Source organism: Pseudomonas sp. PDM28 (assembly GCF_019219115.1).
GTDB lineage: Bacteria > Pseudomonadota > Gammaproteobacteria > Pseudomonadales > Pseudomonadaceae > Aquipseudomonas > Aquipseudomonas laurylsulfatiphila.
Map to the genome: position 1 here is coordinate 1 of NZ_JAHUWG010000003.1, position 225,679 is coordinate 225,679.

Below are 225,679 nucleotides of genomic sequence, written 5' to 3' on the forward strand. Positions count from 1 at the left end.
TGATTATTTTCAGAAGCTTTCAAGGAATCCTTAACAACTTCAACCACTTGCGCTTTCGATCTCTCGTCAGCGGGAGGCGAATTCTACAGCGTTACTCGCTGCTGTCAACACCTCTTTTTCAACTTCCCTGGCGCTTCGACAACCTGAAGCAACCTGCTGCCGAGAACTGCGTAACTCTTTGTTTATCAAGGAGTTTCCCGTTTCGACTGCGCCGGAAGTGGGGCGAATTATAGGCATCTATAATCTGCCGTCAAGCACTGATTCGGGTTCTCTATCAACAACCTGCGGAAAGCAGTAAAACGCCCCAAAGGACGCCTATATAGAAGAGCCAGAACGCCCTTCTATATAGAAGAGCTTCCCCATAGGCAGTCACAGCCCATGTCATAGCCAAAAAGCGGGACCACCGCGTACGGACGATTAGCTGGCCGCCAAAAAACAAAAAAGCACCCAAGGTGCTCTTTTGTTAGCGCTTTCAGCTGAATAACGCCGCCACCCCGGCCCGCGCCGTATGTAGCTTCTTATAGCTCTCTATCAGACGAAGGTGCCTGTCGAGTCCTTCCAGTTTCATGCTCGTCGGTGTCAGACCATAGAAACGTACGCTGCCATCGACCGACCCTATCGCCGCGTCCATCCGCTCGTCACCGAACATCCGGCGAAAGTTGACCTCGTAGTCACTTAGTTCCAGATCATCATCCAGCTGCATTTCCAGCACGACGTTCACCGCTTGATAAAACAGGCCGCGTTCGACGGTGTTGTCGTTGTATTGCAGGAAGGCTTCCACCAGATCCTTGGCCTGATCAAACTTCTGCAAGGCGAGATAAATCAGCAGCCTCAATTCCAGGATCGTCAACTTGCCCCAAGGCGTGTTGTCGTCGAACTCGATGCCGATCAACGTAGTGATGTCGGTGTAATCATCCAGCTCGCTGCTTTCCAGCCCCTGGGCCAGCGATCGCAGGCCGACTTTGCTCAGACTGTGCAGATTCAGGATGTCGGCGCGGAACTGCAGCGCCTTGTTGGTGTTATCCCAGATCAAATCTTCGACAGGATAAATTTCCGAGTAATCTGGCACCAGAATGCGGCAGGCCTTGGCGCCGATATGTTCATAGACCGCCATGTACACTTCTTTGCCCATGTCTTCGAGAATGCCGAACAGAGTCGCGGCTTCTTCGGCATTGGAGTTTTCGCCTTGACCGGAGAAGTCCCACTCAACGAATTCGAAGTCCGGCTTGGCACTGAAGAAGCGCCACGAGACCACACCGCTCGAGTCGATAAAGTGCTCGACGAAGTTATTCGGTTCAGTCACCGCCTGCCCTTCGAAGGTCGGCTGAGGCAGATCATTCAGGCCTTCGAAACTGCGGCCTTGCAACAGCTCCGTCAGGCTGCGTTCCAGCGCCACTTCCAGGCTTGGGTGCGCGCCGAACGAGGCAAATACGCCACCGGTACGCGGGTTCATCAAGGTGACGCACATCACCGGGAACTCCCCGCCCAGCGACGCATCCTTGACCAGCACCGGGAAGCCCTGCTCTTCCAGGGCCTGGATACCGGCCAGAATGCCCGGGTATTTCGCCAGTACTTCCTGCGGCACATCCGGCAGGGCCATTTCGCCTTCGAGGATTTCGCGCTTCACCGCGCGCTCGAAGATCTCCGACAGGCACTGCACCTGGGCTTCGGCCAGCGTGTTGCCGGCGCTCATGCCATTACTCAGGAACAGGTTTTCGATCAGGTTGGACGGGAAGTACACCACCTCATTGTCCGACTGACGCACAAACGGTAGCGAACAAATACCGCGCTGGGTGTTGCCGGAGTTGGTGTCGTACAGATGCGAGCCACGCAGCTCGCCATCCCGGTCGTAAACCTTCAGGCAGTATTCGTCGAGGATTTCAGTCGGCAGTTCGTCCTTAGGGCCCGGCTTGAACCAGCGCTCGTCCGGGTAATGCACAAACGCCGCGTTGGCGATGTCCTCCCCCCAGAACTGATCGTTATAGAAGAAGTTGCAGTTGAGCCGCTCGATAAACTCGCCCAACGCCGATGCCAGCGCGCCTTCCTTGGTCGCGCCTTTGCCGTTGGTAAAACACATCGGCGAGTGCGCATCGCGGATGTGCAGCGACCACACATGGGGAACGATGTTGCGCCACGAAGCGATTTCAATCTTCATGCCCAGGTCGGCCAGGATGCCCGACATGTTGGCGATGGTTTGCTCCAGCGGCAGGTCCTTGCCCGCAATGTAGGTGCCCGCCTCGGAGGTCGAATGCGGCATCAGCAGCGCCTGGGCATCGGCGTCGAGGTTTTCGACCTCTTCAATCACGAACTCGGGCCCGGTTTGCACCACCTTCTTTACCGTGCAACGGTCAATGGAGCGCAAGATCCCCTGGCGGTCCTTGGCGGAGATGTCCGCCGGCAGTTCGACCTGAATCTTGAAAATCTGGTTGTAGCGGTTTTCCGGGTCAACGATGTTGTTCTGCGACAGGCGGATATTTTCGGTGGGGATATTGCGAGTCTCGCAATACAACTTCACGAAGTACGCCGCACACAACGCCGACGAAGCCAGGAAATAATCGAACGGCCCCGGCGCCGAGCCATCACCCTTGTAGCGAATGGGTTGATCGGCGATCACCGTGAAGTCGTCGAACTTGGCCTCAAGTCGAAGGTTGTCGAGAAAGTTGACCTTGATTTCCATGTGCGATTACCAGAATAACGAGCTAAACGATTTGGCCGCCATTATCCGGTTTTTCAGCGCTGACCGTTAACTTTCCACTATTTATCGATCAACGCGACACCACGCTCCTCCAGCAAGCGCACAAACATCGTGAGGCTCTGCGACACCGTCCCCCTGCGCCACACCAACCAGGTACGCAGATAGCGGAACGACTCCGACAACGGCCAGACGCTGACCGTCGTACACCCCGGCATGCTTTCGAGCATGCTGCGTGGCATCAGCGCCAGGCCGGCCCCGGCGCTGACGCAGGCCAGCATGCCGTGATAGGACTCCATTTCGAAAATCTTGCCGGGCACCGCCGCGCCATTGGCAAACCAGCTTTCGAAATGATGGCGATAGGAGCAGTTGGAGCGGAAGGCATAGATGTTTTCGCCATTCACATCCTTGGCCCGATGAATCGGCTCATGATTGAGCGGTGCGATCAAGACCATCTCCTCCTCGAATGCCGGTACGCCTTCCAGCGCCGGATGCAACACCGGCCCATCGACAAATGCCGCGGCCAGCCGCCCCGACAACACCCCGTCGATCATGGTCCCGGAGGGACCGGTGGACAGGTCCAGTTCGACCTTCGCGTGTTTCTGGTTATAGGCAGCCAATAGATCTGGAATTCGTACCGCTGCAGTGCTTTCCAGCGAACCCAGGGTGAAGGCGCCTTGCGGTTCCTCGCCCGCTACTGTGGCCCGCGCCTCCTGAACCAGGTCGAGAATGCGTCGAGCGTAATCCAGGAAGCTCCAGCCGGCCGGCGACAAGCGCAGGCGACTCTTCTCGCGGATAAACAGATCCACACCCAGGTCCTGCTCAAGCTGCTTGATTCGGGTCGTGAGATTCGATGGCACCCGGTGGATGTGCTGGGCGGCCACGCTGATGCTGCCGTGCTCGGCGACAGCCTTGAAAATTTCGAGCTGAACCAGATCCAAGTCATTCTCCAAACGTGAACGTTTTGCTCAGTATTATTCAGTTTCCATAAAACATATACCCCCATAACCTGAGCACATTCCTACCTAGCAGGACGGTGCCATGACCCATGTATCCAGCCTTACCCATGCCATTTCGATCAACCCGACCACGGGCGAGCAGATCGGCCAGTACCCTTTCGAATCCGATTCGGCATTACAGGCCGCGCTGGCGCGGGCCACTACCGGGTTTCGCACCTGGCGCGGCAAACCGGTAGAGCAACGCGCGCAGCTGTTGATCAACCTCGGCCAGGCCTTGCGCAACAATGCAGAGGCCATGGCCAACATGATCACCCAGGAAATGGGTAAGCCGATTGCTCAAGCCCGTGGCGAAATTGAAAAATGCGCGCAGCTCTGCGAGTGGTACGCCGAACAGGGTCCCGCCATGCTCAGCGCAGAACCGACCCTGGTCGAAGGCGGCAAGGCACGCATTGAATATCGCCCGCTCGGCCCGATACTCGCTGTGATGCCGTGGAACTTCCCCATCTGGCAAGTGCTGCGCGGCGCGGTCCCTACCCTGCTCGCCGGCAATACCTTCGTGCTCAAGCACGCGCCCAACGTCATGGGCAGCGCCTACCTGCTGCTGGAAGCTTTCAAGCAGGCGGATTTTCCTGAAGGTGTCTTCGAGGTCATCAACGTCACCCCGGACGGTGTATCCAAGGCAATCGCCGATCCACGCATCGCGGCTGTCACCCTCACCGGTAGCGTGCGTGCGGGCATGGCCATCGGTGCCCAGGCCGGAGCCGCGCTGAAGAAATGTGTATTGGAACTGGGCGGCTCCGACCCGTTTATCGTGCTCGACGACGCGGACCTCGATGAGGCGGTCAAAGCCGCCGTGATCGGGCGCTATCAAAACACCGGACAAGTCTGCGCCGCCGCCAAACGCCTGATTGTCGAGCAAGGCATTGCAGAGGAATTTATCCGCAGGTTCGTCGAGGCCACCCAACGACTGGTCGTCGGTGATCCACTCGCCGCCACCACTTACATCGGCCCGATGGCACGCTTCGATCTGCGCGACGAACTGGACCAACAGGTGCGCGACACACTGGAAGAAGGCGCGACCTTACTGCTGGGTGGAAAGAAGGTCGAAGGCACCGGCAACTACTACGAACCTACTGTGCTGGGCGACGTGACCGATCAGATGACATCCTTCAGACAGGAACTGTTTGGTCCTGTGGCTTCAATCATCACGGCCCGAGACGCCGCCCATGCGCTGGCGCTGGCCAATGACAGCGAGTTCGGTCTCACCGCCACTATTTATACGCGCAATGGCGAACTCGCCCGGCAGATGGCTGGCGAACTTGAAACCGGCGGCGTGTTCATCAACGGCTATAGCGCCAGCGATCCGCGCGTGAGTTTTGGTGGCGTGAAGAAGAGTGGCTTTGGCCGGGAACTCTCGCATTTCGGGGTGCGCGAATTCTGCAATGCTCAGACGGTTTGGCTGGATCGGCGTTAAGGGCAATGCAGTGCTTCGAACGGGGTCAACTTGCCGCTGGAGCTCAGCCTGCTGATCATTGCCACAAATGCACTGACCACTCGATTCATGACGACAAAGCAGATGCAATGGGCGAATGCAGGAACCGGGACGCTCGATAGCCCCGTCAAGTGTCGCGACACAACTTGCGAATCAGCAAATCGTGTTGATCCCAATAGAAAACCCGGCTTGGCGGCCGGGTTCTGTTTTCACTCCTGCATGGAACAGTCAGCCCGCAGCTCCTGCATGGTGAGCAATCCCAGCTTTCTGGGATTGCCACACATCCAACAGGAGCACACCTTTCCGTGGTTTGCAAAAAGCCCGGCGTTTTTCTCGCTGGTTGACCAGCATTCATAAGCGCTCTGCTTTGAATAAAATCGAGCCTTTATGCGGCGCGTATCGTGTCGTCGTTGAGCTCTAGACATGTTTTTCTCCTAAGCCGAATACGACTAAGCCCCGGCAGATTTCTCTGGCGAGGCTTGTTCGGCTGGGTCTAAAACACGTAGAAATGATACCCCATGCCTGACAATTCTCAAGTTTCAATAGTCAAGGCGGGCTAACCCCTGTGGATTGAAGTGCCGGCTACAGCGCAAGCAGTCAGCCTGACATCGCGATCCTCAGCGCCACTGCTGCTTCAAGCAGCTTGTTCGCCTGGGTCGAGACAGCTGCAGCCATTTCTTCATCCCCTGCTTCTCTGAGCGTTGCAGCCAGATCGAGCAGCTTCCCCACCTCGGCCTCGATAGTGCGGACGGATTCGCCTATTTGGTACTTAAGTGAATGAGCCATCTCGATCAAACCTCGGACCGGATTAAAGACAAATCCCACCTGGGCGAATGCTCAAGTCATTCAGTGGCGCGTTACTGACCGCCATTCGATTGCCCCAAAACCATTGTGGAGTACTGAGCAGAGAGTATCGAAAGTTTTGATGTCGTGTCGTACTCCAGCAGCACTTGGCCCAACGGTTACGCCACGGCATTTCGTATTCAGATGTCACACTTTCGTCACACCTATCTAGCACAATACGGTCAGCCAAAGGGATTTGGCCCATCTACAGAGAGCCCGGCCCAGCGCCGGGCTTTTTACTTTCTGGCCCTTGTTCCCCAAGGCGGACGACTGATTCATAGCACAGGGTGATTCGCTGGGTCAGCGCTGTTTTTTACACACCAGCCGAATGAGCAGCAAGACCAACAGCACATTCAATACGGCCAGCGAGCTCAGGCCCGCAAGTACACCGCCAGCGCCCCAGGCCTGCAACAGGTAACCGCCCGCGAGCGGGGTCAAGGCTTGTCCGATGAGCGAAGGCCGAGCCATGCGCCCCATCAGCAACACATAATGGGTGGGCGACATCAGGGCCAATGGCAGCAGGCCTCGAACGATCGCCCGCAAACCATTGCCCGCGCCGTAGATCACTAGCCCCAGAGCGGTCATTTCCGGCGCGATAGTCACAAACAGCAGACCGATAGCCACGAACACCACAGAGATCAATGTCGTCCAGATCGGGTGTCGCTTTCGCGAAAACACTTGTAGAACACGTGAACCGACCTGGCTCGGCCCCAGTAAAGCGCTCAGCCCGATGGCGGCTGCAAGCGAGTAGCCCTGCCCCTGCAACAATGAAATCAGCTGGACCGACATCGCCGTCATGATCACTGCACCCAACGCAAAAATCAGCGTGAGCAATAGGTAGATCCGCCGATCGATCAACAGGCTTTCATCACTCACAGCCTGGCTTTTTGTGAGTGCTCCCGCGCCCCGCGCCAGCACCCAGAGATATAGCGGTGCCACGGCAACGACCAGTAACACCCCATAAGCCACGCATGTCGCGCGCCAGCCAACGTGCTCGATGACCAGCGCAACCGCGGGCCATGACAGCGTTGTCGCAAACCCTGAAATGAGCGTAATCCCGGTAATCGCACTGCTCGCCCGCTCTCCATAGAGAGAACCTAAAGCGGCGAACAGCGCTTCATACAGCCCCAGCGCCATACCGACGCCAATCACTGCCCAAGACAAAAGAAACATCGGCAACGAGGTCGAACTGGCCATCAGAAACAACCCGATGGCGACGCCCAGGCCGCTACTGGCCAGGATCGGGCGGCCGCCGTAGCGGGCGATTAGCCGACTGGTCAACGGTGCCAGCATCGCGGAAACCAGAATGCTCAGGGACAGTGCGCCATACACCCATTGGCTAGCCCAGCCAGTCTCTTTCATGATCGGATCAGCCATGACGGCCATCAGGAAGAACGAACCTCCCCAAACCAGAACTTGCAGCATCCCCAAAATGAAGATGCCGAATACGCCAGGCAGTCGCGTTTGTTGGTTCAAGACAATGTCATCAGAGGTCAGAAAAAACGGAAGTCGTGAGCCGCCGCGCAACTGCGGATAATTAGGCGATTTGCACGGGGACGAGACACTCGCAGCTAACAGATTCGCCGTTGACTCAAAGCATGTGTCCAGCCCAGATTTTGCGATTGACCAGATCGGCGGCAATCTCGATGAAGGCATCCCCGACAAATTTGGCGGCCGGACTGACACGCCTGTCGGCCGGAAAAACCTGAACAAGTTTGCGCATGGGAACGGGGTCGACCAAGGGGGCCGCACTGAGCACGCCTGCTTCGATTTGCGCGTAAATCGATGCCAAAGGCAAAGCGGTCAAACCGAAGCCATTGCGGACCAGATCGATCATGGCGCCGAAGGAGTCGGCTTCAACGCTGGTCTTGAGCTTGATCCCGACTTGGCGCGCACAATCATCCAGAATCACGCGAAGGCTATGTCGAGCGCTTGGCAATACCAATTGCTGCTCAGCCAATGACTCGAACGACATCGGCGTATCAAGACGCAGGTTGGCGCTGGCGGGACCGACCAGCAGCAGGTTTTCCATCATCACCGGCACGATACGCAGCGTATGCAGGGGTTGGGGATCGTAAGAAATCGCCAGCTCCAGTTCGCCACGCTGAACCCAATCGAGCAGATAGCCGCTGAAGGCCGAGGAAAACCTGACGGCGAGATTCGGATGCGCCTCCTTGATCTTGCGTACCAATGGAACGGTGACGATTTCCGCGACCGTCGGCGTCGTGCCGATGACGACCGTTCCCCGAAAAGACGACTTTGCGCCCACGACAGAACTTCGAATGGACTCCATTTCCTCCATGATTCGGGTGGCATGTGCCAGCACTTCACGGCCGGCATCGGTGATCTCCATGCCTCGCCCATGTCGATCAAACAGGTAGGTGCCAAGCTCCTTTTCCAACAATCGAATTTGCCGGCTAAGTGCCGGTTGCGCGATGTGGAGACGATCCGAGGCCTTGCTGAGACTGCCCAGTTCGGCAACATGAATCAGGGTTTTGAGTTGAACGACATCCATTACCAGGCCAGTCAGCATCGGGCTCGACGCGTTATGCGGCGAAAGTGCTGTGAGTGTAATCGCATTTGTGCACCTTTGAATGGCCCGCAACCCCCGTGTCGTGCGGCCCCGGGACTTTCAAGCCGGCTGTAACCCCCGGCCCGCCGGGGCTGCACGCCAAGCTATATAATTCAGGTATATCAGTTAGGCCTGCCTGACGGCTTATTACCCTCCCGACTCTGCGGTAGCGTGCAATCAACGTCGACGCCACAGAGCGCTCGACTCACTACAAGAATAAGATTCGAGGGCTCGCGCCATGATGTTCAATGCTTCGCCTCACCCGTCCGATTTCCCCGGACCACTACCGTTCGCCACGCTCGTGCATCCACCCTCCCCCTTCTCTACGGAAATCCGGCCGTGAGCGGGTTCGCGCCTTTTCGTTAAACCCAAAACCCAACGAGTCAGCCTCGGACGCGCATCAGCGCGCTCCTCGTCTCCTCTCGCCTTGAAAAAAGGGTGAATCACATGTCCGCATCAATCCCAGACGCCAAAGACCACTCAGCCGAAGCCGCTGCGATGAGAGCGCCGAACCGCGTCAAAGCCATCATGGGTGCCTGTTCGGGCAATCTGGTGGAGTGGTACGACTTTTTCATTTACGCCTATACCGCCATCTACTTTGCCGCTTCGTTTTTCCCCAAAGGCGACACCACCAGTCAGCTACTGGCGACCGCGGGCGTCTTCGCCGTCGGTTTTTTCATGCGCCCGCTCGGTGGCTGGATTTTCGGCTGGATCGCTGACACTCGTGGTCGCAAGGTCTCGATGATCATCTCGGTGTTCATGATGTGCGCCGGCTCGCTTTTGATCGCCGTCATGCCGACCTACGCAACCATCGGCGTCGCGGCGCCGATCCTGCTGGTGGTTGCCAGGCTGATTCAGGGCCTGTCGGTCGGTGCGGAATACGGCACCGGCGCCACCTACATCAGCGAAATCGCGACACCGGGCCGTCGCTGCTTCTATGGCTCGTTTCAGTACTTCACCATCATTGCCGGTCAGTTGCTGGCCTTGATGACCGTAGTCATTCTTCAACAAACCCTGACCGGCGAAGAGTTGCGCGAGTGGGGCTGGAGGATTCCGTTCTTCATCGGCGCGTTGAGCTCGATCGTGGTGGTGTATCTGCGTCGCGCCATGCATGAAACCGCCAACAAGAAAGACATGTGCCGCAAGGATGCCGGCTCTCTGCGCGGCATGTTCAAACACAAACGCGCAGTTGCCCTGGTGGTGGCGTTCACCATCGGCGGTTCGCTGTATTTCTATACCTTCACGACCTACATGCAGAAGTTCCTGGTGATCTCCGCCGGTTTCAGTCCGGAAACGGTCAGCTTCATCATGACGGCGGCCCTGATCGGCTTCATGCTTTGCCAACCGCTGTTCGGCTTGCTCGCCGACCGCATCGGTATCAAGGCGCACATGCTGATGTTTTCCGGGCTGGCCATGTTGCTGGTGATCCCCCTGCTCTACTCGCTACAGTCGGTCAGCAACCCGTTCATGGCATTCGTGCTGGTGTTTGGCGGCCTGGCCATTGCGTCGCTCTACACGCCGATTGCCGGGATCGTCAAAGCCGAACTGTTCCCGCCTGCCGTACGTGCATTGGGGGTTGGATTTCCCTATGCGGTGGGCAACGCGGCATTTGGCGGCACCGCCGAATACGTGGCCTTGTCGCTTCGCTCACAGGGCATCGAGGAGTATTTTTTCTTCTACGTAGCAGCGGTCGTGAGCATCACCTTCATCGCCGCGATGCTGATGCCAAACCTGTCGCGTTACGGCTATATCAGTGGCTCAGGCGAGATTGAAGAACGTACAGGTTTGAAGGGATGTGTAAAACCGCATGCTGCGCGAGTCTGATTGACGGAGCATCCCCAGACGATCTTCAAGGGCCCATGAATTGTCATGGGCCCTTTTTTCATCATCGCAGGGCAGAGGCAGCTGCTACCGGCGTTATAGATGCGGGGATGCTGTTGCCGACCTTTTCCCGATGGGGCCATGCCTGCAAATCAAGATCAAGATCCGTGAACTGGCTGGAGTCGAAGATCGGCGTCTTGATGCCGGCCTTGCGCTGCCGGTCATAGTCACGCAGCAGGCGCATGCCGACGTTGAACAACAACGCCAGGGCGATCAGATTGACGAAGGCCAACAGCGTCATGGTGATATCGGCAAAGGCGAAGACCGTGCCCAGGTTTTGCACGGCGCCCCAAAGGATCAACAGCAACACCAGGCCCCGATAGGCCATCACCGCAGCGCGTTTATCACCCAGTAGAAAGCGCAGGTTGTTTTCGCCCAGATAGTAGTTGTAGAGGATCGACGTGAAGACAAACAGCGCCAACGCCACGCTGATGAACGTGCGCCCCCAGTCCCCGACCACTGCCGCCAGTGCGTTCTGTGTCAGTACCAGGCCATCGCCTTCGAAGCCTGGTGTGTAAAAACCCGACAACAGGATCAGCAGCGCCGTGCAGGTACAGATGACAAAGGTATCCAGGAAGACGCTGAACGCTTGAACCACCCCTTGAGCCGCCGGGTGATCGACTTTCGCCACCGCGGCTACGTTGGGCGCACTGCCCAGGCCCGCCTCATTGGCAAATACCCCGCGCTTGACGCCCATGACGATGGCACTGCCAACCAGGCCGGCGAACGCCTGGTCCAGGCCAAAGGCACTTTTGAAAATGGTCATCAGCATGCCGGGCACATGATCAAACTGAAGCACGATCACATAAACGGTCACGCCAATGTAAGCCAGTGTCTTGACCGGCACCAACAGGTCCGAGACGGCAGCGATGCGCTTGATGCCCCCCATGAATACCAGGCCGAGCAATACGGCAATCGCAATGCCGGAGTAAGTCGTAGAAAAGCCGAACGCATTGTTCAGCGAGTGAGTCACGGCATGGGACTGCAGCCCGTTGAAGGCAAAACCGAAAGTGACCAGGAGCAACACGGCCATGGCCTTGCCCAGCCACGCCTGTTTCAGCCCGTACTGGATGTAGTACGACGGCCCACCCCGAAACTGCCCCTTGGCGTCGCATCGTTTGTACAACTGTCCCAGGCTGCACTCAAAGAAGCTGGTGGACATGCCCACCAGCGCAGTCACCCACATCCAGAACACCGCACCAGGCCCGCCCAACGTCACGGCCAACCCGACCCCGGCGATATTGCCTGCCCCTACGCGACCCGCCAGGCTAAGCATCAAGGCCTGGAACGAGCTGATCTGACCGGCGCTCTTCTGCACGCTATCGCGAAAGGCTCCGAACATGTGCAGGAAATGGCGAAACTGGACAAAGCGTGAGCGAATCGTGAAATAGCCACCCAGGCCTACGATGAGCACGATCAGGAGCTTTCCGGAAAGAAAGCCGTTTATGACTTCGAGCATGATTTGCACCTCTTGTTGTTATGGATTACAGGCATGCACGCGCCCTCACACATCGCCGTGGCAGGCATGTGGGATGAAGCGCGTTGAATAGCAACCGCGAGTCCCTGTCAGGCTCGCGCCATACATCGGGGAGCACTCGGGGCGATCGGACTTACCCGGTTCGACTGCCGGTCTGGAAATCGGCGATCTGTTTCCACATCGCAATGGGGTTGGAGTACATGGGGAAGTGGCCGCAGGCCGGAATTGGCGCCAAACACACGCCTTGGGCCTCGATGTGCGAAAGGTAGGACAGTGAGGCGTTCTGCTCGCCGTACATGAACATTCGTGGGCACTTCAAGCCGAGAAACTTGCTCATCAGGTCGGCGTTATCGGAAAGGTCGACCATCGATTGGAAAATCCCCCGCACAGCCCCGGCACGCACCTTGTGCCTGAGACTCGCCGAGTAGAGTGCGCTGGCGTATGCCGGGGCCTGCCGGGCACGCTCGATGAAAGCCGTGAAGAACTTCTCTGGATCATCGCTTGGAAAATCGACGATCTGCCGGCTGAGAAAACAGTCTTCCGGGGCAATATTGCCCTCTATATCGACGAAACTGATTACCCGTTCCGGAAACTGATGGGCCAGCATCAGCGCAGTCAATCCGCCCATGGAGTGGCCGACCAGATGGAAGCGCTCGATACCGAAATGCTCCAGCATCTGTAATGCGGTCTGCAGCAGAAAAGGAATCGAAATACTGGAAAGGTCGCTGCACTGGCTCTCACCGCAGCCCGGTGCGTCGTAGGCGAGGAAGGGATGCCCCGCGAATTCCGCGTGCTGCACGATGTCGGCGTAGTCCTCTTTGGTGGAACCAAAACCATGCAGGAACACGATCGGCGTCAGGTTGCCATTTCGATGAATGGCGGCGACGTTCAGCTGGACGCCCTCGATGGTCAACGGGAGCTGCGTATGAGTGAACGTTTCGGATGCGGTCACGTAAAGGACTCCTTGGACGATAAGACTGCCGCCGAAACAGGTCATCGGCGACAGGCCCAATTTCAGCCGGCTCGAGTCTTATGTAAATTCCTAATTGTGGAACGTTTCCATACGCCAAACCTATCGTTGATCGCCCACTCGCCGCCTTTGCCCGCCTCAGGCCTTTTTCCGCAGTCGGGCAATGACTTCGGCTATGAGCGGATTGGGCCGATCCGCATTCCAGGCCACCGCCGTCGTCACCACGTTGAGCTTCTGACTCAATGATCGAAAGACCACGTTATCCGGTGCCATTTTTTTCAAGGATGCCGGTACCAGGGCGATGCCCTGCCCATAGCTGACAAAGGCGATCTGCGAAGCGACAGAACGCACTTCATGCAGCACGCGCGGGGAAAATCCGCTGGCTCGGCAGGTTGCAATCAAGTTGTCGAAATACACCGGGCTGACCTTTCGCGAAAACATCACCAAAGGTTCGTTGGCCAGGCTGGACAAACTGATACGCGTGCGTGCAGCCAATGGGTGGTCACTGGGCAACGCCACTACCAGGCGATCTTCCAGTAATGGCAGTGACTGGATCGAGGCGCCCAGATCACCGTCCAGGCGGGCGAAGGCCAGGTCGATATCACCGGCTTCCAGCGCCGGAACGGCCTCTACGCTGTCGATTTCCCGCACGGATACGGTCAGGTTCGGGTAATCGACCTTCATCTGTTCGATCAGACCGGGCAGTACGTCGAACATGGCCGTGGAGATGGCGCCGATGGTCATCATCCCCGACTGTCCCGCGACCGCCTCCTCAACCGCCAGTTCCAGGCGCTCGAGTTGCTCGGCGAATTTACGCACCGCCGGCAGGATCGCCGCCCCCACGGGGGTGAGTTTCGCCCCGCGCCGCGAGCGCTCGAACAGTTGGACCTTGAGTGCCTGCTCCAGCACCTGAATCTGTTCGCTCAGGGGCGGCTGAGACATGCCAAGCCGCTTGGCTGCACGGCCGAAATTCTGCTCTTCGGCGACGGCCAGGAACAGCCAGAGGTGACGGATCAGGCGGAAATTGATCATGATTTTTCCATAGGTTTAGCGTATCTAACGCTTCTGTGATTAGTAATATACCTATCAAATCGCCTCGTCGACACTGGTCGCCTCCGTCATCGCAGGGGCTACCCCATGAACAAAAAGAGTGTGCTCGATCGCTTGGCGGCGCTGGATACCAACACGGTATCCGACGCCCTCGACTTCCTCGGCCTGGCCGGTGCCACCGTGGGGCTACGCCCGCTGTGGAACTGCCCGAAGATCGTCGGTCGCGCCAGCACCGTATTGCTTGCGCCAAAAACCGACAGCGTACCCACCGTGCACCTGATCACCCCGGTGGTGGAGCAGATCGACAGCGACGACCGCGTGCTGGTGATCGCCGGTGGTATCGAGGGCATTTCCTGCTGGGGCGACATTCTTGCCAACGCCGCGGCCGGCAAACAGGTGCGCGGCACCGTCATCGACGGCTTCAGCCGGGATATTGATGGCAGCGCGTCGATTGGCTATCCGGTCTATGGCCGTGGCGTCACCATGATCAGCGCGCGCAATCGGGTGGTGCAGATCGATGCCGCCGTGACGATCAATGTGGCGGGCGTCGACGTCAGCGAAGACGACTATGTCATCGCCGATCGCTGCGGAACGGTGTTCGTACCCCAGGCGTACATCGAGAAGGTCGTCGATCTAGGCGAGCGCATTACCCGTCGCCAGGACGGCATGGTGGAAGCTGTTCGCAGCGGCCGCTCAGTGGCAGAAGTGATGCATGACACCCAGTTCGAAGCTATCCAGGTGGAGCGTTCCTGATGAATCTTGAAGACCAAGCACTTGTCGCCCTGTTTGAAGGCCTGGACACCCCTGGCGTCTCCGATGCCCTGGACAAACTCGGCCTGCCCGGTCAATGCCTGGGCGTGGCACCGCTGGACAACTACAGCAAGGTCATCGTCGGACCGGCCTTCACCGTGCAGTACGTTTCGGCCAGTGTGCCGCCTGGAACCGTGGGCGACTTCATCGAAGACGTGCTGCCCGGTGACGTCGTGGTGATCGACAACGGTGGCCGCACCGACTGCACGGTATGGGGCGACATCATGACCCAGTACGCCGGCAGCCGGCAGATCGCCGCAACGGTCATCGACGGTGTATGCCGTGACGTGAACAAGGCGCTGGGTGACGGTTATCCGATCTTCAGCAAAGGCCGGTTCATGCGCACCGGCAAGGACCGCGTGCAGGTTCAATCCGTCAATCAGCCAGTGTCCGTCGGCACGGCCCGGGTGTGTGCCCGTGACATCGTGGTAGCCGACGCCAACGGCGTGGTGATTGTGCCTCGCGCCCGGGCAGCTGAAGTGGCCGCGTGCGCCCGCCAGATCGAGTCGGTCGAAGCCGATATCCGGGCCCTGATCGCTCAAGGAAAAACCCTCAAGGAAGCCCGGACCGCACTGGGTTACCACAGCCTGCAGAGGAAAGTCTGATGACCACGCTCCCCCTCCCGTTGAATTTCCACGAACGAGCAAAAGCCCTGGGCAGTTCGACGCTGTATGAAGCGTCCCATCTGCCCTGTGCGGTCGACAGCGCGATCCGTCCCGTCTGGGACGGTGCTTTCATTGCCGCGCCGGCCTACCCGCTGGAATGCTCGCCGGGTGACAACCTGGCGTTGCACCTGGCCATGGAACGCGTGCCACGGGGCAGCGTGCTGGTGGTGGGTACCGGAAGCTTCATCGCCGGTTACTGGGGCGAAGTGCTCACTGTGGCCGCCGAAGCGGCGGGTGTTGTCGGTTTGGTCATAGATGGCGGCGTGCGTGACATCGCCGCCTTGAAAAAACGCCACTTTCCGGTATTTGCCCGTGGTATCTCGGTCAAAGGCACCGTAAAGGTCAGCGCTCCCTCGGTCGGGCAGGCATTCAATTTCAACGGTGCACATGTCTCGCCCGGTGATCTGGTAGTGGCGGACGATGACGGTGTGATCATCATTCCCAAGGAAGATGCGGCCCGTACCCTCGCTGAAGGCGAAGCCCGCGCAAGCAAGGAAGCGCAGATGATGCAGGCGCTTACCGAAGGTCGTTCGACGCTCGAACTGATGAACCTGACAGCGTGGAGGACCCGGGCATGACCGCCGATATCCAACGACTCAATCAACGCCTGGCCAGTGCACAGCCGTCGGCGACCTATCGGATAATCGATCGGGTGGCTGAGCGCCGGGCGCAAGGTGCGAAGATCATTTCGCTGTGCGCCGGCGAGCCAGACTTCGATACGCCCGGACATGTACGTGAAGCGGCCATTGAGGCCATCGAGAACGGGCACACGCGCTACACCCAGGTCGCCGGTGTACGCTCACTGCGAGAAGCGGTGGCCGCCAAGTTCCGTCGAGAAAACGGCCTGGACGTCACCTGGCAAGACACCCTTGTCTGCAACGGTGGCAAGCAGGTGATCTACAACGCCCTGGCCGCGACCCTCAACGAGGGGGATCAAGTCATCATCCCGGCACCTTACTGGGTCAGTTATCCGGAGATGGTTCAGCTGTGCGGTGGCGAAGCCCGGATCGTGACCTGCGAGGCCAATACCGGCTTCAAATTGACGGCCGCGGCGCTGGCCGAGGCGATCACACCCCGGACGCGCTGGCTGATCCTCAACTCGCCATCCAATCCGACCGGTGCGGTGTACGGCCGAGAGGAACTTCAAGCCCTGGCTGAAGTGTTATTGGCCAATCCTCACGTGCTGATCCTGGCGGATGACATCTACGAACACCTGATCTTTGATGATCAGACGTTTTTTACCCTGGCCCAGGTTGAACCAGGACTGGCAGCACGCACCCTGACCATGAATGGTGTGTCCAAGGCCTATGCCATGACCGGCTGGCGCATCGGTTTTGCGACAGGCCCGCGCTGGTTGCTCGAAGCGATGGAGAAGCTGCAAGGTCAGCAAACCTCGGGGGCCAGCTCAATCTCACAGCAGGCCGCACTCGCCGCCCTGGAGGGGCCAAAGGACTTCATCCACGAAAGCCGTGCAGTGTTCCAGAGTCGACGGGATTTGATGGTGGAGCTTCTGAACAGCACGCCGGGCCTCGAGTGCGTCAGCCCGGCGGGTGCATTTTACGCGTTCGCCTCGTGCTCCGGCTTGATTGGCCGTACATCACCGGGTGGACGAGTACTGCACACGGATGAAGATGTCGCCCACGCGCTGCTCGATGAAGCGGATGTGGCCGTTGTGCATGGCAGCGCGTTCGGACTGGACCCTTATATTCGTATTGCCTATGCGCTGGATGATGCGTCGCTGCATAAAGCCTGCGACGCAATAAAAACCTTCTGTAGCCACCTGCGATAAGCGACTGACCAACACCCGGCCCGGTCGTGAACGGGTTGGGTGCGGGTCAATTTTATCGACCTGTTCCCATAAACCGTCGGTATCGATGCATCGCGGCAATCCGGGCATTCATGGCTCCTGCCATACCAAACGGGCATATCTCAAAGACAAAAACGGTAGTCGTCGCCGACCTCCATCCCTCCCAGAATGTGTGAAAACACAAAAGCAGCACTGCTTGGGAGATGGGCATGTCAACAGAAGCTGAACAAACCGCGGGACAGGATTGGCAGGAGGACGTATTCCGCGTGCTCAAGGTCCACAACGTCAAACACGTGGTCTTCGTACCGGACGCAGGCCACTCGGCAGCCATCCGCATGTCGTATGCCGACCCGGACATCAAGGCCGTTGTCCTCACCACCGAAGAAGAAGGCATCGGCTACCTCGCCGGCGCCTGGCTCGGCGGTGAGCGTGGCGCCCTCTTGATGCAATCCAGCGGTGTCGGTAACTGCATCAATACCCTGGCACTTCAGGTATGTGCCGGTTTCCCGCTGTTGATGGTGGTCACCATGCGCGGCGACTGGGCCGAATTCAACGCGTGGCAGAACCCGATGGGCCAGGCCACCGAAGCCTCCTTGAACCTGATGAAGGTCATGACCTGGCGTGCGGACGTGCCTGCAGATGTCGCCCCGCTGCTGCACGGTGCCGCGACCATGGCGTTCAACGGTGATTCCGCCACTGCCTTGCTGCTCGGCCAGCGTCTGATTGGAGAAAAGAAATGGGTCAAGTAAGCGCAAACCACACCCTGTGTCGCCGCGAAGTGGTCAAGGCCTTGCTGGCTGACCGTAAAGACGTGCTGGTCGTGACCGGTCTGGGCTCGGCGTCCTATGACGTCATGGCGGCCGGCGACAATGATCTGAATTACTACCTCTGGGCCGCCATGGGCAGCGCCATCACGGTCGGGCTGGGCCTGGCCAGCGCCCAGCCGGACAAGTCGGTGGTGGTGGTCACCGGTGACGGTGAGTTGCTCATGGGCTTCGGTGCACTGGCCACGGTCGCACTGCAAAAACCCGCCAACCTGACCATCGCCGTACTCGATAACGGGCACTTTGGCGAGACCGGCATGCAAGTCAGCCACGCCGGTTTCGGTATTTCCCTGGACCAGGTGGCGAAGACCTGCGGTTTCAGCTGGACCGACGAAATTCGCGACATGGAAGACGTACACAACCTGCGCGAACGCTTCGCTACCCGCGACGGCGTCAAGCTCGCAACGATCAAGATCAAAGCGGAAAACCCGCCGCGTGTACTGCCGCCCCGTGATGGTCACTACATCAAGAATCGCTTTCGTGCCGCGCTGGGTTTCAACCCGATCTGATTGCGCCCTGCCCGGACCCGGTCACGCAGGGCCGATGCCATGCGTGACGCGTTGAGGAGAATAATAATGACCGACCGCAACTCTGAAGAACTCAATGCCATGCGCGAGGGCGTACGCGCCCTGTGCGCTGAATTCGATGCCGCTTACTGGCGCAAAGTCGACGAAGAAAAAGGCTTTCCGGAAACCTTCGTCAAGGCCCTGACCGACGCCGGCTGGCTGGCGGCGATGATTCCTGTCGAATATGGCGGCTCCGGCCTCGGGCTGGCCGAGGCCTCGGTGATCCTCGAAGAAGTGAACCGCTGTGGCGGTAACTCCGGCACCGTTCACGGGCAGATGTACAACATGTTCACCCTGCTGCGTCATGGCAGCGAGGCACAGAAAAGCTACTACCTGCCGAAACTGGCCAGCGGTGAACTGCGCCTGCAATCGATGGGAGTGACCGAACCCACCACCGGCACCGATACCACCAGGATCAAAACCACCGCGATCAAACGCGGCGACAAGTACGTGATCAACGGGCAGAAGGTGTGGATCTCGCGAATCCAGCATTCCGACCTGATGATCCTGCTGGCGCGCACTACGCCCTTGGCCGAAGTGAAGAAGAAGTCCGAAGGCATGTCGATCTTCCTCGTGGATCTGCGTGAAGCCATCGGCAACGGCATGACCGTGCAGCCGATCGCCAACATGGTCAATCACGAAACCAACGAACTGTTCTTCGACAATCTGGAAATCCCCGCTGACAGCCTGATTGGCGAGGAAGGCAAAGGCTTCCGCTACATCCTCGATGGACTGAATGCCGAACGCACCCTGATCGCTGCCGAATGCATTGGCGACGGTCGCTGGTTTATCGAAAAGGCCAGTGCCTACGCCCGGGATCGCGTGGTGTTCGGGCGCCCGATCGGGCAGAACCAGGGTGTGCAATTCCCCATCGCCGAAGCCCACATCGAAATCGAGGCGGCTGACCTGATGCGCTGGCGTGCCTGCGAGGAATACGACAGCGGCATCAATGCCGGGGCCAGCGCCAACATGGCCAAGTACCTGGCGGCGAAAGCGTCCTGGGAAGCGGCTAACGCCTGCTTGCAAACCCACGGCGGATTCGGCTTTGCCTGCGAATACGACGTCGAGCGCAAATTCCGCGAAACCCGTCTGTATCAGGTAGCGCCCATCTCTACCAACCTGATCCTGTCCTACGTTGCCGAACACCTGCTCGAGCTGCCGCGCTCTTTCTAATAACAAGAGAGATACCCTCATGAGCCAGCCCAAAGGCCTCCGTCCGCTCGATGGCATGACCGTCGTCAGCCTCGAGCATGCTATTGCAGCGCCCTTCTGTACCCGACAACTGGCCGATCTCGGTGCCCGGGTGATCAAGGTCGAACGTCCAGGCACAGGCGATTTCGCCCGGGGCTACGATCAACGTGTCAACGGTCTGGCCTCGCACTTTGTCTGGACCAATCGTTCGAAAGAAAGCCTGACCCTGGACCTGAAGCAAGATTCGGCCACTGACGTACTGGACCGTTTGCTGGGCACCGCCGATGTGCTCGTGCAGAACCTGGCACCCGGTGCGGCCGCGCGTATGGGGCTGTCATTTGAGGTGCTGCACCGGCGTTTTCCGCGCCTGATCGTCTGCGACATTTCAGGCTATGGCGCCGGTGGCCCCTATGAGAAGAAGAAAGCCTACGACCTGCTGATCCAGAGTGAGGGCGGATTCCTGTCGGTCACCGGCGGCCAGGGTGAGGAAGAAATGGCCAAGGCCGGTTGTTCAATTGCCGATATCGCGGCCGGCATGTACGCCTACACCGGCATCCTGTCTGCGCTGTTGTTGCGTGAACGCACCGGTGAAGGCAGCCACCTCGATGTTTCGATGCTCGAAAGTCTGGTCGAGTGGATGAACTACCCGATGTACTACGCCTACGACGGAGCTCCGCCGCCCCCTCGCGCCGGCGCTGCGCACGCCACCATTTACCCCTACGGCCCCTTCCCTGTCGGTGACGGCACCACGGTGATGCTGGGATTGCAGAACGAGCGTGAATGGCAGCTGTTTTGCGAGAAGGTGCTGCTTGCGCCCGAGTTGGCCCAAGACCCGCGTTTTTCGGCCAACTTCAAACGCGTCGAGAACCGCAACGCGCTCCGGGAACTGATCATTGAATCGTTCTCCACGCTCAACTTCGATGCGGTGATCGATCGCCTGGACCATGCGCAAATCGCTAACGCCCGGGTGAACGACATGCAAGGTGTCTGGGACCATCCGCAGCTTCAGGCCCGTGACCGTTGGCGAGTAGTCGAAACCTCTGCCGGCCCCATTCCGAGCCTGGTCCCGCCCGGCAGTAATAGTGCGTTCGAACCTCGTATGGAGGCCGTGCCGGGCCTTGGCCAACACACCGAAGATCTGCTCAAGGAGCTGGGACTGGGGGCCGAGCGCATTGAACAAATGCGTGCCGCCGGTGCCGTCTGACTGCAACGATCAAAGTTTTTCGAGAGAACACTGCCCAATGAAGATCCTGGTTGCTGTGAAACGAGTGGTCGATTACAACGTGAAAGTTCGCGTGAAAGCGGACAGTTCCGGCGTCGACCTTGCCAACGTCAAGATGGCGATGAACCCGTTCTGCGAGATCGCCGTGGAAGAAGCCGTACGCCTGAAGGAGAAGGGTATAGCGACTGAAATCGTCGTCGTCTCCGTCGGCCCGTCCACCGCTCAAGAGCAACTGCGCACCGCGCTGGCCCTGGGTGCCGACCGCGCCATCCTCGTAGAAATCGCCGAAGACCTGACTTCCCTGGCCGTTGCCAAGCTGCTGAAGGCCGTAGTCGACAAGGAGCAGCCCCGGCTGGTGATCCTTGGCAAGCAAGCCATCGACAGCGACAACAACCAGACTGGCCAGATGCTCGCTGCATTGAGCGGCTACGGTCAGGGCACGTTCGCTTCGAAAGTCGAAATCAGCGGCGACAGCGTTGCCGTGACTCGCGAAATCGACGGCGGCGCGCAGACAGTTTCCCTGAAACTGCCGGCCATCGTCACCACTGACCTGCGTTTGAACGAGCCGCGCTACGCGTCTCTGCCAAACATCATGAAAGCCAAGAAGAAGCCTCTCGAAGTAGTGACTGCGGACGCTTTGGGCGTTTCCACCGCCTCCACCAACAAGACCCTGAAAGTCGAAGCGCCAGCTGCACGCAGCGCGGGTATCAAGGTCAAGTCGGTGGCTGAACTGGTCGAGAAACTGAAAAACGAAGCGAAGGTAATCTAATCATGACTATCTTGGTAATCGCCGAACACGACAACAAAGTGCTGGCTCCGGCCACGCTGAACACTGTGACTGCCGCCGCCAAAATCGGTGGTGAGATCCACGTGCTGGTGGCCGGCGCATCCGTTGGTGGTGTGGCTGAAGCCGCGGCGAAAGTCGCTGGCGTGGCTAAAGTGCTGGTGGCCGACAACGCCGCCTACGCTCACCAGCTGCCGGAAAACGTTGCGCCGCTGGTCGCTGCTCTCGTTCAAGAAGCAGGGGCTGCGGGCTACAGCCACATCCTGGCTGCCGCCACTTCCAACGGCAAAAACATCCTGCCGCGCGTTGCCGCTGCACTGGACGTTGACCAGATCTCCGAGATCATCTCGGTAGAAAGCGCTGATACCTTCAAGCGTCCGATCTATGCCGGCAACGCCATCGCTACCGTTCAATCGAACGCTGCAGTGAAAGTGATCACCGTGCGTGCCACCGGTTTCGACCCGGTTGCAGCTGTTGGTGGTTCGGCTGCTGTTGAAGCGGTTGCTGCTGCCCACGACGCTGGTATCTCCAGCTTCGTCGGCGAAGAGCTGGCCAAGTCCGATCGTCCGGAACTGACCGCTGCCAAGATCGTCGTTTCCGGCGGCCGTGGCATGCAGAACGGCGACAACTTCAAGCACCTGTACGCCCTGGCCGACAAGCTGGGCGCTGCTGTGGGCGCTTCCCGCGCTGCGGTCGACGCAGGTTTTGTTCCGAACGACATGCAGGTCGGTCAGACCGGCAAGATCGTTGCGCCACAGCTGTACATCGCGGTCGGTATCTCCGGCGCGATCCAGCACCTGGCCGGCATGAAAGACTCCAAAGTGATCGTTGCGATCAACAAGGACGAAGAAGCGCCGATCTTCCAGGTGGCCGATTACGGCCTGGTGGCGGACTTGTTTGAAGCGATTCCAGAAATGGCCGCCCTGGACTGATTACCGACCGACAGGAGCGATAAATATGAGCAGTTCCGATTTTTCAGCCTGGATTGGACGTCGCCAGGAAAGCCAGGACCGGATCAGTTTTACCTTGGTCAAACGTATCGCCGCGACGTTGGACGAGCCGGCACCCCGGTCGGGTGAATCGCTGCCGCCTTTGTGGCACTGGGCGTTTTTTCAGGAACCGGTTACCGCCGATGAACTGGGTCCGGACGGTCATCCGGCGCTCGGGGGATTCCTGCCCCCCGCCCACAATCGCAACCGCATGTGGGCGGGCAGTCGACTCGAGTTTTACCAGCCGTTGACGGTGGAGGCTGACGTGACCTGCGTGTCAACCATTCTCAACGTCGAAGAGAAGCACGGGCGCACGGGTTCCTTGTTGTTCGTCACGGTGCGCCATGAGTATTTTCAGGACGGCAAACGTGCCCTGCAGGATGAGCAGGACATCGTCTACCGCGAGCCCACTCCACCCAAACTGAGCGGCACCGAAGCGATCCCGCAAGGCCAATGGCGGGACCTGGTCGTCCCCTCCCCGACCTTGCTGTTCCGTTACTCGGCCGTCACCTTCAATGGCCACCGGATTCACTACGACTGGCCATACGTCACGCAGACCGAGGGTTACCCGGGTTTGGTGGTGCATGGTCCCCTGATCGCCACGCTGAATTTGCGCGCGTTTACCAAAGCGCACCCGAACGCGCGCTTGAAGCGCTTCACCTTCCGAGGCGTCCGTCCCTTGATTTCGCCTCAGCCTTTCGAGGTCGGCGGACGCCTGATCGATAGCGGCAAGGCACAGCTCTGGGCAGGCAATCAGGACGGTACGGCGCAGATCGGCGAAGTCGAGTTCAGCTTGGGAGAAACACCATGAATACCTCCATTGTCCGCTCCGCGCTGTTTGTCCCGGCCACGCGTCCGGAGCGCATACCCAAAGCCATCGCTACCGGTGCGGACCGGGTCATTGTCGATCTGGAAGATGCCGTGCAGGAGAACCTAAAGGACCAGGCGAGGGATAACCTGGAGTGCTTCTTGAGTGACCATCCGCAAGCCCGGATTCTGGTACGAGTCAATGCTCCGGACCACTGGGCCCACGCGGCGGATCTGAAGCTTTGTCGACGACACGCTGGCGTGATCGGCATTTTGCTGCCCAAAGCGGAAAGCGCGGAGCACGTCCTCACGGCTGCCAAGACCCAAAAATCGATCTGGCCCATCATCGAAAGCGCCAGGGGCCTGGCCGAACTCCAAGCGATTGCCCGGGCCCAGGGCGTTGAGCGCTTGTCATTCGGAAGCCTGGACCTGGGCCTGGACCTGAATTTGACCACCGGCAGCCCTGCCGCCAAAGAGTTTCTGAGTCACGCTCGATACGCAGTACTGCTCGCGACTCGGGTGGCCGGTCTTGCTCCGGCGCTGGATGGGGTATTCCCGGCTATACAAGACACCGTCGGCCTGCACAGCACCGTTCAGTTTGCCCGCGACATGGGATTTGGTGGCGCGCTATGTATCCATCCGAGCCAAGTGGCGATTATCCATCAAGCGCTGAAACCCGGTCTGGAGGAACTGCTCTGGGCACAACGCATCATGGACGCTGCCCGATCGGGTGAAGGCGTGTTCGTGCTCGATGGGCAAATGGTCGATGCGCCTGTCATAGGCCGTGCGCAGGCGATCCTGGCGCGCGCGACCTGACTCAACGGCAGCACGCTCCATGACCTTGGGATGAGCTGAAGATTTCACCCGGAACGCGCCTACACTGAAAGGCACAGCGATTGAGAGGACATGGAGCTCCACGCATGCGCCCTAGCGCCATTGTGCTACTCCTTATCAGCTATGCCGTGCTGATGGTGGTTTTTTTCAAGCTAAATGCTCGAAACAACCGACGCCGCAGAGAAAGTCTTTACGAAGCCTTTGAAACTGCAATGCGACAGCATGGGATCAGGACTTTCGAGATCATCAAGGAACGTATTCATATCGGTAACAACTTTCGGCCATCAGAACTGCACCGGATATTGTTGGACGATACAGGGCACTACTTTCTTTACATGCACGCCAGCAATGCGCAGCCAACTTTAACGCCACTGACCGAAGAGCGAGCGTTACAAGCTGCACAGGGGGAGATGGGAATCCAGGCATAGACCATCGCAACCGCCGCCACCAGGGATCATGAAGAAGCGGGGATGGGGGGTTAACACAACTCGTACCAAAACAGGATCATGCTCGTAGCCAAGCCGCTGGTAACGATCCCGATTCCAAACATGACGCCGAGAAGCAGAGTTTTTGCCCACATGGCTCGAATCTCCGGATACCGCATTCAGTGAATGCTTCAGTATGAGTACCTGAGCAAAATCCAAGCCATTTGGCATGGGCAAAGCCGGGCCCAGCGATTGCACTGAAACGGTCTATTCGGGTGGTAAAAAATTCCCCATCACGGGGTTCGCTCACCCTATATTTGGGGCTGAACCACCCAGATCCTTGAGCTACGAAACAGCTTCTTGGCATCTGCCTTCTGTTAACCCTGGTTTCGCGATGTGAAAAAGGTCGTCACTGCCGCAAGTACCAGCAAGATAGCGCTTGCAAGAAATGTCATGCGATAACCGCTCCCGTCGAACAGCAGCCCGCCGAGGGTAGAGCCCAGCGCAATGGATAGCTGAATGACCGCCACCATCAGGCCGCCACCCGCTTCAGCATCCCCGGGCAACACCTTGGCCAACCACGACCACCACCCCACAGGTGCGGCTGTCGCGGCCAGGCCCCACAGCCCCAGCAATACAAAAGCTGCCACGACTCCGCCGCCAAGGACAATCAAGGAAAGTGCAATGGCGGCCATCAACAGTGGAATGCAGACCAGGACGCGGTACATGCCGACTTTCAGGAAAGTGCCGATCAGAATGTTTCCGACGACACCCGCCACACCGATGACCAGCAGGATCATCGACAACATGGAGACATCTACACCGGTGACGGTCTCCAGGAACGGGCGCAGATAGGTGAACAATACAAACTGCCCCATGAAGAAAGTGCCCACACTCAACATGCCGAAACTGACCAATGGGCTCTTGAACAATCGAAAGACATTGCCCGCGCCCGCTTTGCGCGGCGCCGCCTTCATGGCTGGCAGGCTGATCCACTGCCAGATCAACGCGATGATCGCTACCGGAACAAGGCAGAAAAAAGCCCCCCGCCAACCCATGACGCTGCCCAGATAGCTTCCCAGTGGTGCGGCCACTACGGTTGCCAAAGCATTGCCGCCGTTGAAGATTGCCAGAGCCTTGGGCACGCTACAGGACGGTACCAGGCGCATGGCCATTGCCGCCGACATCGACCAGAATCCGCCGATCACCACACCGATCAGCGCACGCCCCATCATGTACACCGTATAGTTTGGCGCCAGACCGACCACCAACCCCGACACACACATAATCCCGGTCAGTAGCAGCAACAGCGTCTTGCGGTCCATTGAGCCAGCAAGCCTGGAAATCGAAAGGCTTATCAGCACCGCGAAGGCGCCGGAGATGGCGATCCCATACCCGGCCAGTCCTTCACTGATTTGCAGATCCAATGCAATCGGTGTGAGCAAACTGACAGGCATGAACTCCGAGGCGATGAGTGCGAATACGCACAGTGTCATCGCAAAGATGCCACTCCAGTAAGCCTGCAGTTCCCCAGCCCCCGGCGTGCCGAGGGCATCACCAGCCGGGGAGTCGAATACTTGAGTCGTCATTAAAAACCTCTCATCAAATAGTGGTTGGCTGAAACACAGGTCTTTTAGCCAACCACCGTCAGATGCCGGGTAAAAAAGGCGGTGAGTCTGGTCCAGGGAATCAAGTTCACGCGGTCGTACAGATCGACGTGCCCCGCGCCGGGAACCCAGGCCAGTTCCTTAGGTTCGGCGGCACGTTGGTAGGCCTCCTCGCTGAACTCTCTGGAGTGCGCCCGATCGCCAGCGATGAACAGCAGCGGTCGCGGGGAAATCGTCTCGATATCGTTGAATGGATAGAAATTCACGAACCGGACCTCACTGGTCAAGGCGCGGTTTTGGGTCAGCTCCAACGTTCTGCCATGAGGGATATGGATACCGCGTGGCGTACGGTAGAAGTCCCAGAATTCACGTGTGACCGGGTCTGCATCTTTACCAGGCTGCACTGGCAAATAGTTGAGGAAATGCATTTGCCCGGTAGAGAACTCGCCGTAGCGTTGCTCGGCGGCTTTGACGAGCATGGCCTGGCGTTGCTCGGCAGTCACTGAGTGCCCCAGACCATGACGAGTGACAGCCCCCATGTCGTACATGCTGACAGTGGCCACGGCTTTCAAACGAGAATCCATCTTGGCCGCACTGATGGCAAAGCCACCGCTGCCACAGATACCCAGTACGCCAATACGCTTGCGATCAATGAAATCCCGCGTACCCAGGTAGTCAACTGCAGCGCTGAACGCGTCGGCGTACATTTCGGGGGCGACCTGGTTTCGAGGCAGGCCCTCACTCTCTCCCCAGAAAGGCAAGTCAATCGCGAGCGTGACGAAGCCTTGTTCCGCCAGCTTTTGTGCATAGAGCATGGAGCTTTGCTCTTTGACTGCGCCCATGGGATGACCGACGATAATTGCAGGCGCTTTAGCGTTTGCAGCCAGATTCTTGGGCGTTACAAGATTGCCCACAATTTGAAGATTGTATGAGTTCTTGAAGGTCACCTTTTGCACGGTGACCTTGGCGCTTTTGTAAAAGTTGTCGGCACCTTCCGGCGGGCTGCCTGCACTTTTTGAGTCAGCTGCAAAGGCGGGGCCGACTGCGCCCGAAAGGACGCCAAGAGCCGCAATGCTAACGCCGGTGGCCTTCACGAACTCACGTCGATCAAGCCCTCGAGGGAGCAAGGCTTCTGTAGCTTCAAGAAGGGTTAAAGGTGTCTCGCTCATCATCAGCACTCCGTTCCAGATAGGTGACAGAGCTTGACGGATTCGAGATATCTTGATTAGTAAGGATAATCTTCATGTGGTTTTGAGAAAAATTCAGCAATGGCCAATACCAAAGTCAACGATCTCCAGGCTTTTCTGGCGGTGGCACGCGACCAAAGCTTTACCAAGGCCGCCGCCAAACTGGGCGTTACGCCTTCTGCGCTGAGTCATACGATCCGGGCACTTGAACAAAGACTGGGGATACGGCTGCTGGCCCGCACGACGCGCAATGTGTCGCCCACAGAGGCGGGAGAAAGGTTGATGCGCTCGATCGCCCCGCTTTTTGACCAGATCACCGCCGAGCTTGAAGCGCTGGGCGAACTGCGGGACAAGCCCAGTGGCACGATTCGTATTTCCTGTACTGACGATCAGATTGAGTTGTGCATTCGGCCGATGCTTGCAAGCTTCCTGAAGAGCTACCCGGATATCACACTGGAGTTCTACGTCGACTATGGGTTCACCAACGTGGTCGAGGAGCGATTTGATGCGGGTATTCGCCTGGGCGAATCGATCAGCAAGGACATGATCGCCGTTCGCATAGGGCCGGATTGGCGGTTGGCAGTAGTGGGTTCTCCAGAATACTTCGAACGCAACCCGGCACCCACAACCCCCCATGAGTTGACCGGGCATGACTGCGTGAATATCCGACATAGACCATCAGGTGTGATCTACGCATGGGAATTTGAAAGAAATGGCCAGGCTTTTACAGTCAAGGCAGATGGACAACTTGTGTTCAACAGCATCATGCATGTTCTCAATGCCGCCGTTGATGGCGTTGGCCTGGCCTATGTACCAGAGGAATTGGTAGCACCGTATCTGGCCGACGGCCGACTCAAAGAAGTCTTGGCCGACTGGTGCCCTGAGTTTCAGGGCTACCATTTGTATTACCCCAACAGACGCCAGGCATCTCCCGCCTTTTCTGCGTTTGTGGAGGCGCTGAAATATAGAAGCTGAGCGCTCTGCATTCGACGCGCTGCTATCTGTCGCGAAGGGCTGCAGCCACCTGTGGGCTCAACCGGTCGATGAAACAAGCAGCCGATTCAGATTTCAAATACACACGGGGGCAATACTCGGTTTGATCTAGGCTTGAATGAGATCACTCGGGAGAAAAACACCATGTCCCTCTCTCTCAGAAATCCATTGGCCTTTGTTTTGGCGGTGTTCTTTTGCGCAGCCGCGCGCGGTGAAGGAACAGCAGACGCCTATCACCCACCGGCAATACTTCCCCTGGAATCCGAGACGGCGCCAAGACTCATTGCCGAGCCGCCGCTTGCCGAGCCTCTTGCCCGCGGAGTCGTCATTATCCAATACCGCACAGAGCACGCGAGGATCATGCCGGTATTTGGTAAAGCAGCGGCTGATGTATCACCCCGTCTCGGGCACCTTCACGTGACCGTCGACGACTGGAAAGGTACATGGGCGCACACCAGTGAAGACCCGATTATCCTGGTCGGACTGCCCCCCGGCACTCACCAGGTTCTTCTTGAAGTGGCCGACCCGACTCACAAGATCCTTACCAGTACGACAGTGCGTTTCATCGTTCCGGAAAAGAAACCAGCTGACGCCCCTCATTAGTCGCCACTTCGATTCCGTTGTCTGCTTGCCCCAACTGAAGAAGTTTGCCCCCAACATTGGCTGCCCCCCAGTCAATAGCGGGGGTTTGCTTCATGACCTACGCTCAGATACGGCAGTAAACCAGCTGGAGTCTCGACGTGTTCAATCGCTGATCAAGACATCCAGGGCAAAGATGATTTGGTCAGGAGCGACAAAGGATGAAACCGGAATATTCATGCATAAAATGGATCGCCATCGCTGCCACTTCGGTGGCGCTTGTATCAGGCTGTGCCAGCAAGAACGACCCCGTGGCCCAGGCCGAGAAAGCCGATGCAGCCAAAGGCATCGCCGCGCCCAGCCTCACGGAAACGAAGGCCATCGCCGAGGAAGCCTTCATTTACGGACTGCCGATCGTAATGAACTATGCGGTGATGTATGAGTACGCCGTGGACAAAAGCGGCCCGCAGTTCAAGGCCCCCTTCAACCAGATCAAGAACGAACCCCGTGTCTTCACTTACCAGGATACGGCCATCGTCACGCCCAACAGCGATACGCCCTATTCGTTCCTCTGGCTGGATCTGCGCGCCGAGCCCATGGTGCTCACAGTGCCCGCCGTGGAAAAGAAACGTTATTACTCGGTGCAACTGATCGACGGCAACACCTACAACTACGGCTACATCGGCAGCCGCACCACGGGGAACGGCCCGGGTAACTACATGGTGGTCGGGCCTGACTGGAAGGGCTCCACACCACCCGGCATCAGCAAAGTATTCCATTCGACAACGCCCTTCACGGTCGCTGGCTACCGAACCCAGCTCTTCAATCCCAAGGACATGCCGAATGTGGTCAAGGTGCAGTCCGGCTACAAAGCCCAACCGCTGTCGGCGTTTTTGAAACAACCGGCGGCGCCTGCATCGCCAGTTATCAATTTCCCTCCAAGCACCACTAAGGGGATCAAGGAGAACTTCTTCGAGTATCTTGATGCCGCGCTCCAGTATGTACCGCCAACACCGGAAGACCGGGAAATTCGGGCTCGAATCGCGAAAATCGGCATTGGACCGGGCAAGAGCTTCAAGCTCCAGGACCTCTCGCTCGAACACAAGGCCGCTGTCCTGCTGGGCATGAAGGAAGGTGACGAGAAGGTGGACAAGTGGTTGTCCGGCGGACTCAAGAACGTCAATGGCTGGGGCATCGGCTCGTACTTTGGCGACCGCCATTTCTACAATGGCGACTGGTTGAAGCGCGCGGCGGCGGCCAAAGGCGGTATTTACGGCAACGATGCCGTCGAAGCCACTTACCCCATCACCCGCACAACCGCGACCGGCGAGCCACTGGATGGCAGCAAGCATAACTACACACTCACCTTCCCGGCGGGGCAACTGCCTCCAGTGAACGCCTTCTGGTCGGTGACGATGTACGACGGCAAAACACAGCTCCTTATCAAGAACCCGATCGACCGCTATCTACTGAACTCGCCCATGCTGCCCGGCATGAAGAAGAATACCGACGGATCGCTGACCCTCTACATCCAACAGAAGTCGCCCGGCAAGGCGCTGGAAGGCAACTGGCTGCCCGCCCCCGACGGCCCGATTTACCTGGTGATGCGCCTCTATTGGCCCAAGGAGACGCCGCCTTCAGTCCTGCCGGCTGGCGAAGGCACCTGGAAGCCAGCAGGCATCGTGGTATCGAAATAGAACCCGCGCCAACTCGCGCAGATCCCCCGGCATTTGTCGGGGGTTTACCGTTCCAATACAAGCCTGTCTTCGCTGACAGGCAACAGGTGTGGGGCATTTATCCTGCCTTCCAGTCTGTTCACGAACGCCAGGGCTTCGGCATAGCTGCGAAACGTGACGCACCACGCGTTCATCCAGACATTCCAGTCTTGCGGTGTCCTCGCTTTTTCGATTTTTATCAGCATCCTGGCATCCCTCCTTTTTGCGGTTTAACCCAGTCTCGAACCTGGAAAACCGAAATGCGGCGTGTGAACTTTCGTCTGTGTGTCCCGGTTGAAGGTGTGGGGAGAACAGTACGCAAGGTGAGGAGGAGCAGATTCTGCAGATGCGGATTTGGCGGCGTTTGAAGCTTGCGTCAAAGCGAACGGCAGGACATGTCTTTGCTTACCTTCCTCAAGGCGCATTTAAAGCGGATGAAGGGGGGATTAGAAAATCAATAATCATCAAAAATGTATCTATAGGAGCCTTGGCGGGACTTGGAGGGACAGGCTGGGGGATGGTGGTCAGCCTGGATGTTGACGCATTCGATGCGGCTGCTCTTTTTTCACTGATGCCTACATCGAAAGCAAGTCGTGAGCAGAACCAGTCGCGCTCTATGGATGGTATTGTTCGTAAAGCCACGGCACACCCGAACCGCGCCATTTTCACGAATTCTCCAGCCCCTGGCTGATGCAGAAGGACGGCAAGCACTAGTGGAGTGATGCGTCCAGCCGAGCTGATGCTATGCGGAAGTAAGACCGGTGGTACCCGCGCGGTCTATGCTGACCTCAACTGACGGATCAACGCTCCATCACAAACAACCCGCCACTGAGCGAACTACTTGCAGCATGAATGATGGCATTCGGCCGTAGTGGTAGACTGGCAGCTCATCTAAGGAGGGTTGCGAATTGCGCGCACGTGGATTCGTTGTATGTATTCTCGCGGTTACCATGCTTCAGGGCTGCATGGAGAAAGACCTCACTCCGGAGCAGAAGGCTTACGTATCACGACTCGAGGCCGAACTGAGCCAGACTAAGCAGAGTATTGATGAGGCCGGTAAATCGGCGTCCGCGTACAGTGGCGGACTGATTAAAGATCTCATTTCGACTCGAGTCGAGATCCTCAAAATCAATCAGGCCTTGCTGGAGCAGCGCATCTTGGCTGTCCAGTCGCAAGGTAGTGTGAAAATAGAAACGACGGCCTCCAAGCCTGACGAAGAGGCGGCAAGTAAGCTCGCGACTGAAATCACCAAAACTAAGTCTGCCATAACCTCAGCGAAAGTCGAGGCAGCCCAATACAGCGGCGGGCTTATCCAAGCGCTGAAGCTCTCCACCATAGCGACGAGTGAGCAGACCCTCGCGATGCTAGAGCAGCAGTACCTAGTGGCAAAATATGGCTTAAATCCTATTCGTGCATCTGCACTTCCGTCATCTACGCTGAGCGCAGTTCCGACCACCTCGGCTTCCCCATCCCAGGCACCGGCAAAACCTGATCTTATGCCACCAGGATCTGGACCGCTTGGATTTGAGGCGGGCATAAATGGAGATGTCATTGAAAAAATGACAGGAGAAACCCCAAGGCTCGTCAAAGAATCTGAAAACCTTTACTTGATCGATAGGGCCCCCAAGCCTAACGATGCTTTTGAACAATATGGTCTGGTCATATCCCCAACAGTCGGCCTTTGCGTTGTTAGGGCGATAGGCAAGACAATCCAAACGAATGACTTCGGGCATCAGTTGCAAGCGGGCTATGACACCATGAAGGAAGCCCTGACCGCTATCTACGGAAAGCCAAAGACCTATGACTTTTTGATGCCGAGCAGCATTTGGAAAGACTCAAATGATTGGATGACTGGACTTTACAAGCAGGATCGAACTTTAGCTGCAGAATGGAAGGGGCCCGGTATCAAGAATTACATCAACAGCATTTCAATTGATGCACGAGCGCTTTCCAGGGATAAGGGCTACTTCGTAGTGGAGTACACCTTTAATAACAGCCCAGAATGCACTGCGGAGCTGAAAAAACAAACAAACGACTCGCTGTAATCCGCCAATGCGAAAAAGCCCGTCACTCGCGGGCTTTTTCATGCCATTCAGAAGGCCAAGTCAAACACCGACAGCGGCGCGCAGATCATGGCGAACTGGAAGAGCTGCCGACAGATCCGGAGTCTGGCGATCGCCAACGCGATTTTCGACTTCGCCTATCGATGGACGATCTACATCAGCGCCATGTGTCGAGACGAACGCGGCGTCGAGTACGTGAAGTCAGTGGAGATATCGCCGGAGGGAACCTACAAAGTGGAGCGCCTGACGGATGCCATCGAGCATTACTACCTGGAGCTGCGAAACAGCTGCAACCCGAATCACCTGGTTGCGTCCGGATGGGTTGCCATCCCTGCAGAGGTTTCGCTCGAAGAGGCTCAGGCCGCGAAGCTGTTCTACGCAGCCGGCGCCTGGCATCAGGTGAAGGTCGCAGCATGAAACGAATCAACAACCAGGTGCGCCAGCGCCGACGACAGACATGGCTGGATCTACCGGCCCACGGAATTGAAGAGGCGGATCATGGCAGCAACCCAGAAAGACCGGTCAGCCAAGACTGCGGCGAAGCGAAAGACTCGTGGCGAGGAAGAAATCCGGCTGCATTGCATGGCTGGCACCCGACAGGCACTGGCTGATCTGATGGCCTGGAGCGGCATCGAGGAACAGGGCGAGGCGATCACGCTGATGATTCATCATCTTCATGCATTAGGGCCTCAAAAGTCCGCACCGCTGCTGGCTCCGCCACGTCACGAAGTTACGATTAGCGAAAACGTGTCGCGGAAATTGGAACTCGCCTACAAGCGCGAAGAGCTGAGGATTTGCCGTGATTAACCTATCAAGCCATCAATCATTGCTCGCGCGTCATTGCTGACGTCGGTCTTGGCCTGTTCGCGATCAACCCAAATCCTGTCGCTGTACTCTCGCGGCGGAAGTCCTTCGATTTCGAGCCTTGCGGTAAAGCCGTTCGGATAACTATCAAAATAAATTGTGAATACGCGCCCTTTGTAAGCATCCCTGAAACTTCAATGAAGCATCGATCCTCCTCCTGTCCCGACCCCGTGCCGGCCAACCGTAATACCAAACCCAACCTCAAATTGCCACTATCGCATCCGGTCACGAGGAACGTCGCTGCTACTTACGAGAGCCGCCTTCAAAGCTGCCAGAAACAAATGGCCAACCCCCACGCTTTTTCTTTCCGGACTTCTCCATGGACTCTGCAATTCGCTCGCGCTCAAGCTTCTCGTAAAGCTTGGCTCGATACTCGACAGGTGTTGCTTCAAGCAACTCCGCAATCTCTTTGAACGGATTTCTCTGCTTCTGCCGTTCAGCTCTAGTAGGTCGTTTCTTGAAAGCCATGCTGCAACTCCTTTGCGTCATATCACTGCTCTGAACCTACCCACTTCAACGAATCACGCCAGCCGGCGCCTACTCAAAACCAGCCCGTACGACTGATCACGTTGATCAGGCGAATCACAGCCGCGAACAGGTTTATCCACTCAGTCAGTCGTTTCATGCGGTATCACTCAGACTTGTCGGTAACCAAAGGATGCGGCTCCTCACACCCGCTCGCAAACACCTTTGCAATTAGTTGGAACTGACCGTTTGTCACCACAATTGACCACACCCAGTGCCCGAGGATGCCTCATGGTCAATTTCCTCTGGCGCCTGGTCACCAAGCTGCTTGCACGTCCAGCCATCGCCAGCTGGCTCATCGCCCGCGAGAACAACATCAAGTTCCCGGGGCCGCCGTGAGAAAAATCAACAATCAGGTGCGTCAGCGCCGACGACAGACATGGCTGGATCTACCGGCCCACGGAATTGAAGAGGCAGATCATGGCCAAGAGTGGACAAGAGCGTTCGGCGAAGGCTAGCGAGAGGCGAATCCAGTACGACGAGAAGGAGATGCGGCACCGATTACGGCCCGGTACCCGGCAGAAGCTTGATGATCTGATGGCTTGGAACGGCATCGAGGAAATCAACGAGGCGGTTTAGAACCTGATTCTGAACGCTCATGCATTCGGGCCGACACTTTCATATCAGGCGATTCAAAGTCCGCGCCACAAAGTGCAGATAAGCGAAAACGTGGCGCGGATGTTTCGAGATGAGTGTTTGCGGGAGCTGCGCAAAGACCCGGGCGACGAGCACTTCGCATCCTAAGCGATCATTCCTGCAATCAGTTACCTCGACTGAGCTGCAAGTTCTGGGTCGTACATTCCGTGGTGCTAACAGTCCCCATGAAAGCATTCATCTTCACCGCACACTTCTCGATATTCAGACCATTACGTCCATCGCTCGAGATGTTGGTGACATATGGGCCCGCAGTTGTACAGCCGGCCAAAACAGCGAGCAGGCCAAGGGCAATGATATTGAGTTTCATATGAGTCCTTTCGAGCAGTGGCCTGAGCCAATTGGTTCGCCGAAAACGGCCTTGAGATTGAACTCAAAGCGTAGACCAACCCCAGAAACCCACACTCTTCCGCCGTCGCATCCGGTCACGGAAGACGGCGCCTGACCGGCCTTACCAGCTGCGCGTAACTCTTAAAATTTCAGCAACCTTCAGTCATTGAGAAATAGCGAAAGAGCTTGTAACCCAGCGGCACCAGCAGCTGCGATTGCTGCCCATGCGCTCAGGCGCGATTGCTTGCTCCAAGTGCGGATGAAATCAGTCTTGCCATCACTGAGAACTCCAATAGGAGAGCCGTCCTCATTCGTTCCTGGCTCATATGGAACGTGAGCTCGCGCTGACCAAATCCAAAGCCCGGCGGAAATCACCCCGGCAGCTCCTGATAACGCGACCACAACCGTTTTAAACGACATCTCATCTTCCTTTTTCAAACCGTCAAATATACCGGCGAGGATCCTCTATGTCCGCACAACAGAAGAAACCCCAGTTCATCCACGGCCAGTCAAGCATGGGCCTGCCCTTCCAGAAAGAACTGGTGGTGGACCTGTTCGCCGGCGGCGGCGGTGCAAGCACCGGAATTGCCCGGGCGTACCGGGAGCCGGACGTAGCGGTAAACCACAACCCGATTGCGCTGGCCGTGCACCGCGCCAATCACCCGGACATGCCGGAGATCCTCTATTCGATCGGCGAGTTCGTGCCGGTGGAAAGCCTGGTGCGCGGCCTCGGCTACAACGTGGAATGGCGCGAACGCATCGCGGCCAACGCTGGCACCCCTACGATCCGCAAACGCCTGTACCTGGTGGCGCGCAGCGACGGCAAGCCGATCGTTTGGCCAGCGCCGAAGCGCCACAAGGCCCCGACCGCAAAGCAACTGCCGTGGCGCACCGCAGCCGAGTGCATCGACTGGAGTAACCTGGGCCGCACAATCTTCCGTGACAAGCCGATGGCGGTGAACACCATGCGCCGAGTGGCCAAGGGTTGCTGGCGACATGTGCTGACCTGCGCGAAGCCGTTCATTGTCCCGATGCGCGGAACATCGGAAGCGCACACCAGCACCCACGGCGTCGACGAGGCACTATCGACCATCAGCGCCGGCGGTACACATCACGCACTGGTGCAACCTGTAGCTGCGCCGTTCCTCACCGAGTGCGCTAACGGCTCATCGCAGCGCAACTTCAGTGCGCTGGAGCCGCTGCGGACCCAGGTCGCACAAGTGAAGGGTGGCCACTTCGCGATGGCGGCGGCGAACATGGTGACATTGCGAAAAGGTTCGGTCGGCGCCGACGTTGCCGACCCGCTCGGCGTGGTGGCCACCAGCACAGGACACCATGCAATCTCGGCGGCATTCTTCGAACAGGCGAACGGAGGTTTCTACAAAGGCGACGGCCGATCAGCTTATGACCCGATCTCGACCATTTGCCAATCCAGAGCCAACCAGCGCCTGGTCAACACTTACCTGGTGAAGTACTACGGAAACGAGAGGGACGGCATTTCGCTCACTGAGCCGATGCACATCCTACCGACGAAGGACCGGATCGCCCTGGTCGAGGTCGTGCAGGTACCGGACACACTGACACCAGAACTGCTGGAAGGCGCTCGCCGCTGTGCCGCATTCATGCACGAACATCTGCCGGAACACTTCAAAGACCCGGCCGATTTGGTGATGGTCGGCGGTTATGTGCTGGTGGACATCACACTGCGCATGCTTCAGCCGCCTGAGTTGAAGGCAGCCCAGGGCTTCGACAAGGACTACATCATCGATCGAGGCCTGTTTGTCGACCCGGCAACCGGTGCCGAAGAATGGCGCGACATCAACAAGACGGACCAGGTCCGACTGATCGGCAATAGCGTTTGCCCGGATGAGGCTGAAGATCTGGTCGTCGCCAACGCCGCCGACATCATCGAGCTCTATCAGCGACTGGCCGCCTGATCAAAGCCCCCAGAAAACAGAAGCACCTGAGATCACTGGGAGCTGGTCTGGAAACGCTACACGCCTCCGCTCTAACCACCATCGAGTCTGCTCGACGTCAAAACGCCTTCCCTGCTGTGTAGCAATGAGGCTTCCCGACACACCAAAGTGCCCACAGTCTGGGCAATTGAGCTCTGTTCCATCCAGATCAGATTCAACCCTCTGCGACTCGATACCGCAAACCAAGCACTCCATACACACCTCCATTGGCTGATCGCTGAACTGTAGTTGATCCCTCACAACCCTTCACCGCCCGGGCATGCCCCGGCAGAGGACGCCCCATGCCCAAAGAAAACAAACTCGCCTTGAAGCGCCAGCGAGCCGAGCAGGTCAACCAAGTAATCCGGATCATCGCTGACCACGGCCGCCGGTTCTTCTACAGCAAGGCTGTGAATCGCTACGCCAGCATTGAAGTCGATAATCGCGGCAAGGTCTGGTTCATCGACGACTACAGCGGAAAGCGAGTCTTCACCCATGAAACGGTGTGGGGTGGCCGGTGGCGCGGCTTCACTCACGGCGGCACGCTAAAGGATGTGGTCAAGGCGTTCCGGGATTACATCTGCACCGGCGAGTCGCTGCACCCCGGCTAGCTCGGTCCTGAGCGTTTCAACGACAGCAACATCTGGGGTTACGACGAAGCAGGAATGAAAGCTGTGCGCGAGCAAGCCGGCGCACTTCCAGTGTTTCGCCAGCGACAGTGAATGCCCATGATCTGGTATCGATGGAGATTGCAGGATGAGTAAATTACTCTGCGTCTAAGTCCGCCCGGATGCGAGCAGCGATAGACGGTGCCCAATCCTGACCGGTAATTTGATACGTCGAACGCTTCTTGCTGACAATTCGAACCGAGTAGCTATCTGAGGATGGCGAGACAGGAGTGACGAACAAACCGATGACCTCCCCCCAAGTGGCCATCCCGGCGGGGGCTTCGGATTTAATGACGCCTGCGCTTTTGTTTACTTCAACAATCGCCAAGCCTGAACTCATAGCACTTACGGAGGACTTCCACACCTCGTTGTACGTTTTATTTCGTACTTCAACAGTCACCCCACTATCAGTGGGTTGAAGCCCGTCAATAGTAGAACAAGCAGCAACACCAAGGCACAACGCACCAACAGCTATAACCTTCAATACGGTTTTGATCATAAAGACCCCCCTAACCCTTAGATTGGGAACTCAAGAAGATTTGTAATATGCAATTCTTGGAAACGGTTTGACCCGATGCCGGCAACGGGCCAGAGCTTCGCATAATCCCCACAAAAGTACAGCCCTCCTCCCCCTTCCAAGTTAGCCGCTATAGCGACAAAGCGAGTATAGGGATCAAGCGCCGAACGTCGTCAACAGATCGAAGCCTTACTGTCCATTCATCGTCCTGAGCCGCCTTATAACTGTCGAATGCTCTTCGAAGCTCAGCATCTGAGTACCTCTTTGACAACACAGCCGACTTTCGGAAGTAAAAGAGCAACCAGCGTTCGTTAACGGTAAAAGCGAACGGGCAAACATGATCCTGATAAATGCCAACAGACATCAGTTCACCTTGAGGTTTGATTTTGACCTCGTAGCCGTTCAGGCATGAGGCGTAGCCAAGCAGCAAACAAAATGCCTCTCGTGCCTGCGGTGACTTGATCCGGCTGTAAAAGCCAGAAAGCCCTACCAGTTCCTGCGCCTCAGTTTTCATTTCGCCACCACCAAACAAATCACATCAAAGCCAGCGTAGCAGCGCCGGCGAGGACGAAGTCATGCCTGAAGAAATTGCCGCAACCTTGCGAGAGCGGATCATCCAGTACATGCGGAAGAACGAGAAAAGTGTTCGCGGCTGGTTTCCCACCTGGTGGTTCAAGTTTCACGTCTCCGGTGCCCGCGACACTCCCGAGATGCATCGGGAACTGGAAAGGATGAAGCGTGAGGGCTTGGTCGAGGCCGATCACAGCCAGAGCAAGAACACCAAATGGAAGCTGACCGAAAAGCCCAGTGAGGTGACCCCATGATCTTCGCCCCACTCTACATGCTCTGGCTCATCTACAAGAGGCCGCGGCGGTAAGAGTTCACCTCACCAGTCACCTCAGGGGAGAAAGCGTGTACGCAACTGGCGAGATGAACCAATAAACCGTAGCTCACCTTCAAAGCGTACCTCATGCCCTTCATCAGAATTCCAAACACCCACCCTCTGCCGCCACGCGCGGCATGGAGCTTTTATGTCTGCAGAACTGGCGCAGGTGCCCTCCCGGCCCCGGCGCGAAAGCATCCTCCCCCGTTTCATCCGTGCCGGCGCAGCGCCTACCTACCTGGGCATGTGCCGCGCTGAATTCGATAAAACCGTGCGCCCTTATGTCAGCGAGTTCCCCATCGGCGAGCGCGGTATCGGCTTCGACCGGCAGGAGCTGGATGACTGGGCAACGGCGTATGTCGAGGCCAAAGCAATTGATAAAAAACGCGCCCCGGAGCAACAATTGCCCCGCAGCGAGCGCCTGAAAGGAGATAAATCATGGCGCGAAAATCGATCACAGGCCTTTCCGAGAGGAAAGGCATCTGGCATATCGACAAGAAAATCAACGGAGAACGACTTTACGAAAGCACTGGAACTGGTGACCGGGAAGAAGCGGAACGCTACCTGATCTACCGGCTGGAGCAGATCCGCCAGCAAAAGGTGTACGGCGTAAAGAAGGTCAGGATCTGGCGGGAGGCGGCAACTCGCTTCCTGCTGGAGTTCAAGGACCAGCCTTCAATCAAGCTATCAGCCCACCACCTTTCACAGCTGGATCCGTTCATAGGCGATATGCCGCTGACCCACATTGATGACCAAGCCCTGGTGCCGTTCATCAAAGACAGGTTGGCGACCAAGAAGCTCGAGGACGGCAAGGTAAAGAAAGGCGTCAGCAACAGAACGGTGAATATCTCGATCGAGCGTGTAGTTCGGGTTTTATCGTTGTGTGCCAGGAAGTGGCGAGACGATGAGCGCAGGCCGTGGCTGGATAGCGTGCCGATGCTCACGAAGCTGGAAGAGAAGAAGTCGAGCCGCAAGCCGTACCCGATGTCATGGCAGGAGCAGTCGATTCTATTTGCGGAATTGCCGGCCCACCTGCAAACGATGGCACTGTTCAAGGTGAACACCGGCACCCGGGAGCAGGAAGTTTGCAAGCTGAGATGGGATTGGGAGATTTCGGTACCGGAGCTCGGCACCAGCGTATTTCTGATCCCGGCTGATTTCGGCGGCAGGCACGAACGCTCGGGAGTGAAAAACGGTGATGAGCGTCTGGTCGTGCTCAACAACGTGGCCAAGTCGATCATTGACCAGCAGCGCGACCTGAGCAAGGAATGGATTTTCCCTTACAACGGCAGCGCAATGCACCGTATGAATGACTCGGCTTGGAAGAAGGCACGGGTGAGAGCGGCGAAACTCTGGCAGGAGGTTATGCATCCATAAGGATCCACGACCTCAAACACACATTTGGCCGTCGGCTACGCGCAGCAGGCGTCACCGAGGAAGACCGAAAGGCACTTCTGGGCCACAAGAACGGCAGCATTACCAGTCACTACTCGGGCGCTGAGCTCGGGCACCTGAAGGAAGCTGCGAACATGGTATCAGCAACCGATTCGCGTGGACCGGTCCTGACAATCTTGAAGAGGAAGCAGGCGTGATAAATCGAGAAGTCACGCAAAAGTCACGCACATGAAAAAGGCCAATGCTGTGAACATTGGCCTAAGTCATTGAAAAATATGGTCGGGACGGAGTGATTCGAACACTCGACCCCTAGCACCCCATATTGGGAGCAGTAATCACCTAAGGTACTGTTTTAAAAGGAATACTAGCGCAATTCAGGGTAGCAAAGAATCCGCTTTTTTGTGATTTCGCAAACGGTAATCCGCGGCCTCCAGCGGAGGTTTTGCGCACAACCAGCCTCTCACGATGGCAACTTTTTGCCCCCTTCCCCTACCCACCCCGATCAGCACCAACTGCTACGCTGAAATCTCCACGGAGGTTTCGCGATGCCAAACTCAGATCTACTCCCTTCCCTGCTGTCCAAGCTCAACGAAAATCAACTCGCCTTGGAAGCCGCCATCATGGAGCTCACGAATTGGGTCGAGCAGCGCGGATCCGCAGACGTCGCCGATAACGTACGCGGCGCCCTGGATACGATCGATAAAAATGAAGAATTCATCAAGATGACACTCGCGGTGATGATGACGCCGGAGTGACCACGGTGTCACACCGCCATGTATCCGGCTACGCCCTTGCGCCTCACTAGCGTGACCTGGAAATACATCTCACCGCCCATACTGTATCTATAATCAGTATCATGAAGCCATCTCTCGGATCACTGCTATGCTCTCCTTCTCTAGTCTAATCTCTGGCTTGTATGTGGAATCTTCTGGAAACGCCTCACTCAATGAGACCGCTTGCCTAGGGGTTAAAGATGGAACGGTTCGCATCGCAGCTGTGACAACGTATGATGTTATTAAACCTAGCGGCAGATCGGCTAGAGACGCACCACCCTACTCAATGGATAGACCTCATGCGTGTAGACTCTGACTCCGCATACCAGATGACTATGAATAGCTTCAATCTCGCAAATCTTTTTGAATCCACCCCGATCGTTCCGCAGAACGAGATGTCTGCGTACGAGTCGCTCTGGATGGGAGACGGTGCTTGGTTTGCCAATTTGGCAGAGCTGTTTAGGAGTAATCCAGGTGTCGTTCCATCGGAGCTCGTGCCAGAGGAAGTGATCCATCAGACATGGGATCGCCTAGTCGACACAGTAGGCGCAGAGCGCTTACGATCCATAGGCATTCGAGTTAACGGTGCTGGCGAGTACCCCAAAAAACTGAGAGATGCGGACCACCCTGTCGAGGTTCTGTACTACCAAGGAAATTGGGAGCTCGTAGAGACGCCTTCAGTAGCAATCGTTGGCACCCGCGAACCAACGGCCGAAGGAGCGCTTAACGCTGGTCGAATTGCACACTCGCTATCCAAAGCTGGGTACACCATTGTTTCGGGATTGGCGAAAGGAATTGATACTGCAGCTCACACAGCTGCTATCGCTGCCGGGGGTAAGACGATAGCTGTCATAGGCACTCCGCTGCTCGAGTATTATCCAAAAGAAAACAAAGAGCTGCAGGAGGAGATCGCTCAGAGGTTCCTGGTCATATCTCAAGTGCCGTTTTTACGGTACAAAAATCAAAACTATCGAACCAATCGACTTTTTTTTCCAGCTCGTAATGTGACCATGTCTGCTCTCACAAAAGCCACGATCATTGTGGAGGCTGGAAATACGTCCGGAACACTAGTTCAAGCAAGGGCAGCCCTAGCCCAGGGAAGAAAGCTCTTCATTCTCGACAGCTGCTTTCGAAATCCAGAACTCACATGGCCTGCTCGCTTTGAGAAACTGGGAGCCATTCGGATCAAGAACGTTACTCATCTCATGGACGAGCTAAATGCCGATACGTCTCTCCGTTCTTGATCCTATAGATTTCAAATATTTATCTGCGGACGACAAATGCTTTCACTACGGTGAATACACCGCTGGAGGTGGCTATGGTGCAAGTGATACAAACCAGCAGATACATAACCTCAAGAAAAGCCCAAACTCCCCAGAAGCGCAGCTTCGCTGGAAGCGCCGAGCCGTGGTGTATTGGGGAGAGGCAATCCTGAACTCCAACCTGAAGCTAGACGTCTGCTCAACAGAAGTCACCTTTATACCTTTGCCATGCTCAAAACCTATCGGACATCCCGAATATGACGACCGCATGGTCCAAGTGCTTAGCTACATTGCTCAAAAGCAGCCAGGGCTAGATATCCGACAAGTCCTGGTGCAAGCACAGCCAAGAGATGCACAGCATTTCGGGTGCCGATCGACTCCAGAAGGACTAGCCGAAACCCTTCAAATCGATCAATCTTGTCTTGTTCAACCATTGAGACCAATCGTGCTCGTGGTTGACGATGTCATCACCCGGGGCGCTAGCTTCGCAGCTGCAAAAAAATTACTAACCGCACTTCCTGGTGTGCAGTCAGTGCAAGGATTGTTTTTAGCAAAGACTATTCACCCGCCAATTGAGTGGCCTCAGGACGACGATTCTGATGCGCTGTAATTTGCTCAAGACCCCAAGACCGCTTTGGGTCGACTGCAGCGCTTCGCGAAGGCAATAAACGGCTAATAGCACCACGTTTGCCCCTAGCACCCCATGCTTGAAAATGGGCACACAGCCCAGCATTTACTGGCTCTTCTTCTGGCGCTCGCTGCAAACGGTGCCTAACAGAGCCAAGCAGAAAATAGCCCCCCCCCCCCGAAAAAGTCCCCACACCTTTTTGGCCCCCCGGCGTCCGGCCGACCATATGCCTCTACCCTCTTTTACGATCAACGGCTGTTACGTTGAAATCTCCACGGAGGTTTCGCGATGCCAAGGACTGATCAGCTCCCTTCCCTACTGTACAAGATCCATAAAAACCAGCTCGCACTGGAAGCCACTATTCTGGATCTCTCTACTCGGGTACAGCCGCGCACCGCCGCCGAGGTCGCCGACAATGCGGCGCCTTCGCAGCGATCAACAGAAACGAGTAACTCACCCGCATAAAAAACGGCCACCGAAGTGGCCGTTTGTATCGGTTGGCTTCGTACCGAAGTACTCAGCCTTGTTGCCGATAGTCCCCACCATCGGAATAACTGATACGCTTTTAAAGATAAGTGACTTGCGATGGCAGGGCAAGAAAATGACATACAAATTAGGTATCGACCTGGGCACTGCCTCCATCGGTGCTGTTGCCATTCGTATTGTAAACAACCAGCCTTCTTGCATTGACTGGCACGCAGTGCGCATTTTCAGCGAACCCGTCGTAAACACACAGAAAGGGCTAGTGCCAAAAAAAGCAGCTCGCCGTGACGCCCGTCAGTTGCGCAGACAGGTTGAAAGGCGAGCCCGACGGTTGCGCCGTATCGCTAATCTGATCCCATTGCTGGGATTACACAAAGCCGAAGTCAAGCTTGGGCGCTGGCAGGATTTGAGCACATTGCGAGCCATTGCGGCGCGTCAGCAGATTGAGCTTAACGAGTTTGTCCTGGTACTGCTGCGAATAGCCAAACGCCGCGGCTACTCAGGTGGATTTCGCGACTCGGAAGGCGGCGTGGTCAAAGCTGCCAGTGACAAGCTGAGCCTGGAAATGCGAGCTGTCGCCGAAGAGCAGAGCCTTGAGCAGATAACTCTGGGTGAATATTTGTTGCATCGACAGCAGCACGGGCTGCCGGTCTGGCTCAAAGCCGAGCGGCCAGGGGTGGAACCGCTTTATGCGTTACGTGAAATGGTAATCGCCGAGTTCGAACACATTTGGACAACCCAAGCCCAATACCACCCGATCCTGCACAGCTCTCATCTCGAAAAAACACTCAAGGAATGGTTCTATGAGGCACTGTTCTATCAGCGATCGCTGAAATCTCCCGGTCATATGGTAGGTAACTGCCTACTGGAACCCAATCTTCCGCGGGCCCCACGCGCCCAAATGGCAGCCCAGATCTTCAGAATTCATAAGACGCTCCACGACCTGCGCTGGGGCGGTGGACGACAGGCTGAACGCCTGAGCAGAGCGCAACTAGACCTACTGCGTCAGACGTTGAATGACCCTACCAATGGAGAAAACAAGGTCAGCTTCAAGCGCCTGCACCAAACCCTGAACGATGCCGGGTTGAATGACCCGCGATATCGCACTTTGAATCTGGAGCGCAGCAGTCGGGATCACTTACCTGGAAATAGCACCGTTGCCCGTTGGCGTGCGCTGGGGTTGCACGACGAATGGATGACGCTTCCATCTCGTGACCAGACATCCGTCATTAACCTGCTGTCAGATTTGGGTGGTCCGGAAATACTGATCCCTGATGACTGGCACCGGAACATCCGCAAAGACAGCGCCAAGGCTGACAACACTGACGCCTATCGTCGGTTCCGGCAGGAAGTCGTTTGCTTCATTGATGCGCTTCGCCGATGCACAGATAGCAATGGCCAGCCGATTTTCAATCGGCTTTCCGCTATGAAGTTCGACGGCGGGCGCAGTAGCTACTCGGTAAAGGCCCTAGAAAAGCTGAACGAGTGGTTCGATGATCCGTGGTGGCCCGATGAAGGTCCAGGGGCTGAGCGTCGCGGCGAAGTCGACGAGGAAGCGGCGATAAGGGTCTGCTATCCACATCTTTATACGCAACCGCAGAAATTACGCCAGCGACTTGAGGCCGCTCCGAGCACTGGCAACGATGTTGTCGACGGAGCTTTGCGCGAACTGCGCAAGGTCATCAACCATTGCATTGACGCGCAAGGTGAAAGGCCAGCAGAAATCATCATCGAAATGGCAAGAGAGGTCGGCAAGGGTGTTGCTTTGCGCAATGAGCAGGAAAGCCGCATTCGAAATAACGAACTCGCCAGACGAAAAATCGCCAGCGAACTTGAAGGGCACGGGTTGATTGCCAGTAACTCCCGAATACTGCGCTATCAACTCTGGGAGGAGCAAGAACGGCACTGGTGTCCTTACTGTGCACATCCCATCAACCTGGAAGCGGCCACCTCGAACATGACGCACGTAGAACACGTTCTGCCCCGCTCGCTCACCCAAATCGGGCGAAAACGCAGTGAACTGGTGCTCGCCCATGCGGGATGCAATCACTTAAAAGGCGATCAAACGCCCTGGCAAGCATTTGGCCACGATAGCGAGCGCTGGTCCGCCGTAGAACGCGCCGCCACCCGATTTCAGGAGCTGGGCAAAAAGTACTATTTCAAAGACCGTGCGAAGGCAATGGGATATTTCCGCAAAGCACACCTTCTGCTGCTCAAAGATTATGAAAATGAAGTATTGAACGACGAGTCTATAGCCGGGTTCGCGGACCGCCAGCTGCACCAGACATCCTGGATTGCTAAGGCTGCAGCGCAATGGTTGCGCACGATCTCCCCACTCATCTCTGTTTCCCGGGGGGAGTTCACCTCTCTGCTGCGCCATCAATGGCGGCTAGATACAGTCATCGCAGAAACGCGCTACGGTGAAAACCTTCCCGTTCTGGACATTGATCGGAATCCCGTACATCCAGAAGAATTTCTGCGCTTTCGGAAACAGTGGGAAGGTCATCCACCGGACAATCCGGCCGAAAGGACCGAGCGCAAACTGGAAAAGCGCTTCGATCACCGTCACCATGGCATTGACGCCTTGGTCATCGCACTCACCAGCCGTAAGTTGTACGTGTCTCTGGCTCGGCGCTATTTAGAAGAAAGCAAAAAGCGCGCCTGCGGCGAGAAAGTTCGGCGTGACTGGTGTATTGAGCCACCTATGCACAATCTGCGCGGTCAGGCTTTGGATATGATTCGCGCGTGCAACCTGACGCACAAGCCCGACCGCAACCCTGCTGGCCGACTGTTCGAGGACTACGCTTATGGCGTCCACTACCCCGCCGAAAGCGAGCGGTCACAGCTGACGCGGCGCAAACATTTGGTGCATCTCGCAGACGAAAAGTCCGCAGATAAGACTCGCAAAAATATCCAGAGTATCGCCAGCCCAGAAGTGCGCCAACTGGTTCAGGATGCGTTCCAGGCGCGCCTTTCTGCCGGGCTGAATCCGAAACAGGCACTATCGACTCCAGTACCCTACCCCGCCTACGGCACCGAAATCTGGCGAGTCCGTTGTTTGCAAGGCTACGCCGATCATGCCGTACGCATCGTTCACAAAAGCCGTCAGGGTGATCACGAAAAGTGCCTGCTCAACGATGGCTATGCTTGCCTAGAGATAAGGACTGGAGAAAACGGCAAACACCAAGCGCGTCTCGTCACTCAGCGCGAAGCACAGGGCCGCGATTTCATGAAGAACCAGCAACAGGCGACGCGCCTGTTCAAGGGGGATACGGTGATCGACAGTCGCGACAACCGTAAATACCTTGTGGGTTATTTCAAAGCCGAAGGCAATATTTTCCTCATCCCCTACGAGGACACCCGCAATTTCGATAAAATCAGTGAAGCAAACTCGGGCAAGAAAAAGGTTTCCTTCAACCAGGCGCATCGACTTGAGCGAGTGTAACGATGTCCGAGCACAGAGTACTGCTCATCGAACATCAAGCTTACCTGAGCATTGATCTTGGGCGCCTGTGCATCCGCCGACCTCAGCAGGAAAGCGTCTTCGTCCTGCCCTCCGATATCGCCGTGCTGTGCCTCCACCATCCGGCCATCACGTTAACGGTCCACACACTGCAGACCCTAAGCCAAGAAGGCGCTATCGTGCTGGTAATGGATGATCGACATCAGCCGCTGGCACAGGTCTATCCACTGCTCGCCCCCATGCGTCAAACACTGCGACTGCTCCAGCAGATCAAATTGCAACAGTCGCCATGGCGGGGCATCGTCTGGCAAAGATTAGTGCAAGCACGTCTACGGGGAGAAGCCGCCGTTCTGCGCAGTTTAGGCAAGAAGGGAGCGTTGTTTCTAGAGCGACTAGCCGAAAAAGTCCAGCCCAATGACAGCAGCCAATGTGAAAGTCAAGGCGCCCGCCACTACTGGAAGCACCTATTGCCTGAGGGGTTTCAGCGCAATAAACAGGGGGCTATCGACCCGCTGAACGTGCGCCTTAACTTCGGCTACGCCGTCCTGCGCTCACTGATCGCCCGAAGCTTGGCTTGTGCCGGCCTCAACGGTTGCTTGGGCGTGGGCCACTGCAATCAACAGAACCCATTCAATTTGGCCGATGACTTTATAGAGCCTTATCGCTTCCTCATTGAGTGGCGGGTAGCTCACCAACTTGAGGTGAATGGTCAGCATCCCTTCGATGCGCATACCCGCAAGCATTTGGCACAATTCATGGCTGACGTCCTACCCATGCCACGAGGCGACTACCGTCTGCCTGCCGCAATAGAGTCCACGGTTGACAGCTGGGTACAAACGCTCGATGCAATTCATGCCGGACGACATCCAAGTACGATCATGCTACCGGAGTATGAGCGATGGCCTTTAACGGATGGCGGGTCATGTGGGTAATCGCCGTTTACGACTGCCCGATGACAAGCCCAGAAGCTCGACACGACTATACGGTTTTCCGAAAGTCATTGCTGCGGGCCAACTTCATCCAACTGCAGAACTCGCTTTATGTCCGTCACTTTCCGAGCTTGGCAACAGCCGAGGCTTGCATTTCACGTTTGCGCTGCAATATACCCGAGCGAGCGCAACTAGCGTTCTTTCTTGTCACCGATAAGCAGTACGCGATGACTCAGGAGTATTTTGGTGAAAACAGCGTCCGGAAAAAGCCTGTCGCCCCCAATCAAATCGAGCTGTTCTGAAGTAAAAAACGCAACCTTGGCAAGAGGTTGCGAAATTAAGAGGTTATCAGCCATTCCGATGGTGGGGTATCGGAACGAGGAATACGAGCAGGCGCGTACCGACAAGAGGTTATCAGCCATTCCGATGGTGGGGTATCGGAACAGAACGGTCGAAGGTAGAACGTGGGATATCAGGTTATCAGCCATTCCGATGGTGGGGTATCGGAACTACACCAAGTTGTTGGAGGCGTGGCTGGCCAGGTTATCAGCCATTCCGATGGTGGGGTATCGGAACGTGAAGGCATGTTGGGACGCCGAGACGGTCAGGTTATCAGCCATTCCGATGGTGGGGTATCGGAACGCTAGGGACTTGAGCCACGCCACGCGCGACAGGTTATCAGCCATTCCGATGGTGGGGTATCGGAACTAGACGGCGAAGCCATCGCCGGATTTATCGAGGTTATCAGCCATTCCGATGGTGGGGTATCGGAACACTGCGTTACAGATGAACGCGCAGAGCCGTAGGTTATCAGCCATTCCGATGGTGGGGTATCGGAACCGAGAACAGAGCGACGCGTTGAACCTGGCCAGGTTATCAGCCATTCCGATGGTGGGGTATCGGAACGAAAGACTACAGCACGCCACAACCCTACACAGGTTATCAGCCATTCCGATGGTGGGGTATCGGAACTGATGACCACCGTGGGCCTGTTCGTGGGCGAGGTTATCAGCCATTCCGATGGTGGGGTATCGGAACGTACTTGGCGCTCGATCCGCAACAGCCGGAAGGTTATCAGCCATTCCGATGGTGGGGTATCGGAACATGTCGTGGCAAGAAATGGCGGACCGGGCGGAGGTTATCAGCCATTCCGATGGTGGGGTATCGGAACTGATCATTCGCCCGGAGTGGTACGTGCGCCAGGTTATCAGCCATTCCGATGGTGGGGTATCGGAACTCCAGGCCGACCCGTTCGCCGATCGTGCGAAGGTTATCAGCCATTCCGATGGTGGGGTATCGGAACGTGGACCAGCTGCTGAACTTCCCCAATGGCAGGTTATCAGCCATTCCGATGGTGGGGTATCGGAACCAGGCGGGCAGTCTGCGGACTGAGTGGACCAGGTTATCAGCCATTCCGATGGGGGGGGGTATCGGAACACAGGTGCAGGCAATACGGGTGATGGTTGAAGGTTATCAGCCATTCCGATGGCGAGGTACCTTCAGAGCTAGAACAACCCTCCTAGCTCAGCCGGTTTCCAATTCATGATCACCAGTTCGCCACTGACCTCGGCCTTCCCTTGCCGCTGGTTGGTCGTGGTGTAACGAATATCCAGCGTCTCAAAGTGAAAGCCCTCGAACACCCGGCGGATATCCGGGTGATCGTTGATGCTGACCATCACCCGGCCCTTGCAGCGGCGCATGAAATCGGCCATGCGTTCGTAGTTCTCAAACGGAAAATCCACGCCATAGCCGGCGGTCTGCCAGTACGGCGGGTCCATGTAGTGGAAGGTATGCGCCCGGTCGTAGCGTTCGGCGCAGTCCAACCAGGGCAGGTTTTCGACGTAGGTCCCGGACAGGCGTTGCCAGGCGGCCGAGAGGTTTTCCTCGATGCGCAGCAGGTTGATCGCCGGGGTGGTGGTGGCGGTACCAAAGGTCTGTCCGGAGACCTTGCCGGCAAAGGCATGGTGCTGCAGGTAGAAAAATCGGGCGGCACGCTGGATGTCGGTGAGGGTTTCGACGCGGGTCATTTTCTGCCACTCGAACACCTGGCGCGAACTGAGCGCCCACTTGAACTGGCGCACAAACTCTTCGAGGTGGTTCTGCACCACGCGGTACAAGGTCACCAGGTCACCGTTGATGTCGTTGAGCACTTCCACAGGCGCGGCTTGGGGCCGCATGAAATACAGCGCTGCGCCGCCGGCAAAGACTTCGACGTAGCATTCGTGGGGTGGAAACAGTGGGATGAGACGATCGGCCAGACGGCGTTTGCCGCCCATCCAAGGGATGATGGGTGTAGACATGGATAGCAAGACCTTTACTGTATAAATAAACAGGTGCTAGGCTGGCTCTGCTTTGTGCACAGAGCAGGAGCCTTGGCGGGACTTGCAGGGACAATCTGCGGGGACGGTGGCCAGGCTGGATGTTGACGCATCCAGATTGGCCGCTCCTTTTACTTTAATTTTGGAAACTTTTGACTCGGGACGACTCATGCACCCGAGCGATCAACCCGGCACTTCAAGCACGACTTTTTGCGGCTTGCCGGAGGCCTTGGCCTTGCCCTCCTTGCCCCCATTGCACTCTACCGACACCGTCCACCCGGACGGGGTGAAGGTGTGATCCACCGACTCCACCAGGTATTCGCCATCGAGGCCGCGCTTGAAGCCATGCGTCTCAACCATGATTTCGGCAAACAGATCGGTCCGCCCCGGCAGGTCAAGGCGCACCGAGGCCGTCGAGCGGTTGAACGCGGCCAGACGCGCCTTGGCCGCTTCGTCGGCCGCCGTGCGGTCCGGATAGATGTGGCGATCGGTATGCACCGGCGGCAGGCCCTCGGGCACGTTGGGATTGTCCAGGTGCGAGATCAGCAGCTCGCCGCTGGCCGGGTCCTGGTACTGGGTGCTGACGCCCTGATGCGCGCTGCGGTCGCTCAAGCGAAACTGCCAGCGGGTCACGTCATTGCGTTGCAAGGTGATCACACCCAAGTCCTTGCCACTGGCGCTCTGCCCGCCTTGTCGCGGCAAGACCAGCAGCTTTCCGTCGGCCACCTTGGCAGTGCAGTCGTGCTTCTTGGCCACCCGGGTGATGAAGTTGAAGTCGGATTCATTGAGCTGGTCCATGCGCGGCACCCGGGTGTCGACCGGGCACGACGGCTGCCAGCCATTGCGCGCGGCCACGTCGCCGACGATCTGCGCCAGGCTGACGTCCTCCCAACTGCCGCTACGCGTGGTTTTGCCACTGCCACGCATGTCGCTGGCCTTGCCGCTGATCACCAGCGTGTCCGGTGGGCCGGAAACCGCCACCTCGTCCACGGTGTAGCGGCCCATGCGCGTCAGGTCGGCGCCGGCATAACCCAGGTAGACTTCGATGCTCGCGCCACGGACAGGCAGAGACACCGCGCCGTCACGGTCGTCGATGCGCAACTCAAACGAATCCGACGCCATGCCGGGGCGGTCGGAAAGCTGCAGCGAAACCAATCGATCATTGATCAGCGCGGTAATGTCGGCGCCGTCGGCGACGATACGAAACAGCGGTTGCATCGTGGTACTCCAGGCAAGAAAAAGCCCGCACTGAGCGGGCTGGTTAATGGGATCAATCCCAGAGTGAAATCACGCTGTCGGGTTCGATCACCAGATCCGGCAGCGTGATCAATACACCCGCCCGGAACGGTTGCGGCTCATCGGCCAGTCCCTGATTGGCCGCCAGCACCGCCTCGACACTGCGGTTCAGGTGGCCGTAATAGTGGTGACACAGGGTGTCGAGCAGATCCCCGTCAGCTGTTCTGCAAGTCATCGCCATAACGGACAAACTCCAATGAAAAGCCTTGCTTGCGCGGAATGGCACCGGGCAGCAAAGCGCTTTGCTCTTCGTCGATGTTGGTCAGGCACCAGTTGCCCAGCACCTCGCCGTAACCGGTGGTCAAATTCAGTGGCAGCAACTTGGCGCCGATACTGCGCAGCGTATCCAGTTGCTTCAGCCCACCCTTGAAGCTCGGGTAAATCGCGCCCTTGATGGTGATTTTCTCCTCACCCAGCCCCACGGCCTGCTGCGCCGGGCGCCGGGTCAGGCGTTCCTGCGCCGCCCAGCGAAACGAAGTCTGCCGGCGCAGCTCGTCAAACGCCGCCGTGTCCAGGTTGAAGTAATACGGCCGCTCGTTGGTCTTGAGCGGATAGATGATCAGCAGATGCGGGAACGGCTTCACCGCGTCCGGGATCGGCGTCATGTCGCCAGCAAACCATTCCGTGGGCAGGATGTTGCCCAACGCGGCATTGGCCTTGCCGGCGACCTTGTTGAATGCCGCGCCAAACCGGCCGATCTGCTCAGTCAACGCGGAAAAGTGCTCATCAAACTGCGCCAACGCGCGCTGAGTCTGGTTGTAGTAGCTGGCGACCTTGCCGATCTTGGCCTGCGCCGAGTTGATTGCATCCTGCAGACGCCGGGTTTTGTCGCTCAGGTCTTCGCTGATAAAGGGCAAACCTTCCAGCGCATCGGCCGCCCCGCTGATTTCATTGAGTGCACCATTCATGGGCCCAGTCATCGACTCGATGTCAGTGCGCCCGGCTTCACCGGCGTCGACCATGTACTTGAGCCCGCCCTGCAAGTGCTGCAGGTAGGTCTTTTCATCCGCCATAACACTTCCTTAGCCCACATGGGGCGCATCAAACAACTGGCGGTCGCGAGCTTCCCGAGCGAAGTCGTCAAACTGGCGCCGCAGGTACGGCATCATTTCCTGGACGAACTGCGCCGGGTCTTTCACATCACCCTGCACCTGAAAAACCGGTGCCGGGGCGAAGGTAAATTGCTGATCGACTTTCGGCCACTCGGGTGTCTTAGCCGCGGTGCTCGACATCAATGCCGCCGCCGTGACCGGCGCGGCGGGGGCGTTTTCCATCGAGCGCACGACCGCGCCAACCCCCTGGCCGGCGGCCATGGGAACGATGCCGAGCGGTGCTTTGCGTACGATTGGCGTGTCCGGCCCACCAAATAAAGCCTTGCCCATGGTCGCGCCCACGTCTCCGCCACCCCACGCCCCGAGCCAGGCACCGATCATCCCACCCACTGCGGTACCGAGCAGCGGGATGACCGAACCAATGGCTGCGCCGGCCGCTGCACCCGCCAGGCCACCGGCCAGACTGCCTGCCGCCTCGCCGTAGCCTTCGGCCTTCTCATCGCGAGTGGTCGCATTCTGGTAAGTGTCCAACACCTGAACGCCGGCACCGACCACCGCCAGCGCCCCGCCCACTTTCATGCCACGGGACATCCGACTGGCAGGGCTGTTGCCCTTTCCGCCCTTCCCTTTTTTGCCGTGATCCAGCCCGTCGTCATCGCCGTCATCGCCGGCATTCGCGTTGGTCACGAACACTCGCTGCACGATATTGGACCGGTCGCCGGCCGAACCGCGCGCGATGTTGGCCAGACCCCGGCCGATCTTGAGCATGGCCAACGCCTTGCCCAGCACCAGCGCTCCGGCACTCACTGCCGCCAGGCCCAGCACCACTTGGGGCGCTTGCTCGGACAACGCGGTCAAGCCCCTCGCCGCGCCGCTGATACCGGTGGCCAGCGCATCCGTCGCCGGGCGCAGGGCATCCCCGATGGCGCGCAACGAATCGTTGAACGCCTGACCGGTTTCGGCCCAGCGTTGCGCTGACGTTTCACGCCGTTCATTCAGGTTTTTGTCGAGAATGTCCTTGCGCGGGCCGTTGGGGTCCGAGGCGCCTTTTTTCAGGTCCGCGTAGAATTTTTTGTTCTGCGTGTACGCCATCAGGGCCGTCTTGACCTGCATGTCGGCAAACAAATCGCCGGTACGCAAAGTGGCGGCCAAGGCATCGGCCATCGCTTGCGCCTTGGCCGGGTCCGTCTCCTGGCTGATCTGGGTCAGCCCCTGATTCAGTTGCTTGGCCTTTTTCGGATCGGTCTTTTCCACGTACCGGCGCGCCAGTTCGAAACTGGCTTCAAAGGTCGACAGGCCCTTGCCAATGGCCGCGTTCATCGAACCCTGATAGTCAATCCCGGCATCGGCATAGCCTTTAACGGTTTCCCCCGAGCCAATTTTCGCGACCCAGTTTTTCAGGTTGTTCGCCGCCTCATCGGCACTGCCGGCGCTCTTGATCTGCACCTGCAGCATGGCGCCCAGCTGGGTCACCGCATCCTGACCGGTGATGCCGCTGCTGGCCATCTGCGCCAACAGTTCCGGAAACCACTTGGCCATGTCGGCCGCTTCGAAGCTGCCTTGCTGGCCCAGCAACGCGACCGACGCCAGGGCCTGTTCCATTTTTTTCGGGTCGGTGATCTTGGCGTTGTTCTGCATCGCCAGAATCATCTTCGCCGTATCGGTACCCGACGCGCCCTGCCCGACCGCAAACTTGGCCGCCACCGGCGCATGCTTCAGCGCTTCGGTCAGATCCATGCCGCCACCAACCAGCTGGTTCACCAACTCGGCCACCTGGGTGTTGGCCATGCCGGTGTCTTTTGAGGTCTGGACGATGTCGCGGGCGGTGTTCACTTCCTGCTGGGTGTTGGCGGTACCGGACTTGATCGCGATGTCACGAATGATCGCCTGAAAATCCGCGCTGACCTTGGTCGGCACGGCGGCCAGGGTGGTACCGGCCACCGCCGTGCCGAATCCGCTGCGCAGGCTCTCTCGCCCCTCTTCCACCTGCCCCATCCCTTTGGCCTTGAACTCGGCACTGCGCACCACCTTGCCCAGCGCCAGGTACTCCTGACGCAGCCGACCGACTTCGACACCCTGCTTGCGCAGGCTGTTGGTACTGGTTTCCAGTTTGCGCAGCAAGGCATCGGCGTTGGCCGCGCCACTGTCGTGGGCTTTTTTCCATTCATCGCGTAGACGCATGGTCTCACCGATGACTTTCTGCAAGCCCTTGGCGCGTGTGGTTTGCGCCTCGAGCTTTTTCATTTCGCCGCTGACATTCTTGAAGGCGGCGCCCAGGGATGAATCGACGGCGCCACCAATCACCAGCCCGAGCGAGAGTTTGTTCGACATGGTTATCACCTACGTGCGACGGGATGGGCTCAATCCGTGAGCCACCAGACCATCTCGGAAAACGACAGCTCCTGAATCTCGGCCGCCGAAAAGTTCAGCTCGACGGCCAGGCGTTTAGCCAGGGCTTTTTGCAGCTTGGGGTTAAACCCCGTCATCTGCTCCCACACGAAAATAGGCGGTCTGCAGACGACGATAATCACGCATCAGCAGCCCCTCCAGATCCGCGCGGCCGATGCTCGCCAAGCTGCAGAACAAAACCATTTCCTGCTCTTCTTCGTTGCTACCGCCCTGCAAGGTGGCGGCACGCATCTCACGCACCGTCGGTTCACGCAGGGTCAGCTTGTCGACCTGAATGCCGTTGGCCTGGCTCGCCCGGGACAGGGTCACGGTGGCAATGCCGCTGCCCAGTTGCAGCCACTTCGGCAGGACGTTGTCTTTTGAATTGCTCATGGTGTTATTCCTTACATGCCCAGGGCAGACCGCACGGCGGCCAGTTGATCGGTGCCATCGACGACACGGATCGAGTTGAGAGGGTCGATTTCAAACATCACGCTGCCGTCGATCTCCAGCTTGTAATAGGTCACCGCAACGGCGTACTTGAACTCGCCCTTTTCACCCGGTTTCCAGTCTCCCGGGTCGACTTCCTTGAGGCTGCCACGCAGGGTGGCGATCACCGCCTTGATCGAACCTTTCTGGCCTTTAAAAGCTCCGCGGAACGAGGCGTTGAACCCGGTCAAGTCGGACTGGCCGAAGAACTTCAGCACCTCGCGGCGCACCCCATTGGTGAGGAAGCTGGCTTCCAGCTTCTCCATACCCATGTCGAGTTCGACCGCCGCATCCATGCCGCCCGCGCGGTATTCGTCAGTCTTGAGGGTCAACTTGGGCAGGGTCAGGCTCGGCACGTCGCCTTGCAGGCTGATGCCGTCCACGAACAGGTTGGTGTTGTAGAGCACTTCAGGAATCATAAAACGGCCTCCTTAGGCAGCGGTGTCCAGCACTTCAGTGATCCACTGATCGGTCACCTCCACGCGGAAGTTCGGGTTTTCGGCCGGCGGCACATCGGTGAACCGGATGTTCCAGTACACCTTGCCGTCGCTGAGTTCGCTGGAGGTGTTCAGCTCTTCGTCGGCATAGACCTCAAAGTTGATGATCGCGCCCTGATTCTTCAGGTCGCGCATGAACGCCTGCAGGCCTTCGGTCACGTCTTTGACGTAGGTCGCAGTGATCGAGCGGTCAACAGCCCACTTGTGGGCGTAGAGGATGGCGTCCATGACGATATCCAGCGTGCGCACGCGCGTGACGAACTTCCATTTCGGGTCGCTGGACAGCGTGCGGTTGCCCCACAGTCGGTAGCCGTCATCACGGATGATCGTGGTGATGTTCGCGTTGTTCAGCAGGTTGGCCCGGCAGGACGCATCGCCGTCGAGAAACTCGATCGGCCGCGTGGTGCCGGTAACGCCGACAAACTCCTTGTTCGACGGCGAGGCCCAGAAACCGTAGGTGGCATCGGTCCAAGCAAACAGGCCCGCGGTCCAGGCCGAAGCCGGTGCGTTGACGGTGGCACTGGTCCAGGTGTCCCAGAACTGCACGCCCGGATCGACCATGTAGGCGTGTTTGCTGCCGAAGTTGCCGGCGTACTCAATGGCGGCTTCGTCGGTGGTATTCGGTCCGTCGATGATGGCCATGGCCCGCATCTTGTCACCCAGCGCCACCAGTTCGGTGGCCACTGCCAACGTCGCCGAATACCCCGGAGTCACCAGCAAGCGTGGCTGGGCGTTGAACTTGCTTTTACCGTTGAGCAACGCCTGCATGCCGGTACGGCTACCGTCGGCCCAAACCCCGCCTATGATCGCGGACAGCTGCTCGGCCGGGTCTTCCAGCAGCGGCACACCGACAGCAACAATCACCGCCTTGGACCGCTTGAAAATCGCCTTGCAGTCCTGGGTGATCGCCGCGTCCGGGCCCCAGGCGGCGACCGCTTCGCTTTCGCGGGTGATCAGCAGCAATTCGTTGGCCGCTGCGGTTGCTGGCGGCCCCACGGTGAAGGTGTTGCACAGGCCGATGATCGACGCGGACGGGGTGGCGATATGCCGGGCGCCGGTGTCCACCAAGGTCACGGTGACGCCGTGAAAAAAACTCATAGAGTGATGCTCCAGAAACGAAAAAGCCCCGCATAAGCGAGGCCGTGGGGATGTGCGGTGACGTGCAGCATGGAAAAGAAAACGCCCCGGCAATGCGGGGCGTCAGGACGCGGTGCTGGTCAGTCCGTCCGGCTTTAACGGCCGTTTATCACTGGCTGGAAAGTCTGGCGAAAGAGGCCAGGCCCGCAGTTCATTGCGGTAGGTGCGCCAGGCGAGTTCGGTGTTCAGCGCAGCCGGGTCAGCATCCAGATGCTTGTCGATCTCTCGGCCCGCCCAATGCAGTTCATTTTCGATCCACGATCGTTCTCGACGGCTCTGCATCGCCAGATCGAGTGCGGCATCGAGCACCCAAACGAAACCATCCCAGAGATAGGCCGCACTCGGTCGGGGCAAGGCCGTCAGCTCGGGCGGCAACTCGCCCGGCAGCGAATACAGCACCTCGGCGCCATCGGTAGTCTGATACACCGGACCACGGAAGTCTGGCACGACCACCCACGACCCATCCCTCCAGACCACCACCTCCCCCTCCCCGGCTTCGGGCGGTTCTTCCAGCGTGGCGCCCGCTGGCAGACCGCAGCCACAGCTGACATAAGTTTCGTGTTGGCCGAGGTATTCAGCGGTGGTTTCACTGAAGGTGTAAACGTCGATCCAGCCACTTTCATCAAAAAAACCATTCACTAAAGTCGGCATCAGTACATCCTGCAAATGTAGTTGTACGCCACGTTGCGCATACGGGTTTCCGTACTCACACGGACGACGGCTGAAGGATTGAAAGTTACCGACATGTAGCCCGTTGTACTGATTCGTGGTGCAGCGGGTATATCACTCGTCATGTAACCACTAGCCGTAAATACGCCGGTCGCGGTATTCACCAGCAACATTGAATCGTCATCTTGCATCCTGAGCTCGCCCGTCATGTTTTGCAGCGTGTCGAGCTGCGCGCTCAACACTGGGCGCCCCCAATCGGGGTCAACGCCGCGCCCGCTGTCCAGGCCACGAATCGACTCGGCGCGCATGTCTGGCAGGATGCCGCTGGGATACACGGCCAGCAATGCTGGGTACCACTCGACATTGAATGGCTGACCCGCCATCAAAACGCATTTTTCTGGAGGAGTAGCGGTAGGCCACGGAAACGGCACGCCGATGGGCATCGAAAATATGGAAGCAGGATCAAAATTGCTTTCGGTCCAGATTTTCCCGAAGTCGGTCACATCAACCTGTAAACCCACGTCGCTCGTGGCGGGTCGATAACCAATGTAGACCTTGTTCGACTCCTGACCCGCACCACCGCCTTGCTGCACGGGAGTGAAGCCCAACGCAGGTTGGTACGCAGCAGGGTCAAAGTTACTAGTGTCCCAGCCCGTTACCCACTCACTGAATACGAATCCCTCTGGGGTCCGAACACCGCCACGAGTAAGAGTTGTACCGGTGTTATAGCCGATGATTTGTTGCCAGAGGGTGTCTTGACTGACCGTAACCAGCATGGGGGAGAATTGACCGCCAGCTGGAACGTTCGGGCCGGGGTTCACTCGGTAAATACCCACGGTGGTGACTGTGTTTAGATCGGTGCCGTCGGGAAGGACAATCCCCCCGTGACCGATGCCATAAGCACCCGTGAGCAATACACGGCCTGGCGTGTCATCTTGGGGGTAGATTTGTTTAACCAGATTGGTTGAGTCCCAGATGCTTTCCCATTCGCCCCAAACACCGGCAGTCAAGGCCCGGCGGTGTAGGGTGTGGTCGGCATTCCCATAAATCTCCTGGAAGGCGTATTGACCTGGTGTAATCGCCGAGACGCGAACCCAACCCTCATAGATCCCGCCACCTGGCCCTCCTATGCCATTGCTGATGAAATAGAGGGCCGTCTCCGCGTTCAAGCCACCGATGTCAACATCACTGACCGCATAGGCAGGCCCGCCCCAGCCGAACGCTCCGACCTTCATCAGCGCATCAGGCGTTTCATCGTGCAGATGGACCTGCACAGCAGCGGTCGCAGCGGTGCCCAGCCCGAGGTTATTCCGAGCCTCGACCACATCCGCAACATCGCCCAGGTTTTCGCTGACTGCCAGGGCATCGGTGATGCCGTAGCCGGCCAAGGTGGTCGGGTTGGTACCGGCAACCACACGCCCGAGGGCATCGACAGTGACACTGCGAAACGTGCCCACACCGACCCCGCTGCCGCCCGCGATCATTTCGAACTGCAAACCGGTGGTGCCCAGATCAATCGGCGCATCGGTAACCAGTTGCCAAAGGCTGTCGCCGTTGGCTGTGCCCTCTTCCACATGGATAAACAACCCCGGGGTTACTTCCAGACTGTAGTCGGCATCGGCGGAACGCGTCCAGCCTTCGGCGCTGACAACATACAGGCCATTGTTCTGGGCTTCTGCCTGGGCGGTCACCAGCACCCGGTCACCGACGACCACGGCCACGTCATCGATGGTCTGCACATTGCTCAGGGCAATGCCGGCGGTCGCTGCCACCCGCGCTGACTGCTTGTGATCCAGCTTGGCCAGCGCTTCACTGATCGCCAGATCGACATACTCGCGGGTGGCCAAGACCACGGCAGGGTCGATCTTCAGCACGATGTTTGCCGAGCTGCTGACGATGAAGTTCATCCGCACCACTTGGGTCTTGCCCGTGCCTTGGGCCAACAACGGTTTATAGCTCGGCGCACAGTTGGCCACCGCCACCAGATCCCCGTCGACGTCGTACAGGCCGATCTCGCGAATCCACTCACCGCCGACTTCGGGCGGAATGATCTGCTCGGTGATCACCGTGTTGGGGTTGGCCGGATCGACGCGGATCTGGTTGATCGGCTCCCGACGCCATTCGTTGATCAATTGGGTCTGTAGGCGATCGGGTATCGGGTCGGTGCCGTTGGCATCACCCAGGCCCATCTCGGTGAACATCCAGTCCAGGCCCATGGCGATGGCATTGGCGTGCTTGGCTTCACCGACCGCCGTGAGAATGGCAAAAAACTGACTGGTTTTATCAATCATAGGGATAAACGTCCAAAGTATCGGTTTCATCGACGCAGAGCGCCGGGCCAAAAGTGCCGGTCACGTCGATGTCTTGCGGGGCCGGCGGGTACACGTCGATCTCTTCACCTTCTTGCACGCACACGGCAATGCCCAGCACCCCCTCGGTCTGCAGGCTGAGCGCCAGGTTGGTCATGTGCCGGCTGACCGGGCGGGCGTCGTCGATCAACCACGCCAGTTCCTCGTACAGTTCCTCGGTGATACCGGCGTCATTCAGGCCGACCTCCAGAGCGAAGGTGCCGGGCACGCCTTCCGGCACGGTGTCGAACCATTCCACGACGTCGATCAGGTAGCCCAAGGGCTCGACCACCCGACGCAACGCACCTATGGTGCCTTTGCGCGCGTGCACGTCGTACGCCGAACGGATCGCCGTGCGCTTGGCCTCCTGGGTCCAGTTGTTGTTCCAGCGGTCCACCGACCAGGCCGAGGCCAGGTACGGCAACAGGTGTTCGGGGCAGGTGTCGGCGTTGTACAAACTGCGCAGCGGAATCAGCGTGTTTTCGTAGTTGGCCGCTTCCACGGCCAATTCCAGCGGGGTGCTGTTGAGCGGCAACAAACTGCTCATGTCAGGCCCCCAGTGTCACGGTGTAGCCCGTGCAGTACGCGGCCTCGGCCTTGCTCGGTTTGATGTCGGTCCAGTCCAGCAGCTCGACCCGGGCGATGCCGGGAACGTGCAGCTGCGCATCGACGCCTGAACGCGCCACTTCCAGCCCCAGACGGCGGCGCGGGTTGATCCACTCGCTCAGGCGTTTCTGGCTTTCGGCCAGATAGGCTTCGTTTTCCGGCCCCGGTGCCTGCGGGTACAGCACCGCTTCAATGTGGTAATCGATGACCACGGCGCTCTGCACCGTGAGGCGGTCGGCCACCGGCCGCACGTCCTCGTCATTGAGGTGCAGCCGGACCTCTTCCAGCAGTTCCGGCGAGGCCGCGCCGCTGCCTTCCAGGCTGAGCACGGTGACCACCACCACGGCCGGCGATGGGCTTTCCGCCGTGGCATCGGCCACCAGGCCCGAGGCGTTGCGTGCATGCAGGATGTAGCTGTTGCGCGGCCCCGCCGTGGTCAGCCCCTCATATGACAGCTGAACCCGCTCGCGCAGGGCATCGTCCTCTTCGAGCACCTGCGGCGTCGGCGGCACCGTGCTCGGATCTCCGGCCTGAATCACCAGGCGTTGCAGGTTGACGTTGGCGGCCAGGTGATCGAGGTCGGCACGCTCGGCGTGGGCCAACAGCAAGGCCTTGCCCGCATCGTTGACCCGCGCCCGATTCTGCAAGGCGCCATATGCGGCCTGCTCAATCAGCTTGAGCACCGGATCACTCTCCAGCTCCGCGCTCCAGTTGTCGCCCATGCTCAGGCGGAAGGCTTCCAGCTTCTCCTGGTAGACCACCTCAAAGTCGAGGTCTTCCAGCACTTGCGGCGGCGGCAAGGCCGCCAGTTCCATGGTCATGCGGACACCTCCAGAGTCACGTCACTGCCCAGGTACTGCCCGGTCAGTTCAAAGGTGATACGCCCGTCGAGGATGGCCACGGCGCGCACGCGGCCGAGTTTCAGGCGAGGCTCCCAACGCCCGAGCGTGCTGGCCACTTCCGCCTGCACGGCACTTTTCCAGCCGTCATTGACCGGCAGGTCGACAAAGCGCCGCAGCTTGCTGCCGTACTCCGGGCGCATGCGCCGGCTGCCCAAGGGCGTCGACAAGATGTCCTCGATGGACTGGCGCAGGTGATCGAGGCCGGAAATCAGCTGGCCGGTGCGGCGATCCAGTCCGATCATCCCGATCATTGAATCAGCCCTCGACCGCGACAAAATCCTTGCGACCCTGCAAATACTCGAGCGCGACCGTGTCCTCCGACGCCACCGCAACCTGGCCCTTTTCCACTTTCAAGGTGCGCCCGGCCTCCAGCAGGATCAGCACCCGCGAGGTGTACAGCGTGTCGCGGAAGGTACAGAGCGCGGCCGGCGTGGCCGGGATCGGCTCATCGCTGGCTACCGATACGTCCTTGGTTTTACTCGTCATGCTTTTTCTCCAGACATGAAAAAGCCCGCACGCGGCGGGCTAAAGATGAATAGCTGTTCAGTGGGAATGGTTGCTGCTGTTGCCGCCGGCATCCATGATCGTGCCGGCGCCGCTGATGTCGCCGGACACACTCAGCGCACCGTCGATGCTCACTTCCCCCACCAGGGTGATCTGGCTGGCACTCACTCGGACTTGATCCGGTGTCACTTCAAACTGCGAGACACCGACCGTGATCGTCGCGCGGCTGCCATTGGGCAGATCGATGCGGTAACTGCCGACCTGCCAGTCGTAGACCAGCGAGCCGCCATCGTCGAAGTACCAGGCCTCGACGTGATCGCGGTTGTCCGGCTGCGCCCCGGCGTTGCCATACAGCCCCGGAATAAAGGTGCCCATGGCCGGGTCCCCACTGGGGCTGAACAATGCGCCCTGCTCCCCCGGACTCGGCGCCCGCCAGTGACGGGCCTTGCCGGCGGCCAGGCTGTGCCAGCGCACCCAGGCACTGACCCAGGTACCGGCCTTGACCCGCACCCGGCCGGCCATCAGATCGATGCCGACCACCACACAAGGCAGCAGCATTGCCGCAATCATCCGGTCGTGTTCAGCGCTGGCGTATCCCATGCCAGATCCTCCGGCTGAAAGTAGTGATCTTCATTGCCGGTACCGGTGCAGCCGTCGACGTTCAGGTACAGCGTGCCTGGAGGTTCGTCAGGCCAAAGCCACTCGACTTCGCCGAGATAGATCTGCTGAGTCCACTCCACCATCCACACGGTATAACCATCCAGCTCCGGCTTGGTCCAGTCCTGACGCGAGGCGACAAACTGCGCCTGTTCGACGTTATCCAGCCCCCACGTCTGCGCTCGCAATAGCACTGCGATCTGTGCCGCCAACTGGGCGCCCAGTTGCTGATGGCGGGCCAACTCGGGCGCGACAATGACCCGCGCTTCAAAACGCTGGACGAGTACCGTTTCACCGGTACCGATGTCCTGCCCGGGTTCAAACTCCACCGGTTCCAGGAACACCGCCGGCAGTGCTACCCGATCCTGAATGTCCGGACAGGTCGCGACAAATCGCACCGTCGGCAAGGCTTGGCGGAGGTGTTCCTCGATGGCGGCGTACAACGCATCCAGCGAAAAGGCAGGATCAGACACGGGCGCTCCCCTTCAGGTATTTATGTAGCTCAAAGTTCATCTCCTGCTTGAACACCACCAGCAGACGCTCATCGGCCTTGTTGGCCCAGATGTAAAAAGGCTCTTCGGCGTCTTCGAGCGAAACCTTGGCCTTGGCCAGTGGAAAGCGATTGTCGTTTTCCGCGATCCAGCCCGAACTCGTGCCGCCACCCGCAGAGGCGGTGCTGCCGGGATAGTCCTCCGGGTTGAAATGTTTGCTGGAGGTGCGAATCCAGATATCCGCCTTGTTGCCATACACGCGTTTATAAAACGCGCCCTGATAACGCCGCCCCGCCACCGAAACACCGGCCTTGCCCTGACGGGGACTCCCTATCCGGCTGGCCTCCATCGGGTTGGTGCCAAACCAAAGTTTGCCCAACTGGCCTTGGCCTTTGATGGGGTAGCTGCGCATGCGCTGACGTACCGCCCGCACGGCAATCCGCTCCTGTTTGCTGACATCGCGCGCCATGTGCGTGGCCAACCAGCCCAACGTCTTGTTGATCGCCCGCCGTTGCGCCGCGGCAACGGCCTTGGGCATCACCTTGGCCAGCTGTTCAAAGGCCTGCATATCGTTGGCCGAAAGCTGCAACGTCACCGGAACGGCACTCATGCTTTTAACCTCAGAGACAAGGCCACCAGGCCATCACCCGCCGGCTCAAGGTGAGTCAGGGTGTATTCGCCGCCACCGTCCAGGGCGGGCAACTCGATGTGCACCGTCTGTGTTTTTTCCACGCCCTGAGCATCGGCCACTCGAATGTGAAAACACGGATCGCGCAGGCCGGTGTTCAAGCGCCCGACCTTGGGCTGTAACCAGGGTGCCGAGAACATGCCCAACACGCGCCGACCTTCGATGTAGCCAACATCGGCCAGCGTGTCGAACACCACGCTGTCGATCTCCGCGACCAGGTCCCGAAAGGCCATGGTCAGAGCGTCAGCAGGATCTGCGCCCGTGGACGTGTGCACAGGTGCAGCGGGTTGGATTGGGCTTCACCGGCCATGCCCTTGTTGAACGGCAATGGCTCCAGCTTGCTGTAATACGGTAGGCCTTGGGTGTTGGCGGTCTCCATGTAGTCCGCCGGAGCAAAACAGGAGATGTACAGATCCGGCACGCCTTCAGGAATCAACAGCGCTGTATCGTCATGGATAAAGGCCACCCCGGCGATGCGCCCGCGATAACGCTCCCAGACGATGCCGCCCAGCTCGAAACTGTCGCGCGCATCACCACGCAATTCCGCGGCCTGGATCGTATTGAGGTAGGTTTCCTCTACCGATTTGTGCGTGATCAGCTTGTTCCAGAAGTTCTTGCCGCAAAAGGCCCGCGCGCCCGAGCTGGTGACGCTGCCCAGTTCATCGTCCTGCATGTCCAGCGCTTCGGTGCACTTGACCCGGATCTTCGTCGCCGAGTCGTTCAGGCCCATGGACAGGACTTGTTGTTCAACGCCAAACGCCTGATAGATGTTCAGCAGGACCGTCGAGCCATCCGCATCCAGTATCAGGCCGTTCAGCGCGCCCATGCGTTGAAATTCATGGGTGGCGTCGAGCTGACGCTTGGCTTTGCTCAGGCGCGTGTTGACCACGCCCTGTACGGCCTGCAGTTCGGTTGTCGTACCAAAGGCGCGAATGCCCTGAATCTCGTCGGCCTTGATGGTGAAACGCTGCGGCAAGTGCACGGTGTTGAACGGGATCATCTGACGCTTGCTTGCGCCCACCACCAGACCCGAGGTACCGCGTTCACCCGCCGGCACCAGTGCCAGAGTGTTGCCGTCCTTTTCGATCTGCACGGTCAGGGTGCTGATGCCTTCCTCGCGAAACAGGCCCAGGCTGCTGATGCGACCCGGCAAGTATTCCTGCTCGTTGATCGCCGCAGTCAGCGAGGACACAGAAAAAACATCGTCGGTAAAAATGCCAATATCGGCCATGAGAGGACTCTCCAAAAATGCAAAACCCCGCACAGGGCGGGGTTGGAAAAAGGGGGACGGGCTTAGCGGGTGATCACGAATTGAGCCGCCAAGGCGACCTCGGCATCAGCGTCGAAACCGGTCAAGTGCACCTCGCTGACTTCGGCCAGCCGCACCACCGCGCTGGCTCGACGCTCCTCGGCCGACTCGCCCAGCGGCCCGTACAGGATGCAGGTCGCTACTTCCGAACCATCGGTGGCGGCGGGATCGTAAGGCGCAAACTCATTGGTCGCGGTCACCAGCCCCAGCACTTGGCCGGCATTCAAGGCGGGGCCAGCGGCCACCAGAATGGATTCACGAGAGATCTTCCCGGCCCCTTCGGAGAGCAGAAACTCACCAGCGTGTAGCGTTTCGTACTTTACGGTCATGCTCGTGCTCCTTTTGCACTGTTGGATTGCCCCGCATGGGCGGCCTGACGGGCTGCCCAAATTGAAGGGGGATCCGGTTGTTTCGCCTGCACCTTCGGCGCTGGGTCATCATTGAGGGGCAAGCTGTTGTCGATTTCGAAGCCGTTGCCGCTGCTGACGATCTTGTCGAACAACCGCGCGCGTACCGCGGGAGCATCAAGTCCTGCTGCCACATACTCGACGCTGAGTTCTGGCAGTCGTGCCGCGACACACAGGTCATGCACCGCCTTGGCCCGGGTCAGACCCGCCTGGACGATCTCCTCGCTTTCAAGCTGGGTCGAGCTGAGGAGCGGCGCGACCAGGTTGCTGATCCCAGACTCTGCGCAACGCTGAGTGATCATCAAGGCCAGCTTGGCCGAGTCGACCACAGGCGCAGGTGGATCGTTTGGCTCCACCTCCGGAGCCGGATCGGGCGCCTCATCGAGCTGGGCCAGCAATGCAGCTGGGGTGTGCTGGTAACGCTGCATCACCCCGCCCTGCCCCAGACACGCCTTCACCTGCACCCCGTCGCCCACCTCGTCGGCCAACCCCAAAGCCACCGCCTCACTGGCGGTCAACCAGGTTTCGGCGGCCACCAAACCTCGTAATTCCACCTCATCGATGTCCGGTGCCTTGGCCTTGTAGGCCGCGATGATCGCCTCCATGGTTTGATCGAGAACATCGGCCACTTTACGAAAGCTATCGGCGTCACCGGCCGCGTACGTCCACGGGTTATGAATCATCAGCATCGCGTTGGATGCGATCACCACCTTGTGTGCTCCGCACACCGCGACACTGGCCGCGCTCGCGGCCAAGGCATCGATCCGTGCCGTGCAACGCTCGCCCAGCCGCGACAACGTGTTGTGCATGGCCAACCCGTCAAACAAGTCGCCGCCGATGCTGTTGAACGCCGCGATTACCGGCGACACCCCGTCATCCACGGCGCGCAGGTCCTGCATAAACTGACTGGCGGTAATGCCCCAGGTGCCGATCTCGCCGTACACAAAGACTTCGATCACCCGCTCGGTGGCTTCGCCGCTGGCGTGCACGGCGTACCAGCTTTTGTCCTGCACCTGCACCCGCTGGCCGGCCCTGTTGTAAATGCGCGGCGGCGTGTTCTTGCTCATGTTTGCTCCTTGTCATCGAACGCCTGAAGCAGTTCGACGAGCGTGCTGTAATTGAGGCCCTTGCCCCGAGCCCGTTCGGCATCAGCGGCGTTTTCTTCGTCTACCGTTTCCGCGTCATAACCGGTGCGCAGGACCATCTCGCTGCGCGAGGCAAAGCCTGCGTTAACCTCCATCGTGCGTGACTGAACATCCTGAACCGGATGGATGTAGGCCCAACCTTGTGGCACCCAGCGCGTACGCAGGTACTCACGACGGCGCTGGGTGTAGTCAGGCAACAGCACGGCACCGCTGAGCACCGCCATGTCCATCCAGGCTGCCCGCACCGGGCGACACAACTGGTGCACATACACACCAAATTGCAGTTGCTCCAAACGACGCCGGAACTCGGTGAGCACCACGCGTAGTGCGCGGTCATTTACTTCACGCATGTCGCCAGTGAGGATTTCGTACGGCATCCCGGCGCCGGCCGCTGCCGCCATCAATTGCTGACGCATGAAGTCCGCATAGTTGTTGCCCGCATCCGGCGGCGTGGAAAACTCGACCTCCTCGCCGGGCAACAACTCCTGCATGGTCCCGGGTTCCAACGCGACCATGGGGGTGAAACCGTCCGAGGCCAGGTTCAGCGGCGCCCCGGTCACCGGGTCCACCGGGGTCTGGATGTCATCCGGCGACGGTTTCTTGATGAAGCCGGCGAACAGGTTGGCCACCTCCTGGCGGAACAACACCGCATCGTCGTAGTTGTCCAGGCTGCGCAGGCGTTTGAGCACCGGTGACAAACGTGGCAAGCCACGCAGCTGCCCTGGCTCGACCGGTTCAAAAATGTGCAGCACCTGACTGGCCGGTACGCGCACCAACTGGTTGTACCCGCTGTTCAATGAGGAGACATCGCCGGGATGGGAACGGTACATCCAGTACGCCACCCGACGGCTGTCCGGACTGAACTCGATTCCGGCGCGGATGATGTTGCCGTTGCGCGCCATCTCAAACTTGTCGTGCGGCACAAACTCCGGGGCTAGCACCTGAAGTTGCAACGGCACCACCAAGCCTTCGTCGAGGCTGCGTGGCCGCAAGCGGATAAAACATTCGCCGGCTGTTTCCACCGTCCGAGCGATCAATGCCTGTTGCCCATAGAAGTCAGTCAAGCCGTCGGCATCGGACTCTTCGGTCCAGTCGGCCCAGAGTTCCTGCAGCAGATGCCGCAGCTCATCGTCCTGAGTTTTCGGCCGTGGCGTGATGCCGGTGCCGATGAGATTGCTGACCCGTTTATCAATGATGTTGAAGGCGTACGGGTCGTTGCGCACCGCCGCGCGGGAACGTGAGCGCAGGTTACGCAATGCCGGAATGGCAATGCTGTTGAAGCCTGCGTCGGGTGCATCCCAACTGGCAGAGCGACGGCCTTCGGCAGCCCCTTCGTAACTGGCCTTGATATTCGACGGAATCAGAAAACCGCCGCGACCCAATGTTGGAAACTGACGAGCCATTACAGTCCCTTGCCTCCATGGTAAAGCCGCACGATGCGCGACCGAGGACCGGCCGCTGCGATCAGCGAGCTGCGAATTTCGTCGCGTGCCCTGAGCAATTCGTCGATGTCGCGGTACTCAACGTTTCGATCCGCGTAGCGCACGATTTTTTCACCGCGCGCGATCGCCTTCTCGACCGCATCGAGTTGCTGTTGGGTAAAGGCCATGGGGAATCGCTCTAAAGAAGTAAACAACGTGGTGTGCAACTGCGCGCTTCCACTCAACGTCGCTTGAGGTAGCCACTGCTGGAGCTTCGACGCTGTGGGGGACGTGTAATCATCACCGGTGCCGCTGCCGGCTTGGCCGGTAGTGGTACGGGATCGGCAGGTTGCTGCCGGGATGTCGCCGGGGTACTGATGCGCTCAGCTGTGACGGCTTTCTCGCCCGGTGGCGCCGCCTGAAACAGAGCATTCTTCACCCGCTCCCAGTCGTGCTCCTTGTAGCGGTTCAGTCCCAGGTAATGCGCCATCGCTAGGCTGTACACCATCAAATCGAGCGCCTCGTTGCGCTCCGCCTTGCCCTTGACCCATTCAATTTTTTTATAGCCTTTGACGTAGCGGGTCACCTTGCGCTCGGCCACGCACTGGGCAAAAAAGTCATCCGGCAGGTCGTTGGCAAAGTGCAGCGCACCGGGACCGTCCTCCACCGGATAGCGGTTGTAAATCCAGTCTTTGGCGGTGTCGGTGCCGACAAACCACAGCTCCACGCCCTTGCGTTCGGTCTGGCCTTTCCAGGTGACATCCATCATCGATGGCCGCTGCGCAATCACCGGTCGACCCGGCTTGCTCGCGCCCTTGACTGCGAAGATGTTGCGCCAGCGCCGTAGCCGGCAGAATTGGTACACCTCGTCGGTGTGGTTGCCACCGGAGTCGATGCCGGCCGCCCGGATCGTCAGCTCCGCGCCACACGGATGCGGGTAACGCGCCTTGAGTTTGTCATCGAGCACCGACCAAGTGCGGTCGTCGGAGGGGTCGCCCCAGATCACCTGGTAGTCGATAATCCAACGCTCCATGCCGGCACCCCACCCGACCACCATGAACTCCAGCCGGTTGGCCTGAACGTCGACCGAGGCCGTGAGCATCAGCACGGCAAACGGCATCGAACCCAGACCGTAGGTTTCCAGGCGTGCCCGGGCCATCAGTACATCAGCTTTGGTCTGCTCTTGGGCGCTGTCCCAGACCTTGGCCAAACGGGTGTTATAGAACACCTGCATAGGCTCAAGATCACCGCGAGACATGGCTGTTTTGGCCTTCTCGAACTGCTTGGCCAACGAAGCCCAACCGGTCCAGCCGGGTGGCGAGTACAACGCATTAAGGTTGAAACCGACGGTTTCGCCATCACCCTTGGCATGTGCGCGCCATTCGCCCTTGGCCAACATCTCGCCCTTGTGATGTTCTTCGATCAGCACATCACAGTCAGGCCCGGCGCACTCGTAGTGCGCCAGTTGGCAATCCGCCGAGTAATGCAGGCGCTCCCATTCCAGGACTTGCATGTGCCCGCAGGTCGGGCACGGCACGTAGTAAAAACGCTGGTCGCTGGTCTCGAACAGATCGGCAATGCGCGAGGCGCCCCGGATCGTCGGCGAGCTGGAAAAATAGAACTTAGCGTTACGGCCAAACGTACTGCCACGGGTTTCAGCCAGCTCAATGGGATCGCCCTCCTCGCCAACGTCCACCACCCAGCGATCCACTTCATCACCATAGATGTACCGGGCCGACAACTCCGACAGGTTCGCCGCCGAGCCGGCAGTGGTGACGTACAACGAACCACCTTCGAACTCCTTGGTGTCCATGGTGTTGCGTGCATCACGCGAACGATTCGCCGCCACCCGTTCGCGCAGCACTGGGGTGGCCTTGATGGTCTTGCCGATGCGCGACGAGACTCGCTTGGCCAACCCCAGACTGGGCAACAGCGTGAGAATGTTTGACGGCGCCATATGGATCAGACCGCCAATCCAGTTCAAGGCGATCTGGGTTTTCATCAACTGCGAGGCCACCATGGTCACCACGCGTTTGCACGGATGTGCCGGCGACAGGCAACGCATCGGTTCACGGGCATACGGTGTTCGCGCCGTGCGGTACTGCCCGGGCTCGGCGGCCCCCGCATCACGCGGAATACGCATGAACTCGTCAGCCCACTGATCGATCCAAACATCAGGCTCTGGCCGTAGCCCGCGGAAATACGCCTCCCGGTACACCGCTGCACCGTCGGGCATTTCCGCTGACATGGATTAACTCGCTGCAGTCAAAGAATGAATGAGGTCTGTCGAGGACATCCGTTCAGCATCGTCCAGCACGCGGCGCAATGCGGCGGTGAGGTGCTTTTCGATTTGCCAGTGATCACTCATGGCGGCCAGTTCGGGCGCCAACTGTGGCGGCATGCCCAGCAACAGATCCCGCAACATTCGCCCCGTCGTGTACGCCGCCGTTTTAACTGCTTCCAGCTCGACATGGGCACCTCGATTCTTGTGAAACTCGCTCTCCGTCAGGCGTGACTCATAGAACTCGCGGTAGGCACGAGACTCCTGAAAGTCTGGTATGCCTTCGGCGGACAACGGTGCCTGGAGCTGAACAGTGGTTGGTGGTTCGTATTCGATGTGAGGGGCCGGGGTATTTCCTTCCGGCTTGCGCTGAATTCGTTCACGCTCGTGCCGTGCCGCCACATTGGCTTTGCTCGGATCCGCGGTGCTGAACAGGAGTCGGTCCGTTGCCTCGACATCCACCATGCCGTCCGCCATCAGAACCAGGCGTCCGCTCTTGGCCAACTTCGACACATAGGGTTTCGACCAGCCCTGGCGAGTGGCGAACTCCGCTTTGGTGAGTGCTGTCATGTCCGTGCCTTTCGGTTAACCCGGCGGAGCCGAGAGTTAACCAACTAAATTACTCGGTTAACTCTCGGTTAACCGCTGGAAAGCCGCGGCCTGCTTGGCTTTCAGGTGTTTTGATAGCTATCAAAGGAGTTAACCAACTGTTTTACTCGGTTAACTCCTTAGTTAACCGCTCTGCAAGCTACGGCCCGCCTGGCTTACAGGCGAATCAAGGGATGAGCGAGTTAACCTGGTTAACTCCTAAGTTAACCGCCCTGTAGGCCGCAGCTCATAAGGCTTTCAGCCCGGTTAACCAAGCGAGTTAACCAGTTAACTAAGCTGGGAGGGCTGCCGCTAACGCGTTTGCGCGAGTCTTATGCCCCGTGTTCCTTGAAAGTTGCCAGGGTCCCCGATGGATTTGGAGACCTCGAAGATCCTGCGCTGGTTGAAGACCGCGTTTGAAACGGAGACAGTCGAGATCGCGTGTGTGATGCTCATGCGGGTAGAGCCGCAATCTGGCGGGCAACCTCGTCATGGATCAGTTTGGCTGACCAGGTATGCGCAACGAGATCGGTGCCAGCTTCCAGCATCGAGGCATCACCCTCGACGGGAATGGCAGGCTTGTCACTCAGGTCGTTGTAACTACCGGAGAAATCCGAAGTCCCACCGCCGATAGCCGCACGGGCAGTGGCGGCATCGACGCTCACCAACACCGCCTTGCCGACATCCGACGCGTCCGTGATGTTGTCCGAGGTGATGTCGCCCGGCGCACTACCGACATTGCTCGATCCTTTCACCACAGCCTGAAGAACTTGAAAGCCTTCAGTGATGGAGACGGGACTTCCATAAGGCTGCCAGCCATCGGCAATGGCCTGTGCCAGCTTGGCTGCCAGCTCCTCGGGAGTGTTGGCAACGACAGTGTCGTATTGGGTATAGGCCATTATCTAAACCTCAAGGTTGAATGATTGAGCGGTGAGCGGCTGGCATGCAGACAACTCACCACAATGGTTGTAGCCCGTGATGGCATAGGCCAACTGGAGCACAAAACGCAGCGCCTCATGGCGCCGAATCTGATTTAGGAAACTTGAAGTCGGCGAACCGATCAGCCAGATCGGCAATCTTCTTCACGCCAAGAAATCCGATGAACACACCCGCAGCCGTGGCGAAGTTCTGGGGTAAGCCGAAGTACTCCAGTAACGGAATCAAGCCAATGGTGATCAGCGTACAAAGCGAAGCCTCAAGCAGTGCCTGTCGCCGTGTTCCGCCGCCGTAAATGATCCGCAGGGCACCGACCACGAATGACAATGCTCCGGCGTAGATCGTCGGCGCATACTGTCCCAGCCACGCGAGAACGAGCAGCCAGGTGTCTGGTTTGTCGGGCATGTTTGTCATCCGGATTCCTCCCCTTTCGGGGGAGCCAATAGATCCGGCTCCAGCAGCACTCCCAGCTTGTAGCGATGGGTGTGGCGGAACCGAAAACGAAAAAGCCTTGCTCGCCGGCAGGGCTTGTAAATGGGCACAAAAAACCCGACTCAATGGTCGGGCTCTTGTAAAGCGTCTCGCTGCGTTCACAGCAACACACGCTGCTATAAAAACAGGTCTATTCCGCGCGGAAAAGGCTTTTCCGCGTAAATGTGAATTTGCACCATGTTTTTGCATTCGCGTTGACCAGCAGTGCATGAAAATTTGCCCACCACTCTTCAACCACGCAGGGAAAGAGCCATGCACGTAGTCCTTCGCGCGACAGGCACCAATCGAGCTCTCAAGGTAAAAAACATCGCGTTCCCGACATCCGGGGATTGCACAAAAAGTCCAGCTATGACTAGATAGTGGCAAAAAAGAATCATAGATATTCTGATAGCCATATAACAAGGATGGATAGTGCTGATGAACTTGGTTGCGGAGAGTTTTACGATCAATGGGTCTATGGTTGAGCAGAATTGGAACTATACCTCTTCATTCCCATCAGCCAGTGAAAAACAAATAATCCGTAGAGACGTACTGGATACCATTTCCGAAATATTCACATCAAAAACACAGATTGTATTTCTGGAGGGTGATAGTGGAATCGGTGCTACATCTACGTTAGCTCAGTTCGTTGAAGAAAACGAACAATATACTTTTTCAATATTTCTCAACCCAGCAAGCAGACATTCTTATGGACTAGAATATGTAAAACTCAAAATTGCTGAACAGTTAAAATTATTTCTTGACGGCTTACCATTCGATAAAGGGGCCATTGATGAGGCAGAATATAGCACTTTATTAAACCGCACTCGAGCTAAACTCAAGGGAAAGTCCGGTTACTTCGTAATCGATGGCCTTGAACACATTTCCATAGAAGATGATAGCTATGTGGCTACGCTTCTCAGCTTAGCATTTCCTATTGGTATGGAAGGGTTTCGCTTTCTTATTTCAGGTTCTTCAGAGCGTCTAGCCAAATATATCAACAGGGTCGGGCACAAGCCCTATCAACTTAAAAGATTCACCCCCACTGAAGTAGCCGAATTATTTAGCGACTTCGAACTTGAAGAGTCTGACCTAGATGAGTTAAAGCATCTATGCAAAGGCAATCCGGGTAGATTGAGCGCAGTCAGACGACAATTAAAATCTGGAGCAAGTATTAATGAGGTTTTCCGGATAAGTCCGGAGAAGTACTTGGACTTCATCGCTCTTGATTTTACTAATTTCAGCGAGCTATCTGAAAACCAAAAAAAAATAACTGCTGTTTTGGCATTTTCAAAACAAGAAGTTAGCCGCGGCGAAGTAGCATCAATAGCAAGCGTGACAGATGAAGAAATCTTAGAAATATTAACGCTATGCACATTCCTGGAGTTAAGGCAGAGCGACCAGATAGACTTTATTTCGAGCGCACATCGTAAATATGCTGAGGACCAGCTAAAAGATTGGCAGCTAATTGTTACGGACTTGCAGATTGAACACTTACGCAAAGAGCCCGTTAGCGACACTGCCCTGCTTTTTCTACCAAACTACTTGCAGCAGAGAAACAAAAATCTTGAGTTGGTACAACTCATATCAAATGACCATTATTTTAGCTTGCTGGACTCAACTCAATCTCTTACACAATTGAGGGAAAGGGCGGATCTTGGACTTGCAAGCGCTCATGCAATCAATAATGCTCTTTCCATATTTCAATTTTCCCTTCAAAAAAGCCTTTTTATAGATCTTGCCGAGTCAAACGCATCTAGAGCAGAAATAGATGCTTTAGTCGCGATGGGGAAAACTCACTATGCAATGCACCTAATTGGAAAAGCAGTAACTAAACTAGCAAAGCTTTCTCTATTATCCGCTTATGCAGGAGGACTAAAGCGACGAGACAAAAACGTAGATCCTTTTCTATTGGATCAAATAGTTGAATTAATAAAAAATATAGATTTCTGTGAAGGTGGAGATACTGAAATACAGATTGCTGAAGACCTACTTTCTGTGGATGTAAATTTGGCCTCGGATGTTTTGGAGCAATGCCTTACAAATGTGCAAAGCATACGGGAAAAAGATTTAGCTTTTTCCCGGCTGAGTTTGGTGGCATCTTTAGGGCAGCAAAATTTCATTTCGAACAACTTTGAGGAAAAAATTAAAACCAAAGCTGTACAAGAGTTCACCTCTGCCCTTATGCATTTTCACAAAGATAAAAGTTCTGAAGAAATCATAAAATTTATTGACGGCGCTGAGGTAAAAAACAAAATCAGACTATTAATAACGTTTATTTCCAATCAGCGTGATCGTGATGGACTCCACCTCCTTATTGACTACAGCCTGGATTTAATCGTTAAAGACGCAAGCTTTATGCCGAAAGCTAAAGATTACGCCGATCTAGCACACCCATTACGGCACCAAATAATAAGCAACGAGATACTGGCAAGCATTATAAACCGGTTCAATGGCCAAATTGGATTAGTAAAAAGCTCATCTGTAACTAGGGACTGGGTAAGGCTTAACACATCTCTTGCGTATGCCGAATCAAAGTATGATGCAGACTTGGCTTTCGACAGGATATTAGAGTCTTACTATGAAGTCTGCGGGCAATCAAATTATGAAATACAATCTGAATGCTATGCACGACTGTCATACGCTCTTCGACACATAGATCCGGATGGTAAATACGAAGCTAAAGAAGGGCTGAAGGCAGTTATTGATGAAGGGTGGAAAAATGCAGTAGAGCAATTATTAAAGAACGCAGCCTCTCAATTTGAATGTATAGAATCTATTCTTCCCGCAATTATAGAAAACGACCTTGAAGAATCTATAGCTTTAGTCGGGCGATTAAACACAGAAATAAATAGAAATTCTGGTTACTCACGCATCGCCGAACTTCTTGTTGAGAGACCCTCCTCCCCTCAATCGATATCTATATTCAACTGTGTTCTTGGTAAATTTTCTGATTGCCACATCCTCTCAGATGTTCTCTTAAGCTGCACTAAATCTTTATGGCGCAGAGAGTTTGACCTTGGATGGGGAGAATGCTTAATACTGGCTGTAAAACGCTTAAAAGATTATGCCGCGATCACCAAATGCAAAGTTAATATCTTTAAGTCGTTTGCCAACTCGAATCAAGCGCTAGATCCAGAATTCTTAATTGATAGCGTTAATTTATTTCTCCAAAAAACAAATGCGTCAGCTGGCAGAAATGATATTTGCTTTGCAGCCGTGGAGGCTCTCGCTGTTTGCAGTCCTGAACAAGCTGATTCGATCTACCAGAAAACTATCGAAGACCGCGGAACCATTGAATACGAAAGTCAAAGTGTTCAAACAAATTTCACTCATTGTCTTTCATTGGTTACGAGGGCATTTGGCGCCGCACTAAAAAGTAACGCATTAGATGATCTCATGCTATCGCGACTATCCAATGCTATCGGCCGATTGACTTCCGCAAAACATCAGATGTCGCTATTTACTGATTTGGCTTGCAGAGCTTGGATTGCTGACAATACGTTTAAAAAAATCGTTACCGATCACTGCCGGCCATTGCTTGAGTCTACCAGAAAAAATAATGACAACCTCTATCTAGAGTTACTAGAAATCGCTTTTCCAGCGCTTTATGTAGCACACGCCGAGTCAGCCCTAAAAGAGCTGGCCGCTCTGAGTGACGCTAGCCAGAACGCCGCACTATATAACACGACAGAGCTAATACGCCGAAGATTGACTAGATACGACCCTCTTCCCGCAGATTCGGCAGAAGCATATTTAATCGACAGTTACCAAGCTAGCGATATTTTATCTTTAATAGAACGAATGACATTTGACACAGCAATTTACTGGACTATCGACAAGTTAGCGTGGTCGATTATAAATAAAAAGAACAAGCACCGCTTTACACAACTTCAAAAGAAAGATCTAAGTGAGCGCATAATAAACATTGCCACATCCGCCCTGCCTGATAAAAGAAATATTCTTCATGAAGGGTATCTTATCTGTACGACCGCGCGCGCGTACATGTTGACAGATACAGCACTACCTATATGGAAGGCATTGATCGAACGCGCAGAGAAAATTCCCAACGTTGCCGACCAAGCCTATGTTTTTATACAGCTATATCGTTCGATGCCTGGGAAGTTTACGGAAGACAGAAAGGCTTTGCTTGATAAAGCGGAGGCGAGCACAGAAGAAATCCCTTCACTAAAAGACAAGCTCGGAAGATTTGAGCTGTATTCGCTTGCATGCAAAGATATAAATCTTCCAGCAGCTAAGCGGGTGCTTAAAAAATCCGTAACAATGTCTCATCAATTAGAAAACATAGAGGATGCGGCGGAAGTACAAAAATCATTGATAGATGCTGCTGACCAAATCGAGCCTGGTTATGCAGATACTCTGCTGGAGTTATTTGATGATGACCCAGCACGAGCTTTTGCCAAGGCTCAAGCAAAACACTCGATTGAAGTAAACAAGGCGAAAAAAACCTTAGCCGACTCCAACGGTTCAATTGGGAGCAAACCAGTTGCTGACGAGTACTTACCTGAGGCAGCTTGGAAAAGCTTGTCCGCATTATTATGTAATCGAATAATGCCAAAGCAGTTAAGCAGCATGGCTAAATTAATGTCTACTTCTTCGAAGCTAGGACTGACGGATACATATCCTTTTTTATCTTGGTACATAGAGAACGCCGCAAGAAAGTACGTATCAACGTCTGATGTAAAAGCACAAATACTACCATTGTGCGAAGTTTTATTGCTATCTACAGAGCTTGCTTTATCCGTTGTAACCAGAAAAGTTGATACTTCTGCAAAAGCTTTAGTCTCAGATGTTCAACAGCAAGGATTCATCGTTAGACCAGGATCACGAATCGCTGCCCTCGCCTATATACAAAACTGGCTAAATCAAAACTGTAATGACTACATTAAGTTTTCGGATCCATACTTTACTGCTGATGATCTAGAGCTGCTTCAAATGATTCAGGCGGCCAATGATAGCTGTAAAATATTTGTACTGGCATCTGATGCGTATCTCAAGAAAAATAACTGTGCATCAAGTGATGACTTTGAAGAAGCTTGGAAAGAACTTTCTGATCAATCCCCGCCCGAAGCGAATATCTTGGGCATCGGAAAGTCCAACGGAGATGAGCTTATTCACGACAGGTGGTTAATTACTAAAAATGGGGGGCTCAGAATTGGCACTTCAATTAACTCAATTGGCAACAAGCTTAGTGAAATATCTGTAATGTCAGACCAGGAAGTTATAGCTTGCGAAGAGGCTCTTGACTTATTCCTACAGGACAGAGTTCATGTTGACGGTAATAGAGTGAAAGTAACACGCTATCAGTTGTAATTAGGAGCATTGCAGTAGCCCCTAACAACTCAACGAAGATGCTGTCGACCATAATCAATTTCTGGTCGACAGTGTTGGCTAGGCATTTTGAGTAATATCACGACTAGCTGACTGTGACGTCGTCGTAAGCTTGGGCCGGCTCTTAGTCGACCGCAGCCATTGACTCGACGGGCGCTTTTGGCCGATATCAGCCCTTCACCAAGGGCTGCGTTGGGTCGTTTTGTGCCGGCAAGTCTTAGTAGCTTCTCAATCAAATTCGTTGCAACCAAAGTGATGAGTCAATTAAGCGGCTTGCCGTATTGCATCGACAGCACAGTCGATCCATGCCGCTCCTGCTCTCGCCAGTTCCCGCGTTTTCCCTTCGCTTATGCCGTAGTACTTGCCAACTCGGACCATTGGCCATTTAGCACCGTAGTACAGCCAAATAATATCGCCCATCTGTTGATCACGATGCGTGAGTCTGGCCAGGGCATTGTCGATGGCCATTGCCCAGTCGTCGGTGATGCAATAACTTTTACTCGGCGCCACTTGCGGCATCGCCTCGCGCATCAAGGCAAAGGTCGGTGAGGTGTAATGAGGTATCCCTGCACCATCCATTCGCCACAAACCCCACTGCTCCAACAAGTATTCGGTATCTCCCAGTGGTCGGCTGGCCGGCTTACGAATCATCATGCTTTCAATCCCCTGTGTAGTTTGATCCGCCGGCACCGCGGCGGTTGTTCTGTTGGTAACACTCGGCTGGTCCAGATATCAACGAGCCCTGCTGGAGCAATTCAATTTCGAACTGAGCCTGCTGCAGTTTGAAGCTCAACTGAGTCACTAACTCGTCCGAAGAAAGCACCAACCTGCTACCCGAAACAACCCAACCTGAGCCGTTGCAATCTGTGCAAATCAACTCATAAGAAATGCCCTGCACCACCGCTTTCCCCTTGCAGGTCGGGCAAGGCTCAAGCTCGATCCGCTGCCTCTTAAAGCCAATGCCCTGCCCTTTCTGCATGTTTTAAATCCTCGCCTATGGTTGATTCTTGAATAGCCTTGCAGCCCTTGCCCTGTAAGGCTTCCAGCGCAATACCGGAATCTCCAAATCTAACGCCTGTCTGCCCGTGAATACGCTTGAAGCCGCGACTGTCTAGCATGTAGTGCCACCTAGTTAAGGCATCACGCTTGCGACTCATCACGTCGGACTGGATGTACACCTTCACGTTGTGCCCCATCGCGTGGTTGATGAGTAGTTCACCAATCAGGTGGTCGATACCAATGTCTGCCCAGCCGGTGCGAGCCAACTTGCGTAAGTCGTGACTAGTCCACTCGCCTTTGCCAAGGCGGGTGAACACCGCACTGGCCTGCCCTTCGCTCAGCGCTTTGCCATTGCGCGCCGGGAATAGGTATTGGCCGTCATAACCACGGGTGGACTGGATCTCGCGGTACTGGATCAACAAGGCACGCGTTTGATCCGTCAGCGGTAGGTGATGCTCAACACCGGTTTTTGTGTGCTCGGCGGGAATGAACCACTCACCTTCCGCCAGGCATATATGCGACCAGCGCGCCTGTCGGGTTTCACCGATCCGCGTGCCGTGGCAAAGCATCATCAGCGCAAGCATGGCATCCAGTGGCGTCATCTCCATGACGTCAGCCAGTTGCACCAGCAGCCCTTGCAACTGCACTCCGCGCAAGCGAGACGGCTTGATCCCAACCTTCGCCTTGGAGAAGTCGTTGAACCTGATGCTCGCCATAGGGTTGAACGAGATGTGACCCAGCTTGAACGCTTGACGGAAGGCCAGGGCCAGCAGTTGAAACACCGAGCGCACGTAGTCGATGGAAATGCTTTCCTGCAATGGCCACATGAGCTGGCTGTCGAGGGTCGCCTTGTCGATGGCGGCCAACGGCAGGTCGCCGAGGCGCGGAATCAGGTGGCACTTGATCATCGAAGCGCCGGTCTTCTTGCGCTTGCTGGACAGGTTGCGATCACGCGCCATGCGCTCGGCGTACCACCCAATCAGCTCTCCGGCAGTGAGCCACTTGGAAAGGGCCGAGCCTTCTTCGGCAGCAACCCGCAGACGGACAGTTGGCAGAGCCGCAACCACCTGCTTGGTGCTCAGCTCCGGAAATCCACCAATACGATGCCAGGCGCGCTTCTTCAGCAAATACCAAGAACCGCGTGCACGGTTTTTCGCGAATCGAAAGTGCAACGCCGGGTGACTGGCATCGCGCAGATCGCGGACGTGCAGCTTCTTGGCGTTTCGATCGATCTCGGCGTCCGACAGCTTCACCGTCAGGGTTTTCACCAAGGCCGTCATACTCGGGCACCAGTAGACTCTTCAAGGTCAACAACCTCGAACGTGGTAGGCCACATCCAGGCGCCGTAGCGCTCAGCCATTGCCTGGTCAACGAACAACGCCAAGGCATGATCGGGAGTGCTGCCCAAGTCCATTTTGAAAGAGCAGCAGAACACGGCAAACCGATAGTTCCCCGGATCCGGAATAGCCAAGCGGCGATCAGGTATCTCCAAAAAAATCCCCATGCACTCGCCCATTAGCCCCCCTTCAGCAGAGATTGCAGCAGCTTGAATTTGTCGAGTGCTTCAGCGTTGACCTCGCGCTCTGTCTCAACCGAAAGAGCCACTTCCTCAATACGCGCGGCGAGCTTCTTCATGCGCTGACCGACCTCCTCGGCAAAGCTGATTACCTCGCCGGACAGCACCGCCAATGTATCCAGAGCGCTACCTTCGAGTTTCTTGGTGGTAGCCACGGCCGGCTTGGTTTCTTTCGACATGTTCTGCTCTCTCTGGGGCGTGATGGTGATGGCGGTACGCTGGAAGTGTCCGTTAACGGGTTCGCGAATGAGGCCTGCGTCCTTCAACTCGCCAAGACCACGACGTATGGCCGGAAACTGGGCACCCGTGGTTTCGGCAACCATCAACGAATTGAAAATATCGTGAGCACTCCAGCGCTCCTGGATTGGCACCACTTGAAACACTTTGCGGGCGAGCGACGATTGCCCGGCGAGCATGTTTTGTTGCTTGGCGGCGTTCATCAGAAGCCCTCCTTACCGCGTTGAGATTCCCACTCAAATGCCACGCCAATGCAGCCGTTTTCGCGGATGCGGTCGACACAGCGCGCACCAATGGCGTCGTTCAGCTCGGATGGCGACAGGTTGCTGACGATGATTGTCGGACGGCATTGCTCGTAACGACCATTGATGATGCTGAACAGAGTGGCCAGCTCGAACTCGCTCTGCTTGGTTGCACCAACTTCATCGAGCACCAGCAGGTCCGCGCCAATCACCTCACGCAGGATGTGCGCCTCGGACTCGCCAGAGCGATCATTGAACGTCGCCCGAATCTCGCCGATGAGCGTGCCCACCGTGCGGTAAATTGCCTTGACCATGCATTCGTTGATCAGGTGACTGGCCGATGCAATGGCCAGGTGGGTCTTGCCGGTACCGACCTTCCCCAACAGCAGCATGCAGCGACCTTCCCGGCGATGCTTCGAAAAGTTGTCGACGTAGTCGCTACACGCATCCAAGGCAATCTGCTGGGCCGGATTCGACACGACGAAGTCGGCGAATGTTTTTTCCGCGAAACGCTTAGGAATCCGGGCGCTTGAGTGCTGAACTATCCGAAACTGACAGCGCTTGCGCTCGAGTTCTTGCATATCGCGCTTGTTGCTCGCGCAGATGGGGCAACCAGACAGGCTGCCGTCCCTGAGAATGACCGCCGAGTAAGGGCCATGATCCAGGCAGCTCGCCGGCTGACGGCCGATGACGCCGAATTTGCGGTCCATTTGAGCGCCGAAGTTAGAGACGGAAAGTGCCATTGGCGTTCTCCTTGGTGCCGGCCTTGTAATCGCGAGTGTCGAAGCCGGAGTGTCGGCTGGCCGGAAGTGGATGTGCGGGGTTGACCGTTTTGTCGGGGAAGATCCCGGTCCATCCGTTGCTGATCGAAAGGGTCAGCACAGAATCGGGGGTTGGATGGCTCGCCAAAGCCTTGGCCTGTTGTTCACAGCTCTTGGCGGTGAGGGGTTTGTGGATTTCCTTGCGGTGCTGACACCAGTCGGACCAAACCTCGACGCTGACGTTTTCCGGCTTGGCCAACAACGGGTCAAACTTTGGTGATTTTCCTGGCGCGTTAGCGCCCTGTTTCTCCTGATTACTGGTTACCTGATTGGTACCCTGATTACTGGTACCCTGATTTGTCGGAAAATTTTCCGACCCTCCTCGGATTTTTTTCCGACCCTGTTCGGATATTTTTCCGACCTTGCTCGGAGATTTTTCCGAGGTAGATCGGATTTTTTTCCGCCCCTCACACACCTCAGAGGTCGGATATTTTTCCGACCCGTCCAACTTGCGATTCCACTCTTTGGCCTTCTCGGTCAAACGAAACAAACTGATGTTTGCCGTGTGGGATAGTTCGATCAGCCCTGCGGTCTCGAGCCCTTTGAGAAGTCGGTACGCGGTATCTGGTTTGTCGGTGAGCAGGGGCAATTCCTCGACGATTTTGCCCTTGCTCAAGGCAAAGAAAATCCCCTTATCGGTCTTGATTGGCCTTGCCCAGCTGGGGCACTCGTAGACAAAGGAAAACAGCAGCGCCTGTTGCGAGTTCAACCCCCACTCCAGCGCTTTCACTTGGTTGATCGTGATCGTGAACTGCATATCAACCCTTCCCGCTTGGCGGTGGGGCTGGGCGTTTCGACTTGTGCAACTCAATCAGTGCGGTCACCTCCTCGTGCCGGGCAGCCAAGTGCTTGGCGTGCAAGGCCAGAATTTCTGCGGCTTCCGCAGCAGTGATTTCACCGTCCTCCAGCGCCAGGGCAAGAAACTGGTCAACCCGACCGCGCTTCACAGAGGTATGCAACGAGCGCTGATGCATGTCTACGTTGTCCAGATCGCCAACCTCAGGCAGGCGAACAAAAACGCCGCCGTACATCGCGCAGATGTAGTCCGGCAAGAAGGTGGTTTTGGCTTCTGTCTCAAGCGTGCAGACCTCATCGTCGGTGAGGGGCTTAACGCCTGCTGACTCGTAAATCCGGTTCTTGAAACGCTTGAGATTCTCCTCGCCAAGAAAGTCAGAGGCGTATACAAGTCCACCAGGGAATGCATTGGCGGAGGCAATGACTGCTTTGCGACGGGTGTCTAGCACTGGCGATTTCATCGTCTAGTTTTCTCTCGGCGCCGTTGCGCTCAAAGTTTGCTCATGAAATGGGCAGTATCCGGCGACGCGACCTTTTGGCGCTTTGGACCGGGAATGGTCTGAGCTCTTCAGCGGTGAAAGAGCCATCTGCGTGCTCCGTAACAAATACGTCACGCCCTGCCTGCAGAGCTTTATTTACTGAACTTTGGGTCATGCCTAACAAATTTCCGGCCTTGGTCTGCCCCTTCTCGGTAGCAAATTGGCTGAGGGTGATTTGACGCACTGTCCGGTCTCCGGTGGTGTATCTGAGGCGATAATATCTCCCATGGAGCTTTTTTAATCAACTCCAAAGGAGATAGCAATGTATCTCCACCGGGAATACTCTTCGGAAATGAAAAATGACAGACGACCATTACTTGACTGGGAAAAGACGGAGTGCGCCGCATTAAAAGCGGAGCTGGCTTCCTACAATGCGCGTGCCCCTAAAGGTGAGAAGCTGACTCAAGAAGAGATCGCGCTCTCCGTGGGCATGAGCCAAGGCACGCTTAGCAGTCACTTGAATGGTAACCGTGCGCTCAACAAGGAAATGGCAGCTGAGATAGCTAAAATGCTTGGCATACCCGTAGAGCGGTTTAGCCCCCGGATCGCAAAAGAAATCTCTGATTTAGCGATTGCTGCCAATGCAGTTCCATCAGTCGAATCATTGCAGTCAAACGTCGAGCCAGGCCCGCCAATTACCAGCTCTCCTCGTCGAATCGATATTGTTGGAACAGCGCAACTCGGTCACGAAGGCTACTGGACAAGTCTTGACCAGGCTGCTGGCTGGGTTGAGACCTACTCCAGAGATGAGGACGCCTATGCACTCCGACTAAAGGGTGATTCGATGGCTCCCGCAATTCGTAGTGGTTGGATCGCCGTTTGCGAGCCCAATCACCGCCTAGTGCCAGGCGAGTATGTGATGATCACCACTACCGATGGCCAAAGCATGGTCAAAGAACTTCTCTTCGAAACCGATGAAGAAGTCAGCCTCATGTCGATAAACACGGCGTACGGTGAACGACTGACGATCGCTCGGTCTGATATCGAGAATATTCATTACGTAGGGGCAATCCTTGCCCCAAGTAAAGTATTGGGCAGAATCTAAATCTGATCCGCTCAATTTCCCCCCGGATCCCTCCCTCCTAAAGCCCGCCAACAGCGGGCTTTTTATTAAATGATTGTTTTTAATCATTAATATTTAGCACTATCAAGGCAAACCGCTCAGTGTAGACCCATACATAAATGGAGCAGTGCTATGGCAAAACCACAAAACAAACCAACATTGCCGGACTCATTTGAGCTTCTCGGTCTCCGCATCCAAAAAATCATTAGCGCCCCAACCGCGCAGAAACGAAAGACAGCCGTCATTCGTAAAACCTCAGATGAATGCCCGCAAGATTGGAAGCGACTCCTTGAGGACATAGCCGATACCGAAGACGTAACGTTGAGCCCAGAAGAAGACGACGCCATCCGTGTCTCCTGGAGACTGCCAGCCAATATTTGATCGCCAAAAAAATCCCGCAATGCGGGTTTTTTTATGGCCATCGGAATATTTATCTCCCGTGGAGTTGACTTAAATAGCTCCACAGGAGATATTTAAGCCGTTGCCACGATATAGACCGGCGACGCGGGATCTCCCGCCGCTCTTTAACAACCTCACCGATACAAGGCTGTCACCAGCAAAAAGACTAACGCACCCGGCGTGGGCGACTCCCACCTAAGTGCGCCGTATCTGAGTCCCGCTGACAGACCAATCAGATTTCACTTCATAGCCTTGGCAGCAGGGCTATGTGGGAAATCCCCTCCCCTGCAATGAGGAAACACCATGTTCGGAATGAAAAAACTTTTCGGAAAGCAAGTCGGCAACGCCCAGGCCGAAATGAAGAAGGTCGTTAACCGCGACTTGATGCAGGCCATTGTTGGTGGCGGCCTATTGATTGCGGCGGCCGACGGCGAGATTGAGACCAGCGAGGTTTCCAAGCTGGACGAACTGATTCGCGCCAACCCGAATTTGACGCACTTCGGCAGCGAGATCACCGAAACCATCAATCGATTTACTGGCCAGTTGAACGCCAACTTTCAGGTTGGCCGATTGACGATCAAGCGGGAACTGGCCGACATCAAAAACGTTCCGGCCGACGCGGAGGAAGCCTTCGTCAACATTCTTGCCGTTGCCCAGGCTGATGGTCAGATCGAGCCAGCAGAGTTGGTGGTGCTGAAGGAAATAGGCATGCACTTCGGTCTGCGCTTGGCTGACTACGGTATCGAGGTATGAAAACCGCGACAAAAGTTCTGCTGATCCTGCTGGCACTGATCGTCGGCGGCATGTTGCTGAGCAACGTAGCTTCTCGGGCCACTTGCTCCTACTACGGCGTCCAGACTGACCGAGAGACCCGCTACGCCGCCTTTGTTGGCTGCATGGTTCTGGTTGACGGAGCGTGGTCCCCACGCAATGAAATCCGCGTAGTGCAGTGACGTTTCACTGATGCCGCTTCTTACAAGGCGGCATTGGGAAACCAACTAATGCAAGGAAATGGACAATGCTGATTTTGACTCGTAAAGCAGGTGAAAGCATCAACATAGGCAATGACATCACGATCACCGTGCTGGGTGTGAGCGGCCAACAGGTACGCATCGGGACAAGCGCGCCCAAGGATGTCGCAGTGCATCGAGAAGAAATCACGCAGCGCATTCAGGCGGGCTTATCGACGCTCCCGATGGCAACACCGGCGATCACTTAAGCTGGTCTTCGTGACGCAAACAATAGCCCGGTTTCGATCGTAATGCTGTTCACTTAAGCATTTGAGCTCATGCAGGGCTTCCTAGAAAATCCGATACCAGACCTCTGGTATCGGATTTTTTATGTCTGTTCAACAGGACCTGCTCGACCTCGGCGACCTTTTCAACTTCTCTGATCTGAGTACCTTCACTCAAAACATTCCTGTTGAATGGGTAGCCTCAGCACTGGATCTTTCTACGCAGGCATCTATCCGTCGACGTCGGCTGCCCGCAGATCAAGTCTTGTGGTTGGTGCTCGGCATGGCTTTGTTTCGCGACGAGCCTGTTCACGAGGTCGCGAGACGACTGAATATCTGCGCTCAAGGTCTGGCGACTGACCATCTGTTGGCCCGCAGCGGTGTGACAGAAGCGCGCAAGCGGCTAGGTGCCGACCCCGTCGAGTGGTTGTTCCGCAAGACCGGTACTCAATGGGGCGGTGAGCGCTATAGCGGTGACGCCTGGCATGATCTGCAGGTGTTTGCTGTAGACGGCGCACTTCTGCGCACACAGGATACGCCGGAGCTTCGGGAGCATTTCGGCTCCGGAAATACGTCGACTGATCGTCAAACACCTTTCCCCATGATGCGCCTTGTAGCGCTGATGAATGTGCGTTCGCACCTGATTCTGGATGCTCAACTGAGCCCTTATCGCCGCAGTGAAATGCGCTTGGCTGACGAGTTTTTGCAGCAGATTCCTGACCATTCGGTAACGCTTTTCGACAAAGGGTTCTGGAGTGCCGATTTGATGCTCAGCCTGAGCAACGTCGGGATTAACCGCCACTGGCTGACCCCGGCACGCAAGAATCTGGTCAGTGAAGAAATCGTTCGTTATGGCGAGCATGATTGCCTGGTACGCATGAAAGTCTCGCCGCAGGCGAGGAAGCGAAATCCGAGCCTTCCAACTCACTGGGAAGTACGCGAAGTCAGCTATGAAATCCAGGGTAAGTTGAAAACCGTCATGACGTCATTGCCGGCTAGCACATACAGCACTATGGCCGTCGCCAAGCTTTACCAGCAGCGCTGGGAAATCGAGCTGGGCTTCAGGGATATCAAAAGCTCAATGCAGCAGAACGCAATGACCTTGCGCAGCAAGAAGATCGACCTGGTTTACCAGGAGGTCTGGGGGTTGTTGCTGGCCTACAACGTGATTCGCCGGGAAGCTAGTCAAGCCGCAGTAGCTTTTGGTCGAGCGCCGTCGGACATCCGTTTCAAGCCAGCCTGCCAATACATCGCCGTTCAACTGATCGTGATGGCTGCGGCAAATCCGATTTCAGCAACAGGAAGACGGTTGGCAGAACTAAGGGCGGGGGTGGGAGGGATGTTTCTGGATCACCGTCCGAGGCCTTCGAGGCCAAGGATGGTGAAGATTTCAAAGACCCGGTTTCCGGTGGACCGTAAGGCTGCTCCGCTTAAGTGAACAGCATTACGGTTTCGATCGGGCTTTTTTACGCCTGCCTTTTATCAATCAGCCCTCTTCCCTGTCCAATGGCGATAGGTGGTTAGGGTGCTGACGAATACACGCAACCTACTTCGAGGGATCAGCCATGCATCTATCATTTAAAGAGCGCTCCGATGAACACGGTGTGCTACTGCAAAAAACCAAGGCTGCACAACTCGTGTTATGCGGACGCCCTGATCGGCAAGAACCATCCAAACCGGTGCGTTTTCAAGTCAACGGGAAAAGTATCGGCATGTACCAAATTAAAGACCGTACCACTGGCAAGACTCTTGCCTTCCGTGACGACTACAAGGCCGCTCACGAACTCGCCATGCAGTTTGAAGTAAAGGCCAATCGCCAGATTGCGGTGACGCTATGAAAAAGCGAAAGCCCAACAACATGCGTACCCGGGTAGAGCGAGCGAGTCGGGCACTGCTCAATGCCAATCACGTCGCGGTGGTCCACATCGACCCCAGCGGACGCCAAGGGATGCTCAACCGGAAGAGCTGCAAGAGCATCCCGCCAGGACAACGCATGGCCGAAGCAGTTTGCGACTTTGCCCATCGCTGGACGATCTATGTCAGCGTCCAGTGTCGCGATCAGCACGGCCACCGCTATAGCAAATCGGTCGAGGTCGCCCCGCAGGGCAATTATCTGGCCGCTCACCTCGAAGACGTGATCGAGGACACCTACAAAGCCCTGGTCGCCGAGAGCAACCCAAATCATCGGATCGCTTCGGGCTGGATCGCCATTCCTGCCGAGATCTCGCTGACTGAAGAACAGGCCGCCCGGGTGTTCGACGCGGTGGGTGTCTGGAGTCAGCAGAGAACAGCATGAGACAAATCAGCAATCAGGTGCGCCAACGCCGACGACAGACATGGCTGGATCTACCGCCCCACAGAATTGAAGAGGCGGGCCATGGCCAAAGTAGGACTGCATCAGCGTTTACAATGAAATTCAGTCGTGTTCGCGCGCGCCATGTAACATCACTCAACTTCGGAGTTCTCACGCTCCTTCTTCCCAAATAGGTAACCCATAGCCAGCGTAACGATCGGGGCAAATACACCCCACGTTTCTTTCAATATATCAAGACAGTTCTCCCCCTTACTGTAATATATATCCACTGCAAATAGAGTAAATATTACGAAAGCCGATAGCCTTACCATTCGAGTAATTAGATACCAGACTACCGAATCTTTAGCCTGATCTCCTTTACCAATAAGATTCGCAAAGGGCGCAGAACCAAAGTTAAAGATACCCGACTTTTTTTCGAATTTTCCGGTTGTTTCAGCCACTTCAATTTTATTTATTGAAGATTGAACTGGCGCCCCCTCATTCATCCCCAACCTCTTCAGCCAAAGAAACCGAGTCTGAATCCAGCTTCACAATGGTGTACTTAACCATATGACTTAAATTTTTCGCTGCATAAATGAAGTAGGCCAGTCCTATTTTATCTTCCCCCAAAGTTCCGACCGGCAGAAAGTCTCGAGTTCGTCCGACCCACTTCATTTGAGGTGGATTAGTTAAATTAATCGTCATCAGCTGCCCACCACCACTGTAGCTAATTTTTTGAGTGGAGCCGTCATACAAAAATACAAACCTAAATGTTAAATCTTGGAGCTTGATAGAAACAGTATTTTGATCCTTTGGAACTACAACTGATCCAGACGCCAAAACTTCATTTGAGCCAACAAAAACCTCATGCCCAGCCATTCAACACCCCTAAAAATAAAACACACCAGCTAATAATCAGTGCATAAATATCACCAAGTATGGATGAGCAGACCCAAATAGCCAATAGGTGCTGCTCCGACAGCGGCAGCACTACAGCTCTACCTAGCAGCTTTTTCTCACAGTCGCATCCGGTCACGGAGCGCTGCGCCTGACCTCACTCATCCAATAGAACCACCTCGAACTGCGCTCCAGGAATCGCCGGGGATGAAACGATCCACCGGGCCGCATGCCGTGCACCGCATTTCGGGCACACAACCTCGATCTGATCCTTCGTGTCGTCCAATTCGAAGTGAAGCTCTTCATCACACTTCTTGCATTTGGCCATCTGAGCACCCTCCTGTAAGTCTCAACTCAGCATAGCGCCTCCCCACTTCAACTAATCACGCCAGCCGACGAGTCCGGTGCGTGGCTGGAGAAAACCATGCGCGTTTTGTTCTGCAACAACGGAAGCGACTCAAATCCGCTGATTCAGCGGGCTCATGAAAAAAGCTTCCAGACTTGCCTGTATTTGGATACGGGCTGATTGCCAGCTGAATAGCCCGTCCGCAGCTGAGCAACGCAGGATGAAGATCTATCGAGAACTCTAGAATCCAAAGTCAGTGCGGTGTTTCAGTAAATATTTTTGGTTCCCAACGGATAACTTGGCAATCCCGGAAAACTGATCAAGACCGAATGCCGCCCGATCGTGCTGACTCAGCCTACTGCTCACTAATAGGGATCCGTCGTCTGCGAAGGAGATTAGACCTCGATCAAACAGTCGATCGACATGAGCAGCAAGAAGGAGGCCATTATCAGGATCAAGTCTTGCCACATTGTCCGCCAGGCACCACGCTTCGATATGTGACGCGACAAGTAATTCCGGGTTTTCAATACCCGTTAAAGCGCAGCGCCCTTGCCAGATGTTTAGAAGCGACGCTCGAAATTGTCCCTGACCCACCCTCGACTGCACGATCGATTCTCGCGTGGTCTTGTCGATCTTCTTACCAGACGCCCCCTTAGTAATCAGCAGGTTGTCAAAATCTGCCAGCTGACCGCTTGCTTCTAGCAAGTAGACGCCAGCGCGGACAGGGAGGTGTGCCATGTAGATCTGAGTTAAGGTGCCATCCTTGGTGAACAGAGACGGACTGGTCTGACTGTCAAATTGATCCATGAACGCTACGGCTATCTCATCGCGCAGAATCGGCCGTTCCAGCTGTGTAAGATCAATATCGACGCGGTGCCCGTTGGCGCTCCCGCTCCAAGTATTGAAGGAGCGGTTAGTCGGTCTCTCGGCGTCGAAGGCATCCGCGGTTGCCACAGCGATCGCGTATATCTGTTTGTCTTTACAGCAAAAGATGACGTCGCCCTTTTTCACAGCTCCGACATTGTTCCAATGAACTAAGGTCCTCTTCTTACCATTGCTCTGCGGGGAGCTAAGCGGAGCCCAAAGGAAATTTCCTTCCAGGACTTCCTTGTGGGTACCGTTAACATTTACCCAATAAAATTCCATTTAGCCTCCATGAGCGACCTTCGTACAAAGCATTATGGAGAATCACTCCGAATCTAAATCTGCCTGAATTCGGGCAGCAATAGACGGCGCCCAGTCTTGGCCCGTGATTTGATACGTCGAACGCTTTTTGCTGACAATCCGAATCGTATAAGTATCTGCCGTCTTCGATATAGGAGTAACAAACAATCCTATGACCTCTCCCCAAGTCGCCATACCAGCAGGTGCTTCAGATTTAATAACACCTGCACTCTTATTGATTTCAACAATTGCCAAATTTGTACTCATAGCACTTACCGAAGACTTCCAAACCTCATTATAAGTTTTGTTTGAAATCTCGACGGTCACACCTCTATCAGAAGGCTGAAGCCCGTCAACAGTTGAACACGCCGCGACCCAAAGACACAGAGCGCCAACTGCCAGAACCTTAAAAATACTATTAATCACGAAATATCCTTATTAGAGATAGAACAAACGAAATCTTCGCAGAATCCCAGAAAAAAAGAACCCCTCCCCCTTCAAAGTCAGCCGCTATAGCGGCAAGGACGAAGTCATGCCAAAAATTCACCCGGACCTGGAACTTGACGCTGAAGCCGCGGCTGACCTCGATACAGCGCTGAAGCCGCTCAAGACCTGGGCGCGAAAGCACTGCCAGCCGGACTTCTTCACGGTCAAGGACATCACCCCGCACACCATCACCGAAGCGGAAGTTCGGGAGGCCTTGGCATGATCGCCCTCGCCTGGTTCGCCTACGTGTACTGCTACAAGGGGCCGCGGTGATGACACACCAACCGAAAGGCGGCATGTGTCACACCTGCGTCCACGCCCACCGCAATTGCAGCCACCTGCCATTCAACACCATGCCAGCGCTCGCCCGGGACGCTCAAACCGTGATGGTCCGCTGCACTGACTTCCAGCGCCGCTAGTAAGGGTCCACCCCGCCGGTCACCTCAGGGGAGAAAGCGTGTACGCAACTGGCGAGGTGAACCAATAAACCGTAGCTCACCTTCAAAGCGTGCCTCACGCCCTTCATCTGAATTCCAAACACCAACCTCTGCCGCCGCTCGCGGCATGGAGCATCCAATGAAAAAAGAACTGATCAAGATCAGCGAGTTTCAGCGCCGGCGCTGGGGCGAGAACGGAACCCCGCAATGCCCCCAGGCAATTCGCAACCACATCCGCAACGGCATAGTCCCCGGCGAGCAGATCGGGAAACTTTGGTACGTTGATTGGACGGCGTTTAGCAAGTCGGTAGGAAATGACCTGGTCGCGATGGTATTGAAAGGAGCTGCATGATGGTCCCACGGCCGCGCAACAAGGCGAACAAGAGCCTCCCGCAGAACCTGTACTTCGATTCGCGGCGCTCGACTTATCGCTACCGGCGGCCTACCGACGGTAAGTGGTTTCAGTTCGGCGCCGACCGAATCAAGGCGATTGACGCCGCGAAGCAGTTGAACCTGGAGTTTATGCGCGGTGCTGACTTGATCGGCGCCGTGCTGGGTAGTTCGTCCGAATCATTCGCTGGCTTCCTCGATACCTACGAGCGCGACGTTTTGCCGCCGCGCGAGCTGGCAAAAGGAACTCTGGGCTTGTATGCCGTGCACTTTCGGCGCTTCCGTAAGCAATTCGAAGGGAAAGCAGTCGATCAGATTACGATCCGCATGATCGCGGAGATGCTAGACGTACTCACCCCGCGCACCGCGAACCAGTGCAGGGCCCTGCTGATCGATATTTTCAACCATGCCGCTGCCAAAGGGCTGTGCCCGGACAACCCGGCCGCCAGCACCATCAATCGCATCGAAAAGAAGCAGCGCAAGCGTCACACCGTTGAGGGCTTGAAGGCGATTAGGGAAAAAGCGCCAGCCTGGTTGCAAAATGCAATCGACCTGGCCCTGATCACCGCCCAACGCCGAACCGACATCCTCGATATGCGCTTTGACGGTGTTCGGGAGGGTTTCCTCTACCTGGTCCAAAAGAAGACAGCGAAGGCCACTGACGCGGCGTGGATCCGCTTTCGAGTGACACCCGAGTTGCAGGCGATCATCAGTCGCTGCCGTGATGACACGGCTTCACCGTACCTGGTACACCGGAAGCCAGAACGCCGGAAACAGAAACAGGCGCAGACCAAGGACCACTGGACCAAGGTCGAGGAAAGGTATTTGACGCGAGCATTCAAGGAAGCCAGGGAGGCGGCGAACTGCTACGCGGGATGGAAGGAGGAAGAGATGCCGGGCTTCCACGAAGTGCGAGCGCTGTCGCTGCACCTCTACAAGAAAGCCGGAAAGGATGGGCAGAAAATCTGCCGGCCATGCGAGCGAAGGTATGACCAAAAACTACCAGCGTGACCATGAAGATGTCGTGTGGTCAGAGGCGATTCCGGACCTGAATATCAGTGAATTCACCGGGTAGTTTTGCGCCAGTTTTGCGCCAGTTTTGCGCAGGCACAAAAAAGCCGATCTAGTTGATCGGCTCAAGTGTCTGATTTTACTCAGGAATAATGGTCGGGACGGAGTGATTCGAACACTCGACCCCTAGCACCCCATGCTAGTGCGCTACCGGACTGCGCTACGCCCCGACTAGGCGTGTTACCCGTTCCTCATCTCGAGGAACGCTCAAGAATATATCGCAAGCTTTTGAAAACTGGAAGTATTTAAAAGCGAGAATTTATTTCTTGAGTACCACCAGAACATCTTCGAGCTCGGCGATCATCTGGCGGATCATTTGCTTGTATTGGGTGGTGTCGTCTTTGGCTTCATCACCGGACAAACGCAGGCGCGCTCCGCCGATGGTGAACCCCTGATCATAAAGAAGCGCGCGGATCTGCCGGATCATCAACACGTCCTGGCGCTGATAATACCGGCGGTTTCCGCGGCGTTTGACCGGGTTGAGTTGAGGAAACTCCTGCTCCCAGTAGCGCAGCACGTGTGGTTTTACCGCACACAGCTCGCTGACTTCACCAATGGTGAAGTAGCGTTTGCCCGGGATGACGGGGAGCTCGTCGTTATGACTTGGTTCCAGCATAAGCCTCAACTCGGGCCTTCAACTTCTGCCCTGGACGAAAGGTGACCACACGGCGAGCCGTGATCGGGATTTCTTCCCCCGTTTTCGGATTGCGGCCAGGCCGCTGGCGTTTGTCCCGAAGGTCGAAATTGCCGAAACCGGACAATTTGACTTGTTCGTTGTCTTCAAGAGCGTGCCTGATTTCTTCAAAAAACAGTTCGACCAATTCCTTGGCCTCCCGTTTGTTCAGGCCCAGCTCTTCATACAGACGTTCCGCCATCTCAGCTTTCGTCAGAGCCCCCATACGTCACTTCCTTAACGTGGCGTTCAACCTTTGTTCGAGCGAGGTGAGGATGTTTTGCGTTGCGGTATTCACCTCATCGTCATTAAGAGTGCGCGATGGATGCTGCCAGGTCAAGCCGACTGCGAGGCTTTTTCTATCAGGATCAATGCCTTTACCCTGATACACGTCAAATAGCCTGAGGTCTGTCAGCCATTCGCCTGCATTTTCACGGATTACGTCCAGTACAGCCGTGGCTGCAACGTCTTTGTGCGCAATCAGTGCAAGGTCACGACGCACTTCAGGAAAGCGCGATAACTCGTGGAATTTCGGCATTTTGCCCGACGCGACTTCCGCCAGAACCAGCTCGAAGACGAAGACCGGACGGTCGAGACCGAGGGTTTTCGACAATTCGGGGTGGATCGCGCCAATGAAGCCGACCAGACGACCATCGCGTTCGATGCGTGCGGTTTGGCCCGGGTGCAATGCCGGGTGCTTGCCTGGCACGAAAGTGAACGAATCCAGGGCACCGGCGAAGCCCAGCACCGCTTCCACGTCAGCCTTGACGTCAAAGAAGTCAACGGTATCGCGACCCTGCGCCCAGCCTTCCGGCAAGCGACTGCCGCAAACCACACCGGCGAGCATCGGCTCTTGCTTCAAACCTTCGAGCTGACCGACAAAACGCAGACCGCTTTCGAACAGGCGTACGCGATCCTGCTGACGGTTCAGGTTGTGCTGAAGCGCCTTGACCAGACCCGGCCACAACGACGAACGCATGGCGGCCATGTCATTGGAGATCGGATTGGCGAGCAGCAACGGCTCAACACCCGGATTAAACAGTTCGAACTGTTTCGGATCGATGAAGCTGTAGGTAATTGCTTCCTGATATCCACGGGCAACCAGCAGGCGGCGCAGTTCAGGTAGGTCGCTACGGGCTTCGGCCTTGGCTTGCGGCGCCAGACGCGCTTGCGGATAACGAACCGGCAGACGGTTGTAGCCGTACAGGCGTGCCAGCTCTTCGATCAGGTCGACTTCCAGACTGATATCGAAGCGATGGCTTGGCACTTCTACGCGCCACTGCCCTGCCCCGTCGGCAGTAATGGCAAGGCCCAAGGCATTGAGCAGACGCTCCACTTCAGCCGAATCCATTTCCATACCCAGCATCTGGGTAATGCGCTGGGCACGCAGGGTGACCGGAGCAATTTTCGGCAGGTGCTGTTCGCTGACGGTCTCGATGATCGGACCCGCTTCACCGCCGGTGATTTCCAGCAGCAGGCCAGTCGCGCGCTCCATGGCCTCGCGGGCCAGTTGCCAGTCCACGCCACGCTCATAGCGATGGGATGCATCGGTGTGCAGGCCATAGGAACGGGCCTTGCCTGCTACGGCGATCTGGTCGAAGAAGGCGCTTTCCAGGAACACATCACGGGTGGTCGCGGACACACCGCTGTGCTCGCCACCCATGACGCCGGCGATTGCCAGTGCGCGGGAGTGGTCGGCGATCACCAGCGTATCGCTGCGCAGGCTGACTTCCTGACCGTCGAGCAGCACCAGCTTCTCGCCGTCTTCGGCCATGCGCACACGGATGCCGCCGTTGATTTCGGCGAGATCGAAGGCGTGCAGTGGCTGACCCAGCTCCAGCATCACGTAGTTGGTGATGTCGACGGCAGCATCGATGCTGCGCACGTCGGCACGACGCAGGCGCTCTACCATCCACAGCGGCGTAGGCTTGGACAGGTCGACGTTACGGATCACACGACCCAGATAACGCGGGCACGCGGCAGGTGCCAGCACTTCTACCGAACGCACTTCGTCGTGGGCGGCAGGCACCGAAGCCACTACTGGACGGCTGACCGGAGCGGCGTACAAAGCCCCCACTTCACGCGCCAGGCCGGCCAGGGACAGGCAGTCGCCACGGTTCGGGGTCAGGTCGACCTCGATGCTGGCGTCTTCCAGGTCCAGGTAAACGCGGAAATCTTCGCCCACCGGCGCATCGGCCGGCAGTTCCATCAGACCGTCGTTACCTTCACCGACCTGCAGCTCGGATTGCGAGCACAGCATGCCGTTGGATTCAACGCCACGCAGCTTGGCCTTCTTGATCTTGAAGTCACCTGGCAACTCGGCGCCGATCATGGCGAAAGGAATCTTCAGGCCCGGGCGCACGTTGGGCGCACCGCAAACCACCTGGAAGGTTTCCGAACCGTTGCTGACCTGGCACACGCGCAACTTGTCGGCGTCCGGGTGCTGCTCGGTGCTCAGCACCTCGCCAACCACCACGCCACTGAAAACACCGGCGGCCGGCGTAACGCTATCGACCTCAAGACCAGCCATCGACAGACGAGCAACCAGCTCGTCGCGACTTACCTGCGGGCTAACCCAGCCACGCAGCCATTGTTCACTGAATTTCATCCTGCTCTCCTAAGAATTCGTTACGACTAGCGAAATTGCGCGAGGAACCGCAAGTCGTTGTCGAAGAACAGACGCAAGTCGTTCACGCCGTAACGCAGCATGGCCAGACGCTCAACGCCCATGCCGAAGGCAAAGCCCGAGAACTCTTCCGGGTCGATACCGGACATGCGCAGCACGTTCGGGTGAACCATGCCGCAGCCCATCACTTCCAGCCAGCCGGTCTGCTTGCAGACGCGGCAGCCTTTACCGCTGCACATCACGCATTCCATGTCGACTTCAGCAGATGGCTCGGTGAACGGGAAGTAAGAAGGACGGAAACGCACCGCCAGTTCCTTTTCGAAGAACACCCGCAGGAACTCTTCGATGGTGCCTTTGAGGTCGGCGAAATTGATGTCGCGATCGATCAGCAGGCCTTCGACCTGGTGGAACATCGGCGAGTGGGTGATATCGGAGTCGCTGCGGTATACGCGGCCTGGGCAGACGATGCGGATCGGCGGCTGCTTGGACTCCATGGTGCGGACCTGTACCGGCGAGGTATGGGTGCGCAACAGCATGTTCGCATTGAAATAGAAGGTGTCATGCATCGACCGGGCCGGGTGATGGCCTGGGATGTTGAGTGCTTCGAAGTTGTGATAGTCGTCTTCGACCTCAGGGCCTTCGGCGATGCCGTAGCCGATACGGGTGAAGAACTGTTCGACGCGTTCCAGAGTGCGGGTAACCGGATGCAGACCACCGGAGGTCTGACCACGGCCAGGCAGGGTCACGTCAATGGACTCGGCAGAGAGTTTGGCAGCCAGATCGGCTTCTTCAAACAATGCCTTGCGCGCATTAAGGACCTCTGTGACACGCTCCTTGGCAACGTTGATCAGCGCACCGACCTGCGGACGCTCTTCTGCCGGCAAATTCCCCAGGGTCTTCATCACCTGAGTCAATTCACCCTTCTTGCCAAGGTAGTGAACCCGGATTTGCTCCAGGGCATTGATATCTTCAGCGCTTTGCACAGCCTCTAGTGCTTGAGAGACGAGCGCATCCAGGTTTTCCATGTACAGACTCCAGATACAAAATAGGGGAAGAGCTTGAAGGCTCTTCCCCTATTTATGACGTTTAACACCTGGCCCCACAGATGCGAGGCCGGGTGACTGTCGGGGGTACTTAAGCCAAGGTGGCTTTAGCTTTCTCGACAATCGCAGCAAACGCCGCTTTTTCGTTCACTGCCAGATCAGCCAGAACCTTACGGTCGATCTCGATGGACGCTTTTTTCAGGCCGGCGATGAAACGGCTGTAGGACAGACCGTTGATACGAGCACCAGCGTTGATACGAGCGATCCACAGAGCGCGGAACTGACGTTTTTTCTGACGACGGTCACGGTAGGCGTATTGGCCTGCCTTGATTACCGCTTGCTTGGCAACACGGAATACGCGGGAGCGTGCGCCGTAGTAGCCTTTAGCAAGTTTCAGAATTTTTTTGTGACGCTTACGGGCAATGACGCCACGCTTTACACGAGCCATGAGTTACTTCCTCTATTCTTGACTAAAATTAACGAAGGCGCAGCATGCGCTCGACTTTTGCCACGTCAGACGGATGCAGCAAGCTGCTACCGCGCAGTTGACGCTTACGCTTGGTCGACATTTTGGTCAGGATGTGGCTCTTGAAAGCGTGCTTGTGCTTGATACCGTTAGCAGTTTTCAGAAACCGCTTAGCAGCACCACTTTTGGTCTTCATTTTTGGCATGTTCGGATACTCCGCATTCAGTTGATAAACATAATCAGAAGGCCTGCCGTGCCCTGTTGATTACTTCTTCTTTTTCGGGGCGATGACCATGATCAGCTGGCGTCCTTCCATCTTAGGATGCTGTTCGACCGAACCGTACTCGAGCAAGTCACCTTCAACTCGCTTGAGGAGTTCCATCCCCAGCTCCTGGTGGGCCATCTCACGGCCGCGGAATCGCAAGGATACCTTGGCCCTGTCCCCGTCACTCAGGAAACGTACCAGGTTGCGCAGTTTTACCTGGTAATCCCCTTCCTCCGTCCCTGGACGAAACTTGATTTCTTTAACCTGAATCTGCTTCTGGTTTTTCTTGGCCGCAGCAATCTGCTTCTTCTTTTCGAAGATCGATTTGCCGTAGTCCATCAGTTTGCAAACAGGTGGTACTGCATCGGCGGAAATCTCCACCAGATCCAGCTTGGCCTCTTCAGCCTTAAGAAGCGCGTCTTCGATTGACACAATCCCGAGCTGTTCACCTTCAGCCCCAATTAACCGAACCTCGCGTGCCGAGATATTCTCGTTGATCGGGGCTTTCGGTGCAGTTCGTTTATCTTGTCTCATTTCACGCTTAATAATAATTACTCCGAATCTTGGCGACCACGCCGGGAAACCGCTTGGGCGAGGAACTCAGCGAACTGGGCGACGGGCATCGAGCCCAGGTCAGCACCTTCACGAGTACGCACAGCGACAGTCTGCATCTCGACCTCCCGATCTCCGATAACCAAGAGATAAGGAACCTTGAGCAAAGTATGCTCGCGGATTTTAAAGCCGATCTTTTCATTTCTCAAGTCAGACTTGGCACGAAACCCGCTTTCGTTGAGAGTTTTTTCCACTTCGGCGGCAAAATCAGCCTGTTTATCAGTGATATTCATCACCACTGCCTGGGTCGGAGCCAGCCACGCAGGGAACGCGCCCTCGTAATGCTCGATCAGGATTCCGACGAACCGCTCGAAGGACCCCAGGATCGCCCGGTGCAACATCACCGGGTGCTTGCGGCTGTTGTCTTCGGAGACGTATTCGGCTCCCAGACGCACAGGCAGGTTAAAATCGAGCTGCAGGGTACCACATTGCCAGACGCGACCGAGGCAATCTTTCAGCGAGAACTCGATCTTCGGACCGTAGAACGCACCCTCGCCCGGCTGCAGATCGTACGGCAGGCCCGCGCTGTCAAGGGCTGCGGCCAGTGCAGCTTCGGCGCGATCCCAAAGTTCGTCGGAACCGACGCGTTTTTCCGGACGAGTGGACAGCTTCATCTCGACATCTTTAAAGCCGAAATCAGCGTAGACGTCCATGGTCAGCTTGATGAACGCGGCGGACTCGGCCTGCATCTGCTCTTCGGTGCAGAAGATGTGGGCGTCGTCCTGGGTGAATGCGCGCACGCGCATGATGCCGTGCAAGGCACCCGATGGCTCGTTACGGTGGCATGCACCGAACTCGGCCAGGCGCATCGGCAGCTCGCGGTAGCTCTTCAGGCCCTGGTTGAACACCTGCACGTGGCAAGGGCAGTTCATTGGCTTGATCGCGTAGTCGCGATTTTCCGACTGGGTGGTGAACATGTTGTCGGCGTAGTTGGCCCAGTGCCCGGATTTCTCCCACAGGCTGCGGTCGACCACTTGCGGCGTCTTGATTTCGAGATAGCCGTTGTCGCGCTGAACCTTGCGCATGTATTGCTCGAGCACCTGGTACAGAGTCCAGCCGTTCGGGTGCCAGAACACCATGCCCGGCGACTCTTCCTGGGTGTGGAACAGGCCCAGGCGCTTGCCGATCTTGCGGTGGTCGCGTTTTTCGGCTTCTTCGATGCGCTGGATGTAAGCCGCCAGTTGCTTCTTGTCCGCCCATGCGGTGCCGTAGACGCGCTGCAATTGCTCGTTCTTGGCATCGCCACGCCAGTAGGCGCCGGACAGCTTGGTCAGCTTGAAAGATTTCAGGAAGCGGGTGTTCGGCACGTGCGGACCGCGGCACATGTCGACGTATTCTTCGTGGTAATACAGGCCCATGGCCTGTTCGTTCGGCATGTCCTCGACCAGGCGCAACTTGTAGTCTTCGCCACGAGCCTTGAACACTTCGATCACTTCGGCGCGCGGAGTGACTTTCTTGATCACGTCGTAATCTTTCTCGATCAGCTGCTGCATGCGCTGTTCGATGGCCGCCAGGTCGTCCGGAGTGAAAGGACGCTCGAAGGCGATGTCGTAATAGAAACCTTCGTCGATGACCGGCCCGATGACCATTTTGGCGGTCGGGTACAACTGCTTGACCGCGTGGCCAACCAGGTGGGCGCAAGAGTGGCGAATGATCTCCAGCCCCTCTTCATCCTTTGGCGTGATGATTTGCAGCGACGCGTCGCTGTCGATGATGTCGCTGGCGTCGACCAGCTTGCCATCGACCTTGCCCGCAACGGTGGCCTTGGCCAGGCCTGCACCGATGGATGCGGCGACCTCGGCAACGGAAACCGGGTGATCGAATGAACGTTGACTGCCGTCGGGAAGAGTAATAGTTGGCATGGCGCCTCCTCTCCTAGTGGTGACCCCTACCAAAGGTCACGTGGGTTGGGATGAGCCAGTACAAGATCCGGTCCAGGCCATTCAATGACGAACGCCTGCCTTACAGCGGCAGGAGCCTTGCGGCCAACCGGAAAACCGAACCAGAGTGACTGGGATTCAAATCAGGGTTAATCGCACATCTGCCGCCACCGGGACTGAAGGTCCGTCGGAGCCTGCAAACGCCCGAGCGGGGCATGCTAGCACAGATGAACGGTTATCGGCCTGCACGCAATCAGACGGTGAAAATTTCCTCCCTTTTATGGCGCAGAGTGAACTTGAGATATACGAGATGCCTCAAACTGACTGAGAATCGCCACAGATATCGACCCCCAAGGAGTTCCTGTCATGCGCCTTATCCGTCTTTTTGCCTTTGCCGCCCCGCTTGCCCTGTTGCTGCCACTGAGCGCACACGCTGCCTGGCCAAATGGTGTGAAAGCCCAGTACATGAGCGATTGCACAAAAGCTGCCAGCCAAACTGTCAACCCGGCCGAAGCGAAGAAGCACTGCTCGTGCGGCGCCGACGTTCTCGAGAAGAAATTCACCACCCAGGAGATCGCGCAGTTGATGGACAAGAACAATCCAGCCGGCCCTGAATTGAGCCAGCGCGCACTGAAAGAAATCTCGGTGTGCCGAGTCCAGAAATAGCGTTGCACAGGACGTTTTTTGAGGGATCCGGGGGCCTAAAACAGCCAAATATCGGCTGATTCACATAATTTACGCAGCTTTTACGGGTTTTTTTACTCCCCTGTTTTGCAGCGCAAACCCCCTGAAACCGGGGCTCACAGCCATTCCTGGTGGTGAAAGACGTGCAATATGAAAGCAAACAGCGCGTCTGGGGGGGTCCCAAACCGAACATTTCGACTATGATACTCGGGTGTGCCCAGTTGGCCTGAGCAGCACAGTACTACTGAAAATATATGTTTCTTGGAGATACACCATGTCTAATCGCCAAACCGGCACCGTTAAATGGTTCAACGATGAAAAAGGCTTCGGCTTCATCACTCCTCAAGGTGGCGGTGACGACCTGTTCGTACACTTCAAAGCTATCGAAAGCGACGGTTTCAAAAGCCTGAAAGAAGGCCAGACTGTTTCCTTCGTGGCTGAGAAAGGCCAAAAGGGTATGCAAGCTGCTCAAGTTCGCCCAGAGTAATTTCCAGGCGCACTAAAAAAACCCCGTCCATGTGACGGGGTTTTTTATGGGTGAAACAAAAGCCTGGGAATCAGCCGCAGTTGACCCGGGTGACCACCCTGGCGGCATCGGTGTTCAGGTTCAGGCGATCGGAACGGTACTCCAGCGTCACCATATCGGTCGGCAGCAGGAACCGCGCGCTTTGCGCCCCTGCGCGGGTACGTGCCTGCTCAAGCAGTTGCGGCGATGCCTGTTTGCCGATGGTGAACTCGGCAGCCTTCGCTTCACAGCGGCTGTGACCCGTGTCAGTCGTCGCCACATCCGCGTTTGCCGACTCCGTAGAGGCAGTGCTGCAACCGGCCAGCGTGGCAACGGCCAGCAAAGTACCCAATGACGCGAGCTTCCAAGGCATGAAGCCTCCTTATTCAATGATTAAGCTGAGATCGTGCGACCACCAGACTGGCGTTTGGTTTCACAGGCAAGCAGTTCCAGCACCCTGCCCGCAATCCGGACGAGCCGCGATTCTGCCTGAGCGCCGCTCTGCCCTTAATCACTGAATCGTGACTGAATATGAACAACGCTCAATAGACGTCGATGTAGTCGTAAGGCGGATTGGGCCAGTTCTCTTTCAAGGCATTGAAGATCTGCATGACCCAGACTTCATCGCTGGCCGCGACCCGTCCGACATAACCGGAGCCCTTGGCCCAGGTTTCGAGCCGGAACAACAACCCGTCGATATCGGTACCGCCCACGACACCCGAGGAGATATAGGCAATACCTCCCTTGGTGACCCGCAACTGGGTGTGCTCATCGTCACTGGCGCCGGCCAGTAGCTGACGCACCGCTTCGAGGGTCAAGCCATCCGGGGAGTTCAAATCGATCTGCACAGCGTGCTCCTTGAAAATTCGACAGAGACCAAGTGTCGCACAGCCCTCTTTTCATGCCTAAGTCGACGTGTCAAAAGCCTCGCAAAATGGTTAACTCGGCACTCAGACTTCCCCCCGACTTCACGAGTGCCATCATGACCACCGTAAGCATCGACGCCGACATCAAGGCCAAGTGGCAAGACGGCCACAGCTCCTACAGTCCAAGCAGTACGGAAGAGCTTGCCATTATCGGTATCGACCTACTGGTCAGGGACCTGGGAACCGAAGCCGCCCAATCGTTCATCGAACAGATTTTCGAGAAGCATCTGTCGGACCAGAAGTCCGACGCTGCCAGCGGGCGGGAGTGAACCCCGCAGGCAGGCACCTGCGGGGCATGCAGCTTATTTCAGACGGGCCAGACGCTCGGTCAGCAGATCGAAGAAGCCCTGGGCATCGCCGTTTTCAACCCAGAACGCATTCTTCGGCGCTTTCAAGCCATCATACCAGTCAACGATGGTTTGCCCGAAAGTCGGTCCCTCGCGGCTGTCGACCACCACGTTGACCGAGCGGCCGCTGAACAATTGCGGCTTGAGCAGGTAAGCAACCACCGTGGCGTCATGCACCGGGCCACCCGAAATGCCGTAGTGCTCCATGTCGCCTTTGATGTATTCATTGAGAATGTCGCCCACCAAACGGCTGGCATTGTTGTTCAGTGCCGCAATCTGTTGCAGACGCGCTTCGCTGGTCAGGATTTTGTGGGTCACATCCAGCGGCAGGTAAGTCAGCTTCACGCCACTCTTGAGCACCACTTCGGCGGCTTGCGGATCGGCGAACAGGTTGAATTCTGCCACCGGCGTGATGTTGCCGCCGTTGAAGTGCGCACCGCCCATGACCACCACCTCCTTGATGCCCTGGACGATACCCGGCGCCTGGATCAGCGCCAGGGCCAGGTTGGTCTGCGGGCCAAGCATGGCGATGGTAATGCTGTGGGGCTCGGCGGACTTCAGGGTGTCGATCAGATAAGCGATGGCACTGCCCTTGGCCAGGCCTTGTTTGGGCTCATGCACGGCAATGCCGGACAACCCTTCCTTGCCATGAATGTCCTCGGCATAGATAGGTGTGCGCATCAGGGGCTTCGGCGCGCCCGCATAGACCGGCACCTCTTCGCGCCCCGCCCACTCCCGGGCCAGTCGCGCATTGCGCGAGGTCTTGTCCAGGCGAACGTTGCCGGCAACGGTGGTCAGCGCTCGAACATTCAGCTCGTCCGGCGACGCCAGGGCGAACAACAAGGCGACGACATCATCAGCGCCGGGATCGGTGTCGATGATCAAGTCGATTTTTTGTGCCGCCGGGGCGTTTGTTGCGGTAATCAGGGACAAAAGCAGCAGACTCCGGAGCAGTGGAAGCAGTTTCCTAGCATAGCGATACGTGGCGCGCTCCTTGCACCAGGGAAATCAAAGCACGGACAGCCAGTCAGAATGTTACGCCAGCGACCAGCACAATATTGCAGTACGGCTGGCACTCGCCTGTACGAACAATCGCCCTCGCCTGCCGGTTCAGGGCCTTGAATTGTTCATGGCTGAGCACCTCACGCCGCCCCAGTGCGCCTTCGCCGTTCAGTTCATCCAGTGCGATCAGGGCCAACGGTTTCTTATCGAAAATCTCCTGAGCCAGCACATGGCTTTCGACCTGCATCTCACTGAGCACCACCTTCAGGGTGCTGACAAAATCCGGAATGCCCTGGGTCAAGGCCAGGTCGATCAATTCAACGCCAGGTGGAACCGGCAGACCGGCGTCACCGATGACGACCATGTCGCCATGCCCCAATGAGGCGATCAGCCGTGACAAAGCGATGTTGAGCAAGGGAGTCTTTTTCATGGAGTTTTAAACGCCTGTACATCGCTCAAGGCGGGAATCGACGGTTGCGCGCCGGCACGGGTGACCGACAGCGCCGCAGCCACCTGACCGAAGCGGATCGCCTGCACTTCATCCTGCCCCGCAGCCAACGCCGCAGCGAAACCACCGACGAACGTATCGCCCGCCGCCGTGGTGTCGACAGCCTTTACGACCGGCGCGGGGAAATGCTCGAAGCGCTGGCCATCGGCAAACAGCGAACCTTGCGCGCCGAGGGTGATGATCACCTTGCCGGCGCCCAGGGCAATCAGCCGGGTTGCCGCGGCTTGCGCACTCTCCAGGGAGTCCACAGTCACTCCGCTCAAGGCCGACGCTTCGCTCTCGTTGGGAATCAGGTAATCGATAGACCCGTACCAGTGCGATGGCAACGGACGGCTGGCCGGCGCCGGGTTGAGGATGACCGTCTTGCCCAGCTCGCGGCCGCGTTTAAGCGCATGACCAACGGAGGCATCGGGCACTTCCAGCTGGCAGATGAGCACGTCCGCCACCTGTATCACCGAATCAAAACGGTCAATGGCTTCAGCGGTCAGCGCACCGTTGGCACCGGGAACGATCACGATGGTGTTCTGACTGCTGTCGTCGACCACGATCAACGCCACGCCGCTGGAACCGTCAATGGTACTCACCGCCTGGCAATCGATCTGCTCGGCCAACAGCGCCCCGCGCAGTGCCTCACCATAGGCGTCATTGCCCACACAACCGATCATCGACACCTGGGCTCCGAGCCGCGCCGCCGCCACGGCCTGATTGGCGCCCTTGCCGCCGGAGACGGTGGCAAACGACTGGCCTATCAGCGTTTCACCGCCCTTGGGCAAGCGCGGCGCCCGGGTCACCAGGTCCATGTTCAAACTGCCTATTACCACTACTTTTGCTGGCATACATTGCTACTCATCGATTCTGTTTCGGCGGCGCTGTTGGGTCAGCGGCTTTCTGTTTTCAACGGCTCTCTGTTTCAACGACTCTCAACGGCTCTCTGTTTCAACGGCACTGGGCAAACACACCGGCCAACGGCGCCGTCGATTCACGGATGACAATACTCGGCGTCACGATCCGCTGATCGGTCGCCAGGCCCGGCGTGGCGATTCGCCGTAACAGCACTTCGGCAGCCATTTCACCGAGTTGCAGGATCGATTGCCCCACCGTGGTCAACGACGGGTAGACATACCGACTCATCTGGATATCGTCGAAACCGATCACCGACAACTCGCTCGGTACGCGAATATTGCGCTCGGCGGCAGCCCGCAGCACACCGATGCCGATCATGTCGTTGGCGGCAAAAATGGCGGTAGGCGGATGGCTTTCCAGCAACATCGCGGCAGCGCTGTAACCGCCGGTGCTGGTGAAATCGCTTGCCAGCATGCGCTCGGGAGAGACCTCGACGCCCGCCTCTTTCAAGGCCCGGCGATAACCCGCCAGACGCATCTGCGCCACACTGGTGTTTTCCGGCCCGCTGATCGTGGCGATATCCCGGTGGCCCAACTCCAACAGGTGCCGGGTCGCCAGGTACGCGCCGTATTCATGGTCGATGCGCACCAGGTCGGCATCGACACCGTCCAGTCCGCGGTCGACGATCACCATGGGCGTGCGCACGCCTTTCAGACCCTGTACCAGGCCACTGTCGCCGCCGGCCGAGGCGACGATCAGGCCGTCGATGCGTTTTTCCAGCAGCACGCGCAGGTAGCTGCGCTGCTTGTCCGGATTGTCGTCGGAGTTGCACAGGATCACGCAGTAACCGTTTCGCTCGCAGTAATCCTCGATCCCCCTGGCCAGCTCGGCGAAGTACGGGTTGAGGCTGTTGGGGACCAGCAGGCCGATGGTCGCCGTGGTCTTGGCCTTGAGTGAACGGGCCACGGCGCTGGGGACGTAGTCGAGGGTCTTGATCGCGGCCTCGACCTTGATCCGGACTTCTTCACTGACCGGGCGGGTCTTGTTCACCACATGGGAAACCGTGGTGTAGGAAATGCCGGCAAGGGCTGCCACATCTTTGATAGTCGCCATGACTCAGGTCCGCCGGCTTGCGCGTTGACTGCGATAAGTGTCCAGCACCACCGCCACCACGATCACGGCGCCGGTAATGATGCGTTTGGTCGGCTCGGTTGCCCCGATCTGCGCCAGCCCCGCGGCCAGCACGGAAATGATCAGGACGCCAAAAAACGTGCTGATCACCGAGCCGCGCCCACCCATCAGGCTGGTCCCGCCGATCACCACGGCGGCGATCACCTGCAACTCAAGACCGGAGCCGGCATTCGGGTCGGCGGCTTCCAGGCGAGAAATCTGGAACAGCGCAGCAATGCCGGCCAGCAATCCCATCAGGCTGAACACGAGGATTTTGTAGGGCTTGGGATTGATCCCCGCCAGCCGCACGGCCTCTTCGTTGGTGCCGATACCGATCAGGTAGCGACCGAACACTGTGCGGGTCAACACGGCCTGGGCGATGAATATGATCAGCAACGCAATGATGAACGAGGGTGAAATGCCGAAGGCGATCGGATTGGACAACCAGGCGAATGCATCGCCGATGTAGGCCGTACGCGAACCCGTCATCTGGTACGCCACCCCGCGCGCCATTTCCAGCACGCCCAGGGACACGATGAACGATGGTATCCGCCACGCCACCGTGATCGAACCGGTGAGGGTGCCTGCGAGCGCCGCGACAGCCATGCCGAGCAACGCTGCGGGCAGCACGCTCCAGCCCCAGCCGAGTATCGCCACGCTCACGGTCGAGGCCGCCAGTGCCAGCACCGAGCCTACCGACAGGTCGATGCCCCCGATGATCAACACAAAGGTCATGCCGACCGCCAGCACCATCAGGTCCGGAATCTGGTTGGCCAGGGTGCTGAACGTATCGTAGGACAGGAAGTGACTGCTCAGCACCGAGAACAGCACGATCATCGCCAACAAGGCACCCGCCAGGCCCAGATAGGCGCCCAGGCCATAGAAGTTGCCACTGCGTGTGCCGGCGATAGAAGCGGTTTTCATGGAAGATCCCTAGGCGCGGCATCGAAGCGCTGCGCATCACGTTTTTGGTAGCCGGCAAAAGCAGCGGCGAGCAATTCATCCTGGGTCCAGCTGTCGCGCTCGAACGTATCGATCAGGCTTCCTGCCGACAGCACACCAATCCGGTCGCAGATCAGCATCAGCTCACGCAAGTCGCTGGAAACCACCACCAGCGCCTTGCCCTTGCGGGTCAACTCACCGAGCAGGTTGTAGATATCGAACTTGGCGCCGACGTCGATGCCCCGGGTCGGCTCGTCGAACAGCAGCACCGAGCAATCGCGCTCCAGCCAGCGACCGATGACGACTTTCTGCTGGTTACCGCCGGACAGCTCGGACACCAACTGTGCCGGACCGGAGCTGCGAATGCGCATGGCGTCGATCTGCCGCTGGGCCAGGGCGTTTTCGCCATCGTTGTCGACAAAGCCGGCGCTGGAGATGCCGGGCATGTTGCCCAAGGCGATATTGGCACCGATCGACTGCGTCAACAAAAGGCCTTCGCCCTTGCGATCTTCAGTGATCAACGCAATGCCATGCCCGACCGCATCCACGGGCGAACGCACAGTGATGACCTGCGCCGGCGAGCCCAGGGCAACCGTGCCGCTGTCGGCGATATCGGCACCGAAGATCAGGCGCAGCAACTCGGTGCGCCCCGCGCCGATCAAACCGGAAATGCCGAAAATCTCTCCGGCACGCACTTCGAACGACACGTCGCGAACCTTGTCGGCACGGGTCAGGCCCTTGACCGTCAACACCGGGGCGCCGATCTTGCGCGCCCCCATATCGATATGTTCGCCGAGCTCGCGGCCAACCATCAGGGTGACCAGTTGCTCGCTGTTGTAATTGGCCATCGGCGCGACACAGACCAGATTGCCGTCGCGCAGCACGGCAATGCGCTGCGCGACCCGCGCCAGCTCTTCGAGACGATGAGAGATATAGATGATCGATACGCCGCGAGCCTGCAGGCGGGTGATCTGCTCGAACAGCATTTCGACTTCGCGTGCCGTGAGCATCGCGGTGGGCTCATCGAGAATCAGCACATGACAATCGCCGATCAGGTTGCGGGCGATCTCTACCATTTGCTGATGACCGATGCCCAGTTCGCCGACCAGGGTATCCGGGTCAATGGCGTCGAGCCCGACCTGAGCCATGGCCTCGAGGGCAGCCTTGCGCAACTGCTTGCGACTGATCCAGCCACCGTTATTGGGCAGATTGTGAAGAAACAGGTTTTCCGCCACCGACAGGGTCGGCAGCAGATTGAGTTCCTGCATGACCATGCGGATGCCGAGGTCTTCTGCCTGGCTCCGGCTGCCTGGGCGATAGTCCTGCCCCTGAAACTGCATCTGCCCGGTAGTCGGCGCGACCAGCCCGCCAATGATTTTCGACAGCGTGCTTTTGCCTGCGCCGTTCTCGCCGGTCAGCGCCAGCACTTCACCGCGCATGAGCGTCAGGTCGATGCCGGCCAGAACCGGTTGTGCGTAGGTCTTGCCGATACCGCTGACCGAGAGGACAGCGTTCGTAGCGCAAGCGGACATAAAAACTCTCCACGCGCCCGTCCGCCTGGACGAGCGCCGTTGCGTCGCCAGAAGGTTACTGTGTGACCTGCTCTTTGGTGACCAACTCTACCGGCGTTTCGATCACGCCATTGGCACCGCCGTCGACCTTCTCGCCCTTGAGAATCTTCAACGCCGTCTCGATGCCGAACACCGCCTGCCTGGCTGCAAACTGGTCGGCAGTGGCGAGCACCCGACCATCCTTGAGCATCGGCTGGATCGCGTTGATGTTGTCGTAGCCGACCACTTGCACCTTGCCGGCCTTGCCCGCGGCGCGCACGGCAGACACTGCACCGACCGCCATGCTGTCGTTACCGGCCAACAGGGCCTTGGTTTGCGGGTATTCGCTGAGAATCGAGGCGGCCACCTTGTTGCCTTTGTCGATTTCCCAGTCACCGGATTGCAACGACACGACCTTGATCTGCGCCGCCTCCATCGCATCCTTGAAACCTGCGGTGCGCTGCTGGGCATTGGTGGTGGTGGACACACCTTCGATGATGCCGACTTCATCACCGGCCTTCAGTTGCTTGGCCAGGTAATCGCCGACCAGGCGTGCGCCCTTGCGGTTGTCCGGGCCTACGAACGGAACACTGATGTTTTTGCTTTTGACTACGGCGGGGTCCAGCTGGTTGTCGATGTTGATCACGGTGATACCGGCATCGATGGCTTTCTTGATCACCGGCACCATGGCCTTGGAATCGGCCGGCGCGATCACCAGCGCATTGACCTTGGCCAGGATCATCTGCTCGACGATACGCGTCTGGCCGGCGGTGTCGGTTTCATCCTTGATGCCATTGGAGATCAGGTCGAATTCGCCGGAGTGATCTTTCTGATAGGCCTTGGCGCCGTCTTCCATGGTCAGGAAAAACTCATTGGCCAGGGATTTCATCACCAGTGCGACTTTCGGTTTTTCTGTGGTTTCAGCGAAGGCAGAGGAGACAGGCAGTGCAGCGGATGCGGCAGCCAGCACAGCGACAGCGAGAAGACGTCCAGCAAATGGCAGCTTCATGGGTTCACTCCGATCTTATGATTATTGTGAGCAACGCTTGCGCCGGCGTAAGCTTCACGACCCGCTGCGATGGAAAGCCATTACAGGGGACGCGCAAACGTTTGCGTGACCCAGACTATGCGAATCCTGCCGGTATTTGTCAACGACCTGAAAAGTGCTTTCAGAGCGGATTGGCGAAAAACGGCATTCCGTTCATGCCGTGGTGTTGACCACCGATCCCGTGCCGGAACCCTTGGTCAACTCTTTGACCAGACTCGCACTCACCTGCAGGATCGCGCCGTTGGTTGCGGCAACCTGGGCCTGAAGGGCCGCTACCGCGGTGGTCTTGGCTTCCGGGGTCGGATAAGACGCCGCCTGGGCCTGGGCCAATTGTTGCTGTTGCTCACGCAATTGCTGCTGCAACTCCTTCAGGCGCTTGAGCAGGACCTTCACCGCAAAACTGGTGTTATCGCCGGTTTCCGATTCGGCCTGTGCGCCGGCACTTTGTCCCAGACCTGCCGGACCGGTTTTAACCCGGGTGCCGTCGCCTTCCTTTACACCCAGCGCTTGGGCACCTGCATCCTCTGTCGCATCGCCCGAGGCACGAATGGTCGCCGCAGGCTTCCCCCCGATGGTGATGTTTGCGGCATTCGGGAAGCCAATGGATAACGACATGTGAACTCCTGCAGAAATAGATCCCTTGAAGGAGCATCGACCGACGCGCGTTTTTCTTTAGTCGTTAACGACGATTTGACGCCCTTAAGTTTTAAACAGGAATCTTGAACAGGACCGCCATGCGTTTCGGAGAGCCGAACGCAAAAGTTAAACATGTTCGGCAATCCGGACGCCCGGCCCCGGAACCGCCTCCGGACACAAACTGCAATACCGTTACAAATCATTAAGTTACGCGTGTTTTTTCGATTCAGGGTGTTTCTGGTACAGATCCTGCTCTTCTCCTCGCACCTCCGGCGTTCAGATTCGCCCGGGGCGCATCTAGATGAACCTGCATCTGCACCGTCTCACAACTAGAAGAGAAAAATAATGACATCTGCACTCAAGACCTTTGTTCCGGGCGCCTTGGCCCTGCTGCTGCTTCTGCCGACCGCCCTTCAGGCCAAAGAAGCCGAAACCCAACAGAAACTGGCCAACGTGGTGATTTTGGCCACCGGTGGCACCATTGCCGGCGCCGGCGCCAGCGCCGCCAACAGCGCGACCTATCAAGCGGCGAAAGTCGGCATTGAACAACTGATCGCCGGTGTTCCAGAACTGAGCCAGGTGGCTAACGTTCGTGGCGAACAGGTCATGCAAATCGCTTCCGAAAGCATCACCAACGAAAACCTGCTGCAACTGGGCCGCCGCGTAGCCGAACTGGCCGACAGCAAAGACGTCGATGGCATCGTGATCACCCACGGCACCGACACCCTGGAAGAAACCGCGTACTTCCTGAACCTGGTGGAAAAAACCGACAAGCCGATCATTGTCGTGGGCTCCATGCGCCCAGGCACCGCGATGTCCGCCGATGGCATGCTCAACCTGTACAACGCAGTGGCCGTGGCCAGCAGCAAGGATGCACGAGGCAAAGGCGTACTGGTGACCATGAACGATGAAATCCAGTCGGGTCGCGACGTCAGCAAAATGATCAACATCAAGACCGAAGCGTTCAAAAGCCCCTGGGGTCCGCTGGGCATGGTGGTAGAAGGCAAATCCTACTGGTTCCGCTTGCCAGCCAAGCGCCACACCATGGATTCCGAATTCGACATCAAGACCATCAAGAGCCTGCCTGACGTCGAGATCGCCTATTCCTACGGCAATGTCAGCGACACCGCCTACAAGGCCCTCGCCCAATCAGGCGCCAAGGCCATCATCCACGCCGGCACCGGCAATGGCTCGGTATCGTCGCGGGTCGTCCCTGCCCTGCAAGCCCTGCGCAAGGATGGCGTGCAGATCATTCGCTCCTCCCATGTCAACGCCGGTGGCTTCGTATTGCGCAACGCCGAACAGCCTGACGACAAATACGATTGGGTCGTGGCCCACGACCTGAACCCGCAAAAGGCCCGGATCCTGGCGATGGTCGCGCTGACCAAGACCAATGACAGCAAAGAGCTGCAGCGGATGTTCTGGGAATACTGATTCGCCCTCGCCCGACCGATCCGGTCGGGCACCCTGTGCGCCATTCTCCAGCCCTGGCGATTGGCGCCGCTCGATCTGACAAAAAAACTCCCTGCGCCTTACACCAAATGGAACAAACGGCTGTCAGAGGATTTTCTTGATTTTTAAGCAGTTGCGAAATTGCCTACAGTTAAATACTGTATGCACGTACAGCTTATTAAGGATAATCCCATGGACACTACCTCTGCCTCTCCTGACACCTATGTACGCATGGGCCTGCGCGTTCAGAAAATCATCAACTCCCCCACCGCACAAAAGGCCAGGGCAGCACTGATCTTCCGCCTGCCTGACGAGCCGGTGGATGAATGGGAACGCTTGCTGGAAGAAATCGACGAGAACGACAACGTCACCCTCGCCTATCGCGACGATGGCGGCGTGCAGATTTTCTGGGTTGTGCCAAAGGAAGATTGAGTCGATGAGTGCCCGCTGGTTTGCTTTGTTGTTTGTGTTTTTTGCCATGACGGCGCAAGCCGACGCGCCGCGCACCTTCACCGAAGCGAAAAAGGTCGCGTGGAAGCTCTACGCCCCCCAATCCACCGAGTTTTACTGTGGCTGCAAGTACACCGGCAACCGGGTGAACCTTGCCGCCTGCGGTTATGTGCCGCGAAAAAATGCCAAGCGCGCATCCCGCATCGAATGGGAACATATCGTTCCGGCCTGGCAGATCGGCCATCAACGCCAGTGCTGGCAAGAAGGCGGTCGCAAGAACTGTACGCGCTACGATCCGGTTTACCAGAAGGCCGAAGCTGATTTGCACAACCTGGTGCCCAGCATCGGCGAGGTCAATGGCGATCGCAGCAACTTCAGTTTCGGTTGGCTGCCCGAACAGTCGGGACAGTATGGTTCGTGCCTGACCCAGATCGACTTCAAGGCCAAGAAAGTCATGCCCCGCCCGTCCATCCGCGGCATGATCGCCCGAACCTACTTCTACATGAGCAAGCAGTATGGCTTGCGCCTGTCGAAACAGGATCGGCAACTGTACGAAGCCTGGGACAAAACCTATCCCGTACAAGCCTGGGAACGTCAACGCAACCAGAGCGTGGGGTGCGTCATGGGGCGCGGCAACGAGTTCGTCGGCCCGGTGGACATGAAGGCCTGCGGCTGAATCCAGGCGACACCTGAAACCAAAAAGGCCTCGAGGCTAAACCCCGAGGCCTTTTTGTTTTGCCCAACCTCTTCGCTGCCGAATGTTATTGAGCGGCTGGACGCTCAAGCACCAGCAATTCGATGTTCTGCTTCTTCGAGCGAGTGAGCGCCGCACGGACTTCATCCTGCTTGGCTTCGGCCTCGGCTTTTGAATTGAACGGGCCCATCAGGATTCGTGTATTGCCATTTTCCTTGACGACGCTGGACATGAAGCTGTGCTCGATCAGCCAGCCACTCAAATCACTGACTGCCTGAGGGGTTTCACCTCGCACTTCAAGATCCCATTGCGGGCCGGACACTGCCGCGGGTACGGCAGCCATGGCCGGTTTTGGCTTCGGCGCATCCACACTGCTACCCTCTCCACATCCCGCCAGTGCCAACATCGCGAGTACCAAGACCATTTTGCGCACGGCGTTTCCCTCTAAATGCTTAAAGCGGGGATTTTAACATCCATGAATACTTCACGAGTGCCGTAAAATCGGCTCAAAACAACGAGAATCATGGTGGCGGCCTCTGTATAGTTACGCCTTGGGAATTAATGCCACATCTGCGCGTCAGAAAGAGGCACCCAAACTGTGAGACTTCGCACTAATCTATACATACCACCGACCTCTGCACTGTCCGAATCAGGTGCCCCACGAAGCAATCAAGGAGAAGACCATGCTGATACTCACCCGCAAAGTCGGTGAAAGCATTAATATCGGTGATGACATTACGATCACCATCCTGGGCGTAAGCGGCCAGCAAGTCAGGATCGGCATCAACGCCCCGAAGGACGTTGCAGTGCACCGTGAAGAAATTTATCAGCGCATTCAGGCCGGCCTGACCGCCCCGGAAAAGCCGCAGTCCTGAATTCTGTTGCAGTCAGTAGCCAGCCCGTTGAATGCGCAACCACGGCTGGCTAAAGATTCAGCATCGCATCGCTTCCACCTGCTTTCCCATGCAAGCTTTCGATACTAGCGACAAGCTCAAGGCCCTGGCTGTCAGACTTTTCTTGTTTATCCCGGGGAAGGACGCGTTCGCTGCGTGATCAACCGAACACCACCCCGCGCGCCATGCCAGTCGCCGCCACCACCATCAACAGCACCAGCAGCGCCTCGACATGACTGATCCGTGCAAACAGCTTCGCACGGCCGGTATCGAAGGCGACTTTACGACCCAGCGCTATCCGCCATTTGATCAACGTCACCATGGGCGCAATCTCCAGCAGCAAGATCAGCACGAACAGCGTCATCTTCAGATGAAACAGCGGCTGATGCAGGTAATAGTCCGTGCCTTTCTCGTACCCGCCAAAGGCTCGCATCCCCCCGCTGATCAGTAACACGACAGCTGAAATACCCCAGATATTGTCCGCCATCAGGACACCGCGCACCTCTCCTGCCCCGTCGGCCAGACGCCGAAAAGCCATGCCTCGAGTCAGCACTGCCCAGAATCCCAAGGCCACCGCCAAAAGATGAACCGCCGCCAGAAACCAATGAGTCAGCATCGAGAAACTCCTGCCAGGTCGAAGTTGTATGAGCCTGTCAGTAGTAGCCCATGAAATGGCTGCGTGCACGGCATCCGCGGGCCAGGCCCGGAACACAATATGACAGACCAACTAGACTCCACTGCGCTGGCATTGAGCTACCGCGGCTGTCCCAGCCCCAACAGCAACTCACTCTCACCGCATTGAACTGAGTAAACAAAATCATGTGTGAATCATGTGATTCAAGCTCTGCTTCAAACACAACAGGCCGTCGTCGTTTTCTTCAATTTGCCGGATTGAGCGCAGGCGCCCTGCTGCTGACCGGCACCCTGCCCGGCAAGATCATCCAGGCAGCCGAAAAAGCGTCAGCCCCACCCAAACCACAAAACGTGATCAGCCCCGACATGGCGCTGAAAAGACTGATGGAGGGCAATGAACGATATGTAGGCGGTACATCCAAGACTCATGATTTCAAGGCTGAGCGAGAGGCCCTGGTGTCGGGCCAAAATCCGTTCGTGGCCGTGCTGAGCTGCTCTGACTCGCGCATCGCCCCGGAGTATGCGTTTGACACTGCGCGCGGCGACCTTTTTTCCATCCGCGTCGCGGGCAACTTTGTCACCCCGGAAGGCCTGGCCAGTCTTGAATACGGGGTCGCCGTACTGGGCGCCCCGCTGATTCTGGTACTCGGCCACGAGAGCTGCGGCGCCATCGAGGCCGGCATCAAGGCCGTCAAGGACCAGACGGTTTTCCCCGGCCATATCCCGAAACTGACCGACGCACTCAAGTCGGCCATCGAGGCCGTGCTCAAGCAACCGGGGAGCCTGATGGAAAACGCTACCGCGCAGAACGTCAAAAATTCGGTCAACAGCCTGAAACAGGCCTCGCCCTTGCTGACCGATGCGCAAAGCAAAGGCATGCTGAAGATCGTGGGAGGTGTCTATCGCCTGGCGAGCGGCAAGGTTGAGCTGATCGCCTGACCCACAACGCCAGCATCGGCGCATAGCCCCGCATGCAAAGAGCGCCTCATGCAAAGAGCCCAGCGCGATGGCTGGGCTCTGGTCACTTCCGGTTTTCCATCATTTTGTCGGCCAGGGTTCTGGCCCTCTCGATCAACAGGTTCTGCCTGTCTTCGTGCGTAGCCCCACCCACAACCGGGGCAGTCAGATTGCTTTCGGCAATCAACGCAGCGCAGAAGTATTGATCCCAAACGACTTTGTCTACGGGTGCCTGTTTGCTGATTTGATCGACGTTCATGGGGGGCGGCTCCTTTCAATGAGGCAGCCCCACTAGTTTACGCCTGAATGGCAAAGAATCCGGACCAACATCCACCACTACCCGCCATTCGTCGCCTGCGAAAACACGACGATGAGTTCACCGCATCCGTGGCTTGAGGATTGCACAGATCGCGCGTAGCAGCGCGGGAACGACATAATTCTGACGCAGCAGCCATTCAATCAACGCTTAAGGACTCCAGCGATACGCTTGGTCAGTCACCGGGAGATGTAACGTGTCAACGCTCAACGAAATCGCAATGAACCACGCGAGAATGGCTAAGGAAAAGGCAGCAGAGTCGACCGAACTGAGCGAGCGACACCTCCAGATTGTAGGGAGCTTCGAGGTACCGTCCATTGATGTACAACAGAACGTCCCCATGCACCTGATCGCTGGAGTGCAGGAGGGGCATCTGGTTCATGCGACGGGTTTCGCGCTCTGAGTTTTTATGGGGCAAGCGCTATTCAGATCTGGAAGAGTCTGGATCTACTTAAATCCTCGGAAAGATAAGTTCAGCCTGTGGCTTTCTTTTCGTACAGGCAGATAGCCGATGGCGTACAGCCTCTCAGTGTAAAATTCTGATGATGTTTTTGGCGGCGATCATCCTGTATCACGTTGTCGAAGTACCTTCGAGAAAACTGATGCGGAAGATCTACGGTCAGACACGAAAAGGTTGAAATCAGTCAGCGCAAGAGCGATATTAATTCCGCCCTGCCATTCCTGCATATTCAGGAGTGGGCCAAACAAGCCTCGCCAGAGAAATCTGCCGGGGCTTTGTCGTCTTCGGCTTAGGAGAAAGACATGTCTAGAGCTCAACGACGACACGATACACGCCGCATAAAGGCACGCTTTGAAAGAAACCAGAAAACCAAAGACTGGGAAGCCACTGCTCGAGAGGCAGGCGTCTTCGCAAATCATGGCAAGGTCTGCTCTTGCTGGATGTGCTGCAATCCGAGAAGGCTGGGTGAGCTCACCCTACAGGAGCTGCGGGCTGACCGTCCCATTCAAGAGTGACAGCAGGCCCCTCATCTAATTTCACAATCCACCTACCAGCCTGCCGATAAGCGGCGAATAGTCACCGGCACCACTGCGTCTCACAAGGTATCCCGTCGTGGTCTCCGTCCATTTCCATTCCTGGGCAGTTTTGCAGAAAGTTCTTGGCTTCTGCGCACGAGGTCATCTGTGAGCAATATTTGCGCCCGTCACATTTAACTGGAGCCGAGACAGGCTTCGGCGCAGTCACGACCGTAGAGGTTCTTTGGGGACTCGACAGCCGAGCCTCAGCCCAGGACTGTAATTCAGGGGAAAACTTCCAAGCCAACAGACCAACAACAAGCACTGTCAAAATCAGTTTCATCTTGATCCATCCATGATGAGAGACCGTTTGCGTTCTTACGTTGCCTGCTTTCCAGCGTAACCCACAATTCCACATACAGCCTGGTGTAAGCCAACCTGAAGGTGTAGCGCGGTGGTCGTTTGCCCAAACACCAGACAACAAAAAAGGGCCCACCTTTCGGTGAGCCCTTCTAGACCGCCCAGCAGAGCGGATTTTGTTTGGTAGGCGCGATTGGACTCGAACCAACGACCCCCACCATGTCAAGGTGGTGCTCTAACCAACTGAGCTACGTGCCTGCTGTGAGGCGGCATTCTACGGAATTCCGGAGGGGTGTCAACACCTTTTTTCGCGCTAACCCTATGAATATGCAAAATATTTAATTTTGCCGGTACAAAGAAGATTTTCCGGGTGGCTGGCGGGCGATTTTCAACTCGGGTAGGATCAACGCACTCGTAAAATATATTAAACAGAGGCTGCCGGATGGCTAACACTCCCTACCCAGAGTCCTACTACGCCGCATCGGCCAATGCGGTTCCGCCGCGCCCGGCGTTGCAGGATGACGTCGAGACCGATGTCTGTGTGATTGGCGCCGGTTACACGGGGCTGTCCTCTGCCCTGTTTCTGCTGGAGAACGGTTTCAAGGTCACGGTGCTTGAGGCCGCCAAGGTGGGTTTCGGGGCGTCCGGGCGTAATGGCGGGCAGATCGTCAACAGCTATAGCCGCGACATCGATGTCATCGAGCGCACGGTCGGTCCCAAGCAGGCTCAGTTGCTGGGGCAGATGGCGTTTGAAGGTGGCCGGATCATTCGTGAGCGGGTCGCCAGGTACAACATCCAGTGCGATCTGAAGGACGGTGGTGTGTTCGCCGCGATGACCGCCAAGCAGATGGGTCATCTGGAGTCGCAGAAGCGTCTGTGGGAGCGATTCGGCCACACCCAGCTCGAGTTGATGGATCAACGGCGCATCCGCGAAGTGGTGGCGTGTGATCAGTATGTCGGCGGCATGCTGGACATGAGTGGCGGCCACATTCATCCGCTCAACCTGGCGCTGGGTGAAGCGGCGGCGGTCGAATCCCTGGGCGGGACAATCTATGAGCAGTCGCCGGCCGTGCGCATCGAGCGCGGCGCGAATCCGGTGGTGCACACGCCGCAGGGTAAGGTCCGGGCCAAATTCATCATCGTCGCCGGCAACGCTTATCTGGGTAACCTGGTGCCGGAACTGGCGGCCAAGTCGATGCCTTGCGGAACGCAGGTGATTACCACCGAGCCCCTGGGCGATGAACTGGCCAGGACCCTGCTGCCTCAGGATTACTGTGTCGAAGACTGCAATTACCTGCTCGACTACTACCGCCTCAGCGGTGACAAGCGCCTGATCTTCGGCGGCGGCGTGGTGTACGGCGCGCGGGATCCGGCGAACATCGAAGCGATCATTCGACCGAAGATGCTCAAGGCCTTCCCGCAACTCAAGGACGTGAAGATCGATTACGCGTGGACCGGTAACTTCCTGCTGACCCTGTCGCGTCTGCCTCAGGTCGGACGCCTGGGCGACAACATCTACTACTCCCAGGGCTGCAGCGGCCATGGTGTGACCTACACGCACTTGGCGGGCAAGGTGCTGGCCGAAGCGTTGCGCGGCCAGGCCGAGCGTTTTGACGCGTTTGCCGACCTGCCCCACTACCCGTTCCCTGGCGGACAGTTGCTGCGTACGCCATTTGCGGCATTGGGTGCGTGGTATTACGGATTGCGGGACAAATTCGGCTACTAAGCGGCACGCAATACATTGTGGGAGCGAGCTTGCTCGCGATGGCGGACTGGCAGGCGACATCCGTGTTGAATGTGTCGGCCTCATCGCGAGCAAGCTCGCTCCCACAATGTTTTTTGCATACCCGCAGATGTTGCGTACACCCGCTCCCACAGGGGTTATGGGTTAGAGACGATCCCGTGGGATACCGCTGCGGATTCGCAAGATGTCAGCCAACACCGCCAGAGCGATTTCTGCCGGCGTCTTGCTGCCCAGGTTCAGCCCGATTGGCGCATGAATCCGCCCCAACTCGACATCCCCCAGACCGCCGATGCGCCGCAAGCGCTCGAAGCGCTTCTGTGAGGTCTGCATGGAGCCCATCACACCGATATAGAACGCCTCGGTGCGAACCGCCTCCATCATCGCCAGGTCATCGATACGCGGGTCGTGGGTCAACGCCACCACCGCCGTGTCGCTGTGGCAGCCGCCGTCGGCGATGAACACCGACGGCAGTTGGCGGCGAATCTCCACGTTTTCCAGCACGACGCCTTCCAGCACTTCGTCCCGCGGATCGCACAGAATCACCTCGAAACCCAAGCCCACGGCAAACTCCGCACAAGCCTGAGCCACACTGGAATAGCCGGCCAGCAACAAACGCTGGGCCGCGCCGACACGCACACGTACCCGGTCGATTTCACGCTCGATACGCACTCCCTGCTCACGATCATCGAACAGGCTGCGTGCACCGCTTTGCAGATCGACTTCGCGGATCAACCGACGTCGGCCCAACAGCGCCGACTCCAGCTCGCGCAGATGCGCCTGCACCTCGCAATCGGCCTCAAGCTTCTCGACCAGCACATCCAGCACCCCGCCACAGGGCAGGCTGACGCGCGAGCGTGGGTCGTGGCCTTCGCCGTAACGAACGACGCTGACCGGCTGCAGAAACGCGCCCTCGGCGACGCGCTCGAGAAAGTCTTCCTCGACACAGCCACCCGACAGCGAACCAATCCATTGCCCGTCAGCGTTCACCGCCAGCAGCGAACCCGGCGCACGCGGCGCCGAGCCGTACGTGGCCAGCACCGTACACAGCCAGATACGCTGACCGACCGTCGACCACTCCAGCGCCCGGCGCACCACTTGCAGATCGAGATGCTGCATATCAGTGGGCCTTGTGCTCGAGCGGCGGCGCATCGGCCCGCAACGTCTGCACGTCGTTCACCGCCAGTTCATTGGGCTGACCACCCCAGCCCTGACGCAGGTAGTTCAGCAGATCCGTGAGTTGCCCGTCGCTCAACTTCTCGGCGAAGCCCGGCATCGGCTGCATGTGCTCGAACCCGGAGAACTTCTGCTCGCCGATACCGTCGTCGATCACCCGCACCAGGTTGCGCGGTTCTTCCAGGCGCAGCGTGGTGTTGCCGCGCATGGCGACGGCGATGTGCGGCTTGCCCTCGCCGCCCGGCGCATGGCAACCGGCGCAGACGTTCAAATATTCCTGACGGCCACGCTGGGCACTCGGGCTCAGTTTGTCCAACGGCACTTCGGTGAGCACTTTCGCCGCCGGTGGCTGATCGCCGAGCAGGAAGGTCGCCATGGCCGCCAGATCCGGATCGCTCAGGCCCTGGGTGCTGTTGTGGAACACCGGGAACATCTCGTTGAACATCGTGCCCTGGGCGCTCATGCCGTGCTTGAGGAACGAGCTCAGGTCCTGATGATTCCAGCCTCGGGCCGCCAGGTCAGTGGCCAGCAGGCTTGGCGCCAGATAACCATTGAGAATGCCGCCGGTCATGCGCTTGTCCTGCTGCATCGCGCCAGGCAAGCCGCGCGGGGTGTGGCACTCGCCACAGTGACCGAGCACGTCGACCATGTACTGGCCGCGCTTCCAGGCTTCGCTTTTGCCTTCGGCAGACTCCAGCTTCACATCCTTGCCGTACATCATGTTCCAGCCCATCAGGCCCAGGCGCACGTTGAACGGGAAGCTCAGGCGGGTGACCGGGGCGGCGCGCTCGATCGGCTCGACGGTTTTCAGGTAGGCATGAATCGCATCGGAATCGGCGCGCGGCATCAGGTGATACGAGGTGTACGGCATCGCCGGATACAGGTTCGCGCCATCGCGGCGTTTGCCTTCGGTCAGCGCGGCGAAGAACTCGTCATCGCTGTACAGGCCGATGCCGTGTTCTTTGCTCGGGGTGATGTTGGTGCCGTAGATCGTGCCGAACGGCGACACGATCGGCAGGCCGCCCGCATAGGGTGCGCCACCCGGCGCGGTGTGGCAGGCCATGCAATCGGCGGCGCGGGCAAGGTACGCGCCTTGCTTGACCTGCGCCTCATCGGCGTGGGCCAGCAACGCAGGCACAGCCAGGCCGACCGCCAGCGTCAGGCGGGACAATAGTGACTTCATGCTTAACCCTCCTTGACCAGGCCGAGATCGGTCAGCACGTTGCGGGTGGCGCTGTAGTAGCGCACGTACCCGGTGCAACGGCAGATGTGATGACCGAGGCTGTCCTCGATGACTTTTTCCAGCTGGCTTTTGACGATCGGCTGACGCTGCAGCTTTTCCACCAGCACGGTCGCGGCATTCACGAAGCCCGGTGCGCAGTAGCTGCACTGGAAGGCGAATTCATCGACGAAGCGCTGCTGGATCGGGTTCAGCTCGGTGACCTTGCCCTGCTCGTCGCGGGTCGCATGGCCTTCGATGGTCCGAACCTTCTTGCCTTCGAAATAGTGTGCGCCGGTGATGCAGGTGCGCACTTCTTCGCTGGTGCCGTCGGGGTTGTCGACGATCACCACGCAGGCGTGGCAGATGCCCTGGCCGCAGCCCAGGCGCGAACCGGTGAGGTTTTTGTATTCATGCAGGTAGTCGATCATCGGCAGGTCATCAGGGATGTCCACCGGGTCGACGGATTGACCGTTGAGGGTCAGTTGAAGCGGACGGTTAGCCATTGAGGGCCTCCTTGATGCGTGCAGAAGTGATAGGCAGGTCGCGGACACGTTTACCGATGGCATGGGCCACGGCATTGCCGATGGCACCGACCACCGGAATCATCACCACTTCGGCGATGCCCTTGGACGGGTCGCTTGGCGACAGTGGCGGCAGGATCTCCGCCGTCTGCTTCCACACCGCAACATGGCGCGCCATTGGCAGGCGGTAACGGTTGAAGTTCCAGTCACCCTCCCCCGGCCCGCCTTCGTACAGCGGCATTTCTTCCATCAGCGCATGGCCGATGCCCATGGCGATGCCGCCTTCGAGCTGGCCCTTGACCAGTTCCGGCACCAGCACACGACCGCACTCGACCCACGAGTGGTGGTTGAGTACCGACACTTCGTTCGAACCCTTGTTGACCTTTACTTCCACCAGCGTGGCAACCGGGCTGTAGTACGTCACCGCCGCGTTGTTCAACTGGGTTGCCGGGTAGGCGATGTTCTGCCGGTCCAGCAAATGGAAACCGGCGCTGTTCATCTGCGCTTTCTTCGCTTTCGGTGCACCGTCGCCGTACTTCACGGCCAGGCCGTCGAGCGGCAAGCGCTCACGCACGCCGTCGATGCTGAACTCGGCCTCGGCCCAGCTCCAGCGGTTGAAACCGTGCACCGTGGCGCCGCTCACCAGGCCGCGCTCGTGAACACGCTTGGCCAGCATGGCAAACGGCAGGGGTTCCATGCCGTTGGCGGTGAGCTTGCCATCGACCCAATGGGCGTCTTCGCGGCGCACCACGTAAGGGTTGGCCTGACCGCCGTAAGGGCCTTGGCGCCAGATCTCCAGCGCCGCCGGCCACAGGCCGTGGTTGAACAGCACGCGCGCGGCTTCACGGGTGGCGTGGCTGAAGTAGTACGCCGAGTTGGTGGCCGACGATGCCGAAGCCACCTTGCCGACCCAACGCGGGTTGCGCAGGACATTATCCTGTTCGGCCTGGCTCATGATGTACGGGTTGCCGCTGCTGATCAGCTGCAACTCTTTCCATTCGGTTTCACCGGTCTTCACTTCGTGCGCCGGGACACCGAGGAAATCGGCCACGACCATGGCCTGCGAGGTCGACATGCCGGTGCCGATCTCGATACCGATGTGGCGCAGGCTGATGCGACCTTCGGCGGTGAATTCAATGCTGGCCATCGGCGCTTCGGAACCGGTGCCGAAGTCTTTCTGGCAGATGGCGAAACCAACGCCGTACCAGTTATCCGGATCAGCAGCTTCGCGTTGTTTCTTGACCGCGTCGCGGTTTTTCCAGACCTCGTGGACCGCCGCCTTGTCGAGAATCTCGTGCAGGCGCAGGGCACCGGCCGGGATCGCGCCCTGGGTGTTTTTCATGCCCGAGCGCAACGCATTCTTGCGGCGCAGTTCAATGGCATCGACACCCAGGCGATCGGCAATTTCGTCGACCATCATTTCGGTCGACGCCATGCTCTGCAGGGTGCCGTAGCCACGCATCGACCCGGCTTCTACCGCACGGGAATGGTAAGCCGTGACCTGCAGGTCGTTCTGCGGCATGTAGTAGATCGATTGCGCGGCCGTGGCGCCCACCGCCGCCACCGACGGGCTGTAGTTGATTCGCCCGCCACCGTCGACGCTCATTTCAGCGCGGAAGATCTTGAAGCTGTGGTCGTTCTTGTCCACCGCCAACTGGTAGCGAATGTCGAACGGGTGACGCTTGATGCCGCTCTGGAACTGCTCGTAGCGGTCGTTGGCCAGGCGCACCGGCACACCGGCGCCGTACAACGCGGCCAGCGCTGCGTAGTAGACGAAAATGTTGTGGTCTTTGGAGCCATAACCGACGGTGTAACCCGGGTGCATGTTCAGGTTGGCCAGGCCGAAACGCGACGGCGCGATCATCTTCGCGGTCTCGGTCGCGGCTTCCAGCGGGCACTGGGTGGCGACGACGAAATGCAGGGTCTTGGTCGCCGGGTCGTACCAGCCGTTGCCGTTGTCCGGTTCCAGGGCGGCCGGTTCGATCGACGGGGTCTTGTAGCGCTCGTCGAACACCAGCCAGTTGTCCGGCGGCGTATCGATCTGCTGCTTCATGCGGTCGGCGTAGAACAACCCGCGCTCGGTCAGGTTGCCGTGCAGGTTCGGCTGGGAGTTCCACACCGGGCGACGGTTTTTCAGCATCGGGAACAGGATCGAATCCTTGAGGCTGGCGAACTCGTCTTCGTCGGCCGAGGTCGCACCGCCGACGCGCACGTAGCGGAAACTGCCGTATGGATCGCCTTCGTAGAACGGCACTTTATCGCCGTAGCGGATGGCCTTGTCATTGAATTTGAGCTGGTTCTTGGCCTGACGGAAGCGCTCGAAGTCGTTCCAGATCAGGATCGCCACCGGGTGCCCGATGAACATCGGCACCTTGCCGACCGGCAACAGTGGATCCGGGGCGTGCTCCTCAGGGAACACGATACCGTCCTTGACCAGGTCTTCGGCGGTGACGATGCGGTCCGGCTGCAACTCGGCCCCCAGCCACGACAGGTCGATGCCGGCGAAGATGTGGTCGGCCTTGATGGTTTTCAGCAGCATGGCGTGGCCTTGTTGCTGCGGCCAGCCCGGCATGTCCTTGGCGCGGATGTCGCGGGCAAAGACTTTGCTGCCGCAGACCTTGGACAAGGCATCGTTACGGGCGCGCGCCTTGCCATTGTTGCCGAGCCACTGCTCGGACGGCACGGTCACGCTGTTTTCCATCAAGGCGGCCAGCGCCTGGCTGCTCAACGGTGTGAGCGTCACGCTCACACCCGCTACCAGCCCGCCCTGAAGGAACGAGCGCCGGGATATATCACGGTTGGACATGGATCATCCTCTGGGCGGTTATGGGGTCCGCCCTTCTGGTTATGTACTGGAAATCTCGAGTCGTGCAGAAGCCCTTTTCGACGATGCAAAGGGCTGTTGTTGACAGTGCAAAGCTGACCGAAAGGTTAAGTTTATAGGCTTATGCCTTCGCGGAAAACTAAAAACTGACCAAGGAATCAAAAAACCGCGACTTTTCGACGCAGCAGTTCGATGAACAACCCCAACTCCCGGCTGATGTGCTCGCCCTTGCGCAACAACAACCCGAATGGCGCCATCTGCACATCCAGTTCCACCGGTAACGCCACCACCAGGCCCATTTTAAGATAGTCGCGCAATGCGGTTTCCGACAGGACCATGATCGCGTCGGTCAGCTGAATCAGTTGCTGCATGGAGTACACCGAACTGCATTCGATGATGTCCGCTGGCAACGGCAGCGCCAGGCGCTGCAACGCCTGATCAAGGCCGATGCGCGCCGGACTGGTTTCCGGTTGCAGGATCCACGGCCAACCGCTGACCAGTTCTGCCATGTCGAGTTTTTTGCGCCGGGCCAGCGGGTGGCCGGCGTGCACCACCACCAGCAAGCGTTCGTTACCCAATTGCTCGAAGACGTAATGCTCACTGTCGGTGGCGGCATTGCGCCGGGCGATGGCGAGGTCAATGCGACCCTGTTCCAGCAACTGGATCACCTGGTCGCTGGTGTCGCCCATGATGCGGATCCGCAGTTGCGGATTGAGCGCCTTGATCTCGGCAATCGAATCCATGACCAGGCCCGGCGCCGCGCCCATGATGGTACCGATCGACAGATAGCCGTAGCCGCCCTGCTGCCGCGCCATCAGGTCCTCGGCACAACGGTCCAGACCACTGATGGCCGACTCGGCAAAGCGAATCAGCTCCTGGCCCAGCGCTGTCGGGCGCATCCCCCGCGGCAGGCGCTCGAACAGATCGCAGCCGAACATGTCTTCAATCTCATGGAGCATGCGAGTTGCCGCCGGTTGCGACATGTTCAGGCTTTGCGAAGCGCGGTGCAGGTTCTGGCTGGAGCTGAGCGTCACCAGCATGTGCAGATGCTTGTAGCGCAGGCGATTGAGCAGGCTGCGGGAGATGATCGGCGTGGTCATGGCGGGCCTTTTTTATCGATACCCTCAAGGTATCAGTTGTGAGCTAGATTCGATTTGTAACGCATCGATCAGCGGCCGTACAGTCTTCCCCATAAGAACAAATGCCCTACCAAAGGAAAACTGCGATGAAGACTCTACCCGCGCCTCTGCTCGCCAAAATTTCCTGGCGGCTACTCCCGTTTCTCCTGCTGATGTACATCATGGCCTTCCTCGACCGCGCCAACGTCGGGTTCGCCAAGCAAGCCTTTCAAGCCGATACCAACATCAGCGATGCCGCCTTCGCCTTCGGCGCCGGGGTGTTCTTCGTGGGCTACGCGTTGCTTGAAGTGCCGAGCAACCTGATCCTGCACCGCGTCGGCGCCCGCCTGTGGATGTGCCGGATCATGGTCACCTGGGGCCTGGTCTCCGCCGCCATGGTCTTCGCCCACACAGAAACCAGCTTCTACATCCTGCGCTTCCTGCTGGGCGTGGCCGAAGCCGGATTCTTCCCCGGCGTGATCCTCTACCTCACCTACTGGTTCCCCAGCGCCGTGCGCGGCAAGGCCATGGGTTTCTTCTATTTCGGTGCGCCGCTGGCGTTCATCTTCGGCAGCCCGTTGTCCGGCCTGCTGCTGGAACTGGACGGTTTCGCGGGCTTCCACGGCTGGCAATGGCTGTTTGCCGTTGAGGGCCTGATGGCGACAGCGGTGGGCATCTGGGCCTACTGGTACCTGGACAACCGGCCGGCCGACGCCAAATGGCTGACCGTCGAGGAACGCCAGCAAGTGCAGACCCTGCTCGATCAGGAAGACAGCCATAAACAGAACCACGGCCGCAGCCTGCTCAACGTCATTTGCCAACCCTCGGTGCTGTACCTGTGCCTGATCTACCTGTTGATCCAGGCCAGTGTCTACGGCGTGGTGTTTTACCTGCCAAGCCAGGTGGGCGGACTGCTGGGCACCAAGGTCGGGCTGATGGTCGGCCTGGTCACGGCGATTCCATGGATTTGCGCCTTGATCGCCGCCTACCTGATCCCCGGCTACAGCGACCGCACCGGTGAACGCCGCCGCACCGCGTGCCTGACCTTGCTGATGGCCGCCGCCGGAATCGCCTGCTCGGTGACCTTCAGCAACCCGCTGCTGGGGATCATCGCCCTGTGTTTTGCCGCCTCCGGCTTCATCGCCGTGCAACCGGTGTTCTGGACCTTCCCCTCCAGCTACCTCGCCGGCAGTGCCGCCGCGGCCGGGATCGCCCTGATCAACTCGTTCGGCGCCCTCGGCGGCTTCATCGCCCCCATCCTGAAGAACTGGGCCGAGGGCGCTTTCCATTCACCGGCAGCAGGCTTGTACGTGCTGGCCGTTACCACCGTCATCGCCGCGTTGCTGGTGCTGGGCGTACGCGCGCCCGGCCATGAAGCCTCGAACAAACCGGCCACCATTTAACTTGACCGCCGTTTAACAAAAGGAATCACACCATGGGCATTCCAACCATCAAACACGTCCGCGCTTTCACCCTGCGAGGCGGCGGCGCGGATTATCACGACCAGGCCGACGGCCACTGGATCGACGATCACATTGCCACGCCGATGAGCAAATACCCCGAGTACCGCCAGAGCCGCCGCACCTTCGGCATCAACGTGCTCGGCACCCTGGTGGTGGAGATCGAAGCCAGCGACGGCACCGTCGGCTTTGCCGTGACCACGGGCGGCGAGCCGGCCGCCTACATTGTCGAGAAGCACCTGGCGCGCTTCCTCGAAGGCGCCCGGGTCACCGACATCGAAAAAATCTGGGACCAGATGTACCAGTCGACCCTGTATTACGGGCGCAAGGGCATCGTCATCAACACGATCTCCGGCGTCGACCTGGCGCTGTGGGACTTGCTCGGCAAGATCCGCCAGGAGCCCGTGCACCAGTTGCTCGGCGGTGCGGTGCGCGACGAGCTGCAGTTCTACGCCACCGGCGCCCGTCCGGACCTGGCGCAGAAAATGGGCTTCATCGGCGGCAAGATGCCGCTGCACCACGGCCCGGGCGAAGGCGAAGAAGGCCTGCGCAAGAACCTCGAAGAACTGGCGACCATGCGCGAGCGTGTCGGTCCGGACTTCTGGCTGATGCTCGATTGCTGGATGAGCCTGGACCTCAACTACGCCACCAGACTGGCGGTTGGCGCCCACGAACATGGCTTGAAATGGATCGAAGAAGCCCTGCCGCCGGACGATTACTGGGGCTACGCCGCCCTGCGCAACAACGTGCCCAAGGGCATGCTGGTCACCACCGGTGAACACGAAGCCACGCGCTGGGGCTTCCGCATGCTCCTGGAAATGGGCTGCTGCGACATCATTCAGCCGGATGTCGGCTGGTGCGGCGGGATCACTGAACTGGTGAAGATCTCTGCCCTAGCCGACGCCCACAACGCGCTGGTCATCCCCCACGGTTCTTCGGTGTACAGCTACCACTTCGTCGCCACCCGGCATAACAGCCCGTTCGCCGAGTTCCTGATGATGGCGCCGAAGGCTGACGAAGTAGTGCCGATGTTCCACCCGCAATTGCTCGGCGAACCGGTGCCGGTCAATGGCCGCATGCGCCTGTCCGCGCTCGACCAGCCAGGATTCGGCGTGACCCTCAACCCGGAATGCCAACTGCATCGGCCGTACAACCGCTGAGAAAGGAGTTCGTGATGAACATGCCGCACAACGCGTTCAAGGCCGCACTGAACAACAGCGAAACCCGGTACGGCATCTGGGCCGGGTTCGCCACTGGCTACGCCGCCGAGATTGTCGCCACCACCGGTTACGACTGGATGCTGATCGATGGCGAACACGCGCCCAACACCGTGCCCGGCGTACTCGCCCAGTTGCAGGCCGTGGCGCCTTACCCGACCGCGCCAGTGGTGCGCGCGGTGAATGGCGATGCCAACCTGATCAAGCAACTGCTGGATATCGGCGCGCAGACGCTGATGATCCCGATGGTCGAAACCGCTGAGCAGGCACAGGCACTGGTGCGCGCCATGCGCTACCCGCCCCACGGCATCCGCGGGGTCGGCGGCGGCCTGACCCGGGCCACGCGCTGGGACGGCGTGCCGGATTACCTGAATACCGCCCACGAACAACTGTGCCTGATCGTGCAGGTGGAATCGCGCACCGGCGTGGAAAACGTCGCCGCAATTGCCGCTGTCGAGGGCGTGGATGCGGTGTTTATCGGGCCGGCGGATTTGTCGATCGGCCTGGGTCACGCCGGCAACCCCGGTCACCCGGAAGTCCAGGAACGGATTCAACACGCCGTGAACGCCACACTGGCGGCCGGCAAGGCCTGCGGGATTCTCGCCCCCAACGAAGAAGACGCCCGCCGCTACCAGCGCTGGGGCTGCCAGTTCATTGCGGTGGCCATCGACATCAGCCTGCTGCGCCAAGGCGCCATGACCACCCTCGCCCGCTACCGCGAGCCCGCTACCACTCAAGCGCCGTCACGCACTTACTGATCTGCCAAGGAGTCGCACCATGTCATCCGTGCCTGTTTACGAAAACTTTATCGACGGCCAGTTCGTGGCCAGCGCTGCCCACCTCGATGTGATCAACCCGGCCACCGGCGCCGTGCTGTCGAAAGTCCCGGCCTCGACCGCCGAGGACGTCGACCGCGCCCTCGCCGCTGCCCGCGCCGCACAGAAAGACTGGGCGCGCAAACCGGCGAATGACCGCGCCGGCTACTTGCGCCGGATCGCCGCGAAACTGCGGGAAAACGTCTCGCACCTGGCGCGCACCATCACCCTGGAGCAAGGCAAGATCAGCGGGCTGGCGGAAGTCGAAGTCAACTTCACCGCCGACTACCTCGACTACATGGCCGAATGGGCCCGGCGTATCGAAGGTGAAATCATCACCAGCGACCGCCAGAACGAAAACATCTTCCTGTTGCGCAAACCACTGGGCGTGGTGGCCGGGATCCTGCCATGGAATTTCCCGTTTTTCCTGATCGCCCGCAAGATGGCCCCGGCCCTGCTGACCGGTAACACCATCGTCATCAAGCCCAGCGAAGAAACCCCGAACAACTGCTTCGAATTTGCCCGGCTGGTCGCCGAAACCGACCTGCCGCCCGGCGTGTTCAACGTAGTCTGCGGTGACGGCCGAGTCGGCGCGGCACTGAGCGCGCACAAGGGCGTGGACATGATCAGCTTCACCGGCAGCGTCGACACCGGCTCACGAATCATGGCCGCCGCCGCGCCGAACATCACCAAGCTCAACCTGGAACTGGGCGGCAAGGCGCCGGCTATTGTGCTGGCGGATGCAGACCTCGACCTGGCGGTCAGGGCGATCCGCGATTCGCGGATCATCAACAGCGGCCAGGTGTGCAATTGCGCCGAGCGGGTCTATGTCGAGCGCAAGGTGGCGGATCAATTTATCGAACGCATCGCGGCGGCCATGAGTGCAACGCGCTATGGCGACCCGATTGCGCAGCCTGACGTGGAGATGGGCCCGCTGATCAACCGCCAGGGGCTGGACAGCGTCAACCGCAAAGTCCGCACCGCGTTGAGCCAGGGCGCAAGCCTGATCAGCGGCGGGCAGATGGCCGATCTGCCGAATGGCTTCCACTTCCAGCCCACTGTTTTAGCCGGTTGTCGCGCGGACATGGAGATCATGCGTGAAGAGATTTTCGGGCCAGTGCTGCCGATCCAGATAATCGACGACCTGGACGAAGCCATCGCCCTGGCCAACGATTGCGACTATGGCCTGACTTCGTCGATCTACACCCGTGACCTGAGCAAAACCCTGCAGGCGATGCGCGAGCTGGATTTTGGCGAAACCTACGTCAATCGCGAGAACTTCGAAGCCATGCAAGGTTTCCATGCCGGTGTGCGCAAGTCCGGCATCGGCGGCGCGGATGGCAAGCACGGGCTGTACGAATACACCCATACCCACGCGGTGTATTTGCAAGGCTAAGTGAGGTATTCAGGCGGATTGCCAAATCGCAGAAACAAAAAACCCCGGTCTCTCGACCAGGGTTTTTGCTATCGACTCGAAGTAACCAGTGGTTTCTTCGTAGCTCCAAGGCGTTCAGTGGGCCTCGGGGCAGATATGGCGCAGCGGACGGGACTCGAACCCGCGACCCCCGGCGTGACAGGCCGGTATTCTAACCGACTGAACTACCGCTGCGTATCGCTTTGAGCAGATGCTCAAGTAACTCGTCTGATTGAAAACTCAGTAGCTTTTCAATCTCGAACCAGACATACCTGATTCGGAAAATATGGCGCAGCGGACGGGACTCGAACCCGCGACCCCCGGCGTGACAGGCCGGTATTCTAACCGACTGAACTACCGCTGCGCGTCGGTGGAGGCATTTCAGCCTACCTCTTGCTTTCGCAAGTATCTCGGGAGTGGTGGGTGATGACGGGATCGAACCGCCGACATTCTGCTTGTAAGGCAGACGCTCTCCCAGCTGAGCTAATCACCCGTTTGCATCTCCGAGGCCGCGAAATTTACGCAGGTAGCGAACCTAAGTCAATAGCAGGATTGAAGTTTTTCTGAAAAAGACAAAATTATGTATATGCAGCAAGACCGCTTTCGCGGGCAAGCCCGCTCCCACATTTGGAATGCATGCCCCTGTGGGAGCGGGCTTGCTCGCGAAAGCGGCAGCACATCCGACATCAATCCCGCAGCTTACTCGCTGTAAATCATCTTCTTGGTCATGCCGCCATCGACCACGAACTCCTGCCCGGTGACAAAACCGGCATTCCTCGACAGCAGCCAGGCCACCATCGCCGCCACATCCTCGACCGTCCCCACCCTGCCCGCCGGATGCTGGGCATGATCGGCCTCGGTCAATGGCTCGGCACGCCGCACCGAAGGGTCGCGTGCATCGATCCAGCCAGGGCTGACGGCATTGACCCGGATCTCCGGGCCAAGGCTGATGGCCAATGCGTGAGTCAGGGCCAACAAGCCGCCCTTGCTCGCCGCATAGGCCTCTGTGTCGGGTTCCGACTGCCCGGCGCGGGTCGAGGCCAGATTGACGATGGCGCCGCTGTGAGCGCGCAGGTACGGCGCACAGTGCTTGGCCAGCAGCATCGGCCCGCTGAGGTTTACCGCCAACACCCGATTCCAGTGGGCCAGGTCGAGGCTTTCGAGGGTGATGTTGTGCGGATCGGCCACCGCCGCATTGCAGACCAGCGCATCCAGGCGCCCGAACTGGCCGAGCACCTCGGCCACGCCCAGCGCGACTTGCCCCTCGTTGGCGACATCCATGGCGATGAACCAGGCGTTGTCGCCCAGCACTTTCGCCACTTTCGAACCGCGCTCCCGGTCCAGATCCGTCAGCACGACTTGCCAGCCTTCGCTGATCAGCCAGGCTGAAATCCCCAGGCCTATGCCCCGCGCAGCACCGGTCACCAGCGCTACACGGCCATTGGAGCCGGTGGTCGGCGTAGACAACTCGATCACAACGCAGCCAGACCGCGCGCCAGGTCGGCTTGCAGGTCCGCCACGTCTTCCAGGCCGACCGCAATGCGGATCAGGCTGTCACGAATGCCCGCCGCTTCACGCTCCTGCGGCGCCAGGCGACCATGGGACGTGGTGCTCGGATGCGTGATGGTGGTTTTGCTGTCGCCCAGGTTGGCGGTGATCGAAATCAGGCGCGTGGCGTCGATAAAGCGCCAGGCGCCCTCTTTGCCGCCCTTCACCTCAAAACTGACGACCGCACCGAAACCCTTCTGCTGGCGCAGCGCCAGCTCGTGCTGCGGATGGCTCTTGAGGCCGGCGTAATGGACTTTCTCGATGCCTGCCTGCTGCTCCAGCCACTCGGCCAGTTGCTGGGCGTTGGCGCAATGGGCCTTCATCCGCAGGTTCAGGGTTTCCAGGCCCTTGAGGAAGATCCAGGCGTTGAACGGGCTCAGGGTCGGCCCGGCGGTACGCAGGAAGCCTACCACTTCTTTCATCTGCTCGCTGCGACCGGCGACCACGCCGCCCATGCAACGGCCCTGGCCATCGATGAACTTGGTGGCCGAGTGCACGACGATGTCCGCGCCCATTTTCAGCGGTTGCTGCAAGGCCGGGGTGCAGAAGCAGTTGTCGACCACCAGCATCGCGCCTTTGGCGTGGGCGATTTTCGCCAGTTCGGCAATGTCGACCAACTCGGCCAGCGGGTTGGACGGCGACTCGACGAACAGCAGCTTGGTATTGGACTTGATCGCCGCATCCCAGCCGGACAGATCCGCCAGGGCCACGTAATCGACTTCGATGCCGAAACGCTTGAAGTACTTTTCGAACAGGCTGATGGTCGAGCCGAACACGCTGCGCGACACCAATACGTGATCGCCGGCGCTGCACAGGCTCATCACCACAGCCATGATCGCAGCCATGCCGGTGGCGGTGGCCACGGCTTGCTCGGCGCTTTCCAGAGCGGCGATGCGCTCTTCGAAGGCGCGTACGGTCGGATTGGTGTAGCGCGAGTAAACGTTGCCCGGTACTTCCCCGGCAAAACGCGCGGCTGCGTCGGCAGCGGTGCGGAATACATAGCTGGAAGTGAAGAACATCGGATCACCGTGTTCGCCTTCCGGCGTACGGTGCTGACCGGCACGTACGGCCAGGGTATCGAACGCTACGCCTTCGAGGTCGCTGTCCAGCCGACCGGCATCCCAATCCTGACTCATGCTCTCACTCCTTTCCCTATTCTCGTAATTTAAAAGCCGGATACAAAACCGGCCCCTCAGGGCCGGTAGAAACTCAGTTGTTGTACAGGTCGATGATCGCGCTGACTGCCTGCGTCTTGACCTTGGAGGCATCGTTGCGTGCCTGCTCGATCTTGTTCAGGTAAGCCTCGTCGACGTCGCCAGTGACGTACTGGCCATCGAACACCGCGCAATCGAACTTGTCGATCTTGATCTTGCCGCCACCGACCGCTTCGATCAAGTCAGGCAGGTCCTGATAGATCAGCCAGTCGGCGCCGATCAGGTCAGCCACGTCCTGGGTCGAACGGTTGTGCGCGATCAGCTCGTGAGCGCTCGGCATGTCGATGCCGTAGACGTTCGGGTAACGAACCGCTGGCGCCGCGGAGCAGAAGTAGACGTTCTTGGCGCCGGCTTCGCGGGCCATCTGGATGATCTGCTTGCAAGTGGTACCGCGCACGATGGAGTCATCCACCAGCATCACGTTCTTGCCGCGGAACTCCAGCTCGATGGCGTTGAGCTTCTGGCGTACGGATTTTTTCCGTGCGGCCTGGCCCGGCATGATGAACGTCCGGCCGATGTAGCGGTTCTTCACGAAGCCTTCGCGGAACTTCACGCCCAGGTGGTTCGCCAGCTCCAGCGCGGCGGTGCGGCTGGTGTCCGGAATCGGGATGACCACGTCGATGTCGTGATCCGGACGCTCGCGCAGGATCTTCTCGGCCAGCTTCTCACCCATGCGCAGGCGAGCCTTGTAGACCGACACGCCGTCGATGATCGAATCCGGACGCGCCAGGTAGACGTGTTCGAAGATGCACGGGGTCAGGGACGGGTTGGTCGCGCACTGACGGGTGTACAGCTTGCCCTCTTCAGTGATGTAGACCGCTTCGCCTGGCGCCAGGTCGCGAATCAGGGTGAAGCCCAGCACGTCCAGGGAAACGCTTTCCGAGGCGATCATGTACTCGACGCCTTCGTCGGTGTGACGCTGGCCGAAAACGATCGGGCGGATGCCGTGCGGGTCGCGAAAGCCCACGATGCCGTAGCCGGTGATCATCGCCACGACGGCATAACCACCGACGCAACGGTTGTGCACGTCGGTGACGGCGGCAAACACGTCTTCTTCGGTCGGCTGCAACTTGCCGCGCTGGGCCAGTTCGTGCGCGAACACGTTGAGCAGCACTTCCGAGTCGGAACTGGTGTTGACGTGGCGCAGGTCAGATTCGTAAATCTCCTTGGCCAGTTGTTCAACGTTGGTCAGGTTACCGTTGTGCGCCAGGGTGATGCCGTAAGGCGAGTTGACGTAAAACGGTTGAGCTTCAGCCGACGTCGAGCTGCCCGCGGTCGGATAACGCACATGGCCAATGCCCATGTGGCCGACCAGGCGCTGCATGTGACGCTGCTGGAACACGTCACGCACCAGGCCGTTATCCTTGCGCAGGAACAACCGGCCATCATGGCTGGTCACGATACCGGCAGCGTCCTGGCCGCGGTGCTGGAGCACGGTTAGCGCGTCATACAGCGCCTGATTGACGTTCGACTTACCGACGATACCGACGATGCCACACATGCGACGCAACCCCTACTTAATGGATCTGAACTGAGCACTACTCACTGAGGCGTTTTGGCCATCGGCAAGAGTTGCTCCTTGAACGGAATATCAGCGGGTACGCTGATTCCGCTGGCAAGCCACTGACTGCTCCACCCGAGAATCAGGTTTTTGGACCAGTCGGCGACCAATAGAAATTTTGGCACGAGCTGTGACTCTTTCCACCACCCGTCCTGCTGTACCGGCCCCAGGCTCAACAGCCCGACGGCGATGACCACCAGCAACCCGCCACGCGCGGCGCCGAAGGCCATGCCGAGGAATCGGTCGGTCCCGGAGAGCCCGGTGACGCGAACCAGTTCGCCGATAAGATAATTGATCATTGCGCCTACGATTAAAGTGGCGACAAACATGATGGCACAGCCCGTGATTATACGAGCCGATGGCGTTTGAATGTACCCGCCGAGGTACTCGGACAATGAGCCACCGAACATCCAGGCAACGACTCCTGCGATGATCCAGGTCAGCAGCGACAGAGCTTCTTTGACGAAGCCGCGGCTCAGACTGATCAATGCGGAGATGGCGACGATTGCTACGATCGCCCAGTCAACCCAGGTAAATGGCACAGTGCAGCCTACAGACGGATAAGGCGGCGCATTTTAGCAGAGCCCATGCTTATCGGTAAGCTGCGATTGTCAGTGCATTTCATATCGGGGCGATAGTTTTAGCCACGTTCCGGCTGAAAGCGCACGACAAACCCCTTCAGGTTCTGCTGGCGATTCAGCAAATCCCGCAGCCGGTCGGCTTCTGCACGCTCGATCAGCGGCCCGACAAATACCCGGTTTTTGCCGTCGGCGGTCCGGATGTAGGCATTGTAACCCTGGCTGCGCAGGGTTTTCTGAAGCTTTTCCGCGCTTTCACGGCTCGCCAGACTGGCCAGTTGCACCGACCAACTGACCGACAGACCATTGGCATCGACACGGCTTTGCGTGGTATCCGGCTTGCCGGGTGCCGCCGTGATGGGCTGGGCAGGCGCGGTCGCAGGTTTGGCGGCCAACGCCGGGACCGGCGCAGGCGCAGGCGGCGTAACCGGTTTGGCAGCAGGTGCCGGAGCCACCGGCACAGCCGGCACCGCCGATTCCTGCTGGGCGATTTCGTCATCGCTCGGCACGGGCTCCTGGGGCAAGGCTTGCGGCTCAGGCACCGCCACGGGCTCGACCTGCACCTGAGGCAGCGCAGGCGCCTGCGGGGCCGCCGGCGCTTCGACCGTCACCTGGCGCTGTTCGTCCTGGCGGGAAAACAGCATCGGCAGAAAAATCACCGCCAGCGCGACCAACACCAGGGCGCCAACCATGCGCTGTTTGTATGCCTTATCCAGCAATGCCATTTGCCGCTTCCTCCGTGGAGCGCCGGGCCAGCCATTCAAGGGCCTCGGCGACACAATAAAATGATCCGAACAACAGGATTTCGTCGTCGCTCGTGGCCTGCGCGCACTGCCCTTCCAGGGCGGCCGCTACACTGTCGTATGACGTGACCGAGGCACCAAGCCCCTGCAATGCATCGTGCAGGTCCGCAACCGGACGCGCCCGAGGCGAATCCAGTGGTGCAACAGCCCAGTGCTGGACACTAGCATTCAACTCGCCGACAACACCACCCAGATCCTTGTCCGCCAGCAGCCCGAACACCGCCAGACGCTTGCCGACCGGTGGACGACTGGCCAGACGACGGGCCAGATACTCCGCCGCATGCGGGTTATGCCCCACATCCAGCAATAAATTCAAACGCTTTCCCTGCCACTCGAACGCGCGGCGATCCAGACGACCGACCACCTTGGTAACCCGCAGCGCTTCGATAATCTGCGCATCCACCCAAGGCAAGCCAAGCAGCAAGTAAGCCTGCAACGCCAGTGCGGCGTTTTCCATCGGCAGATCGAGCAGCGGCAGGTCGCGCAGCTCGACTGCACGCCCTTGCGCATCGACACCGCGCCATTGCCAGTTGTGATCGGTCACGCCGAGATCAAAATCGCGCCCACGCAGGAAAAACGGGCAGTTGAGCTCGCGCGCCTTGTCCAGCAGGGGTTGTGGAGGATTCAGATCGCCGCAGAGCGCAGGCGCGCCCTGGCGGAAAATCCCGGCCTTCTCGAAGGCCACGGACTCTCGGGTATCACCCAGGTAATCGGCATGATCGACGCCAATACTGGTGACCAGCGCCATGTCGGCATCCACCACGTTGACCGTGTCCAGACGACCGCCCAGACCGACTTCCAGCACCACCGCATCGAGCCCGGAGTGCTGGAACAGCCAGAACGCCGCCAGGGTGCCCATTTCGAAGTAGGTGAGCGAAGTGTCGCCACGCCCGGCCTCTACCGCAGCAAAGGCCTCGCACAGCTCGGCGTCAGTGGCTTCGACGCCGTTGACCGTCACCCGTTCGTTGTAGCGCAGCAGGTGCGGGGAGTTGTAAACCCCCACTTTCAAGCCCTGGGCCCGCAGCAAGGACGCCACGAACGCACAGGTGGAACCCTTGCCGTTGGTCCCGGTGACCGTAATCACCCGTGGCGCCGGCTTGCCCAGTCCCATGCGGGACGCTACCTGCTGCGACCGCTCCAGCCCCATGTCGATGGCCGAAGGGTGCAACTGTTCGAGGTAGGCGAGCCATTCGCCAAGGGTACGTTGGGTCATAGGCTGGCAGGTACCGGTGGAACCACGATTGGCTCGATGGGGGCGGCCACGAACTTCGGCGTCGGCAGGCCCATCATTTGCGCCAGCAGGTTGCCCAGGCGCGGACGCAGCTCCTGACGGTCGATGATCATGTCGATGGCACCGTGCTCCAGCAGGAACTCGCTGCGCTGGAAGCCTTCCGGCAGTTTTTCACGCACGGTCTGCTCGATCACTCGAGGACCGGCAAAACCGATCAGCGCCTTCGGCTCGCCGACAATCACGTCGCCCAGCATCGCCAGGCTGGCGGAAACGCCGCCGTAGACCGGATCGGTCAGCACGGAGATGAACGGGATGCCTTCTTCACGCAGACGCGCCAGCACCGCAGAGGTCTTGGCCATCTGCATCAGGGAAATCAGCGCTTCCTGCATCCGCGCACCGCCGGAAGCCGAGAAACAGACCATCGGGCAACGCTTTTCCAGGGCGTAGTTGGCGGCACGAACGAAACGCTCACCGACGATGGCGCCCATCGAACCGCCCATGAAGGAAAACTCGAACGCCGAAACCACGATCGGCATGCCCAGCAACGTGCCGCTCATCGAAACCAGCGCGTCTTTTTCGCCGGTCTGCTTTTGTGCAGCGGTCAGGCGGTCCTTGTACTTCTTGCCGTCGCGGAATTTCAGACGGTCGACCGGCTCCAGGTCTGCACCCAGCTCGGTACGGCCTTCAACGTCGAGGAAGATGTCGATACGGGCGCGGGCGCCGATACGCATGTGATGGTTGCACTTGGGGCAAACGTCCAGGGTCTTTTCCAACTCCGGACGATACAGCACAGCCTCGCAAGACGGGCATTTGTGCCAAAGACCTTCAGGCACCGAGCTCTTCTTGACCTCGGAACGCATGATCGAAGGGATCAGTTTGTCTACTAACCAGTTGCTCATGCTTTCTTTCTCCAGTACCGGCGGCCCGAACGCTCTGGTTCGCAGCCCCGTGTATGCCCTAGCGCTAAATTCATGTGTGCGGCGATGATCAGTGAATGGCCGGATCAGCGAAACGTGACCTGCGTACCACCCCATGACCCTCAGCCGTTTTGTACAGTGCAGTGGACGGCGGCAGTCTGCCAGCCGTCACATCAACAGGTGCTACCGCGTACCGCCTTGATAAATGCCTGGACCTTTGCGTGATCCTTGATGCCCTTGCTCGCCTCTACCCCGCCGCTGACATCCACGGCATAGGGCCGGACGCGGGCAATCGCTTCAGCGACGTTATCCGGCGTCAGGCCGCCGGCCAGAATGATCGGTTTGCTCAAGCCTTGCGGTATCAGTGACCAGTCAAACGCCTCACCGGTTCCTCCGGGAACGCCCTCGACATAGGTGTCGAGCAGGATTCCGCTGGCACTGGCATACGCATTACAGGCCGCGGCGATGTCATCACCGGCCTTGACCCGCAGCGCCTTGATGTACGGACGGTGCCAGCCTTCACAATCCGCCGCGCTTTCATCGCCGTGAAACTGCAGCAGGTCCAGGGGCACCGCGTCGAGGAGTTCGCCCAGTTCGCAACGGCTCGCATTGACGAACAGGCCCACGGTGGTCACGAACGGCGGCAGCGCCTGGATGATCGAGCGCGCCTGCTGGAACGTCACCGCACGGGGGCTTTTGGCATAGAACACGAAGCCGATGGCATCCGCCCCGGCCTCGACGGCTGCCAACGCATCCTCTATGCGGGTAATCCCACAGATCTTGCTGCGAACGGCTGACATGTCGATACAACTCCAAGACAAATCCGGGAAAGTCCCGGATGGTAACAAAAGCGTTCGAGGGCGTCAGCCGCCAAGTTCGGAGAAGCCGGTCAGGAAGTGTGGACCGATGTAACGCTCGGGCAATTCGAACTCGTCACGGTACTCGACCTGCACCAGATACAACCCGAATGGATGCGCCGTCACGCCACCGGACCGCCGAATCCGGCTCTCCAGCACCTCTTTCATCCACTCCACCGGACGCTCACCGGCGCCAATGGTCATCAGCACGCCGGCGATGTTGCGCACCATGTGGTGCAGGAAGGCGCTGGCGCGAATGTCCAGCACGATCATCTTGCCGTGACGGGTGACGCGCAGGTGATGCAGCTCCTTGATCGGCGACTTGGCCTGGCACTGGCCGGCGCGAAAAGCGCTGAAATCATGGGTGCCGAGCAGGTATTGAGCCGCCTCCGCCATGCGCTCGACGTCCAGCGGGCGGTGGTTCCAGGTCACTTCTTCGTTCAGGTGCGCGGGGCGGATCTGATCGTTGTAGATCACGTAGCGATAACGCCGGGCGATGGCCTTGAACCGCGCATGGAAGTGCGCCGGCATGACCTTGGCCCAACTGACACTGACGTCGTGGGGCAAGTTGATGTTGGCGCCCATGGTCCAGGCCTTCATCGAACGCTCGACCTGGGTATCGAAATGCACCACCTGTCCGCAGGCATGCACCCCGGCGTCGGTACGCCCGGCGCACATCAGCGAGACGGGTGAATCGGCGACTTTGGACAAGGCGTTTTCGAGGGTTTCCTGCACGGTGAGCACCCCGGACGCCTGGCGCTGCCAGCCACGGTAGCGCGAGCCTTTGTATTCGACGCCCAGCGCGATCCGGAAAAAGCCGTCGGCTGCCATTTCGGCGGCCGGGTTATCTATATTTGCCAAGGAGGGACAGCCTGCTGATGTAACAAAGGCGGGCATTATAAGGCCACCGGACGGGGATACCAGAGAGATCTCCTTTGACTGTTCCGGCCCCATCGCGGGCAAGCCCGCTCCCACAGGTTTTGTGAACGCCACAGAACCTTGTGGGAGCGGGCTTGCCCGCGATGGCTGATCAACAGACGACATCAATTCATCGACCCAACAAAAACGGCAGCCTCAATGGGCTGCCGCTTTGTTTACAACGTACCGATCACTCAAGCCAGACGCGAAAGCATCTCCCTCGCTTCGCTCTTCTGCTCGTCACTGCCTTCGCTCACGACCTCATTGAGGATGTCGCGGGCACCGTCGCTGTCTCCCATGTCGATATAGGCCTGGGCCAGATCGAGCTTGGTAGCAGCTTCATCGGTACCCGAGAGGAAGTCGAACTCGTCATCGCCATCCAGTGCGGCATCGGCTTCGGTAAAGGTCGGCTCACCGATGCTGTGGGACAGGCTTTCCAGCTCCGCGTTGACATCATCCAGTTCGGCGGCGAACGTATCCGGCGTGCTCATTTCGTCGGCCAGCGACAGGTCGAAGTCGGCAGGCAAATCCAGATCATCCAGCGCAACGTCAGGAACAGCCGGGGTTTCGGCGACTGGAAAGTCCTTCACGCCCTCATCCAGATCCAGCAGGAAATCATCTTCCGCCAACATCGCCGGCGACGGTTGCGCACCGAGATCCAGGTCAAGATCGAAGTCCGACAGGTCGTCGAGGTTTTCCTTTATTTCGGTCTGTTGCTGCAACGCCGACTCAAAACTCAGATCGTCATCCAGCGGGAATTCGTCCAGATCCGCCAAAGCCTCCACTTCAGGCTCCGGTGCAAGTGCAGGTGCAGGCGCAGGCGCCACTGGCTGGATCGTGTCCAGATCATCCAGGCTCAGGTCGAAGGCGCTATCGAGGTCATCCTCGAACGGTGCCGGCTCTGCTGCTGGCGCTTGCGGCTCATCGAGCAACAGGTCCTTGACGTACTGCGCGTCCAGTTCGGCAGCAACGGCGGCTGCGGCGATGCCACCGGCAGCCACCAGCGCCATGGCCGGGAAGCGGCTTTTGAGCTTTTCCACCTGGGCGAAGTTGTCGCCATTGGCCACCAGCTTGCGCTCCTGGCCGACGAACGCATCGCGGTCGCCTTGCTGGCCGTAGACTTCCATCAGCTTCAAGCGCAAATCGCTGCGTTGAGGCTCTCGCTTGACGCCGTCCTCCAGCAACGCGGCAGCCTGGTTCAGGCGACCGGCATCGATGTGCGACTGAGCCTGGCCCAGCACGTCATCGGAACGCTCGGCAGCCGGCGACACCAATGGCGCGGCGATCGGCGTGGTCATCACGACAGGGGCAATGACCGGCGCAGGTGCAGGAGCTGGCGTCGGTGCAGTCGCCAGCTTCACGCTTGGCGGCGGAACTTCCAGGCCTTCGAAGCTGCTTTCCGGCAGGTCGAGATCGGCCGAGAACGGCTGTTCTTCGGCCAGGGCACGCGCCATGCGCTGATGCTTCTCGGCTGCTTGCTGGGCTTTGCGGCGGCGCGCCAGCAACAGCAGCAAGAGCAGCAGAACGACAGCACCGCCACCCACCAGGCCCAGCAGCACCGGATTGCTCAGCAACTCATTGAATTTCTGATCGTCGGACGCAGCCGGCGTCGCCTCGACAGGTTGCCCGACCGGAGTCGGAGCTGCCTCGGGCGCCGCGGCCACTGGCGCAGAGTCTGCCGGCGCAGGTGCAGCCGGATTGGGCGCCAGCTCGGCCGACATTGCCGGAGCCGTTGCGGTGCCTGGTGCACCAGTCGCGCCCTCGGCCTGCAACTTGGCCAGTTGATTGTTCTTCAGCTCGATCAGGCGCTGCAGCTTGTCCACCTGGCTTTGCAGGTCGGCCATGCGGCTTTTCAGTTCAGCGTTATCACGACGACTGGAGTCGAGGCTTTCCTGAGTCACCGCCAGCTTGTTGCTGAGGGCCACGGCATCACCAGCAGGCCCTTTGCCACGATTCTTGCCGGACTCGGCAGACACCAGGCTCAGTTTGTCGCCGGCCGCTTGAGCCGGAGCAACATCGCTGCGAGCGCGATTGGTGGCGTCCAGTTGCTGCTGCCCTGCCCCGGGCTTGGCGACATAACGTCGCCCCTGACGCCAGGCCTTGTTCTGCGCAGCCACTTCGGCGATGGCCTTGGGTTGCGGCAGGTTCGTGCTCTGCGCCTGATCCGGCATACGCAGTACCTGGCCGGTTTTCAGGCGGTTGATGTTGCCGTCAATGAAGGCGTCCGGGTTCAGCGCCTGAATGGCCAGCATGGTTTGCTGGATCGAACCGCCATTACGCGCCTTCGCGGCGATTTCCCACAGGGTATCGCGCGGCGTGGTGGTGTATTGCGATGGTTTGGTCGCACCGGTGACCGGTGCAGCGACGGTTGAAGTCGGTGCGGGCTGCGCAGCCGCCTCGGCGGTTTGCGACGAGAATTTCGATGGATCGAGCAGCACACTGTAGTCGCGCAGCAAACGGCCGTTCGGCCACATCACCTGAACCAGGAATTTCACCATCGGCTCGGAGAGTGGCTTGCTGGAGGTCACGCGCAGGATGCTTTTGCCGTTGGCGTTAAGCACCGGGGTGAAGGTCAAGTCATTCAGAAACGCCTGGCGGTCGACACCGGCCTTGGCGAAATCTTCCGGCGAAGCCAGGCTCGGCACCAATTCGGCAGCGGTGAGGTCCTTGACATCGAGCAGCTCGATTTCCGCCACCAGGGGCTGGTTGAGCGTCGATTTCAGGGTCAGTTCCCCGAGCCCGAGGGCATGCGCCATACCGGAGGACAGCGCCGAGGCGGCCGCTATTGCTAACACCAGTTTGCGAACTTGAACCATTAGCTCATCCTTAGTTTGAACATTCCTCGGCCAGCGAGAAGATATTGATAGCCGCCGCCGTAAGGCATTGCGTGCAACGACGAAGGTCGTCGCGCGCGATCATTTGATTGATGCCCCGGAAAGCCCCGCAGAGTGGCTCGCCTTCAGCGCTCCGGCAAGCATAGGCTCGCGCGGAATCATTCGACAAATTGTTGCAAAGTATCTTTTACAGCAGGTCTTTAATCAACAACTCAGCCAGCTGCACAGCGTTGAGCGCGGCGCCTTTGCGTACGTTATCTGACGTCAGCCACAAATTAAGTTCCGACAGGTCGTCGATACCATGGCGAACCCGCCCCACGTAGACCACATCCTGGCCTACCGCGTCACCTACCGGGGTCGGGTAATCGCCCGCCTCGACCAGCTCGATGCCGGGCGCGTCTTCCAACGCAGCATTGACTTTGGCCAAATCAATGTCGCTTGCGCACTGCAGGGTCACGCTATAGCTATCGCCAAAAAACACCGGGGCTTGAATGCAAGTGACGGAAATCTTCAATGCAGGCAGCGCCATGACCTGACGCAGCTCACGCACCAGGCGTTTTTCCAGCAGCGTATGACCTTGTTCGTCCGGCTTGCCGACCTGGGCCAACAGGTTGAAGGCCATTTGCCGGTCAAAGAATTTCGGTTCCAGCGGCCGCACATTCAGCAGTTCAGCGGTTTGCCGGGCGAGCTCGCTCACGGCTTCACGGCCCTGGGCCGATACCGCCAGGCTGGCGGTCAGGCTGACACGCTGCAAATCGAGCACATTCATCAGCGGCGCGAGCACCACCGCCAGCGTGGTAGCCGACGGACTTGGACCACTGACCAGAAACGGCTTTTTCAAGCCCGCCAGCACCTGAGCGTTGGCCTCAGGCACGACCTGCGGCGCCTTATCCGCGGGCAAGGCACCGGACAGATCGATCACCGAGCAACCGGCGTCGTTCGCACGGGAAGCAAAACTCAAGGAAACCGCCGGGCCGGCGGCAAAAAATGCCAACTGCACCTTGCTGAAGTCGAACTCATCGACTTCCCGCACCCGCACGTTCTTGCCGCGAAAGGGCACGGAACTGCCGGCCGACTCGCTGCTGGCCAACAGATGAAGGGTGCCGATCGGGAAATCGCGCTCTTCGAGAATCTGCACGAGCGTTTCGCCGACAGTACCGGTGGCGCCGATCACGGCAATATCGATGGACTGGTTCATGGCTTGGCCTCTGGCGAAACGGGGGGAGCGGCACTTTACCGGGTGGTGGGGATGCAGGCAATTCTGCCGGATATTTACGCTGGCTGTACCGGCCCCTTCGCGGGCAAGCCCGCTCCCACAATGTTCGGTGTCGAGCACAAGGTTTGTGTACACCACTGAAACCTGTGGGAGCGGGCTTGCCCGCGAAGAGGCCGGTACGGGCAACCCATAAACGTCAGACAGTCAGGGATAAAAAAACCCGCACCTCTTTCAAGGCGCGGGTTCTTTCATTGCATCAGTCGATCAACGCTCGAGCAGGATCCGCAGCATGCGACGCAGCGGTTCGGCCGCGCCCCACAGCAGCTGGTCGCCGACGGTGAACGCGCCAACGAACTGCGAGCCCATGTTCAGCTTGCGCAGACGGCCAACCGGGATGTTCAGGGTGCCGGTGACCTTGTTCGGGCTCAGCTCCTGAATGCTGGTCTCACGGCTGTTCGGCACCAGTTTGACCCAAGGGTTGTGCTGGCTGATCAACCCTTCGATGTCGGCGATCGGCACGTCTTTGTTCAGCTTGATGGTCAGCGCCTGGCTGTGGCAGCGCATGGCGCCGATGCGCACGCAGATGCCATCGACCGGGATCGGGCTCTTGAAGCGACCGAGGATCTTGTTGGTCTCGGCCTGGGCCTTCCACTCTTCACGGCTTTGACCGTTCGGCAGTTCCTTGTCGATCCAAGGGATCAGGCTGCCCGCCAGCGGTACGCCGAAGTTTTCGGTCGGGTACGCGTCGCTGCGCATGGCTTCGGCCACACGACGGTCGATGTCGAGGATCGCGCTGGCCGGATCGGCCAGTTGATCGGCGACAGCAGCGTGGGTCGCGCCCATCTGCTTGATCAGTTCACGCATGTTCTGCGCGCCGGCACCGGAGGCCGCCTGATAGGTCATGGCGCTCATCCACTCGACCAGACCGGCTTCGAACAGGCCACCAAGGCCCATCAGCATCAGGCTGACGGTGCAGTTGCCGCCGATGTAGTTCTTGGTGCCCGCATCGAGCTGCTGGTCGATGACCTTGCGGTTCACCGGATCCAGAACGATCACCGCGTCATCCTGCATGCGCAGGCTGGAAGCGGCGTCGATCCAGTAACCCTGCCAGCCGGCTTCGCGCAGCTTGGGGAAGACTTCGCTGGTGTAGTCGCCACCCTGGCAGGTCAAAATCACGTCGAGGGTTTTCAGCTCTTCAATGCTGTAAGCGTCCTTGAGCGGAGCAATGTCCTTGCCCACGGACGGGCCTTGGCCACCGACATTGGAAGTGGTGAAAAACACCGGCTCGATAAGATCGAAATCCTGCTCTTCCAGCATCCGCTGCATGAGCACGGAACCGACCATACCGCGCCAACCGATCAGACCTACACGTTTCATCGCAACTACACCTTCTTGAAATGTGGGCCGCTGCCTTGTCTTGAATTTGGCAGCGGGCCCGAGAGATTACAGATTCCGCAGCGCGGCGACTACTGCGTCACCCATTTCCTGCGTACCGACTTTAGTGCAACCGGCCGACCAGATGTCACCCGTGCGCAAGCCCTGGTCGAGCACCAGGCTCACGGCTTTCTCGATGGCGTCGGCGGCAGCCTGCTGATTGAAGCTGTAACGCAGCATCATCGACACCGACAAAATGGTCGCCAGCGGGTTGGCAATGCCCTTGCCCGCGATGTCCGGCGCCGAACCGTGGCACGGCTCGTACATGCCTTTGTTGTTGGTGTCCAGGGACGCCGACGGCAGCATGCCGATGGAACCGGTGAGCATCGAAGCCTGGTCGGACAGGATGTCGCCGAACATGTTGTCGGTAACGATCACGTCGAACTGCTTCGGTGCACGCACCAGTTGCATGGCGGCGTTGTCGACGTACATGTGGCTCAGTTCGACTTCAGGATAATCCTTGGCCACCTGCTCGACCACTTCACGCCACAGCTGGCTGGAAGCCAGTACGTTGGCCTTGTCCACCGAGCACAGCTTCTTGCCGCGGACCATGGCCATGTCGAAGCCGACACGGGCGATACGGCGGATTTCGCTTTCGCTGTACGGCAGGGTGTCGTAGGACTGACGCTCGCCGTTTTCCAGGGTACGGGTGCCACGCGGTGCACCGAAATAGATGCCGCCGGTCAGTTCGCGAACGATCAGGATGTCCAGCCCGGCAACGATTTCCGGCTTCAGGCTGGAAGCCTCGGCCAGTTGCGGGTACAGGATCGCCGGACGCAGGTTGCCGAACAGGCCCAGTTGCGCACGGATTTTCAACAGGCCGCGCTCAGGGCGGATGTCACGCTCGATGGCGTCCCATTTCGGGCCGCCGACTGCACCCAGCAACACGGCATCGGCCGCGCGGGCACGCTCCAGGGTTTCATCGGCCAAAGGCACGCCGTGTTTGTCGATGGCCGCGCCACCGATCACGTCGTGGCTCAGCTCGAAGCCCAGAGAGAACTTGTCACTGGCCAGCTCCAGCACCTTGACCGCTTCGGCCATGATTTCCGGGCCAATACCGTCACCTGGGAGAATCAGAATCTGCTTGCTCATGCTTTCCTCATGTCATCAGTCGGTGCACCCTTAGGCGCTCCCGGAAAAATTCTATCGCTCGACACCTATCGTTCTACAAACAGCACCAGCACATCGGTACTGAACGAACCATCGGCCTCAATCTCAAAATATTCGCGCACTTCGTTGCCCATGGACTGCTGCAACTGGCGGATCGCCGCGCGCATCACTTCAGGGGTGCGCATGCGTTCGACCCAGCTGTTGTACTCCAGGCGCAAGCGCTGACGGATGGTACTGCGGGTGTGCAACCCCGCCTCGCTGACCTGGCGCAGCCACTCACCGGCGGAATAATCGCGCACATGGCTGGTGTCGCGCAGCACTTCGACGCTCTGCAGGTAAGTGTCGAACAACGGACTGCCCGGTGACAACACGTCGACAAATGCCGCCACGCCACCCGGTTTCAACACCCGCCGCACTTCCCGCAGGGCCACGCCCAGATCGCTCCAATGGTGCGCCGAATAGCGGCTGAAGACGAAATCGAATTCGCCATCGGCGAACGGCAGGCGCTCGGCGGCACCGAGGACCGTCGATACGTTGCTCAAGCCACGATCAACGGCAGCACCGGCGACCACATCCAGCATTTGCTGCGACAGGTCGTAGGCCACGACTTCCTTGACCAGCGAAGCCACGTGGAAACTCACGTGACCGGCGCCGCAACCCAGGTCCAGGACCCGGGCATCGCCCTGCCCCGCCAGTTCAGCCTGTAGCAGAGCGAATTCGGTGCCTTGAGCGTGAACGGCGCTGCTCAGGTAGGCGGCTGCCTGTTCACCGAATTGCTTTTGGACTACCTGGCTGTGCTGGGCGGTGCTGGTCATGGGGACTTCCTTTTTGGGGGTGAGTCTTGGGGTGTCTGTTCTGGCCTCATCGCGAGCAAGCTCGCTCCCACAGGTTTTGTTTACGCCGCAAATCCAATGTGGGAGCGAGCTTGCTCGCGATGGCGTCATTACGCCTTACGCAAAATCAAGCGTCGCGAAACAACCAAGGCTGGCTCGCACGGTGCTTGGCCTCAAACGCTGCAATCGCATCGCCGTCCTGCAAGGTCAGGCCGATATCGTCCAGGCCGTTGAGCAGGCAATGCTTGCGGAACGCATCGATTTCAAAGCTCAACACCTTGCCGTCAGGGCGGGTCACGGTCTGGGCTTGCAGATCGACCTGCAACTGATAACCCGGATTGGCCTCGACCTGCTGGAACAGTTCGTCGACTTCGGCATCGCTCAAGATGATCGGCAGCAAGCCGTTCTTGAAGCTGTTGTTGAAGAAGATGTCGGCATAGCTCGGCGCGATGATGCTGCGGAAACCGTACTCTTCCAGCGCCCACGGCGCGTGTTCACGACTGGAGCCGCAACCGAAGTTCTCACGGGCCAGCAACACGCTGGCGCCCTGGTAACGCTCGGCATTGAGGACGAAGTCCTTGTTCAGCGGACGCTTGGAGTTGTCCTGGTAAGGCTGGCCCACATCCAGGTAGCGCCATTCATCGAACAGGTTCGGGCCAAAACCGGTGCGCTTGATCGACTTCAAGAACTGCTTCGGGATGATCTGGTCGGTGTCGACGTTGGCACGATCCAAAGGCGCGACAAGTCCAGTGTGCTGGGTAAAAGCTTTCATGCTGCGCTCCTTAAATCAATTCACGGACGTCGACGAAACGACCGTTTACGGCAGCGGCCGCGGCCATGGCCGGGCTGACGAGGTGGGTACGGCCACCGGCGCCCTGACGGCCTTCGAAGTTACGGTTGGAGGTCGAGGCGCAATGCTCGCCACTTTCCAAACGGTCCGGGTTCATCGCCAGGCACATCGAGCAACCCGGCTCACGCCATTCGAAACCGGCTTCGATGAAAATCTTGTCCAGGCCTTCCGATTCGGCCTGTGCCTTCACCAGGCCCGAGCCTGGAACCACGATGGCCTGCTTGATGGTCGAGGCCACTTTGCGGCCCTTGGCAATCACGGCCGCCGCACGCAGGTCTTCGATCCGCGAGTTGGTGCAGGAACCGATGAACACGCGGTCGAGCTGGATGTCGGTGATCGCCTGGTTGGCGGTCAAACCCATGTATTTCAAGGCACGGACGATGGAATCACGCTTGACCAGGTCCATTTCCTTCGCAGGATCCGGCACGTTCTGGTCGACCGCCAACACCATTTCCGGCGAGGTGCCCCAGCTGACTTGCGGCTTGATTTGCGTTGCGTCGAGCTCGACCACGGTGTCGAAACTGGCGTCGGCGTCAGACACCAGGTCTTTCCAGGCTTCGACGGCCAGGTCCCACTCCGCGCCTTTCGGTGCGAACGGACGACCCTTGACGTATTCCACGGTCTTTTCGTCTGCAGCCACCAGGCCTACACGAGCGCCGGCTTCGATGGCCATGTTGCAGATGGTCATGCGGCCTTCCACGGACAGGTCGCGAATCGCACTGCCGGCGAATTCGATGGCATGGCCGTTACCGCCGGCGGTGCCGATCTTGCCGATCACGGCGAGCACGATGTCCTTGGCGGTCACGCCGAACGGCAATTGGCCTTCGACGCGCACCAGCATGTTCTTCATTTTCTTGGCGACCAGGCACTGGGTGGCGAGCACATGCTCGACCTCGGAAGTGCCGATACCGTGTGCCAATGCGCCGAATGCGCCGTGGGTCGAGGTATGGGAGTCGCCGCAGACCACGGTCATGCCCGGCAAGGTGGCGCCCTGCTCCGGGCCGATGACGTGGACGATGCCCTGGCGAACGTCGTTCATCTTGAATTCGACAATGCCGTATTCATCGCAGTTGTCATCGAGGGTCTGGACTTGCAGGCGCGAGACCTGGTCAACGATGGCGTCGATGCCGCCCTTGCGCTCCGGCGTGGTCGGTACGTTGTGGTCCGGGGTCGCGATGTTGGCATCGATGCGCCATGGCTTGCGCCCGGCCAGACGCAGGCCTTCAAAGGCTTGCGGCGAAGTCACTTCGTGGATGATGTGACGGTCGATGTAGATCAGCGCAGAACCATCGTCGCGCTGCTTGACCAAATGCGAATCCCAGAGCTTGTCGTAGAGCGTTTTGCCGGCCATCAGACGGTTTCCTCATCAGCTTGTTTCTATGCCCTGGGTCTTGAGCGATTCAATAACCCCTTGGCTTGTGAGGTCGATCCTATGGGGTTACATTAAATAACTCAAATTCATATTTTTTATGCTTTGGATAACCAACTGGAATGCGAACATGGACCTGGCCAACCTCAATGCTTTTATTGCCATTGCCGAGACCGGAAGTTTCTCCGGCGCAGGTGAACGGCTGCACCTGACCCAGCCGGCCATCAGCAAGCGCATCGCCGGACTGGAGCAGCAATTGAAGGTGCGGCTGTTCGATCGCCTGGGCCGTGAAGTGGGCTTGACCGAGGCCGGGCGCGCCCTGCTGCCGCGGGCCTATCAGATTCTCAATGTGCTGGATGATACGCGCCGCGCCTTGACCAACCTCACCGGCGAAGTGACCGGCCGCCTGACCCTGGCCACCAGTCACCACATCGGCCTGCACCGTCTGCCTCCCTTATTAAGGGAGTTCACCCGACGCTACCCGCAAGTGGCGCTGGATATTCAGTTCCTCGATTCGGAAGTGGCCTACGAGGAAATTCTCCATGGCCGCGCCGAACTGGCAGTCATCACCCTCGCACCGGAGCCCCACACGCTGGTCAAGGCCACGCCTGTGTGGGACGACCCGCTGGATTTCGTGGTCGCCCCGGAGCACTCACTGCTCAACAACGGCAAGGTCAGCCTGGCGGACATCGCCCGACACCCGGCGGTGTTCCCCGGCGGCAACACCTTTACCCACCACATCGTGCAACGACTGTTTGAAGCCCAGGGCCTGACGCCCAACATCGCCATGAGCACCAACTACCTGGAAACCATCAAGATGATGGTCTCGATCGGCCTGGCCTGGAGTGTCTTGCCACGCACCATGCTCGATGACCAGGTGGCGCGCATACCTTTGCCGGGCATACAGCTCACTCGCCAGCTAGGCTATATCCTGCACACGGAAAGGACGCTGTCGAATGCTGCGCGGGCCTTCATGGCCTTGCTGGACGCTCAACTCGATCCGCCAGGGACTCAAGGCTAAGTTGTGCTACTCCTATAGAGCCGCGAATACCTGCAACAAATGCCCAACACCAGCCCAAGGCTTGCCAATGCCGAAATCTGTAGACCGTATTCCGCCGATGCCGCGTATCCAGGCAATTGATCCGAAAAGCTCCGAACAGAGCTGGGAAAGCGCCTCGCAATTGCTGGCCGCGCTCAACGGTGCGCGCCTGGGCGCCTGGTATTGGGACATCGAACGCGGCCAGATCAGCTGGTCCCGGGGCACGCAGGCGCTGTTCGGCTTCGATCCACGGCAACCGCTGCCCCATGACCTGGAATACCTCGACCTTCTACCCCCAGAGGATCGCGCCAAAACCGTACGCGCCTTTCACGCGGTCATTGGCGGCGCGCCACTGGAGCAGGCCATGCACCACCGCATCCGCTGGCCCGACGGCAGCCTGCACTGGCTGGAAATCAGCGGCAGCCTGTTGCCGGACAAGCATGGCCGGCCACGGATGATTGGCGTGATCCGCGAGATTACTCACCAGCGCCAGCGTGAACAGGCGTTGAGCAGTTCGGAAAAACGCTTTGCCACCCTGTTTCACCTGTGCCCGAACATGGTTCTGCTGACCCGCCAGGAAGACGGCCTGATTACCGAAGCCAACCAATATTTCGAAAGCCTGTTCGGTTGGCCGGTGCAAGACGCGATCGGCCGCACCACCCTGGAACTGGGGCTGTGGGTACACCCCGAGCAACGGGCCGATCTGGTCAAGGCCACTAAAGCCAAAGGCGACCTGGTCAGCATGGAAGTGCAGTTCCGCGCCAGCAACGGCCAGATCCATGACGGCATCCTCAGTGCGCAAAAAGTCGAGCTCGAAGGCCAGCCCTATCTACTGAGCACCTTCCTCGACACCACCGAACGCAAAGCCGCCGAACACGCCCTCAAGGACAGCCAGGAACGCCTCGACCTGGCCCTGGATTCGGCGCAACTCGGTACCTGGGACTGGCACATTCCCAGCGGCATGCTCTACGGATCGGCACGGGCCGCCCAACTGCACGGTCTGGAAGCCAAACCCTTTCACGAATCCTTCGACGCATTTTTCGAGGGCGTGCCCGGCGAAGAGCGCGACACCATGCGCGACGCCTATCGCAGCCTGCGCGAAGGCCCGGCCGGCAACTATCAATTGACCTACCGAGTGCAATTGCCCGACGGCAGCTCACGCTACCTGGAAAGCCGCGCCCGCCTCTACCGCGATGACAACGGCGTGCCGGTGCGCATGGCCGGCACCTTGCTCGACATCACCGACCAGGTTGAGCGTGAACAACGGCTGGTGGCCTCCGAAGAAAAATTCGCCACGCTGTTCCAGGTCAGCCCCGATCCGATCTGCGTCACCCACCAGGACAGCGGCCAGTTCATCGAAATCAACTCCAGCTTCACCCAGACCTTCGGCTGGAGCGCCGCCGATGTGATCGGCCGAAGTGCCGACGAAATCGGCTTGTGGGACGCTTCAGCGAAAAGCCTGCGGCGGATCGAACAAGTGATCCGCGAACAAGGCCTGAACAACGTCGCCATTCTGGTCCAACACAAGGACGGACAGGCCCTGACCTGCGTAATTTCCAGCCGCCAGATCAGCGTCGGCGACCAGGCCTGCATCGTCACCACGCTGCGCGATATCACCCAGCAACAACGCTCGGAAGCGGCGCTCAAGGCCAGTGAAGAGAAATTCGCCAAGGCCTTCCACTCCAGCCCCGACGCCATCACCATCACCGAGCGCGACACCGGACGCTATCTGGAGGTCAACGACGGTTTCTGCCGCCTGACCGGCTACCGCGCCGAGGAAGTGGTGGGCCGTACGGTGTACCAGGTCGGGATCTGGGCGGAAGAAAAACAACGCTCGGCGCTGCTGGCCGAATTGCAGATCAAGGGCCGGGTTCATCACCAGGAAATGCTCGGGCGCAACAAGCGCGGCGAACTGCTCACCGTCGAAGTCTCGGTGGAGCCGATCACCCTCAACGAAACGGCCTGCCTGCTGTTGACCGCGCGGGACGTGAGCCTGCTGAAAAACGCCGAAGCGCAGATTCGCCACCTGGCCTACCACGACCCACTGACCAACCTGCCCAACCGTGCCTTGCTGATGGACCGCCTGAGCCAGCAGATCGCCCTGCTCAAACGGCATAACCTGCGCGGCGCGCTGATGTTCCTCGACCTCGACCACTTCAAGCACATCAACGACTCCCTCGGGCATCCAGTGGGCGATACCGTGCTGAAAATCATCACCGCGCGCCTGGAGGCCAGCGTGCGCATGGAGGACACGGTTGCGCGCCTGGGTGGCGATGAGTTCGTGGTGCTGCTCAGCGGTCTCGAAGGCTCGCGTAGCGAGGTCAGCGATCAGGTTCGCGAACTGGCCGACACCCTCCGCGAGCTGCTGTCCGAACCGATGTTCCTCGACGGCCAGCGCCTGCAAGTGACGCCAAGTATCGGCATTGCGCTGATCCCCGATCACGGCTCGACCCCGACCGACCTGCTCAAGCGCGCCGACATCGCGCTCTATCGCGCCAAGGACTCGGGACGCAATACCGCGCAGATGTACCACAACACCATGCAGAAGGCCGCGAGCGAACGCCTGCGCATGGAAACCGACTTGCGCCTGGCCCTGTCCCGGGGCGAATTTCACGTGCATTACCAACCCCAGGTCGACGCCCGGGGCGACCGCATCGTCGGCGCCGAGGCCCTGGTACGCTGGAATCACCCGGAACTCGGGGCACAATCACCGACAGAGTTCATCAAGGTGCTGGAAGACAGCGGACTGATCCTGGAGGTCGGCACCTGGATCCTCGACGAAGCCTGCCAGGCCTTCAAGCAACTGATCGACCGAGGCCTGGTGAACCCTTACAAATTCAGCCTGTGCGTGAACATCAGCCCGCGCCAGTTCCGCCAGAACGATTTCGTTGAACGCGTTGAAAACAGCCTCGCCACTTATGGGCTGCCCTGCTCGTTGCTGAAACTGGAAATCACCGAAGGCATCGTGATCCAGAACCTGGAAGACACCATCGGCAAAATGCGCCGCCTGAAAAAACTCGGTGTGAGCTTCGCCATGGACGACTTCGGCACCGGCTATTCCTCACTGACCTACCTCAAGCGCCTGCCGGTCGACACCCTGAAAATCGACCAGTCGTTCATCCGCGACGCCACCAGCGACCCGAACGACGCCGAGATCATCCGCGCCATCGTCGCCATGGCCCGCAGCCTGGATTTGAAAGTGATTGCCGAAGGGGTGGAAACAGCGGAGCAGCTTGAGTTCCTGCTGGGGCTGGAGTGCCACTTCTACCAAGGGTATTTGCACAGCCCGCCGTTGCCGGTGGAAGAGTTCCAAAAACTCCTGAAATAACGCAAACCCTGCGGCAGCTCCTACAAATGGTACAGGCACAAAAAAGGGCGCCAATGGCGCCCTTCTTCCTGCCCTGACTCAGTGTTGCAGAGCCGGCTTTTGCACCCCGTTGATCGGGATGCGCTTGGCTTTCGCCTCTTCCGGAATCACCCGCAGCAGGTCGATGCTCAACAGACCGTTGCTCAGGCCGGCCGCCTTGATCTCGATGTGGTCCGCCAGACGGAAGGACAGCTTGAACGCACGTTGCGCTATGCCCTGATACAGATAAGTAACGTCTTCGTTTGCGTCGCGTTTACCGCCACTGATGGTCAGCACACCCTTCTCGACTTCGAGCTCCAGGTCTTCTTCCTGGAAACCAGCCGCTGCGATGACAATGCGGTACTGGTCGTCGCCATGTTTTTCCACGTTATAGGGTGGATAGCTGCTGCCTGGCTCATTGCGCAGGGCGGTTTCGAACAGGTCGTTGAAACGGTCGAAACCTACCGAGGAACGGAACAGTGGGGCCATGGAAAATGTAGTAGCCATGATTCAAATCTCCTGAAAACAATCAGCAAGGTTTTTTGTCTCCGCGACCCGAATTCGGCATCGCGTAACCCTTAGATAGGGACCGCCGATTGCATTTCAAGAGCTTATTTTCTACTTTTTTTAAAAGAGCCTCAGGCGGCTTCAGCCACCGGCAGCCCCAACAAACGCGAGACGTTATCCAGTTCGGTCTCACGACGCAGGACGGTGAACAGCTCTACCGCCTCGGGATAATTGCGGGTCAGCATCGCCAGCCATTGCTTCAGGCGACCCGGCGATTGGCGTGGCGTCATCTGCGCCTTGGCTTGCAGCCAGAAGTCCTGGATCAGCGGCAGCAGTTCGCTCCAGGTCATCTCCACGACCTCTTCACCGGCCCGGGCAGCGGCAATCTGCTTCGCCAGATCGGGGCGCGAGACCAGGCCGCGACCGAGCATGATGTCTTCCACGCCACTGATCTCGCGGCAACGACGCCAGTCTTCGACGCTCCAGATATCACCATTGGCGAACACCGGCACCTTGACCACGTCCTGCACCCGTGGAATCCACTCCCAATGCGCCGGCGGCTTGTAGCCATCGACCTTGGTTCGCGCGTGCACCACGATGTGTTCCGCACCGCCTTCGGCCAGGGCCGTGGCACACACCAGCGAACCGTCCGGGCTGTCGAAGCCCAGGCGCATCTTAGCGGTGACCGGAATGTGCGCGGGGACGGCACGGCGGACGTGCTCGACGATCTGGTTGAGCAACTCGGGTTCCTTGAGCAGGACCGCGCCACCACGGGATTTGTTGACGGTCTTGGCCGGGCAGCCAAAGTTCAGGTCGATCACTTCGGAACCCAGCTCGCACGCCAGCGCGGCATTTTCTGCCAGGCACACTGGATCGGAACCGAGCAGTTGCACACGCAGCGGCACGCCGGAGGCCGTCCGGGCACCGTTGAGCAGCTCCGGGCCGAACTTGTGGAAATAGGCAGGCGTCAGCAACTGGTCGTTGACCCGAATGAACTCGGTCACGCACCAGTCAATACCACCCACGCGGGTCAACACATCGCGCAGGATGTCGTCGACCAACCCCTCCATGGGCGCCAAAGCAATTTGCATGAAAAACACACTCGAGGAAAAACGTGCGGCAGTTTACTGGATTACGCGAGAAGCTGCAGATCCTGTGGGAGCGAGCCTGCTCGCGAAAGCACACTGTCAGATACATTGATGTTGGATTTGCCGCCGCCTTCGCGAGCAGGCTCGCTCCCACATTAGATTTTTGCTGATTCCAAAGCATGCAACGCCGGACCATAGCCTTCGATGAACTCCGTCGGCATGCGCTTGGGTTTGCCGGTGGACAGCTCGATACAGACGAACGTGGTTTGCGCGCGCAGCAACGTTGCATTGTCGCTGGGGCGGATCAGCTGGAAGTGCCGGGTCATTTTCAGGCGCTGGTCCCAGTCGACGATCCAGGTCGCCAATTGCAGCTCATCGCCTTCGTAGGCCGCTGCCAGGTAATCAATCTCGTGGCGCACCACCGCCATCGCCCGGTCCAGCCGCCGGTATTCGACCAGATCCAGGCCAAGGCGTTGGGAGTGGCGCCAGGCGCAGCGCTCGAGCCAGGTTACGTAGACCGCGTTGTTCGCGTGCCCCAACCCGTCGATGTCCTCGGCGTCCACTTGCAGATCAATGATAAATGGCGTTTCCCGATCCCAGCCCATGCCCCACTCCCGGTCAGATGATTTCGACCGGGGCAGTGTAACGGAAGCTCAAGCGGATTGGCGTGATTGCAGACTGCGTCCGGCCAGCAGTGATAACACGCCATCAATCACTCGGGGGTCGGCCAATACGCGCTGATGACCACCCTCCTTCAAGCGCAGCAGGCGACTGTCGAACCACGCCTCGTGGATCAATTGCGACTCGCTGACCGGGACGAAGGTGTCATCTTCGGCGTGAACGATCAGGCCGGGCATATCGAGTTGATAGTGCGCGACATCCAGCATCGCGGCGCGCATGCCGACATCATTCTCCACCTGACGAATGAACGCCGAGCGAGCCTTCGGCGGCAGCCCCACATAACGGGCAAAACCACGCAGTACGCCGAGAATCCGTGCCGGAGCGGCAATGCTCACCAGGGTTTCAGTGCGCAAACCCAACTGGACCGCGAGCATGGCACTGGCGCCGCCCATGGAGTGGCCGATGACCGCTTGCAGCGGAGGCAATTCGGAAGCGGCTTCAAGCATGGCGCGAGCAAACAGCACCACATTCGCTTCTCTGCCCGGTGAGCGGCCATGGGCCGGACCATCCAGGGCGACGACCGAGTAACCGGCATCGACCAGCGCGGTGATGAGGCTGGCAAACTGCGTCGGCCGACCTTCCCAGCCGTGCATCAGCAGCACGGCCGGTCCCTGCCCCCAGCGCAGCGCCGAAAGACCAAACCGCAGGGTAATGCGCTCGGATCGCGCCAACAGCGGCAGTTCCCAGTCACGGGGCGGCAGGTCCCGCGGAGTCATGAAGGCCAGTCGCATTTTGCTAGCGACCAGTTTCGGGGCAAACCAGCCCAAGGTGCCATTAACGCCACGAACCCACTTTAACGCGCTCATCGCATTCTCCTCAGGCCGCAGCCTTCAGGGTCAACGCACTGCCGATTTGGCGGCGCGCAGTAATCGATCGGACAACTCTCCCGGCCCCAGCGCCCGCGCCAGAGCCAGCCCACCCACCATCAAGGCCATATCGGCCAGGGCTTTTTCGGTTTCTTCAGGACTGGCCGCCAACTGCGCGACCATCAATTCCACATGCTCATTCAGGGCGACACGAAACGCGTCCGGCAGCCGCCCCAGTTCGCCGACCGATGCCGGGATCGGACAGGCCGATTCAGAGGAATCACGGTGCTTGCGCGACAGATAGAACGCAGCCACCAGCGCGCGGCGCTCTTCACCGGTCAACTGCGCGTCCATGTCGGCAATCAGGTCGCGGCGGTGACCGAGCAATTGCTTGAACGCCTCGAGCATCATCGCGTCCTTGCTTTCGAAGTGGGCGTAGAAGCCGCCGACCGTCAGGCCCGCCGCCCCCATCACTTCGCCCACACTTGGCTCGGCCGGGCCGCGCTGAATCAGCGCTGCGCTGGCAGCCTTGAGGATGCGCTCGCGGGTTTGAGCTTTTTTATCGTTCATCGTTGCCTCCGAATATTACGATTGAAATATTATTCTCATAATAAATTTTAGCAAGTCATGGGCATGACCGCTGGTCTGAAGAACAGTTTTTTTGGAAATGGAGGAATTTGGCCAAACGCCAGACAAACAAAAGGGCCATTCAATAATTGAATGACCCTTATAAATCCCGCAGAGCGGGTAATCGTGGCGTCCCCTAGGGGACTCGAACCCCTGTTACCGCCGTGAAAGGGCGGTGTCCTAGGCCACTAGACGAAGGGGACACAAACCCTTCTATACAACTGATCAGTGCTGAGAGCTGATCGATTCAAGGCCGGTGTGGCCAGACCTTGAACTGTAAAATTGGTGGAGCTAAGCGGGATCGAACCGCTGACCTCCTGCATGCCATGCAGGCGCTCTCCCAGCTGAGCTATAGCCCCGGATTTTTCGCCTCGCGGCGGAGCGACATCTTGCAACATCGCTTCTGTAAAACTGGCGTCCCCTAGGGGACTCGAACCCCTGTTACCGCCGTGAAAGGGCGGTGTCCTAGGCCACTAGACGAAGGGGACGCAAACCCTTCTATACAACTGATCAACGCTGAGTGTTGATCGCTTCAAGGCCGGTGTGGCCAGGCCTTGAAGTGTAAATTGGTGGAGCTAGACGGGATCGAACCGTCGACCTCTTGCATGCCATGCAAGCGCTCTCCCAGCTGAGCTATAGCCCCTCATCGTTGATGTCATCGCTGAGGACGGGGCGAATCTTAAGGGCGTATCGAAAGCCTGTCAAACTTATTTTTGAAATTTTTCAAAATTTTTTGTCGGCATAACAACCACTTACCGCCCTCCCCCCGGAAATTCGGGGGAAAACGCCGGAGGACAGGAACAAAAGATCCCGGCCTCCGACGGCTACCGCAGAGTCAGACGTGCTCAGGCGATGGCGCCCAACAGCTTTTCCCACTCTTTGTTTTCTTTCTTCGACACACCGCCCAGCAGGTCGATGGCCTGGCGCAGACGGAATCGGGTCAGGTCCGGACCGAGGATTTCCATCGCATCGAGCACCGACACCGAACTCGCCTGGCCGGTGATCGCGGCAAACATCAGCGGCATGGCATCACGCAGCTTCAACTCCAGGGATTCGACCACGGCCTGGATCGTCGCAGTGATGCTGTCCTTCTCCCACTGACGCAGGCTTTCGAGCTTCCACAGGATCAACTGCATCAACTGACGGACCTGATCACCCGACAGTTTCTTGGATTCGAACAGCTTGGCGTCCGGATTCACGCCACCGGCAAAGAAGAACCCGGCCAGCGGTGCCACCTGGCTGAAGGTTTCGACCCGGCCCTGCACGTGCGGTGCGATCTTCATCATGTATTCGGAATTGAACGCCCACTTCTGCACGCGCGCGGCGAACTCTTCCACCGGCAGGTCACGCAGCCACTGGCCATTCAGCCAGGACAGCTTCTCGATGTCGAAGATCGGCCCGCCGAGGGACACGCGCTTCAGGTCGAAGTGGTCGACCATTTCCTGCAACGAGAATTTCTCGCGCTCGTCCGGCATCGACCAGCCCATACGGCCCAGGTAATTGAGCATCGCTTCCGGCATGAAGCCCATGCGCTCGTAGAACGTCACCGAGGTCGGGTTCTTGCGTTTGGACAGCTTGCTCTTGTCCGGGTTACGCAGCAGCGGCATGTAGCACAGCTCCGGTTGTTCCCAGCCGAAGTACTCGTAAAGCAGGATCAGCTTCGGTGCCGATGGCAGCCACTCTTCGCCGCGCAATACATGGGTGATGCCCATCAGGTGATCGTCGACCACGTTGGCCAGGAAGTACGTCGGCAGGCCGTCGGTCTTCATCAGGACTTGCATGTCCATGCGGTCCCACGGGATCTCGACGTCGCCACGCAGCATGTCCGGCACCACGCAGACGCCTTCGCTCGGCACCTTCATGCGGATCACATGGGGTTCGCCAGCGGCCAGGCGACGGGCGACTTCTTCCTTGGACAGCAGCAGCGCGCGGCCGTCGTAACGCGGGGTTTCACCGCGAGCAATTTGCTCGGCGCGCATCTGGTCCAGCTCTTCGGCGGTGCAGAAGCACGGGAAGGCATGCCCCATGTCGACCAGTTGCTGGCAATACTTCTGATAGATATCGCCGCGCTCGCTTTGCCGATACGGACCGTGCGGGCCGCCGACGTCCGGGCCTTCGCTCCAGTCGATCCCCAGCCAGCGCAAGGCGTCGAAAATCTGCTGCTCGGACTCACGGGTCGAACGCAATTGGTCGGTGTCTTCGATCCGCAGGATGAACTCACCGCCGTGCTGCTTGGCAAAGCAGTAGTTGAACAAGGCGATGTAGGCGGTACCTACGTGGGGATCCCCGGTAGGCGATGGCGCGATGCGAGTGCGGACGGTGGTCATGGCATGTCTCGAAAAGAAAAAAAAGCGAAGTTCAAACTAGGCGCGAATGGTAACAGGCGACACCCGCCCGGCTCCAGCGAACAGGGCATTTAAGCCAAGGTTGCGTCTGTAACGCCCCTATGACGCGGTGAATGGCCGAATATCCGCCCATGGCATTTACCACTTATCGGCTGTATGCCAGATTTGCCTGCTGATAACTTCCCTTACAATTTCTCGACTACAGTTTGCCTCATGCCTGCCCAACTCAAGCGTCGCCTCTTTACATTCCTGCTGATGGTCCTGTTGATTGCCGGGGGCCTGTTTGCCCAGTGGTTCTTCAAGGGGCGCTTTTATGAAAGCACCGACAACGCTTATGTCCAGGGCGAGATCACCCGTGTGTCGAGCCAGTTGGGCGCGCGCATCGATCAGGTGCTGGTGCAGGACAACCAGCATGTCGAGAAAGGCCAGTTGCTGATCAAACTCGAAGGCGACGACTTCCGCCTCGCTGTCGACCGCGCCAATGCCGCCCTGGCCACCCGCCAGGCCGAACGCCTGCAAGCCCAGAGTAAGCTGACCCAGCAGGCCAGTCTGATTGCCGCCAGCGAAGCACAAGTCGCGTCCAGCCAGGCCAGCCTGGGCCGCTCGCAGATCGACCTGACCCGCGCCGAGACCTTGCGCAAACCCGGTTATGTCTCGGAAGAGCGGGTGACCACCCTCTCCGCCGAATCCCACATTGCCCGCTCGCAAGTGGCCAAGGCCCAGGCCGATGCGCAAAGTCAGCGCCAGCAAGTCAACGCACTGACCGCCGAGATCAAACGCCTCGACGCGCAGATCGCCAACGCAAAAACCGACCTGGCCCAGGCCGAACTGAACCTGACCCGCAGCGAAGTCCACGCCCCCATCAGCGGCCTGATCGGCCAGCGTGCCGCCCGCGAAGGCCAATACGTGCAGGCCGGCGCTTACCTGCTGTCGATCGTGCCGGACGAAGACATCTGGATTCAGGCCAACTTCAAGGAAACCCAGATCGGCCACATGCAGCCCGGCCAGAAAGCCGAACTGACCTTCGACGCCTACAGCGACACGCCGATCGAAGCCCGCGTCGACAGCCTGTTCGCCGCCTCGGGCGCGCAGTTCAGCCTGTTGCCGCCAGACAATGCCACGGGCAACTTCACCAAAGTCGTGCAACGGATTCCGGTAAAACTGACCTTCGCCGCGGACAATCCGCTGCGTGGCAAGATCCGTCCGGGCATGTCGGTGACCGCCAAGGTGAACATCAAGGACGCCCCTGCAGACGTCACCCCCAAAGTGAGCAGCAAAGACGCCGCCGACGATGGCCGGTGATCAACTGATCCGCCCGGTCGGCGAGCCGACCCGGCGGGACTGGATTGCGGTGATGAGCGTGATGCTCGGTGCCTTCATGGCGGTGCTGGACATCCAGATCACCAATTCCTCGCTCAAGGATATCCAGGGCGCGCTGTCGGCGACCCTGGAGGAAGGCTCGTGGATTTCCACCTCCTACCTGGTGGCGGAGATCATCATGATCCCGCTCACCGCCTGGCTCGTGCAGTTGCTGTCGGCGCGACGCCTGGCGGTGTGGGTGTCCCTCGGGTTTCTCGCGGCCTCCCTGCTCTGCTCCATGGCCTGGAGCCTGGAGAGCATGATCGTGTTCCGCGCCCTGCAGGGGTTTACCGGCGGCGCGCTGATTCCGCTGGCGTTCACCCTGACCCTGATCAAGCTCCCGGAACACCACCGCGCCAAAGGCATGGCCATGTTTGCCATGACGGCCACGTTCGCGCCCTCCATCGGCCCGACCCTCGGCGGCTGGCTGACGGAGAACTGGGGCTGGGAATACATCTTCTACATCAACATCCCGCCCGGCCTGATCATGATCGCCGGCCTGATGTACGGCCTGGAGAAGAAAGAAGCGCACTGGGAATTGCTGAAAAGCACCGACTACGCCGGGATTCTCACCCTCGGCGTCGGGCTCGGTTGTCTGCAGGTATTCCTGGAGGAAGGCCATCGCAAGGACTGGCTGGAGTCCAGCCTGATCGTGACCCTGGGCAGCATCGCGCTGGTCAGCCTGATCACCTTTGTCATCGTGCAGTTTTCCAAACCCAATCCGTTGATCAACCTCGGCATCCTCGGCAACCGCAACTTCGGCTTGTCCAGCATTTCCAGCGTCGGCATGGGGGTCGGGTTGTACGGCTCGATCTACCTGCTGCCGCTGTACCTGGCGCAGATCCAGAACTACAACGCCCTGCAGATCGGTGAAGTGATCATGTGGATGGGGGTGCCGCAGCTGTTTCTGATCCCGCTGGTGCCCAAACTGATGAAGTTCGTCTCGCCGAAATGGCTGTGCACATTGGGCTTCGGACTATTCGGGTTGGCGAGCTTCTCTTCGGGCGTGCTGAACCCGGACTTTGCCGGGCCGCAGTTCAATCAGATCCAGATCATCCGCGCCCTGGGCCAGCCGCTGATCATGGTCACCATCTCGCTGATCGCGACGTCCTACATCCTGCCCCAGGATGCAGGGTCGGCCTCGAGCCTGTTCAACATCCTGCGCAACCTCGGCGGGGCCATCGGCATCGCCCTGCTCGCCACGCTGCTGGATGCGCGGACCAAGGTTTATTTTGATTACCTGCGTGAGTCCATCGTGCCGAGCAATCCGCAGGTGGCCGAGCGCATTGCCTCGCTGACCGACCGGTTAGGCAGTGAAACGGCGGCATTGGGCAAACTCAGCGAGATCGCGCATCAACAGGCGTCGATCATGGCCTACAACGATGCGTTTCATTTTGTCGGGATCGCGCTGGGGATCAGCATGCTGGCGGTGTTGCTGACCCGGAAATTGCCGGCGGGGTTGAAGGCTGGGGAAGCACACTAATTGATACTTGCAGTGCCCTGACCGACCTCATCGCGAGCAAGCTCGCTCCCACATTGGACCGCGTTCGCTGGGCCAACCCGATCAACTGTGGGAGCGAGCTTGCTCGCGATGGCGGCCTGACAGGCACTGCAAATCTCAAACAGTGATCAACCGCTCGCGCAACTTGCCAATCTCATCGCGCATCTGCGCCGCAGCTTCAAACTCCAGATCACGCGCCAACGCATACATCTTCTCTTCCAGGGCCTTGATGCGCTTGGCGATCTCGCCCGGGGAGCGCAATTCGGCTTCGTACCTGGCGTTTTCCTCGGCGGCCTTGGCCATGCCTTTGCGCTTCTTACTGCGCGAACCGGGCACTGTGGCGCCTTCCATGATGTCGGCGACGTCCTTGAACACGCCTTTGGGCGTGATGCCATTGGCCAGGTTAAAGGCAATCTGCTTGTCGCGACGACGCTCGGTTTCGCCGATCGCCCGCTCCATGGAGCCCGTGATGCGGTCGGCATACAGAATCGCCCGGCCATTGAGGTTACGCGCCGCACGGCCGATGGTCTGGATCAGCGAGCGCTCGGAACGCAGGAAGCCTTCCTTGTCGGCATCGAGGATCGCCACCAGCGATACTTCCGGCATGTCCAGGCCTTCGCGCAACAGGTTGATGCCCACCAGCACATCGAAGGTGCCCAGGCGCAAGTCGCGGATGATTTCGACCCGCTCCACGGTGTCGATGTCCGAGTGCAGGTAGCGCACGCGCACGCCGTGGTCGGCCAGATAGTCGGTCAAGTCTTCGGCCATGCGCTTGGTCAGCGTCGTGACCAGCACCCGCTCTTCCAGAGCGACACGCTTGGTGATTTCCGACAGCAAGTCGTCGACCTGGGTCAGTGCCGGGCGGATCTCGATTTGCGGATCTACCAGCCCGGTTGGGCGCACCACCATGTCAATCACGCGCCCGGCGTGCTCGGCTTCATAGTTGCCCGGCGTCGCCGAGACGAAAATCGTCTGCGGGCTGATGCTTTCCCATTCATCGAAACGCATCGGCCGGTTGTCCAGGGCCGAGGGCAGGCGGAAACCGTATTCGACCAGGGTTTCCTTGCGCGAGCGGTCGCCCTTGTACATGGCCCCCACCTGCGGAACGCTGACGTGGGATTCGTCGATCACCAGCAAGGCATCGGCCGGCAGGTAATCGTAAAGGGTTGGTGGCGCCGCGCCAGCTTCGCGACCGGACAGATAGCGCGAGTAGTTTTCGATGCCGTTGCAGTAACCCAGTTCGAGGATCATTTCCAGATCGAAACGGGTGCGCTGCTCCAGGCGCTGGGCTTCCACCAGTTTGTTGTTGGAGCGCAGGTATTCCAGGCGTTCCTGCAACTCGACCTTGATGCCTTCGACCGCGCCCATCAGGGTTTCCCGGGGCGTGACGTAGTGGCTCTTCGGGTAGAAAGTGAAGCGCGGCAGCTTGCGGATCACTTCGCCGGTCAATGGATCGAAGGCCGACAGGCTTTCCACTTCATCGTCGAAGAGTTCGATGCGGATCGCTTCGAAATCCGATTCCGCCGGGTGGATATCGATCACGTCGCCGCGCACACGGAAGGTCGCGCGGGCGAATTCCATGTCGTTGCGGGTGTATTGCAGGTCGGCCAGGCGCCGCAGCAACTCACGCTGGTCGAGCTTGTCGCCGCGATCCACGTGCAACACCATCTTCAAATAGGTTTCCGGGCTGCCCAGGCCGTAGATGCACGACACCGTGGTGACGATGATCGCGTCCTTGCGCTCGAGCAATGCCTTGGTCGCCGACAGCCGCATCTGCTCGATGTGGTCGTTGATCGAAGCATCTTTCTCGATGAAGGTGTCCGAGGACGGCACGTAGGCTTCGGGTTGGTAGTAGTCGTAGTAGGAAACGAAATACTCCACCGCGTTGTTCGGGAAAAACGCCTTGAACTCGCCGTACAACTGCGCCGCCAGGGTCTTGTTCGGCGCCAGCACCAGCGTCGGGCGCTGCACCTGGGCGATCACGTTGGCGATGCTGAAGGTCTTGCCCGAGCCGGTCACACCGAGCAGCGTCTGGTGCGCCAGCCCGGCCTTGATGCCCTCGACCATCAGGCGGATGGCTTCCGGCTGGTCGCCGGCGGGCTCGAAACGGGTGACTAGCTGGAATTCGGACATGAAATACCTCTGGTTCACTCTTGCCGGTCAAACCGGCACGAACGAGAAAGACCGCAAACGACCGATGTCGCCCGAGGAAAAAACTGGATTGTGCTCAATGTGGAGCCGATTGCCAGCGCTTTCAAGGCAAACGCCCTGCATCACGCAAAACCTTTGCCGACACCATTCGACTGACGGTCGATAAATAATCGGAAAAACTTGCCTTAAAAGGTCAATCGCCTGTCGCCAGCCATCGCCGATGGCCTCTATACTAGCTCCCCGTTTGTGCACCGCTCTAGTGCATTCGGCTGGAGCGCGACACGTCCCTCCACTCTCCATTCAGAGCCGCCGCAATAATGAGCCTGTTCTCCGCTGTCGAAATGGCACCACGCGATCCAATCCTGGGCCTCAACGAAGCATTCAACGCCGATACCCGTACCAACAAGGTCAACCTGGGGGTCGGTGTTTACTGCAACGAGGAGGGGCGAATTCCACTCCTGCGCGCCGTTGTCGAAGCCGAAACGATTCGCGCCGCTCAACACGTTTCCCGCGGCTACCTGCCAATCGACGGCATCGCCGCCTACGACCAGGCTGTGCAAAAGCTGCTGTTCGGCAATGATTCGCCACTGCTCGCCGCTGGCCGCGTCATCACCACCCAGGCCGTTGGCGGTACTGGCGCTCTGAAAATCGGTGCCGATTTCCTCAAGCAACTGCTGCCGAACGCCGTCGTGGCGATCAGCGACCCGAGCTGGGAAAACCACCGCGCCCTGTTCGAAACCGCCGGTTTCCCGGTGCAGAACTACCGCTACTACGACGCCGCGACCCACGACGTGAACCGTACCGGCATGCTGGAAGACCTGAACGCGCTGCCAAACGGCTCGATCATTGTGCTGCACGCCTGCTGCCACAACCCGACCGGCGTGGACCTGAGCCCGGCCGACTGGAAAAACGTCCTGGAAGTCGTCAAAGCCAAAGGCCACGTGCCGTTCCTCGACATGGCGTATCAAGGTTTCGGCGATGGCATCGACGAAGACGCCGCTGCCGTGCGCCTGTTCGCCGAGTCGGGCCTGACTTTCTTCGCTTCCAGCTCGTTCTCCAAGTCGTTCTCGCTGTATGGCGAGCGCGTCGGTGCCCTGTCGATCGTCAGCGAATCGAAAGAAGAAAGCGCGCGCGTGCTGTCGCAGGTCAAACGCGTAATCCGTACCAACTACTCCAACCCGCCGACCCACGGTGCCAGCGTTGTCGCTGCCGTGTTGAACAGCCCGGAACTGCGCGCTCAGTGGGAAGCCGAACTCGCCGAAATGCGCCTGCGCATTCGTGGCATGCGCACCCAGATGGTCGACCTGCTGGCCAAAAAAGCGCCTCAGCGCGATTTCAGCTTCGTCGGTCGTCAGTGCGGCATGTTCTCCTACTCCGGCTTGAGCGTTGAGCAAGTTCATCGCCTGCGCAACGAGTTCGGCATCTACGCCCTGGACACAGGCCGCATTTGTGTGGCTGCGCTGAACCAGAGCAACATCGAGGTGGTGACGGACGCGATTGTCCAGGTCATCTGATTCAGCCTTGAAATGAAAAACGGGAAGCCTGTGGCTTCCCGTTTTTTATGGACCATCGATATTCCCCTAGACTGAGTCAGATCAACGTGTGGGAGCGGGCTTGCTCGCGAAAGGGCCAGCAGCTCCAACACCGATGTCTCAGTCAGATCGCATTCGCGAGCAAGCCCGCTCCCACAGGTTTGCGTACACCTGAATGACCTACGAGATCCCACATGAAAAACGATGACCTGCGCGCCGACCGCGATGACCTGGATGACCTGGATCGCTTCACCCCCCGCGCTCCGGCCAAACGCGGCAACAACCTGGTAATGCAAGTCGCTGCCGGTGTATTCCTCGGCGGCCTGGCCCTGTGGCTGGTGCAACTGGGCGCCACGATGCTGTATGCCAAACTGATGCTTGGCACCATTACCTTCGGCGGTTAAGCCAGTTCGGACGCACGCTGGCTGGCAGCGTCGTCGTAGGCGACATACAGCGACTCGGCGATCTGACTCTTGATCGCCTTGGTACTTTCCAGCCCCAGGACGAAACCTTCGGCCTTGCCACCCGCGCGGTTCAATGCTTCAGCGGTGCCGGCCTGAGTGATGGCGTCGAACAACTTTTCGGCATGGGGGCCGACACCCTTGGGCAGGCTGATCTGAGAGATGCTCATGGGTGCACCCCGTGGTGTCGAGGTGGGAGGATCAGATGATTCATGGCGCGTACCTTTTCGGCGAATGGCCGGCAGCGCGTGTCACCACTTCCGGGCGGCCATGGTAGACCTCTGGGGCGATCCTGGTAACCGTCAATCGCCGCTAAACCACCGCCCGTCCCGATAGTTCGCTGCAATTGTTATTCGATGCTTGACTTCTCTTTTTGAATCAGTAAGATACGCGCCATTCCGCGATAGCTCAGTTGGTAGAGCAAGTGACTGTTAATCACTGGGTCCCTGGTTCGAGTCCAGGTCGTGGAGCCAGACAGCAATACCGAAAAGCCCCTGAATCGAAAGATTCAGGGGCTTTTTTGTGGCCGATGTAAATATCAAAAGATCGCAGCCTGCGGCAGCTCCTACACAGGCTGCGATCTTTTGATCCATAAAAAAAGCCGATCTGTCCATTCAACAGATCGGCCCTTTTTTTCAGTCGCCGCGAACGTCAGACATGCTCACTGCTTTTGACGTGCACCGCCCGCGGTTCTGCCCCGCCGTGTTCCGATTCCAGCACCGGAATCTCCTTGCCGTCGCAATCGTGCAGCTTACCGTCGCTGAAGTAGTCCCCTTCGCGCAACGCCGCCAGATCCTGATAACGCAGCACCCGCTCGGTACCGGCCGCAAACACCGATTGCTGGTCGGAGTTACCGGCAGTGAGGTGGTTGAAGGTCAGGTTCAACACGATGGCCATGATCGCCGACGAACTGATGCCCGAATGGAAAATGGTCGCGAACCAGCTTGGGAAGTGATCGTAGAAGCTCGGCGCCGCGATCGGGATCATGCCGAAGCCGATCGAGGTGGCGACGATGATCAGGTTGACGTTGTTGCGGTAGTCGACCTTGGACAAGGTCCGGATGCCGCTGGCCGCGACGGTGCCGAACAGCACGATGCCGGCACCACCCAGTACCGAGGTCGGCACGGCGGCGATGACCCGGCCCATGAAGGGCAGCAGGCCGAGGAGCACCAGGAACAGACCGCCAGTGGCCACCACGTAGCGGCTCTTGATGCCGGTGACCGCCACCAGCCCGACGTTCTGGGCAAAGGCGCTCTGGGTGAAGGATCCGAAGATCGGCGCGAACATGCTCGACAGCATGTCGGCGCGCAGGCCGTTGCCCAGGCGCTTGGAGTCAACCTTGGTGCCGATGATCTCACCGACGGCCAGGATGTCGGCCGAGGTCTCCACCAGCGTCACCATCACCACGATGCACATCGACAGGATCGCAGCGAAGTGGAAGGTCGGCATGCCGAAGTGGAACGGCGTCGGGAAGCCGAACATCGGGCCCTGGGTCACGGACGAGAAATCCGCCATGCCGAGGAACACCGCGATCACTGTACCGACGACCATGGCCAGCAGGATCGACAGGCGGGAGATGGTCGCACTGCCGATTTTGCTCAGCAGCAGCACCAGCACCAGCGTCACCGCCGCCAGACCGATATTCGCCATGCTGCCGAAATCCGGTGCGTGGCTGTTGCCGCCCATGGCCCAGCGCGCGGCTACCGGCATCAGCGTCAGGCCGATGGTGGTAATCACGATGCCGGTCACCAGCGGCGGGAAGAACTTGGTGATACGCGAGAACACCGGGGTTATCAGCAATCCGATCAGGGACGCCGCTATCACCGCCCCCAACACCGACTGGAACCCGCCCTCCCCGCCACTGCTGACAATCGCCACCATGGTCGCAACGCCGGAGAAGGATACGCCCTGCACCAGCGGCAACTGACAACCAAAAAACGGTAGACCCAGGGTTTGCAGCAGCGTTGCCAGCCCCCCTGCAAACAATGAAGCAGCAATCAACAAACCGATGTCCGCTGGCGAGAGCCCGGCCGCCTGGCCGATGATCAATGGCACAGCGACGATACCGCCATACATGGTCAGAACATGTTGCAGGCCATAAGCCATATTCGCGCCGATCCCTAGGTTTTCGTCCTCGGGCCGTTGGTGTGAAACATGGGGCGTTTTCATGGTAGGGGGTTCCCTGGTTTTTGTTATGCGCACACTGTATGCAAGACATAGGACAAATGTCTATAGAGTTGTATACAACTTATCAGTCACAAAATGGATACTTGTCCATTCCCGCCTGATAACCACCCTCCTGTCCCCGCCAAAAACCTTGAAATACTTCCCTCGCTGCCTCCCCCCCGGCTGCTGACTAGTCTTTCGAATTCCTGGCGACCATCGGTATGACCCGCCTCTTTTTTATACATATAAAGTATGCATGATGAAGCCATTCGAGATTCAGTTCCACAGGGCAAAGAACGCAGCCAACAAACTCAAGCACCAAGGCATCAGCCTTGCCGAGACTGAAGCGGTATTCCATGACGAACGAGCGCTGACCATCGAGGACAACCACCACGATGAACAACGCTGGATCACCCTGGGGCTGGATGCCAAAGGCCGTTTGCTGGTCGTCGCGTACACTTACCGCGATCCGAATTTCGTTCGAATCATTTCCGCGCGCATCGCCACCAAAAGCGAGCGCCGTCAGTATCTGGAGACATGACCGATGAAAGACGAATACGACTTCAGTGACGCCAGGCGCGGGGCCGTGGCGCCCGCCAAAGGCAAGACCCGCATTACCATCATGCTCGATGACGCCGTCATCGAAGCGGCCCGCGCACTGGCAGAACACGAGGGGTATGGCTACCAGACGGCGATCAACAATACGTTGCGCCGGGCCCTGCTCAACGAAGGCAAGACGGCAAAACTGAAACAATCCCTCACGCCAGCCGAACTCAAGGGCCTGGAGCAAAAACTGGCAGAGGCCTTGCGCGAAATCCAACGGGTGATGGCGCCGGGTGTTCAGCCCTGAAACTCAAAGGGCCGATCAATCCGACCCGCCCTTTGTGATGTCTGCGATCAACCCGCTATTGCGGCGCTGCGATCAATCGCTCCAGCGTCTTCACCAATTGCGCCTGCTCCGGTACGCGGATGCCGAACTCACTGCCCAGCAGCCCAATCAGTTCCTGCACATCCGTCACCTCCCGCCGCTCGCTGTCATGGCCGATCCGGTGAATGGCGAAGCTGCCGTTATTGAGCGTACGGCGCCAGCCCTCCCCGGTGCGCGCCACCATCAACTGCCTGGCGAAAGTCGACTCGGGGTGGGTCGAGACGTACCAGTTGCCCACAGCAAAATCGATACCTTCCTGGCGTTGCAGGTCGAAGATGTACATCGCTCGCCATTCACCAGCTACGTTGGCGCGCAGGGTAAAACCGTCGACGTGCAGGTCGATGCGATACGATTCGTGCGGGGTAAGTTGTTCGGCGCGGGAATCGAGCAGCAGTGGCGCAGTCGGCACCATGCCGCCGAAGCCGACGTCGGTGATGTAGCGTACGTCGTCAATGATGACCAGGCTCAGGCGATGGGTCCGGGCCGTCCAGGCGCCCTCCGGCTGCCCCATCACCACCCGACCGCTGATGGCACGGGCGTCGAAACCCAACTCCTGAAGCAAGGCCAGAAACAGCTTGTTGAGTTCGTAGCAGTAACCGCCACGACCCGCGTGCAAGACCTTCTGCTCGATGGACGGCAGGTCGATCAGCACCGGTTCGCCGGATAACGTGGTGAGGTTTTCAAACGGGAAAACCCCGGTATGACGCAGCTGCAGCTGGCGCAAGGTTTCCAGGGTCGGTGCCGGGGGTACATCGAACCCCAGGCGTTGCAGATACAAAGCACGGTCAGTCAGGCGTGGCTCGCTCATCGTTCAATCCTTTTGCACGCAAGCGGCGGATTGCTCCGCCAGTGGCCGCTATGTATACGGGAACAGGCACGGCCACCGACAATTGATTTAGCCAATCACTCGTCATGAAACACTCAACGCCGCTTGCGCGAGCCCAATTGAATCCAGGTCGGCGCATGGTCGCTGGCGTGGGGTTCATTGCGCACCCAGGCATCTACCCCGGCGTCTTGCAGATACGGACTCAAGGCCGGGTTGAGCAGCAGATGATCAATGCGCAGGCCGGAGTTTTTCTGCCAGTGCTGGCGGAAGTAATCCCAGAACGTGTAGAGCCGATCCTGCGGATGCAGGTGCCGCAATGAATCGGTCCAGCCCTGCTCCAGCAACCGCTGGTAGCACTCGCGACTCTCCGGTTGCAGCAAGGCATCCTTGAGCCATGAGCGCGGGTTATAGATGTCCAGGTCGGTGGGCACCACGTTGTAGTCGCCCGCCAGCACCACCGGATGCTCACTGCCTTGAAGCGCCTGCGCATGACGGATAAGCCGTTCGAACCACGCCAGCTTGTACTCGAATTTCGGCCCCGGCTGCGGGTTGCCGTTGGGTAGATACAGGCACCCCACCAGAACCCCGTGGACCGCGGCCTCCAGATAACGACTGTGCTTGTCGCTGTCATCGCCGGGCAACCCGCGCCGGCTCTCCAGCGGCTGCGCATCCCGCGCCAGGATCGCCACGCCGTTCCATGACGCCTGCCCCTGCCAGATAGCGCCGTAGCCGAGCGCTTCAAGCTCGGCAGCCGGAAATGCGCTGTCCACTGCCTTCAACTCCTGCAAGCAGGCGATGTCCGGTTTTTCCCGTTCAAGCCAGGCCAGCAGGTTGGGCAGCCGGGCGCGCAGGCCATTGACGTTGAACGTGGCGATCCGCAGCTTCTTCACGACCGGACACTCCTGAGGACTAGGTGCCTGAACTGTGACACCTGCCCATTTCGGTGGTTGCATCCGTGGTCCCGGGGGCGGCAGCACCTTGAGCGCAAGCTGGTCGATTTGATGGGTGTCCGCAATTTCCCGTCCAGCCCAGTTCAAATGTGGGAGCGAGCTTGCTCGCGAATGCGCAGTGTCAGCCAACATCAATGCTGAATGAGCCGACGTCATCGCGGGCAAGCCCGCTCCCACAGGGTTCGAGGGTGTCCGCAATTTCCCGTCCGGCCCAGATCAAATGTGGGAGCGAGCTTGCTCGCGAAGGCGCAGTGTCAGCCAACATCAATATTGAATGGGCCGACGCCTTCGCGAGCAAGCCCGCTCCCACAGGGTTCGAGGGTGTCCGCAATTTCCCGTCCGGCCCAGTTCAAATGTGGGAGCGAGCTTGCTCGCGAATGCGCAGTGTCAGCCAACATCAATATTGAATGGGCCGACGCCTTCGCGAGCAAGCCCGCTCCCACAGGGTTCGAGGGTGTCCGCAATTTCCCGTCCGGCACAGATCAAATGTGGGAGCGAGCTTGCTCGCGAATGCGCAGTGTCAGCCAACATCAATGCTGAATGAGCCGACGTCATCGCGGGCAAGCCCGCTCCCACAAGATTTTCGCTTGACCATGGATCGGTGGCCCACCAGGGTCCCGCGCCACTCGTCAACCGGATCGGCACCCACCACGTGCCCTGTCACACTAACACCAGGTAATGACTCATCCTGGAGACGACCATGATGAACATAAAAATGACTTCGCTGCTCATGGCCGCATGGTTGGCGGCTACGTCCGTGGCCATCTTTGCTGCGTCCGGCGAGGGGCCTGGTACGACCAGTACGGCACCCGGCGCCACCCGCAGTTCAACCATGCTGCCAGACAGCAACAGGCCCAGCGATCCCTCGGGTAACAACGGGCGCGCAAAGAGCCCCGGCTCGTCAATGGGCAGCACCGGCGTCAATGGTCCGGGCAGTGGCGCGGGCGGAGGCACCGGTGCCCCCGGAGGTGGAACAGGCGGCGCTGGCGGCGGGACGGGCAGTTGGACAAACAAAAGCAGCCAATGACATGACGTCGTTGGCTGCTTTTTTCGTCCTGGGCTTACAGCTGCTTGATCGCCGGCGGGTTCCACTTGCCATTCAGCGCCTCGGCTTTCGGGCCGTACAAGCGCATGGTCAGATTGAATGAGCCTTTGGGCGCCGGCAGCCAGTTGGCCTCCAGATCCTTACCGGGGCTTTCGTTCTGGAAATAGAGGTCCAGTGAGCCATCGGCGTTGCTCTTGAACGGCATCCAGCTACTGACCGCAAAACGGTTGAGTGAATTGCCGACCTGGAAACCTTGCGGGTCATACAGGGTAACCGACCAGAAGGCGTTCACCGGCGGTGTCTCGCCCTTGCTGAAATGCAACACGTATTTGTTCGCGCCATCGAGTGGCTTGCCGTTGCTGTCGCCGATGTTCAACGGATAAATCGCGTCCTCGGGCAGGTTGGCGCCGAGCCCCACCTGCGTAACGATGGCACGCTTGAGGTAGTAGTTGCCGTACACGCCCATGGTGTCGGTGTTCATCGACCAGCCATTGACCTCCCGCGCCAGGGTCGGCACTTTCCAGCTCATCAAGGCCTGCGCATCCTGGGGCACCCTTTGCAGCGCGGCCTGGATTTGCGGGTCCAGCGCGTCCATGTTGAACGACTTACCGACTTCGATTCCAAGGCGCTTGATCTGCGCCAGCATTGGCTGGTCGGTGCTGTGCGGCGGGTTCACCTTCAGCAACTCGGCAGCGTAAGTGAAGTAATCGGCCGCCGACATGGAGTCGACCTGAATCTTCGGTGGCGTTTTCATGTCCACTGCCGGATCGATTTTTACGGTGACGGCTTCTGGCTCCTTGCCCAACCGGGACAACGGCGTCACCGTGTAGCCGGCCTGGATCTTGTGCACCGCCGCGTAATCCGCCGCGCCGTCAGTTTTGGTACGGCCGATGACCCACACAAATGGGGTTGGCGCCGGCAGATGACTCATCCCGGCGGGCACCGTGCCGGTCCACCCCGGCGGCGTCACCAGAAATTGTCCGGCCTCGGTGCCCGTGGTGCGCCAGCCCGGCGACGCGAACACGTCGGTCCACATATCGAGCATTGGCAGCAGGTAGAAACGCCCGTCGGTATCCGGCGCGGCGACCACCAGCGGCTCCTTGGTCAAATCCAGCCAGGCAATCGAATACAAGGTGTCGAAGTTGGAGCGCACCACCCCTTTGAAATCGGCTGGCGGGTACTGCGGCACACTGACAAACATGTTCATCGGGCCCTTGCCGAATTCCTTGCCCGGCTCGATGTTGGTGAATTGCTTGCGGGTGATGTCCATGCTCAGCAGCGGGTAAAAATAGATGTAAGCATCCACGCCGATGGTATGCGCTTCTTCGGCGGTGATTTTCGGTTGCGCTTGGCTGACCAGCGGAAAAATGGCAGCGGCTGCGACGGTCAGAGCAACGGCTGTCAACGTTTGAAGTAGCAACATGTTGGCGATCGTCCGTACGTGGGGGAGCCTGCCGGGTTCGACAGCGCTAACGGAACTCTAGACGATCAATTCTGACTGACCCGGAAGACGGACCACCGGCAGCAAAAGCACCTCAACGGTCGGAGCGCATCAACGACTCGCCAGCACCGGCCATCGACAACGTAGCCACGCGGTTCCGCCCCGAATGCTTGGCCTGATACAACGCCGCATCCGCCCGCTGGACAAACACGTCCATGCTGTCCCGGCCCGAGGGCACGAACGAATAGCAACCGAGACTGACCGTCACGCAGCCATTGGGTGAGCCGGTGTGAGTGATGCTCTTGTCGATGACACTGCGACGGATCTGCTCGGCAATCGTCATGGCGCCGTGGATGTCGGTGTCGGGCAGCAGCACCGCAAACTCTTCACCGCCGTAACGCACCGCCAGATCGGCCTTGCGGTGGCAGCAACTCTTCAGCGCACGCGCCACTTCGGCCAGGCAGTGATCCCCCACCACGTGGCCGTAGGTGTCGTTGTAGCGCTTGAAGTAATCGATATCGAGCATGATCAGGCTCAAGGGGCTTGCCTGCCGGGCACCGCGCCCGAACTCGATGTCCATCGCCCGTTCGAACAACCGGCGGTTGGCCAGGCCGGTCAGGCTGTCATGCGTGGCGATCAGCTCCAGTGCTTGCTGGGCCCTGCGCAAATCCGACTCGACCCGCTCGCCAACACGCACCTGATGCACGAACACCCACCCGAACAGCCCCACGCCCAGCAGCACCAGGGCAACGATGAGGCTGGAGCGGAACGCCGTGTCGTACCAGTCCGCGAGAATGGTCTGCGTGGACGACGCCGCGGCGACCACCAGCGGATACGCCTCCAGCTGGCGGTAAGCGTACAGGCGTGTCACGCCATCGATGATGGACGTGAACATCGCATTGCCAGAGTTGGCCAGTGGCAGGAACTTCTGGAAAATCTCGCCCTGGGCCAGCGACACGCCGATCTGCGCTTCTACAAAAGGTCGACGCGCCAACAAGGTGCCATCGGTCAGGCCGAGAAACATCGAGCCGTTGTCGTCGAGGCTGAAGCTTTTGAAGAACTGGTCGAAGTACGACATCTTGATGCCGGCCAGCAATACGCCCTGGAAATGCCCGTTCCTGTCGTTGACCCGTTTGGAAATCGGGATGATCCACTCGCCGTTTTCCCGGCTGCGGATGGCCGGGCCGATATGCGCCACCGACGATACGTTCTGCTGGTGATACTTGAAGTACTCGCGATCCGCGACCCCGGCACCCCGGGGCAGGTTTTCAAACGAGGTCACCACCCACTGGCCCTTCTGGTCGAACAACAGGATGCCGTGCAATTGATCCAGTGCCAGCACCCGCCGGGCAAAGGTCTGTTGCAAGCGGGGTCGCATGTCCTGGCCGAAACCGTCGACCTGAATCCAGTCCACCAGGCTGGTCAGCACCAGGTCAGCCTTCATGAAGGCGTCTTCGGCTTGCTGCGCCATGGCCCGCGTCAGGTTCGAAGACGCCACTTGCGCCAGGCTCAGATCATGGCGACGGGACTGTTCCAGTTGCAGGTACAGCAAACCGCACAGGCACAGGCACACCGTGGCAATGAACAACACCGCGGCCTTGCGCAGCGGTATGCGTTTCAATGCAACGCCAGGGGCGTGGTCCGGGTTGTTAAAGCGCGTGGGCAAACGTTCATCCTGTCGGGGGCAAGGCATGGGCAACGGCCCAAAGCCCTCAGTTTTTGTGGGCCGTAGTTTACGGGGTTATCCACGACAAAGGGGCAACCACGTGCCCGGTGGTGCTGCAAACCTGACCCAGGGCAGCACTGCCTGCGCATCAACGAGCTACGATTAGACTGACCTTCATACAGGGAATCGACATGAGTAAGGCAGACGAGCTCGCTGCAAAATTGAAACAGACACGGCTTACCGGCGCGGATCAGGCGATCGATGTCTGGCCAGGCCAAGTCTACGAACTGTATCAACGGATAGAACACTGGCTGCTGCCCTTGACCGAAGCGGGCCTGGTCCTGCGGCGCAACGCCACCCACGTGATCGAAAGTCATGCCGATGGTGACGCCTACGATTACGCCATCGACCAGTTGGTCATCTCCGGCAATGAGCACAGCATTACCTTTGACCCGGTTGCACGCTTCACCGCCGATGGCGAGGGACGCGTCGAGATTCACTCCCCGGGTAACGAGTTCGCCCTGTTGCGCACCGTGGACGAACACGGCGAAACACACTGGTGGCTACAAACGATCGAGCAAGCCACGGCACAGCTGGATGCGGTGGCGCTGACAGAAAGCGATCTGCTTGTCGTGGTGCAACAAGGGTTGGCGCTTTAGGAAGGTTGCCTAAGGGCTGGGGAAACTGTTGGAGCCAGCCTGCTGGCGATGGACTCGAGGGCGCCGCGTTCATCCAGTTCATACGCGTAATCGTTAACGACCATCGCTGGCAAGCCAGCTCCCACAAGGGGCCGTGCCCACGCTAAAACTGTAGGAGCCAGCCTGCTGGCGATGGACTCAAGTGCGCCGCGTTTATCCAGCTCACCCGCGTTATCGTTCACGACCATCGCTGGCAAGCCAGCTCCCACAAGGGACCGTGGCCACGCTGAAACTGTGGGAGCCAGCCTGCTGGCGATGCACTCCAGTGCGCCGCGTTCATCCAGATTACACGCGTTATCGTTAACGACCATCGCTGGCAGGCCAGCTCCTACAGGGGACCGTGCCTGCGCTCCAAACCAGTGAAAACCCCAAAAATGGCGCTCCCGAGGCGTCTTTTCAATCTTTGGTTACTGTTGGCCCTGCCCCGTCACCACCAACGGGATCTCTGCCCGACGCAAGTCTAGCGGCGGCAATTTCGTCGGCTGGCTCAAGCCCTGCAACACCCGGGCATCGTAATCATAAATGTCCGGCTTGAACGTCACCCGCCCGTCATTGCTCAGGTCCACGGTCCAATAGGCCAGCAGCACCGGCACCTTCACCGGCAGCTGGATATTCTCGGTCCTGCCATTGGCCAACTGCTTTTGAATCCCGGCACTGTTCCAGCGCACCGGGTCGTTGAACAACAACTCGACCAGTTGCAGCGGGTTTTCCACGCGGATGCAGCCCGAGCTGGTGGCCCGGACCGTCTTGGCAAACAGCTCGCGGTGCGGCGTGTCATGCAGGTAAATCGCGTAGTCGTTGGGGAAGCGGATCACCACCTGCCCCAATGAACTGTCGGGGCCGGCATCCTGACGCAGGTGGATGCCTCGCGGGTTGCTCCAGTCAACGTCCGACGGATCGAGCACATTGCCTTCGCGATCAAGCACGCGAATCCGGTTGGCCGCCAGATAGCCCGGATCGTTCTGGATTTTCGGAATCACGTCCTGCTTGAGGATGGTCGGCGGCACTGTCCAGGTCGGGTTGAACGTGATGTAGGTGATTTCGGCCTGGAACACCGGCGTACTGCGCACCGGCTTGCCGACCTGCACCCGCGAACGCCAGATCGGCAGACCGTCGCGGTACATCGCCACCTTGTAGCCGGCGATATCGACGATCACGAACGTGCCCTGAAGTTTGTACAACAGCCAGCGGGCGCGCTCCATGTTGACCCGCACCTGATCGATCCGTGCCTCGACCGGCACGTTCAGCGCCGCCAGCGTCGCCGCCCCCGCCACGCCGTCGGCCCCCAGGTATTGCTCGGTCTGATACTTCTTCACCGCGGCAATGACCTTGTCGTCGTAACCGGCTTTTTTCGCCAGGTGCGGCTCCAGGTACCCACCCGCCACCAGGCGCGCACGCAATTGTCCGACCGCCACACCGTCCATGCCGGGCTTGAGCGATTGGCCTTCGGTGACTTTCGGCCAGCCGCCCGCATCCCGCACCTGGCGCAACCGGGCCAGGCCTTCGCGCAAGTTGCGGTAAATCTCTTCCTGAGGAGGCGCCTCGGCGAACGCACGAGCCACGTCATGGGCATCGAGGGCGGCGAACAGATTGTTCATGTCCTCGCGGGCACCGCCGCCGGCAGGATCGAAATTCCAGTGAATGTCCAGCCGCGACGGATCGACCTTGCCCCGGCGCAGTTGCAGCAGCGCGGTGATGAAGGTGCGGGTGGCCGCCATGTCGAACATCGCCCGCTGCGCCGTGGAAGGCATGGCGGCCATCAGCGATTCATGAGCCTGGGCCAGTTCGGTAATACGGAAATCCGTCGGGGTCAGGCCGTCGATCCGGGTGTCTTCGAGGCTCTTGAGCAACTGCACCACATCACGATCATCCGTCCACGCGGCGCGATAGTTGCGATGCATATAGAAATCCAGCACCACCCGGCTGACGTCCACACGCTGATGGCGCCTTGACGTGAGCAATGGTGGAAACGCCGAGCGCAGCGGTTCCAGCGTTGCCTGAATCGCCTGGCCAACCGCATCGTCGGGCGCCGCGGCATCAATTGTGCTGCTCGCTGCAGATACCGACTCAATCGGCGAAGTTTGCGCAAATGCTGCACCGCTGATCAGAAAGCCCATAAAAAACATGCGGCTTATGACGAATGACCTTGTTAATTGCACCATGGATAATCCTTAATCCCCTGATTCAACGGCGCCAGCTTTGCGCTCGCTGCTAGACTCGAAATTATCATGATGAGACCCGACTATGGCGCTAAACCGCTTTGGCCTTTTATTTGCCATTTTACTGACGTGCCTTTCAGTAACGTCAGCCTACGCCGATTCGCTTGAAAACGCGCTGGTCAAAGCAGCACCAGGCGCCGACGCCAAAGTGATCGCCCTGGCCGTTCGCGCCACCCAATGCAGCCGTGCCCAAGGCGTCGCCCCAGCCCAAAGACTGGCGGTGATCGATTATTCCCTGCCTTCGACTGAACAACGCCTGTGGGTCTTCGACCTTAAACGGCGCAAGTTGCTGTTTCACGAACTGGTCGCCCATGGCCGCAACAGCGGCGAAAACATGGCCACGCTGTTCTCCAACCAGAATGAAAGCCACGCCACCAGCCTCGGTCTGTTCCGCACCCAGCAAAGCTATCTCGGCCAGAACGGTTACTCGCTGCGCATGGAAGGCCTGGAGCCCGGTTTCAACGATAACGCCTTTGACCGGGCCATCGTCATTCACGGCGCACCCTACGTCAGCCCGGTGCTGGCCCGCGCCAATGGCCGCATCGGCCGCAGCCTGGGTTGCCCGGCCGTCAGACCGGCGATTGCCCATCGGCTGATTGATTCGATGAAGGACGGCCAGTTGTTGTTTTCCTACTACCCGGACCAGCGCTGGTTGAAGTCGTCCTCCTACATCAACTGCGGCGGCGACACCGTGGCCTCAAGGGAAAAATCCACTTCAAGCCAGAAAGCGACGTCCAACCTGTCAAAACTGTAATCTTCGCCTCAGCCTGCTGAAAGGCACCGCCCGCTAGCCTCGTCGACAAGTTCAACAGGCTGACGGGCGGAACACACGGCATGCACTCCCACACTTCAAGACGCACCTTCGTCAAAGGCCTGGCCATCGGCGGGCTCTTCGGCGGCCTCGGGTTATGGCGCACGCCGGTCTGGGCGATCAGCAGTCCCGGCGAACCGCAAGTGTTGGCCGGCAATGATTTCGACCTGTTCATCGGCGAGTCCCCGGTCAACTTCACCGGCACCCCGCGCACTGCACTGACCATCAACGGTGGCATTCCCGGCCCGCTGCTGCGCTGGCGTGAAGGCGATACGGTGACGCTGCGGGTGCGCAACAGACTCAAGGACAGCACCTCCATTCACTGGCACGGCATCTTGCTGCCGGCCAACATGGACGGCGTGCCTGGCCTGAGTTTCAAGGGCATCGAGCCGGGCGGTGTGTACGTCTACCAGTTCACCGTGCGGCAGAACGGCACCTACTGGTATCACAGCCATTCGGGGCTGCAGGAACAATCCGGCGTCTACGGCCCGCTGGTGATCGACGCCAAGGACCCGGAGCCGTTCCAGTACGACCGCGACTACGTGGTGATGCTCAGCGACTGGACCGACGAAGACCCGGTCGACCTGATGAAGACGCTGAAAAAACAGTCCGATTACTACAACTTCAACAAGCGCACCGTGGGCGACTTCATCCACGACGTCAGCGAAAAAGGCTGGGGGGCGACCGTCGCCGATCGCAAGATGTGGGCCGAGATGAAGATGAACCCCACTGACCTCGCGGACGTCGGCGGCGCCACTTACACCTACCTGTTGAACGGCCAGGCGCCGGACATGAACTGGACCGGGGTGTTCCGCTCAGGGGAAAAGCTGCGGCTGCGCTTCATCAACGGCTCGGCCATGAGTTACTTCGACGTGCGCATCCCCGGCCTGAAAATGACCGTGGTCGCCGCCGATGGCCTGCACGTCAAACCGGTGAGCGTCGACGAGTTTCGCATTGCCGTGGCAGAAACCTTCGACGTTATCGTTGAACCGACCGAGGCGGCCTACACCCTGTTCGCCCAGGCGATGGATCGCACCGGCTACGCACGCGGCACCCTGGCAGTGAAGGCGGGACTGGTAGCGCCGCTGCCGGCACTGGACCCACGCCCCCTGGTGACCATGGATGACATGGGCATGGCCGGCATGGACCACGGCAGCATGGCGGGCATGGATCACAGCAACATGGCCATGGGCGACATGCCCGGCATGCAGTCCCACCCCGCCTCGGAAACCGACAACCCGCTGGTGGACATGCAAGCCATGTCCACTGCACCGAAACTCGACGACCCCGGTATGGGCCTGCGCAACAACGGGCGCCGCGTGCTCACCTACTCCGACCTGCGCAGCACCTTCGAAGACCCGGACGGCCGCGAGCCTGGCCGCACCCTTGAGCTGCACCTGACCGGCCACATGGAAAAGTTCGCCTGGTCGTTCAATGGCGTGAAGTTCTCTGATGCAGAGCCCCTGCGTCTCAAGTACGGTGAGCGGCTGCGGATCGTACTGGTCAACGACACGATGATGATGCACCCCATCCACCTGCACGGCATGTGGAGCGACCTCGAAGACGAGAACGGCGAGTTCATGGTGCGCAAACACACCATCGACATGCCTCCGGGCTCCCGGCGCAGCTATCGAGTCACTGCCGACGCACTCGGCCGCTGGGCCTATCACTGCCATCTCCTGTACCACATGGAAATGGGCATGTTCCGTGAAGTTCGCGTGGAAGAATGAGGCGCACCCCATGATTCGATTCACCCCGGTTTTTTTTGCATTCGTGACTTCGACGGCGATGGCCGCCAGCGACGGCATGCAAGGCATGGATCACAGCCAGATGGACCATGGCCAGATGCAAGGCATGGATCATAACCAGATGGACCACAGCCAGATGCAGAGCATGGACGAGGGCCAGATGCAGCCCGCCGCCCCCAGCGAAAGCCGTACGCCGATCCCGGTGCTGACCGATGCCGATCGCGCGGCGGTGTATGTCGATCCCGCCGGCCACCATGTGCACGACAACACGCTCAATTCGTTTTTCCTCGCCGACAAACTCGAGTGGCAGGACGCCGATGACGGCAGCACCCTGGCCTGGGATTTGTCCGGCTGGGTCGGCGGCGACATCGATCGCCTGTGGCTGCGCTCCGAAGGCGAGCGCACCAATGGCGTGACCGAGGACGCGGAAATCCAGGCCCTGTGGGGCCACGCCATTTCCCCGTGGTGGGACGTGGTCAGCGGCGTGCGCCAGGATTTCAAACCCGGCGCCCCGCAAACCTGGGCCGCCTTCGGCGTGCAAGGCATGGCGCTGTACAACTTCGAGGCCCAAGCCACGGCCTTCATCGGCGAAGGCGGCCAGAGCGCCGTGCGGCTGGAGGGCGATTACGACATCCTGCTGACCAACCGGCTGATCCTGCAGCCGACCGTCGAACTCAACGCCTACGGCAAAAACGATCCGCAACGGGGCATCGGCGCGGGGCTGTCCAACACCGAGACCGGCTTGCGCCTGCGCTACGAAATCCGCCGGGAATTCGCGCCCTACCTGGGCGTGACCTGGAACCGCACCTACGGCAACACCGCCGACTACGCTAACGACGAAGGCGAGGACCACAGCGAAACCCGCCTCGTGCTCGGTGTTCGGATGTGGTTCTGAACAGACTCACCCAAAACCAACAACAACCGCTTCGAGCGGTAAAGGACCTTGCATGCGCATCATCAAACCCACCGCCGTCGTTATCGCGTTACTCAGCGGCCTGCTCATGAGCACCCTCGCTCAGGCGCACCCCAAACTGCTCGCTTCCACCCCTGCGGAAGGCGCAGAAGGTGCGCCGCCCGACAAGATCGAACTGCATTTTTCCGAAAACCTTGTCACCCAGTTTTCCGGCGCGAAATTGCTGATGACCGAAATGGCCGGCATGGCCCACGCCCCGATGCCGGTCAAGGCCAAGGTCAGCGGCGGCAGTGATCCGAAAACCATGTTCATCACCCCGACAGCCCCTCTGGTTGCCGGCACCTACAAGGTCGAATGGCGCGCGGTGTCGTCGGACACCCACCCGATCACCGGCAACGTCACCTTCAAAGTGAAATGATCGATGAGCGACTCGGCCAACGTCGTTCTGCGGTTTGTGTTGTATGTGGATTTGATGCTGTTGTTTGGCGTGGCGCTGTTCGGGCTCTACAGCTTTAAAGGACAGGAACGACGATCCGGGACGGTGCTGCCCTTTCGCCGATGGCTGACGGGAACTGCCGGGTTCGGTGCACTGCTGTCCATCGCCGGCATGGTGCTGATGGTCCGCGCCATGAGCGGCGAATCAGACGTTGCCGAGCTACGCCCTCACCTCGAGATGATGCTGTTCGAGACAGACGTCGGGATGGCCTGGGCCGTGCGGATGATTGCGTTGGCGGTCGCGGGTCTGGCAGTGATGCTAAACCCACGCGCCCCCGGCATCAGCCTCGTGATCGCCAGCACTGCCGGCGGCATCGCCCTCGCCAGCCTGGCCTGGAGCGGCCATGGCGCCATGGACGAAGGCAGCCGTCGTTACTGGCACTTCACCACAGACATCCTGCACCTGCTGGTGGCGGGCGCGTGGCTCGGCGCGTTGCTGGCGTTTGCGCTAATGGCGCAACCCCGGGCCCTGCAAACCGAAGCACACATTCGTTTGCTGGCTCACGCCGTCAAGCGATTCGAGCTTGTCGGTGCGCTGGTCGTCGTGATCATCACCGTGACAGGCGTGGTGAACTACCTGTTCATCGTCGGGCCAAGACTCGATGAGGTTTTACTCAGCCACTACGGAATTCTGCTGGCGATCAAAGTGCTGCTGTTTGCCGGGATGCTGGTGTTGGCGGCGCTGAACCGCTTTCATCTTGGGCCCTTGCTGGAGCGGTCATTGCGAGAGGGCCAGTATCGCGTGGCAGCCCATGCACTTCGACGCAGTGTGGTCGTGGAAATGGCCGCGGCCGTTTTGATTGTGGGGTTGGTGGCGTGGCTGGGGACGTTGAGCCCGGAAGTGGAATGAGGCATCTTCAGGGGGAAATCTCTGACACTGACGTACCGATTTAAACTTGGGTCAGCCAAGCCAGGGTAATGGCCCAGACGATGGGATCATTGCCGGGCGACGCTTTCATCTTCCCGAGTACGAACTTTCTCTAAATTAGCCGTACGTCTCGGCGGACTTGCCAAGGAGGAACTCTTGATCCAATGTAATGACAAATGTCATTACATGAGAACCTGTCCCATGGCATCTATCAACATCCGTATCGAGGACGACCTCAAAGCTCGCGCCTTTCTCGAACTGGAAAAACTCGGCGTCACGCCTTCCGAACTGATTCGCCAGACCCTGCAGTATGTGGCGGATCGTGGTCAGTTGCCTTTCAAGCCTGTCTTGATGACTGAAGACGATGAGGCGCTATTGGCTACTGTGCGGGAACGGCTTGCATCTCCTCAACGAGTCAAGGTTTCCATAGATGACCTATAGCCTTGAGTTTGATGCCCGTGCATTGAAGGAATGGTCGGTTGAGTCACGCTTCTGACGTAATCCAACCACCAGGCAACGTTCTACCCCTGAGCGGAAAATCAGCCGTAATTTATCAAGGCCGAGTGAGCGCGATACTGACGCAAGGTTGAAGCCATCTTCAGGGGGCATTGATTTTTCACACCGGTGAAAGTTTCACTACACTCCCCCTTTCAAAACCACTCCAGCACAAAAGCCCGATATCAATGACGAAAATCAACAGAGCAATGATGCTCGGCGGCTTGCTCGCACTCTCCCTTGGCGCCCAGGCAGAACCTTCGCATCTGGACAGCGTCATGCAACAGGGACAACTGCGCGTCTGCACCACCGGCGACTACAAGCCCTACACTCTCAAGGCCGAGGACGGCACATATTCCGGCATCGACATCGCCATGGCCCACGCCCTGGCCGGCAGCCTGGGCGCCAAGGTCGAATGGGTGCCCACCACCTGGAAAACCCTGATGCCCGACATGCTCGCCGGCAAGTGCGACATCGCCATGGGCGGCATCTCGGTCACCCTGGAACGGCAGAAAAAAGCCTTCTTCAGCAACATCCTCGACGTCGACGGCAAAATCCCGCTGGTGCGCTGCGAAGACCAGGCGCTGTACCAGACTGTCGAACAGATCAACCGACCCTCGGTTCGCCTGGTCGAACCCGCCGGCGGCACCAACGAAGCGTTCGTCCACGCCTACCTGCCCCAGGCACAACTGCAGTTGCGCGATAACCTGAGCATCTTCCAGGAACTGCTGGATAAAAAGGCTGACGTGATGATCACCGATGCGTCGGAAGCGCTGTATCAGCAGAAGCTCAAACCGGGCCTGTGCGCCGTCAACCCCACGCACCACATGCAATACGGCGAAAAGGCCTACCTGCTGCCCCGTGACGACATCACCTGGAAGCTGTACGTCGATCAGTGGCTGCACCTGGCCAAGGCAACGGGCAATTATCAGAAGATTCGACGGCAGTGGCTGGCGGTGCCTGAGGGCAAATAACGGCATGCCAAGGCGCCGGGTCATGACTTGTTAAATCGCGTTACATCCTTGAAACTACTTTCGCACCGGTAACAGGCCGGTCACAGCAAAACGCGTTGATAGGCGCGCCGAACGATAACCCGGTCGATGCCTCGACCGAGCAGAACCCTCAAATAAGGACAGATAATGAGCAGCACGGATGAATTGCAAACCTACAATGTCAGCCCGAAATGGCAGGAACGTTTCGCTTTTTTTGATCAGTACGGCGGCCCCAAAAGCCCTGGCTTCAAATTGGGCTTCAAACAGCTGCCAGCGCGCAAGCGCATCCTGATCAACCTGAACTTCATCGCATTCTTTTTCGGGCCGATCTATTTCTTCGTGCTTGGACTGTGGAAAAAGAACCTGGCGATCATCGCGATCATCATTGCCCTGTCCTTTGTCCTAGCATTGATTTTCACCCTGCTGGGTTATGAAGAAGCCCCCAAGGCCCTCAACAGCGGTATGAATATCGTCTTTGCACTGATGTACGGATTGAGCGCCAACTACGCCTACTACCTGAAACAGGTAAAAGGCTCGCAAGGCTGGAATCCTTTTGAAGGCTTGAGGATGGTCTGAGCCTCGCCCGGATAGCAAAACGGTGGAAATCACTCCACCGTTTTGCGTCACCGATCAATCCTCATGCAACAACCCCGCACCATACTCGCCAAAGCTATTGCCCAACGCACTGCCATGGAAATTCATCTGGTTGGCATTGCTGTGGGTGGGTCCCGGACCAAAGCCGGCCGGCTGCACCGAGTCACCCGAATAATCGTGATGGGCACTCACACCCGAACAGGCGCTCAACAGCACGGCACTTGCGATTAGCGAGACCTTGATCAGGTTTGCGAACATTTTTTTTATTCCTGTGGATTGAGACGCGGGGACATGACCTTTGGCGGTCATCCTATGCCTCACATCAACGAAACATCATGAAACTTTTCGGCAAGTCAGCGTTGGTTCAGGAACCGTGCGCACCTGGAGATCTGTCATCCCAATTACCTTGGGGATCAACATTATCCAACGCCCGATTCACCAACAACTCCCCCACCACCGCCAACTGCTGAATCGACAGCGCCAGACTGCGTGGCGAGCCTTCGAGCTTGCAGGCCAGATCGGTCGTGAGGACGTTCAGCGACGCGAGGGTTTCGCAGGCGTGGCACAGCAAGGTTTCGGTGTCGACGTCGGGAAGGATGGTAAAGACGTGGCAGATGGGGTCGGCGTGATTGGGGTTGCGCAGGCGTTTACTGACGATGCGATGGCTGGCTTCGGATAGCTGGTCGAGATCAGGTGAGTCGCAAGCTGCTGAAGCAACCGGAGGATCAGGCGTGATTTTTTTCATTGTTGTCGTTCCTAGAATTGAATAAAGGAACTGCCAGCATCACTTCCACATGATGGGGTGGCAGCTGTGCGCAGGTGTGGAAGACCGGGGATCTAGGAACCCGGCGCACCCGAAAGTGCCCCGCGCACAGCCGCCATAATTTAACAGCAGACATGAAAAAAGCGCCTGCCTAAATTCAGGTGGCGCCTGTGCGCCCAGATCTTGTGAAGGGCTTCCACACCCTTGTCGCTGAAGGTGCAGCGACGCAAAAAAGGCTATCCGGCTGGCTGAGGGAGTGCAATGTGGGCGATGGGGACGTGTGTTGCGGGAAATCTCCGACATTTTCGTGCTGAATTAAACAGACCTGATTGCCGGTATTCGGACTCCTGAGCCCCGTCATCCCATTCCTGATAAACTCCCCCACCTCCCAGCCTCACCGATTCCAGATTGCCAATGTCCGCAGCCAACGCTTCACCCGCCCCGCTCTCCCGCCGTTTCTCCGTCGCGCCCATGATGGACTGGACCGACCGCCACTGCCGCTTCTTCCTGCGCCTGCTGTCGAAAAATGCCCTGCTCTACACCGAAATGGTCACCACCGGTGCCCTGCTCAACGGCGATCACGAGCGTTTTCTGCGCCACAACGAGGCTGAGCATCCGCTGGCCCTGCAGCTTGGCGGCAGTGTGCCGCTGGACCTGGCGGCGTGTGCGCGCATGGCGCAGGAGCATGGTTACGACGAGGTGAACCTGAATGTCGGCTGCCCGAGCGATCGGGTGCAGAACAACATGATCGGCGCGTGCCTGATGGGGCATCCGCAGTTGGTGGCCGATTGTGTGAAGGCGATGCGGGATGCGGTGTCGATTCCGGTGACGGTCAAGCACCGCATCGGGATCAATGGCCGGGACAGTTACGATCAGTTGTGTGATTTCGTCGGCACGGTGCGGGATGCCGGGTGCACCAGTTTTACCGTGCACGCGCGGATTGCGATTCTGGAGGGGTTGTCGCCGAAGGAGAACCGTGACATCCCGCCCCTGCGTTATGACGTGGCGGCGCGGTTGAAGGCGGATTTTCCTGAGCTGGAGATCATTCTCAACGGCGGCATCAAGACCCTGGAGGCCTGCCACGAGCATTTGCAGACGTTCGACGGCGTGATGCTGGGCCGCGAGGCGTATCACAACCCTTATGTGATGGCCGAGGTGGATCAGCAGCTGTTCGGCAGTACGGCGCCGGTGATCACCCGTGCCGAAGCACTGGCGCAGTTGCGGCCGTATATCGCGGCGCACATCGATGCCGGCGGTTCGATGCACCACATCACGCGGCATGTATTGGGGCTGGGCACCGGGTTCCCCGGGGCGCGCAAGTTTCGGCAGTTGTTGTCGGTGGATATTCACAAGGCCAAGGAGCCCCTGGCCTTGCTGGATCAAGCGGCCGGGTTGCTTGAAGGGCGTTGATGCGCGGTTGTTCTCGCCATTAAGCCAGGCGGTTTGATCCGCCTGGCTCGCCTGTCAGCTGGCGGCCGCCGCCGTCCAGTTCACCCATCCGAATGTCCAGGTCGCCAGGATCAACAATCCGAACACAATCCGGTACCACGCGAAGGCGGCATAGCTGTGGTTCGCAATGAACTTGAGCAAGCCGCGCACGGCGATCATGGCGAAAAAGAACGCTGTGACGAAGCCCAGGGCGAAAACCGCCAGGTCGCCGGCCTGGAACAGCTCCCGGTACTTGTAGCCTGAATACACCGCCGCACCGACCATGGTGGGCATCGCCAGGAAGAACGAGTACTCGGTGGCGGCCTTGCGCGACAAGCCAAACAGCAACCCGCCGATAATGGTCGATCCGGAACGGGAAGTGCCCGGGATCATCGCCAGGCATTGCGCGAAGCCTACCTTCAACGCATCCGGCCAGCGCATGTCGTCGACATGGTCGACGTGCACCACGTGGTCCCTCTGCTCCGCCCACAACATGACAATGCCGCCTACGACCAATGCGACTGCCACGGTGATCGGGTTGAACAGGTAGTGATGAATCTGGTCGGCGAACAAGACACCCAGAACGACGGCCGGAAGAAAGCCGATCAGCACGTTCAGGGTGAAGCGTTGTGCGTTGCGTTGGGTCGGCAGTCCTTTGACGATCTCTGTAATCTTGCGACGAAACTCCCAGACTACGGCAAGAATGGCACCCAGTTGAATAATGATATTGAACGCCATGGCGCGTTCACCGCCAAACTCCAGCAAGTCCGCAACAATTATCTGGTGGCCCGTACTGGAGATGGGCAAGAACTCAGTCAGGCCCTCTACCGCGCCCAGGATCAACACTTTGAAAAGGGTCCAGAAATCCATCCATCCTCCGTCAGACCGTTCTTTGGGAACGATCCGTCAACTGCACTCAGATATTGAGTAGCTCAAGCAAAACAATCGAGACATCCACACCCATTACCTGATGTAGCGAGGGAGAATATGTCTTATCAAAAGACACACTCAAGCCATGTTAATAATCGTCCGAGTACGAACAGCTCGGTAAATATTTAGGTAATTAGTAGAAAAAAGTCTCGCCACTCAATAAAGTGTGATCGTTCTCACAGTATTTGTGTTCTTACTGGATTCAGCACCCGGGCATGAATGGTGGCACTTAGTGGGCCAAACAGTGGCAAAAGGACATAAAAATAAATCGCCATCGTTTCAAAATAGTGGCACAATTCCATATTGCCACCATCTAAGGTCGAAATCTCACTAGTTCAGCCCGCCGAGAAAATCAACTAAAAGCTTGAAAAGCTTAACTATTGTTAGAAAACTCGGGAGCCACGTCTAAAATTGGCGTAAATGTTACCAATTGTCAGTCACAGATGAGAACCGGTGCTTTAACATCCCGATGTCAGCACCTATTCGAGTCAATGCATGATGCTTACAGGGAACTTAGCGACTAGAAGCCTGCGCCAGACTAACGATGAACCCGGAGTTCTCACTCTGGGTCGTACCCGTGGCGTGGCTGAACATTTTAGAGCGCTAGTCGCAAGGCATGTGCGGACCGATATGGCACTAGAGGCCAACGCCTACACTAGTTCATTCAAGAAGAATGAACGCTCTGGTTCGTACCGCGCCATCTTCATCATCATCGACAGCCCCCAGGCCCTCGAGGAAAGCCTCGCGCTAGTGGAAAACCTGCGCGCCGGCAACTTGAAACCCATCATTTGCGCAGTGATCACGGGCCGTGGCAACTACAACAAGATCAAGTACTATCTTGCGGGGGCCGACTACTGTATCAAGTTCAATACCCTTTCCGAAGAAAGCTCTGAGTTGCTCGCCGAGTTCTTCAGCAGTGAAGAATGGCAAAGAGATATCAATTTGATATTGGACCCCACCCGTATTTGTCTACTGGGCACCAGCAAGAAGCTGGACATTTCCTTTGCAGAAATGAAGATCCTGGAAGCCTTTGCGCAAACCAGTAACCACATACTAAGCCACGATCAAATCGCCAATATCATGGGGCTCAACACCAACTTTTATGACCCCAGGGCGCTGGAAAAATCGATCAGTCGCCTTCGTGGAAAAATCAAGGACATGTACGGTACAAACGCCATCCAGAGCATCCGGGGGCATGGATACCGGTTGATGAGGGGGCTGATCTCGACCCCCTGACGAATAGCAGGGATGGCGCTTTAATATCAATTCAACAGGCGATTCTCCTCAACGATACAAAGGTCTCGACTTCATCGTTTTTTTTGTATTTCATACTGACGTCACTTATCGATTCAATCACCGAGGCAACATCGGACCATAACAATAAGAGTTTATTCTGCAGCTGTAGATCGAGTGGAACCTATCGAGGGCCAATTTTGGGCCCAGACCCTGCCTTTCGATTACTTCCAAGGGAGTCTTTACTCCCCTGCCGATCATCTTTTTTCGCCAAATTTGGTGTGTACTTCAGGAGAGAGACATGGAAACTAGTACAACCCTCCCAAGGAAATACTTTGTCGTCGTGACCCACAGCACTACGTCGCAGCGTGAACTTGAGACCATCCTGTCCAGTGAGCGTTTCAACTCGTTTGGCACCTCCCAGGCACAAATGTTTGTTGAAGGTGTTGCTTCGCCCTCTTCCGCTCCCGTGCTGATGGAGTTCAGCTACCCCAACGTTTCAAGGAAAAACGTTGCGCGCAGTATCGAACACGATACACAGCGACTATTGGCCACTCTGGAATCCGAATGGCTGGCAGCGCAATCGACGAATCCATTCCACAGCATGCCGGCAACTGCCGGGGCAGCCAACGATATCTCGCGAACAATAGAGGGCGACACGCCTTACAGCGAAGCCTGGCAACTCGACAAGGATCAAAGCGTATTGGCAAAAGAGGGCGTCGAGATCAGCCTGACCGGATTGGAAGCCGCGCTGGTAAAGAAGATGCTGCACCATGAAGAGCGCGTCGTCAGTCGCGACGAATTGATCCTCAGCATCGGCAGGGAGCCGGAGCAGTATCGCGGCCTGGAAATGTGCCTGAGCCGGTTGCAAGACAAATTCAAATTGGCCAGTAAGGGTGAACGACTGTTTCGCGCAGTCAGAAATCGTGGCTATTGCCTGATCCAGGAAGTCGTGGCGTAAACACCTCAACCTTTAGCAATTAAAACAAACAGAAACAGTGCGACTACAACAATAAAAAAAGCACTCTGTTTGGTTTCAACCTCCGCGCTGGCAAAATCCTCTTATCCCCACCCCTCCTACAATACCAAAGACCGCTCTAATTATTCACCCTCTTCCATTCGACCTTTTCTAACGCTCGATCTTTTCTACAATCCTGATAGTTGGCACTTGGCCATCTTGTTAGAACTCGTCAGACAGTATCTCCGCCAATAACTTAGTCTATTGACTGACGACAGTTCGGCATATCGACGTTGTTACCTCAGGACACTCACTCTAACAACAATAACAAGTCTGCTTAACAACTCGGATTTCAACTGTCGAAACCTGAATGGACGTCTTTTGGGGATATGGTATGGATCTTACTCTTAGTATCAATCGAAACACTGGCCTCAAGGGACTTACCTTTTGGGGACAATGGGCGCTGGCACAGGGCTTTGTAGTTTCTCTGTTGTTCATACTTGCTGAACGGCACACCGGATCGGTCGAGTTCTATTACCGGATGTGCGCAACGCTCGCCGTCCTGGCCTCGGTTCCGGCTTATACGTTCAGCGGTGTGTACCGCAAAAGAGACAACTATCTGTCAGGGCTCGGGCGCCTGTTCATGGGCTGGTCCATGACGATGGCGGCGCTGGCCTGCATCGCGTTTATCTGCAAGGCCGATGAGTTGTTTTCCCGACAAGTCATCCTGGGTTGGGCGGTGTACGGTTTCCTCGGACAGGCGTTGCTGTATGCGCCGCTGCATGCGTTTTCGAAGTTCTACCAGCGGTCACGCAAAAGCGAGCATAAAACCCTGATCGTCGGCACCGGTGAACTGGCACTGGGATTGGCGAACAAGCTGAGCGACCTCGAGAACCTGCCATTGGTGGGCCTGGTCAGCAACGGCACCCTTCCCTCCCTGGAACCCGGCGCACCCCGCATCGTCGGCGACCAGGAAGACCTGCTGGATCTGATCAAGACCCATGACATCCGTCGTTTGTACATCACGCTGCCCCTGTCGGAAGCGGCACAAATCGAAGCCATGTACGTCGATTTGCTGGATGCCAACGTTGACGTGGTCTGGGTGCCGGACTTGAACAGCCTGACGCTGCTCAATCACTCGGTGAAAGTCGTGGACGGCTTGCCGGCGATCTACCTGAACGAAAGTCCGCTGACCAGCCGGCCCACTGCCGCGCTGAGTAAAAGCCTCGCGGAAAAAAGCGTGGCCCTGCTGGCCATTATCCTGCTGAGCCCGGTGTTGCTGCTCATTGCACTGGCCGTCAAACTCAATTCGCCCGGCCCGGTGTTCTTCAAGCAGGACCGCCATGGCTGGAACGGCAAGGTGATCCAGGTGTGGAAGTTCCGCTCCATGCGGGTGCACGACGATCATGAGGTCAAGCAGGCCAGCCGTAACGACTCGCGCATCACCGCCGTCGGACGCTTCATCCGCCGCACTTCGCTGGACGAGTTGCCGCAACTGTTCAACGTGCTGCAAGGACACATGGCACTGGTCGGCCCTCGCCCTCACGCCATCGCACACAACAATTACTACTCCGGGAAAATTCTCGCCTACATGGCACGCCATCGAATCAAACCGGGCATTACGGGCCTGGCGCAAATCAATGGTTGCCGTGGCGAGACGGACACCATCGACAAGATGCAGAAGCGTGTCGAGATCGACCTCAAGTACATCAACAACTGGTCGTTGTGGCTGGACCTGAAGATTCTGGTGAAGACGCCGTTCACCTTGTTGTCGAAAGACATCTATTGATGGTTTAGGGCTGCACAAGGCAACACCGCAAGGGGACGCAAGTCCCCTTTTTTGTGGCTGTGATTCGGGAGTTGGGCGGCTGCCCGGATCTCCGGTTCACCAAAAAGCCCCCCCCTGTGGGAGCCTGCTCGCGAAAGCGTCGGGTCAGCCAACATGGATGCTGGATGTGCCGACGCCATCGCGAGCAAGCTCGCTCCCACAGGGGATTGGCGGTGTGCCTGGATATACGGGTCGCCAAGTAACTACTGTGGGAGCGGGCTTGCCCGCGATAGCGTCGGATCAGCCAACATGGATGCTGGATGTGCCGACGCCATCGCGAGCAAGCTCGCTCCCACAGGAATCGGGTGTGTAGCCAGATTTCCGAGTCACCAATAGCCCCCTGTGGGAGCGCGGCTTGCCTGCGATGGCGTCGGGTCAGGCAATATGGATGCTGGCTATGCCGACACCATCGCGAGCAAGCTCGCTCCCACAGGTTACTCGGTGATCTTCTCGAAGTTGCGATAGAACATGTCGTCGTCGCGGCTGTCGGTCATGGAGTGCAGCTGGAAGCTGCGATTGAGCCGTGCACCGCCGTCCCGGGTCAGTGGCGACCAGACGAGGTTGGCGCGGCGCATGGTCGACATGCTCATCAGTTCGTCGAACGGAATGGACAGATAGATGCCTTTGTCGAAACTACCTTCGCCATATTCAGCACCGGTGGCAGTGGTGATCGTTGCCCAGGCGCCAAACCGTACGCCGTTGGAAAACTCCCGCGAGATATCCAGTGTGCCGCCCCAGTCACCCGCCAGGTACCGCCCGACGCTGACGGCTGCCAGCGTATCGTAGGGCAAGTCGGTGTAGCCGGTGATGTGGCCGGTCACCACTGAATAATCACGCAAGCCAAACCCCTGGTCGAACTCCCGCTGGCGGACGTAGTTCAGGTCCGCGCCCACCGACCAGCGCTCGCCGGTCGGACGGAACAGCACCTCGCCCCCGACGCCGGCAAACATCGACTCCAGGTAGCCACCGTAGACCATGCCATACAGGTCCTTGTCCAACTGCTCGGCATGGCTGACCTGGAACAACGGCATGGTGACATCGGACGTGGTCATGTACTGGCGCAAGTCCGTGCGCACGCGGGGCAAGCCACTGGGTGCGTCATAGGTGAACTTGTCGAAGTTGTTGATCAGGTTGGCACTGAGCAAGCCACTCCACCAGGTGTTGCGGTTGAAGCGGTACTCGGCGTCCGCGTCGGCGCTGAACTGATAGAGCAAGCCATCGGGGCCGCCGACGTTCTGCTTGAAGCCCAGCCCGACACCATAAGCGAATGGCTGCATCGCTTCGGTGTAGAGGGTTTTCTCGTTGTGCGGCATCGCCGGGTTGATCTCGGTGGTGCGGTGCAGCGATTGCAGCGGCTCCTCGTTGTTGATCACTTCGCGGAAGGTTTGCCGAGGCACGCTGGTTTCTTCAAGCGGCAGGCCGTAGCGCTTGTTCACCACGGTGAACCAGTCGATATCGTCGTTGACGCTGTTGTCCAGAATGCGGCTCGCGCGCCCTACGGCCTTGGCCGAATGGAAGTAGCGCTGCTGCTCGCCGTACACGAACAATTCGGAATCGCGCTGGCTGATGCGCTCGACCTTGTACCCGGCATTTTGCTGCAGGCGCCGGGACACATCGGCCCAGTCGACCTGATCCATCCCGGTGCTCGGCGCCTTCGCCGGCAAGGGTTCAGCCGGCGGATCGAACGTCTTGGCCGGCGCCTTGCGGCTGGCGAAGTTGGTGTGAAAGGTGACGCCGAACATCGCCGTGTTGCCGCGCTCCCAGGCCGCGCTGACGTCGATCGAGTCAGTCAGCTTGAACACCGCGCCAAGGTTGATCGGCGTGTCCTGCTTGATCACGTTGTCCTTCGGCTCGTGCTTGTAATCGTTGCCTTCGTACTCGAGTTTCAGGCTGAGCCGATCCCAGGGTGTCTGGTAGCTCACGCCGCCGAAAAAGGAAGGACTACCGCGAAAATAAGCCCCGGCGTTGACATCACCGGTGCCTTCGTTGTTTGGCCGTGTCTTGAATCGATCACTGAGGTAGCCCAGCGGGTTTTCGAAGTCGCCGCGGTTGCCCAGGTAGCCCCAGGCAATACCGGCACTGAAATCAAAATTGTCGTAGCGCTTGTTGGCCACCACGAACTCACTGGAGAACAGGCCTGTACCACCGATGTCCCGGAAACCCAAGGCCACCTCGGGCGCCCAATGGGTTTCTTCCCACAGGCGGGCCTTGAGGTCGACCGCCTTGTCCTTATAGCTCTGGTTGCCGCTCAACGATTCGGGGCCGTAAGGGCGGTTGGTGATCGCGGTGTAGCGAAACGAACCTTCCAGCCACTCAAGCGGCTGAAGTGAAACGCTGTAGCGACTATAGGGGTCGGTGCGGTTGGCATTCAGGCTCAACTCACCGGCCGGCGCCATGCGCGCCGTCGGCGTTTGCAACAAGCCCGCGCCACCGAAATCATTCTGGGTAATGCGTGGTTCTGCATAAGCCAGACCACACGGCAATAACAATACGGCTGCAAAACGTAAATTCAACGAACCACCTCAGCCAGCTGCGTGGCAATAAATTCGGCCAACTGCTGATTCAGTTCAGGGACAGGCGGATCAAGGTCATCGGTTTTGACCGGGACCAGAATCCTGCTGCCGGCGACAGGTATCTGCCCGCTCTCACGATTCCAGTGCGCAATGCCCACGCGCCGGGTGACGCCGTTGGGCTGGATCAACCACAGGTAATCGGCGTCCGCATCGACCAGCGGCGTGCAACCCTGCAGGTAATCGCGGGCCTCTTGCAGTGGCTGATAGGTCAACCGGCACGACTCGGCGACAGCGCCGAGCACCTCGACTTCGTCGACCCGCATCGGGTAGATGAGGCGATCGCCGTCGTCCAGGCGGATGTTGCGGGCAAACCCGACTTCCACGGCGACCGGGTCCAGAACCGCCACCTGGCGCCCGGTGACCGGCATGCGCCGGACTTGCTCGGCCAAGCGCACCGCCAGGGCAGCCCGGCTCGGCCTGTCGAAAAGCACGGCCATGCGTTGCAACACATCCAGATCGAACAGCACCCCGGCCTTGAGCCGGGCCTGTTGCTCGACCAGGGACTGACGCAGCAATACGCCCGCCAACCAGTAACTCTCGGCATTGGGCTGGGCCACGTTGATCACGTCCAGCAACCGCCCGCCCGCTGGCAGGTCGACCGGCCCCGGGTTGGCCACGTCACCGGTGACGGTGACCGCCCCATGGCTGAGGCTGGTGAGCAACAGCAGGCACGCCGATAGAGCCCTGACCCGCATCACCGGGCATGCCTGCGGTCAGGGGTCAGTTGCACGATCTTGACCCGCAGTTGCGAGGTCAGTTGCTGCTCACTCTGCACAATGAAACCGTCAACGGGGTCGACCCAGTAACGATTGGTCGCACGCAGGCCGATGGCCGGCGCGTCAATCTGCTCATCGACACGTAGCACGGCGTATTCCTTGTTGAGGATTTCCAGGGTTTCCATGGATTTGCGCGAGAAGCGACTGTTCAAGGTCACCCCGACTTCCTGGCCCTGGTAGAGATCGATCCAGCGCTGGCTGGTGTAGCCATCGGGCACTTTGTGGAGGCCTTGCTTGAAGGGCGAGACGTCAGCAAGGCGCGTCCCGTCCAGATCGCCGCCCAGGCCCAGGCCGATGCTGCGCACCGCCAGGCCATCGCGCATGAGCAGAACCTGTTTGCCGGACGCGACCCAGAACTGCAGGTCGTCGCGCTCACGCACCAGCGCCAGCACGCCGGAACCGGACGGTGTGGTCAGCTTGAGCTGGGGATAGCGGACATCCGCCACCTGGGCCGCCGTCACGTCCAGCTCATCCGGCCCTGACACCGCGGATTTGAGGTTGGTCAACGAAGCGACCATCAGCGGGTTACAGCCACACAACATCAAGGCCGCTATCAAGCAGACGCCAACTTTCAACGTTCTCACGATCGGACCCGGCCTTAATTGCTGTTGCTGCTGACTTCACTCATGTTCTTCGCCGCGGAAGCGCCCGTACCGACAATCGATGCCGACGGCACCAACTGGCTGATGAAGCGATTCCAGCGAGTCACGTTGGCAGGACCTACGTAGACGACGTCCTGGGGACGTACTTCAAAGTGCGTGGCCAGCGCCATGGCGGTCGGTGATTCGGCTTGCAACTGGTAGACCTTCGCCGGTTCCACATCGAGGTTTTCAACACCCCTGATCACGTACACGGCATTACCGTTGGAGGTGGTCTGACTCAAGCCGCCGACCGAGCCCAGCACATCGGACAGGTTCATGGTGGCGGTCTTGAAGCTCAGTGCGCGCGGCTGGTTGACCTCACCCATGACGTAGATGCGCTTCTTGTCGTTGTACGGCAGATACAACTGGTCGCCACCCTTGAGATAGACGTTCTGCAACTCGGAATCCGACTGATTGAGCGTGTCGAGATTGAGCGTATAGACCCGCCCGTTTCGCGTCAGCAACAGTCCGGACAAGTCGGCGCTCGCCGTATCGATACCGGCTGAACCAAGGGCCTCGACCACACTGAGCGGATTGGTGGAAATCGCTTGCGGACCAGCCTTCGAAACGGCGCCCGTCACCACGACTTTCTGGCTGGAAAAGCGCAACACGGCGACATCCACTTGCGGCTCCGCGATGAAGGCCGACAGCCTGGCTTCGATGTCCGCCCGCAGTTGCTGGACGGTTTTACCGGCCGCCTGGACCTCTTTGATAAACGGGTAGTAGAGCGTGCCATCGGCACGTACCAGGCGACCGTTGGCGTCAATCTGCTGTTGCGCGCCGGAGGGTGCCGTCAGCTCCGGGTGGTCCCAGACCGTGATGTACAGCACATCGTTACTGCCGATGCGGTACTCGGCCGGGGCCGCCAGCAATTCCGCCGGCACGGACTCACGCTTTTGCGTGGCCCTGTTCATGGAGATGAGCTTGGGTGTGATCGGAATGAGCTCGACCCGGCTGCTCTCACTGGCGCCCTGGCGTGTGATATCACTGGTGCTCAGGTATTGGCCGGGGGAAAACATGCAACCTTGTAAAGCGATGCTTGCCAACATTAAAAGAGAAAAACTACGAGTCATAATGGCACTACGCTATTCAAGGGCGAATCTAAAAACAAAGTCACCCGATTTGCATCGGGCGACCTTGTACTGCACCAACAGGTGTATCAGTTAGTTGTGCGTGCCGGTTGTACCCGTGGTACCTGTCGTACCCGTCGTACCGCCGTTTGCACTTCCACCACTGTTGGACGCCGCTACAGCACTGGCGACCATTGCAGTACTGGCTGCAGTGGCTTGAGTCGCCGCCACGTTACCCAATACATTGGTCGCAGTTGTAAGCGGCGCTTCTACCGCGGACGCCCAGTTGCTCAACATCGTCAACAGGGCAATTGCCATCGCTTTCTTCATATCAACTCCTTTCTAACATTCAACCTGATAGAAATCGGGCATTACGTTAGAGGTGGTAGAGTTCAAGTCCGCAAAAATGCGAACAAGATCCGTTGTTCTTTCACAGTCTTACCCAACTGATAAAAGTCGAACGGCAGGTTTATATCTACGGACTTGCAAAAGGCATGGCCAGTGTATTTTCCCGACGATATCTAACAACCTGACCGGAAATAACATTGGGCTAAAACGCCATCATCCCAGGTAGCCTTTGGGGTGATTGGATTGCCAGCGCCAGGTATCGACGACCATGTCCTGCAAGTTGCGCGTGGCTTTCCAGCCCAGTTCCTTCTGCGCCTTGGAAGGGTCGGCCCAGCTCTCGGCGATATCACCCGAGCGACGCGGCATCATCCGATAGGGCACCGGCTGGCCACATGCCTGCTCAAACGCTCGCAGTACTTGCAACACGCTGTAGCCATCGCCCGTGCCCAGGTTCCAGGTATGGATGCCAGTGCGCCCGGCGATGGACTGCAAGGCCTTCAGATGCCCGTCCGCCAGGTCCACGACGTGGATGTAGTCGCGCACCCCGGTACCGTCGACCGTGGGGTAATCGTTGCCGAAGATCGACAACTCCTGCAGGCTGCCCACCGCCACCTGGCTGATGTAGGGCACCAGGTTATTCGGTATGCCACTGGGGTCTTCGCCCAGATGACCGCTGTCATGCGCGCCGATCGGGTTGAAGTAACGCAACAGCGCGATGCTCCAGCGCGGTTCGGCCAGGCTCAGGTCGCGCAGCACATTTTCGACGATCAGCTTGGATTGACCGTAGGGATTGGTGGGGTTGCCCGTGGGGAAATCCTCGCGGATCGGCATCTGCTCCGGCTCGCCGTATACCGTGGCCGATGAACTGAACACCAGGCGAAACACCCCGGCAGCGGCCATCGCCTGACACAGCGTGATGCTGCCGCTGACGTTGGTCTCGTAATACTCTAGCGGCTTGCGCACGCTCTCGCCCACGGCCTTGAGACCGGCAAAGTGCAGGACGGCATCGATGGCGTGCTGCTGGAAAATCCGGTCCAGCAAGGCCCGGTCGCACACATCGCCGCGAATCATCAGCGCACTCTTGCCGCAAATGGCTTCCACCGCGTGCAATGCCGCGTCGCTGCTGTTGCAAAGATTATCCAGCACAACAACTTCATAGCCTGCCTCAAGCAGCGCGAGCGTGGTGTGCGAACCGATATATCCAGCTCCACCCGTTACCAGAATTTTCATAGCGCGGTCCATAGTGGGAAAAGTGCGAAGTTGCGTGTCAAGCCCCTCTTGTTAAAGCTGTGTGCTGAACCACACAAATAAGAGCGACAACAACCCAAAACAAAATTAGTTCAACGACTGGCAATAAATATTTTTTCAGGCCAAACTGTATTGCGGAATACTTATTAGCATTCCGACGCACTCACCACTATCAACAGATACCGACTAAAAATAACTAACAACTATCAACCCGACATCTCATAACATTGTCGCGTTATCCGCACATTGCTATTTGCCACTAGTGGCCAGTCTCAGGTATTAAAGTAAGCCTTCAATAATCATTGAAACTTGCAATCACTCGTTATTGCGCGCACCCGTTGGCTGTGTTCCATGACTGTCCAGGATACTTTTATGATTCGTAAATGTTTGTTCCCCGCTGCCGGCTATGGCACTCGTTTCTTGCCGGCGACCAAAGCCATGCCCAAGGAAATGCTGCCGATCGTCAACAAGCCATTGATCGAGTACGCCGTCGAAGAAGCACGGGACGCCGGCCTGCAACACATGGCGATCGTCACCGGTCGGGGCAAGCGCGCGCTGGAAGACCACTTCGACATCAGCTATGAGCTGGAGCACCAGATTCGCGGCACCGAGAAAGAGAAGTTCCTCGCCGGAACCCGCGAGCTCATCGACACCTGCACCTTCTCCTACACCCGCCAGGTGGAAATGAAGGGCCTGGGCCACGCGATTCTCAGTGGCCGTCCGTTGATCGGCGACGAACCCTTCGCCGTGGTACTGGCCGATGACCTGTGCCTGAACCTGGAAGGTGATGGCGTCCTCACGCAAATGATCGAGCTGTACAAGAAATTCCGCTGCTCGATCGTGGCGATCCAGGAAGTCCCCCGCGACCAGACCCACAAGTACGGCGTGATTGCCGGCGAGCCGATCTCCGACGGGATTTACCGGGTCAACAACATGGTGGAAAAACCGGCCCCGCAGGACGCCCCGTCGAACCTGGCGATCATCGGTCGCTACATTCTGACGCCGGATATCTTCGACCTGATCGCCGACACCGAACCGGGTAAAGGCGGGGAAATCCAGATCACCGACGCGCTGATGAAACAGGCGCAGAACGGCTGTGTGCTGGCCTACAAGTTCAAGGGTTTGCGCTTCGATTGCGGCGATGCCGAGGGTTACCTGCAGGCGACCAACTTCTGCTACGAGAACGTTTACTTGAAGGGCCGCTAAGACGGCTCCAACACCCGACGCCCACTCTTCATTCAGGCAGGCCAACCATGAACATTGCACAGCTCTCGGCATACATTGAAATGGAGGTGGGCAACCTCGGGGTGATGTCCTCGTTGTCACGCCATCAGCGGTTGCCGAGCGCCAACGAATCCTGGCTCGGCCCCACTCTGCTGGTGGAGCGAATCGGTATGTTTCCCTCTTCCGGAGACATCCGCCGGCCGATGCTCGACCCTTATCCCCTCCTGGCCCACCTGAAAAAGCTTTACCGCGGGCAGGCGCTGGAAATCGACGACCGCGATGGACTGAAAGTGATTTTCAGCGACTGGCGGTTCAGGGTGCGCATTTGCTGCAACGACCCGGCCATCATCATCAACGTGGAAACCCGTTGTGCGACGCAACTGATGCCGCTTAAAACCGCAGAGCTGCTCGCTCATCTGGAGCACTTCGAATCGGCTGCCCTGTAGGAGCGAGCTTGCTCGCGAAAAACTCAATGACACCGCAGCTCTTCAGGATTCGCGCGTTATCGTTGACGACCATCGCGAGCAAGCTCGCTCCTACAGGTATCCTGTGCTGATTCCCCGGTATTGCCACCGACAATAAGACGATAGAAGTAATCGGCAATCACTCGCCCACCCGTGGCCGGAACCGGATGAATCTTGTCCGGGCCGATCATGGTGGCGGCATAGCGCTTGAAGTCGGTGCCGAACGCACACTGCAGATTGGCGTAACCGAGGTGTTCCTTGCGTGCCCAGGGTTCCAGGACTTGCGCATAGGCCGACATCGGGTAAGCACTGGAACGTGTGGTGTCCTGACGCAGGATCAGGTTGATGCTCGCCGCCGGTTGAATCTCGCGGACCATCCCCACCAAGCCCTGGATGTTCTTCAGGTACTGCTCGGGTTTCACGCCAAAACCCTGATCGTTGCCACCCAGCATGATCAGGTAGATGTCGGCAGGAATCTTCGACACCACCGTCTTCCACTGCGCCTGCCAACGGCCATCGCTGTGGTAGAAGTCAGCGGACGCCGCGCCGGACGCCGCGAGTTTGGACACCCTCACGCCGTCCTGTTGGTTGCTCATCCACAGCCCAAAGAGCGTTGGCGCGCCTTTCACCACTTCCAGCCGAAACGCCCAGTCTTTCGCTACCGATGTGCCTGGCAGTGGCACTTCCTGAACCCCTGAACCTGCGAGCGTCAATGGCTGCCAGGATTGCGACGGTGCCCAGCGGTAGCGAACCTCATTGGGTTCGCCATTGCCGAGGTAGAGCAATTTCGCCTGGGTGACAGCCGTGTTGATGGTCGGTGTCGGATCGGCATCGATCTCCAGCCAGGCACCGGGCCGACCGGCAAGGGTACGACTGTCGGGGCTGGCCTGGCCGAGGGCGGACACTTGCCAGTCACCGCCGAAGTACTTCTCACTGCTGCGGGTGTATTTGAAGTGCGTGCCGCCCAGTGCAGCGCCGTGGTTGAAGCCGACATAGCCGGGACCGGCGAAACCCGCCTCCCCGGCCAGCCGCTGCACCAGTTTGTTCAGATAGAAATCCTGCCCGGCACTGTAGCTGTCGCCGATCACCGAGATGGACAGGACCTTCCCACCCTTCCCTTCGCGCCACTGGCCAAACCGTTCGCGAGCGTCGCCGACCTCGACCACTGACGCCGCAACAGGCTGGACGTCATCAACTGCCAACATGCATCTCTTCCTTCACTCGGACACTCATCAGGTCTGGGGCACCGGGGCGACGTTTGCCGGCGGTTTTTTCGCCGCCGCACGCTCACCCAGGAACAGCACGGAGGTGAAGTTGAATCGACTGAACACCATAGATAGCACCACCGGCCCCAGCAAGCCACACGTCAGGCCACCGAACACCAGAAGGCTTTCGTCCTTCACGCCCAACCGCCCCAGGACAAACCGCGAAGTGGCGGCAAACAACACATGGAACAAGAAGATCGCGTAGGAGTACCCGCCGAGCCAGGTCAGCCACTTCGAGCGCATGTCACTCGACAGCAACGCCATGCAGGACACGCAACCCACGGTCAGACCGATCAGGCTGCGGCGATCAACGATCAACTCGCGATCCACCGCCGCCACGTACAGCAGCGTCAGCGAGATCAACACAAACACCAACGGCCCGATCACCTTGAACCGTTGTTTCAATCCATCAACATTTTCCTGGCCAATCATGCCCGCCACAAAAAACGGTAGCAGGTAGATCGCGCCGTTGATGCCGAACGCATCGAACTTGAACGGCGGTAGCAAGAACAGCACCGCCGCAAAGGCAAACAGCAGATACAGGCGCGTCGCCGAGCGCAGCCAGCCACGCCACTCCAGCAGGCCGACGAACATGAAAATGATGAACACCGCCTGCAAGAACCAGAAGTGGTTGATCGGCACCCAGAACGACAACAACGCATCGATCACGCCGACGTCCTTGTTCACGCCCGGGCCCACCGCCTGCAATACGGAGAACGGCACGCCCACGCAGAACAGCGGCACGATCAATCGTCGCACCTTGCCGGAGAAGAACGCCGAAAAGTCATTCCCACGGATTTTGTAGATGGAATAGATGTAGCCGGAAATGAAGGTGAACAGCGGCATGCGCACATACACCATCGAGTCGGCGATCACCCGGAACGGCGAGCCCAGGTCGATTTTCAAGCCGCCGCCCAACGGGCCGATGACGTGATAGAGCACCAGCAGCAGGCACGCCAGGCCGCGCAGGGTTTCGATCTCCAGGGACTTTTTCTTGCTCGACATAAAGCACCTGCCTCAATTCAGAATTCTTGATTCAACCTGCACCGGCTTGTTCGCCCGCAACATCAACCCCAGGCCCACGAACAGCACCGGCACCACCATCGAGAAGTGCCGGGCGAAGGAACCGAAGTCCGGCTCGAACAGGCCTTGAACCAGCAAAAATGCCAGCGGAATCGCGATCAGTTCCTTGGGTTTGGTCTGGATCGGCGCGCCTTTGTAATCGGTCGAAGTGATGACTTTGAACAGCAGCAACGCGGTCATGATCATCAACGCCACGAAGATCACCTGCCCTGGTCCCGACAGCAGAATCAGCTCCACCGGGAACGACAACCGGAAGAAGATGATCATCGAGTCCAGTGCCTGCGAGACAAAGTCGCTGCCGCTGAGCCACGAGACGATCAACGACTTGGAGCCCTCCTCGCCCGCCGTGCGCAGTTCGTTGTTACTGGCGCGAATCGACGACACCGGAAACCCGAGTGCCACCTGGATCGCCATGGCGACCGCCAGGTAGAACAGGAACAGCATCAGGAAGAAGGTGAAGCGCGAGACATACTTCTTCATCACGCAGACGCCGACCCAGGACAGTGAAAACAGAATCCAGTAGGGTCGGATCAGCACGCCGTAGATCACCGCCGAGAGGAAAAAGCCGCCGCGATATTTGCGCGTCAGGGCGCTGAGCAAAATGCTCAACACCGCCACCGACACAATGATTTCCTTGGTCAGGTTTTCCAGGAAAAATGAGCGAACGATGCCCCACAGACACAGCGTGCCGAAAATCGCCAGCGGCATGCGCCGGAAGACCACCACGGGAATCGCCGTGAGGAAAAAATTGCAGAACATGCCGTAGGCCCAGGCATTGGTTAGATTGATCCCGGTGGGCCGCAGCAGAAACGCCGAACACTCATAGGAAGAGCGGTCCGGCGAGAACGGGTTCCAGAAATTGCAGTTGTCGGCACGGGCGTAGGACGACCACAAGGTCATGGCATCCGGGCCAGGATCGCGGGGGACCAACAGCGGCATGGCCACCGACAGAAACAACCCGGTGAAGAGGATCAGGAACGAAATCGAGGAATCGAGTCTCTTGCCGCGAAACTCGATGCACGGCAGCTTCAACCCCATGCCAAAGCCCCTTTCGGCCGGGTCACACGGGTCAACACGGCAATCACGCCAAGCTGCACGATGATCGCCAGGACATTGCCCCAGGCAGCGCCGTAGATCGAGTAGTGCTTGATCAGCACGTAGCTGACCGGCACCGAAACCAACATGCAGATCGCCGCACTGGCCAGTGACACCCGGCTGTTCTTCGAGGCAATCAGCCCGCCCCAGACGATGTCGCCAATGGCGCGCAACGCGAAGGAAAAAATCAGCACGCCAAGGATCGCATTGTCCGGACGCGGAACACTCGTGGCGACGTAATCGAGCACAACGTTGAAGAACAGATAAATCAGCACCGCCACCGCAGCGGAGACCAGCAGCGAGCGCATGACCCATTTGTTCACGAACAGTTGCCGGACCGTGAACGGCTGTTGATCAGCCTGAAAACGCTTGGCGAGCACTGGAATGCCGACCACCGCCACCACCGCATAGGACAGCGCCTGCAAGGTATTGGCCGCCGACCAGGCGTACACGTATTTACCGAGGCTGGCGTAGGGTTCCAGATCGACGATCAGAAAGCGTTCGGCGTACTGACTCAACGCGATCAAGCCTGTGCCGAGATAGAACGGCAGCCCGGCCTTCCACACGGTTGCCGTGGCCAGCGTCCCGCTCACCCGGCCTTTGTGCACCTTCACCACAATCAGGTAGCCGGCCACGATCACCAGCACGTTGGCCGCCACCCACAACCACAGCACACTGGCGACCCCGGACACCCAGCCAAGCATCATCCCGCCAACGGCCAACAGCGCCCAGAGGCCGGTCTTGATGAAAAACAGCAGCGCACCGGCCGTGGCTTTCTGCGCGGAAAACACGAAGGAGTTGATTTCGAACGACAGGTGTTCGGTGAGCAAAACCAGGGTCACGCAGAGGATCAGCGCCGTCGTCGCCTCGACTGCCTGGAACAGCGAATACACCAGCACCGTCGCCACAGACAACAACAACCCCACGGCCAGGTACAGCAGCAGGACCTTGTCGACAACCCGTCGCGAACTGCCGCCGACGCTGATCAGCCGATTGATTTCGGAACTGAAGCCGACGCTGTAGAACTTCGACGCAATCAACGAGGCAGCGACCACCACGCCGTAAAAACCCAGCGCCTCATAACCGAGGAAATGGGTGATCGCCAGCACCAGCAAAAACTTCGCGCCCAATGCCCCGCCGCGAAGCAGTAGCCGAAATATCATCGAACGATACCTTTGATGATGTCGTCCATGGCTACGGTTTTTGCCTCGATCTCGCGGCAGGTATCGGTCAGGCGCTGGCCGAAATTCGACAGCGCATTCGGTGCGTAGACCGTGTCGATGATGGTGTCGACGTTGATGTCGCCACCGTTGATCACCCAGTCTTCAACGCCCATGTCCTGATAGGCGCCGAAACCTTTGCGCTCATAGCTGATGTGGTACGCCGGGACGCCGGACAGCAGCGATTCGATGGCGCCGTGCAGGCGCACGGAAATCACCAGGTCCGGCTGATATTTAGCCAACGTTGCTTTCAATGGCAGCAGGTCTTCGGTAATGCCCAGTTCGCGATAGAACGCACCGTCATCGTTACCGCGCACGGCGCTCTGCACCGCGCAAACCACTTTGCTTTTGTTCTTCAAGCGCTGCAGTAGCAACTTCAGATTGGCCACGTAGGCGACCTTCTTCTCCTTGCTCCACTCTGGCGGTTTGCGCAGCACGACGCACACCGTTGCCGGCGATGAGGCGCAACGGGTGAACTTGGGCTGCATGAGGATTTTGCTGGCCAATGACTGGACCGCCAGATCCGGTGCGCGGTAGACATTTTCACAGGCATCGAAAATCGCCGATGAGCGATTGTCGCGCACGAACACCGCATCGGCGCTGGCGTAATGCTCGACGATCTTGCTGCTCTCGCCGTGGAACGGCCCGATGCTTTGCGGCAGGTACACCGACGGCACTTTGCTGAGGATCGCCGTTTCCAGTTGCTTGGCGTGGCCCAGCTTCAACTTGATGTGTTCGAAGGCGCTTTTGGAGCGCATGTAGCCGCCACCGACGCCGACGATCAAATCGGTTTTCTTCAACAGATCCGCGAGACCGGCATAGGACTGGTTGAGGAACACCGCTTGCTTGACCCGCCCCAGCCCCTTGGCCGCCATGACCGGCGCGTCAAAACGCGGGTGCGGCAAGTAACTGAAGGACTCTGGATCGGAGGCCACGACACTGATCGAGGTGTCGTCACCAAAGTTTCGCTGCACCAGGGCAATGGCCAGATCCACGAGCAGGCCGTCACCGGAGTTGGACGCACTGTAGCCATGCAAAATCGTTACGTTCATATGCTTGAGTTCTACTTAAAAAGTGGGGGCGCGATACAGGTCATAGGTCTGGCGAATCATCAACGCGGCGCTGAAGCGCTCGCGGACGATGCTGCGTCCTTCGCTGCCAAGGTCGAGCAACCGCGGTTTCTGGATTTTCGTCAGCACATCGGCCAGCGCCTGGTGGTCGCCGCTGGGGAAGACGTAGCCCGACACTTCGTTAGTGACCAGTTCGGGCAGCGACGTGCAGTTGCTGGCAATCACCGGCAAGCCCATGGCCATGCCCTCGAGCGGCACCATGGCAAAGCCTTCCCAGCGACTCGGGACGATCAGCGCATCGGCTTTGCGGTACAGCGCCTGGACTTCGCTCGGCGTCACCCATGGCAGGTATTCAACCCCGTCCATCGGTGGGCACTCGACCGAATCTTCGTTGACCGCACTGCCGACTACCGTCAGCTTCAGGTCACTGCGCTGGACGTTGGCGAAAGCCTTGAGCAACACGTCGAAGCCTTTCTGATAGTCGAGACGGCCGACAAAGAGCAGATGAATGGGCGCGGGGCTGCTGGCTTTCGGCGCGTCATCCTTGTGATGAATGCCGTTGTAGATCAGCTTCATGCGTTTGCGCTGAATGCCGAAGCGCGCGGCTTTGTCGAGCTCGTACTGACTGACGCAGATGATCACGTCAGTGACCTTCTGCAATACCCGCTCGATCCACGCGTAGGCTTTCTGCTTGGTCGGCGAACTTTCCATCAGGAACGAAAAGGCATGGGGGCAGTAGACGACTTTCGGCTTGCGCCAAGGTCGCAACAGCACGCACACGCAACGCCCGATAACCCCGGAAAAGGTGCTGTGCAAATGCACGACATCGGGTTTTTCCTTGAGCATCACCTGGGTCAAGCGCCAGGCGAAGCGCAGCAACGACGGCACATTGCGTCCGGTCCGGGCGAAGGTGCGGATCTGTTGCCCGGCAATCCCGTGCAGTTCCTTTTCCTGATCCTGCGGGACCAGATAGACCAGCTCATAGTTTGCCGCGTCGCCTTCGGGCGAAGCCGAAATCGTGCGAATCACCGTCGCGACGCCACCTTTGATCGTCTCTGCCACGTGCAGTATTTTTTTCACAACTCACCCACTTCAAACATGAAAGGACAACCGCTGACACTCAGGATTTGTCGGACGCGTATTCGTAGTTGTAATAGCCGTAGCCGCCGTTGCCGTAGTAGCTGGCCGCGCGCTTCTCGACACCGTTGAACACGGCGCCCTTCAACTCGATGCCGTTCTGGGCGAAGCGCCGAATCGTCAGTTCGATCTCTTTGGCCGGGTTCACCCCGAAGCGCGTGACAATCAGGCTGATCCCCGCTTCGCGACCGACAATCGCCGCATCCGTGACCGCCAGCAGCGGTGGCGTGTCGATGATCACCACGTCATACAGCTCGCTGAGTTGCGCCAGCAGCTCACGAAAGTTGGCGTGCATCAGCAGCTCGGAAGGATTGGGCGGGACCTGCCCGCGACTGATGAAATGCAGGTTGTCGACTTCGACTTTATGGATCGCCTGCTCGAGGCTGCAGCGCTTGACCAAGAGGTCCGACAAACCGTTGTCGATCGGAGTGTTCAGCGTCTTGTGCAGATGGCCTTTGCGCATGTCGGCATCGATCAGCACCACTCGCTGCCCGCTCTGCGCCATGACCGCCGCCAGGTTGGAAGAGACGAAGGTCTTGCCGACCTGCGGGCTCGGGCCGGAAATCATGATCCGGTTGCTGGTCGAATCCAGCCCGGCAAAGTGCAGGCAGGTGCGCAAACTGCGGATCGACTCGATGGACAGGTCCGTCGGATTACGCAGGGCCAACAGGTAAGCCGGCTTGTCCGCCCCGTCCTTGACGCGAACTTTTTTACTGTCTTCTTCCTGTTGCAGTGCGCTGTATGGAATCGATGCGTACACCGGCAAGCCGAGTTGCTCGATGGCCTCCGGACCTTCCAGGCCCCGGCTCAGGGACTTGCGCAGCAACACCAGCGCGACCCCGAAAAAGGCACCGAGGAAGGTTGCAATCAGAACGATCAAGGCTTTTTTCGGTTTGACCGGGCTGGTCAGGTCGACATCCGCGGAGTCGACCAAGCGCACATTGCCCACCGCCCCTGCCCGGACGATGTCCAGCTCCTGGGATTTGTTCAGCAATTGCGTGTAGATCTGCGACGCCACTTCCACATCGCGGGTCAGGTTCAACAGTTCCTGTTGCGTCGCAGGCAGGTCTTGGGCTTTGCTCTCCAGCGCCTTCTGCTGCTGGGTCAATTCGCCGATCTGGGTCATCAGCGCGCGATACGCCGGATGCTGCCTGGTGAACTTGCGATCCATCTCCGCCTGTTGCATTTTCAGTTCGGAGATACGGGTGTCCAGACTGACGACCTGTTCCAGCACCGATTGGGTTTCGAGGGAAATGTTGACCGTCTTGCCACGGGTCTGATAACCGTTGAGCGCATCGCTGGCCTTGGCCAGGTCGCGTTTGACCTGCGGCAGCTGGCCTTGCAGGAACGCCAGGCTCTGCGCCGCTTCCGCCGACGTGCGCTGCACGTTCTGCTGCACATACAACGAAGCGATCTTATTGAGGATTTTCACCGCCTCGGCGGCGTCGGTGCTGGCCAGGGCCAAACGAATAATCCCCGACTCCTTGCCTTGCTCGGCAATATCCAGCGCATCCTGGTAACTCTGGATGGTCACGATTCGTGGATTGCGCACCACCTCGAAGCGGGTGCCCGGGTTCGCCGACAACTGAGCGATCTGCCCCTCTATACCGTCTTTCGCGAACGCCTCGCCAGCGACACCTTCGACCAGCAGGTTGTCGTTTTCATCGAACAACTGGAATTGATGCTGTTCACCGGCAATCAGCGTGAGTTTCTTGCCCAGCAGCTCCTTCGGCAGATTCAGCCGGTTGATTTCCAGGCGCTCACCGCCCCAGGCGTAGCTGTTCAGGCCGAAGCGCGGCGCCGCAACGCTGGACTCGGTCTCGCCGCGATAACGTCGGGCGAGAAAACCGCCAATGACCGGAAAGGTGTTGGGGGTGACGTCGATATCAAGGCGCAGATCATCGACCGTTTTGCCGATCACCGCGCGGGACTTGATGATGCCGATTTCGGTCACCGACGGCGATTGCCCGCCGAGCATGCTGTTGAGATCGGAAAACCCGAGCATGTCGTTCTTCTTCGGTTCGACCTGCACCAGCGCGTTCGCCAGGTACACGGGCGTTGCCAAAACCGCATAGGCAACGCCGGTCGCCATGAAGGCACCGGTGAGCGCGCCGATCAACCATTTCTGGTCAACCAGGGAGCCAAATATGCCGAGAAGATCAATGCTGTCTTGATCGTTGTCACGGGTGCCGATTACTGACGGTAACTGCATAAGTTTGTTCTTACCATTCACTGATCTGAAGAATATTCATCAATGTCCGAGGCGCTGCGCCCATGAGCTAACAGCATCTTCAATCAATGCATGGGCATGAATAAAAGCGGCCTTTCCTTGACGATACGGATCCTGTATTTCTCGCTCGCTCTGCCACTTTCCGAGCAGAAACACTTTGCCCCTGGCATGAGAGGCAATCTTCAGTACTTGTTTTACATGCTCTTTTTCCATGACCAGAATCAGGTCTGATTCATTAACGATGTCCGGTGTAATTTGCCGCGCCTTAAACCCCTGGGCACTGTGCCCATGGTCTTCCAGAACCTGGAGAGCCGACGGCTCCATGGCCTCGCCAACCCGTGCGGCAAGGCCCGCCGAGGTGACCGTGATCGTTGAAGGGGCCAGCGCGTTACGCAGCAAAGTTTCTGCTGTCGGACTTCGGCAGATATTGCCCACGCAAACGACAAGGATCTTTCTGAACAAGGTTACTTTCCCGTGTAATATCAATAGGCCAATATGCCAGTGGGCTTTAGTGAACCCACAAGACCTCGCGGCACTGAGAAATAGATTCGCCCTGTTAATACAAGTGCATTAAGTACCACAGCCCCCAAAAGTCACCCAACCAGAATTACCGGACCAAAAATAACTGTGATTTTCCGAAACTGATTGCCTGACAAAAAATAACATTCGCGCACTTCGCACCCTCGCGAGTATCGAAATGAAAGTAACGCGTCAACGATTGGAAAATGTCATTACCCGCCAGGAGTGCAGGCATGAAAGCAGTACGTTTCAAACGGCTTAGCGCCTCAACCCTGTTAATGCTGGGTGCAGCCAGTCAGGTTTACGCCAGTGACTTGTTCCCGGTACTGGCCGCCAACAAGACCATCGGTGTCCAGGTAAAGATCCAGACCTTCTCCCCCGCCGACGCCGAGCAGATCAAAGCCGCCGGCTTCGGATTCGTGCGTTTTGGCGTGTGGACCAACAGCCTGGGCGGCCCGGCGTATCAAAAGCAGATAAGCGACGCCTTTGCCGCAGCCAGGTCCGCCGATCTGCCGGTACTGATGACCGTACGCTCGACCAAGGCGCTGACTTCCGCGCCCGACAACACCAGCGAACTCGTTGCGGCGGGCGAATCGTTCGCCAGTTCGGTGAAGGGGCTGGAAAAGTCATACGGCACGCAGCTCGTCGCGATTGAAATATGGAACGAACCGGATCTGGCGAAATACTGGCCAACCCGGAAGCTCGACACGACCTTCGTGCCGTTCATGAGTGCCCTGTGCAAGTCGCTGCAGGACCAACCGCCATCGACGCCGCTGATCGGCTTTGGCTTCGCCCGGCCACCGAGTGCCGGCACGACGTCAGCCTTGGCGCTGAAGAAAATCGTCGGTGAATACCCCCGATGCCTGAGTGCGATCTCCTATCACCCCTATGGCATGTCCGGCGAGCAGATCAGCAAGGCCCAGGCGTTCATTCAGCAGAACTACCATCTGCCGGGCGTCATCAGTGAATGGGGCGTGCCCTCCCTCAGCTCAAATGGCGGGATTGAAGCCCAGGCCAGCAAAATCAGCACCTTCATCGCCGACGTCAAGAAGCTCGACATCCCGCTGACATCGATTTACGAGTGGAAAAACAGTGAAACGGGCAGCAACGACCGGGAGCGGAATTTTGGTTTCCTGACCTCCGACGGCCAGGCGAAACCGGCGAAAATGGCCGTCTCTACCCAGCTGAAAACGCAGTAGGACGTACGTCCACGGGGCGCTGACGGTCAGTTGCTTTGAACCTGTGCCGCGTTTCGGCATCGTATTCATCGATACCACGCCCCGCCTTTCAAACAATCGTTTTCAGGTTGTTGCCACAGGGGCCGTCTATACACGTACACGCCCTTGAGTGGCTGTCAGCGCTCGGGTAATGTCATCAGACCCATAGGACAGAGCACGCCCATGACTTCCAAGCTGGAACAACTCAAACAAATGACCACCGTGGTTGCCGACACCGGCGACTTCGAAGCGATCGCTCGCGTTAAACCGGTGGACGCCACCACCAACCCTTCCCTGCTGCTCAAGGCCGCGGCCATTCCTGCGTATGCCGAGCTGCTGAACGCCAGCGTCAACGACTGCAAGGGCGATGTGGGCCTGGCCAGCGACCGTTTCGGCGTGGCCGTGGGTCAGGAAATCCTGAAAGTGATCCCGGGCCGCATTTCCACCGAAGTGGATGCGCGCCTGTCGTTCGATAGCGATGCCATGTTGAAGCGCGCCCATCGCCTGATCGAGCTGTACGACAAGGCCGGCATTGGCCGCGACCGCGTACTGATCAAGATCGCCTCCACCTGGGAAGGCATCCGCGCCGCCGAGATCCTGGAAAAGGAAGGCATCCAGACCAACCTGACCCTGCTGTTCTCCTTCGCCCAGGCAGCCGCCTGTGCCGATGCCGGTGTGTTCCTGATTTCGCCGTTCGTGGGCCGTATCTACGACTGGTACAAGAAAGCCAACGGCAACGATTACACCGGTGCGGATGATCCGGGCGTGCAGTCGGTGACGCGCATCTACAACTACTACAAGGCCAATGACTACAAGACCGTGGTCATGGGAGCGAGCTTCCGCAATCTGGGCCAGATCGAACAACTGGCCGGCTGCGACCGCCTGACCATCAGCCCGGACCTGATCGACAAGCTGGCAGCGGATACCGGCAAGCTGGAGCGCAAACTGGCGCCAGGCCACGCCGGCGAAGCGCGCCTGAGCCTCAATGAATCGCAGTTCCGCTGGTTGTCCAACGAAGATGCGATGGCCACCGAGAAGCTGGCTGAAGGTATTCGTCAGTTCGCGCGGGATCAGGAGAAGCTTGAGGCGCTGTTGCAGGCCAAGCTGTGATCTGAGCGGGAGTCATGCAAAAAGGGCGAACCCTGGTGGGTTCGCCCTTTTTTGTGTCGCTCGATTATGTGCCAGATGATGGTTTAGAGAAAATGATCATTTGTGGCGAGGGGGCTTGTCGGATCGCCGCACCGCCCCGTTCGGCTGCGCAGCAGCCGCGAAGTCTGCAACCTGGTATCTCAGAAGGAATGTAGTTACATGGTTCAGGGCTGCTTCGCAGCCCAACGGGGGCAAGCCCCCTCACCACAGAAGCCCCACTCTCTGCGAAATCAGTGCCGCTCCAGCGCATTCACCAGGTCATGGAAGGCTTCACGATTGGTGTCGTTCAGGCCCATGAGGATCTTGTGCGCTTCGAGCACCTTGATCCGCACCACTTCTTCGGACTGATCCTGGTCTGGCAGGTCGTCCAGGCATTCCGGGCAGGGCACCGGCTTGTCGACGATGTTGAAGACCTGCTCGAAGCCCATGGACTGCAACAGCCGCGTGATGTCTTCGTGGGTGGTGACGACGGTCGGCAGAAGGCCGACTTTCTGCCGCGACAGGATCGACAGCTTGGCCAGCAGGCCAAGCGTGGTGCTGTCGATGCTGCGGGTTTCGGTCAGATCGATCACGATCGCGTTGAAATTCAACGCGCTGAAGATCCGCTCAATAGTCGCATCCAACGCCGAACACAGGGTCAGGCGAACTTCACCGACGAACTTCAGGACGAAAGTGCCGTCCTGCTCGGCGAACTGGATTCTACCGGTACTCATCAAAGATTCCTGCTCAACACCAACAGGGCGATATCATCCGGCATCTCCCCTAGCGTGGCCAATCCAAAAACCTGCCGCAGCCCATCCAGGGTGCCGCCCGCCGCCTTGACCCTTTGGGGCAACGCCGCTTCTTTTTCTTTGAGTGTGGGTTCTGGCAAAAGGTCCAGAATGCCATCAGACATCAGCGTCAGGCTGAACGTCGGTGGCAATTCCAGCACGTGGTCTTCATAGGTGGCTTCGTTGAAGAGGCCCACCGGCAGGCCACGCCCTTCCAGATAACGAACACTGTCTGGCGTGTACAACACTGGCAACGGCAAATGACCGCCGATGCTATAGGTCAACAAACCGGTCTCCTCGTCGATGACTCCACCGACCATTGTGACGTGTTTGCCCAGCTTACAACTGATCAGGCCCCGGTTGATATGACCAAGAACCTCTGAAGGCTTGAATTCCGGCAAGGTGCCGCTGCGCTTGGATTCGAACAGCAAGCGCGTGGTCATGAACTTCAACAGCACGGTGACGAAGGCTGAAGAGGCGCCATGCCCGGAAACGTCCGCCAGGTAAAACGCTACCCGACGCTCGTCGACGCGAAAGTAGTCGACGAAATCACCCGACAGGTACAGCGACGGGATGATCTGGTGAGCAAATTTGAACTCGTCGATGGTCCACGGGCTGACCGGCAGCATGTTCATCTGCACCTGGCGACCGGCGTTCTGGTCTTCCTGGAGCAGGTTCAGGCTGGCTTCAAGCTCACGGTTGGCCTTCTCCAGCTTCTCGCGGTAGCGCTGGTTCTCCAGCAGCAGGCGCGCGCGATCCAGGGCCCGGCGCACAGAGTGCTCGAGCACGGCCAGATCTTCGAGAGGCTTGATCAGGTAGTCCGCCGCGCCCAGGCGCAGGGCCTCGACCGCGTCGTTCATCACGCCGGCACCCGACACCACGATCACTGGCGTTTGCGGCGACAGCTCGGTGACCTGGCGGATGAGTTCGAGTCCGCCCATCTGCGGCATGCGCAGATCGCAGATGACCAAGTCGGGCTTGTCTTGCTCGAATACCTGAAGACCCTGCTGGCCATTGCTGGCCTGCAAGACGCTGAAACCACTGTCTTCCAAATAGGCGGCGAGGCTCGCGCGCACTACTTCGTCATCATCGATTATCAGCAGCGTGGCACTGGTTTTTGGCATGTGGGCAAACGGCGCCAGAATTAGGTTGGCGTAGCAGGCGGGGAATTTGACCCGGCACTCACTACTGGATTCGCTTTCTAGCCTCTCTGTCGCACCGCTTTCGGGCATTTGCCCTACACACGTGTACACCAGAGGTGCCCTTCTAAGGCGCAGACGGTACTCCCATCCGCGGGGCGTTTCAAGCTCACGCCGATGGTCGCTTGACGTCTTTGCTTGTCAAATCACCGAGAGTTATAAGAACAGTCAAATCCGTAACCCAATGGAAGGTTCGAACCCGCGAGTCAAACCGGTCGGGACGCCAGTGAAAAGCGCGATTTCATTCGCATGCGGGTCTTCGCAAACAAAAAAGGCGACCTTGATGGCCGCCTTTTTTCACTTTACCGGTCGAAATCAGAAATCGTCTTCGACCTGACCGTCTTTCACCTTGAATTCCCGGTTCTGCAGGTACGCATTACGGATGAAGGTGTACTTGTCGCCACTGATCAGCTTCTCGCTCGACAGCAGGTTGGCACGCGTATCGATGATGTCCAGGGCGAAGAACGAGTTACGCACGGGAACGTCGTTCACGTAGCGATAGGCGCCCGTGTAGCTGTCGACGTACTTGGACGGTGCATCGCGCAAGGTGCTTGGGCCCAGCAGCGGCAGCATCACGTAAGGGCCGCTGCCGACACCCCAGTAACCCAGCGTCTGGCCGAAATCTTCGTCATTGCGCTGCAGGCCCATTTTGGTGCCGACATCAATCACGCCCAGCAAGCCGAAGGTGGTGTTGAAAATGATGCGTGCGGTATCAACGCCGGCGGCACGAGGCTTGGCCTGCAGGATATCGTTGGCGAGGTTGCGCACGTCGCCGATGTTCCGGAAAAAGTTGTGAACGCCGTCTTCGACAAACTGCGGAGTTATGTACTGGTAGCCCTGGGCCAAGGGCTTCAGCGCGTAGGTGTCGATTACGTCGTTGAACTTGTAGATCGGGCGGTTGACGCTTTCCCAAGGATCATCTTCCGAGGCTGCCTGGGCAACGAACGGAACCAGCATCACACTGGCGCATACACAAATCCTGGCTAGATGATTGCTCCAGCGCATAGAAAAAAACTCCTTGGTTTGTACCGGCTCGGGCGCCTGGCCCGGGCAATAAGTGGGCAAGTATAAGACGTAAACGCCGTTTAAGGCACTTTGCACGCATCCCGCGCCGAAGGAATCATGCCAAATGTGAGCGATTCACATCCATGTCACTCAACTGTCACCCTTGCCCGCTAACCTTCAGGCTATTTCAGGGACGTCCACATGCCGCTCGCCGAAGCCTTGCCCCAAACCGCACCCCGCCTGACCGCCGTCCTCTTCGGCCTCAGTGGCTGCCTGGTGGATTTCGGCGCGCACACCCATCGCCACGACAGCCACTCGGCCGAGCAGGCAGAGTCCACACCCGGCGCACTGGACAGCCTGCTCAGTTTGCAGCGCCAGCAAATCCCCTGTGCCTGGCTCGATGAACTGCCCTCGGACCTCAGCCAGTTTCTGGCCGCTGCACTGCCGGAATGGATCAAACCATCGCAACATCCAGCAACAATTAGCCCATGGCCTGCACCGGATGCCTGCTGGCAAGCCCTGATGACCCTGAACGTCGACCGACTCGACGGCTGTGTACTGGTGAGCGGTGAACCGCGCCTCCTGCAAGCAGGGCTTAATGCCGGGCTGTGGACCATCGGCCTGGCGTCCTGCGGTTCGCTGTGCGGGTTGACGCCCCGGCAATGGCAAGCGTTGACCCAGCAGGAGCGCGACATCAAACGCGGCAAGGCCACGATGCAATTGTTCGGCCTGGGCGTGCATTCGGTGATCGATCACCTCGGTGAACTCGACACCTGCCTGGCAGACATCCAGTTGCGCCGGTTCAAAGGCGAAAAGCCCTGATCGAGATCATGCAGGTTAGACAGGAGTGGATTAATCTAAAGGTCAGCCATAGACCTTTGGCGGACCGCTGCGGTCTATGCCAGTGCCAATCGAGAGAAGGAAGAACGCCATGCCTGCCCGCGAACTGCAAGAACAGCTCAATGCCCTGCGCGAGCAATTGGAACAGAATCCTCCACTGTCCGATGTTGAACGGGAAGATCTGCACGCGCTGATGCAACAGATCGAACTTGAGCTTGAACTCGAAACCAAGACCAAGGATTCCAGTATCGCCGACAACGTCAACCTCGCCGTCGAACGCTTCGAGCTCGAACATCCGACCCTTGCCGGGACCCTGCGCAACATCGGGCAGGCCTTGGTCAATATGGGAATCTGAACCCTCCTGATGCAAAAAACCCCGCTGGCGATGGCGGGGTTTTTTAATTTCCACGATCTGAAACGCAATCTCCTGTGGGAGCGGGCTTGCTCGCGAAGGCGGAGTGTCAGTCGACAACTTCATTGGCTGACAGTACGCCTTCGCGAGCAAGCCCGCTCCCACAGGGTTACGTTATTGGCGGACCAGGCGATGGTTCGGCAGTTGCACCGCTTCAGTGCTGCGATACGGGTTGATATCCAGGCCGCCACGACGCACATAACGCGCGTACACCGTCAGTTTCTCCGGTTTCAGCAACCGCTGCAGGTCGAGGAAGATCCGCTCCACGCACTGCTCATGGAAGTCCGAATGCTGACGGAAGCTGACGATGTACTCGAGCAGACTCGCATGATCCAGCGCCGCACCACGGTACTCCACCGCCACGCTGCCCCAGTCCGGCTGGCTGGTGACCGGGCAGTTGGACTTGAGCAAATGACTGTGCACACTCTCCTCGACCATGCGCGAATCATCGCAACGCAGCAGTTCCGGCCGTGGATGCTCGTAGTTGCTGACGCTGATATCCAGTTCGTCGATGCACACGCCCGGCAAAGCCACGACGCCTTCGCGCTCGACATCCTTGAGACTGCGAATGCGCACCCCCACCGGCTTGCCGGCAGCCGCCGACAAGTCCTTGGCCAGCGTCGCCTCGAGGCTCGCGGTGTCGGCAAACGGCGTCTGGTTCAGGGAGTTGAGGTAGAGCTTGAACGATTTCGACTCGATGATGTTCGGCGAGTCCGCCGGAATGCTGAATTCGCCGATCGCCACCACCGGCTTGCCCGACGGCAGCAGCCAGGACAGTTCGAAGCAGTTCCAGAAGTCCACGCCTTTGTACGGCAGGGTTTCAGCCGTCAGGCCCAGCTCCGCCCACTTCGCGGTGCGCGGGATCGGGAACAGCAGGGACGGCGTGTAGGTGGCGATGTATTCGCTGGACTTGCCCAGCGGCGAGTGTTCGGCTGCGGGATGCATGGCGGAAACCTGACTGAAGAATCAGCGGATTCTATCAGCCTTTGCTCTCGCCTTTGAGTGCTTACTGACTGACAGTCAGTTTGCCGACCATGCCGGCCTGATAATGACCGGGGATGTTGCAGGCAAACTCAAGGCCGGTGGCCTCACTGAAGGTCCAGGTCAGCTCGGCGGTCTTGCCCGGCTCCACCAGCACGCTGTTGGGGTCGTCGTGCTTCATGCCGTGATCCATTTTGCCGTGATCCATGCCGGCCATGCTGCCGTGGTCCATGGCCTTCATGCCGGTTGGCGTCAGCATGCCGCCCTGTTGCATCTGCAACATTTCCTGCTGGTGCCTGGCGTGCATCGCCGCATCCCCCAGATTGAACTCATGCAGCAACTGGCCCTTATTGACCAGCACGAAGCGCACGGTTTCCCCGGCCTTGATGTCGATGGCCTTCGGCGTGAAGGACATGTCCCCCATGACCAGTTCGACACTGCGAGTCGCCTTGGCCGCCGGAGCCGGCTGGCCGAAATCGTAGGCATGTCCGCCAGCCGCCCACACCGGTGAGCTCAGCGCCAGCAAACAGAGGATTTGCGCCAGGGATTTGCGTGAAAACATCGTCGTACTCCAACAAGATAAGGCTAAGCATGAGGAAAACTCTAAACTGCTGCCACTGCCCGTAACCTGACAGCCGGATTACAACTTTGTCAGGTTGACCTGAATGAACGCTGCCCACGGTATAAAGCGTTCGTTCCATTTGCCATGAGTCGCCCATGAAACTGCTGATTGTCGAAGACCAACCAAAGACCGGCCACTACCTGCGTCAGGGTCTGGCCGAGGCCGGGTTCAACACGGAACTGGTGGCCGATGGCAACACCGGCCAGCAACTGGCCCTCACTGGCGAGTATGCCCTGCTGATTCTCGATGTGATGCTGCCCGGCCGCGATGGCTGGCAGATCCTGCAAGCCGTGCGCAGCGCCGGCCTGGATACGCCGGTACTTTTTCTGACAGCGCGTGACGCCGTGGAGGACAGGGTTCACGGCCTCGAACTGGGCGCCGATGACTATCTGGTCAAGCCGTTTGCTTTTTCCGAACTGCTGGCCCGGGTCCGCAGCCTGTTGCGTCGCGGTAGCGCCACGCCTCAAGAGACCAGCCTGCAACTGGCCGATTTGCGCCTGGACCTGATCCGGCGCCGGGTCGAACGCAGCGGCCAGCGGATCGACCTGACCGCCAAGGAGTTCGCCCTGCTGGAAATGCTCCTGCGCCGCCAGGGCGAAGTCCTGCCCAAGTCGCTGATTGCGTCCCAGGTCTGGGACATGAATTTCGACAGCGACACCAATGTCATCGAGGTGGCGATCCGCCGCCTGCGCCTGAAGATCGACGACGAATTCCCCAACAAGCTGATCCACACCGTGCGAGGCATGGGCTACGTGCTTGAAGAGCGCCCTGCCTGATGCGTCGTCTCTCCTTGAGCAGCCGCCTGGCGCTGTTGTTTGCCGCCTGCACCGCCGTGGTGTCGCTGTTCGCCGGGGTGCTGTTCAGCCGCGCCAGTGAGGCGCACTTTGTTGAGCTCGACCAGCAATTGCTGGACGCCAAGCTGATGGGCTTGCGTCGGGCCCTAAACGACTTCCAATCGAGTGACAGCGAAGTGAAGCTGACGGAGGAACTGAGCCGGCAGGCTGATCTGTCACTGCGCATCACCGGCAGCGACGGTCAGCGCCGGTATGACAGCTCGGCAAACCTTCCGCAGCTGTTGCCGCGCCAGCCCGGATTGTCGACGGTGAGCCATGAAGGCACGGATTACCGCGTGCTGAATGCGCCGCTTGTTGCGGACAAACCCGACTCACCGCAACTGACCCTGCTGCTGGACATCACCCACCACCAGCACTTTCTGCAACGCATGCAGCATCTGATCTGGCTGACCGTCGGCCTGTCGGCCCTGGCCACCGCACTGCTGGGGGCCTGGGCGGCGCGCAGCGGCTTGCGCCCGTTGCGACGCATCAGTGCGGTAGCCAGCGGTGTTTCCGCGCAATCACTGAACATGCGGTTGCCAGAAGAAAACATGCCACCGGAACTGGCGGACATGGCCCACAACTTCAACGCCATGCTCGGACGCCTCGACGACTCTTTTCAGCGCCTGTCCGCGTTCTCTGCCGACATCGCCCATGAATTGCGTACGCCATTATCGAACCTGCTGACCCACACCCAGGTCACCCTCACCCGCCTCCGCCCCATCGAGGACTACCGCGAAGCCTTGCACAGTAACCTCGAAGAACTGCAATGGATGGCGCAACTGGTCAACGACATGCTGTATCTGGCCAAGGCGGACCATGGCCTGTTGATGCCCAAGCGCGAGCCCTTGGAGCTGGGGCAGGAAGCGGATCTGCTGCTGGAGTTTTTTGCGCCGCTGGCAGAGGACGCCCAGGTGAAATTGAGCCGTGACGGTAACGCGCGCATGGAAGGCGATCGCAGCATGTTGCGTCGGGCGCTGTCCAATCTGCTGGACAATGCATTGCGGTTTACACCGGCCGAGGGCGAGGTCCGGGTGCGGATTGTCGAGCAGCCCAAGGGGTTGAGCCTGACGGTCGAGAACAGCGGCGAAGGCATTGACGGGGCGTTGCTGCCGCGTTTGTTTGATCGCTTCTACCGGGCCGATCCGGCGCGGCAGGAAGGCAGCAGTGAGCATGCCGGGTTGGGCCTGGCGATAACCCAGTCGATCATCCGCGCCCATGGCGGGCAGATTCGTTGCGAATCGGAGAATGGGTGGACGCGGTTTGTGATTGAGTTGCCAAAAGGAGACTGAGGCCAGTAGTTCCGGCCTCATCGCGAGCAAGCTCGCTCCCACAGTTGACCGAGTAGACTCAGATCTAATGTGGGAGCGAGCTTGCTCGCGATGGCGGTGTTACTGGTTACGAATATCTCAGTGCGTGAGCCGGCTCGATCTTCGCCGCCCGCCATGCCGGGTAAACCGTGGCCAGGAAGCTCAGGACAAAGCCCGCCGTGCAGATCAACGCCACATCGCCGCCTTGCAGCTCCGACGGCAGGTTGCTGACGAAATACACGTCCGAACTGAAGATGTGCTGCCCGCTGACACGTTCGATCCAGCCCACGATCTGGCTGACGTTCAGCGCGGCAATCACGCCCAGCACACCGCCAATCAAGGTGCCGACAATACCGATCACCGTGCCCTGCACCATGAAGATCGCCATGATCTGCCGTGGCGTGGCACCGATGGTGCGCAGGATCGCGATGTCCGCGCCCTTGTCGTTCACCACCATGATCAGGGTCGCGATGATGTTGAACGCCGCTACCGCGACGATCATCAGCAACAGCAGGCCGATCATGGTTTTTTCCATCTTCATCGCACTGAACAGGCTGCCCTGGGTGTGGGTCCAGTCGTCAGCCTTGTAGGCGGCGCCCAGCCCCGTGGCGATGTCGCTCGACACTTGCGGCGCGGCGTACAGGTCCTTCACCGCCAGGCGCACGCTCTGCACCTGATCCGGTTCCCAGTGCTGCATCTGCGCGGCATCGGCCATGTGGATCAGGGCCATGGTGCCATCCAGCTCGGCACCGACCTTGAACACACCGACCACATTGAGCCGTTGCATACGCGGGGTGATGCCGCCCGGCGCATTGCTGACTTCCGGCACGATCAGGGTGATCTTGTCGCCGACGTTCAAGCGGAAGCGCCGCGCCGTGATCTCGCCGATCACCACGCCGAATTCGCCCGGCTTCAGGGCCTCGAGACTACCCTGGACGATATGCTTGGCGACAATCGACACCTGGCCTTCCAGCGCCGGGTCGACACCGCTGACCTGGATGGGCTGCATCGTACCCTTGTAGGACAGCATGCCTTCCATCTCGGTGAACGGCACCGCCGCCGTCACTTCCGGGTTTTTCATCGCCGCCGCTGCCACGGGCTTCCAGTCGTCAATCGGGTTGACGCCGACGATGGTGGCATGCGGCACCATGCCGAGGATGCGCGAGCTCATTTCGCGCTGGAAGCCGTTCATCACCGACAACACCACGATCATGGAGAGCACGCCCAGGGCGAGGCCTATCATCGAGGTCATCGAAATGAAGGAAACAAAGCGATTACGACGCTTGGCGCGGGTATAGCGCGTGCCGATAAAGATCGATAACGGTCTGAACATTCGCTGGGGCACCGTATAAAAATAAAAGACCCGACGCCTTTCCAGGCATCGGGTTGCAGCCAATCAGATGGGCGTGAGGCAACCTTCCTGCAGGTGCAGGACTCGGTCCATCTGGCGGGCCAGGTTCATGTCGTGGGTCACCACCAGGAACGCCGTGCGCATCGAGGTGCTGAGTTCCAGCATCAAGTCCTGAATGCCCTGGGCGGTGTGGGCGTCGAGGTTGCCGGTCGGCTCGTCGAGCATCACCAGGCCTGGTGTGTTGACCAGGGCGCGGGCGATGGCCACGCGCTGGCGCTCACCACCGGACAATTCGGCCGGTTTGTGTTCCAGCCGGTGGCCCAGCCCTACCCGCTCCAGCAGCGCCGTGGCACGCTGGCGCGCTTCCGGGATCGCGGTCTTGCCAATCAGCAGCGGCATGCAGACGTTTTCCAGCGCGGTGAATTCCGGCAGCAGGTGGTGGAACTGGTACACGAAGCCCAGGGCTCGGTTACGCAGCAGGCCGCGTTTCTTCTCGCTCAGCGCCGACAGTTCTTCGCCATCGAGCCAGACGCTGCCCTTGGTCGGCGTATCGAGGCCGCCCAACAGGTTGAGCAAGGTGCTTTTGCCCGAGCCCGACTTGCCGACAATCGCCACACGCTCGCCCGGATGCATTTCCAGTTGCAGCCCGGCCAGGACCTCTACCGACTCCGGACCTTCCTCGTAGGATTTGCCCAGGTTGCGGCAGCTCAAGATTGCTTTTTCACTCATGCCCGACTCACTCATAACGTAGCGCCTCCGCAGGCTGGGTGCGCGCGGCACGCCAGGCTGGATACAGGGTGGCGAGGAAACTCAGGATCAACGCGGCGGCGCAGACCATGACAACGTCCTGGCTCTGCACTTGCGACGGCAGGTAATCGATGAAGTACACGTCGGCGTTGAGGAATTTGTGGCCGATCAGGCCTTCGAGGGCCGAGATTGCGGCACTGACGTTCAATGCGGCGAAGATCCCGACCACGGCGCCAATGGCCGTGCCGACCACACCAATGACCGTACCCTGCACCATGAAGGTGCGCATGATCGTGCCCGGCGTAGCGCCCAGTGTGCGCAGGATCGCAATGTCGCCCTTCTTGTCGTTCACCACCATCACCAGCGTGGAAATGATGTTGAATGCCGCGACGGCAACGATCAGCAGCAGCAACAGGCCGATCATGGCTTTTTCCATGCGGATCGCCTGGTACAGGTTGCCGTGGGTGCGGGTCCAGTCGCGGGCGTAGAAACGGTCTTCGCCGAGATCGCGGGCAATGCTCCACGCAGTGCGCGGCGCCTGGAACAAGTCGTCGAACTTCAGGCGCAGGCCCTGGACCTGATCCGGTTTCCAGCGATGCAGCCGGGCCAGATCCTGCAGGTTGGTGACGCCGAGGTAGCCATCGAGCTCACCGGCGCCGACATGGAAAATGCCGACCACGGTAAAGCGTTTCATGCGCGGGAACATCCCGGCCGGGGTCACGGTGACCTCCGGCGCGACGAAGGTCAGCTTGTCGCCGATGACCGCACCGAGCTTGGCTGCGGCCTTGTCGCCGATGACGATGCCGAACTCGCCCGGCACCAAATCGTCGAGTTTACCCTGGGTCATGAAGTGATCGATGATCGACACCTGGCGCTCTTGCGCCGGGTCGATGGCATTGAGCAGGACCTTCGAGACCTTGCCGTTATTGGTCAGCAACCCCTGCATTTGCGTAAACGGCGCCACGGCCGTCACTTGCGGGTTCTGCCTGACCTTGGCCGCCAGGCTTTGCCAATCACTGATCGGCTCGCCGGACTCGATGGTCGCGTGGGGCACCATGCCCAGCACGCGGGTGCGCATCTCATGATCGAAGCCGTTCATCACCGACAGCACCACGATCATCACGACCACGCCAAGGGCGAGCCCGATCATCGAAGTCAGGGAAATGAATGACACAAAATGATTGCGACGCTTTGCACGGGTGTAACGCGTGCCGATAAATACGAAGAGAGGTCTGAACATGTCGGGGCTTGTTCGGAGGGAAAAGGAACGTCCTTGTGGCGGGGGTCGATAACCAGCTTTACACTCAGACCACCGCCGCTACCATGGGTTC

At 58.5% G+C, this 225,679-nt stretch carries 226 protein-coding genes, 10 tRNA genes, 4 pseudogenes and 1 CRISPR repeat array; of the genes and pseudogenes, 92 read left to right on the plus strand and 148 right to left on the minus strand.

Annotation, left to right across the window (positions count from 1 at the left end; genetic code table 11):
- Nucleotides 1-472 precede the first annotated feature (472 nt).
- The gene (locus KW841_RS06320; RefSeq protein WP_218474606.1) at nt 473-2,677 is read right to left on the minus strand and encodes an OsmC domain/YcaO domain-containing protein; all 2,205 of its coding nucleotides are present in this window, start codon (nt 2,675-2,677) and stop codon (nt 473-475) included.
- A gap of 77 nt (nt 2,678-2,754) precedes the next feature.
- Nucleotides 2,755-3,633 (minus strand): LysR family transcriptional regulator, encoded by an 879-nt coding sequence (locus KW841_RS06325; protein WP_218474609.1) that lies wholly within the window; start codon nt 3,631-3,633, stop codon nt 2,755-2,757.
- Between the two features lie 100 nt (nt 3,634-3,733).
- Between KW841_RS06325 and KW841_RS06330 the strand changes: the two genes are divergently transcribed.
- On the plus strand, nt 3,734-5,125 hold the full coding sequence (locus KW841_RS06330; RefSeq protein ID WP_218474613.1) for an aldehyde dehydrogenase family protein: 1,392 nt from the start codon (nt 3,734-3,736) through the stop codon (nt 5,123-5,125).
- Between the two features lie 30 nt (nt 5,126-5,155).
- Entirely contained in the window at nt 5,156-5,500 is a 345-nt protein-coding gene (locus tag KW841_RS06335) for a hypothetical protein (RefSeq protein WP_133249026.1), read from the plus strand.
- 240 nt (nt 5,501-5,740) lie between these two features.
- Here KW841_RS06335 and KW841_RS06340 read toward each other — a convergent pair whose 3' ends face one another.
- The 3 genes from KW841_RS06340 to KW841_RS06350 all read right to left on the minus strand — a co-directional run bounded on the left by KW841_RS06340 (nt 5,741) and on the right by KW841_RS06350 (nt 8,519).
- The gene (locus tag KW841_RS06340) at nt 5,741-5,929 is read right to left on the minus strand and encodes a hypothetical protein (RefSeq protein WP_015095786.1); all 189 of its coding nucleotides are present in this window, start codon (nt 5,927-5,929) and stop codon (nt 5,741-5,743) included.
- Between the two features lie 357 nt (nt 5,930-6,286).
- Nucleotides 6,287-7,411 carry an MFS transporter gene (locus KW841_RS06345; RefSeq protein ID WP_218475448.1) on the minus strand — a complete coding sequence of 375 codons (1,125 nt, stop codon included), beginning with the start codon at nt 7,409-7,411 and terminating at the stop codon, nt 6,287-6,289.
- A 166-nt stretch (nt 7,412-7,577) separates the two neighbouring features.
- Nucleotides 7,578-8,519, minus strand: a complete 942-nt coding sequence (locus tag KW841_RS06350) for a LysR substrate-binding domain-containing protein (protein ID WP_218474615.1) — start codon at nt 8,517-8,519, stop codon at nt 7,578-7,580.
- A gap of 486 nt (nt 8,520-9,005) precedes the next feature.
- Between KW841_RS06350 and KW841_RS06355 the strand changes: the two genes are divergently transcribed.
- Entirely contained in the window at nt 9,006-10,382 is a 1,377-nt protein-coding gene (locus KW841_RS06355) for an MFS family transporter (protein ID WP_256357725.1), read from the plus strand.
- 61 nt (nt 10,383-10,443) lie between these two features.
- On the opposite strand, the gene KW841_RS06360 is transcribed toward KW841_RS06355, so the two are convergent.
- From KW841_RS06360 to KW841_RS06370, 3 genes are all read right to left on the minus strand, one after another.
- A complete protein-coding gene (locus KW841_RS06360; protein ID WP_218474618.1) occupies nt 10,444-11,898 on the minus strand; it encodes a sodium:alanine symporter family protein in 1,455 nt (484 codons plus the stop codon).
- Nucleotides 11,899-12,049: 151 nt separating this feature from the next.
- Entirely contained in the window at nt 12,050-12,868 is an 819-nt protein-coding gene (locus KW841_RS06365) for an alpha/beta fold hydrolase (protein WP_218474620.1), read from the minus strand.
- Between the two features lie 156 nt (nt 12,869-13,024).
- Entirely contained in the window at nt 13,025-13,918 is an 894-nt protein-coding gene (locus KW841_RS06370) for a LysR family transcriptional regulator (protein ID WP_218474622.1), read from the minus strand.
- Nucleotides 13,919-14,023: 105 nt separating this feature from the next.
- Between KW841_RS06370 and KW841_RS06375 the strand changes: the two genes are divergently transcribed.
- From KW841_RS06375 to KW841_RS06435, 13 genes are all read left to right on the plus strand, one after another.
- Nucleotides 14,024-14,689, plus strand: coding sequence for an RraA family protein (locus KW841_RS06375; RefSeq protein ID WP_218474624.1), 666 nt, complete (start codon nt 14,024-14,026; stop codon nt 14,687-14,689).
- Nucleotides 14,689-15,351: an RraA family protein gene (locus KW841_RS06380; RefSeq protein ID WP_218474626.1), complete on the plus strand. Its 663-nt coding sequence runs from the start codon at nt 14,689-14,691 to the stop codon at nt 15,349-15,351. The genes KW841_RS06375 and KW841_RS06380 overlap by 1 nt, the downstream gene beginning before the upstream one ends.
- On the plus strand, nt 15,351-15,989 hold the full coding sequence (locus KW841_RS06385) for an RraA family protein (protein WP_218474628.1): 639 nt from the start codon (nt 15,351-15,353) through the stop codon (nt 15,987-15,989). Before KW841_RS06380 ends, KW841_RS06385 begins: the two co-directional genes overlap by 1 nt.
- A complete protein-coding gene (locus tag KW841_RS06390) occupies nt 15,986-17,200 on the plus strand; it encodes a pyridoxal phosphate-dependent aminotransferase (protein WP_218474630.1) in 1,215 nt (404 codons plus the stop codon). Before KW841_RS06385 ends, KW841_RS06390 begins: the two co-directional genes overlap by 4 nt.
- 227 nt (nt 17,201-17,427) lie before the next feature.
- Nucleotides 17,428-17,967 carry a thiamine pyrophosphate-binding protein gene (locus KW841_RS06395; protein ID WP_218474632.1) on the plus strand — a complete coding sequence of 180 codons (540 nt, stop codon included), beginning with the start codon at nt 17,428-17,430 and terminating at the stop codon, nt 17,965-17,967.
- Nucleotides 17,955-18,551, plus strand: coding sequence for a thiamine pyrophosphate-dependent enzyme (locus KW841_RS06400; protein ID WP_218474634.1), 597 nt, complete (start codon nt 17,955-17,957; stop codon nt 18,549-18,551). Before KW841_RS06395 ends, KW841_RS06400 begins: the two co-directional genes overlap by 13 nt.
- A gap of 66 nt (nt 18,552-18,617) precedes the next feature.
- Nucleotides 18,618-19,781, plus strand: a complete 1,164-nt coding sequence (locus KW841_RS06405) for an acyl-CoA dehydrogenase family protein (protein WP_218474636.1) — start codon at nt 18,618-18,620, stop codon at nt 19,779-19,781.
- Nucleotides 19,782-19,800: 19 nt separating this feature from the next.
- Nucleotides 19,801-21,003 (plus strand): CaiB/BaiF CoA-transferase family protein, encoded by a 1,203-nt coding sequence (locus KW841_RS06410; protein WP_218474639.1) that lies wholly within the window; start codon nt 19,801-19,803, stop codon nt 21,001-21,003.
- A gap of 37 nt (nt 21,004-21,040) precedes the next feature.
- Nucleotides 21,041-21,790, plus strand: a complete 750-nt coding sequence (locus KW841_RS06415) for an electron transfer flavoprotein subunit beta/FixA family protein (RefSeq protein WP_218474641.1) — start codon at nt 21,041-21,043, stop codon at nt 21,788-21,790.
- 2 nt (nt 21,791-21,792) lie between these two features.
- On the plus strand, nt 21,793-22,737 hold the full coding sequence (locus KW841_RS06420) for an electron transfer flavoprotein subunit alpha/FixB family protein (protein WP_218474643.1): 945 nt from the start codon (nt 21,793-21,795) through the stop codon (nt 22,735-22,737).
- 25 nt (nt 22,738-22,762) lie between these two features.
- On the plus strand, nt 22,763-23,605 hold the full coding sequence (locus KW841_RS06425; RefSeq protein ID WP_218474645.1) for a MaoC family dehydratase N-terminal domain-containing protein: 843 nt from the start codon (nt 22,763-22,765) through the stop codon (nt 23,603-23,605).
- Nucleotides 23,602-24,417 carry a CoA ester lyase gene (locus KW841_RS06430; protein ID WP_218474647.1) on the plus strand — a complete coding sequence of 272 codons (816 nt, stop codon included), beginning with the start codon at nt 23,602-23,604 and terminating at the stop codon, nt 24,415-24,417. Before KW841_RS06425 ends, KW841_RS06430 begins: the two co-directional genes overlap by 4 nt.
- Nucleotides 24,418-24,521: 104 nt before the next feature.
- Nucleotides 24,522-24,863 carry a hypothetical protein gene (locus tag KW841_RS06435; RefSeq protein ID WP_218474650.1) on the plus strand — a complete coding sequence of 114 codons (342 nt, stop codon included), beginning with the start codon at nt 24,522-24,524 and terminating at the stop codon, nt 24,861-24,863.
- 374 nt (nt 24,864-25,237) lie between these two features.
- Here KW841_RS06435 and KW841_RS06440 read toward each other — a convergent pair whose 3' ends face one another.
- Together KW841_RS06440 and KW841_RS06445 are read right to left on the minus strand one after the other, a co-directional pair.
- On the minus strand, nt 25,238-26,449 hold the full coding sequence (locus KW841_RS06440; RefSeq protein WP_218474653.1) for an MFS transporter: 1,212 nt from the start codon (nt 26,447-26,449) through the stop codon (nt 25,238-25,240).
- 44 nt (nt 26,450-26,493) lie between these two features.
- A complete protein-coding gene (locus tag KW841_RS06445; protein WP_218474655.1) occupies nt 26,494-27,639 on the minus strand; it encodes an alpha/beta hydrolase in 1,146 nt (381 codons plus the stop codon).
- A gap of 96 nt (nt 27,640-27,735) precedes the next feature.
- On the opposite strand from KW841_RS06445, the gene KW841_RS06450 reads away from it, so the two are divergent.
- From KW841_RS06450 to KW841_RS06460, 3 genes are all read left to right on the plus strand, one after another.
- Nucleotides 27,736-28,629 (plus strand): LysR family transcriptional regulator, encoded by an 894-nt coding sequence (locus KW841_RS06450; protein ID WP_218474657.1) that lies wholly within the window; start codon nt 27,736-27,738, stop codon nt 28,627-28,629.
- A gap of 162 nt (nt 28,630-28,791) precedes the next feature.
- Nucleotides 28,792-29,250: a DUF6130 family protein gene (locus KW841_RS06455; RefSeq protein ID WP_218474660.1), complete on the plus strand. Its 459-nt coding sequence runs from the start codon at nt 28,792-28,794 to the stop codon at nt 29,248-29,250.
- Nucleotides 29,251-29,447: 197 nt separating this feature from the next.
- Nucleotides 29,448-30,923, plus strand: coding sequence for a DUF1254 domain-containing protein (locus tag KW841_RS06460; RefSeq protein ID WP_218474662.1), 1,476 nt, complete (start codon nt 29,448-29,450; stop codon nt 30,921-30,923).
- 44 nt (nt 30,924-30,967) lie between these two features.
- On the opposite strand, the gene KW841_RS06465 is transcribed toward KW841_RS06460, so the two are convergent.
- On the minus strand, nt 30,968-31,147 hold the full coding sequence (locus KW841_RS06465; protein WP_218474664.1) for a hypothetical protein: 180 nt from the start codon (nt 31,145-31,147) through the stop codon (nt 30,968-30,970).
- Nucleotides 31,148-31,287: 140 nt separating this feature from the next.
- Between KW841_RS06465 and KW841_RS06470 the strand changes: the two genes are divergently transcribed.
- The 4 genes and pseudogenes from KW841_RS06470 (at nt 31,288) to KW841_RS06485 (ending at nt 33,811) form a co-directional block, all read left to right on the plus strand.
- Nucleotides 31,288-31,632 (plus strand): hypothetical protein, encoded by a 345-nt coding sequence (locus KW841_RS06470; RefSeq protein WP_218474666.1) that lies wholly within the window; start codon nt 31,288-31,290, stop codon nt 31,630-31,632.
- Nucleotides 31,633-31,849: 217 nt separating this feature from the next.
- Complete coding sequence (locus KW841_RS06475) at nt 31,850-32,986, plus strand: hypothetical protein (RefSeq protein WP_256357726.1); 1,137 nt, start codon at nt 31,850-31,852, stop codon at nt 32,984-32,986.
- A gap of 60 nt (nt 32,987-33,046) precedes the next feature.
- Nucleotides 33,047-33,421 (plus strand): annotated as a pseudogene (locus KW841_RS06480) (hypothetical protein); the annotation flags it as partial.
- An 81-nt stretch (nt 33,422-33,502) separates the two neighbouring features.
- Nucleotides 33,503-33,811, plus strand: coding sequence for a hypothetical protein (locus KW841_RS06485; RefSeq protein WP_218474669.1), 309 nt, complete (start codon nt 33,503-33,505; stop codon nt 33,809-33,811).
- A 300-nt stretch (nt 33,812-34,111) separates the two neighbouring features.
- Here the strand turns inward: KW841_RS06485 and KW841_RS06490 are convergent, their stop codons facing one another.
- Nucleotides 34,112-34,336 carry a hypothetical protein gene (locus tag KW841_RS06490; protein WP_218474671.1) on the minus strand — a complete coding sequence of 75 codons (225 nt, stop codon included), beginning with the start codon at nt 34,334-34,336 and terminating at the stop codon, nt 34,112-34,114.
- A 477-nt stretch (nt 34,337-34,813) separates the two neighbouring features.
- Between KW841_RS06490 and KW841_RS06495 the strand changes: the two are divergent.
- A pseudogene (locus KW841_RS06495) lies at nt 34,814-35,137 on the plus strand (hypothetical protein).
- Nucleotides 35,138-35,153: 16 nt separating this feature from the next.
- On the opposite strand, the gene KW841_RS06500 reads toward KW841_RS06495, so the two are convergent.
- Both KW841_RS06500 and KW841_RS06505 read right to left on the minus strand, forming a co-directional pair.
- A complete protein-coding gene (locus KW841_RS06500; RefSeq protein WP_218474674.1) occupies nt 35,154-35,357 on the minus strand; it encodes a hypothetical protein in 204 nt (67 codons plus the stop codon).
- Nucleotides 35,358-35,536: 179 nt separating this feature from the next.
- The gene (locus KW841_RS06505) at nt 35,537-35,797 is read right to left on the minus strand and encodes a hypothetical protein (RefSeq protein ID WP_218474676.1); all 261 of its coding nucleotides are present in this window, start codon (nt 35,795-35,797) and stop codon (nt 35,537-35,539) included.
- A 47-nt stretch (nt 35,798-35,844) separates the two neighbouring features.
- Between KW841_RS06505 and KW841_RS06510 the strand changes: the two genes are divergently transcribed.
- Both KW841_RS06510 and KW841_RS06515 read left to right on the plus strand, forming a co-directional pair.
- On the plus strand, nt 35,845-37,314 hold the full coding sequence (locus tag KW841_RS06510; protein ID WP_218474679.1) for a DNA cytosine methyltransferase: 1,470 nt from the start codon (nt 35,845-35,847) through the stop codon (nt 37,312-37,314).
- Nucleotides 37,315-37,634: 320 nt separating this feature from the next.
- Nucleotides 37,635-37,943: a hypothetical protein gene (locus KW841_RS06515; protein ID WP_256357728.1), complete on the plus strand. Its 309-nt coding sequence runs from the start codon at nt 37,635-37,637 to the stop codon at nt 37,941-37,943.
- 154 nt (nt 37,944-38,097) lie between these two features.
- Here the strand turns inward: KW841_RS06515 and KW841_RS06520 are convergent, their stop codons facing one another.
- Together KW841_RS06520 and KW841_RS06525 are read right to left on the minus strand one after the other, a co-directional pair.
- Nucleotides 38,098-38,499, minus strand: a complete 402-nt coding sequence (locus tag KW841_RS06520) for a hypothetical protein (RefSeq protein ID WP_218474681.1) — start codon at nt 38,497-38,499, stop codon at nt 38,098-38,100.
- A 148-nt stretch (nt 38,500-38,647) separates the two neighbouring features.
- A complete protein-coding gene (locus KW841_RS06525; RefSeq protein ID WP_218474683.1) occupies nt 38,648-39,031 on the minus strand; it encodes a hypothetical protein in 384 nt (127 codons plus the stop codon).
- Nucleotides 39,032-39,092: 61 nt separating this feature from the next.
- On the opposite strand from KW841_RS06525, the gene KW841_RS06530 reads away from it, so the two are divergent.
- The 9 genes and pseudogenes from KW841_RS06530 to cas2 all read left to right on the plus strand — a co-directional run bounded on the left by KW841_RS06530 (nt 39,093) and on the right by cas2 (nt 48,635).
- Nucleotides 39,093-39,341: a hypothetical protein gene (locus KW841_RS06530; protein WP_218474685.1), complete on the plus strand. Its 249-nt coding sequence runs from the start codon at nt 39,093-39,095 to the stop codon at nt 39,339-39,341.
- A 207-nt stretch (nt 39,342-39,548) separates the two neighbouring features.
- Complete coding sequence (locus tag KW841_RS29590) at nt 39,549-39,968, plus strand: hypothetical protein (RefSeq protein WP_256357729.1); 420 nt, start codon at nt 39,549-39,551, stop codon at nt 39,966-39,968.
- A pseudogene (locus KW841_RS30000) lies at nt 39,854-40,992 on the plus strand (tyrosine-type recombinase/integrase). Before KW841_RS29590 ends, KW841_RS30000 begins: the two are co-directional and overlap by 115 nt.
- A 348-nt stretch (nt 40,993-41,340) precedes the next feature.
- On the plus strand, nt 41,341-41,550 hold the full coding sequence (locus KW841_RS06540; protein WP_218474687.1) for a hypothetical protein: 210 nt from the start codon (nt 41,341-41,343) through the stop codon (nt 41,548-41,550).
- 317 nt (nt 41,551-41,867) lie between these two features.
- Nucleotides 41,868-42,812, plus strand: coding sequence for a DNA-processing protein DprA (locus KW841_RS06545; protein ID WP_218474689.1), 945 nt, complete (start codon nt 41,868-41,870; stop codon nt 42,810-42,812).
- A complete protein-coding gene (locus KW841_RS06550) occupies nt 42,787-43,440 on the plus strand; it encodes a hypothetical protein (protein ID WP_218474691.1) in 654 nt (217 codons plus the stop codon). The genes KW841_RS06545 and KW841_RS06550 overlap by 26 nt, the downstream gene beginning before the upstream one ends.
- A gap of 619 nt (nt 43,441-44,059) precedes the next feature.
- Complete coding sequence (gene cas9, locus KW841_RS06555; RefSeq protein ID WP_218474693.1) at nt 44,060-47,386, plus strand: type II CRISPR RNA-guided endonuclease Cas9; 3,327 nt, start codon at nt 44,060-44,062, stop codon at nt 47,384-47,386.
- 2 nt (nt 47,387-47,388) lie between these two features.
- Nucleotides 47,389-48,336 carry a type II CRISPR-associated endonuclease Cas1 gene (cas1, locus tag KW841_RS06560; protein ID WP_218474695.1) on the plus strand — a complete coding sequence of 316 codons (948 nt, stop codon included), beginning with the start codon at nt 47,389-47,391 and terminating at the stop codon, nt 48,334-48,336.
- Nucleotides 48,327-48,635: a CRISPR-associated endonuclease Cas2 gene (gene cas2 / locus KW841_RS06565; RefSeq protein WP_218474697.1), complete on the plus strand. Its 309-nt coding sequence runs from the start codon at nt 48,327-48,329 to the stop codon at nt 48,633-48,635. Before cas1 ends, cas2 begins: the two co-directional genes overlap by 10 nt.
- A gap of 40 nt (nt 48,636-48,675) precedes the next feature.
- Nucleotides 48,676-49,836: direct repeats of the CRISPR family, unit length 36 nt; unit sequence AGGTTATCAGCCATTCCGATGGTGGGGTATCGGAAC.
- 2 nt (nt 49,837-49,838) lie between these two features.
- Here the strand turns inward: cas2 and KW841_RS06570 are convergent.
- From KW841_RS06570 to KW841_RS06700, 28 genes are all read right to left on the minus strand, one after another.
- Entirely contained in the window at nt 49,839-50,633 is a 795-nt protein-coding gene (locus KW841_RS06570) for a DNA adenine methylase (protein ID WP_218474699.1), read from the minus strand.
- A 201-nt stretch (nt 50,634-50,834) separates the two neighbouring features.
- On the minus strand, nt 50,835-51,869 hold the full coding sequence (locus tag KW841_RS06575) for a phage late control D family protein (RefSeq protein ID WP_218474702.1): 1,035 nt from the start codon (nt 51,867-51,869) through the stop codon (nt 50,835-50,837).
- A gap of 52 nt (nt 51,870-51,921) precedes the next feature.
- Nucleotides 51,922-52,128 (minus strand): tail protein X, encoded by a 207-nt coding sequence (locus KW841_RS06580; protein ID WP_027923855.1) that lies wholly within the window; start codon nt 52,126-52,128, stop codon nt 51,922-51,924.
- Nucleotides 52,103-52,960, minus strand: a complete 858-nt coding sequence (locus tag KW841_RS06585) for a phage tail protein (RefSeq protein WP_218474704.1) — start codon at nt 52,958-52,960, stop codon at nt 52,103-52,105. The genes KW841_RS06580 and KW841_RS06585 overlap by 26 nt, the downstream gene beginning before the upstream one ends.
- A 9-nt stretch (nt 52,961-52,969) precedes the next feature.
- A complete protein-coding gene (locus tag KW841_RS06590) occupies nt 52,970-55,330 on the minus strand; it encodes a phage tail tape measure protein (RefSeq protein ID WP_218474706.1) in 2,361 nt (786 codons plus the stop codon).
- A gap of 29 nt (nt 55,331-55,359) precedes the next feature.
- Complete coding sequence (locus tag KW841_RS29595) at nt 55,360-55,485, minus strand: hypothetical protein (protein WP_256357730.1); 126 nt, start codon at nt 55,483-55,485, stop codon at nt 55,360-55,362.
- Entirely contained in the window at nt 55,472-55,780 is a 309-nt protein-coding gene (locus KW841_RS06595; RefSeq protein WP_115947901.1) for a phage tail assembly protein, read from the minus strand. The genes KW841_RS29595 and KW841_RS06595 overlap by 14 nt, the downstream gene beginning before the upstream one ends.
- A gap of 11 nt (nt 55,781-55,791) precedes the next feature.
- Complete coding sequence (locus KW841_RS06600; RefSeq protein ID WP_218474708.1) at nt 55,792-56,295, minus strand: phage major tail tube protein; 504 nt, start codon at nt 56,293-56,295, stop codon at nt 55,792-55,794.
- A gap of 12 nt (nt 56,296-56,307) precedes the next feature.
- Nucleotides 56,308-57,471, minus strand: a complete 1,164-nt coding sequence (locus tag KW841_RS06605; RefSeq protein WP_218474712.1) for a phage tail sheath family protein — start codon at nt 57,469-57,471, stop codon at nt 56,308-56,310.
- A 102-nt stretch (nt 57,472-57,573) separates the two neighbouring features.
- Nucleotides 57,574-58,161 carry a hypothetical protein gene (locus KW841_RS06610; RefSeq protein ID WP_218474714.1) on the minus strand — a complete coding sequence of 196 codons (588 nt, stop codon included), beginning with the start codon at nt 58,159-58,161 and terminating at the stop codon, nt 57,574-57,576.
- Nucleotides 58,161-60,470 (minus strand): phage tail protein, encoded by a 2,310-nt coding sequence (locus tag KW841_RS30005; protein ID WP_218474716.1) that lies wholly within the window; start codon nt 60,468-60,470, stop codon nt 58,161-58,163. Before KW841_RS30005 ends, KW841_RS06610 begins: the two co-directional genes overlap by 1 nt.
- A complete protein-coding gene (locus KW841_RS06620) occupies nt 60,463-61,074 on the minus strand; it encodes a phage tail protein I (protein WP_218474718.1) in 612 nt (203 codons plus the stop codon). Before KW841_RS06620 ends, KW841_RS30005 begins: the two co-directional genes overlap by 8 nt.
- A 1-nt stretch (nt 61,075) precedes the next feature.
- Nucleotides 61,076-61,954, minus strand: a complete 879-nt coding sequence (locus KW841_RS06625; protein WP_056724300.1) for a baseplate J/gp47 family protein — start codon at nt 61,952-61,954, stop codon at nt 61,076-61,078.
- Nucleotides 61,951-62,277: a GPW/gp25 family protein gene (locus KW841_RS06630; protein ID WP_043302559.1), complete on the minus strand. Its 327-nt coding sequence runs from the start codon at nt 62,275-62,277 to the stop codon at nt 61,951-61,953. The genes KW841_RS06625 and KW841_RS06630 overlap by 4 nt, the downstream gene beginning before the upstream one ends.
- 13 nt (nt 62,278-62,290) lie before the next feature.
- A complete protein-coding gene (locus KW841_RS06635) occupies nt 62,291-62,521 on the minus strand; it encodes a hypothetical protein (protein ID WP_256357731.1) in 231 nt (76 codons plus the stop codon).
- 57 nt (nt 62,522-62,578) lie between these two features.
- Nucleotides 62,579-63,139: a phage baseplate assembly protein V gene (locus tag KW841_RS06640; RefSeq protein WP_218474720.1), complete on the minus strand. Its 561-nt coding sequence runs from the start codon at nt 63,137-63,139 to the stop codon at nt 62,579-62,581.
- Nucleotides 63,106-63,669 carry a hypothetical protein gene (locus KW841_RS06645; protein WP_218474722.1) on the minus strand — a complete coding sequence of 188 codons (564 nt, stop codon included), beginning with the start codon at nt 63,667-63,669 and terminating at the stop codon, nt 63,106-63,108. Before KW841_RS06645 ends, KW841_RS06640 begins: the two co-directional genes overlap by 34 nt.
- A complete protein-coding gene (locus KW841_RS06650; RefSeq protein WP_218474724.1) occupies nt 63,662-64,297 on the minus strand; it encodes a phage tail protein in 636 nt (211 codons plus the stop codon). Before KW841_RS06650 ends, KW841_RS06645 begins: the two co-directional genes overlap by 8 nt.
- Nucleotides 64,294-64,608, minus strand: a complete 315-nt coding sequence (locus KW841_RS06655; protein ID WP_102674419.1) for a hypothetical protein — start codon at nt 64,606-64,608, stop codon at nt 64,294-64,296. The genes KW841_RS06650 and KW841_RS06655 overlap by 4 nt, the downstream gene beginning before the upstream one ends.
- A gap of 2 nt (nt 64,609-64,610) precedes the next feature.
- Entirely contained in the window at nt 64,611-65,606 is a 996-nt protein-coding gene (locus KW841_RS06660) for a major capsid protein (RefSeq protein ID WP_218474726.1), read from the minus strand.
- A 62-nt stretch (nt 65,607-65,668) separates the two neighbouring features.
- Entirely contained in the window at nt 65,669-66,013 is a 345-nt protein-coding gene (locus KW841_RS06665; RefSeq protein ID WP_218474728.1) for a head decoration protein, read from the minus strand.
- A complete protein-coding gene (locus tag KW841_RS06670) occupies nt 66,010-67,158 on the minus strand; it encodes a head maturation protease, ClpP-related (RefSeq protein ID WP_218474731.1) in 1,149 nt (382 codons plus the stop codon). Before KW841_RS06670 ends, KW841_RS06665 begins: the two co-directional genes overlap by 4 nt.
- Nucleotides 67,155-68,639 (minus strand): phage portal protein, encoded by a 1,485-nt coding sequence (locus KW841_RS06675; protein ID WP_218474733.1) that lies wholly within the window; start codon nt 68,637-68,639, stop codon nt 67,155-67,157. The genes KW841_RS06670 and KW841_RS06675 overlap by 4 nt, the downstream gene beginning before the upstream one ends.
- Nucleotides 68,639-68,845, minus strand: coding sequence for a phage head-tail joining protein (locus KW841_RS06680; protein ID WP_027923826.1), 207 nt, complete (start codon nt 68,843-68,845; stop codon nt 68,639-68,641). Before KW841_RS06680 ends, KW841_RS06675 begins: the two co-directional genes overlap by 1 nt.
- 53 nt (nt 68,846-68,898) lie before the next feature.
- Entirely contained in the window at nt 68,899-70,905 is a 2,007-nt protein-coding gene (locus KW841_RS06685) for a phage terminase large subunit family protein (RefSeq protein WP_218474736.1), read from the minus strand.
- A gap of 3 nt (nt 70,906-70,908) precedes the next feature.
- Nucleotides 70,909-71,508, minus strand: coding sequence for a terminase small subunit (locus KW841_RS06690; protein WP_218474738.1), 600 nt, complete (start codon nt 71,506-71,508; stop codon nt 70,909-70,911).
- 470 nt (nt 71,509-71,978) lie between these two features.
- Nucleotides 71,979-72,425 (minus strand): DUF1737 domain-containing protein, encoded by a 447-nt coding sequence (locus tag KW841_RS06695; protein ID WP_218474740.1) that lies wholly within the window; start codon nt 72,423-72,425, stop codon nt 71,979-71,981.
- Nucleotides 72,426-72,540: 115 nt separating this feature from the next.
- Entirely contained in the window at nt 72,541-72,876 is a 336-nt protein-coding gene (locus KW841_RS06700) for a phage holin, lambda family (RefSeq protein ID WP_218474742.1), read from the minus strand.
- A gap of 495 nt (nt 72,877-73,371) precedes the next feature.
- On the opposite strand from KW841_RS06700, the gene KW841_RS06705 reads away from it, so the two are divergent.
- Nucleotides 73,372-78,267 carry a hypothetical protein gene (locus KW841_RS06705; protein ID WP_218474745.1) on the plus strand — a complete coding sequence of 1,632 codons (4,896 nt, stop codon included), beginning with the start codon at nt 73,372-73,374 and terminating at the stop codon, nt 78,265-78,267.
- A 282-nt stretch (nt 78,268-78,549) separates the two neighbouring features.
- Here KW841_RS06705 and KW841_RS06710 read toward each other — a convergent pair whose 3' ends face one another.
- From KW841_RS06710 to KW841_RS06745, 9 genes are read right to left on the minus strand one after another with little or no spacing between them, the layout of a single operon-like run.
- Nucleotides 78,550-78,939 (minus strand): antiterminator Q family protein, encoded by a 390-nt coding sequence (locus KW841_RS06710; protein WP_218474748.1) that lies wholly within the window; start codon nt 78,937-78,939, stop codon nt 78,550-78,552.
- A 4-nt stretch (nt 78,940-78,943) separates the two neighbouring features.
- Nucleotides 78,944-79,264, minus strand: coding sequence for a hypothetical protein (locus KW841_RS06715; protein ID WP_218474750.1), 321 nt, complete (start codon nt 79,262-79,264; stop codon nt 78,944-78,946).
- Nucleotides 79,236-80,564, minus strand: coding sequence for a site-specific integrase (locus KW841_RS06720; protein ID WP_218474752.1), 1,329 nt, complete (start codon nt 80,562-80,564; stop codon nt 79,236-79,238). Before KW841_RS06720 ends, KW841_RS06715 begins: the two co-directional genes overlap by 29 nt.
- On the minus strand, nt 80,561-80,770 hold the full coding sequence (locus KW841_RS29610; protein WP_371319501.1) for a hypothetical protein: 210 nt from the start codon (nt 80,768-80,770) through the stop codon (nt 80,561-80,563). Before KW841_RS29610 ends, KW841_RS06720 begins: the two co-directional genes overlap by 4 nt.
- A gap of 29 nt (nt 80,771-80,799) precedes the next feature.
- Nucleotides 80,800-81,300, minus strand: coding sequence for a hypothetical protein (locus KW841_RS06725; RefSeq protein WP_218474754.1), 501 nt, complete (start codon nt 81,298-81,300; stop codon nt 80,800-80,802).
- Complete coding sequence (locus tag KW841_RS06730) at nt 81,300-82,082, minus strand: ATP-binding protein (protein ID WP_218474757.1); 783 nt, start codon at nt 82,080-82,082, stop codon at nt 81,300-81,302. The genes KW841_RS06725 and KW841_RS06730 overlap by 1 nt, the downstream gene beginning before the upstream one ends.
- Complete coding sequence (locus KW841_RS29615; protein ID WP_256357733.1) at nt 82,063-82,917, minus strand: hypothetical protein; 855 nt, start codon at nt 82,915-82,917, stop codon at nt 82,063-82,065. Before KW841_RS29615 ends, KW841_RS06730 begins: the two co-directional genes overlap by 20 nt.
- A gap of 1 nt (nt 82,918) precedes the next feature.
- Nucleotides 82,919-83,416 (minus strand): YmfL family putative regulatory protein, encoded by a 498-nt coding sequence (locus KW841_RS06740; RefSeq protein ID WP_218474759.1) that lies wholly within the window; start codon nt 83,414-83,416, stop codon nt 82,919-82,921.
- A 40-nt stretch (nt 83,417-83,456) separates the two neighbouring features.
- The gene (locus KW841_RS06745; protein ID WP_218474760.1) at nt 83,457-83,678 is read right to left on the minus strand and encodes a Cro/Cl family transcriptional regulator; all 222 of its coding nucleotides are present in this window, start codon (nt 83,676-83,678) and stop codon (nt 83,457-83,459) included.
- A gap of 78 nt (nt 83,679-83,756) precedes the next feature.
- Between KW841_RS06745 and KW841_RS06750 the strand changes: the two genes are divergently transcribed.
- From KW841_RS06750 to KW841_RS06785, 8 genes are all read left to right on the plus strand, one after another.
- Entirely contained in the window at nt 83,757-84,539 is a 783-nt protein-coding gene (locus tag KW841_RS06750) for a LexA family transcriptional regulator (RefSeq protein ID WP_102674403.1), read from the plus strand.
- A gap of 150 nt (nt 84,540-84,689) precedes the next feature.
- A complete protein-coding gene (locus KW841_RS06755; protein ID WP_102674402.1) occupies nt 84,690-84,938 on the plus strand; it encodes a DUF1654 domain-containing protein in 249 nt (82 codons plus the stop codon).
- Nucleotides 84,939-85,259: 321 nt separating this feature from the next.
- Entirely contained in the window at nt 85,260-85,709 is a 450-nt protein-coding gene (locus KW841_RS06760) for a tellurite resistance TerB family protein (protein ID WP_218474762.1), read from the plus strand.
- Nucleotides 85,706-85,909: a hypothetical protein gene (locus tag KW841_RS06765; RefSeq protein WP_218474764.1), complete on the plus strand. Its 204-nt coding sequence runs from the start codon at nt 85,706-85,708 to the stop codon at nt 85,907-85,909. Before KW841_RS06760 ends, KW841_RS06765 begins: the two co-directional genes overlap by 4 nt.
- A gap of 65 nt (nt 85,910-85,974) precedes the next feature.
- Nucleotides 85,975-86,175 carry a carbon storage regulator CsrA gene (gene csrA, locus KW841_RS06770; protein ID WP_218474766.1) on the plus strand — a complete coding sequence of 67 codons (201 nt, stop codon included), beginning with the start codon at nt 85,975-85,977 and terminating at the stop codon, nt 86,173-86,175.
- 121 nt (nt 86,176-86,296) lie between these two features.
- Nucleotides 86,297-87,628, plus strand: a complete 1,332-nt coding sequence (locus KW841_RS06775) for an IS4 family transposase (RefSeq protein WP_218474768.1) — start codon at nt 86,297-86,299, stop codon at nt 87,626-87,628.
- Between the two features lie 127 nt (nt 87,629-87,755).
- Entirely contained in the window at nt 87,756-88,028 is a 273-nt protein-coding gene (locus KW841_RS06780) for a hypothetical protein (protein WP_218474771.1), read from the plus strand.
- A complete protein-coding gene (locus KW841_RS06785) occupies nt 88,025-88,486 on the plus strand; it encodes a hypothetical protein (RefSeq protein WP_218474774.1) in 462 nt (153 codons plus the stop codon). Before KW841_RS06780 ends, KW841_RS06785 begins: the two co-directional genes overlap by 4 nt.
- 149 nt (nt 88,487-88,635) lie before the next feature.
- On the opposite strand, the gene KW841_RS06790 is transcribed toward KW841_RS06785, so the two are convergent.
- The 4 genes from KW841_RS06790 to KW841_RS06805 all read right to left on the minus strand — a co-directional run bounded on the left by KW841_RS06790 (nt 88,636) and on the right by KW841_RS06805 (nt 91,316).
- Entirely contained in the window at nt 88,636-88,989 is a 354-nt protein-coding gene (locus KW841_RS06790) for a hypothetical protein (RefSeq protein ID WP_218474777.1), read from the minus strand.
- Nucleotides 88,982-89,362 (minus strand): DUF6864 domain-containing function, encoded by a 381-nt coding sequence (locus tag KW841_RS06795; protein WP_218474780.1) that lies wholly within the window; start codon nt 89,360-89,362, stop codon nt 88,982-88,984. Before KW841_RS06795 ends, KW841_RS06790 begins: the two co-directional genes overlap by 8 nt.
- A gap of 604 nt (nt 89,363-89,966) precedes the next feature.
- Nucleotides 89,967-90,872, minus strand: a complete 906-nt coding sequence (locus KW841_RS06800) for an HNH endonuclease (protein ID WP_218474782.1) — start codon at nt 90,870-90,872, stop codon at nt 89,967-89,969.
- A 42-nt stretch (nt 90,873-90,914) separates the two neighbouring features.
- Nucleotides 90,915-91,316: a hypothetical protein gene (locus KW841_RS06805; RefSeq protein WP_218474785.1), complete on the minus strand. Its 402-nt coding sequence runs from the start codon at nt 91,314-91,316 to the stop codon at nt 90,915-90,917.
- A 106-nt stretch (nt 91,317-91,422) separates the two neighbouring features.
- Between KW841_RS06805 and KW841_RS06810 the strand changes: the two genes are divergently transcribed.
- From KW841_RS06810 to KW841_RS06820, 3 genes and pseudogenes are all read left to right on the plus strand, one after another.
- Nucleotides 91,423-91,599, plus strand: coding sequence for a hypothetical protein (locus tag KW841_RS06810; protein WP_218474787.1), 177 nt, complete (start codon nt 91,423-91,425; stop codon nt 91,597-91,599).
- Nucleotides 91,600-91,952: 353 nt separating this feature from the next.
- Complete coding sequence (locus tag KW841_RS06815) at nt 91,953-92,165, plus strand: hypothetical protein (protein WP_126050555.1); 213 nt, start codon at nt 91,953-91,955, stop codon at nt 92,163-92,165.
- Nucleotides 92,165-93,278: pseudogene (locus KW841_RS06820) on the plus strand (phage integrase Arm DNA-binding domain-containing protein). Before KW841_RS06815 ends, KW841_RS06820 begins: the two are co-directional and overlap by 1 nt.
- Nucleotides 93,279-93,367: 89 nt before the next feature.
- Here the strand turns inward: KW841_RS06820 and KW841_RS06825 are convergent.
- The 9 genes from KW841_RS06825 to thrS form a co-directional block, all read right to left on the minus strand.
- Nucleotides 93,368-93,444: transfer RNA gene (locus KW841_RS06825), tRNA-Pro, on the minus strand.
- An 89-nt stretch (nt 93,445-93,533) separates the two neighbouring features.
- Nucleotides 93,534-93,890: a MerR family transcriptional regulator gene (locus KW841_RS06830; RefSeq protein ID WP_003179985.1), complete on the minus strand. Its 357-nt coding sequence runs from the start codon at nt 93,888-93,890 to the stop codon at nt 93,534-93,536.
- Complete coding sequence (gene ihfA / locus KW841_RS06835) at nt 93,871-94,173, minus strand: integration host factor subunit alpha (protein ID WP_002553164.1); 303 nt, start codon at nt 94,171-94,173, stop codon at nt 93,871-93,873. Before ihfA ends, KW841_RS06830 begins: the two co-directional genes overlap by 20 nt.
- 3 nt (nt 94,174-94,176) lie before the next feature.
- Nucleotides 94,177-96,555 (minus strand): phenylalanine--tRNA ligase subunit beta, encoded by a 2,379-nt coding sequence (gene pheT / locus KW841_RS06840; RefSeq protein ID WP_218474789.1) that lies wholly within the window; start codon nt 96,553-96,555, stop codon nt 94,177-94,179.
- A 26-nt stretch (nt 96,556-96,581) separates the two neighbouring features.
- Nucleotides 96,582-97,598 (minus strand): phenylalanine--tRNA ligase subunit alpha, encoded by a 1,017-nt coding sequence (gene pheS / locus KW841_RS06845; protein WP_007975711.1) that lies wholly within the window; start codon nt 97,596-97,598, stop codon nt 96,582-96,584.
- A 109-nt stretch (nt 97,599-97,707) separates the two neighbouring features.
- A complete protein-coding gene (gene rplT / locus KW841_RS06850; RefSeq protein WP_007905879.1) occupies nt 97,708-98,064 on the minus strand; it encodes a 50S ribosomal protein L20 in 357 nt (118 codons plus the stop codon).
- 28 nt (nt 98,065-98,092) lie between these two features.
- On the minus strand, nt 98,093-98,287 hold the full coding sequence (rpmI, locus tag KW841_RS06855; protein WP_002553160.1) for a 50S ribosomal protein L35: 195 nt from the start codon (nt 98,285-98,287) through the stop codon (nt 98,093-98,095).
- 60 nt (nt 98,288-98,347) lie between these two features.
- Nucleotides 98,348-98,899: a translation initiation factor IF-3 gene (infC, locus tag KW841_RS06860; protein ID WP_172435703.1), complete on the minus strand. Its 552-nt coding sequence runs from the start codon at nt 98,897-98,899 to the stop codon at nt 98,348-98,350.
- On the minus strand, nt 98,899-100,821 hold the full coding sequence (gene thrS / locus KW841_RS06865; RefSeq protein ID WP_007975710.1) for a threonine--tRNA ligase: 1,923 nt from the start codon (nt 100,819-100,821) through the stop codon (nt 98,899-98,901). The genes infC and thrS overlap by 1 nt, the downstream gene beginning before the upstream one ends.
- Before the next feature lie 384 nt (nt 100,822-101,205).
- Here thrS and KW841_RS06870 point away from each other — a divergent pair, with 384 nt between their 5' ends.
- Both KW841_RS06870 and KW841_RS06875 read left to right on the plus strand, forming a co-directional pair.
- On the plus strand, nt 101,206-101,505 hold the full coding sequence (locus KW841_RS06870; RefSeq protein WP_007975709.1) for a hypothetical protein: 300 nt from the start codon (nt 101,206-101,208) through the stop codon (nt 101,503-101,505).
- Between the two features lie 292 nt (nt 101,506-101,797).
- Complete coding sequence (locus KW841_RS06875; protein ID WP_003179963.1) at nt 101,798-102,010, plus strand: cold-shock protein; 213 nt, start codon at nt 101,798-101,800, stop codon at nt 102,008-102,010.
- Between the two features lie 70 nt (nt 102,011-102,080).
- Here the strand turns inward: KW841_RS06875 and KW841_RS06880 are convergent, their stop codons facing one another.
- Entirely contained in the window at nt 102,081-102,401 is a 321-nt protein-coding gene (locus KW841_RS06880) for an I78 family peptidase inhibitor (protein ID WP_102699308.1), read from the minus strand.
- A 169-nt stretch (nt 102,402-102,570) separates the two neighbouring features.
- Nucleotides 102,571-102,876, minus strand: coding sequence for a hypothetical protein (locus tag KW841_RS06885; RefSeq protein WP_007975706.1), 306 nt, complete (start codon nt 102,874-102,876; stop codon nt 102,571-102,573).
- A 134-nt stretch (nt 102,877-103,010) separates the two neighbouring features.
- Between KW841_RS06885 and KW841_RS06890 the strand changes: the two genes are divergently transcribed.
- The gene (locus KW841_RS06890) at nt 103,011-103,223 is read left to right on the plus strand and encodes a hypothetical protein (RefSeq protein ID WP_218474791.1); all 213 of its coding nucleotides are present in this window, start codon (nt 103,011-103,013) and stop codon (nt 103,221-103,223) included.
- A gap of 33 nt (nt 103,224-103,256) precedes the next feature.
- On the opposite strand, the gene KW841_RS06895 is transcribed toward KW841_RS06890, so the two are convergent.
- The 8 genes from KW841_RS06895 to KW841_RS06930 form a co-directional block, all read right to left on the minus strand.
- Nucleotides 103,257-104,264, minus strand: a complete 1,008-nt coding sequence (locus tag KW841_RS06895) for a nucleoside hydrolase (RefSeq protein WP_218475458.1) — start codon at nt 104,262-104,264, stop codon at nt 103,257-103,259.
- A 64-nt stretch (nt 104,265-104,328) separates the two neighbouring features.
- Complete coding sequence (rbsD, locus tag KW841_RS06900; protein ID WP_218474793.1) at nt 104,329-104,733, minus strand: D-ribose pyranase; 405 nt, start codon at nt 104,731-104,733, stop codon at nt 104,329-104,331.
- Nucleotides 104,730-105,647, minus strand: a complete 918-nt coding sequence (rbsK, locus tag KW841_RS06905) for a ribokinase (protein ID WP_218474796.1) — start codon at nt 105,645-105,647, stop codon at nt 104,730-104,732. The genes rbsD and rbsK overlap by 4 nt, the downstream gene beginning before the upstream one ends.
- Before the next feature lie 100 nt (nt 105,648-105,747).
- Nucleotides 105,748-106,767 (minus strand): LacI family DNA-binding transcriptional regulator, encoded by a 1,020-nt coding sequence (locus KW841_RS06910; protein ID WP_218474798.1) that lies wholly within the window; start codon nt 106,765-106,767, stop codon nt 105,748-105,750.
- Nucleotides 106,768-106,770: 3 nt separating this feature from the next.
- A complete protein-coding gene (locus KW841_RS06915) occupies nt 106,771-107,748 on the minus strand; it encodes an ABC transporter permease (protein WP_218474800.1) in 978 nt (325 codons plus the stop codon).
- Nucleotides 107,745-109,298, minus strand: coding sequence for a sugar ABC transporter ATP-binding protein (locus tag KW841_RS06920; RefSeq protein WP_218474802.1), 1,554 nt, complete (start codon nt 109,296-109,298; stop codon nt 107,745-107,747). The genes KW841_RS06915 and KW841_RS06920 overlap by 4 nt, the downstream gene beginning before the upstream one ends.
- Nucleotides 109,299-109,353: 55 nt before the next feature.
- On the minus strand, nt 109,354-110,325 hold the full coding sequence (locus tag KW841_RS06925; RefSeq protein ID WP_218474804.1) for a sugar ABC transporter substrate-binding protein: 972 nt from the start codon (nt 110,323-110,325) through the stop codon (nt 109,354-109,356).
- A 192-nt stretch (nt 110,326-110,517) separates the two neighbouring features.
- Nucleotides 110,518-110,979 carry a hypothetical protein gene (locus KW841_RS06930; RefSeq protein ID WP_116582015.1) on the minus strand — a complete coding sequence of 154 codons (462 nt, stop codon included), beginning with the start codon at nt 110,977-110,979 and terminating at the stop codon, nt 110,518-110,520.
- Between the two features lie 366 nt (nt 110,980-111,345).
- Between KW841_RS06930 and KW841_RS06935 the strand changes: the two genes are divergently transcribed.
- The 3 genes from KW841_RS06935 (at nt 111,346) to KW841_RS06945 (ending at nt 113,578) form a co-directional block, all read left to right on the plus strand.
- The gene (locus KW841_RS06935) at nt 111,346-112,434 is read left to right on the plus strand and encodes an asparaginase (protein ID WP_007975695.1); all 1,089 of its coding nucleotides are present in this window, start codon (nt 111,346-111,348) and stop codon (nt 112,432-112,434) included.
- 210 nt (nt 112,435-112,644) lie between these two features.
- Entirely contained in the window at nt 112,645-112,884 is a 240-nt protein-coding gene (locus KW841_RS06940) for a DUF1654 domain-containing protein (protein ID WP_007975694.1), read from the plus strand.
- Nucleotides 112,885-112,888: 4 nt separating this feature from the next.
- A complete protein-coding gene (locus KW841_RS06945) occupies nt 112,889-113,578 on the plus strand; it encodes an endonuclease (protein ID WP_218474806.1) in 690 nt (229 codons plus the stop codon).
- An 85-nt stretch (nt 113,579-113,663) separates the two neighbouring features.
- Here KW841_RS06945 and KW841_RS06950 read toward each other — a convergent pair whose 3' ends face one another.
- On the minus strand, nt 113,664-114,029 hold the full coding sequence (locus KW841_RS06950) for an SPOR domain-containing protein (RefSeq protein WP_116582019.1): 366 nt from the start codon (nt 114,027-114,029) through the stop codon (nt 113,664-113,666).
- A gap of 250 nt (nt 114,030-114,279) precedes the next feature.
- Between KW841_RS06950 and csrA (KW841_RS06955) the strand changes: the two genes are divergently transcribed.
- The gene (gene csrA / locus KW841_RS06955) at nt 114,280-114,471 is read left to right on the plus strand and encodes a carbon storage regulator CsrA (RefSeq protein ID WP_007975691.1); all 192 of its coding nucleotides are present in this window, start codon (nt 114,280-114,282) and stop codon (nt 114,469-114,471) included.
- 178 nt (nt 114,472-114,649) lie between these two features.
- On the opposite strand, the gene KW841_RS06960 is transcribed toward csrA (KW841_RS06955), so the two are convergent.
- Nucleotides 114,650-115,105, minus strand: a complete 456-nt coding sequence (locus KW841_RS06960; RefSeq protein ID WP_218474808.1) for a DUF2214 family protein — start codon at nt 115,103-115,105, stop codon at nt 114,650-114,652.
- A 203-nt stretch (nt 115,106-115,308) separates the two neighbouring features.
- Here KW841_RS06960 and KW841_RS06965 point away from each other — a divergent pair, with 203 nt between their 5' ends.
- Nucleotides 115,309-116,061 carry a carbonic anhydrase gene (locus tag KW841_RS06965; protein WP_218474810.1) on the plus strand — a complete coding sequence of 251 codons (753 nt, stop codon included), beginning with the start codon at nt 115,309-115,311 and terminating at the stop codon, nt 116,059-116,061.
- An 82-nt stretch (nt 116,062-116,143) separates the two neighbouring features.
- Here the strand turns inward: KW841_RS06965 and KW841_RS06970 are convergent, their stop codons facing one another.
- Nucleotides 116,144-116,338: a hypothetical protein gene (locus KW841_RS06970; protein WP_218474812.1), complete on the minus strand. Its 195-nt coding sequence runs from the start codon at nt 116,336-116,338 to the stop codon at nt 116,144-116,146.
- A 253-nt stretch (nt 116,339-116,591) separates the two neighbouring features.
- Between KW841_RS06970 and KW841_RS06975 the strand changes: the two genes are divergently transcribed.
- Nucleotides 116,592-116,798 carry a hypothetical protein gene (locus tag KW841_RS06975; protein WP_218474814.1) on the plus strand — a complete coding sequence of 69 codons (207 nt, stop codon included), beginning with the start codon at nt 116,592-116,594 and terminating at the stop codon, nt 116,796-116,798.
- Nucleotides 116,799-117,431: 633 nt separating this feature from the next.
- On the opposite strand, the gene KW841_RS06980 is transcribed toward KW841_RS06975, so the two are convergent.
- Together KW841_RS06980 and KW841_RS06985 are read right to left on the minus strand one after the other, a co-directional pair.
- The gene (locus tag KW841_RS06980) at nt 117,432-117,713 is read right to left on the minus strand and encodes an excalibur calcium-binding domain-containing protein (protein ID WP_218474816.1); all 282 of its coding nucleotides are present in this window, start codon (nt 117,711-117,713) and stop codon (nt 117,432-117,434) included.
- A 198-nt stretch (nt 117,714-117,911) separates the two neighbouring features.
- Nucleotides 117,912-117,988, minus strand: a tRNA-Val gene (locus KW841_RS06985).
- 184 nt (nt 117,989-118,172) lie between these two features.
- On the opposite strand from KW841_RS06985, the gene KW841_RS06990 reads away from it, so the two are divergent.
- Nucleotides 118,173-119,456: an FAD-binding oxidoreductase gene (locus KW841_RS06990; protein ID WP_218474818.1), complete on the plus strand. Its 1,284-nt coding sequence runs from the start codon at nt 118,173-118,175 to the stop codon at nt 119,454-119,456.
- A gap of 162 nt (nt 119,457-119,618) precedes the next feature.
- Here the strand turns inward: KW841_RS06990 and KW841_RS06995 are convergent, their stop codons facing one another.
- The 5 genes from KW841_RS06995 to KW841_RS07015 form a co-directional block, all read right to left on the minus strand.
- Nucleotides 119,619-120,590: an XdhC family protein gene (locus KW841_RS06995; protein WP_218474820.1), complete on the minus strand. Its 972-nt coding sequence runs from the start codon at nt 120,588-120,590 to the stop codon at nt 119,619-119,621.
- A gap of 1 nt (nt 120,591) precedes the next feature.
- Complete coding sequence (locus KW841_RS07000) at nt 120,592-121,830, minus strand: cytochrome c (protein WP_218474822.1); 1,239 nt, start codon at nt 121,828-121,830, stop codon at nt 120,592-120,594.
- 2 nt (nt 121,831-121,832) lie between these two features.
- On the minus strand, nt 121,833-122,372 hold the full coding sequence (locus tag KW841_RS07005) for a (2Fe-2S)-binding protein (protein ID WP_218474824.1): 540 nt from the start codon (nt 122,370-122,372) through the stop codon (nt 121,833-121,835).
- A complete protein-coding gene (locus KW841_RS07010) occupies nt 122,365-125,196 on the minus strand; it encodes a xanthine dehydrogenase family protein molybdopterin-binding subunit (protein ID WP_218474826.1) in 2,832 nt (943 codons plus the stop codon). Before KW841_RS07010 ends, KW841_RS07005 begins: the two co-directional genes overlap by 8 nt.
- 176 nt (nt 125,197-125,372) lie before the next feature.
- Nucleotides 125,373-126,314: a LysR family transcriptional regulator gene (locus tag KW841_RS07015; protein ID WP_015095870.1), complete on the minus strand. Its 942-nt coding sequence runs from the start codon at nt 126,312-126,314 to the stop codon at nt 125,373-125,375.
- Between the two features lie 125 nt (nt 126,315-126,439).
- Between KW841_RS07015 and KW841_RS07020 the strand changes: the two genes are divergently transcribed.
- Genes KW841_RS07020 through aldA form a run of 4 tightly spaced genes read left to right on the plus strand, consistent with a single transcriptional unit; the run spans nt 126,440 to nt 131,220 of the window.
- On the plus strand, nt 126,440-127,735 hold the full coding sequence (locus KW841_RS07020) for an MFS transporter (RefSeq protein ID WP_218474828.1): 1,296 nt from the start codon (nt 126,440-126,442) through the stop codon (nt 127,733-127,735).
- A 32-nt stretch (nt 127,736-127,767) separates the two neighbouring features.
- The gene (rhmD, locus tag KW841_RS07025) at nt 127,768-128,952 is read left to right on the plus strand and encodes an L-rhamnonate dehydratase (RefSeq protein WP_218474831.1); all 1,185 of its coding nucleotides are present in this window, start codon (nt 127,768-127,770) and stop codon (nt 128,950-128,952) included.
- Nucleotides 128,953-128,966: 14 nt separating this feature from the next.
- Complete coding sequence (locus tag KW841_RS07030; protein ID WP_218474834.1) at nt 128,967-129,767, plus strand: aldolase/citrate lyase family protein; 801 nt, start codon at nt 128,967-128,969, stop codon at nt 129,765-129,767.
- 19 nt (nt 129,768-129,786) lie between these two features.
- A complete protein-coding gene (gene aldA, locus KW841_RS07035) occupies nt 129,787-131,220 on the plus strand; it encodes an aldehyde dehydrogenase (protein ID WP_218474837.1) in 1,434 nt (477 codons plus the stop codon).
- Nucleotides 131,221-131,356: 136 nt separating this feature from the next.
- Here the strand turns inward: aldA and KW841_RS07040 are convergent.
- The 19 genes from KW841_RS07040 to leuC form a co-directional block, all read right to left on the minus strand.
- A tRNA-Asp gene (locus KW841_RS07040) sits at nt 131,357-131,433 on the minus strand.
- A 92-nt stretch (nt 131,434-131,525) separates the two neighbouring features.
- Nucleotides 131,526-131,602 (minus strand) — tRNA-Asp (locus KW841_RS07045).
- A gap of 53 nt (nt 131,603-131,655) precedes the next feature.
- Nucleotides 131,656-131,731: transfer RNA gene (locus KW841_RS07050), tRNA-Val, on the minus strand.
- A 206-nt stretch (nt 131,732-131,937) separates the two neighbouring features.
- The gene (locus tag KW841_RS07055) at nt 131,938-132,714 is read right to left on the minus strand and encodes an SDR family oxidoreductase (RefSeq protein WP_218474839.1); all 777 of its coding nucleotides are present in this window, start codon (nt 132,712-132,714) and stop codon (nt 131,938-131,940) included.
- Nucleotides 132,711-133,922 carry an O-succinylhomoserine sulfhydrylase gene (locus KW841_RS07060; RefSeq protein WP_102699276.1) on the minus strand — a complete coding sequence of 404 codons (1,212 nt, stop codon included), beginning with the start codon at nt 133,920-133,922 and terminating at the stop codon, nt 132,711-132,713. The genes KW841_RS07055 and KW841_RS07060 overlap by 4 nt, the downstream gene beginning before the upstream one ends.
- 73 nt (nt 133,923-133,995) lie before the next feature.
- On the minus strand, nt 133,996-135,501 hold the full coding sequence (gene purF, locus KW841_RS07065; protein ID WP_007975670.1) for an amidophosphoribosyltransferase: 1,506 nt from the start codon (nt 135,499-135,501) through the stop codon (nt 133,996-133,998).
- Nucleotides 135,502-135,542: 41 nt separating this feature from the next.
- Nucleotides 135,543-136,103, minus strand: coding sequence for a CvpA family protein (locus KW841_RS07070; protein WP_007975669.1), 561 nt, complete (start codon nt 136,101-136,103; stop codon nt 135,543-135,545).
- A 98-nt stretch (nt 136,104-136,201) separates the two neighbouring features.
- Nucleotides 136,202-136,864 carry an SPOR domain-containing protein gene (locus KW841_RS07075; protein ID WP_218474841.1) on the minus strand — a complete coding sequence of 221 codons (663 nt, stop codon included), beginning with the start codon at nt 136,862-136,864 and terminating at the stop codon, nt 136,202-136,204.
- The gene (gene folC, locus KW841_RS07080; RefSeq protein ID WP_218474843.1) at nt 136,848-138,155 is read right to left on the minus strand and encodes a bifunctional tetrahydrofolate synthase/dihydrofolate synthase; all 1,308 of its coding nucleotides are present in this window, start codon (nt 138,153-138,155) and stop codon (nt 136,848-136,850) included. Before folC ends, KW841_RS07075 begins: the two co-directional genes overlap by 17 nt.
- Nucleotides 138,152-139,072: an acetyl-CoA carboxylase, carboxyltransferase subunit beta gene (gene accD / locus KW841_RS07085; protein WP_007975665.1), complete on the minus strand. Its 921-nt coding sequence runs from the start codon at nt 139,070-139,072 to the stop codon at nt 138,152-138,154. Before accD ends, folC begins: the two co-directional genes overlap by 4 nt.
- A 191-nt stretch (nt 139,073-139,263) precedes the next feature.
- Nucleotides 139,264-139,890 (minus strand): phosphoribosylanthranilate isomerase, encoded by a 627-nt coding sequence (locus KW841_RS07090; protein WP_218474846.1) that lies wholly within the window; start codon nt 139,888-139,890, stop codon nt 139,264-139,266.
- 63 nt (nt 139,891-139,953) lie between these two features.
- On the minus strand, nt 139,954-140,778 hold the full coding sequence (gene truA, locus KW841_RS07095; RefSeq protein WP_033063335.1) for a tRNA pseudouridine(38-40) synthase TruA: 825 nt from the start codon (nt 140,776-140,778) through the stop codon (nt 139,954-139,956).
- A gap of 281 nt (nt 140,779-141,059) precedes the next feature.
- Nucleotides 141,060-143,681: a FimV/HubP family polar landmark protein gene (locus tag KW841_RS07100; protein WP_218474849.1), complete on the minus strand. Its 2,622-nt coding sequence runs from the start codon at nt 143,679-143,681 to the stop codon at nt 141,060-141,062.
- A 205-nt stretch (nt 143,682-143,886) separates the two neighbouring features.
- Nucleotides 143,887-144,897: an aspartate-semialdehyde dehydrogenase gene (locus KW841_RS07105; protein WP_218474851.1), complete on the minus strand. Its 1,011-nt coding sequence runs from the start codon at nt 144,895-144,897 to the stop codon at nt 143,887-143,889.
- A 282-nt stretch (nt 144,898-145,179) separates the two neighbouring features.
- A complete protein-coding gene (gene asd / locus KW841_RS07110; RefSeq protein ID WP_007975660.1) occupies nt 145,180-146,292 on the minus strand; it encodes an aspartate-semialdehyde dehydrogenase in 1,113 nt (370 codons plus the stop codon).
- 66 nt (nt 146,293-146,358) lie between these two features.
- Complete coding sequence (leuB, locus tag KW841_RS07115) at nt 146,359-147,441, minus strand: 3-isopropylmalate dehydrogenase (protein ID WP_218474853.1); 1,083 nt, start codon at nt 147,439-147,441, stop codon at nt 146,359-146,361.
- A gap of 65 nt (nt 147,442-147,506) precedes the next feature.
- A complete protein-coding gene (locus KW841_RS07120; RefSeq protein WP_218474856.1) occupies nt 147,507-148,274 on the minus strand; it encodes a class I SAM-dependent methyltransferase in 768 nt (255 codons plus the stop codon).
- 145 nt (nt 148,275-148,419) lie between these two features.
- Nucleotides 148,420-149,064, minus strand: coding sequence for a 3-isopropylmalate dehydratase small subunit (leuD, locus tag KW841_RS07125; protein WP_015095895.1), 645 nt, complete (start codon nt 149,062-149,064; stop codon nt 148,420-148,422).
- A gap of 10 nt (nt 149,065-149,074) precedes the next feature.
- Nucleotides 149,075-150,493, minus strand: a complete 1,419-nt coding sequence (leuC, locus tag KW841_RS07130; protein ID WP_218474858.1) for a 3-isopropylmalate dehydratase large subunit — start codon at nt 150,491-150,493, stop codon at nt 149,075-149,077.
- Between the two features lie 148 nt (nt 150,494-150,641).
- Here leuC and KW841_RS07135 point away from each other — a divergent pair, with 148 nt between their 5' ends.
- Together KW841_RS07135 and KW841_RS07140 are read left to right on the plus strand one after the other, a co-directional pair.
- Nucleotides 150,642-151,532 (plus strand): LysR family transcriptional regulator, encoded by an 891-nt coding sequence (locus KW841_RS07135; RefSeq protein WP_218474860.1) that lies wholly within the window; start codon nt 150,642-150,644, stop codon nt 151,530-151,532.
- 67 nt (nt 151,533-151,599) lie between these two features.
- Nucleotides 151,600-154,878 carry a PAS domain S-box protein gene (locus KW841_RS07140; protein ID WP_218474863.1) on the plus strand — a complete coding sequence of 1,093 codons (3,279 nt, stop codon included), beginning with the start codon at nt 151,600-151,602 and terminating at the stop codon, nt 154,876-154,878.
- Between the two features lie 78 nt (nt 154,879-154,956).
- On the opposite strand, the gene KW841_RS07145 is transcribed toward KW841_RS07140, so the two are convergent.
- The 10 genes from KW841_RS07145 to gltX all read right to left on the minus strand — a co-directional run bounded on the left by KW841_RS07145 (nt 154,957) and on the right by gltX (nt 160,932).
- The gene (locus KW841_RS07145; RefSeq protein WP_218474865.1) at nt 154,957-155,403 is read right to left on the minus strand and encodes an Hsp20 family protein; all 447 of its coding nucleotides are present in this window, start codon (nt 155,401-155,403) and stop codon (nt 154,957-154,959) included.
- Between the two features lie 131 nt (nt 155,404-155,534).
- Entirely contained in the window at nt 155,535-156,494 is a 960-nt protein-coding gene (locus tag KW841_RS07150; RefSeq protein WP_218474868.1) for a tRNA-dihydrouridine synthase, read from the minus strand.
- Nucleotides 156,495-156,646: 152 nt separating this feature from the next.
- A complete protein-coding gene (locus KW841_RS07155) occupies nt 156,647-157,096 on the minus strand; it encodes a thioesterase family protein (protein ID WP_007978676.1) in 450 nt (149 codons plus the stop codon).
- 48 nt (nt 157,097-157,144) lie between these two features.
- Complete coding sequence (locus tag KW841_RS07160; protein ID WP_218474870.1) at nt 157,145-157,978, minus strand: alpha/beta fold hydrolase; 834 nt, start codon at nt 157,976-157,978, stop codon at nt 157,145-157,147.
- 30 nt (nt 157,979-158,008) lie between these two features.
- Nucleotides 158,009-158,548, minus strand: a complete 540-nt coding sequence (locus KW841_RS07165; protein ID WP_218474872.1) for a TetR/AcrR family transcriptional regulator — start codon at nt 158,546-158,548, stop codon at nt 158,009-158,011.
- Between the two features lie 184 nt (nt 158,549-158,732).
- Nucleotides 158,733-158,808: transfer RNA gene (locus KW841_RS07170), tRNA-Glu, on the minus strand.
- Between the two features lie 80 nt (nt 158,809-158,888).
- A tRNA-Ala gene (locus KW841_RS07175) sits at nt 158,889-158,964 on the minus strand.
- A gap of 53 nt (nt 158,965-159,017) precedes the next feature.
- Nucleotides 159,018-159,093, minus strand: a tRNA-Glu gene (locus KW841_RS07180).
- Nucleotides 159,094-159,172: 79 nt separating this feature from the next.
- Nucleotides 159,173-159,248, minus strand: a tRNA-Ala gene (locus KW841_RS07185).
- Nucleotides 159,249-159,450: 202 nt separating this feature from the next.
- Nucleotides 159,451-160,932 (minus strand): glutamate--tRNA ligase, encoded by a 1,482-nt coding sequence (gene gltX / locus KW841_RS07190; RefSeq protein ID WP_218474875.1) that lies wholly within the window; start codon nt 160,930-160,932, stop codon nt 159,451-159,453.
- 231 nt (nt 160,933-161,163) lie between these two features.
- Here gltX and KW841_RS07195 point away from each other — a divergent pair, with 231 nt between their 5' ends.
- Nucleotides 161,164-162,252 (plus strand): HlyD family secretion protein, encoded by a 1,089-nt coding sequence (locus tag KW841_RS07195; RefSeq protein ID WP_218474877.1) that lies wholly within the window; start codon nt 161,164-161,166, stop codon nt 162,250-162,252.
- Between the two features lie 49 nt (nt 162,253-162,301).
- On the plus strand, nt 162,302-163,792 hold the full coding sequence (locus tag KW841_RS07200; RefSeq protein ID WP_172435702.1) for an MDR family MFS transporter: 1,491 nt from the start codon (nt 162,302-162,304) through the stop codon (nt 163,790-163,792).
- A gap of 135 nt (nt 163,793-163,927) precedes the next feature.
- On the opposite strand, the gene uvrB is transcribed toward KW841_RS07200, so the two are convergent.
- Complete coding sequence (gene uvrB / locus KW841_RS07205) at nt 163,928-165,943, minus strand: excinuclease ABC subunit UvrB (RefSeq protein ID WP_218474879.1); 2,016 nt, start codon at nt 165,941-165,943, stop codon at nt 163,928-163,930.
- A 335-nt stretch (nt 165,944-166,278) separates the two neighbouring features.
- Between uvrB and KW841_RS07210 the strand changes: the two genes are divergently transcribed.
- Nucleotides 166,279-167,475: an amino acid aminotransferase gene (locus tag KW841_RS07210; RefSeq protein ID WP_007978664.1), complete on the plus strand. Its 1,197-nt coding sequence runs from the start codon at nt 166,279-166,281 to the stop codon at nt 167,473-167,475.
- Nucleotides 167,476-167,687: 212 nt separating this feature from the next.
- Entirely contained in the window at nt 167,688-167,897 is a 210-nt protein-coding gene (locus KW841_RS07215) for a hypothetical protein (RefSeq protein ID WP_116582049.1), read from the plus strand.
- Here the strand turns inward: KW841_RS07215 and KW841_RS07220 are convergent.
- Complete coding sequence (locus KW841_RS07220) at nt 167,894-168,124, minus strand: hypothetical protein (protein WP_116582050.1); 231 nt, start codon at nt 168,122-168,124, stop codon at nt 167,894-167,896. The two genes, KW841_RS07215 and KW841_RS07220, sit on opposite strands and share 4 nt — an antisense overlap.
- Before the next feature lie 227 nt (nt 168,125-168,351).
- Between KW841_RS07220 and KW841_RS07225 the strand changes: the two genes are divergently transcribed.
- Nucleotides 168,352-168,427: transfer RNA gene (locus KW841_RS07225), tRNA-Asn, on the plus strand.
- A 178-nt stretch (nt 168,428-168,605) separates the two neighbouring features.
- Here KW841_RS07225 and KW841_RS07230 read toward each other — a convergent pair.
- Nucleotides 168,606-170,123: a nucleobase:cation symporter-2 family protein gene (locus tag KW841_RS07230; RefSeq protein WP_218474882.1), complete on the minus strand. Its 1,518-nt coding sequence runs from the start codon at nt 170,121-170,123 to the stop codon at nt 168,606-168,608.
- Between the two features lie 256 nt (nt 170,124-170,379).
- On the opposite strand from KW841_RS07230, the gene KW841_RS07235 reads away from it, so the two are divergent.
- Nucleotides 170,380-170,661: a BrnT family toxin gene (locus KW841_RS07235; protein WP_007978655.1), complete on the plus strand. Its 282-nt coding sequence runs from the start codon at nt 170,380-170,382 to the stop codon at nt 170,659-170,661.
- 3 nt (nt 170,662-170,664) lie between these two features.
- Complete coding sequence (locus KW841_RS07240; protein WP_218474884.1) at nt 170,665-170,970, plus strand: BrnA antitoxin family protein; 306 nt, start codon at nt 170,665-170,667, stop codon at nt 170,968-170,970.
- A 55-nt stretch (nt 170,971-171,025) separates the two neighbouring features.
- Here KW841_RS07240 and KW841_RS07245 read toward each other — a convergent pair whose 3' ends face one another.
- Together KW841_RS07245 and KW841_RS07250 are read right to left on the minus strand one after the other, a co-directional pair.
- On the minus strand, nt 171,026-171,856 hold the full coding sequence (locus KW841_RS07245) for an arylamine N-acetyltransferase (RefSeq protein ID WP_218474886.1): 831 nt from the start codon (nt 171,854-171,856) through the stop codon (nt 171,026-171,028).
- 113 nt (nt 171,857-171,969) lie between these two features.
- Nucleotides 171,970-172,764, minus strand: coding sequence for an exodeoxyribonuclease III (locus KW841_RS07250; RefSeq protein ID WP_218474889.1), 795 nt, complete (start codon nt 172,762-172,764; stop codon nt 171,970-171,972).
- A 760-nt stretch (nt 172,765-173,524) separates the two neighbouring features.
- On the opposite strand from KW841_RS07250, the gene KW841_RS30010 reads away from it, so the two are divergent.
- A complete protein-coding gene (locus KW841_RS30010; protein WP_371319500.1) occupies nt 173,525-173,851 on the plus strand; it encodes a hypothetical protein in 327 nt (108 codons plus the stop codon).
- Between the two features lie 34 nt (nt 173,852-173,885).
- On the opposite strand, the gene KW841_RS07260 is transcribed toward KW841_RS30010, so the two are convergent.
- Both KW841_RS07260 and KW841_RS07265 read right to left on the minus strand, forming a co-directional pair.
- Entirely contained in the window at nt 173,886-175,292 is a 1,407-nt protein-coding gene (locus KW841_RS07260; protein ID WP_218474893.1) for a DUF1254 domain-containing protein, read from the minus strand.
- 112 nt (nt 175,293-175,404) lie between these two features.
- Nucleotides 175,405-176,976: a GGDEF domain-containing protein gene (locus tag KW841_RS07265; protein ID WP_218474895.1), complete on the minus strand. Its 1,572-nt coding sequence runs from the start codon at nt 176,974-176,976 to the stop codon at nt 175,405-175,407.
- Between the two features lie 191 nt (nt 176,977-177,167).
- Here KW841_RS07265 and KW841_RS07270 point away from each other — a divergent pair, with 191 nt between their 5' ends.
- Complete coding sequence (locus KW841_RS07270) at nt 177,168-177,635, plus strand: hypothetical protein (protein ID WP_218474898.1); 468 nt, start codon at nt 177,168-177,170, stop codon at nt 177,633-177,635.
- Between the two features lie 446 nt (nt 177,636-178,081).
- Here KW841_RS07270 and KW841_RS07275 read toward each other — a convergent pair whose 3' ends face one another.
- The gene (locus KW841_RS07275; RefSeq protein ID WP_218474900.1) at nt 178,082-179,836 is read right to left on the minus strand and encodes a murein L,D-transpeptidase; all 1,755 of its coding nucleotides are present in this window, start codon (nt 179,834-179,836) and stop codon (nt 178,082-178,084) included.
- 82 nt (nt 179,837-179,918) lie between these two features.
- Between KW841_RS07275 and KW841_RS07280 the strand changes: the two genes are divergently transcribed.
- The 8 genes from KW841_RS07280 (at nt 179,919) to KW841_RS07315 (ending at nt 186,791) form a co-directional block, all read left to right on the plus strand.
- Nucleotides 179,919-180,647, plus strand: coding sequence for a murein L,D-transpeptidase catalytic domain family protein (locus tag KW841_RS07280; protein WP_007978636.1), 729 nt, complete (start codon nt 179,919-179,921; stop codon nt 180,645-180,647).
- 80 nt (nt 180,648-180,727) lie between these two features.
- Nucleotides 180,728-182,434: a copper resistance system multicopper oxidase gene (locus KW841_RS07285; RefSeq protein ID WP_218474902.1), complete on the plus strand. Its 1,707-nt coding sequence runs from the start codon at nt 180,728-180,730 to the stop codon at nt 182,432-182,434.
- Between the two features lie 10 nt (nt 182,435-182,444).
- Nucleotides 182,445-183,347, plus strand: a complete 903-nt coding sequence (locus KW841_RS07290) for a copper resistance protein B (RefSeq protein WP_218474904.1) — start codon at nt 182,445-182,447, stop codon at nt 183,345-183,347.
- 52 nt (nt 183,348-183,399) lie between these two features.
- Nucleotides 183,400-183,783, plus strand: a complete 384-nt coding sequence (gene copC, locus KW841_RS07295) for a copper homeostasis periplasmic binding protein CopC (RefSeq protein WP_218474906.1) — start codon at nt 183,400-183,402, stop codon at nt 183,781-183,783.
- 3 nt (nt 183,784-183,786) lie between these two features.
- Nucleotides 183,787-184,710, plus strand: coding sequence for a copper homeostasis membrane protein CopD (copD, locus tag KW841_RS07300; protein WP_218474908.1), 924 nt, complete (start codon nt 183,787-183,789; stop codon nt 184,708-184,710).
- Between the two features lie 219 nt (nt 184,711-184,929).
- Nucleotides 184,930-185,169, plus strand: coding sequence for a type II toxin-antitoxin system RelB/DinJ family antitoxin (locus KW841_RS07305; RefSeq protein ID WP_218474910.1), 240 nt, complete (start codon nt 184,930-184,932; stop codon nt 185,167-185,169).
- A gap of 266 nt (nt 185,170-185,435) precedes the next feature.
- A complete protein-coding gene (locus KW841_RS07310; protein WP_218475461.1) occupies nt 185,436-186,197 on the plus strand; it encodes a transporter substrate-binding domain-containing protein in 762 nt (253 codons plus the stop codon).
- Nucleotides 186,198-186,362: 165 nt separating this feature from the next.
- Entirely contained in the window at nt 186,363-186,791 is a 429-nt protein-coding gene (locus KW841_RS07315; RefSeq protein WP_218474913.1) for a DUF2628 domain-containing protein, read from the plus strand.
- A 54-nt stretch (nt 186,792-186,845) separates the two neighbouring features.
- Here KW841_RS07315 and KW841_RS07320 read toward each other — a convergent pair whose 3' ends face one another.
- Together KW841_RS07320 and KW841_RS07325 are read right to left on the minus strand one after the other, a co-directional pair.
- On the minus strand, nt 186,846-187,067 hold the full coding sequence (locus KW841_RS07320) for a hypothetical protein (protein WP_218474916.1): 222 nt from the start codon (nt 187,065-187,067) through the stop codon (nt 186,846-186,848).
- 106 nt (nt 187,068-187,173) lie between these two features.
- Nucleotides 187,174-187,554 (minus strand): DUF6124 family protein, encoded by a 381-nt coding sequence (locus KW841_RS07325; RefSeq protein ID WP_218474918.1) that lies wholly within the window; start codon nt 187,552-187,554, stop codon nt 187,174-187,176.
- 432 nt (nt 187,555-187,986) lie between these two features.
- Here KW841_RS07325 and dusA point away from each other — a divergent pair, with 432 nt between their 5' ends.
- The gene (gene dusA, locus KW841_RS07330) at nt 187,987-188,982 is read left to right on the plus strand and encodes a tRNA dihydrouridine(20/20a) synthase DusA (RefSeq protein WP_218474920.1); all 996 of its coding nucleotides are present in this window, start codon (nt 187,987-187,989) and stop codon (nt 188,980-188,982) included.
- 54 nt (nt 188,983-189,036) lie between these two features.
- Here dusA and KW841_RS07335 read toward each other — a convergent pair whose 3' ends face one another.
- Nucleotides 189,037-189,870, minus strand: a complete 834-nt coding sequence (locus tag KW841_RS07335; RefSeq protein WP_218474922.1) for an undecaprenyl-diphosphate phosphatase — start codon at nt 189,868-189,870, stop codon at nt 189,037-189,039.
- Nucleotides 189,871-190,425: 555 nt separating this feature from the next.
- Between KW841_RS07335 and KW841_RS07340 the strand changes: the two genes are divergently transcribed.
- The 3 genes from KW841_RS07340 to KW841_RS07350 all read left to right on the plus strand — a co-directional run bounded on the left by KW841_RS07340 (nt 190,426) and on the right by KW841_RS07350 (nt 193,910).
- On the plus strand, nt 190,426-191,166 hold the full coding sequence (locus tag KW841_RS07340) for a winged helix-turn-helix domain-containing protein (RefSeq protein ID WP_218474925.1): 741 nt from the start codon (nt 190,426-190,428) through the stop codon (nt 191,164-191,166).
- A 298-nt stretch (nt 191,167-191,464) separates the two neighbouring features.
- Nucleotides 191,465-192,124 carry a winged helix-turn-helix domain-containing protein gene (locus tag KW841_RS07345; RefSeq protein ID WP_218474928.1) on the plus strand — a complete coding sequence of 220 codons (660 nt, stop codon included), beginning with the start codon at nt 191,465-191,467 and terminating at the stop codon, nt 192,122-192,124.
- Nucleotides 192,125-192,515: 391 nt separating this feature from the next.
- Nucleotides 192,516-193,910: an undecaprenyl-phosphate glucose phosphotransferase gene (locus KW841_RS07350; RefSeq protein ID WP_218474931.1), complete on the plus strand. Its 1,395-nt coding sequence runs from the start codon at nt 192,516-192,518 to the stop codon at nt 193,908-193,910.
- Between the two features lie 473 nt (nt 193,911-194,383).
- Here the strand turns inward: KW841_RS07350 and KW841_RS07355 are convergent, their stop codons facing one another.
- The 6 genes from KW841_RS07355 to galE form a co-directional block, all read right to left on the minus strand.
- Complete coding sequence (locus tag KW841_RS07355) at nt 194,384-196,462, minus strand: YjbH domain-containing protein (RefSeq protein ID WP_218474933.1); 2,079 nt, start codon at nt 196,460-196,462, stop codon at nt 194,384-194,386.
- Nucleotides 196,459-197,217: a capsule biosynthesis GfcC family protein gene (locus tag KW841_RS07360; RefSeq protein WP_218474935.1), complete on the minus strand. Its 759-nt coding sequence runs from the start codon at nt 197,215-197,217 to the stop codon at nt 196,459-196,461. Before KW841_RS07360 ends, KW841_RS07355 begins: the two co-directional genes overlap by 4 nt.
- Nucleotides 197,217-197,882, minus strand: coding sequence for a YjbF family lipoprotein (locus tag KW841_RS07365; protein WP_218474938.1), 666 nt, complete (start codon nt 197,880-197,882; stop codon nt 197,217-197,219). Before KW841_RS07365 ends, KW841_RS07360 begins: the two co-directional genes overlap by 1 nt.
- 14 nt (nt 197,883-197,896) lie before the next feature.
- On the minus strand, nt 197,897-198,958 hold the full coding sequence (locus KW841_RS07370; protein WP_116582078.1) for a polysaccharide biosynthesis/export family protein: 1,062 nt from the start codon (nt 198,956-198,958) through the stop codon (nt 197,897-197,899).
- 144 nt (nt 198,959-199,102) lie between these two features.
- On the minus strand, nt 199,103-199,339 hold the full coding sequence (locus tag KW841_RS07375; protein WP_102698709.1) for a hypothetical protein: 237 nt from the start codon (nt 199,337-199,339) through the stop codon (nt 199,103-199,105).
- A gap of 231 nt (nt 199,340-199,570) precedes the next feature.
- A complete protein-coding gene (gene galE, locus KW841_RS07380; RefSeq protein WP_217837708.1) occupies nt 199,571-200,587 on the minus strand; it encodes a UDP-glucose 4-epimerase GalE in 1,017 nt (338 codons plus the stop codon).
- Between the two features lie 390 nt (nt 200,588-200,977).
- Here galE and galU point away from each other — a divergent pair, with 390 nt between their 5' ends.
- Complete coding sequence (gene galU / locus KW841_RS07385; RefSeq protein ID WP_102698711.1) at nt 200,978-201,811, plus strand: UTP--glucose-1-phosphate uridylyltransferase GalU; 834 nt, start codon at nt 200,978-200,980, stop codon at nt 201,809-201,811.
- A 47-nt stretch (nt 201,812-201,858) separates the two neighbouring features.
- Entirely contained in the window at nt 201,859-202,275 is a 417-nt protein-coding gene (locus KW841_RS07390) for a mannose-1-phosphate guanylyltransferase (RefSeq protein ID WP_218474940.1), read from the plus strand.
- Between the two features lie 56 nt (nt 202,276-202,331).
- On the opposite strand, the gene KW841_RS07395 is transcribed toward KW841_RS07390, so the two are convergent.
- The 8 genes from KW841_RS07395 to KW841_RS07430 are packed head-to-tail and all read right to left on the minus strand — an operon-like array spanning nt 202,332 to nt 211,855.
- The gene (locus KW841_RS07395; protein WP_218474942.1) at nt 202,332-203,498 is read right to left on the minus strand and encodes an SGNH/GDSL hydrolase family protein; all 1,167 of its coding nucleotides are present in this window, start codon (nt 203,496-203,498) and stop codon (nt 202,332-202,334) included.
- 27 nt (nt 203,499-203,525) lie between these two features.
- Nucleotides 203,526-204,563, minus strand: coding sequence for an acyltransferase family protein (locus tag KW841_RS07400; RefSeq protein WP_218474946.1), 1,038 nt, complete (start codon nt 204,561-204,563; stop codon nt 203,526-203,528).
- 12 nt (nt 204,564-204,575) lie between these two features.
- Nucleotides 204,576-205,679, minus strand: a complete 1,104-nt coding sequence (locus KW841_RS07405; RefSeq protein WP_116582083.1) for a hypothetical protein — start codon at nt 205,677-205,679, stop codon at nt 204,576-204,578.
- A complete protein-coding gene (locus tag KW841_RS07410) occupies nt 205,670-206,899 on the minus strand; it encodes a polysaccharide biosynthesis C-terminal domain-containing protein (protein WP_218474948.1) in 1,230 nt (409 codons plus the stop codon). Before KW841_RS07410 ends, KW841_RS07405 begins: the two co-directional genes overlap by 10 nt.
- On the minus strand, nt 206,896-208,008 hold the full coding sequence (locus KW841_RS07415) for a polysaccharide pyruvyl transferase family protein (RefSeq protein ID WP_218474950.1): 1,113 nt from the start codon (nt 208,006-208,008) through the stop codon (nt 206,896-206,898). The genes KW841_RS07410 and KW841_RS07415 overlap by 4 nt, the downstream gene beginning before the upstream one ends.
- A gap of 15 nt (nt 208,009-208,023) precedes the next feature.
- Nucleotides 208,024-209,106 carry a glycosyltransferase gene (locus KW841_RS07420; protein WP_116582086.1) on the minus strand — a complete coding sequence of 361 codons (1,083 nt, stop codon included), beginning with the start codon at nt 209,104-209,106 and terminating at the stop codon, nt 208,024-208,026.
- A gap of 40 nt (nt 209,107-209,146) precedes the next feature.
- Nucleotides 209,147-211,375: a polysaccharide biosynthesis tyrosine autokinase gene (locus tag KW841_RS07425; RefSeq protein ID WP_218474952.1), complete on the minus strand. Its 2,229-nt coding sequence runs from the start codon at nt 211,373-211,375 to the stop codon at nt 209,147-209,149.
- Between the two features lie 39 nt (nt 211,376-211,414).
- Nucleotides 211,415-211,855 (minus strand): low molecular weight protein-tyrosine-phosphatase, encoded by a 441-nt coding sequence (locus KW841_RS07430; RefSeq protein WP_102698720.1) that lies wholly within the window; start codon nt 211,853-211,855, stop codon nt 211,415-211,417.
- Nucleotides 211,856-212,145: 290 nt separating this feature from the next.
- Between KW841_RS07430 and KW841_RS07435 the strand changes: the two genes are divergently transcribed.
- Both KW841_RS07435 and tal read left to right on the plus strand, forming a co-directional pair.
- On the plus strand, nt 212,146-213,111 hold the full coding sequence (locus KW841_RS07435) for a glycosyl hydrolase family 5 (RefSeq protein WP_218474954.1): 966 nt from the start codon (nt 212,146-212,148) through the stop codon (nt 213,109-213,111).
- A 201-nt stretch (nt 213,112-213,312) separates the two neighbouring features.
- On the plus strand, nt 213,313-214,239 hold the full coding sequence (tal, locus tag KW841_RS07440) for a transaldolase (RefSeq protein ID WP_102698722.1): 927 nt from the start codon (nt 213,313-213,315) through the stop codon (nt 214,237-214,239).
- A gap of 269 nt (nt 214,240-214,508) precedes the next feature.
- On the opposite strand, the gene rssC is transcribed toward tal, so the two are convergent.
- The 3 genes from rssC to KW841_RS07455 form a co-directional block, all read right to left on the minus strand.
- The gene (gene rssC, locus KW841_RS07445; RefSeq protein ID WP_007978612.1) at nt 214,509-214,991 is read right to left on the minus strand and encodes an anti-sigma factor antagonist RssC; all 483 of its coding nucleotides are present in this window, start codon (nt 214,989-214,991) and stop codon (nt 214,509-214,511) included.
- Nucleotides 214,991-216,172, minus strand: coding sequence for a two-component system response regulator RssB (gene rssB, locus KW841_RS07450; RefSeq protein WP_032829882.1), 1,182 nt, complete (start codon nt 216,170-216,172; stop codon nt 214,991-214,993). Before rssB ends, rssC begins: the two co-directional genes overlap by 1 nt.
- Nucleotides 216,173-216,562: 390 nt before the next feature.
- On the minus strand, nt 216,563-217,252 hold the full coding sequence (locus tag KW841_RS07455; protein WP_218474956.1) for a VacJ family lipoprotein: 690 nt from the start codon (nt 217,250-217,252) through the stop codon (nt 216,563-216,565).
- A gap of 201 nt (nt 217,253-217,453) precedes the next feature.
- On the opposite strand from KW841_RS07455, the gene KW841_RS07460 reads away from it, so the two are divergent.
- Nucleotides 217,454-218,074, plus strand: a complete 621-nt coding sequence (locus tag KW841_RS07460) for an HAD family phosphatase (protein WP_218474958.1) — start codon at nt 217,454-217,456, stop codon at nt 218,072-218,074.
- Nucleotides 218,075-218,183: 109 nt separating this feature from the next.
- Complete coding sequence (locus KW841_RS07465; protein WP_218474961.1) at nt 218,184-218,447, plus strand: DUF4404 family protein; 264 nt, start codon at nt 218,184-218,186, stop codon at nt 218,445-218,447.
- A gap of 171 nt (nt 218,448-218,618) precedes the next feature.
- Here the strand turns inward: KW841_RS07465 and queF are convergent, their stop codons facing one another.
- Together queF and KW841_RS07475 are read right to left on the minus strand one after the other, a co-directional pair.
- Nucleotides 218,619-219,449, minus strand: a complete 831-nt coding sequence (gene queF, locus KW841_RS07470) for an NADPH-dependent 7-cyano-7-deazaguanine reductase QueF (RefSeq protein ID WP_116582092.1) — start codon at nt 219,447-219,449, stop codon at nt 218,619-218,621.
- 61 nt (nt 219,450-219,510) lie between these two features.
- Entirely contained in the window at nt 219,511-220,047 is a 537-nt protein-coding gene (locus KW841_RS07475; protein ID WP_218474964.1) for a plastocyanin/azurin family copper-binding protein, read from the minus strand.
- Between the two features lie 155 nt (nt 220,048-220,202).
- Between KW841_RS07475 and KW841_RS07480 the strand changes: the two genes are divergently transcribed.
- Nucleotides 220,203-220,883, plus strand: a complete 681-nt coding sequence (locus tag KW841_RS07480) for a heavy metal response regulator transcription factor (protein ID WP_218474966.1) — start codon at nt 220,203-220,205, stop codon at nt 220,881-220,883.
- A complete protein-coding gene (locus KW841_RS07485; protein WP_218474969.1) occupies nt 220,883-222,232 on the plus strand; it encodes a heavy metal sensor histidine kinase in 1,350 nt (449 codons plus the stop codon). Before KW841_RS07480 ends, KW841_RS07485 begins: the two co-directional genes overlap by 1 nt.
- 106 nt (nt 222,233-222,338) lie before the next feature.
- On the opposite strand, the gene KW841_RS07490 is transcribed toward KW841_RS07485, so the two are convergent.
- The 3 genes from KW841_RS07490 to KW841_RS07500 all read right to left on the minus strand — a co-directional run bounded on the left by KW841_RS07490 (nt 222,339) and on the right by KW841_RS07500 (nt 225,588).
- Nucleotides 222,339-223,583 (minus strand): lipoprotein-releasing ABC transporter permease subunit, encoded by a 1,245-nt coding sequence (locus tag KW841_RS07490; RefSeq protein ID WP_218474971.1) that lies wholly within the window; start codon nt 223,581-223,583, stop codon nt 222,339-222,341.
- A 63-nt stretch (nt 223,584-223,646) separates the two neighbouring features.
- Complete coding sequence (gene lolD, locus KW841_RS07495; protein WP_218474973.1) at nt 223,647-224,330, minus strand: lipoprotein-releasing ABC transporter ATP-binding protein LolD; 684 nt, start codon at nt 224,328-224,330, stop codon at nt 223,647-223,649.
- A gap of 7 nt (nt 224,331-224,337) precedes the next feature.
- The gene (locus tag KW841_RS07500) at nt 224,338-225,588 is read right to left on the minus strand and encodes a lipoprotein-releasing ABC transporter permease subunit (protein WP_007972108.1); all 1,251 of its coding nucleotides are present in this window, start codon (nt 225,586-225,588) and stop codon (nt 224,338-224,340) included.
- Between the last annotated feature and the right edge of the window lie 91 nt (nt 225,589-225,679).

Coding starts and splice junctions, on each gene's coding strand:
- KW841_RS06720 (WP_218474752.1), bottom strand. CDS start 80,564: ATGACGGCCTTGGTGAAAACCCTGACGGTGAAGCTGTCGGACGCCGAG.
- asd (WP_007975660.1), bottom strand. CDS start 146,292: ATGAAACGTGTAGGTCTGATCGGTTGGCGCGGTATGGTCGGTTCCGTG.
- rbsD (WP_218474793.1), bottom strand. CDS start 104,733: ATGAAAAAGACTCCCTTGCTCAACATCGCTTTGTCACGGCTGATCGCC.
- KW841_RS07410 (WP_218474948.1), bottom strand. CDS start 206,899: ATGATATTTCGGCTACTGCTTCGCGGCGGGGCATTGGGCGCGAAGTTT.
- gltX (WP_218474875.1), bottom strand. CDS start 160,932: ATGACCACCGTCCGCACTCGCATCGCGCCATCGCCTACCGGGGATCCC.
- KW841_RS07135 (WP_218474860.1), top strand. CDS start 150,642: ATGGACCTGGCCAACCTCAATGCTTTTATTGCCATTGCCGAGACCGGA.
- tal (WP_102698722.1), top strand. CDS start 213,313: ATGACTTCCAAGCTGGAACAACTCAAACAAATGACCACCGTGGTTGCC.
- KW841_RS06830 (WP_003179985.1), bottom strand. CDS start 93,890: ATGCTGGAACCAAGTCATAACGACGAGCTCCCCGTCATCCCGGGCAAA.
- KW841_RS07155 (WP_007978676.1), bottom strand. CDS start 157,096: ATGGGCTGGGATCGGGAAACGCCATTTATCATTGATCTGCAAGTGGAC.
- KW841_RS06785 (WP_218474774.1), top strand. CDS start 88,025: ATGAAAAAGCGAAAGCCCAACAACATGCGTACCCGGGTAGAGCGAGCG.
- KW841_RS06330 (WP_218474613.1), top strand. CDS start 3,734: ATGACCCATGTATCCAGCCTTACCCATGCCATTTCGATCAACCCGACC.
- rssB (WP_032829882.1), bottom strand. CDS start 216,172: ATGCCAAAAACCAGTGCCACGCTGCTGATAATCGATGATGACGAAGTA.
- KW841_RS06590 (WP_218474706.1), bottom strand. CDS start 55,330: ATGTCGAACAAACTCTCGCTCGGGCTGGTGATTGGTGGCGCCGTCGAT.
- KW841_RS06360 (WP_218474618.1), bottom strand. CDS start 11,898: ATGCTCGAAGTCATAAACGGCTTTCTTTCCGGAAAGCTCCTGATCGTG.
- KW841_RS07400 (WP_218474946.1), bottom strand. CDS start 204,563: ATGTCGAGCAAGAAAAAGTCCCTGGAGATCGAAACCCTGCGCGGCCTG.
- KW841_RS07120 (WP_218474856.1), bottom strand. CDS start 148,274: ATGACCAGCACCGCCCAGCACAGCCAGGTAGTCCAAAAGCAATTCGGT.
- truA (WP_033063335.1), bottom strand. CDS start 140,778: ATGGCAGCCGACGGCTTTTTCCGGATCGCGCTGGGCGTCGAATACAAA.
- KW841_RS06610 (WP_218474714.1), bottom strand. CDS start 58,161: ATGCCGACTTTAGTGAATGGTTTTTTTGATGAAAGTGGCTGGATCGAC.
- KW841_RS06675 (WP_218474733.1), bottom strand. CDS start 68,639: ATGGCTCGTCAGTTTCCAACATTGGGTCGCGGCGGTTTTCTGATTCCG.
- KW841_RS06435 (WP_218474650.1), top strand. CDS start 24,522: ATGCGCCCTAGCGCCATTGTGCTACTCCTTATCAGCTATGCCGTGCTG.
- KW841_RS07275 (WP_218474900.1), bottom strand. CDS start 179,836: ATGGTGCAATTAACAAGGTCATTCGTCATAAGCCGCATGTTTTTTATG.
- KW841_RS07490 (WP_218474971.1), bottom strand. CDS start 223,583: ATGTTCAGACCGTTATCGATCTTTATCGGCACGCGCTATACCCGCGCC.
- KW841_RS07270 (WP_218474898.1), top strand. CDS start 177,168: ATGAGTAAGGCAGACGAGCTCGCTGCAAAATTGAAACAGACACGGCTT.
- KW841_RS06870 (WP_007975709.1), top strand. CDS start 101,206: ATGCGCCTTATCCGTCTTTTTGCCTTTGCCGCCCCGCTTGCCCTGTTG.
- KW841_RS07405 (WP_116582083.1), bottom strand. CDS start 205,679: ATGGGGTTGAAGCTGCCGTGCATCGAGTTTCGCGGCAAGAGACTCGAT.
- KW841_RS07230 (WP_218474882.1), bottom strand. CDS start 170,123: ATGAAAACGCCCCATGTTTCACACCAACGGCCCGAGGACGAAAACCTA.
- purF (WP_007975670.1), bottom strand. CDS start 135,501: ATGTGTGGCATCGTCGGTATCGTCGGTAAGTCGAACGTCAATCAGGCG.
- KW841_RS06725 (WP_218474754.1), bottom strand. CDS start 81,300: ATGAACGCCGCCAAGCAACAAAACATGCTCGCCGGGCAATCGTCGCTC.
- KW841_RS06890 (WP_218474791.1), top strand. CDS start 103,011: ATGACCACCGTAAGCATCGACGCCGACATCAAGGCCAAGTGGCAAGAC.
- KW841_RS06635 (WP_256357731.1), bottom strand. CDS start 62,521: ATGACGAGTAAAACCAAGGACGTATCGGTAGCCAGCGATGAGCCGATC.
- KW841_RS07165 (WP_218474872.1), bottom strand. CDS start 158,548: ATGAACGATAAAAAAGCTCAAACCCGCGAGCGCATCCTCAAGGCTGCC.
- thrS (WP_007975710.1), bottom strand. CDS start 100,821: ATGCCAACTATTACTCTTCCCGACGGCAGTCAACGTTCATTCGATCAC.
- KW841_RS06980 (WP_218474816.1), bottom strand. CDS start 117,713: ATGAAACTGATTTTGACAGTGCTTGTTGTTGGTCTGTTGGCTTGGAAG.
- KW841_RS07360 (WP_218474935.1), bottom strand. CDS start 197,217: ATGCGGGTCAGGGCTCTATCGGCGTGCCTGCTGTTGCTCACCAGCCTC.
- KW841_RS06345 (WP_218475448.1), bottom strand. CDS start 7,411: ATGCTGCAAGTTCTGGTTTGGGGAGGTTCGTTCTTCCTGATGGCCGTC.
- KW841_RS06810 (WP_218474787.1), top strand. CDS start 91,423: ATGCCAAAAATTCACCCGGACCTGGAACTTGACGCTGAAGCCGCGGCT.
- KW841_RS07010 (WP_218474826.1), bottom strand. CDS start 125,196: ATGTCCAACCGTGATATATCCCGGCGCTCGTTCCTTCAGGGCGGGCTG.
- aldA (WP_218474837.1), top strand. CDS start 129,787: ATGTCATCCGTGCCTGTTTACGAAAACTTTATCGACGGCCAGTTCGTG.
- KW841_RS06385 (WP_218474628.1), top strand. CDS start 15,351: ATGACCACGCTCCCCCTCCCGTTGAATTTCCACGAACGAGCAAAAGCC.
- KW841_RS06700 (WP_218474742.1), bottom strand. CDS start 72,876: ATGACAAACATGCCCGACAAACCAGACACCTGGCTGCTCGTTCTCGCG.
- KW841_RS07260 (WP_218474893.1), bottom strand. CDS start 175,292: ATGTTGCTACTTCAAACGTTGACAGCCGTTGCTCTGACCGTCGCAGCC.
- KW841_RS06940 (WP_007975694.1), top strand. CDS start 112,645: ATGGACACTACCTCTGCCTCTCCTGACACCTATGTACGCATGGGCCTG.
- KW841_RS07335 (WP_218474922.1), bottom strand. CDS start 189,870: ATGGATTTCTGGACCCTTTTCAAAGTGTTGATCCTGGGCGCGGTAGAG.
- KW841_RS06400 (WP_218474634.1), top strand. CDS start 17,955: ATGGGTCAAGTAAGCGCAAACCACACCCTGTGTCGCCGCGAAGTGGTC.
- KW841_RS07340 (WP_218474925.1), top strand. CDS start 190,426: ATGATGCTTACAGGGAACTTAGCGACTAGAAGCCTGCGCCAGACTAAC.
- KW841_RS06505 (WP_218474676.1), bottom strand. CDS start 35,797: ATGTCGTTTAAAACGGTTGTGGTCGCGTTATCAGGAGCTGCCGGGGTG.
- KW841_RS06530 (WP_218474685.1), top strand. CDS start 39,093: ATGCCTGAAGAAATTGCCGCAACCTTGCGAGAGCGGATCATCCAGTAC.
- KW841_RS07500 (WP_007972108.1), bottom strand. CDS start 225,588: ATGTTCAGACCTCTCTTCGTATTTATCGGCACGCGTTACACCCGTGCA.
- KW841_RS07425 (WP_218474952.1), bottom strand. CDS start 211,375: ATGCAGTTACCGTCAGTAATCGGCACCCGTGACAACGATCAAGACAGC.
- KW841_RS07015 (WP_015095870.1), bottom strand. CDS start 126,314: ATGACCACGCCGATCATCTCCCGCAGCCTGCTCAATCGCCTGCGCTAC.
- KW841_RS06750 (WP_102674403.1), top strand. CDS start 83,757: ATGTATCTCCACCGGGAATACTCTTCGGAAATGAAAAATGACAGACGA.
- KW841_RS06410 (WP_218474639.1), top strand. CDS start 19,801: ATGAGCCAGCCCAAAGGCCTCCGTCCGCTCGATGGCATGACCGTCGTC.
- KW841_RS06350 (WP_218474615.1), bottom strand. CDS start 8,519: ATGCTGACTGGCCTGGTAATGGATGTCGTTCAACTCAAAACCCTGATT.
- KW841_RS07220 (WP_116582050.1), bottom strand. CDS start 168,124: ATGAGCATCTCTCAGATCAGCCTGCCCAAGGGTGTCGGCCCCCATGCC.
- galE (WP_217837708.1), bottom strand. CDS start 200,587: ATGAAAATTCTGGTAACGGGTGGAGCTGGATATATCGGTTCGCACACC.
- KW841_RS29590 (WP_256357729.1), top strand. CDS start 39,549: ATGTCTGCAGAACTGGCGCAGGTGCCCTCCCGGCCCCGGCGCGAAAGC.
- KW841_RS06680 (WP_027923826.1), bottom strand. CDS start 68,845: ATGGCCTTTACCCAACAGCAACTCGATGCGGTCGAGAAGGCGATCGCG.
- ihfA (WP_002553164.1), bottom strand. CDS start 94,173: ATGGGGGCTCTGACGAAAGCTGAGATGGCGGAACGTCTGTATGAAGAG.
- KW841_RS07090 (WP_218474846.1), bottom strand. CDS start 139,890: ATGTCAGCCGTTCGCAGCAAGATCTGTGGGATTACCCGCATAGAGGAT.
- KW841_RS06405 (WP_218474636.1), top strand. CDS start 18,618: ATGACCGACCGCAACTCTGAAGAACTCAATGCCATGCGCGAGGGCGTA.
- KW841_RS06880 (WP_102699308.1), bottom strand. CDS start 102,401: ATGCCTTGGAAGCTCGCGTCATTGGGTACTTTGCTGGCCGTTGCCACG.
- KW841_RS06910 (WP_218474798.1), bottom strand. CDS start 106,767: ATGGCGACTATCAAAGATGTGGCAGCCCTTGCCGGCATTTCCTACACC.
- dusA (WP_218474920.1), top strand. CDS start 187,987: ATGTCCGCAGCCAACGCTTCACCCGCCCCGCTCTCCCGCCGTTTCTCC.
- KW841_RS06520 (WP_218474681.1), bottom strand. CDS start 38,499: ATGATCAAAACCGTATTGAAGGTTATAGCTGTTGGTGCGTTGTGCCTT.
- KW841_RS06930 (WP_116582015.1), bottom strand. CDS start 110,979: ATGTCGTTATCCATTGGCTTCCCGAATGCCGCAAACATCACCATCGGG.
- KW841_RS06525 (WP_218474683.1), bottom strand. CDS start 39,031: ATGAAAACTGAGGCGCAGGAACTGGTAGGGCTTTCTGGCTTTTACAGC.
- KW841_RS07150 (WP_218474868.1), bottom strand. CDS start 156,494: ATGCAAATTGCTTTGGCGCCCATGGAGGGGTTGGTCGACGACATCCTG.
- KW841_RS06690 (WP_218474738.1), bottom strand. CDS start 71,508: ATGACAGCACTCACCAAAGCGGAGTTCGCCACTCGCCAGGGCTGGTCG.
- rhmD (WP_218474831.1), top strand. CDS start 127,768: ATGGGCATTCCAACCATCAAACACGTCCGCGCTTTCACCCTGCGAGGC.
- KW841_RS06630 (WP_043302559.1), bottom strand. CDS start 62,277: ATGATCGGACTGGATCGCCGCACCGGCCAGCTGATTTCCGGCCTCGAT.
- KW841_RS06490 (WP_218474671.1), bottom strand. CDS start 34,336: ATGGCTTTCAAGAAACGACCTACTAGAGCTGAACGGCAGAAGCAGAGA.
- KW841_RS06995 (WP_218474820.1), bottom strand. CDS start 120,590: ATGCAGCATCTCGATCTGCAAGTGGTGCGCCGGGCGCTGGAGTGGTCG.
- rpmI (WP_002553160.1), bottom strand. CDS start 98,287: ATGCCAAAAATGAAGACCAAAAGTGGTGCTGCTAAGCGGTTTCTGAAA.
- KW841_RS06650 (WP_218474724.1), bottom strand. CDS start 64,297: ATGAGTGCCGTTCCGGTGACGTTGCAGCTTTCGGCCAACGATATGCAG.
- KW841_RS07435 (WP_218474954.1), top strand. CDS start 212,146: ATGAAAGCAGTACGTTTCAAACGGCTTAGCGCCTCAACCCTGTTAATG.
- KW841_RS07245 (WP_218474886.1), bottom strand. CDS start 171,856: ATGAGCGAGCCACGCCTGACTGACCGTGCTTTGTATCTGCAACGCCTG.
- queF (WP_116582092.1), bottom strand. CDS start 219,449: ATGCATCCCGCAGCCGAACACTCGCCGCTGGGCAAGTCCAGCGAATAC.
- KW841_RS06510 (WP_218474679.1), top strand. CDS start 35,845: ATGTCCGCACAACAGAAGAAACCCCAGTTCATCCACGGCCAGTCAAGC.
- KW841_RS07100 (WP_218474849.1), bottom strand. CDS start 143,681: ATGGTTCAAGTTCGCAAACTGGTGTTAGCAATAGCGGCCGCCTCGGCG.
- KW841_RS06945 (WP_218474806.1), top strand. CDS start 112,889: ATGAGTGCCCGCTGGTTTGCTTTGTTGTTTGTGTTTTTTGCCATGACG.
- KW841_RS06685 (WP_218474736.1), bottom strand. CDS start 70,905: ATGTCAGCGGAAATGCCCGACGGTGCAGCGGTGTACCGGGAGGCGTAT.
- KW841_RS06390 (WP_218474630.1), top strand. CDS start 15,986: ATGACCGCCGATATCCAACGACTCAATCAACGCCTGGCCAGTGCACAG.
- KW841_RS06380 (WP_218474626.1), top strand. CDS start 14,689: ATGAATCTTGAAGACCAAGCACTTGTCGCCCTGTTTGAAGGCCTGGAC.
- rbsK (WP_218474796.1), bottom strand. CDS start 105,647: ATGCCAGCAAAAGTAGTGGTAATAGGCAGTTTGAACATGGACCTGGTG.
- KW841_RS07240 (WP_218474884.1), top strand. CDS start 170,665: ATGAAAGACGAATACGACTTCAGTGACGCCAGGCGCGGGGCCGTGGCG.
- KW841_RS06395 (WP_218474632.1), top strand. CDS start 17,428: ATGTCAACAGAAGCTGAACAAACCGCGGGACAGGATTGGCAGGAGGAC.
- KW841_RS06585 (WP_218474704.1), bottom strand. CDS start 52,960: ATGGCGGATGAAAAGACCTACCTGCAGCACTTGCAGGGCGGGCTCAAG.
- KW841_RS06625 (WP_056724300.1), bottom strand. CDS start 61,954: ATGACCATGGAACTGGCGGCCTTGCCGCCGCCGCAAGTGCTGGAAGAC.
- KW841_RS06660 (WP_218474726.1), bottom strand. CDS start 65,606: ATGGCCGATATTGGCATTTTTACCGACGATGTTTTTTCTGTGTCCTCG.
- leuD (WP_015095895.1), bottom strand. CDS start 149,064: ATGAAAGCTTTTACCCAGCACACTGGACTTGTCGCGCCTTTGGATCGT.
- KW841_RS06815 (WP_126050555.1), top strand. CDS start 91,953: ATGAAAAAAGAACTGATCAAGATCAGCGAGTTTCAGCGCCGGCGCTGG.
- KW841_RS06730 (WP_218474757.1), bottom strand. CDS start 82,082: ATGGCACTTTCCGTCTCTAACTTCGGCGCTCAAATGGACCGCAAATTC.
- KW841_RS07235 (WP_007978655.1), top strand. CDS start 170,380: ATGAAGCCATTCGAGATTCAGTTCCACAGGGCAAAGAACGCAGCCAAC.
- KW841_RS06710 (WP_218474748.1), bottom strand. CDS start 78,939: ATGATGATTCGTAAGCCGGCCAGCCGACCACTGGGAGATACCGAATAC.
- KW841_RS06540 (WP_218474687.1), top strand. CDS start 41,341: ATGCCAAACTCAGATCTACTCCCTTCCCTGCTGTCCAAGCTCAACGAA.
- KW841_RS06580 (WP_027923855.1), bottom strand. CDS start 52,128: ATGGCGATGACTTGCAGAACAGCTGACGGGGATCTGCTCGACACCCTG.
- KW841_RS06375 (WP_218474624.1), top strand. CDS start 14,024: ATGAACAAAAAGAGTGTGCTCGATCGCTTGGCGGCGCTGGATACCAAC.
- KW841_RS06655 (WP_102674419.1), bottom strand. CDS start 64,608: ATGGCCTTTCGGGACCTGGTCGCGGAGATCGACAGCGTGGTGTTCGAC.
- KW841_RS06370 (WP_218474622.1), bottom strand. CDS start 13,918: ATGATCAATTTCCGCCTGATCCGTCACCTCTGGCTGTTCCTGGCCGTC.
- KW841_RS06875 (WP_003179963.1), top strand. CDS start 101,798: ATGTCTAATCGCCAAACCGGCACCGTTAAATGGTTCAACGATGAAAAA.
- leuB (WP_218474853.1), bottom strand. CDS start 147,441: ATGAGCAAGCAGATTCTGATTCTCCCAGGTGACGGTATTGGCCCGGAA.
- KW841_RS06970 (WP_218474812.1), bottom strand. CDS start 116,338: ATGAACGTCGATCAAATCAGCAAACAGGCACCCGTAGACAAAGTCGTT.
- pheT (WP_218474789.1), bottom strand. CDS start 96,555: ATGAAATTCAGTGAACAATGGCTGCGTGGCTGGGTTAGCCCGCAGGTA.
- folC (WP_218474843.1), bottom strand. CDS start 138,155: ATGACCCAACGTACCCTTGGCGAATGGCTCGCCTACCTCGAACAGTTG.
- KW841_RS07290 (WP_218474904.1), top strand. CDS start 182,445: ATGATTCGATTCACCCCGGTTTTTTTTGCATTCGTGACTTCGACGGCG.
- cas9 (WP_218474693.1), top strand. CDS start 44,060: ATGACATACAAATTAGGTATCGACCTGGGCACTGCCTCCATCGGTGCT.
- KW841_RS06570 (WP_218474699.1), bottom strand. CDS start 50,633: ATGTCTACACCCATCATCCCTTGGATGGGCGGCAAACGCCGTCTGGCC.
- pheS (WP_007975711.1), bottom strand. CDS start 97,598: ATGGAAAACCTGGATGCGCTCGTCTCTCAAGCACTAGAGGCTGTGCAA.
- KW841_RS06320 (WP_218474606.1), bottom strand. CDS start 2,677: ATGGAAATCAAGGTCAACTTTCTCGACAACCTTCGACTTGAGGCCAAG.
- KW841_RS06990 (WP_218474818.1), top strand. CDS start 118,173: ATGGCTAACACTCCCTACCCAGAGTCCTACTACGCCGCATCGGCCAAT.
- KW841_RS06775 (WP_218474768.1), top strand. CDS start 86,297: ATGTCTGTTCAACAGGACCTGCTCGACCTCGGCGACCTTTTCAACTTC.
- KW841_RS06925 (WP_218474804.1), bottom strand. CDS start 110,325: ATGAAGCTGCCATTTGCTGGACGTCTTCTCGCTGTCGCTGTGCTGGCT.
- KW841_RS06755 (WP_102674402.1), top strand. CDS start 84,690: ATGGCAAAACCACAAAACAAACCAACATTGCCGGACTCATTTGAGCTT.
- KW841_RS06800 (WP_218474782.1), bottom strand. CDS start 90,872: ATGGAATTTTATTGGGTAAATGTTAACGGTACCCACAAGGAAGTCCTG.
- KW841_RS07415 (WP_218474950.1), bottom strand. CDS start 208,008: ATGAACGTAACGATTTTGCATGGCTACAGTGCGTCCAACTCCGGTGAC.
- KW841_RS06420 (WP_218474643.1), top strand. CDS start 21,793: ATGACTATCTTGGTAATCGCCGAACACGACAACAAAGTGCTGGCTCCG.
- KW841_RS07140 (WP_218474863.1), top strand. CDS start 151,600: ATGCCGAAATCTGTAGACCGTATTCCGCCGATGCCGCGTATCCAGGCA.
- KW841_RS06455 (WP_218474660.1), top strand. CDS start 28,792: ATGTCCCTCTCTCTCAGAAATCCATTGGCCTTTGTTTTGGCGGTGTTC.
- KW841_RS06500 (WP_218474674.1), bottom strand. CDS start 35,357: ATGAAACTCAATATCATTGCCCTTGGCCTGCTCGCTGTTTTGGCCGGC.
- KW841_RS29615 (WP_256357733.1), bottom strand. CDS start 82,917: ATGCAGTTCACGATCACGATCAACCAAGTGAAAGCGCTGGAGTGGGGG.
- KW841_RS07315 (WP_218474913.1), top strand. CDS start 186,363: ATGAGCAGCACGGATGAATTGCAAACCTACAATGTCAGCCCGAAATGG.
- KW841_RS06780 (WP_218474771.1), top strand. CDS start 87,756: ATGCATCTATCATTTAAAGAGCGCTCCGATGAACACGGTGTGCTACTG.
- KW841_RS06515 (WP_256357728.1), top strand. CDS start 37,635: ATGCCCAAAGAAAACAAACTCGCCTTGAAGCGCCAGCGAGCCGAGCAG.
- KW841_RS07485 (WP_218474969.1), top strand. CDS start 220,883: ATGCGTCGTCTCTCCTTGAGCAGCCGCCTGGCGCTGTTGTTTGCCGCC.
- KW841_RS06430 (WP_218474647.1), top strand. CDS start 23,602: ATGAATACCTCCATTGTCCGCTCCGCGCTGTTTGTCCCGGCCACGCGT.
- KW841_RS06640 (WP_218474720.1), bottom strand. CDS start 63,139: ATGGGATACGCCAGCGCTGAACACGACCGGATGATTGCGGCAATGCTG.
- KW841_RS06760 (WP_218474762.1), top strand. CDS start 85,260: ATGTTCGGAATGAAAAAACTTTTCGGAAAGCAAGTCGGCAACGCCCAG.
- cas1 (WP_218474695.1), top strand. CDS start 47,389: ATGTCCGAGCACAGAGTACTGCTCATCGAACATCAAGCTTACCTGAGC.
- csrA (WP_007975691.1), top strand. CDS start 114,280: ATGCTGATACTCACCCGCAAAGTCGGTGAAAGCATTAATATCGGTGAT.
- KW841_RS06470 (WP_218474666.1), top strand. CDS start 31,288: ATGCGGATTTGGCGGCGTTTGAAGCTTGCGTCAAAGCGAACGGCAGGA.
- csrA (WP_218474766.1), top strand. CDS start 85,975: ATGCTGATTTTGACTCGTAAAGCAGGTGAAAGCATCAACATAGGCAAT.
- KW841_RS06960 (WP_218474808.1), bottom strand. CDS start 115,105: ATGCTGACTCATTGGTTTCTGGCGGCGGTTCATCTTTTGGCGGTGGCC.
- KW841_RS07160 (WP_218474870.1), bottom strand. CDS start 157,978: ATGAGCGCGTTAAAGTGGGTTCGTGGCGTTAATGGCACCTTGGGCTGG.
- KW841_RS29595 (WP_256357730.1), bottom strand. CDS start 55,485: ATGACGGGGTTTAACCCCAAGCTGCAAAAAGCCCTGGCTAAACGCCTG.
- KW841_RS06915 (WP_218474800.1), bottom strand. CDS start 107,748: ATGAAAACCGCTTCTATCGCCGGCACACGCAGTGGCAACTTCTATGGC.
- KW841_RS06460 (WP_218474662.1), top strand. CDS start 29,448: ATGAAACCGGAATATTCATGCATAAAATGGATCGCCATCGCTGCCACT.
- KW841_RS06600 (WP_218474708.1), bottom strand. CDS start 56,295: ATGATTCCTGAAGTGCTCTACAACACCAACCTGTTCGTGGACGGCATC.
- KW841_RS30010 (WP_371319500.1), top strand. CDS start 173,525: ATGATGAACATAAAAATGACTTCGCTGCTCATGGCCGCATGGTTGGCG.
- KW841_RS07215 (WP_116582049.1), top strand. CDS start 167,688: ATGAAAAACGATGACCTGCGCGCCGACCGCGATGACCTGGATGACCTG.
- leuC (WP_218474858.1), bottom strand. CDS start 150,493: ATGGCCGGCAAAACGCTCTACGACAAGCTCTGGGATTCGCATTTGGTC.
- KW841_RS06595 (WP_115947901.1), bottom strand. CDS start 55,780: ATGAGCAATTCAAAAGACAACGTCCTGCCGAAGTGGCTGCAACTGGGC.
- KW841_RS06765 (WP_218474764.1), top strand. CDS start 85,706: ATGAAAACCGCGACAAAAGTTCTGCTGATCCTGCTGGCACTGATCGTC.
- KW841_RS07465 (WP_218474961.1), top strand. CDS start 218,184: ATGCCTGCCCGCGAACTGCAAGAACAGCTCAATGCCCTGCGCGAGCAA.
- cas2 (WP_218474697.1), top strand. CDS start 48,327: ATGTGGGTAATCGCCGTTTACGACTGCCCGATGACAAGCCCAGAAGCT.
- KW841_RS06485 (WP_218474669.1), top strand. CDS start 33,503: ATGGCAGCAACCCAGAAAGACCGGTCAGCCAAGACTGCGGCGAAGCGA.
- KW841_RS07020 (WP_218474828.1), top strand. CDS start 126,440: ATGAAGACTCTACCCGCGCCTCTGCTCGCCAAAATTTCCTGGCGGCTA.
- galU (WP_102698711.1), top strand. CDS start 200,978: ATGATTCGTAAATGTTTGTTCCCCGCTGCCGGCTATGGCACTCGTTTC.
- KW841_RS07195 (WP_218474877.1), top strand. CDS start 161,164: ATGCCTGCCCAACTCAAGCGTCGCCTCTTTACATTCCTGCTGATGGTC.
- KW841_RS06795 (WP_218474780.1), bottom strand. CDS start 89,362: ATGGCTGGGCATGAGGTTTTTGTTGGCTCAAATGAAGTTTTGGCGTCT.
- rplT (WP_007905879.1), bottom strand. CDS start 98,064: ATGGCTCGTGTAAAGCGTGGCGTCATTGCCCGTAAGCGTCACAAAAAA.
- accD (WP_007975665.1), bottom strand. CDS start 139,072: ATGAGCAACTGGTTAGTAGACAAACTGATCCCTTCGATCATGCGTTCC.
- KW841_RS06425 (WP_218474645.1), top strand. CDS start 22,763: ATGAGCAGTTCCGATTTTTCAGCCTGGATTGGACGTCGCCAGGAAAGC.
- KW841_RS06415 (WP_218474641.1), top strand. CDS start 21,041: ATGAAGATCCTGGTTGCTGTGAAACGAGTGGTCGATTACAACGTGAAA.
- KW841_RS07350 (WP_218474931.1), top strand. CDS start 192,516: ATGGATCTTACTCTTAGTATCAATCGAAACACTGGCCTCAAGGGACTT.
- KW841_RS06575 (WP_218474702.1), bottom strand. CDS start 51,869: ATGCAACCGCTGTTTCGTATCGTCGCCGACGGCGCCGACATTACCGCG.
- KW841_RS07370 (WP_116582078.1), bottom strand. CDS start 198,958: ATGTTTTCCCCCGGCCAATACCTGAGCACCAGTGATATCACACGCCAG.
- KW841_RS06550 (WP_218474691.1), top strand. CDS start 42,787: ATGCCGATACGTCTCTCCGTTCTTGATCCTATAGATTTCAAATATTTA.
- KW841_RS07005 (WP_218474824.1), bottom strand. CDS start 122,372: ATGGCTAACCGTCCGCTTCAACTGACCCTCAACGGTCAATCCGTCGAC.
- KW841_RS06620 (WP_218474718.1), bottom strand. CDS start 61,074: ATGAGCAGTTTGTTGCCGCTCAACAGCACCCCGCTGGAATTGGCCGTG.
- KW841_RS06665 (WP_218474728.1), bottom strand. CDS start 66,013: ATGACCGTAAAGTACGAAACGCTACACGCTGGTGAGTTTCTGCTCTCC.
- KW841_RS06340 (WP_015095786.1), bottom strand. CDS start 5,929: ATGGCTCATTCACTTAAGTACCAAATAGGCGAATCCGTCCGCACTATC.
- KW841_RS07305 (WP_218474910.1), top strand. CDS start 184,930: ATGGCATCTATCAACATCCGTATCGAGGACGACCTCAAAGCTCGCGCC.
- lolD (WP_218474973.1), bottom strand. CDS start 224,330: ATGAGTGAAAAAGCAATCTTGAGCTGCCGCAACCTGGGCAAATCCTAC.
- KW841_RS07210 (WP_007978664.1), top strand. CDS start 166,279: ATGAGCCTGTTCTCCGCTGTCGAAATGGCACCACGCGATCCAATCCTG.
- KW841_RS07460 (WP_218474958.1), top strand. CDS start 217,454: ATGCCGCTCGCCGAAGCCTTGCCCCAAACCGCACCCCGCCTGACCGCC.
- KW841_RS06705 (WP_218474745.1), top strand. CDS start 73,372: ATGAACTTGGTTGCGGAGAGTTTTACGATCAATGGGTCTATGGTTGAG.
- copC (WP_218474906.1), top strand. CDS start 183,400: ATGCGCATCATCAAACCCACCGCCGTCGTTATCGCGTTACTCAGCGGC.
- copD (WP_218474908.1), top strand. CDS start 183,787: ATGAGCGACTCGGCCAACGTCGTTCTGCGGTTTGTGTTGTATGTGGAT.
- KW841_RS07310 (WP_218475461.1), top strand. CDS start 185,436: ATGCTCGGCGGCTTGCTCGCACTCTCCCTTGGCGCCCAGGCAGAACCT.
- KW841_RS07475 (WP_218474964.1), bottom strand. CDS start 220,047: ATGTTTTCACGCAAATCCCTGGCGCAAATCCTCTGTTTGCTGGCGCTG.
- KW841_RS07000 (WP_218474822.1), bottom strand. CDS start 121,830: ATGAAGTCACTATTGTCCCGCCTGACGCTGGCGGTCGGCCTGGCTGTG.
- KW841_RS07285 (WP_218474902.1), top strand. CDS start 180,728: ATGCACTCCCACACTTCAAGACGCACCTTCGTCAAAGGCCTGGCCATC.
- KW841_RS07060 (WP_102699276.1), bottom strand. CDS start 133,922: ATGAGTCAGGATTGGGATGCCGGTCGGCTGGACAGCGACCTCGAAGGC.
- KW841_RS06965 (WP_218474810.1), top strand. CDS start 115,309: ATGTGTGAATCATGTGATTCAAGCTCTGCTTCAAACACAACAGGCCGT.
- KW841_RS07075 (WP_218474841.1), bottom strand. CDS start 136,864: ATGGCATTGCTGGATAAGGCATACAAACAGCGCATGGTTGGCGCCCTG.
- KW841_RS07375 (WP_102698709.1), bottom strand. CDS start 199,339: ATGAAGAAAGCGATGGCAATTGCCCTGTTGACGATGTTGAGCAACTGG.
- rssC (WP_007978612.1), bottom strand. CDS start 214,991: ATGAGTACCGGTAGAATCCAGTTCGCCGAGCAGGACGGCACTTTCGTC.
- KW841_RS07320 (WP_218474916.1), bottom strand. CDS start 187,067: ATGTTCGCAAACCTGATCAAGGTCTCGCTAATCGCAAGTGCCGTGCTG.
- KW841_RS07105 (WP_218474851.1), bottom strand. CDS start 144,897: ATGAACCAGTCCATCGATATTGCCGTGATCGGCGCCACCGGTACTGTC.
- KW841_RS06670 (WP_218474731.1), bottom strand. CDS start 67,158: ATGAGCAAGAACACGCCGCCGCGCATTTACAACAGGGCCGGCCAGCGG.
- KW841_RS06605 (WP_218474712.1), bottom strand. CDS start 57,471: ATGAGTTTTTTTCACGGCGTCACCGTGACCTTGGTGGACACCGGCGCC.
- KW841_RS07280 (WP_007978636.1), top strand. CDS start 179,919: ATGGCGCTAAACCGCTTTGGCCTTTTATTTGCCATTTTACTGACGTGC.
- KW841_RS07325 (WP_218474918.1), bottom strand. CDS start 187,554: ATGAAAAAAATCACGCCTGATCCTCCGGTTGCTTCAGCAGCTTGCGAC.
- KW841_RS06450 (WP_218474657.1), top strand. CDS start 27,736: ATGGCCAATACCAAAGTCAACGATCTCCAGGCTTTTCTGGCGGTGGCA.
- KW841_RS06935 (WP_007975695.1), top strand. CDS start 111,346: ATGACATCTGCACTCAAGACCTTTGTTCCGGGCGCCTTGGCCCTGCTG.
- KW841_RS06740 (WP_218474759.1), bottom strand. CDS start 83,416: ATGAAATCGCCAGTGCTAGACACCCGTCGCAAAGCAGTCATTGCCTCC.
- KW841_RS06445 (WP_218474655.1), bottom strand. CDS start 27,639: ATGATGAGCGAGACACCTTTAACCCTTCTTGAAGCTACAGAAGCCTTG.
- KW841_RS06440 (WP_218474653.1), bottom strand. CDS start 26,449: ATGACGACTCAAGTATTCGACTCCCCGGCTGGTGATGCCCTCGGCACG.
- KW841_RS06695 (WP_218474740.1), bottom strand. CDS start 72,425: ATGGCCTATACCCAATACGACACTGTCGTTGCCAACACTCCCGAGGAG.
- KW841_RS30005 (WP_218474716.1), bottom strand. CDS start 60,470: ATGATTGATAAAACCAGTCAGTTTTTTGCCATTCTCACGGCGGTCGGT.
- KW841_RS07145 (WP_218474865.1), bottom strand. CDS start 155,403: ATGGCTACTACATTTTCCATGGCCCCACTGTTCCGTTCCTCGGTAGGT.
- KW841_RS06715 (WP_218474750.1), bottom strand. CDS start 79,264: ATGCAGAAAGGGCAGGGCATTGGCTTTAAGAGGCAGCGGATCGAGCTT.
- KW841_RS06920 (WP_218474802.1), bottom strand. CDS start 109,298: ATGTCCGCTTGCGCTACGAACGCTGTCCTCTCGGTCAGCGGTATCGGC.
- KW841_RS07345 (WP_218474928.1), top strand. CDS start 191,465: ATGGAAACTAGTACAACCCTCCCAAGGAAATACTTTGTCGTCGTGACC.
- KW841_RS06790 (WP_218474777.1), bottom strand. CDS start 88,989: ATGAATGAGGGGGCGCCAGTTCAATCTTCAATAAATAAAATTGAAGTG.
- KW841_RS07455 (WP_218474956.1), bottom strand. CDS start 217,252: ATGCGCTGGAGCAATCATCTAGCCAGGATTTGTGTATGCGCCAGTGTG.
- KW841_RS07030 (WP_218474834.1), top strand. CDS start 128,967: ATGAACATGCCGCACAACGCGTTCAAGGCCGCACTGAACAACAGCGAA.
- KW841_RS06545 (WP_218474689.1), top strand. CDS start 41,868: ATGCGTGTAGACTCTGACTCCGCATACCAGATGACTATGAATAGCTTC.
- KW841_RS07480 (WP_218474966.1), top strand. CDS start 220,203: ATGAAACTGCTGATTGTCGAAGACCAACCAAAGACCGGCCACTACCTG.
- KW841_RS06465 (WP_218474664.1), bottom strand. CDS start 31,147: ATGCTGATAAAAATCGAAAAAGCGAGGACACCGCAAGACTGGAATGTC.
- KW841_RS07395 (WP_218474942.1), bottom strand. CDS start 203,498: ATGTTGGCAGTTGATGACGTCCAGCCTGTTGCGGCGTCAGTGGTCGAG.
- KW841_RS06355 (WP_256357725.1), top strand. CDS start 9,006: ATGTCCGCATCAATCCCAGACGCCAAAGACCACTCAGCCGAAGCCGCT.
- uvrB (WP_218474879.1), bottom strand. CDS start 165,943: ATGTCCGAATTCCAGCTAGTCACCCGTTTCGAGCCCGCCGGCGACCAG.
- KW841_RS07390 (WP_218474940.1), top strand. CDS start 201,859: ATGAACATTGCACAGCTCTCGGCATACATTGAAATGGAGGTGGGCAAC.